Genomic DNA, 230,686 nt, shown 5'->3' with positions numbered 1-230,686 from the left:
GGACACCGTCCTCTACGACCCGTACCGGGAGGCGCTCGCCGCGGCGATCCGGTCCGCCGCGCCCGCCGCGCCCGCGCCCCCCGAGATTGCAAAGCACCGCGACCCCACGTGCTGGCCTGCGTTCGAGATCGGTGAAATCGATGAGGCCGAGTTCGCTCGCCGGTTCTTTCGTGAAGGCGCCGCGGGGTTCTCGTTCGACCTCGACGCGTTCAACCGGGTGCGCCGCGCGGGATACCGCTTCTTGCCCGGCGTGCGCGAGATCGTCGCGTCGCTCGAGGGCCGCGCGCTCCGGTTCGTGGCGAGCAATTACCCCGTGTGGGTCGAGGAGGTGCGCGAGGCGTTCGGGCTCGACGTCCTGTTCGAGGGGGTCTATTCGAGCCATCACCTGGGCGTGCGCAAGCCGGCGCGCGAGTTCTTCGATAGGCTCATGACGCGCATCGGGATCGGCGCGGGCGAGTGCCTGTTCGTCGACGATCGCGCCGAGAACTGCGAGGCGGCGGCCGCGGTCGGGATGCGCGCGCACGTGTTCGACGGGGCCGCGGGGCTGCGCGCGCGGCTGGTCGGCGAGGGGCTGCTCGGCGGGTAGCGCGCTCGCTCTGCTCCGCCCCGCGCGTCAGAGCGCCGCGCAGAGCGGGCACGACGCGCCCGCGTGCGGCGCGTCGCCGCGATGGAGATCGAGGATGGCGCGGGAGATCTGCGCGAGCTCGCGCCGCACCTCGCGGCGCATCCCCTTCACGCGCGGGATGGACATCGAGTCGTAGGCCGTGGTCTGGTGCCGCATCCAGGCGATCACGGCCGACTCGGCGCGCTGCGCGACCGGGATCCGCTCCGTGCGGGCGACGGTGCCGCTGCCGACCGGCGTGGCGTGCAGCGTCACCTTGGTCGCGACCGCCCGCGCGAGCGCCGCGTAGCGCGGCGAGAACCGGAGGAACGCGGCCACCGCGGCCTCGAACTCGCGCACGTACTCTTCCTGGTCGCGCTCCCTCCGCCGGGCGTCCGCCTCCCGCTTCTTCGCGTACGCGGGCGTGCTGCGCTCCGCCTCGAGCGCCGCGCGGGCGGCCTCGATGGTAGCGGCCGGCGCCCAGAGACCCCCTGAGAACGTCTTCCTCCCGCGCTTCTCGACGACCATCCAGGACGGGCCCGCGAGCTTCACCCGGCGGGTGAGCCCGGCGTCGCCCGGGGGCAGGCACACCCAGCCTTCGGGCGGCGAGAGCAGCGCGCCGTCGGGCGCGCGGAAGCGGCGAGGATCCGGGGTCGGGGCCAGGGTCAGGCACTCGTGCATGGCAAACCGCCGGCGTGCTAGGCCAGGTCATGCCGCGCGTCCAGAAGACGCCGGCCGGCGCCGTCGCCCCGCGCCGGAGCGACCCCGCTGGAGGATGGTACGCTCCGCGCCAGCGAGGGGCGCTCGCCGGTGTTCGCCCCGGCGCGGCCAACAGCACAGGAGGACAGCGTGTCGGACGACGATCGCACGAGGTGGGACGCCCGCTACCGCGAGGGCGGCGGCGATCCGGGGGAGCCGTCCGCCGTGCTCACGGCGCTCGATCCGCTCCTGCCCCGGCGCGGGCGCGCGCTCGACCTGGCGGGCGGCGCAGGTCGTCACGCCCTGTGGCTCGCGCGGCGCGGGCTCGACGTGACGCTGGCCGACATCTCGGAGGTCGGGCTCGGCATCGCGCGGACCGCCGCGGCGAGAGAAGGGCTCGCGCTGCGCACGGTGACGCTCGACGTGGAGCGCGATCCGCTCCCTGCCGGACCGTGGGACCTCCTCCTGATCTTCTACTTCCTCGAGCGCAGGCTCGCGGCCTGCGCGGCGGAGCTCGCTCCGGGCGGCCACCTCGTCGTCGTGCACCCGACGCGGTCGAACCTGCTGCGGCACGCGCACCCGAGCGCGCGCTGGCTGCTCGATGACGGCGAGCTGCCGGGGCTCCTCGGCGAGGCGCTCGAGGTGGTCCGTTACGAGGAAGGGTGGCTCGAGGAAGGGCATCACGAGGCTCGCCTCGTCGCGCGACGCCGGGGCGTCGCGGCGCCTCCTCGGTGACGGCGGCCCGCCGCCGACGTCGCGCGACGACCACGACGCACGAGCTCCGCGCTGGCGGGCGCCCGGCGCGCGCACGTCGCGGCGCGAGGGTCCCCGAGGCTTGCCGCGACGCGAAGATCGCGCTTTGCTCGCGCCATGCGCTTCGCTCGCCTCGCGCCTCCCGATCAGGATCGCCCAGCCTTCTTCGCCCGCCTCGACGGCGCAGCCGCGCTCGTCCTGGACGCCCCGCCCTGGCTCGGCGGCAAGACCACGGGGGAGGCCGTGGCGTGGACCGACATCGATCTCGCCTGCCCCGTGGCCCCCACGAAGATCGTGTGTGTGGGGCGCAATTACGCCGCGCACGCGCAGGAGCTGGGCAACGACGTCCCGGTCGAGCCGCTCCTCTTCCTCAAGCCGCCGTCGGCGCTCATCGGTCCTGGCCAGTCCATCGTGCTCCCTCCGGAGAGCCAGCGGGTCGAGCACGAGGCGGAGCTCGGCGTGGTCATCGGCCGCCGCGCCCGGGCCGTGCGGCCGGAGGAGGCGCTGGATCACGTGCTCGGGTACACCTGCGTGGGCGACATCACCGCGCGGGATCTGCAACGGAAGGACGTGCAGTTCACGCGGGGCAAGGGGTTCGACACGTTCTGCCCCGTGGGGCCGTGGATCGAGACGGCGCTCGATCCCGCGGCGCTCCGCGTGCGGGCAGTCGTGAACTCCCAGGTGCGGCAGGACGGGATGACGTCGCAGATGATCTGGGGAGTGGCCGAGCTGGTCGCGTACATCAGCCGGGTGATGACCCTGGAGCCTGGCGACGTCATCGCGACCGGGACGCCCCAGGGCGTGGGGCCGATCGTGTCCGGCGACGAGCTCGTGATCGACATCGCCGGCGCCACGGCCGAGGCGCGCGGGATCGGCGCGCTGCGGGTGTCCGTGGCCGCGCGGGGAGACGGCGCGAGCGGGCGCTAGCTCGGCGAGCGGCCCGCGGGCGGGCCGGAGCGACGCTCCGACCCCGGCGCTCATCTCAAGGAAAAGCTCACCTCAGCCCTTCCGCTGCTCTGATATCCTTCCACGAACATCGAGACCTCGCTCAAGGTCCCCATGTTCATCCCCAGACTCTGCCATGCGTCGAAGTGGTTGGCGACGGTGATGGTTCCGCTCGTGCGCTTCTGCGTGCGAACGCTCCAGAACTGGGGAGGGGCATTGACGCCATCGATCCCAATCACATCGGATCGATCGACTCTGTAGATGTCATAGACGCCTCCGTCGCTCGTGACGGTGCCCATGGTTCTTGTACCGCCAGGGGGGCGCCAGGTGCCCCAGCCATCGACGATATAGTATTCGACGTCCGGCTTCTTCGTCCAACCATAGACACCCAGGTAGGCGTTGCCGTTTGGCTGAAAGTCAGCCTCGTAGGTCACGATCTGGTTCGCCGACCCGGGCCTCAGGCCTTTGCGGCCCAGCAAGTTGTTGATATCGCTCCATTCCACGCTGAAGCCATCCGCGGTGCTGGTCAGGCAGCCGGTCCCCCGTTCCGTCCAGAGTTGATAGGTGAAGCCGCAGTGGTCGCCGGTTTGATTGCTGCAGACCGACGGTTCGGATGTCGTGCACGCGTCGGGTGCGCCGCCGGCCCCGCCGGCCCCGCCGCCGCCCGTCCCCGAGCTGCTGCTCGACGACGAGCCTCCGCCGGCCCCATCGCCGCCCGTCCCCGAGTTGCTGCTCGACGAGGAGCCCCCGCCGGCCCCATCGCCGCCCGTCCCGGAGCTGCTGCTCGTCGACGAGATCGAGCCGCTGCTCGACGACGACGAGCTGCTCGACGAGGAGTCCAGGACGTCGAGATCCTCGCCCACGATGCGCTCGGCGTTGCACGCCAGCAGGCCGCATGCCATCGACGCGGATAAGTAGCCGAGCAAGGGAGCGATGCGCATTGAAAGGTTCTCCATGATGGACCGGCGAAGCCGCAGGCTTCTGCTCGAGATGAATTACTGAACCATCGAGACGCCTGCGTACCCTCGAACCATGGGTCAAGATTCAAATTTTTCGACCAGCGCGCTCGTATTCGCGGTGTTCACGAATGCACCCACGAGCCTGCGCCGACCACATGCCCGGCGATCACGACGCTCGCCAGACAGATGCTCACACTCGAATACGCCGTGTGATGGGGCCGGGCATCACCACGGAGAAAGCAAGACCCACTCGGACGCGCAGCTGCAAGAAGCAAATAATCCCGACAGTACCCTCACTCGGAGTCGGCCCTTGCGCGATCTCGCGACCGACTGCGGCCCCCGGCGGAGAGAGGTCCGGACCGTCAAGGGAGGGTGGAATACTCTTACGATCAGGAGGCGAAAGTCAAGGGTCCTTTCTTCATCGCGACAGGTGGCGACGTCAGTCGATCGCGATCGCAACCGCCGTGTCGTCCGGGTACGTGAAATTCTGCCTGACAGTAAACGGAGCGCTGGGGTTATCGCATTGGCTGCTTAGTCCACACTTGGCCGCGCCGAAGAGCTCGATGGCGATCTCGAGCGCTCCGGGCTGCACGGCGACGGCGCGCTCGCAGAACGCGACGAATGGATTGTCCGGCCGAACCGCGCAGGCGCTCGGCATCTGCTGGCGCTCGTACAGCACGCCTGTCCAACCGAACGTCGCGCTCTGTCCGGCCGCGATCTCGATCACGGTCGCGTCGTGGCAGTCGAGCGGCCAGTGTTCTGCCGTCTGGACCTCCTCGCAGGTCATCTCGATGTTCGAGAGCTCCGCATTGCCGAGTTGCCCACCCTCCGGAGCCACGCGGAAGCGGTCGGAGCACTGGTCGTTGTGGTAATAGATGGGCGTCGCGCGGTTGTTGGTCACCGTGAACGTCACCTGCGGTCCGGGCTCGTCGTCCTCGAACGCCGAGCAATCGACCGCGCCGCCGCCGGGCCCCGGGCCGGAGCCGCCGTCCCCCCCTTGGCCGCCGCCGGAGGAGCTGCTCGTGGGCCCGCCAGGGCCCACCGTCGTCGAATCGACGCAGGCGGACGCCAGAAGACCAATTGAAACCATCGCCAGGATCCTCGACATGAGCATCACCTCCTGAGGGCACGGACAGCAAAGGTTGGTCCAGGCTGAGGGATCCCGCAGATCGCGTGGTTTCGCCGCGTCGCAAGATCGCGCGTGCCGCAGTGAGCCTTTCTGTGCCGGACACGATGCCGTTACCGTGTGCGGCGGCGAGCAGCGCCAAGGAGGCCGCGCCGACTCCCCTGCGCGCTGCGCCCGCTCCGCACGCGCAGGCCCCCAGCCCGTGGGCTTCCTGGCCAGGGATGCTCCGTATCACCGGCACCGCCTACCTCGCCAGACGCCCGGAGGAAGGGGCAAGCGGACTCCGGCACGGCCGCTGCGGTCCAGAGGCGCCTCGACGCCGAAGGCGGCGCGATGACGGCGGAGGTACTTGGACGCAAACTGAGCAGCTAGCTCCACAGCATGGAGTGGGTCCACACCAGCCAGCGGCCGATCAAATGCGTTCTCCGCTCCCCATACGATCGTCACATCGATAACCCAAGGCGCGGGATCGTCGGCATCGCGCGCCGGCCTGACATCGGCCAATCGCACAGCAACATCCCGAGAAGCATCACCATGAAATCGATACTTCAACTCGATCATGACCACCCGCAACCTCTATCTCTCACAATTCCTGAGGTAGCGACTGATACGGGCGCCATGTAGCGCCACGCTGGCGCGCTCCGAGCTCACCAGCGCCCCCGTCGATCCCGCGACCGCCCCCCGGCATGCTCTACCGGGCCGACGGCGATCTCGATCCGGCCTCTTGCTCGCGAACCTCACCCCGGCCATGCTGAAGAGCTCGCCGGCCACATGGCCGAGCTCGACCGCCGCCCCGAGCGCGCGGCGCCGAGCATTGGTGTCCACCATCGCGTCCACTCGCTCAAGTTCCCCATGTCGTGTTCCAGATGGGTGGGTCGAGGGTTCCGCCGCCCGCGTTCTCGACCTTGTCGTTGACCCTCCGAGCGATGAATTGGGCACCATCCGCGATCGCCTGTGTCCAGTCTACCTGTTTCAGCCGAACCCTGTCATCATCCTTGAACCCGAGAATCTCCACGGCAACAGACCACGAAGCGCCATCGGAATCGAGCCGCACATCACTGATTCGAAGCGTGATGGTCCGCTTCGGACTACCGTCCACTGGGGTAAACATCGTGGTCAGCTCAAGCATTGAACCTCACTTGCAGCTATCCTCGCATTTGCGAAGACACTTGGAATAGTCGGCATTACACTTCGCGCGACACGTTGACGTAGGATCGCGTTTTGTGCAGTCCTCATGACAACCGTCGTGAACTGCGTCACAGTTCAGCTTGCAGCGCTCCTTGCAATCCCCATTCGCGCCATTCACCCACCGGCACGAGCCGCACGACTGCGCTCCCGAGCGGAGGTGCACCCCGTTGGCGATACTCACATCGCTCCTTGGCCTCGTCCAGGCTCGCATGATCGCCCTGGTAGAGCGAGGTGCAGGCGCCTGTCTCTCCCCAGTTCTTGCACTGAATCGAGCCAGCCTTCCACGTGACCGTGCACTCGGCGAGCTGTGAGCCGCCGCTGCACGGGTCCTCGTCGTAGCCGGTGTGATTCTGCGGCTGTAGCGGGACATACCCGAAGCCTCCGACCCCGCCGGTAGGGGTGACGATGCCCCCGCCGGCCCCCTCGGTCCCATGACCCCGGACGTGGCACTCTCCCATGTCGAAGTTGCACCCCGTGAGACCGAGCACCAGAAGAACGATCCGCCTCTTCATTTCGACTCTCCCCCGAACCTCCAGATAGGCCCAGCGGTGACCATGAGGACCATGCTGCCGGGAAGGACACGGCTGCTCCCGCCGGCCCAGTCCACGTTGACGCTCGTGGACGCGCCCAGGCGCCCGGCGAAGGAGCTCGATCTTGTCGCGGAGCCCGCGGATCTCGTCGCTCGTGAGCGGGAGCTCGTCCTCGGCGAAGATTGCGCAGGAGACAGCCAGAGTCGCGCTCCCTCAGACCCCGGCGCCCTCCCGGAGCACGATCGTCACGTGCGACAGCCCTGTCCCGCCGAGGAGCATCGCCTTCACGAGGAACTCGACCATCGTGTCGAGGCACTCGGCGGGCGAGAAGCCCGCTCGCCCCGCCCCGAGCAGCGGCAGCGCCATGCTCCGGAGCTTCATCGTGTCCGCGTGATAGAAGCACCCTTCCAGGAGCCGCAGGATGAGATCGCGCGTCGGCCTGTAGGTCGCCACGTGATCCCAGTCGAGCGTGATCGCGTGGAACACGAACCGCGCGTTCAACCTGCCACCGGAGCTGACCACCACCCCGCCGTGCCGCACGGGAACGTACTTGCGCGTCTCCATGTGGCACACGCCGCCGCTCGCGTGGTTCAGGGCGAGCGCCACGCCGCCCGACATGGTGAGCTGCCCGTCGTCCGCGCTCACGAGCGCGTCGGCCGACACGCCTGCGATGTTCGCGCGCACGATCGAGAGCGTCCTGTCCCCGTGGAACTGGAAGGCCGTGACCAGCCCGGCAGCGCCGCCCGACAGGAGGGCGGGCCGGAAGCGCGTGTACTGCTCCATGTACACGCGGAGCGTCAGGTCGTGCGGGTCCCCCCAGCGGGTGCTCTGGGCGCCCACGAGGGCGGTGTCGATCTCGTCGAAGGACTGGAAGCGGTCCTTCGGGTCCTTGGCCAGACACCGCTCCAGGACGGCCTGCACGTCCTCGTCGAGCTCGGGACGGAGCGCCCGCGGCCGGGCCGGGATGTCCTGCCGGTGCGCGAGCAGGAGCGGCAGGAGCTCCTGCTCCTCGAACGGCCGCTGGCCCGTGGCCGCGTGGTAGAACGACGCGCCATAGCTGTAGATGTCCGCGCGCGTGTCGCTCTCCTGCGGGCTCCACGCCTGCTCCGGCGCCATGTAGAACGGCGTCCCCAGCACGGTGCCCATCGCGGTGAGGGGCTGCTCCCGGAGCGCCGAGGGCCCCGTCGTGGCGGTCAGGCGCGCGAGGCCGAAGTCGGCGACCTTCAGCTCCCCTGACGGCGCGATCAGCATGTTCGACGGCTTCAGGTCGCGGTGCATCACGCCGAGCTCGGTCGCGGCGGCCATCCCCCGCGCCGCATGGAGCATGTAGCGCCGCAGATCGTCGAGCGGCAGCGGCCCATCCTGGAGCCGCGCGGCCAGCGACGGGCCGCCCACGTACTCCATCACCATGAACGGCGATCGGCTCGAGAGGAAGCCGAAGTCGTAGCAGCCCACCACGTGCGGCGACTTGATGAGCGCCGAGATGCGGGCCTCGCGCAGCATCCGCTCCCCGGCGTTCGGATCCGTGTGCCCGGTGAGCACCTTGATCGCGACGACCCGCGCGAGCGCGAGGTGGCGCGCGCGGAAGACGGCCCCCATCGAGCCCACGCCGAGCAGCCCCTCCACGCTGTACCGGCCCGCGAGCTCCTTGCCCAGCGTCGACGCGTCGATCATGAACGGACCATCGCTTGCACCAGCGATGATGTTCGGAACCCCGGGCGCCGCGGTCAAGGGGCACGGCGCGCGACGCGGATCAGACGGCGTACGCCGCGGGTGCGCCGGCCTGCGCGCGCTGGCGGGGCGCCTCGCGCAGCCTCGCGATCTCGGCCTCGACGCGGGCCCTGAGGCGCGGATCGTCGGCGAGCCGCCTGGCCCAGAGCCGCTTCATGCGCACCCACACGGTGCGTCGGATCGCGCGGTCGCCGAGCGCCGCGGCGCCCCCGCTGCGCTCGGTCGCGACGAGCAGCCGGGCATAGTCGGCCGCATGCAGCGGGCCACAGACGGCTTCCCACGCGCCGACGTAGGCCGCGTCGAACCTGTCGCGGAGCGCCCGCTCGCGGCGCCTGGCCTCTTCTGCCATCGACTCCCGCCACCGCCGCTCGGCCTCTGCCCAGCGCACCTCCGACAGGCCGTGCGCCCGGAGCACGTCGGCGCGGGGGACCGGCTTCTCGGCGAGCTCCGCCGTGACGATGGCGCACCGCTCGAGGCTCACCTCGTCGCCGTCGCCGAGCGGGGGGAGCGACCCGGAGGGCGATTCGCCCTCGCGCCGGAGGACGTGAAAGAAGCGGGACGCGGCGGGTCGCTCGGGCTCACGCGCGAGGACGCCCGAGGCCGGGGCGGCGTAGGACGAAGACGACGAAGACTCGACGGGCGGCGGCACCACCTCGGCGGGCGCCGGCGGAACATCCTCCTCCAGCGCGAGGGTCGCGAGCCCCATGGGCGGGCCGGGCGCCGGTGAAGCGAGCGCGCCAGACCAGGGCGCGCCGGGGATCGGCGCCCTGAGCTCGACGCGCGGGGCCGGCCCCGGGTCGAAGAAGAACGGGATCGCGGGCCGCTCGCCGACGCGCACCTCGTCCTCGCTCGACAGCGCGAGCGTCGCGCTCGCCACGGCATCGATCTGCGGTCGCGCTGGCTCGGGCCGGCCCTGCCGCGCCGATCCCGGCGCGGGCGCGAACGGAAGCGCCGGCGCGCGCACCGCCGCCTCGCCCTGCTCGTCGGAGAGCGCGACCGTCTGCAGCGGCGACGGGCGCTGGATCAGGTCGATGAGCTCGATCTCGTCGTCCGAGAGGTGGATGGTGCGCCCCGGATCCCCGTCCCGCTGGCGCGCCTGACCGGGCGCGTCCTCGATGTGCACGGTCCCTCGCGGGCCGATCGGGAGCGCACCTGGAGCCGCTCCCGCGGCGCCGGAGGCCCGCCCGGGCCGCAGGTCGGGCCACGCGAGCTCCTCGCCGTCGACCGCGACGCCGGCGGCGATCCGCACGGCCGCGAGGGCGTGGCCGTCGGGTACGGGGACGATCTGACGCCACACGACCGTGCAGCGCTGCTCGGCGCCGTCGATCCTGAGCGTGTCCGCGTTGAGCTCGATGACGTCGCCCCCTGTCGCAGGAGGCGCGGCGAGCCCGTGGATCCGCGCCACGCCGCGCGCTCGGGGCAGGCGCATCTCCAGCCGGCGAGCGGCCGGGTGCAGGTTCTCGAGCACGATCCACTCGTCGCCGCGCAGATAGTCGATCCGCTGGTCCGGGGGCGCCGCCTGGAAGTACGACCAGTCGAAGCCAGCGGGGATCTCCGCGTTCGGTCCCTCGAGCGTCTCGCGCCGGGTCTTGCCGAGCAGCCGCTTGCGCACGGGCCAGGCGCGCGCGATCGGGCCGAGCCCCGCGGGCCGCGCGGGGTCCTGGGGATCGAGGACCCTGGCCTCGCCGTCGCTCGCGTCGATGCCGAAGGGGTTCTCCCACCCGTTCGCGCCGCGCGCTGCCTTCTCGTACACGAGGGGCATCCGCTGGAACGGCTTCTTGTCGCGGACGAGGAGGCGTTTGTCGAGCGCGCAGCCGCCCGCGCCGAAGACGGCGAGCCGCACCGGCAAGCACTCGACATGCGCCCCCTCGGGGGCGTGGGCGTCGCCCGTGAAGAGCACGTCCGCGCGGCCCAGGTAGGGCGCGAGGTCGCCGGTGAACCGCACGCTCCGCGCGGGGTTCTTGCCGTGATGGACCTCGGCGCGGAGGATCTCCTGCGGTTCCGTCCGCCACATGGCCGCGCCGGGCGTGAACGCGAAGCTCGCCTTGACGATGATCGTGATGTAGCGCTGGCCCTGCGTGCGCCACGAGACCGCGGCGGCCTCGGCGCCCGGGAGCGACGTCACGGCGTCGGGCGGCAGCGCGCTCACGACCGCGTCCTTCTGCACAAGCACCTCGCCATGGTTCGCATCGCGTCAAGCATCGCTCGGCGACCATTGAACCCGCGCAACGTGAACATCGCGTTGCAATCGCGTGATCTGCGTGTGGAGCCGGCGCGGCGGCGAGGGCGTGAGCGGGCGTGGGCGGACGTGGATCGAAGCCGCCGCTCACCCGCCGCACGGGTTCGCCCGGCATGCCCGAACGAAGCCGATCTCGCTCTGCCCCGCCTCGATCCGCTCGATCCACCAGGCGAGCCCCGGGTAGGTGGCCCGGATGAACGCCGCCGCCTCCGCGAAGCGCGCCGTGTCTCCCCGCGCGGCGTAGATCTCGGCGCGGAGCGCGTGGGCCTCCGGCTCGTAGACGCCGCGGAGCACGTCGAGGAGGGCCGGGTCCACGTCGCCGAGCGGCTGCGGCCCGTACATCAGATAACGCAGGATGTGGTCGAAGCGGAGCGGGTCGCCCGGCTCCACGCGGCTCGTGACCGCCGCGCCGCTGTCCGGAGGGAGGCTCGTCCAGCGGCCCCAGGAGCCCGCGCGTGCGGCCTCGGGCGCGAGGCGCCCGAGCTCGCGCTGCTCCTCGGGGCTCGGCGCCGCGAGCTCGATCGGCGCCGGCGCGCTCTCCGCGCGGTCCGGCGGCCCGACGTAGACGATCGCCAGCGTGTACTGCCCGGGATCGAGCCCCGCCGGGAGGTACGACGAGACATCGATGAGCATGCGCCTGCACTCGCCCGGGCACAGGCGGAACACCGGCGTGCCGTGCTCGGGGAGCACGACCGGCGCGGGCTCGGTCCTCACGACCTCCTCGCCGGTGCCCGCCCGCGCGAGGCGGACGCCGATCGCGCCGGCGTTGCCCGCCCAGCTCGGGCGCGGGAGCCGCAGGATGCAGGCCCCAGGGCGGTCGGCGCACAGCGTGATGGCCACGTGCAGGGGAAAGCCGAGCACATAGCGGCGATCGTGATCGAGTGAACGGAGCACCAGCCCAGGCGGGCCCACCGGGTCCCCGGCGCTCCGCGCGTGTTCATCGGACATGACAGCCCCTCATCTCCATCGAAGTCCCCTGTTGTTCTCGAGGCGCACGCGCCGGGTCTCCTTCACGTGGCGCCCGCACAGGTCGTTGCCGACCCGCCCGTCGGTTCCAGGGATGAGCTGCTGGTCGGCGTCGACCATCCAGTGGGACCGATAGTTCATGCAGCACGTCGTCCGGCGCGGCTGCCGGTAATCGAAGTAGCCGCACTTGTGCGGCATCCCGAACGCGTGCGTGAGCTCGTGGACGATGGTGTGGAGCGTGGCTCGCTCGTAGCCGCGACGGGGCTGCGCCCCCTCGGGGTCCCACCACGCCCTGTGATGGGTGAAGAGGATCGTCCTGCCGGCGAAGTACCTCGCCGGCCCGATGTCGATCGTGGGGCTCATGCCGGCGGTGTAGGCGGCCCCTGGGCCCCGCACGTCGGCCTCGACGCGCGCGGGGATGCCGTAGCCCGGGGGCTCCCACGCCCCGTCCCTGCGGCGGGCCCGGGGGAAGAAGAAGAGGCGCCGCTCGTACGCGTGCGCCAGGGAGCCGTCGCCCGCGGTGAACTGGCTCTGGATGTCGTGCGGCGCGAGCCAGAGGCGGGTCCGCGGCGGGTCGTCGAGGACTGCCGCGCTCGCGACCGAGAAGCTCATCTGCCAGCCGTCCCAGCGAAACGTGACGTAGCTCGCTTCCGGGTGGGCGCCGGGGATCTCCACGTACTCGCCGCGTCGCTCGCCCTCGCCGCCGTCCAGGATCGTGACGCTCCCGGAGAACAGCAGGTCGCCCCGGACCTCGGGCACGGGGTGCGGCTCGAGCGCGGCGATCAGGCAGAACCAGCCAGGGTCCCCGGCGTGCTCGAAGTGCTCGCTCACGAAGCGCGAGGCCATCTCGCCGAGCGTGCCCGCGTCGAGCGCCATGTGCTGCAGGTCCTGGATCGCGCGCGCCTCGGTGAAATCGAGCTGGGTGAAGACCGGCTCGAAGTGCGCCGGCGCCTGCTCCACGGGCACCGGGGGCGCGCTCTCCATCCGGATGTACTCGACGTCGATCCGGCGCCAGAGCGTCATGATCCCGGTCTCGTCGCCGGCCGCCTCGGCGATGCCATCGGCCTCGAGCTCGGCGCTCACGATCAGGTTGTCTCCGGCGATATCGGTCATGTGGCGCCGGATCGTGCTCCGCGCCCCCACGATCGCCGTGCTCGCGCTGGTCTCCGTCGCGTCGGACAGCGCGTAGCCCTCCACCTCTTCCCAGCCAGGTGCCCTGTCCTGCGTTCCCTCGTTGTCGTCTTCAGCCGGGGCCACGTAGTCCCCCGCGGCGTCGTAATCGTTCTCGTCGAGGGTGGCAGCCCAGTCCGGGTGCACCTCCGGCCGCTCATTCGAGGGATCGTCTGGATCGCGCGCGCTCCAGCGAATCCGGGCTCCTTCTGGCAGCTCGCCCTCGGAGCTCGTCACCTCGACGGTGATCTCGACGAGCTGCGTATTCTTTGCCCACTGCCCATCGAGATCTCGGTTGATGTAGACGCGTCCCCGGTTATCGAGGCTCTTGTAACCGGGCTTGTATCCAGCCGCCCGCGTCGTCCCCGGCGGCGCCGTGCTGTCGGGAAAGCCCGGCAGATACAGGCCCTTGATGTCGACAATCCGGACCGAGATCATCGGGGCAGAGCATTGCAAATGCCGCGCTCAGCTCGGCCGCCTCCCGGCGTCTCATCCGCCGGCGCGCGCGCCTTCCGCTTGTCGCTTTCTCCCGGCGCGCGTTCGTGCGTAGACTCCGCGCCCTCATGAGCTTCGAGCCAGTTGCAGGGTTTCGCTTCGGCGCCGTCAGCGCCGGGATCCGGAAAGACGGGCGCATCGACGTCGCGCTCGCGGTGGCCGATCAGCCGGCGATCGTGGCCGGCATGTTCACGCGGAACGTGGTGCGCGCGGCGCCCGTGGACATCGCGATGCAGCGCGTCCGGTCGGGGCGCGCTCGCGCCGTCGTCGCCAACAGCGGGTGCGCGAACGCGTGCACGGGCGAGGCAGGCTGGAAGGCGACGCTCGACACGACGCGCGCCGTCGCCGAGTCCATCGGCGCCTCGGAGGACGAGGTGCTCCCCGCCTCGACCGGCGTGATCGGCGCCGTCCTGCCCGCGCACCGGATCATCGAGCGTGTCCCCGAGCTGTCGGCCCGCCTGTCGCCGAAGGGCTACCTCGATTTCGCCCAGGCGATCTGCACGACCGACCGCTGGCCGAAGCTCGCGCAGCGCAAGCTCGGCGCCGGCGCGACGCTGCTCGGCATCGGCAAGGGCGCCGGGATGATCCACCCCGACGTGGGCCCGCCCCACGCGACGATGCTCGTCTTCCTGTTCACCGACGCCGTGCTCGACGCCGGCGAGGCGAGCGACGCGCTGGCGGCCTCGTGCGACGTGACGTTCAACGCGTGCAGCGTCGACGGGGACACCAGCACCAACGACACGGTGCTCCTCTTGTCCTCCGGCGCGTCGCAGCGCCGCGTCTCGCGCGACGAGCTCTCGGCGGGCCTCACCGAGGTGTGCGGCGAGCTCGCGCGCTCGATGGTGGCCGACGGCGAGGGCAGCACGCACGTCGCCGAGATCCGCGTCCGCGGGCTCGCGACGCGCGACGGTGCGCGCGCCGTCGCGCGTACGGTGGCCACGTCGATGCTCGTGAAGACGGCGCTGTTCGGCAAGGACGCGAACTGGGGGCGGCTGCTCGCCGCCGCGGGCCGCGCAGGCGTCCCCTTCGACCCGCGCGAGGCCCAGATCCTCGTCGGCGGGATCCCGATCGTGCGGAACGGCGCGCCGATCGGGGCGGAAGCCGAGCTCAAGGCGAACGAGGTGCTCGCGCGCGACACCTACGTCATCGAGCTCGTGCTCGGCGGCGGCCCCGGCGACTTCGCGTACCTCACGAGCGATCTCGGACACGGCTACGTCGACGTGAACGCGGGGTACCGCTCCTGATCCTCACGGGGTGACCGGCCGGGCTGCTCGCAGGGAGCGCCCCCGCGCCTTCGCCCCGACCGGAAGCGCCGGCTGCGGCCTTCCCCATCGCTCCCCGGCCCCGAGCGCCGGCCGTCCCCCGCCTCACACCGCGCGACCCCCGCGGATCAGTGAACCTCGCGCGACGAGCGCAGGTGAACGCAGGTTCACAAGCGGGTTCACAAAATGAGCGCCTCGTCGGGCTTCCCGGCGCTCCTCTCCTGCCGCCCCGTGGCACGCTGCGTGTTAGCGCGCGTCATGGTAGTCGTGCGGGAAGGCCGCGCCGGTGCCGGCCGCCGCTGGAGGACTTCGATGCTTCTTCATTCCCCCCTTGCGAAGATCCTGGGCCGAGGCGCGCTGTTCCTGATGATCGCCGCGACCTCGACGGGCTGCGGCGGCTGTGGCGATGCGTCGCTCCAGTGCGACCCCGATGGCGAGAACTGTTTCCTCTGCGACGGTTACGGGTGTCGCCCCGTGGAGCCGGACATCGACACCGGCAGCAGCGGGGGTCAGGGCGGCGCGGGTCCGGTAGACCCGGGCCAGGGCGGCGCAGGCCAGGGCGGCGCGGGGGGCGCGGAGGCCGAGTGCGACGCGGAGCTCACCACGTGTCCCTGCGACGGCGACGGCGCATGCGAGGACGGCACGCGGTGCGTCGACGGGCTCTGCATCGCGGCGTGCGAGTTCAGCTACGAGTGCGGCGACGGCAGGGTGTGCGTGAACGGCGAGTGCGCCGATGGCTGCTCCAACGCCGCGCCCTGCGCGGAGCCCGGCACGCGCTGCGACCGCGGGGTCTGCGTCCCCGACCCCGCGAACCCCGAGTGCGGCGACGCGGCCCCGTGCGAGGGCGGCGCGGTCTGCGTCGACGGCGCCTGCACCACCGGCTGCGCGACGCACGCGGACTGCGCGCCCGGCGAGGTGTGCAACGCGGCCACCGGCGCGTGCATGGACGATCCCTCGCCTCAGCCCGGCTGCGGCGCCAAGGCCTGTGCGGCGCAGGGTCAGGAGTGCATGGAGGACGGCTACTGCCACTACCCGTGCGAGAACACCCGGGCCTGCCAGCTCATCGACAGCCGCTTCGTCGGCTGCGAGGACGGGTTCTGCAAGACGCGGGAGGAGGTCGCGCCGGAGTGCTCGCTCGACGAGCCTTGCCCCGACGGCGAGAGCTGCATCTCGGGCAAGTGCCTCTGATTCCCCGCACACCTTGACCGTCCGTCACGCGGCGGGTAATCGCCTCCAATGGTCTCCCGCTCTCCCGTCCATCGGCCCGCGCCGCTCTTCGCTCGGATCGCCCGCGCCGCCGCCGTGTCGCTCGCCCTCGTCGTGCCGAGCGTCGCCGCCGCCGAGACCCGGATCGCCGTCGTCGACGTGCAGCACGCCGTCATGCAGACGGAGGACGGCATCCGGGCGCAGGCCACGCTGAAGAAGCTCTTCGACCGGCGGCAGCAGGAGCTCGACGCGAAGCAGACCGAGCTCCAGCGGGCGCGCGAGGACATCGAGAAGCAGTCGCGCGTGCTCTCGCGCGAGTCGCTCCAGAAGCGGATGGAGGACTGGCAGCGCCAGATGGTCGAGCTCCAGACCGTGTTCGTCGACTACAACAAGGAGCTCCAGAAGAAGCAGGGCGAGCTCACCGGGCCCATCCTCAAGAAGATGATGCTCATCGTCGGCCGGATCGCGAAGAAGTCGGGCTACGAGATCATCTTCGACAAGCAAGCGGCCCCGTACGTCCGCGCCGATCTCGATCTGACGGAGCAGGTCATCCAGCTCTACAACACCGGCGGCGGCGAGGACGACGCGGGCGGCGACAAGGCAGAGAAGAAGGACGACGCGAAGTAGCGCGCCGCCCGCGCGCTCCGCACCGCGGAAAGGAGCCGGCCTTGCCTGAGCGAACCCAAGCGCCCGTCACGCTCGACATCCATCAGATCCTGTCGATCCTGCCGCACCGTTACCCCTTCGTGATGGTCGACCGGGTGACGGAGATCACCGCCAACAAGTGCATCCGCGGCTACAAGTGCGTCGCTTACAACGAGCCCTGGTTCCAGGGGCACTTCCCCCAGCGGCCGATCATGCCCGGGGTGCTGATCCTGGAGTCGCTCACGCAGCTCGGCGGCATCCTCGCCTATGCGTCGGATCCGTTCGACGCCACGTCGAACCTCATGTTCTTCCTTGGCATCGACAAGGCGAAGTTCCGCCACACCGTGACGCCCGGCGACCGGCTCGATCTCTACGCCGAGGTGCTGCACCACCGCTCGAACGTCTGGAAGCTGCGCGGCGAGGCGAGCGTCGACGGGACGCTCTGCGCCGAGGGAGAGATGCTCGCTTCCATCGTGGATCGCGAGCCCTGATCGGGGAGGGAGATCGCATCATGAGGCCCAGTCCATCGCCGTCGTTCGCCCGGGTCCTCGCGGCCCTCTGCGCCTCGCTCGCCCTCTCGCTCGCAGGCGGCTGCGGCGGCGCCGCGCCCATCGCGCCCCCTGCGCCCGCGACGGGCGGCGGCCTGATCGGCTCGGCGGCGCCCGAGCTCGCGGCCGAGGTCGTGAGCGGCGAGGGGCCCTCGACGCTCAAGGACGCGCGCGGCAAGGTGGTGATCGTCGATTTCTGGGCGACCTACTGCCGCCCCTGCAGAAGATCGTTCCCCAAGTACCAGGAGCTCGTCGACCGCTTCGGCGGCAATCTCGCCGTGCTCGCCGTCTCCCTCGACGCCCCCGAGGACGTCTCGACGGAGCAGCTCGCGGGGTTCGCGGACGAGGCGGGCGTCAGGTTCAAGATCCTCTGGGACAAGGACCAGCGCGCGGAGAAGGCGTACAGGCCGCGGAGGATGCCGACCGCGTTCGTCGTCGATCGGGACGGCGTCGTGCGCCATATCCACGCGGGCTACGAGGACGGCGAGGAGGACAAGATCTCCCGGGAGGTCGAGGCGCTGCTCGGCCCGGCGGCGGCTCCGCCGCCTGCCGACGACGGCCGCCGATCCCCTTGACGCTCCCGAGGAGGCGACGCTCGTCCTGATGACCCCCACCCTGATCCGGCGCGTCTCCGTCGAGGCGCTCGACATCCCGCTGCACGAGCCGTTCGGCATCGCCGGCGGCGCGCAGGAGCGCGCGGCGAACCTCCTCGTCACCGTGGAGCTCGCCGACGGGACGCTCGGCTTCGGCGAGGCGGCGCCGCTGCCCGCGTTCAACGGCGAGACGCAGGACGGGTCGCGCGCCGCCGCCCTCTCCTTGCGCGAGGCCGCGGTGGGCTCGGACGCGCGCGCGTGGCGCGCCGTCGCGCGCGCGCTCCGCGAGGCGTCCGGGGGCGGCGCCGGCGCGGCGCGCTGCGCGATCGAGACCGCGATCCTCGACGCGCTCACGAAGCGCGCGGGCATGCCGCTCTGGGCCTTCTTCGGCGGCTCGGGGACGGCGCTCACGACCGACATCACCATCACCACCGGCTCACCGGAGCGCGCGGAGGAGGCCGCGCGGCGCGCCTCGGCCATGGGCTTCCGCGCGCTCAAGGTGAAGGTCGGCGGCCGCCTCGCCGCGTCGGACCCGGCGCGCATCGAGGCGATCCACGCGGCCGCGCCCGGGGCGTCGCTGATCCTCGACGGCAACGGCGGGCTCACCGCGAGCGAGGCGCTCGCGCTCGTCGCGCACGCGCGCCGGCTCGGCGCGGACGTCGCGCTGCTGGAGCAGCCGGTGCCGCGGGACGACTGGGACGGCATGAAGGAGGTCACGCGGCGCGCCGGCGTCGACGTGGCCGCCGACGAGAGCGCCGCCTCCGCGGAGGACGTGCTCCGCGTCGCGGCGGAGCGCGCGGCGACCGTGGTGAACATCAAGCTGATGAAGGGCGGCATCGCCGAGGCGCTCGACATCGCGGCGGTCGCCCGCGCCGCGGGGCTCGGGCTCATGATCGGCGGCATGGTCGAGTCGGTGCTCGCGATGACGGCGTCGGCGTGCTTCGCCGCCGGCCTCGGCGGGTTCTCGTTCGTCGATCTCGACACGCCCCTGTTCCTCGCCGAGAACCCGTTCGACGGCGGCTTCGTCCAGCGAGGCCCGGCGCTCTCCCTCGAGGGGATCCGCGCCGGCCACGGCGTCACCCCGGAGCGCCGCTCTCCAGGGGCGGGCTAGCGGCCGCGTCGCCGACAGCGCCGATCCACGCCGGCACGCCCAGCAGATCGAACGGGCCCCGCAGGTCGTCGGGCAGCGGCGCGGCGAGGCGCAGCGGCGCGCCCGTCTCGGGGTGGGCGACGGCGAGCTCGGCCGCGTGGAGCGCGAGGCGGTGCAGCGCATACCGCTCGCGGAACAGGCGGTTGTGCTCGCCCTTGCCGTAGTTCACGTCGCCGATGATCGGGTGGCTGATGTGCTTGAGGTGCCTCCGCACCTGGTGCAGGCGGCCCGTGCGCGGGCGCGCCTCGACGACGGCGTAGCGCTCGAGCGCGTGGAGGCGCTCGAAGTCGGTGACGGCCGGCACGCGCGGCCCCCCCTCGCGCCGCGGGATCGGGTGATCGACGCACCCGCGCTCGGGGGGGACGCCGCGCACGAGCGCCAGGTAGCGCTTCCGCGCGAGGCCCTGCTCGAACTGCGCGCAGAGCAGCGCCGCGGCGGCGGCGTCGAGCGCGACGAGCAGCACGCCGCTCGTCGCGCGGTCGAGGCGGTGGACCGGGTAGACCTTCCGGCCCAGCGCGCGCTCGGCGAGGTCGACGAACACGACCGGCGCGTCGCCCCAGCCGCGGTGCACGAGCAGCCCGGACGGCTTCGCGAAGGCCGCGACACGATCGTCCAGGTGGAGCAGGGAGAGCTGCATCTCGGCCGCGCTCATCCCGTCCCGAGCGCGAGGTACCGCGCGAGCCGCTGGTACAGGGCGGCCGCGAGCTCCGCGTCGTGCTCGCAGACCTCGGCGAAATCGTCCTTGCGGATCCGGATGAGCCGCGTCCGCGCGGCGGCGACCGGCAGCTCGCCCTTGCGCCGCGCGCCCACGAGCGACTCCGGGAAGAGCAGGCCGGAGGACCCGACGCGCCGCCCGTCCGGCAGATTCACGGCCCCGTCGAGCACCAGGTAAGCGACCAGATCGCTCGCGACGTCGCGCGGGATCCGATCCCCCGCGCCGAGCTCCACCTCCACGCCGGCCGCGAGCGCCCCGAGCACCGCCGCGGGGCTCATGCCGGCGAGGAGCGGGCACGCGGAGAGCACCGACAGATCGCGCGAGGACGGGCCGGCGTCGTCCGCGCGCTTCACGAAGCGCTCCTTGATGTCGATGACGATCACGCTCGCGTTGTCGTGGCCCCCCCGCTCGCGCGCGTGGCCGAGGAGGCCGGCGGCGACCTCCTCGGGCCCGCCCTTCGAGCAGAAGCGGGAGAGCGACGCCTCGCTGTCGATCGCGTTGTGCACCCCGTCGGTGCAGAGGAGGATGCGGTCGCCGCGCGAGAGATCGACGAACACGGTGTCGACCGCGACGGTGCCCGCGAGCCCGATCGCGTTCACGAGCGGGTTCCGTTGCGGCTTCCTGGCCGGGGTCGGGTTGCCGGCCGCGCGGAGCGTATCGTAGAGAGCGTGGTCCTGGGTGAGCTGGACGGTGGTCGTCGGGCGAACCAGGTACGCGCGGCTGTCGCCCGCGTGGGCGAAGAACGCCCGGCTGTGCGCGAGCACGACGAAATCGAGCGTCGTGCCCATCCCCTGGTAGCTCGGCTCCGTGCGGCGCGCCTCCAGGATGGCCGCGTGCGCGGCCTCGGCCACGCGCCGGAGCAGCGCGAACACCTCGCGCCGCGCCTCGATGTTCGGGTCGGCCACGTACGCGTCGAGGATGGCGGCGGCGGGCGGACGGAGCACCTCGCCGCGCACCGTGTCGACAGCGATCTGAGCCGCGACCTCGCCCGCGGCGTGGCCGCCCATCCCGTCGGCGATGCCGAAGAGGGCGAGCTCGGGGCAACAGAGGATCCGGTCCTCATTGCTCGGGCGGACGAGGCCGACATCGGTCGATGCGGCGAACTCGATGCGATAGTCGAAGCGTGGGAGGATCCGGGACACCGCGACCAGGATAGACACCGTGCGGGCGGCGTCAAAATGGCGCGTCTGTCGACGACCGCGCGGCGGCTCCACGCCCGCTCGCCTGCGTCGGCCGGCCCTCCCCCTGTCCCTGCCGCGAGCGCGCGCCACGTCGCCGCCCCGCTGCCCCCCTCGCGGCGGCGCGCAGCGGGGCCTCGCCCTGCCCTGGCCCCGCTGACGCGGGCCGGCGCGCCCTGCGCACCGGCCGAGGCGAGGCCGTGCCTCCGGCGGACACACCAGCGTGCAACGCGCACGGATCCACGGTTGGCCCGACTCTCGCGTCTTCGGGGAGCATGCAACTCATCGAGGTGGACGTCGGGCGCTTTCGGCTCGAATTCGGCGGAGGGCTCGGGCTGGAGGTCATCGTCCTGTTCAGCCGCTCGGTGGCCTTCTGGCGCTGGGGCGGCGAGCTCGTTGCGGAGGTCAGCGTCGGCGTGAGCTGAACCGGACAGCCGTCGTCTCGCCCTGAGCCCCGCCGGCCACAGCAGATTCGGGGCGCGCAGCGGAAGAGCCCCAGACGAAAAATTCCGGTAGGATTCGGCTCGACCGCATGAGGCCTCGCCGCTGCCTGACATCCACCACGCTCGCTCCTGCCGCGGCTCTGCCGGAGGCCTGCGCAGCGACTCGGCCGTTCACGCTCGAGCTCGGCGGTCCGACGCGGACTGCGGGGCGCGCGACCTCGCGCCGCTCGTGGAGCGCGCGATGACGGTAGAACCGCGGATCGACGTCGCCACGATGCGGCGCGCGCTGTCCACCGCCGAGGCGGTGATGGCGCTGAACCCTCCCGAGTCGCCGATGACCGAGGGGTACCGGCTGTTCCGGGTGTCAGGCGGTGACGTCGCGTGGCTGGACCTGCCCGCGAACAGCGGCGCATATGCCGTCTTCGGCTCGCACCCGCGCTGCGACATGAAGTTCGCGTCGGGCGACGACGTCTGCGTGCGCCACCTGGTCGCCACCTGCTGCAACCTCCCCGACGGCGGCTTCGGCCTGCGGCTCATGGATCTGCAGACCTCGATCCCCTTCTTCGTGGACGACGACGTGCCGCGGCGGTCGATCGTCGTCAGCGGCCCGCTGCTCGTGCGCATCGGCAAGCACGTGGTCGGCGGGCTCCCGGTCGGGCCGCGCGCCTCATCGAGGGTGCTCGAGGTGAGCTCGTGCGGGATGAGCGAGCCGCCGCGCGGCCTCGAGAGCGTCGCGAGCAAGGCCGTCAGCGAGGGCGCCGCGCCGCCCCCGGCGACCGAGGGCATCACGACCAGCCACCGCTTCGCCCGCGGAGAGATCTCGCACATCACGTCGGTGCGCCCCGTCTCGCACATCGAGGAGATGGTGGCGCCGCGCGCGAAGAGCGGGTACGTGCGGCTCACGCTGCAATCGAGCGAGCGCAGCGCCGCGGTCGAGCTGCCCCAGCAGGCGCTCGACGACGGCGTGCTGCTCGGGCGCGCCGACAACTGCCTCGACCGCGGCCTGCGCGCCGTCCTGAGCACGCACATCTCGCGGACCCACCTGCTGCTCCTGCGGGACGGCGCGGAGATCATGGCCCTCGATCTCTGCTCGACGAACGGGACGAGGTTCGCAGGCCAGAAGGTCCGCCGCGTGATGGTGCCCGCCGAGGGCCTCGCGCTCACGCTCGGCCCCGAGCTCACGCTGGTCTGGCACCCGCAGACCTGACGCGGGTCGCCCTCGCGGCGCGCTACGCGAGGAGCTGGCGCGCGATGACGAGGCGCTGGATCTGGCTCGTGCCTTCGTAGATCTGGAGGACCTTCGCGTCGCGCATCATCTTCTCGACGGGGTACTCCTTCACGTAGCCGTTGCCGCCGAACACCTGCACGGCGTCCACGGCGGTCTGCATGGCGCTGTCAGCTCCGTAGGCCTTCGCGAAGCTCGAGACGATCGGGTCGCGCACCCCGTGATCGAGGTTCCACGCGGCCTTCTGGTAGAGCAGGCGCGTCCCCTCGACGCGGATCGCCATCTCCGCGAGCATCCACTGGATGAGCTGGTGGTTGCCGATCGGCTGGCCGAAGGTCTTGCGCTCCTTGGCGTAGGCCACGCACTCGTCGACGCAGCGCCGCATCAGGCCCGTCGCGGCCGCGCCGATGTCGGGGCGGGTCTGGTTGAAGGTCTCCATGGCGAGCTTGAAGCCCTGCCCCTCGGGCGCGAGCAGGTTCGCCTTCGGCACCTTCACATCATCGAGGAACACCTGGGCGGTGTCGCTCGCCCGCTGGCCGAGCTTGTCCTCCTTCTTGCCGACGCGGACGCCGGGCGTGTCGCGGTCGACGATGAACGCCGCGATCCCCTTGTGCCGCAGCTCCGGGTTCGACGTCGCGAAGATCACGTAGTAGCGCGCGTAGCTCGCGTTCGTGATCCAGCACTTCTGCCCGTTCAGCACGTAGTCGTCCCCGTGCTTCGTGAAGCGCGTCTTGAGGCCCGCGACGTCGCTGCCCGCGTCCGGCTCGCTCGTGCAGTAGCTCGCCATGATCGGCTCGGCGGTGAGCATGCCGAGGTACTTCTTCTTCTGATCCTCGTTGCCGGCGAGCTTGATGGGGGTCAGCGCGAGGCCGTTCGCGAGGAAGCTCGTCTGGATCCCGGTGCATCCGTACGAGAGCTCCTCGGCGAGGAGGGCGTTCTCGAGCTCGCCCATCCCCGGGCCGCCGTACTCGGCCGGGCACGTCGGGTTGACGAGGCCGATGTTCCAGCCCTCCACGAAGACATCCATCGGGAAGTACGACTTCTGATCGCACTCGGCCGCGATCGGGAGGATGCGCTCCTTCGTGAAGCGACGCGCCGTATCGATGAGAGCCTTGTGCTCTTCGCTCACAGAGAAATCGACCACCTTGTGACCTCCGGCTAGTGGGGCGGGGACGGCGCTCGGCGGGCCCGCCAGCTACGCGGGACGAGGGCCTGCGCCCCCGTCACTCCTTCATTCTGCGCCTGCGTCGCTCGAGCTCGGCGCGCACGGCGCGGCTGCCCAGAATGTAGCCGACGATCAGCCCAAGCATCAGCACCACGGGGATGTAGAGCGCGTGCTGCGGGGTCATCTCCCCCAGGTTCGGCATCAGCCCGCCCCCTGGCCCGCTCCAGCCCGCGCCTTCTGCACGGCGGCCTCGAGCGCGTCGATGCGCCGGTCGATCTGCTTCTGCCGGCGCCAGGAGACGAAGACCAGCGCGAAGAGGATGAGCCAGATCGCGGCGTACGCCTCGACCAGCAGCTTCTCTCCGCTCTGCATGTCGTTCCCCCCCTGAACGGGGCGGAACGCCTGCGCTCGGTCGTCCGTCGTGGTGCTCGTCGGCTGCTGCAACGCCGCATGGGAGAACAAGGAATGATTGGATTGCATGTTGTCAGTCCTCTCCGATGCCGGCTTCGAGGGCCTCTTGCTCGAGCTCCGCGAGCCGCGCGGACGCGAGATCGACGCGGTAACGCGCCCACACGAGCGCGAGGGTGAGCAGGGTGAACGAGAGGAAGCCGAAGCCGAGCGCCATCTTCATGTCAGGGTGCCCGAGGCCGCCGCCTTTGCCCGTGATGACCGTGGGGTGGTTACCGCCCCACATCTTCACCGAATAATGGATGATCGGCAGGTTGGCCGCGCCGAGGACGCCCAGGGCCGCCGCGAACTTGCGCTCGGCGTCGCTGTCGCCGGTGAAGGCGCGGAGCACGACGTAAGCGATGTAGATAAGCACGCTGAGCAGCGACGTCGTGAGGCGCGGATCCCACGTCCAGTACACGCCCCACGCCTTGGCGGCCCACAGCGGACCGGTGACGAGGACGATCAGCCCCATCGCCACGGCGACCTCGGCGCCGGCCTTCGCCAGCGAATCCCAGCGCTGGGTGCCGCGCGCGAGGTAGCCGGCGGAGCCGATGAAGCAGATGGTCGCGCCGATGTACATCGCGTACCCGGCGGGGGCGTGGAAGTAGAAGATCTTCTGCACGATCCCCATCGAGGCCTCGGTCGGCACGACGTAGGCCACGAAGTGGAGAGTGCCGATGACGGCGAGGGCCGACGCCGCGAGCAGGACGTAAAACGCGATGCTGGCGCCCGCGGATGCGCCGCTCGCCGCGCGCCGCGCCGCATCACCGTTCGCTGCCAAAGCCACCTTGTGCGGCGCCCGCTCGACGTTGACGTTGGCTCCCATGCTGTCGCGCACCGTACTGCCAAGGACGGTCGCGTTCAAGCCGGGGTGACGTTGAGCCGAGCGGCGCCCGAGCGGCGCCCGAGCGACGCAGCGCGTGCCTCAGCGCGGCCGCCCCCTCGCTCAGGTGCCGTCCGGCGCGATGGCGTCCCAGCCGGTCGCCTTCGCCAGCCGCGACATCGCCATGTCGAGATCCATCGTCGCGTTCAGCTGGTTGAATCGGTTCGTGGCATATGCCTTGGCTGGATCGATGAGATCCTTGTCCGCCATCGTCCCGACGTCGATTCCTTGCTGCACCATCACGAGCCAGCGCTTCCCGTACTTGGCCGCCTTGGTGTACGCGTCGAGCCGCTTCTGGGCCTCCACGACCTCGGCATAGGCGGTCTCGACCTCGGTCGCGACCCCGCCCATGGCGAAGCGCTGCGTCGCGGCCATCTCCTCGAGCTGCGCCTCGGCGGCGCGGATGCGCGCCGATTGCGGCAAGAGGTCGAGCTTCCACTGCAGCGCGAGCGCCGCGCTGTAGTGAAAGAAGTTGCCGGGGTCGCTGGTGAACGGGTTCAGCTGATCCGCGACCTCCGGGGCGGCGCTCACCCCGACCTGCAGGGCGATGCCGATGTCGGGGAACAGCTGCGCGCGCGCGAGCCGCACCTGCGCGGACCTCGCGTCGAAGCCGGCGCGCGCCTGCGCGAGCTCCGGCCGGTACAGGCGCGCCGCGGTCAGGTAACGGGTGACGTGGCCGAGCCGGTGGTTCGGCGGGCGGATCGGGACGTCGGGGATGTCGAGCTCCGCGACGCCCGTGTAGAAGCGCAGCCCCGCCAGCGCGACCGAGATGTATTTGTCGACCTCGGCCCCGCGCGCCTCGAGCTCGGCCCCGAAGGTCTGCAGCTTGAGCAGCTCGATGGGATCGCCCTCCTCGCGCTCGACCTGCTCCTCGAGGCGCCGGAGGGCCTTGTCCATCTCGGCCCTCACGTCGACGAGCAGGCTCCGCGAGTCGCGCGCGAGCTGGAGGCCGAAATAGGCCTTGCGGACGTCGAGCCGCACCGCGTCCCGCTCCTTCTCGACGCTCGCCTGGTTCACCCGGACGTTCGCCTCGGCGGCGTCCCAGAGGTTCGTGATCTTCCCGAACGTCCAGAGCGGGACGACGCCGTCGATGTTCACGCGCCAGCCGACCCCGAGGCTCGAGGTGAGCGAGACGTCGGTGTTCGGGCTGAAGACGTTGTTCCCGCGGACGGTCGGCGCGAGCGCGACGCCGCCCGTCAGCTTGAACTGCGAGAACGGGGCGTACCGGGCCTCGTCGAGCTGCGCGCGGACCTGGTCGAGCTTCGCGCGCGCGGCGGCGACGTTCGGGTGATTGCGGTCGGCGAGCGCGAGCACGCCGGGGAGATCGTGGACCACCGCCGCTCGCCGCCCGGGCGCCCCGCCGGTGTCGGCGGCGGCAGCAGGGAGCGGCGCGAGCCGGACCGCGAGGGAAACGGCGGCGGCAGCAAGGGCAGCTCGTGCAGCGCGTCGGGCCATTTTCGGCGCAACGTAGCACGAGCCGGCCGCGCGCTTCTGCGACGTGCGCGCGCGACGTGTGCGCGCGACGTGGGCCGCGACGTGTCCGCGCGTCAGCCCGCGCCGCCCTTGCTCGGCCCCGCCCCGTCGCTCTCCCCCTGCGCCGGCTCGTCTCCGCGCGACGCGACTTTTTTCTTCAGCCTCCGGAAGTTCGAGCGATCCATCCCCGCCTGCCGCGCCGCCTCGCTGAGGTTGTTGCCCGTGCGCTCCAGCAGGCGCCCGACGTAGATCTGATCGAACGCGTCGACGGCGCGCTCCTTGGCCTCCGCGTAGGCGAGATCGCAGAGCTCGGCCGGCAAGACGAGCGCGTCCCTCGGAGGGCGAAGCGGCGGCCCGGAGCGCCCCGACACCGAGGGCGGCAGATCCGCGGGCAGGATCGCCTCGCCGCGCGCGGAGATCACGGCGTGCTCGATGGCGCTCTCGAGCTCGCGCGCGTTGCCCGGCCACGCGTGCTCGCGGAGCAGGCGCGCCGCCTCGGGGCCGATCCGCTTGACGTCGCGCCCGTGCCTGCGCGCGCACCGGTTCAGGAAGTGGCTCGCGAGCAGCGCGACGTCCTCCTTGCGCCGCCGGAGCGGCGGCAGCTCGACGACGATGACGCCGAGCCGGTACGCGAGATCCTCCCGGAGCTGGCCGGCGGAGGCGAGCTCGCGGAGGCCTTCGCACGCCGACGCGATCACGCGCACGTCGACGCGGCGCGGCTCGCCCCCCGCCCTCGCGATCTCGCCGTGCGTGAGGACCCGGAGCAGCCTGGCCTGGGCCGCGGGCGGCAGCGCCGAGACCTCGTCGAGGAAGAGCGTGCCCTTGTCCGCCGCCTCGATCAGGCCCCCGCGGGCGCGCCCGTCCGGCGAGGCGTCGCCGCCTTCGCCGAAGAGCTCGTCCTCGGCCCGCGACCCCGGCAGCGCGCTGCAGTCGACGGCCACGAACGGCCGCGCGGCGCGCGGGCCGCGCCGGTGGACGGCGCGCGCGACGAGCTCCTTGCCCGTCCCGCGCTCGCCGATCAGCAGCAGGGGCGCGCCGACGGCCGCCACGCCGAGGGCCTTCCTGTAGGCGTCCTGCATCGCGGCGGAGCTCGTGATCACCTCGCCGAGCTGCTCGTGCTCGTCGACCCGCTCCTCGAGGGCCCGCGCGCGGCCCTCGAGCCGCCGGCGCTCGATCGCGCGCTCGATCGCGATCGAGACCGCGGCCTCCGCGTCGACGGGCTTCGTCACGAACCCGTACGCGCCGGCGCGCACGGCCGCGATCGCGGCGTCGAGGTCGGCGTGGCCGGCCATCACCACGACCTCGACGTCGGGGTACGTGGCCCTGATCCGATCCAGCACCTCGGCGCCGCTCATGCGCGGCATGGCGAGGTCGAGCAGCACCGCCTCGACGCGGGTCGTCGCGAGCAGCCCGAGCGCCGCGGGGCCGTCCTCCGCGGTGAGGACGTCGAAGTCGCGCACGAGCGCGCGCGCCAGGCCGCGGCGCAGGGCCGGCTCGTCGTCGACGAGGAGGATACGGGCGCGATCTGGGGCGTTCACGAGGCGGAGCGGCGAGGCGCGACTACAGCGGCTTGCGTGAGGCGAAGGGCGGGAGGTCGGTGCCCCGGCGCGTCTGCGGCTCCCTCGGCTCGTCCGCGGGCGCATGCCCCGCGTGCGTCGCGGCGAAGGCGGGATCGCTGGAGCGGCGGAGCTTCCCCGGCGGCGGCGAGGACTGCGGCTCGCCGCTCGCCGCCGGCGTGTAGATCTGGCCGTGCTGCTGGAAGACGCAGATCCGGTTGCCGCCCTCGCGCTTCGCCTGGTTGAGCGCGCTCTCGGCGGCGCGGATCAGCCCGTCCTTGGAGCGGACGTCGCGCGAGGGGTAGAGCGCGACGCCGATCGAGACGCTGCACGGCCTCGCCTCTCCGCCGAACTCGACCGGGTTGCCGGCGGCCTCGCGCCAGATCCGCTCGGCCACCGTCAGCGACCCGGCGAAGTGGGTGCTCGGCAGGACGATGAGGAACTCCTCGCCGCCGTAGCGCGCGACCACGTCCACCTCCCGGACGGAGCGGCGGATCCCATCGGCCACGCGCCGGATCACGGCGTCACCGAGCGTGCGCCCCCCGGTCTCGTTCATCACCTTCAGCCGATCGATGTCGACGAGCACGCAGGCGAACGGCTCGTGGTAGCGCTCCGCGCGCTTGAACTCCTCGTTGAGCCGCGTGAAGAGGTAACGGTAGTTGTAGAGCCCCGTCATCTCGTCGTGGATGGAGAGCTGCTCCAGGTAGGCGCGCTGCGCCGCGACCTGGTCGTGCAGCCGCTTGATCCGGAGCATCGCGCCGACCCGCGCGAGGAGCTCCTCCTCCTCGAACGGCTTGCAGACGTAGTCGTCAGCGCCGATCTTGAGCCCCTCGACCCGGTTCGCCGTGTCGCTCTTCACGGTGACCAGCACGACGGGGAGGAACGACTCGGAGGTCATGCTCTTGAGCAGCCTGCACGCCTCGAGGCCGGTGAGCCGGGGCATCACGATGTCGAGGAGCACGAGATCGACCCCTCCCCGCCCGATCAGCTCGATCGCCTCCTGACCGTCGTCGACCGCCTCGACCTGGAAGCCGGCCTTCTGGAGGATGCTCGCCAGCATCTGGCGCGCGAGGCGGTCGTCGTCCGCGACGACGATCCTGGCCGGTCGACCGCTCGGTAGCTCGATCGGCGCGGAGAGCGGGGCGCTTCGGAGTTCGTCGCTGTTCGGCACCGGCACATCCTCCCTTCAGCCGGGGCCGGGCGCAACGAGATCGCGCTGCGGCGGACGCCGCCTCGCCGAAGGTCGCGCGCGGTCGCGCGCAATCACGAAGGCAATCGCGGGAGTTGCCCGGGCAAGTCGCCCCTGCGTCGCCGATCTCGCGCGGGCTGCCGTCGCGCTGGTTTCGCGGTAAGGACCCGGCATGACTCAGGCGCGGTTCTGGAAGCTCGCGGCGCTCGCGCTGGCCTTCACGCTCGGCGTGATCCTGTGGGGCGCGTTCGTGCGCGCGACCGGCTCGGGGGCCGGCTGCGGCAGCCACTGGCCGACGTGCAACGGCGACGTCATCCCGCGCTCTCCGAGCGCGGCGACCTTCATCGAGTTCACGCACCGCGCCACCTCGGGCGTCGCGTTCCTGCTCGTCGCGCTGCAGCTCGTCTGGGCCTTCGTCGCGTATCCGTCGGGCCACCCCGTGCGCGGCGGCGCGGCCGCGTCGATGCTGTTCATGATCACCGAGGCGGCGGTCGGCGCCGGGATCGTCCTGCTCGAGTACGTCGCCCACGACGCGTCGGCGGCCCGCGCGCTCTGGATGGCCGTGCACCTCATCAACACGTTCCTGCTGGTGGGCGCCATGACCTGCACCCTCTACTGGGCGCGCGGGGGCCGGCGCGTGCGCTTGCGCGGCCAGGGGGTGACGGGCGCGCTGCTCGGCGCCGGGCTCGCGGGGGTCCTGGCGGTGGGCGTGACCGGGGCCATCGCCGCGCTCGGGGACACGCTCTTCGCCGCGGCGTCGCTCCGCGAGGGCCTGGCGCAGGATTTCTCGCCCGCGGCGCACTTCCTGCTGCAGCTGCGCGTGCTGCACCCGACCGTGGCGGCGGCCGTGAGCGTCTACCTCCTCTTCGCCCGCGGCGCCGTCGCTGCCCGGCGCCCCTCGCCTGAGATCGCGCGGCTCTCGGCGGCGACCGGAGCGCTCGTGCTGGTGCAGATCGGCGCGGGGCTCCTCAACCTCTTCTTGCTCGCGCCGGTGTGGATGCAGCTCGTCCACCTCCTGCTCGCCGATCTCCTGTGGATGGTCCTCGTCACGTTCGCCGCGGCGGCGATGAGCGAGTCGGCCTCGCCGGCGGACGCGAGCCCGCCCGGGGAGAAGGCCCGGCGGGAGGCGGTCGCCCTCTAGTTGCCCTGAAGCGGTGAGCTCGGCCTCGGCCCGGGCCCCCGCCGCGGCCAGCCGGAGCCCTAGAGATCCGAGCTCTCCTCGTCGCTCCCGGGGTCCTGCGAGATCGTGCGGCGCTCCGAGCGCTTGCGCGCTCCCTCGGCCGGCGCCGCGGAGCGCTGCTCGGGGACGGACGGGGGGAAGTCGACCTGGAGCACCATCCCTTGATCGGTCTCGAGCACGCGGTAGGTCGCGTCGGCCTGGGTGCGCAGGTCGATCACCATGTCGAGATCGTTGCCCTGGCCGACGAGCTGCACCTGGGTCACCGGGGTCGCGAAGAACGACGTCACGAGCGGGAAGCGGTTCGTCTGGATCGCCCCCGCGCCCTTCAGCCGGTAGACGAGGCGTCCGGCAGCCTTCGACTCGGCGACGTCGACCTTGCCGCCGTGGATCTGCACGAACACGCGCGAGCCGCCGGTCGGGAGCATGCGGAAGCCGGGGAAGGTGGCGACCGGCCGCCCGGCGAGGCTCGCCTGCGCGTCCTTCTTGGGCTTGCGCGCGCGCCCGGGGCGCTTCGGCGCCCCGGCGGTGCCGCCGCGCGGCTTGTTGACCGCCGGCTTCTGCGGGGCCGCGGCCTTCTCCGGCGCCGCGGGGGCCTTCGGGGCCGGCTGGGCGGTGGCGCCCTGCGCGAGGGCCAGCGACGAGGCGAGGCCGAGGGCCAGCGAGAGGCTCAGCGAGAGGTGCCTGGAAGGTCGCATCCTAGCAGTACAGCACGACCGCCTGGCCCGGCAAAGGCGGCAGCACGGTAAGCTCCGCGTGTGCCGGCCCGCGCTCCACGCTTCTCGCATGTCATCGGCGTCGACGACGCGCCGTTCGCCCGCGACCACCGCGGCGACGTGCAGGTCGTCGGGACCGTCTTTTCGGGGCTGCGCCTCGAGGGCGTCCTCTCCACCCGCGTGAGGCGCGACGGGCGGAACGCCACCCCCGCGATCGCCGCGATGATCCGCGGCTCCCGCTTCTACGCCCAGGCGCAGGTGGTCATGCTCCAGGGCATCGCGGTGGCGGGCTTCAACGTCGTCGATCTCGCGGCGCTGCACGAAGCCCTCGCCCTGCCGGTCGTGGTGGTGGCGCGGCGCCTCCCCGACCTCGACGCGATCCGCGACGCGCTGCTCTCGCGCGTCCGGGGGGGACGCCGCAAGTGGGCGCTCATCCAGCGCGCCGGCCCGATGGAGCCGGTCGCGGGCGTGCACGTGCAGCGCGCCGGCATCTCGCTGGACGACGCGAGCGCGCTCATCGCGCGGCTCTCCGTGAACGGCCGCCTCCCCGAGCCCCTGCGCGCCGCGCACCTCATCGCCGGCGGGCTGACCACCGGCGAGAGCCGCGGGCGCGCGTGACGGGACGCTGACGAGCCGCGGACGGGCCGCGACGGCTCGCGCGCGTCAGAGCGCCTGCCGGCGCGGAGCGCCGGCGGTGCCCGCCTTCTCGGCCTTCTTCCCGCGGCCTGTCACCTTCGAGTAGATGACGTCGAGGTTGGCGTTGATGTCGAGATAGAACTGAGCGTCAGGGCTGTAGAAGAAGTTCCTCCGCTGGCCGCCCTCCCCGAGCTGCCTCGTTGTGTTGTTGTAGCCGAGCGTGAGGTCGACAACCTCGTAGACCGGGTAGTTCAGGTTGATGTCGAACGACGTGCTCGGATGGTAGGTCTCGCCGCGGGACTCGACCGGGGCGCAGCCGGTCGCGATCTTGGCGCACAGGTCCTCGAACCCGTGCTTCCACTGGGGGAGCAGGGCGAAGCTCGTCGCCATCGAGAGGTCCTTGTAGAGCGGTAGGCTGAAGTCGAGGCTCACGGTCAATCGGTCCATGACGAAAGAGGTCCCGCTCAGCTGCTCATCGGGGGCCACCTCGCCGCTCGGGTTCATCCGGGGCCGGTTGAGGTCGCCGTTCACCGGCGTGAATGACCTCGAGAACAGGTGCGCATACATCACACCAAGCCTCGCCGTCACATCGTTGAGCCCGCTGGCCTTCGAGCCGAGCAGCTTGACCTTCTGCGTGATCTGCGGGCCGAGCGACAGGGTGAAGTACTTGCCGGAGTTCCAGCTCGCCGGCGAGGTCGGCAGGATCACGCGCAGCCGCATGGCGGCGTCCGTCTTGTAATCGCCTTTGTTCGCGCCGCCGCTCTGCCAGAGCTCGCGCCTGTACTGGGCGCCGAGCGAGGCGTCCTTGAGCTGCGTCTCCCGTCGGTCCGCCGTGATGTCGCTGTTCGTGAGCTCGACCAGCCAGCCGATCTCGGCTGACAGGGACACCTTGTCCTTGGGGCGGTCGAGCAGGTAGTAGCTCGGCCTCAGCGTGAAGTCCCAGCCGTAGACCTGGATGTCGGGCGCGTACTCGCCGCCGACGCCGAAGAGGGTCGTGCTGCCGGCCTGGTTCCAGGTGAACGTCGTCCCCCGCCAGCGCAGGTTCGTCTCTTCGTCCTCCTCCTGCATCGAGTCCGCTGCGGTGGCCTGATTCCACTGCACCACCGGGGAGACCGCGCCTGAGTCCGGCCGCGAAGTCTCCGGGGGTGACGGCGCCTCCGCCGGAGGCTGAGGCTGCGCGGGGGGCGCCGGCTCCGCGGGCGGAGCGGCAACCGGCGCAGCAGCAGGAGCGCCGGGAACCGCGGCAGGAGCGCCGGGCGCTGCCGGCGCCGGGGCGGCCGGTTGCTCGGTCGGCTGGAGCGGCGTGGGATCGACCGGCGGAGCTGTCGGCTGGGCGGGCGGCGTCTGCGCGGACGCTACCGAGATGCTGCCCAGGACACCGGCAGCCACAAGCAACGATCGGAACGTCATCTCCACTCCCTCTCCTGGTCGCCTCGGACCCTCGCGCTCCACCGCGCGCTTGGCCAAACGTCGGCCCCACTCCGCGCGCCCCCGGCGGTCAGCGCGCCGGGACACCTGCTCGGTCCGCCCCTCTGCAGAAAACGTACCCTGCTGCAAAGACCACCCAAGCATTGGTAATCATTCAACAACCACGGCCGCCGCCGCGCGCCCGTTACGGGGCTGACGCGCGCCCCCGTTGCGAATGTGACGATGCCTGAAGTAAGCCAGCGGGCGATGGAGCCGATGTCCTTCCCGGGCGACAGGGATTCGCCCCTCTCGCCGCGATCCCCAGGAAGCCCCCGCGGCGACGACGGCGGGGGCCACCGGCCCACCGAGATCAACGCCCTCCTGGGCCGCGGTACGCACTTCGAAGGCAAGCTCTTCTTCGAGGGCCGCGTGCGCATCGACGGCAGCTTCCGCGGCGAGATCCGCGGCGAGGACGTGCTCGTGATCGGCGAAGGGGCGCTCGTGATCGGGGAGATCCACGTCGTCACGTGCATCGTCACGGGCGGCGAGGTGCAGGCGAGCATCCGCGCCCGCGATGCCATCGAGCTCTACGCTCCATCCAAGGTGACCGGCGCCCTGCACGCGCCCGCCATCTTCATCGACCGCGGCGTGCAGTTCGACGGCTCCTGCAAGATGGCCCCGCTCGACGAGGAGCCAGGCGAGCGGCCCCTGCGGCCGCCCGCGGCGTCGTCCGAGCCCGACGCCGACGCTGCCGGACAGGCCGCGAGCGCCGCGCCCACGACGCCCACGACGCCCACGACGCCCACGACGCCCACGACCGACGACAGCGGCGGCAGCGCGCAACGCGCGCGTGAGCGTTGAGCGCGCCGACGCCGACCGCTGAATTCCGCCCTCGTCCGAAGAAAGCATGTTTTCTGTAGTGCGCAGGCGTGCGGCCGCGTGCTGACGGAGTTACATCTAGCGAGGGGCTGCGGTCTCGCCGCCCGAGGCGCATGTCCGCGACGTGGGGGGGAGCCCGCGCTGACGGACGTCGCTCGAACAGGAGAGTCCATGAAGAAACTGTGGTCCCTGTCCCTGATCGCCTTCTCGCTCGCCGTCCTCGCCCTCTCCCTCTCGCCGCGCGCGGCCCGCGCCGCCGACGCCGAGTCGGAGAAGCTCGCGTCGCTCGGGAAGGCGCTCCGGTACACGCTGAAGACCACCGGGCCCGTCGCCGCGATCGACACCGGGGGCGCGGCGATCCTCGTGAAAGCGCCCCTGTCGACGGTCCGGAAGATCGTCACCTCCTACGGCAACTACAAGACGTTCATCGGCCCCTTCGACCAGAGCCGCGTGCTCACGAAGCGCAAGGGAACGAGCGAGGTCTATCTCCAGGTGCCGATCCTGAACGGCGCCGCGCACATCTGGACGGTCGCCGACATGTCGCCGCCCACCAAGGACGGCGCCGACGAGGTGATCTCCGGCCGCCACAAGCGCGGCAACGTCGCCGACTTCCGCGCCCGCTGGCGGCTCCGCGCCGTCGACGAGCACCACACGATCCTGAAGCTCGAGATCTTCGTCGCCCCGAAGCTCCCTTTCCCGCCCTCGGTCGTGACGACACAGCTCGTCAAGGCGGCCGACAAGGCGGTGACCGCCGTGCGGAATCGCGCACAGTCCGAGGCGCCCCCCGCCGGGGCGACCACCGCCGCCGCCACCGACGTTCCGCCGGGCACCGCAGCGAGCACGTCCGCCGCCGCGTCCGCTGGCTCGGCTCCCGCCGCGCGAGGCGACGACCAGGGCAGCGGGACGGCAGCCCCCGCCGTGCTGCCGGCGAGCGTGGCCGATCTGCCGCCGGCCGACGACACAGGCGTCCGCCGCGACAAGGACGTGGCGCACCGCTAGCTCTCCTCGCAACCGACCCAACCGACAGGGCGCCTCGCGACAGAGCGTCCAACCACCCCTCCTCCGTTTCCCTCCTTCCGTCCGCCCTTCCCCGCTCGATTCTACCGGGGCGGCTCACGCGCCCGTCGTGACGCCCGGTCGCCTCCGGTCGCCTCCGTTCACCGCTGAGCCTGTTGAAAACCCCGGAGCGCCCCGGGCGTGCTCCGGCGCGCGCTTGCTGGGTGCAATTCCGCAGATCTACGGAGGCTACGGCCTGGACCGTCCAGGGTTCCCAACAGGTTTTTCAACACGCATTCCGATTTCCCCACAAGAATTCCCACATTCCGCGAGACTTTTTCAACAAGGCGAGCCCCCGGCGGAGGTTGCGAGGGGACGGATGCATGAAGTAAAGGGTCTGCCGTGAGGTACCCCTTGCTGGACGTGCATTCAGATGCGCCGGCGCCCTCTCAGCCCCCTGCCGTGGCGGGCGCCTGCGCTTCCCGGGAGCGGCGCTCGGCCGTCTCGCGGTGGTGAGCAGAACATCGCTGCTCATTGTCCCGACCGAGCGGCACGTTGAACGCGAGCTCGCCTCTCTCGATCTGCGCGACGCGCGCACCGCGGACCAGGAAATCCGCTCACGGTGGAGCTTCGTTTCCGAGGCGCTTGCCCTGCTGGCGCCGGACACCGCCATAGCGAGCCCTCACACAACCCGCCTCGCCACCCGGCTCGCCCTCGACGCCCTGCCGCCGGATCGGCTGCGGCAGCCGGCCGAGCCTGCCGCGCGCGTCGCGCTCGCGCACGCCCTCGACCGCGCCCTCGGGAGCTTCCGGCGCGCCGGGACCTCCCCGGCGGAGCTGCGGGCGCTCGGGACCCCGTACGCGATCGCCATCGCCGAGGTCCTCGATCGGGCGGACGCCGCCCTGCGGGCAGCGCGCCTCGTCGACCCGCGCTGCGCGGGGTTCCTGCTCGCGCGGGCGCTCCGCTCGGTCGGCGCATCCGCCGCGCTCCCGCTCCCGCACAAGGTCACGATCCGCGGCGCCGTGGCCTGGGAGCCCGACGATCTCGCCTGGGTCGAGGCGCTCCACGCCGCGGTCCGCGCCCGCGGCGGCGCGGGCGTCACCGTCGAGCTGCCCGCGCTGCCGGACGACGGCGCGGCGCCGGTCGCCGACGCCCTGGAGCGGCGCTGGGCCTCGCTCGGGGACGCGCCCGAGATCGCGTGGGTGCCCGACGGCGGAGCAGAGCCTCTCGCCGCCGTCGCGGCGAGGACCCCGGAGGGCGAGGCGCGCGCCGCCGCCGCCGAGGTGGCCGCCGCGCTCGGCCGCGGGATCCCGCCCGAGCGGATCGCCGTCGTCGTGCCGGCGCTCGACGACGCCGCGCTCGAGCCCCTCCGCGCCGCCCTCGCCGACGCGGGCGTCCGCTCGTCGGAGCCGCGCGGCCGCGCCGCCGCGAGCTGCCCCGACGGGCGCGTCGCGCTCGCCATCCTGCGCCTCGCCGTCGGGCCGGTGCGTCGCGAGCAGGCGATCGAGATCCTCCGCGCCCCGGGGGTCCACGCCGGCGCCTGGATGGACCGCACGTCTGCCTCCGAGGCGGAGCGGCGCTCGACCGACCTCGCCCACCGGCTGCGCGACGTGCCGGTCGAGGTGGATCGCACGGGCCGGCTGCTCATCGACGGCCTCATCTCGGTCGTGGCGGCCCGCCGCGCGGACCGCCGCGCAGGGACGGCGCGGACGCCGCCGGCGACCGCGCAGGAGGAGCTGAGCGACGCGGAGCTCGCCCTGGGCCTTTCGGTGCTGGGCGGCGCGCACGGCGACGAGGACGGCGACGACGAGGCGTGGATGCCGCACGCGCTGGAGCGGCTGCTCGCCAGCGCCCGCTGGATCGGCGAGGCGACGACGCGGCCCGAGATCGTGCGGCGCTTCCTGTCGCTCCTCGACAAGCTGGGCTTCGGCGAGCCCGGGATCGAGGAGCTCCGCGCCGCGCTGCGCGGCGAGCGGCGGAGCGGCGGCGCGCTCGCGCTCGAGGCGGTGGGCGCGATGGGTCAAGGCGCGCGGGCCGCGCGCGCGATCCGCGAGCAGGCCGAGGCGCTCGCGCGGGCCGCGTACGACCTCGGCTGCGAGGAGCGCCCCGCCACCGCGGCCGAGATCTACGCGGAGCTCGAGCGGGCCGCGGCCGAGCAGGGCGCCGGGCCGCGCGGCGACGCCGGCCGCGCCGGCGCGGTGCGCATCGACGTCGCCGCGGGGTTCACGGCGCTCGAGCACGACGTGGTGGTGGTGACCGGGCTCGACGCGCGCGCCTACGGCGGCAGCCCGGGCGCGGACGAGACGCTGCTCGGCGAGGCGCTCCGCGGGAGGCTGCCGGCGCCGAGCCGCCCCGCGTCGGGGCGCGAGCGCCAGGCGGCCCAGCGCGCGGAGCTCGGCTGGGCGCTCGCCGGCGCCCGCCGCGTCGCCCTCTGCTACACGCGCGGCGTAGACGACAGCGAGCCGAACGAGCCGCACCCGCTCTTCACCGCGGCCGCGGCGACCGGCGCGCACCAGCGGACGGAGCCCGCCTCGCGCGTCGCCCCGGACGCGGCGCCCCTCGGCCCGCGCGACGCGGAGCTCATCGCCCTCGCGGGCGGAGGGCGGCCGGCGGCGGACCTCGCGGAGCGGATCCGGATCGAGCGCGCCCGCGCGGACTTCTTCCTCGATCCGCGCGCGCCGATCGACCTCCACACGGGCCGCGTCCTCGTCGACCGCGACCCCGCGCTCGCCGCGCAGCTCAGGGCCGCGATCGGCGGGGCGCACCCCGGCAGGCCGATCGCCGTCACCCACATCGAGCGCGCCGTGGGCTGCGCCTTCGCCGCGTTCGCCCGCCGCGTCCTGCACGTGCGCCGCGCCGAGGATCTCGCCGAGTCGGCCGACGCGCGCGAGCGCGGCACGCTGATCCACCGCGCCCTGCAGGCCTCGTTCGAGGCGCTGCGCGAGCTCGGCCCGGAGCGCGATCCGGCCGAGCAGCTCGCGGCGGCGCGCGCCGCGGCCGAGGCGGCGCTCGGCGCCTCGGCGCCCATGGCCCCGCTCCGCCGCGAGGCCGTCGAGAAGGCGATCGCGGACGTGATGGAGGTCGTGGCCCGCACGCTCGACGGAGACGGGGAGGAAGCGTCGCCGGAGCTCCGCTTCTTCCTGGCCGAGCGGCGCTTCGGCGCCGGAGAGCCGCCCCCGTGGCAGCCGCTCGAGCTCCCCCCGCTGTCCGACGAGGAGGACGGCCCGAGCCTGTGGGTCGACGGCCAGATCGACAGGCTCGATCGATCGACCGACCAGCGCGTCGTGCGGGTCGTCGACTACAAGACCGGCAAGCTCCCCGACGCCAAGGAGCGGCGGAGGGCGCTCCAGCTGCCGCTGTACAGCGCCATCGCGGCGCGCGCGCTCGGCGCGGAGGAGGTGCGGGCCGTCTACATCGGCGTGCGCCAGCGCGGGCTCATCGAGCTGTGGCCTCGCACGGCGGACGAGCAGCGCGCGCTCGCCGAGGGCTGGGCCGAGGCCGCGCGCACGGCGCGGGCCGCGATCGTCGCGCTCTGGGAGGGCAAGGCCGCGCCGCGGCCGGCGCTCTCGACGATGTGCGCGCGGTGCGACGCGCGCGACGTGTGCCGCCGCCCCGCGGTCGTGCCGAGCGACGAGGCCGCGGAGGAGGTCGCGTGAGCGCCGCGCCGCGCGGCGCGGCGCTCGCCGAGGGCGACGCGCTCATCTACGCCTTCCGCCGCAACGTCGTGGTCGCCGCGAGCGCCGGCACCGGCAAGACCCACCGCCTCACGGCGCTCTACGTGCTGCTCACGCTCGGCCTCACCTCCCTCGGCCTGCCCGACGCCGCGTCCGCCGCGCCGCCCGTGCCGCCGGACCGCATCGTCGCGACGACGTTCTCGCGCGCCGCGGCGCGGGAGATCGCCCACCGCGTGGAGCGATCGCTCCGCGAGATCGCCCGCTGGAACGGCGAGGCGGACATCCCCTTCGCCGACATCCTCCGGGCGCGGCAGGCGGCCGTCGCCGGCCTCGCCGGCGCGTCGCTGCCCGCCGCCGAGCTGCGCAAGCGGGCGGAGGAGGCGCTCGCCCGCCTCCCCGCCGCGCGCATCGACACGCTCCACGGCGTCGCCAAGCAGATCGTGGACCGGCACGCGATCGCGATGGGGCTCTCGCCCTCGGCCCGGATCCTCGACGAGGAGGAGGCGCAGGCGCTCAGCGACCTCGCCGTCGACGAGGCGCTGAGCCGAGCGCTCGCCGACGGGGGCGAGCGCGCCGAGGCCGCGCGCGCGCTCATCGCCGCGACGGGCGGCGTCGAGGCCGCGCGGAGCGAGGTCACGCGGCTGCTCGACCGGCTCGACGAGGACGGCCTCGCGCCGCGCCGGCTCGCCGTGTCCGATCACGCCGCCGAGGCCGGCGCGCTCGCGCGGGAGCTCCGCCGCCTCGCCGTCGGGAGCGCCGCGCTCGGCAGCGCCGCCTTCCGCGCGCCGGCGGCGGCGCTCGTGGCGGCGCTCGGCCGCGAGGACGGCGGCGCGCCCTTCCCGGCGAGCGCGGCGAGCGCCCCGCTCATCGAGCTCCTGACGCAGCGCAAGCCGCACAAGAGCAAGTCCACGCCGGCCGACGAGGCGCTCATCGCCTTCCGCGAGGCGCTGCCGGGCGAGACCCACCGCGACAAGGCGCAGCAGCTGCTCGGCTTCCTCCGCGAGGCCCCGGCCCTGTCGCGCCGCGAGGCGCGGATCGTCGAGCTGCTGGAGGAGATCCGCGAGCGGCTCTCGGCGATCCGCCGCACCGAGGGCGGCCTCGGGTTCGGGGACCTCCTGCGCGCCGCCCGCGACGGCCTGCGGGACGATCCGGCGATCGGCGCGGCGGTCCGCGGCTCGGTCGACGTGCTGCTCGTCGACGAGTTCCAGGACACGAGCGCGGTGCAGCGCGATCTCGTGTACCTCCTGCGCGAGCGGGACGACGCCGCCCTCTCGCGCCCGGCCGGCGCGGCCCCGACGGCGGCCAGCCTGTCCGGTCATGGCCTGTTCCTCGTCGGCGATCGCAAGCAATCCATCTACGGGTTCCGCGGGGCCGACGTCTCCATCTTCTGCCGCGTCTGCGCGGAGCTCGCCGGCGCCGCCGCGGGCCGCGCGCTCGAGCTCGCGCCCGCGCTCTGGTCGCCGGACCCGAGCGCCGATTTCGTGGCGCTCCGCGAGAGCCGCCGGTCGACGCCCGAGCTGCTCGCGTTCATCAACGCCTTCTCCGCGCGCGATTTCGCGCAGGATCGCGGCGCGGGCGACGGCGACGCGGGCGCGCCCCGGGCTTCGCCGCGCGAGTTCGAGATCGCCTACAGCGCGGCCGAGCACCTCGTCGCGGCGCCGGGCAGGGCCGCGGAGGGCCCGACGGACGTCGTGCTCGTCAGCGACGGCGGCGGCGCTCCCGACGGGGTCGACGCCCTCGTCCGGGACGCGCGCGGACAGCTGCGCGAGGCGCTGATCGCGGCCGCGTACATCGCGCGGCGCGTCCGCGGCGCGGGCGGCGACGGCGCCGCGACCGGCGACCTGCGCTTCCGCGACGTCGCCGTGCTCACCCGCCGGAGGAGCACGATCCCGCTCGTCGAGCTGGCGCTCGCGCGCCTCGAGATCCCGTACGTGGTGGCCGGCCGCGCGCTCTTCGACGCGGCCGAGGTCCGCGATCTGGCCGCGATCCTCCGCCTCCTGCTCGATCCGCGCGATCGCCTGGCCCTGGCGACCGTCCTCCGCGGCCCGGTGGTGGCGCTCTCCGACACGTCGCTCGCGCTCCTCGCGCCTCCAGGCCGCGGCCTCGCGGTCCCGTTGCTCGGCCGCTGGCCCGCCGCCGCGCTGGCGCAGGGGGTCTGGTCGCCCGCGCCCGACGACGCCGAGCTCGACGACGGGCGCCCGCTCCCCGTCCTCGCGCGCCTCCCCGCGGGGGATCGCGAGCGCCTCGAGGCGTTCCGCGCCCGCTATGCCGGCCTGCGCCGCGCGGCCCTCCGCTCGACGCCGGGCGAGGCGATCCGCGCCGCGGTCACCGCCTTCGATCTCGACCGCGTCATCGCGGCGCTCCCTCGCGCCCAGGCCCGCCTCGGCAACGTCGATCGCCTGGTCTCCATCGCCCGCCGCCGGGGCGGCTCGCTCGCGAGCTTCGTCCGCTGGCTCGACCGCCGCATCCGCGACGAGGCGGACGAGCCCGAGGCCGCCGTCTTCTCGCCCGAGGACGACGCCGTGCGGCTCACGACGATCCACGCCAGCAAGGGGCTCGATTTCCCGGCCGTCGTGCTCCTGGATCTCAACGCGGAGCCCCGCGCGGCGCAGCCTGGCCTGAGCTACGTCCCCGCCGCGGGGGACCGGCCTGCCGCCCTGCTCGTGCGCCACTTCGCGCGGGTCATCGACGGGCGGTCGCGGACCGGCTCGCTCCACGACGCCGAGGCGTCGGCGCGCGGGCCGTTGTTGCCCGTCAGCACGCCCGCGCTCCTGGCGGCGCGCGCCGAGGTGCGGGCGCGGGAGCGCGCCGAGCGGCAGCGGCTCACGTACGTCGCGATCACGCGCGCCCGCCGCGAGCTCGTGCTCGTCGGCGCCGAGGCGAAGCCGCGGAGCGGCTCGGCGTGGCTCACGCTGAAGGCGGCGGTCGACGCCGAGCCCCGCGCCACAGCGGAGGCCGACGGCGAGCCCCGCATCGCCGCGGCGGACCTCGTCGAGGCCTCCACGCCGCTCGCCGGCGCCATCCGCGCGACGCTCGACGCCTGCGCGCTGCTCGCCGGGGCGAAGGCGCCCGCGCCTGGCACCGACGCGTACGCGCGCGCCGCGCCGGCCCCCCGGGCGCCGCCGGCGACGGGGCCTGCCCGCGCGCAGACCGTGCTGGTCGCGGCCGCGTCCCTCGCGGCGTTCCAGGCGTGCCCGCGCCGCTTCCGGCTGCGCCACCTCCTCGGGATCGGCGAGCCTGCCGGCGAGGGCCAGCTCGGCCTGTTCGACGTCGAGGGCCCGCCCGAGCTCCCGGGCGAGGAGCGCGTCGAGCTGGAGGACGGCGCGGATCCTCGCCCCCCTGGCCGCGCCGTGCACCGGGTGCTCCAGCGCTGGCCGCGCGCGCGCTGGGGTGAGCCGACCGAGGCCGAGGAGGTCGTCGCCCGCCTCACCTTCGAGGGGTTCCCGCCGCACGGCCCGGACGTGCTGCGCACCGCGGAGCGCGTCGCGCGCTTCCTGGACGGCCCCTACGCGCGGCAGGTGCGCGCCGAGGAGGCGTCGCTCCTCCGGGAGGAAGCGCTCGTGCTCGACGTCGAGCCCCAGCGCTCCGGACGGCGGCGCGGCGCGAGGCTCGCGCTCTCGCTCGCCGTCGATCTCGCCGTCCTGCGCCCGGGCGGCCTCATCGACGTCGTCGAGTACAAGCGCGCGCGCCCCCGGGCGGATCTCTCGCCGTACGAGCTCCGCCTGCGCGCGTATGCGCTCGCGCTCAGGAGGCGCCACCCCGACCGCCCCGTCCGCGCGGGCGTGCTCTTCGTCGGCGCCGAGGTCGAGCCCGTGTGGCTCGCGGCCTCGGGCCCCATGGGGACCCTCACCGACGACGAGCACGCGCGGTTCGAGCGCGAGCTCGCCCGGCTCGCCGATCGCTTCGCCGAGGCGAGGGCCGAGGATCGCTTCGACGGCGTCCCGGTCGAGGCGTGCCGCAAGCTGCGCTGCGGCTTCGTGAGGGCCTGCCACGGCTAGCGTCGCCGCAGCCCCGGAGCGCGCTCGACATCGAACGAAGGCGGGAAGGCGCTCGTGGAGCGCCCTCCCTCTACACCCCCGCCTGCTCCTCGACCTCCTCCTGCGACGCGCTCTGCGCCGGAGCGCGCCGCGGCGGCTCCAGCACGAGCGGCAGGATCTCCTCCATCGACGACACCATCGTGATCTTGATCTGATCCTTGACGTCCTGCGGCACGTCCTCGAGGTCGCGCCGGTTCTTCGTCGGGATGAGCACGTGCCGGATCCCGGCGCGGTGAGCCGCGAGTAGCTTCTCCTTGACGCCGCCGACCGGCATTACCCGCCCGCGCAGCGAGATCTCCCCCGTCATCGCGACGTCGCTGCGCACCGGCGCCCCGAGCAGCAGCGACGCCACCGCGGCGAACATCGTCACGCCCGCGCTCGGCCCGTCCTTCGGCGTGCCGTGCTGCGGGATGTGCACGTGCAGATCGATCTCCTTGAGCCACTCCGGATCGAGGTGCAGCCGATCGGCCTTGCTGCGCACGAAGCTCACCGCCGTGCTCGCCGACTCCTGCATCACGTTCCGCATGTTGCCGGTGAGCACCACGTTGCCCTTGCCCGGCATCTTCGTCGCCTCGATGAAGAGGATCTCGCCGCCCGCCGGCGTCCACGCGAGGCCGGTCGCGACCCCGGGCTGGAGCGTCCGCTCGGCGATCTCGGGGCGGTGCTTGTGCGGGCCGAGCACCTGCTCCACGTGCTCGGGCGTCGCCACCTCGCGCACGTCGTTGCCCTCGGCGACCTTCACCGCCGTCGCGCGGCACACCGCGGCGATCTGCCGCTCCAGGCCGCGCACGCCCGCCTCGCGCGTGTAGTGGTCGACGACCGCCTCGATGCCCGGCTCCGTGAACTCCAGGCGCTCGTCCGTGAGCCCGTGCGCCGACAGCTGCTTCGGCACCAGGAACTCCCGCGCGATCCCCAGCTTGTCCGTCCGCGTGTAGCCGGGCACCTCGATGACCTCCATGCGGTCGACGAGCGGCCCCGGGATCCCGTCCCAGTTGTTCGCGGTCGCGAGGAACATCACCTGCGACAGATCGAACGGCAGGTCGAGGTAGTGGTCCTGGAACGTCGAGTTCTGCTCCGGATCGAGCACCTCGAGGAGCGCCGCCGCCGGATCGCCCCGCAGATCGACGCCCATCTTGTCGACCTCGTCGAGCACGAGCACCGGGTTCCTGGTCCCCGCCTTCTTCAGCGCCTGCAGGATGCGCCCGGGCAGCGCGCCCACGTAGGTGCGCCGGTGCCCGCGGATCTCGGCCTCGTCGCGCACGCCGCCGAGCGCGATCCGCTCGTAGCGGCGCCCCATGCTGCGCGCGATCGACTTGCCGAGCGACGTCTTGCCGACGCCGGGCGGCCCGATGAAGAGCAGGATCGGCCCCTTCTTGTCCGTGCGAAGCTGCCGGATCGCCGAGTACTCGACGATCCGCTTCTTCACCTTCTCCAGCCCGAGGTGATCCTCGTCGAGGCAGCGCCGCACGCTCTCGACGCTCAGCTTGTCCACCGTCGTCTTGGACCACGGCAGATCCGCGATCCACTCGAGGTACGTCTTGGTCACGTTGAACTCGGCCGACTGCTGCGCCATCGAGCGCAGCCGGCTGAGCTGCTTGCGGACCACCTTGTCGACCTCCGCCGGCACCTTGGCGCGCCGGATGCGCTCGCGGAGCTCCTCGATCTCGTCGTCGTCGCCGCCCTCGCCGAGCTCCTCCTTGATCGACTTCATCTGCTGCCGGAGGATGTACTCGCGCTGCGACTTGCCCATCTCCTCCTGCACCATGGAGGAGATCTCCTTCTTGACCCGCAGCACCTCGAGCTGGCGGCCGACCATCGCGAGCACGAGGCGGACGCGCGCCTTCACGTCGAACGCCTCGAGGATCTCCTGCTTGTCGCCGACCGAGGCCTGCGCCTGCGGGAAGTTCGAGGCGATCAGATCGGCGAGCGCACCCGGCTCGCGCACGTTGTCGAGGATGCCCGCCGTGTCGCGCGGCAGGTTCGGCATCAGGCCGAGCACCTCGCGCGTCGCCTCGCGCAGCCCCGCGCCGAGCGCCTCGAGCTCCACGTCGCGCACGAGCGACTCCGGGATGCGCTCGATCCGCGCGCGCATGTACGGCTCCAGCGAGAACGCCGACTTCACCCGGAAGCGGCCGAGCCCGTTCAGCACGACCGAGTAGTTGTTCGGGCCGAGCCGGATGACCTTCACCACGCGCGCGACGGTCCCGACGGAGTAGAGCTCCTTGAACGTCGGCTCGTCCACGTCGGGCGACCTCTGGCTGATCACGCCCACCAGCGCACGCTCGCGGCCGAGGAGATCCTCGACCAGGCGCACGCTCCGCGGCCGGCCGACGTTGATCGGCACGACCGACATCGGGAACAGCACCGAGTTGCGCAGCGGGAGGATCGGGACGCTATCCGCGTCGGGCGAGGGGGGCGTTCGCGAAGAAGGATCGCCGGTCGGCATGCAGACAACCCTAGTACAGCGCTCTTCTCGAAGCCATGACGCGGGCGCGCCGCTAGAAGTCCTTGATCTTCCAGACCCCGTGCTCGCGCGTGAAAGCGACCGTGCCGCCGGCGCCATAGGCCATGGACGCGCTGTCCCCGGTCTCCTCGATGGTCGCGGTCGGCAGCGCCGCCTTGATCGCCTGGACGACCCGGTTGATCTGCTCCTTCTGCGGCCCCTCCCAGGCGCTCTTCAGCTTCTCGGGCGTGAGCTGCCCCGCGTCGGCCGCGGCCTTGACCGTCCCGGGTCGACCGCCCGGCTTCTGCGCCGCGTCAGCTCCCGCGCCGGGCAGCGCGGCTCCAGGTCCGGCGGGCTGCGCCGGGCCCTCGCCGCCGGCGCGCGCGGAGCCCGCCTCGCCGGGCGCGCCCGCCTCGTCGGGCGCGGCGCCCGCGGGCTCGACGAGGCCCTCCTTCTCGGCGTCGGGAACGTAGCGCATGATCACGTCGTAGCGCCTGCGCTCGAAGGCCCGCAGGAACCCCACCAGGGCCTGCCGGGGCGTCGCCTGACCGTAGAGATCGACCGCCGCCGCGTCGAGCCGCCAGCGGCCACCCTCGAAGACGAGCAGGAGCTCCTCGCCGTTCGGCATGGTGACCGTCGCGGTCACCACCGGATCGGCCGCGGGCCGCGCGATGGCGCGGGCGATCTCGAGCGCGTCGTCCGGGTTGTCCCGCACCGCGCGCCGGAAGGCCTCGAGCGACATCGACCGCTTGGCCTCGTCCGAGAGCAGCCGGTAGGCCGCGTCGACGCGCCCCTCCTGGAGCGCCTGCGCGTAGGCCCGGAGCGTGTCGCTCGGGCCCTGCTGTGCGTAGCTCGATCCGCACGCCGGGAGCGCGAGGGCGAGCAGGAGAAGCGCCGTGCGTTTCACGGATCGCGCCATAGCACACGCGGCGGCGAGCGCGCAGACGGCGCGGCGCCGCCCCCTGCGCTCGCCGCCGTCCCCGTCACTTCGGGCGCTTCAGCACCGCCCCGTCCCTCACCGGCGCGCCGTCGCTGCCGTCCGGCGATCCCTCGTTGATCCAGTAGACGGTCGCCTCGTCCACAGCGATGTCGCCCGGCCGCGCCTGCCCCGAGGCCAGGACCTCCTGCTCCCCGCCGCCCTTCGGCATGCGCACGACCGTCCCCGCGTCGCGCCGCGTCCAGTACACGTGCCCCTCGTCCACCGCGAGGCCGTTCAGCTGGCCCTGATCCGAGGCGATCTCCTCGGGCGCGCCGACCTCCGCCCCGCTCAGATCCGACCGGAAGACGCTGCCGCCCTCGAAGCTCGCCCAGTAGACCGCCGCCGCGTTCCCCTCCCCGTCCACGTCGAGCGCGATCTCCCGCGGGGTGAGCTGCTCCGCGGCGATCGTCACCGTCGCCTCTCCCACGCGGCACGCCACCGCGCCGTCGGTCCTGCCCAGCGTGCCCTGGTACGTCCAGCACACGGTGTCCCCCGCGCTGGCCACGCGGTAGGGCGACGAGAACGCCGTGCCCGGCGGCGTGAGGTCCTCCGGCGCGCCGAGCGCGACCTCCGCGCCGCTGCCGCTCAGCTGCGCCCGGAACACGCCGCCTCCCCAGAGCTCGGTCCACGCGAGCGCGTCGCCCGAGAGCGCGAGCCCCTCGGGCTGCTCCAGATCGGCGAGCAGCACGCGCGGCGCGCCGCCCGCGAGCGGGACCACGCTCAGCGTGCCGTCCTCCGCGTTCGTCCAGAAGGCCACCTGCCGCGCCTCGTCGATCGCGAGATCCCGCGGCGAGGCCTGCGTCCCGCCGAGGATCCGCGGATCGCCGCCGCCGACGGGCGCCGTCTTCAGCTCCCCGTCCTCCTGGGCCATCCCCTCCCCGTCGAACGTCGCGCCCGCGATCCACGTCACGCTGCCCCCCGCCACCCGCAGCGACACAGGGTGGACCTGCGCCACAGCGATGGGGACCGGCGCCGACGCGTCAGGCCTCGTGGACTCGCCGCCCAGCAGCGCCGACCAAGGGCCGCACGTCGGCAGATCCGTGCCCTTCCTGCGGCACTGCCCCTCGCCCGCCGCCGCGATCGCGAGCCCCGCGAGCTTGCCGCTCTGCGCCCGCCGGCACACCTCGACCGGCAGCCGGAGCACGTTGCCCTCCTCCACGCGGAAGCCCGCGTCGCTCTCCGCGTCGAGCGGCACGAAACACGCGCTCTCGCCGCAGATGCCGCCGCCCTGGGTGAGCAGCGCGACGTTCACGTCGCCGCTCGGCGCGGCGGCCCGGCAGACGGTGCCGTCCGCGGCGAACGCCTCGAGATCGACCGGCGCCGACGCGGCGCCGGCGAAGCACTGGAGAGTGTCGAAGCAGATCCCGTCGCCGTCGCCTGCCCCGCCGCCGAACACGGCCACGGCCTCGTAATCGGGCAGCTCGCGCGAGTCGACCTCGCGCGGCACGCACGAGCCCGCGACGCAGCTCTGGCCCTCGGGGCAGCTGTTCTTGACGAGCACGTTGCCCTCCGCGTCGCGCAGCGCGTTGCCCTGCGCGTCGCGCTCGACCTCGGCCGAGCCGTCGCACAGGAACTGGATGGGCATGTGCAGCGTCGCCGTGCGCCCCTCGGGCACGGTCGTCAGCACCTCGCGGAGCAGGCGCACCCCGTCCTTGCCGCCGCGGCTCGCGATGACGCGCACCCGGAGCGCCTGCGACGGGTCGTCGGGCGTGAGGAAGCCCAGCGTCGCCGGCAGCAGGATCGACCCCTCGGTCCCGAGCCGCTCGAACGTCTCGTCGTAGACGACGGACCCGTCGAGCGTCGCCTCGATCCGGACCGTATCGATGTCCTTCGGCAGCGACATGTCCGTCTGGAAGACGACCATGAGCTGCCCCTTCTCCCCGCCGCAGGCCGAGACCCCGGCCACCGCCGCGAGCGAGAGCAACACCACCGCCGACATCGGTCCCGTCCGCTTCGTCCGCTTCGTACGCGCCGTCCGTTTCATCCGCATCAACGTCTCCCTCCGAAGCCGAGCGGGACCGTGCCCAGGCTGCCCTGCTCCGCCGGCGTCCCCGGCTCGAAGAGCAGCGAGCCCGCGACGAGCGCGCCCGCGAAGATGGCCGCGCCGCCGCCGATCCAGAGCCACTTGCTCGCGCCGCCCCGCTGCGCGGCGCGCTCCAGCGACACGTCGATCCGGCGGCGCTCGTCGTCGCGGACCAGGATCTGCGCCTCGTGCGGCGTCATCCCCGGCGCCGTCACCCGCAGCGCGTGGGTCCCGCTCTGCACCGAGCCCTCCCAGCGGCCCTTGCCCACCACCTTGCCGTCGATCGCGATGAGATCGTCCTGCCCCGCGGCGATGGCGAGCCGCCCCCGGTGCACCGCCCGGTCGAGCCGCGCCACGAGCGCGACGCTGTCGCCGCCCACGACCTTCTCCTGCCGGACGAAATCGACGAAGCCCGGCTTCGACACGCGGATGCGGCGCTCGCCGATGTCGATCGGCACCGGCGCCGCGAGCGGCGTCGTCCCGACCGGCTCGTCGTCCACGAACACCGCGGCCCCCGGCTCGCTCGACGTGATCTCGAGGAAGGACACGAACGCCCCGGCCGCCTTGATCAGGTCGGCGATGTCCTGCTTGTCGCGGGCCGACAGCGCGGCGCCCGCCTCGGCCTCCATCCGGCGCAGCGTCGCGATCATCTTCGCGTAGCGCCGCAGGTTCTTCTGGCAGAGCGCGACCTTCCAGAGCAGCCGGTGATCGCGCGACAGCTCGTAGGCGCGCTCGTACCGCGCGAGCGCGCCCGCGTAGTCGCCGTCGTCGAACAGCGCCGCGCCCGCCCCGTGCTCGGCCCTGGCCATCCCGGTCAGCGACTCCGCGAGCGGCGTCTCCGCCGGCGGCGGCGCGGCGGGCGGCGTCGCGGCGGGCGGCGTCCCTGCGGGCGCGGAGCGCGCCGGCTGGGCCGCGGCGACCCCTGCCGCGAGCCCCACGCCGAGCGCGGCCGCGATGGCGCGCCCCCAATGGCCCAGCTGCTTCCCTCGCATCGATGCTCCTTGCTGGCGGAGGCACACCGCGATGGCCGTGCTCCGACTCTCCGACGCTCCACCTCGGATCACCGCGATGCTATCCGATGCACGCGCCGCACGAGCAACTGTTGGAAACGTCTCGGACAAATCGCCTTTGCTCCGCTCGCGGTGGCGGGGATACCATCCGGCGCCCATGAGAGGCTTCATCACGGTGGGCGCGGCGCTCGCGGGCGCGCTGATCGGCATCGCCCTCGGCCCGTCCTCCGCGCGCGCGGAGGGGCCTGGCGCCGTCGCGCTCAGCCGGTTCGAGCCGACACCCGCGGGTGATCCGCTCTTCGGTGTGCCGTCGCCGTTCATCGGAGGGCACCTGGTCCCGCGCGGGCTCGCGCTGTTCGACCACGCGGAGGATCCGCTCACGCTCGGAGGCGGCGCCTCGCCCGAGCGGGCGATCGTCGGCAGCCAGTCGCTCCTCCACGTCGGCGGCTCCCTCTCGCTGTGGGATCGGCTGCTCGTCTCGGCGTCGCTGCCGCTCGCGCTCGCCCAGAGCGGCGACGGCGCCGCCGCGGCGGCCGGCGCAGGCGCGCCCGAGGCGCCCTCTTCCCCGGCGCTCGGCGATCTGCGCCTCGGGGTGCGCGTCCGGCTGCTCGGCGACGAGGGCGACCCCTTCCAGATCGGCACGAGCGCGTCGCTGCACCTGCCCACGGGCAGCTCGGACGCGTACGTCGGCGAGGGCGCGGTCCGCGTCACGCCGCAGCTCCTGCTCGGCGGGCGCGTCGCGCGCGTCGTGTGGAGCGTCGCGGCCGGCGCGGTGATGCGGAGCTCCGAGAGCCCCTCGACGCTCGCTTATGGCGGCGGCGCGGGCGTGCTCCTCTGGGACGAGCGGCTGCAGCTCGGCCCGGAGGTGGTCGCCGAGACGATGCTCCAGGGCGGCTCCCTGTCGCTCACCGCGCGCGAGCGGGTCGAGGTGGAGAGGACGACGAGCGCCGAGCTCCTGCTCGGCGCGCGGTTCCGCCCGTTCCGCCCCCTCGCTGGCCTCGTCGTCGGGGCGGCCGCCGGGCCGGGCATCGGCGACGCGATCGGCACGCCGTCGTTCCGCGCGATGGGGACGGTGGCGTGGGCTCCCCCGGCGCCGCCGCCCGCCGGCGCGGCGGCGGGCGCGGACGCGAACGCGGATCCGGACATGGACGGCATCCCCGGCGCGCGGGACGCGTGCCCGTACGCTCACGGCCCGGCCAGCGCCGACGCGAAGAGGAACGGCTGTCCCGTCGAGGACGAGGACGAGGACGGCGTCGCCGATCAAGACGACCTCTGCCCCCATGCGGCCGCGGGCTCCGGGGGCGGCGACCCGTCGCGGCGCGGCTGCCCCGCGGACCAGGACGGCGACGGATTGCCCGACGCGCTCGACGCGTGCCCGACGGAGAAGGGCGACGCAGCGGGCGGCGCGACGCGGCCTGGCTGCCCCCCTGCTCCTCGCCAGCCCACGGACCAGGACGGCGACGGCCTGCCCGACGACGCCGACGCGTGCCCGCGCGAGAAGGGCCCGGCGAGCGGCGACGCGCGCTCGAGCGGCTGCCCGACGCGGGTGCGGGTGCAGGGCGAGCAGATCGTGCTGCTGGAGCCCGTCGTGTTCCGCGTGCTGAAGAATGACCCGGCGCCGATCGATCCGAAGAGCGAGGCGGTGCTCGCCGAGGTGCGCGACGTCATCGAGCAGCACCCGGAGTGGGTGAAGATCGAGGTCTCCGCGCACACGGACGGCGCCGGCAACGCCAGGTTCAACGAGACGCTCTCGACCGCTCGCGCGGAGGCCGTGCGGCGGTGGCTCGTCGGGAACGGCATCGCGGCCGAGCGGCTGGTCGCGAAGGGATACGGGGCGAGCCAGCCGATCTCGGACGACAGGAGCGCGGCCGGGCGGGAGAAGAACCGGCGCGTGCAGCTCCTCGTCCTGGAGAAGAGATAGCCGGCGGGCGACGTCCGGGCGCTGACGAGCGCGGTCAAGCCGTCAGGCGCGGCCCGGGGAGCGAGAGAGTGATGATGATGAAGCGAACCCTCATGGCCGCAGCAGTCGGCGCCGCGCTGGCCCTCGCGGCGGCGCCGCGGAGCGCGGCGGCGCAGTGCACTGTCACAGGGCCCGTCCAGGCGCTCGTCGATGGTCTCAGCTTCCGGTGGGACGTCGGGACGGAGGGGGTGATCAGCGACGGGACCGATGACGCCTTCGACAGCGGCATGCTGCTTCGGGTGGACGGGGTCGCCTTTCCTGCCTCGGCCCGGGTGGAGGAGATGGACGGGCGGCAGTTCGTCCACGGGCCGGCGCTCCTCGGCGAGCTCGAGGTCACCCGGAAGGTGTACGTGCCGACCGACGAGGGCTGGGCGCGCTTCCTGGAGATCCTCCACAACCCCACCGCCCGAGAGCGGGCAACGGTCGTGCGGATCGAGACGAACGTCGGATCCGACCGCGCGACCACCATCACGCAGTCGCACACCGGCGATCTGGAGTTCACGCCGGCGGATCGATGGCTCGCCACCGACGACGCCAACGACATGGCGGGGGATCCGAGCCTCTTCTTCAATTTCTACGGGCCTTCCGCGGCGATCGCCCCGGGGAGCGTCGGGATGGCCACCTTCGACTGCGCGGAGACGCAGGGGCCCGTCGTCGAGTTCACCCTGAACCTGCCGCCCGGAGAGACGCGGGTCGTCATGCACTTCGGCGGCCAGCGCGCGAGCCGGGCCGATTCCCACGCGGGTGCGGCCCACCTGGACGCGCTCCCGGCGCCGGCGCTCGCCGGGATGTCGGTGGCCGAGCGGGCCTTCGTCGTCAACTGGGACGTGGACGACGACGGCGACGACGACGGCGTGAAGGACCTCGACGACAACTGCCCGTCCGCGCCGAACCCGGCTCAGGCCGACGCCGACAGCGACGGCGCGGGCGACGCCTGCGATCCCGACGACGACGGCGACGGCGTGCCCGACGGCGACGACAGCTGCCCGCTCACGCCGAACCCCGATCAGTCGGACCTCGAGGGCGACGGCGCGGGCGACGCCTGCGATCCCGACGACGACGGCGATGGCGTGCCCGATGATGTGGACAACTGCCCGTCGGCGCCCAACGCGGGGCAGGAGAACAACAAGGACGAGTCGCCGCCGGACGAGAGCGGCGACGCGTGCGACGACGACGACGACAACGACGGCCTGGGCGACGAGGCCGACAACTGCCCGCTCGCCCCCAACCCCGATCAGGCCGATGCCGACACGGACGGCCGGGGCGACGCGTGCGATCTGAACGCGCTGGACAGGGACGACGACGGCGTGGAGGACGGCGTGGACAACTGCCTCTCCATCCCGAACCCCGACCAGTCCGATCTCGACCGCGACGGCCAGGGCGACGGGTGCGACGGCGACGACGACGGCGACGGCGCGCCCGACGACGGCGACAACTGCCCGCTCACGGCGAACCCGAGCCAGAGCGACGGCGACGACGACGGCTACGGCGACCGGTGCGACGACGACGACGACGGCGACGGCGCGCCCGACGCCGACGACAACTGCCCGTTCCTCTCGAACGAAGGGCAGGAGGACGCGAACGGCGACCACGTCGGCGACGCGTGCGACTGCAGCGCGCCGGTGAAGCCCGACGGCGCGCCCTGCGACGACGGCGACCCCTGCACCCGGACCGACGCCTGCGACGGCGGCGTCTGCAAGGGCGCCGATCCGGTCGTGTGCGCGCCCTCCGGGGACGTCTGCACCTCCGCGCAGTGCCACCCGAGGCACGGCGAGTGCGCGCTCTTCCCCAACGAGGGCGCCCGCTGCCCCGGCGGCACCTGCGTGGCCGGCGGCTGCGTGCCCGATGACGCCGGCAGCGGAGGCGGCGGCGCGGGCGGCAAAGACGGTGCGGGCGGAGGCGACGCGGGCTCGGGCGGCGGCGACGCGGGCTCGGGCGGCGGCGACGCCGGGGCGGGCGGTGGCGGAGGCCACGGCGGCGAGGACGGCTCGGGCGGCGAGGGCGCCACCCCCAGGCCGCTGCGCGGCGACCCCCGGGCGCACGGCAACGGCTGCGGGCTCGCGGCGGGCGCCGACGGGGCGGCGGGCTCGGCAGCGGCGTGGCTCGCCGCCGCGGCGCTCCTCGCGCGGTGGCGGCGGCGGCGCGGGTGACGCGCGCCGGCGGGCCGTCCGTCACGAGATCGGCGCCGGCGCACACGCGCGATGCACCGATCCACACGCGCCTGCGGCCCTCGTTGCCGGCCCCGTGGGTACCGCGCGCTGCCTGCCGTGGTAGGGTGAGCGCGGTGCGAGACCCTGACGAGCTTCGCCGGTTCGCTCGCCAGGACTGGGCGGCAGCCCAGCGCGACAAGGAGCTCTACTGGCGCGACTGGAAGAAGCAGCACGGCCCCGCCGCTGGAGTCCGGATCGCCGATGAGCTCCGCAAGCAAGTCCTCGCGCAAAGGCCAGCGTGGCCGAGCGACGGAGAGCGCGAAGAAGACCTCGCCACGCACCTCCGCGTCCTCGAAGCGCTCGATCGCCTCCCGCCCCGCCGCCGTCGCGCTGCTCGCTGACTTCGCCGCAGCGATGCGCAGGCGGCGCCTTGACTGGTACGTCTTCGGCGCCCAGGCAGCCGTGGCCTACGGGAGACCCCGCATGACCGCGGACGTCGACGTCACCGTTGCCATCGAGCAGCTGGGCACGCTCACGCTCGTCGACGAGCTCTCGCGTGCCGGGTTCGACCTCCGGGTCGCCCTCGGCGAGGACTTCCTGCGCGACGCTCGACTGCTGCCGCTGGTGCATCGCTCGACCGCCATGCCCGTCGACGTCGTGCTCGCGGGCTCCAGCCTGCACCTCGAGTTCCTCGCGCGCCGGAGGCTCGTCGACGTCGGGGGCGTGCGTGTGCCGATGATCAGCCCGGAAGACCTGATCGTCACCAAGGTCCTGGCGGGCCGACCCAAGGACATGGAGGACGTGCGCGGGGTGCTGCTCGAGCAGCCCCGCCTCGACCTCGAACGCGTCCGCGAGCTGCTCGGCGAGCTCGAGGTCGCGCTCGGCGACGACCAGCTGATCCGTCGTTTCGAGCGCCTGATCCGTCGACCACGCGTGACGCGCGCTCGCGCGAAGTGACCGCAGGCCGGCCCGCGCTCGATCCCGGCGCGCGGCCTCCGCATGCGATATGCGCCGCCCAGCCGCGTCACTCCACAGGCGGGCTGGCGACGGACGCGCCCCCGGCGGCGGCGCCCCCCTCCCCCGCTGCCGCCGGCTGGCGAGGCCCCTCGGCGCCGGCGCTCCCGGCCTTGCCGCCGGCGTAGCGCCTGCCGGCTCGCTCGGACGCCTTCAGGACGGGGCCGCGGATCGTCTCGATGGCTTCCGCCGGAGCGCTGGAGATCTCCAGGTTGGAGAGCACCGCGGCCACGACGCGGAGCCATTGATTGCGCGCCGCCAGGATCGTCGCGTTCACGACCGGCGCGGTCTTCTCCTTGGCTGCGAGCGCGTCCCGCCGGTGCTCGATCGTCGAGAGCTCCTTGCCCGACGCGATCCACCGCTGCACGGTGTGGAGCAGCGTCGTCTTGCCCGGCGCCGGGATCGCCTTGAGGAACGCGGCGGTCGAGGGCTCCTCGTCGAGGAGCCGGGCGATCCGCGCCGTGTTGCCCGACTCCGCGGTGGGCGACGCCTTGATGATGGCGAGCCCGGTCGGGAACAGCCTGGCCTGGGCCTGATCACACGCCTCCGCCCCCCCGACGTCCGGCGGCTCCTCCGCCAGACAGTGCTCGCGGTGCGCGTCGATGCCGTACGAGACCGCCTTGGCCAGGTGATCGTGGCGCTCGTCGACCTTCGAGAGCTCGTCGCTCAAGGCCGTCATCCCGGCCGACACGCCCGCCCTGCTCGGGCGAACCGCCAGCACGGCGCCGTGGACCTCGGCCACCTTGTCGTGCAGGCCGGCGATCTCCGGGATCGACAGGAACAGCCGCTTCCGCTGGGCATCCTCGATCCACGGAGCGACGAGGGCGACCATCTCTTCGATCATCAGGTGTTTCAACATGGGACAGACCTCCACGTGGGGACAGCGCGCCGTGCCAGGGAAGCGCCGGTCTCGTGTCCTGTCGATGACACCCGATTACAGGAGCAACCGCGGAGCGCGCAGCGCAGCCCCAGGCCGCGCCTCGGGGTGACCGACGCGATGTGACAGCCCTCACCGGCGCCCGTCAGGGGCCGAGGCTCACAGGAGCCGGAGGAAGGCGGCCCCGATCTGGCGCGCAGCGTAATTTTGAAGGGAAGCCCGGGTGTGAACCTGGGCACCCCGTTCGCAGCAAGGTCCTGGGAAGATCGCGATTTTGCTGGCACGTCGAGCTCCGGCGCTCGGGCAGATCGCGATCTGGGCGAGCGCCTGACGACGTGCGTCAGCTCAGGTCACGTTCTCGACGGGACACCCGAGTTCGGGTGGTGTCCGGAACCTCGCGTGGTAGCGGAGGTGACGTACACTCCGCGCAGGCGATCCCGTACACCCGCGTCTACTCAGTAGACGTCGTGCCTGCGCGCGGGGTGTCCACGGGCCGAATCGCATGGAGAAGTTGCGAACGCCATTGACACCGGAGCGCGCTTGTGCGTTCGCGCGCGTCGATCACCTGGCGCAGGCGTCGATCGGCGCGCTCGGGTGTGTCATTGAATGGCCGCCCGCGCCCCGGTTTGCCGGGAAACACAGCGGTTTCGTGATACGCTTAGGGCACAAAGCAAAGCGCCCCGCTCTCGGCTGCAACCGGGAGCGGGGCCGCGAAACATCCGGCGGTGGGCCCGCCGAACGCGCATCGCATCGCGATCATGGGCCAGCGCCGGGAGAAAGGCAAGCTGTGCCCGGACCTCTCCCTGCTGAGACGCGCGTCCGTGTCGTTTCTGCGCTCTGCGAAGGAAACTCGATCCGCGGAACCGCTCGCATGGTCGGCGTGGACAAGGAAACCGTGATGAACGTTGCCCTCCGCATCGGCGAGGGCTGCGCCCGTCTCCACAACCGGATGATGCGCGACATCGCCGCTCACGTGATTCAGGTGGATGAACAGTGGAGCTTCGTCCAGAAGAAGCAGTCTCGCGTGAAGCCCGACGAGCCGGAGGAGCGAGGTGACGCTTATCTGTACGTCGCGCTGGACGCGAACACGAAGCTGGCGATCTCGTTCCACGTCGGCAAACGCGACGATGTGAACACGCATCTCTTCATCGAAGATCTGCGGTCGCGCCTGTCCGTCGTTCCGCACATCACGAGCGACGGGTGGCAATCGTATCCGAATGCCATTGGATGGAACTTCAAGGGCTCCGTCGATTACGGCCAGTGCGTCAAGAACTTCCACAAAGGTGGGTCGCAACGCCCGGATTATCGATACGAGCCGCCGCGCGACCCGTTCATCACCAAGAAGCAAGTCTTCGGAGCGCCGCGCGATGAGCTCCTGTCGACGTCCTACGTCGAGCGTTTCAACCTGACGACGCGGCACACGGTCGGCCGCACGCGCCGCCTCTGTCTCGCGTTCTCGAAGACGCTGCGCGGGCACCGGGCCGCTGTCGCTCTGGGGGTCGCGTATTACAACTTCGTCCGGCTCCACGGCGCCCTGGGGACGACGCCGGCTGTCGCGGCGAGGGTCGTGCAGAACCCTTGGACGCTCGCGGAGCTCGTGACCGCTGCGCTTGCCGAGGGCGAGACGGCGCCGCCCGAGCCGCAGCCGCTCAAGCTTCAGGTGCGCCCTGGGGCGGCCGAGAAGCCCGCGCGCGAACTGCCGGGCGGCCGTGGGTTTCTTAGGCTCGTGTAGAGGAGGTGCGGGATGAGCGTTCGGAGACAGCGGGGACCGCAAGAATGCACTTACCTCATGGGTCGGTGGGTCATCGCCCACACCGCGCTTAAGGACGCGCGGCTTGAGCCGAGCCTATACGACACGGTTGACCGTATAGCTCAGGAGCTAACGATGAGGCAAAGCGCCTCGGCAACAAGCCCCTCAACTGAGGTGAGATCGTCAGAGGCAACGCTTCCCGCCACCTCATAAACTAGCTTCTCAGGCTTTCCTTGTGTATAGCCGTGCGTGAAGTGCACGAACACGCGCTTGCCGTCTCGCGCGCCAGACACAGATATACGCGCTTGAAGTTTCTCGAAATGCGGCAGCGGATGAGTGAACCTGATCTCTATGGCAGTGTCTAGCCCTGGGCCTATATCGTCAAGGCTTGCGCGTGGAACCACGTTGGCCTTTACGCCAACAGGCTCCAGCCCATTCTTGATCGCCTCAAGCGGCTCCCGCAGCATCGCCTCTATTTCTTCGCACCGCCTCTTTCTGGCCTCATCCTGAGTTTTTACCTCGGCACGCGCGCGAGTGACAGACTCGCGTACCTGCTCGATCGCGTTTTCTATAGTTCTCATGCCAGTGCTCCTGTTTACAGACGGGCCATTGTGCGATGACCATTGACTCGGCCGACGCGATGGCGGATCGTTGATCCGCGAGGTCATTATGTTGCGCACGATCCGTAATATGTTGAAGAAGCTGATCCGAGAGGCCGTGGCAGAAGCGCTTCATGACGCAGAGTCAACGCGCAGCGTCATCGCACGTCGTGTTGATAGCACGCCCGAGCCGCGTATCGGCTGCGGCCCATCGTGTCCGCCTCGATGCCTCAGAATGCACGGCCTTACCTAGACTCTATCTTTCTCTCGATCCGCTCAACAGTTTCGACGATGGACGAGATCGCATCTCCGGTCCTCTCCGACCATTCGGCAAAGCTGTTCGATAGTCCCTTGAGTCTGGTTTCCACGTCAGAGCTGCCGGACGTTTGCGAGCCAGTCGGGCTTAGCGTGCCGACCACAACGCCACAGCTTCTGCATCTGACGAAGTCTATGGCGTGCGACGACCCTTCAACGTGGGTAGTGGACAGCTCGAAGTATCTGCCTTCGCATTTCTGATTCGGGCATTTGCTGACGTTGGCCATTGCGCAGAATCTCCCGCCCGTGAGGGGCCGTGCGGAGGCCTTCCCCTTGACGCCGAGAGCGCAGGCGAGCACCATGATGGCGCGCGGAAGCGCCCGCCGGCTGAGGGGTCGGCGGTGGAAGGCCGGGATGCAGCCCCGGCCTTTCGCTTGCTTGGAAGACACCGTCATCCGGGCGTTCCGTCAAGCCGTTCCGCTCGCCCGCACGGTCGATTTTTGTCTGAGAAAAGCGGGTGAAATCGGACAGATAGGTAGTTCGAGAAATTCCTCGCGACGCTCGCGGCCGTTCAGCGGCGCCATCTCCGGAGCTTCAGCGCCAGCGCCTCCCGCGCGATGCGGAGCCGCGATGCCGCCGTGCTCGGGTTCATGCGGCGCCGCTTGGCGTACGCGACGAGCGACTCTGGGTCGTCCACGGAGAGCAGCGCCTCCAGCTGCCACGGCGGGAGCTCCGTCATGGCGTCGAGCACCTCACGCGCCTCGATCTGGGCGTGCATGTCGATGCCGGCGGGTTCACGGAGCAACCCGAGCGGCGACGGATGCAGCACGGCGCGGCGCGCCCACGCGCTGTGAACGTAGTGCGAGGCGAGGCGCCACGCGATGCCGTGAAGCCACTTCTTCAGCGCGTCGCGCGGCTTGTCCCGCGGGTCCGGTCTGTAGAGCCCGCGTCGGACGGCGTTCCAGGCGTTGAGCAGCACCTCGGCCTCCACGTCGCGGCGGTCGCGCTTCGGGATGCCCGCGAGCGTCGCCAGGACGATGCCGCGTTCCGCGAGGATCGCCTCCATCGTCGGCTTCTTCCTGGGATGTCGTGCGGCAGGCTGGCTCTTCGCCACCTTCCGCCGCTTCGTCACCCGCTCCTCCCGCAGGTTGGGCAGCGGTCCGCTGCGGCGAGCCCGCCGAGCAGCTGCTCCACGGTGATGCCCGCCGCCTTCGCGGCGCGCTGCACGGTCCCGGGGGAGCCGTGGTCACGCCCGCGGGCGATGCCTTCAAGGCACGCGACGGAGACGTCCATCACCTCGGCGAGGCAGGACCAGCTGCCGTACGCCACGCGTAGGTTCTTCAGCGCCGCCCGCAGGCGCTTGCGCTGGGTAGGTGTGAGTGAGTTACAGGAGGCGGATCGGCGGCGGCGCCTGGGCGCACGTCCGCCTTCTTGCTCACCTTCGGGTGAGCGGACTACGGTCAGCATGTCGGACCTCGGTCGTTCGGGGTTCGGCCACGCAGCCCGGACGATTGCCGTCGTCGCGGGCTGCACTTCCTTGCGCCGAATCTACGGGCGGATCACGAGGTCACAACAGATATCGACATTCCGGACACTCCATCTTCGGATGCCGGACACTCGCGGTTTCAAGGCTGCAATTCCGGACACTACCCGAGTTCGAGCGTCCTCCCAGATCGCGATCTGCCGGAACGCCGGACGACGGGTGGTGGCCTTCTTTGAAGAAGACTGGCCCTGTTTGACTCCGACCCTCGCCTGAACGGCTAAGTTCGGCCGGAAGTAGTGCAGCCCGCGACGGGGCCAACCGTCCGGGCTGCGTGGCCGAACCCCGTTCCACCCGGAGTCCGACAGTGCAGCTATACCTGATCCCGCCCGACGGCGGGCAAGGCGAAGGTGCGCCCGCGCGCCGACGTCGCCGATCCGCCTCCTGTCTCTCACTCACACCTACGCAGCGCAAGCGCCTCCGGGCGGCGCTGAAGAACCTGCGTGCCGCGTACGGCTCCTGGTCCTGCCTCGCCGAGGTCATGGGCGTGTCCGTCGCGTGCCTTGAAGGCATCGCCCGCGGACGTGACCACGGCTCGCCCGGAACCGCGCAGCGCGCTGCGAAGGCCGCGGGCATCACCGTGGAGCAGTTGCTCGGCGGGCTCGCGGCGGCGGACCGCTGCCCAACCTGCGGGAGGTCAGGGTGACGAAGCCGCGGAAGGGGGCCGGACGCCCGCCTGCCGCACGACACCCCAGGAAGAAGCCGACGATGGAGGCGATCCTTGCCGAGCGTGGCCTCGTCCTCGCGACGCTCGCCGGCATCCCCAGACGCGACCGCCGCGACGTGGAGGCCGAGGTGTTGCTCAACGCCTGGAACGCCATCCGTCGGGGGCTCTACCGGCCAGACCCGAAGGACAAGCCGCGCGACGCGCTGAGGAAGTGGCTCCACGGCATCGCGTGGCGCCTCGCCTCGCACTACGTCAACAGCGCGTACGTCCGTCATGCCGTGATCCATCCGAGCCCCCTCGGGTTCCTGCGCGAGCCCGTCGGCGTTGACCTGCATGCCCAGATCGAGGCGCGCGAGGTGCTCGACGCCATGGCCAGCCTGCCGACGTGGCAACTGGACGCACTCCTCTCCGTGGACGACCCGGAAAGCGTCTCGGCGTACGCCCGGAAGCACCGCATGAGCCCGCACACGGCGCTCAGCAGGCTCCGCATCGCGCGGGAGGCGTTGGCCTTGCGGCTCAAGAGGTGGCGCCGATGAGCGACCGAGCCGAGAAGCGCCGCGTCCTGACCGAGGAGGACATGACCTTCATCGCGGAGCAGTTGCGCATCCTCGACGCCTACCCCGGCGTGGTCCCCTGGAGCCGCGCCGAACTCTGGGCCGCCGTACTCGACGCCCAGATGAGCGCTACGACCCGCCGCGAGCGCGAGGCCGTTGCGGAACTCGTCGGCGCCCTGCGCATGCTCGACGTGTTGGAGCGGCACTTCCTCCGCAAGTAGCCCGTCTCTCCCCGCCGTCACCTCGCCCTCCGCATCGCCATCCCACAGCGCCCTGAACGCCTGCCCCTGGACAGGCGGCGAGTTACAGCGCGAGCCGCTCGACGATATACGCGTATGCATGGCCAAAGGCGGCAAGCGCGATATCTCAGAGACTGCCACAGTTGCATGCTGGAACTGCGGGGAACTCGTGAAAGTCAGTAGCGATGCCCTGCTCACCAAGACCCAGCCACCTTGCAATTGCGGACAAGAGATAAGCTCTATAGCTCTATTAAAGAGCATGGGCAGCTTCAAAGATGAGTCACCAGATGTGCCGCGCCCCAAGATCAGGCAACCAGGGATGTCGACGGTCGAAGTGGCTAAGGCTGGCTTGCTCAGCAAGCGCATCCAAGCGGATATCGACGCCGAGAGGCCATATCGTGAGCGCGTGGCCCCATTACACGCGACCATGGTCATCCTTGAAAAACTCATGAAGAAGCGTCACAAGGCGTAGGGTCTTAACCCTACATATGGCTGTGGCCATCACGAGCATGGCGCGCGTGTTCCTGATGTCCTGCAACGTAGAACGGACCCCCGTCAACAGTGCAACTGCTTTCGCGTCGGACGATTCGCGCTCGGTCGACTCGTCAACCTCGCGCCTGATGTCGCGCAGGGCCGCCACTGAGTCCAGCGCCGCGCGCGCTGCCATGTAGACGCCCGCGTCGTTGCCAACGGGATCGCTCACCGCGCACCGCCCGCGCAACGTGCCAGTGCCGCTATGACATTCCCTGTCCTTTCGAGCCCTCTTCTGCGCGCTTCCGAGCGGTTTTCCTCGGCAAAAACGCTATAATCAGAGGACCTTAGACGAAAACGCCCCGCTCCCAGCGGCAAACTAGGAGCAGGGCGGCAGAAGCCGAGCGGTGCGACCCGTCCGACGTCCTGGCAGACCGGATCGTGGGTCCTCCGCCGGGGAAAGGCAAGGGTCCCGTGGCGAACGTGCTCCCGCGAGAGCGGCAGCTTGCCGTGCTCGCTGCCTTGGTGGACGGCAACAGCGAGCGCGCCGTGAACCGGATGACCGACGTCAGCCGAGGGGCGATCGGCCGCTTCGGGCTCGCTCTCGGTGCCGGAGCGGAGCGCCTCCATGACCGGCTGGTGCGCGGGCTCCGGTGCGAGTCGGTCCAAGCCGATGAGGTGTTCTCCTACGTCGGCAAGAAGCAAGCCCGTGTGACGGCTGCCGATGCGCCCGGCATCGGGGAGACGTACTCCTTCACGGCCTTGGACACCGCCTCGCGCCTCGTCATCGCCTGGCGCGTGGGCAAGCGCGACATGGACACGTGCAGCGCCTTCATCGGTGACCTCCGGTCGAGACTCCTGGTGATGCCGCAGATCACCACGGATGGCTTCGCGCCGTACATCGCCGCTGTAGCGGCGCACTTCGGGCTCAGCGTGGACTTCATGCAGACTGTCAAAAACTACCGCACTGGCTCCTACCGGGGCCCGGACCACCGCTACGAGCCCCCGCGGGACCCGTTCATCACGAAGCACACCGTGTTCGGCACGCCTGACCCGAAGAAGGCTTCCACGGCGTACGTGGAGCGCCTGAACGGCACCACGCGCCATCTGCTCGGCCGCATGCGCCGGCTGTCGTACGCCTTCAGCAAGAGCCCCCAGCACCACCGTGCCGCCGTGGCCCTGCACTACACCTACTTCAACCTGTGCTGGACCGTGCGCACGCTGCGGGTGACGCCCGCCATGGAGGCGGGTCTCACCGGGCACGTGTGGAGCCTGGAGGAGCTCCTGGACGCCATCATGTCCGAGCCGGCCGGCGAGAAGCCCCAGCCGCAGCCCTTGGAGCACCGGCGGCCCGACACGCCCGCCAGGGCGTTGCCCGGCGGCCGTGGCTTCCTGCGCCTCGTCACCGCCCCGACGCCCGCACTCCGCCGTCCGACCGTCCAGCCGGACCCGCCACCCGTCGCACCGGTCACGCCCGCTCATGACGCGCCTCCGGCCGGCTCGGCGCAGCTCGATCTGCTGTCGTGGCGCCCGAAGCCGAGGGCCCCCGAGCAGCTCCTCCTCTTCCCAGAACCGCCGCCCGAATGAGGGCCAGTTTTGCGGCCACCGCAAAGAGGGCCACGACCGGACGACGAGTGTCAGCCCAGGTCACGTCCTTGACGGCATGTCGCTATCGACCGCTTTCCCACATCGCAACCTGTCGGAACGCCAGACGACAAGCGTCCTGTCAGGTCACGCTCTCGACGGCACATCGATATCGACCGCTTTCCCAGATCTCGACCTGCCGGAACGCCGGACGGCGAGCGTTCGAGTGGGTGGAGGGGTACTTCGGCCAAGGGTAGGGGCTTTTGAACCGTGAGGTCGCCAAAAGACGCCAAGAAACGCCAGAAGACGCCAGAATTTTTGTGTTTTTTCTTGGCGTCTTCTGGCGTTTTTTTGGCGTCTTTTGGCGACTTCACGGCTTCGCGGAGCCCGACGCCGACCACGGCCCGCACGTCGGCAGGCCCACGGTCTTCTGGACGCAGGCGGCCGTCACCGGCGACGTCACGACGGCCGCAATCCTGCCGGCGGCCACCTGATCACAGACGGCGGTCGGCAGCTGGATCCGCCCGTCCTCCGCCACCTGGAAGCCATCGGCGCTGCCGGCGTCGAGCGCCACAAGGCAACGTTCGGCGTCATCGCAGATCCCGTCGCCCGCCGCGGTCTCCAGCGCCACGTTGAGCGGGACCCCGGCCTCGCCCGCGATCGAACACGCCGCGTCGACCTCCGCAGGCGTCGTGCCCTGGAAGCAGGCCGTCACGTCGAAGCAATCGCCGTCGCCGTCGCCGTCACCGCCGCCATAGACGTTCGCGGGCGCGTAGTCGGGGAGCGCGCCCGCATCGACCTCGCTCGACGCACACGCCCCCGCGACGCAGGTCTGCCCTTCCAAGCAGTGCTTGTTCACAACGCCGCCGCTCCCGTCGCTCTCGCCCGAGTCGTCGCAGAGGAAGTTGAGCGGCAGCGTCAGCAGCGCGACGCGGTTCTTCGGGATCCTCGTGACCGCCTCGCGCAGGATGCGTATCGCGCCGAGCTCGTCCCCGATGAGGGCGCTGACCTTGATCCGGATCGAGTCGCCCCCGCCGCTCGAGGAGTAGAAACCGATCGTCGCCGGCAGACGCGCGGCGGCGTCGGCCTTGCCGAGCCGCTCGTAGGTCGCCGAGAACTTGGGGGTGCCGCCCTCGAACACCTGCACCTGGAGAGCGCCGAAGTCCTCGGGCATGCGGAGATCCGTCGAGACGGCGAGCATGATCTCGTCCGGCGGAGAGCACCCGCAGGCCGCGACAGCGACGAACGCGGCGAGCGCCGCCCGGGCGACGGCGCTCATCGGCCACCTCCGAAGGGGATCGTGAACTTGGCGCCGCCCTGCCGGGACAGGGAGACCGAGCCAGGCGACGTGCGGCCGTCCACCGGCGGCTCCGGGCCGAAGACCCCCGTGGCGACCAGGACCGCGCCCGCGAGCACCAGCACACCGCCGCCGATCCAGAGCCAGGTCTCGACGTTCCCTTGCTTGGGCTGCGGGACCAGCGTGACCTGCACGCGGCGCGTCTGGTTGTCCTGGATCATCACCTCGGACTGGTGCGTCACCATGCCGGACGCCGTGACGCGGAGCGCGTGACCGCCGCTCGGCACAGGACCGTCGTAGCCGCCGCGGCCGACCACGCGACCATCGACGGAGATGACGGCGTCCGGCGCCGCCGTGACGATGAGCCGCCCTTGATGAACCTCTTTCTCCAGCGTGGCCGTGACCGTCACCTCGCCGCCGCCCGTCACCTGCTGGGAGACCTCGACGTCCTTGAAGCCCTTCTTGGTCACCCGGATCTTCCGGGTGCCGACGTCGAGCAGCACGGGCTCGCTCAGCGGCGTCTGGCCGACCTCCTCGCCGTCGACGAAGACCGTGGCCCCCACCTCGCTGGCCTTCAGATCGAGCCGGCTCACGTAGGCCTTCGTCGCCTCGATGAGCGCAGCGGCGTCCTTGCGATCCTGCTCCCCGAGCTGGGGGCCGGCGTCCCTGAGGAGCTTCTCGACCGTCCCGAGGAGGCGCGCGTAGCGCTTCAGGTTCTTCTGGCAGAGGGCGATGTTCCAGAGCAGCCGCGGGTCGCCAGAGAGCTCGAAGGAACGCTCGAACTTGATGATGGCGTTGCGGTAGTCGCCGTCGTTGAAGAGGATCCGCGCCGCCTCGTACTCGGCCTTCGCCTCGCCGGTGAGCGTCGCGGACAGCGGCCCCTGGACGGCAGGCGCGCCCGCGGCAGGCGCCGGCTGCGCCCCCGCAGGCGCCGGCTGCGCCCCCGCAGGCGCCGGCTGCGCTCCCGCGGGCGCGAGGGCCGTCAGCACGGCGCCGCCGAGGGCGACCGCGGCGCCGACACGACGGCTCCTGCTGCTCCACAGCGGGAGCCGTTCGCTTCCTGGCCAACTCATCTGGGCTTACCTTTGTCGTTCAGCACATCGAAGATGCTCCCCGGCTGCGCGGCGGTCGCGGTCGGCGCGGCTGTCGCGGCCGGTGGGGCCGAGGGCGCGGCGGTGGGCTTCGGCCGAGGGCTCGTGGCGACCGGCGCCGCGCTCGACGGCGCCTTCGGCCCGGCGGTCGACACCGGCGCCGCGGTGGCCACCGGCGCGGCGGTCGACACCGGGGACACCGTCGCTGACGGCGCCGCGGTCGCCGGCGGCTGCAGCTCCGCGGTCACCTCCGGAGGCGCGACCGGCGGGGGCGGGGCCGGCGTCGCGGGCGCCGAGGGCTCGGCGGAGGCGGTCGCCGCCACGGCCGACGGGTCGGCGGGAGGAGCGTCCGCGCCGCCATGGAACGTGACGAAGCGCAGGATCCCGCCGATCACCACGGCGACGCCCACCACGGCCAGCGCGAGCACGACGCCGCTCCGCGAGCGCGGCCCGGGCGCGGCGCCCCCGGCCGTCCAGCCGGGCGCGGTGCCCGCCGCGCCAGCGGTGTGGCCGGCCGCGCCGACCGCGCCGCCCGCCGTCGCGCCGGCGGGCGGCGCCGCGCTGTGCCGCGCGGTCGCCGCGGGGACGCCGCTCACGCGCTCCTGCGACGTCTGCCAGGCGGGCGGCGTGCTCATGCGCTCGCGCACGGAGCTCGCCCGGTCCCGGAAGGAGACCGCGGGGACGAGCCCCAGCGTCCGCTCGATCCGCTCCAGCGAGGCCAGCGCGAGCGGAGGCCCGAAATCGACGATGGCGCCCGCGAGTTCGGCGACCGACTTGAAGCGCTTCGCGACGTCCCTCTCGAGGCAGCGCAGGATCGCCGCCTCGAGGCCCGGCGGCAGGTCGCGCCGGAACGTGGTCGGGGGCGGCGGCGACTCGGTGTTGATCATCAGGATGAGCTCGGACAGCGAGCTCGCGTCGAAGGGGACACGCGCCGTGAGCAGCTGGTAGAGGATGGCGCCGAGCGACCAGATGTCCGCGCGCGCGTCGACCGAGCGCGCCGAGCGCATCTGCTCGGGCGCCATGTAGAGCGGCGAGCCGAGCACCATCGCCGTCTTCGTCAGCCCGAGCTCCGGCTCGGCCCCGGCCGTCGACGGGTCCGCGAGCGCCTTCGAGATGCCGAAGTCGAGCACCTTCACCATGCCGGTGCCGTCCGCCGCGCGCGTGAGGAAGAGGTTCGCCGGCTTGAGATCGCGGTGGATGATGCCGGCCGCGTGCGCCTCGGCGATGGCCTCGCAGGCCTCGAGCACGTAGCCCACGGCCTCCTCCAGATCGAGCGGGCCGCGCTGCCGCAGCGTCTCCTGGAGGTCGCTCCCCTCCAGGTACTCCATCACCATGAACGGCGCGCCCGTCTCGAGCGTCCCGACGTCGAGCACGCGCGCGACGTGCTCGCTCTTCAGGCGCACCGCCGCGCGCGCCTCGCGCACGAAGCGCTCCACCATCTCGTCGTTGGCGCCGGGATGGAGCAGCTTGATGGCGACCCGCTGGTGGAGCTTCTCGTGCAGCGCGGCGACGACGACGCCCATGCCCCCTTGCCCGAGGATGCGCTCGACCCGGTATTTCCCCGATAGAATTTGACCTTCGGTGACCGGTGAGCTCACGGACGCTCCCGCGCTGGGGCTGCCTCGAGGGCGCCACCACCGCCACGTTATCCAGGGGGCCACCTTATGCGATCCGGCGCTCGCATCCAAGGCCATTGCCGCGCTACCTGCCACGTGATCGGGATCACGTCGCTTCCCTTGCGGCCGAGGGCGACTACCCTACGCGCCATGCCCCGCATCGCCAGTGTCGAGCGCAAGACGCGCGAGACCGACATCCGCATCGAGATCGATCTCGACGGCCAGGGCCGCTCGGAGATCAAGACGCCGCTCCCCTTCCTCACGCACATGCTCGATCAGATCGCCCGCCACGGCCTGTTCGATCTCACCATCCACGCCGAGGGCGACGTCGAGATCGACGGCCACCACACGACCGAGGACTGCGGCATCACCCTGGGTACGGCCGTGCAGAAGGCGCTCGGCGACAAGGCGGGCATCGCCCGCTACGGCGAGGCGACCCTCCCCATGGATGAGGCGCTCGCGCAGTGCGCGCTGGACCTCTCCGGCAGGCCGTACTTCGTCTGGCGCGTGCCGCTGCCCAAGGCGAAGCTCGGCACCTGGGACGTCGAGCTCGCCCCGGTGTTCTTCGAGGGCTTCGCGCGCGGCGTCGGCGCGAACCTCCATGTCCGCCTCATCGAGGGGGACAACCTGCACCACATCGTCGAGATCTGCTTCAAGTCGTTCGCCAAAGCGCTGATGAAGGCGACCCGGATCGAGCCGCGCGTCGCCGGCATCCCGTCCACCAAGGGGAGCCTCTGAGCCATGCAAGCCATCGCGCTCGTCGATTTCGGGATGGGCAACCTGCGCTCCGTGGAGCGGGCGCTCCTCCAGGCCGCCGAGGACGCCGGCGCGCCGTGCGCGGTGACGCGCACGGGCGACCCGGAGATCATCGGCCGGGCCGACAAGGTGGTGGTGCCCGGCCAGGGCGCCTTCCGCGACTGCGCCGCGGCGCTGCAGAGCGGCATCGGCGAGGCGCTGCGCGCGCAGATCCGGAAGGGGACGCCCTACCTCGGCATCTGCCTCGGCATGCAGGCGCTCTTCGACGGGAGCGAGGAGGCGGAGGGCGCGCGCGGGCTCGGCGTGTTCCCCGGCACCGTCAAGCGCCTCACCCCACAGCCGAGCGCGGCCGAAGCGGACGCGGCTCCCGGCGAGCCCTGGGTCGGGATCAAGATCCCCCACATGGGCTGGAACCGCATCGCGTTCGCGCGCGAGGTAGAGGGCCCGCTCGCGGTGTTCGCGGGCGAGCGCCCCTTCGTCTACTTCGTCCACAGCTACCACGCCGTCCCGCTCGACCCCGCGCTGGTCGCGGCGACGACGGAGCACGGCCCGCACCGCGTCACCGCCGCGATCGAGCGGGACAACGTCACCGCGACGCAGTTCCACCCCGAGAAGAGCCAGGCCGCCGGCCTGCGCCTGCTCGCCCGCTTCCTGGACGGCTGACCCGCCCGCCCGCGCGTCAGTGCGGGCGCAGCAGGCGCTGGTGCACCTGCTTGACCTGCGCGAGCTTGAGGTGCGCGCCCAGGGGAAGCTCGGGCGCGCGCGCCACGCCGCGCCCGCGCCGCGGCCGCGCCGGGCGCGAGGGGGGGATCGGCGAGGAGATCGACGAGGAGCGCCGCGCCGCCCTCACCCGCTGCGGCCGCCGCGGGGCGAGCGGGAGATCGACGATGAACGCCGCGCCGCAGCCGAGCTCGCTCTCGACCCGGATCGCGCCGCCGTGCGCGCGCGCCGCGACGTGCGCGATGTACAGGCCGAGCCCCAGGCCGCCGAAGCGCTCCACCGGGACGGCCCGCTCGAAGCGCGCGAAGATCCGCTCGTGGTCCTCCCGCGCGATCCCCATGCCGTGGTCGCGCACGATGAGCCGCGCCCGCGCGCGCGTCCCGCGCACCTCGATCGAGATCGGCTTGCCCTCGCCGAACGTGAGCGCGTTCTTGATCAGGTGGAACGCCATGCGCTCGAGCTGCGACCGGTCCCACCAGCCGATCACCGGGCCCTCGGCCGCGACCGAGATGGCGCCGCACGCGGCCGGCCGGTGCGCGACCGCCGTCGCGACCACCTCGCGGATGAGCCCGACGAGGTCGACGGGCTCACGGGTCGGGGCGCCGTGGGCCAGGCCGCCGTGCCTCGCCTGGAACATGTCGTCGCAGAGCCGGGCGAGACGGCCGAGCTGGCGGTCGAAGACGATCAGCATCGCCGCCGCCCACGCGGGGGTCTTCTCCGGCTCCTGCTGGCTCATCCGCTTCGTCAGCTGGAGCTGCAGGAGGAGCGAGGTCACGGGCGTCCTGATCTCGTGCGCGGCGAGCACGAGGAAATCCTCCCGGATCCGGGCGGTGTCGCCCCGGATCGGGACAGCGGGGATACGAGGGTCGAAGTCGTCCAAAAACGCGGTCATGGCAGAGCCTGCTGGGCGGAGTTGTGGTGTGCCCCCGCGCCCGCGAAGGCATGGAGTGTGCCGCCCAGGAGGGCCCGCAGATTGGCACTTCTGGCAGCAGGAGAGCGCCCCATCTGCCGAGCGGACGCGCGTCAAGGCGTCGCATCGCGCCGTCCACTGCGCAAAAAACCAGCGATGGTGAGCCGAGCCGCCTGGACCGTTTTGCAGCGCGCGGCGCCTCGGGTCACGCCGGAGCGCCGCCAGGCTGCTGCAGTACACGGGTCAGGGCGCACCCCTGCTTGCGGGCCAGGGTCCGCGGAGCAGCTTTGTCCGCATGCAACACCAGAGTGGAGAGCAACACCGGAGTGTGGAGCCGGGGGCCCGGGTCCAGGTCCGCGGATCCATGAGCGAGCTGCACGCGCTCCTCAGGGAGTTCGACACCGCCATGCTCGTCACGATGACCCCGGAGGGGCTGATGCGGGGGCGGCCGATGGAGATCCAGGAGCCGGCCGAGCTGATGGACTGCGATCTCTGGTTCGTGACGGAGGACGAGGCGGCGAAGACAGGCGAGATCGCCCGCGAGCACCAGGTGGCGGTCTGCTGCTACAGGCCGCGGGATCGGGCGTACGTCTCGATCTCGGCGCGCGCGACGATCGAGAGGAACGAGGAGAAGATCCGGAGCCTCTGGAAGCCCTCGTGGAAGGCGTGGCTGCCGGCCGGCCCCACCCACCCTCACGCCGCCCTCCTGAAGCTCTATGTCGAGCGCGCCGAGTACTGGGAGCCCGAGGGCGGGCGGCTGCGGGTCCTCTACGAGAAGGCCAAGGCGCTCGTCCAGCGGAGGTCGGCGGAAGACAAGCTGAACCCGCCGAAGCACATCTGAGCCGCGCCTGCGGCGGCGATCGAGCGGGCGTACCCCGAAGCGAGAGGGTCCCTGGGCTGGATGAACCTCGGATGGATCAGCCAGGTGCCGGCGTAGCGTCGGCCGCGCGCTGCGCGCGCTCCCCGTCAGGGGTGCCGCCGCCCTCGAGCGCCGCGCAGATCTCGGCAAAGCTGTCAAAGGGTGTGCACGGTGTCCCGTCGCGGGAGCAGAGCGCGTCGAGGGCGCTGTCCCGCACCGCGAACACGCGATCGCAGCACCGCGCCGCGGGGTAATCGAGCCGGCCGTCGCCGATGTAGACCGTGGAGGTCTCGCCGGTGGCCGCCTTCAGCTGGTCGAGCACGCGGATCTTGAAGTCCTCGCCGGGACCGAGCGGCACCGTCTCCGGCACGGTCACGCGCCAGCGCCCGTCGAAGACGGCATCGAAGCAAGAGAACGCGGTGCCGGGCGGCAGGAACTCGCGGATGTAGAACGGCAAGCCGTGGCTGATCACGTGGAACACCCACGACCGGCGGGCGCACAGGGCCAGGAGATCCTCGAAGCCCGACCGCAGCCCGGCGTGCGGGCGCAGCTCGGCCAGGAGCTCGGCGGCCGGGCGATCCACGTCGGCGTAGCCGCGGCGGAGGAGCTCGAACGGCGTGAGCTCGCCGGAGGCGGCAGGCGCGAGCAGCACCTGCCGCCAGTCATAGCGAAGGTGGGCGTCCCAGACCCGGTTCGTCAGGTCGTCGCGGGTGATGGTCCCGTCGAAGTCGCAAAGAATGAGCACGACCGCTGATTTGCACGCCGCCACGCCGGACGCCACCGCCGTGCTGCGCTGACGGGCCCTCGCCACGGGATCGCCTCCCACGGCGAGGGCGCGGCGCGCGCCCCCGAGCCGGGCCTCCGCGCAGGATCAGCCGCCGGTCGCGGCCAGGCCGCGACCGTCAGAGCGCGACAGGGAACGGATTGCGCTCGCTGAACCCGGCCTGGTGAAAGTAGGGATAGGGCAGCTTCGTCTTGCTCGCGGCGTCCAGCTTCGCGATGTGCTCTGGCGCGAGGTTCCAGCCGACGGCGCCGAGGTTCTGTCGAAGCTGCTCCTCGTTGCGAGCGCCGATGATCACGTTCGCGACGCTCGGCCGCTGCAGCAGCCAGTTGAGCGCGATCTGCGGGACGGTCTTGCCCGTCTCCTTCGCCACCGCGTCGAGCGCGTCGACCACACCATAGAGGTACTCGTCGTCGATCTGCGGCCCCCCCTCGGTAGACAGCTTGTTCCGGAGCCGGCTGACCTCGGGCAACGGCTGCCCGCGCCGGATCTTCCCCGTGAGCCGCCCCCAGCCCAGCGGGCTCCAGACCACCGCGCCGACCTTCTGATCGAGCGCCAGCGGCATCAGCTCCCACTCGTAGTCGCGCGCCACGAGCGAATAATACGCCTGGTGCGCCACGTACCGAGAGAGACCATATTTCTCCGACACCGCGAGCGACTTCATCAGGTGCCAGCCGGAGAAATTCGAGCAGCCCAGGTAGCGGATCTTCCCCGCTCGCACGAGATCGTCCAGCGTGCCGAGCGTCTCCTCGAGGGGCGTGACCGCGTCGAAGCCGTGCAGCTGAAAGAGATCGATGTAATCCGTCTGCAGCCGGCGCAGGCTCCCCTCGATCGAGCGGATCAGATGATACCGCGACGAGCCGACGTCGTTGGGGCCCTTGCCGCTCCGGAAGGTCGCCTTCGTGGAGATGATGACCTTGTCGCGCCTGCCCTTGATCGCATGGCCGAGGATCTCCTCGGCGAGCCCGTCGGAGTAGATGTCGGCCGAATCGAACATGTTCATCCCGGCCTCGAGCGAGACGTCGACCAGCCGAGTCGCCTCGGCCACGTCGCTCGATCCCCACCCCCGGAAGAACTCGTTGGAGCCACCGAACGTCCCCGTCCCGAGGCTCAGCACCGGTACCTTGAACCCTGACCCGCCGAGCTGTCTGAACTCCATGAATCGCCTCCGCGCCAAATGGGGACAACCTCGGAGCGCGGGGGAGAGGAGCGCCGGACATCAGGCTCTCGCCCCCTTGCCGCGGTCGTGGACGGTTAGGAACTCCAAAGCGATCCGGAAGTCAAGCGCCACCGCGATCATAGGCCGAGATCGAACCGGAACGCCCGCAGCGCCTCCGCGCTCGCAGAGCACCGGAGGCGCTCGTCACGCGGCATCTGCCCGAGCGTGCGCGTGTGCCCGGCCGGGATGAACATCGGCTCCCAGTGGATGCCCTCGTCTCCCCGCCGCTCGACGGCGATCTCGCCGGGGACGCGGCCCGTGTAGACACGCAGCGTCCGGCCGTCGCAATAACACACCTTCTGGACCACGTGCGCGGCGCGCGACTGCCCCGGTGGGATGAGGGAGCAAATCCGGTCCTGCAGCCGCTCCCAGAACGGCATCACGAGCGGGCCCGGGAAGCCGTTCAGGTGCTCGATGAAGAGGCCGCCGTGCTCGACGAAGAGCGGCACGAGGGAGAGCCGGTAGGCGGCGAGGGCCTCCTCGCGAACGACGGTGTCGAGATCCGAGGAGAGGATCTGGGGCACGTCGAGCCGGAGGACGCGGAGCGGCGTCGGGGCGTCCTTCCATACATACGTCATGTCCGCGATCTTGCGGTGGTTCGACGAGACGAAATAGACCATGACCACCGCCCTCACCCGTCCCCTCACGCGTCCCCTCACCCGTCCCCTCACGCGTCCAGAGCGTCGAGCAGGTCCACGACGCTCTTCGTCTTGTCGTTCGGGTCGAGCTCGATCACGTCGATGTGCCAGTCCTCGAGCAGCGCCGGCTGGACGAGCCCGGCGCCGAACGTCGCCCAGTAGCCGCGGCGGTTCGAGGCGCGCCTCGCGAGCTGCGGGCTGCCCTCGATGCGCATCTGCTCCATGCGGTACCAGATGTACCGGATGTCGACGTCGCCGAAGCTGTAGCCGAGGAAGAGGAAGCTGTTGCTGAGCAGATCGGCCCGCAGGCGCTGATCGGGCGCCGCCTCGAGCCGGAGGCGGCTGAAGTACTGCGATTCGGTGAGCACCACCGTCTCGGGCCACTCGAGGTCTCCATGAAACTTGATGACGTGGCACGCCCCCTGCGCCGGGCACCGCGCGAAGTCGTCGAACCTGGCGAGCGCCACGGCCTCTTTGCCTGCGTCCCGCAGCGCCTCCTCGATGTGGTGCTCGAAGTTGGTCGTGTAGATGGTCGAGAAGTCGCGGCGCGCCAGGGCCTTGTGCTGGCACGAGCTCCTGCGCCGCTCGTCCACCTCGCCCGCGTGGAAGCGCGCGCGCATCTCGGCGATGAAGCTGTCGAGGCCGCCCGCGCACTCGCGGGCGAAGAAGCCGGCGAGCTGCGGGGGCAGGCCGTGCAGCTCGAAGAGCGCTGGCTCGAACCCGAGCGCGGCGCCCATCCACCCCATCAGCTCCTTCCACATCGGCAGCCGGAGCGGGGCAGAGAAGCCCGCGCCCAGAAAGGGGATGAGGCGACCTTCCCGGTACGCCTGCCGGAGCGGGATCGCCGCTTGCTCGAGCGTGAGTACAGCCATCTTCAGCGAGCGATGGTATCTGCCCGACGACCTCGCGCAACCAGCGCCCGCCGGGCCGGAACGCCTCGCCCCGAGCGGATGTCGGCGCGGATGTCGGCCGGCGCGCAAGGACAGAAGCCGCGATGCATCAGGACACACGCGGCAGAGCCCGGCGCTGCGGAGGAGGGCGCCGGTCGCACCTCGCTCCCCACGGCGCCAGAGCGGCGTCGAGCGGGCCCTCTTCGCGGACCTCCAGCCGGGCGGGTCGAGGTCGCCGCGGGGAGACGGGCGGTGGGGACACGCGGATCTGGGGGGAAACGTGTGGGAGTGGGTGCTGGATTCGTTCGCGGCGGACGACCCGCTCGAATGCGATGACTGCGCCGTCCTCACCCCCGACACGAACCACATGATCTGGGGCGGGGGCTGGCGCAGCGGGAAGGAGACATTGCTCACCTCAGCCTTCCAGGAGCGCCCGCCGACGGGCCACTTCGCGGGCGCAGGGCTGCGGTGCGCACGGGCGCGGTGATGCGCGCGGTCGGACGTCGCGGCGTCGCGGCCGCGGCTCCGCGCTGCGCGCCCTTCGCGGGTCCCTGGATCCTTGACGCGACAGCCGCCGCGCGCGACCCTCCCGCCGTGTCGGGCACGCTCGCGGACGGAACGGTCTTCGCGCACCGCTATCGCGTGGCGCGCCTCCTCGCCGTGGGCGCGATGGGGTCCGTCTACGAGGTCGTGCACATCGAGACGAACCGCCGCCGGGCGCTGAAGGTGATGCACGCGTACCTCTTCCAGAGCGAGGAGATGCGCAGCCGCTTCAAGCGCGAGGCGCAGATCACGGCGGACATCGAGAGCGAGTACATCGTCGACGTCTTCGACGCGGGCATCGACGAGGCGACGGGCATGCCGTTCCTCGTGATGGAGCTGCTCCGCGGCGAGGAGCTCGGCCAGCGCCTCAAGCGCCTCGGCAGGCTGCCTCCCGGCGAGGTCGCGACGTACCTCCAGCAGACCGCGTCGGCCCTCGACCGGACCCACGCGGCGTCCATCATCCACCGGGATCTCAAGCCGGAGAACCTGTTCGTCACCCAGCGCGACGACGGGACGCCCCGCATGAAGATCCTCGACTTCGGCGTGGCGAAGCTGCTCGCCGAGGGCGGGACGGGGGCCGGCATCACGCGGAGCCTCGGGACGCCCATCTACATGGCGCCCGAGCAGTTCCGCACCGACACGAAGCTCACCAGCGCCGTGGACATCTACGCGCTCGGGATGATCGCGTACACGCTGCTCGTGGGGACGCCGTACTGGAGCCCGGAGGCGCTCAGCGCGAACGACGTGATCGCGTTCGCGCTCGTGGCCGTCAACGGGCCGCAGGAGCCGCCGGTCCACCGGGCGATGTCGCAGCGGGTGGTGCTGCCGCAGAGCTTCGATGGCTGGTTCGCTCGGGCCACCGCCGTCGATCCGGCGGCGCGGTTCCGCCTCGCGAGCGAGGCGGCGCAGGCGCTCTCCGAGCTGCTCGGCCTCGCGCCGGCCAGCAGCGGGCGTTCGCCCCGCCCGACCACGCCGCCCTGGGCCCTGGCGAGCCCCTCGGCGCACGCGCTCACCGCGCCCGCGATCACCGCGCTCACCACGCCCGCGATCACCGCGCTCACCACGCCCGCGATCACGGCGCCCGCGATGATGCCGCCGGTGGCGACGAGCGTCGGCCCGATGGGGCCGGAGCACCCGTCTCGCTCCCCGGTCGCACCCCTCGCGGCGACCATGGAGACGTCGGTGACGTCCGTCCCTTCAGGGAACACCACGCCGATCGCGCCAAACCGAGCCCCGCTCGTCGCCGCCGCGGTCGTCGTCGGGCTCGGGGTGCTTGGCGCAGGGACCTGGCTCCTGATCCGCGCCGGGGCCCAGGCCGATCCGGCGGTGGCCGCGCCGCCTTCGGCCCCCGCGCCGGACGCCGCCTCGGCGAGCGCCGCCGCGACCGCTGCGCCGAGCGCGACGCCGCCGGCAGAGCCGCCCGCGCCGGCGCCCAGCGCCTCCGCGCCGGCGCTCGCCGCGGAGCCCACCCCGCCCGCGACCAGCGCCAGCGCCAGCGCGGGGCCGGCCGCGCGCGGGGCGGCGGGCGCTCCCCCGAAGGTGGCGCCGAGGCCCGCTTCGACCGGGCGAACAGGCGCCGCCTCTCGCCCCAAAGTCCCTTTGCTCGGACGAGATTGAGGCCGATGTCCGCCGCGCTGCCGGTCCGATCCTCGCCGACACCCATCGACACCTTCGCCTGTGGATGCCCCAGAACATGACACGTCGCCTGCGCCGGATGGCTCCTCTCGCTCTCGTCCTCTGGCCGCTCGCCGCCGCGACGCCCGCCGCGGCGCAGGACAGCGCGGCCGCGGAAGCCCTCTTCAACCGGGGGCTCGCCGAGATGGAGGCGGGCCAGTACGAGACGGGCTGCAACGCGATCGCCGAGAGCCATCGGCTCGAGCCCAAGCCGGGGGCGCTCTTCACGCTGGCCATCTGCGAGTCGAGGTGGGGCCGCGTCGCGAGCGCGTTCGCGCACTTCGGGGAGTACCTTGCGCTCCACGAGCAGCTGACGCCGGAGCAGAAGCGCCGGCAAGGCGAGCGGCCCAAGGTCGCCCGGGAGGAGCGCGAGAAGCTGGCCCCGCTCGTGCCGGAGCTCGCGCTCTCCCTGCCGCCCGGAGCCCCCGCGGGGACGGTGGTGAAGCGCGACGGTCGCGCGGTGGACAGCGCCGCGCTGGGCGCGAGCGTGCCGGTGGATCCCGGAGAGCACGTCGTGTCGACGCAGGCGCCGGGAGGGCCTGTCCAGGAGACGCGGATCCACCTCGCGCACGGCGAGAAGAAGCGCGTCGAGCTGCAGGTGAGCGGCGCCCCGCCGCCGTCCGCCGAGGGCCTTTCAGGCCGGCGGGCGGCCGTGTACGTGGCCGGCGGCGTCGGCGTCGCGGGGCTCGTGCTCGGCGGGGTGACGGGCGCGCTCACGCTCGGCAAGAAGAGCGTCGTCCGCGAGCACTGCGGCAGCAGGATCGGCCTGAGCGACCCGACGGCCTGCGACCAGACGGGCCTGGACGCGGCCGAGAGCGCGAGCACCACCGGGCTCGTGAGCACGATCGGCTTCGGCGTGGGGCTGGCCGGGCTCGGGGCGGCGGCGGTCCTCTACCTGACCGAGCCGGAGCAGAGCGACATGACCGCCGGCGCGACGTCGAGGCGGATCCGCGCAGGGGTGCTCGCGGCAGGCCCTGAAGGGGTCGTGCTCGGGGCGAGCGGGTCGTGGTGACGCGGCGGGGCCGTTCACCTTCGCGACCTTCGCCGCCCTCGCCGCCTCTACCCACCGGCGCAGAGGCGCGCTAGACCCGCCGCGTGCAGCTCATCCCCGCCATCGATCTCCTCGGAGGCCAGGCCGTGCGCCTCCATCAAGGGCGCTACGATCAGGTCACCGTCTACGACCAGGACCCGGCGGCGCTCGCCGCTCGCCTCCGCCGTGCCTGCGCTCGGCTGCACGTGGTCGACCTGGAAGGGGCCCGCGCCGGCCTGCCCGTCCAGGCCGACGCCGTCCGCGCCGTCATCGCGGCCTTCGGCGCGGAGGGCGGCAGCGTGCAGGTGGGCGGCGGCATCCGCTCCGCCGCTGCGGCCGAGAGCTACCTCGCGCTGGGCGCCGAGCGCATCGTGCTCGGGACCGCCGCGGTGAACGATCCCGCGCTCGTACGCGACCTCGCCGGCCGCTTCCCGGGGCGCGTCGTGGTCGCCGTGGACGCCAAGGACGGGCGCGTGGCCGTGCAGGGCTGGGAGCAGGTCTCCTCCGTCACCGCCCTCGACGTCGCCCGCGCGCTCGCCGGCGCCCCCGTCGCGGCGCTCCTCTACACCGACGTCTCCCGCGACGGCACGCAGGTCGGCCCCAACCTGGAAGCCACCCGCGAGCTCGCCGCCTCGTGCGGCTTCCCCGTCCTGGCCTCCGGCGGAGTCGGATCGCTCGCTCACCTGCGCGCGCTCGCGCAGATCCCCGGCGTCAGCGGCGTCATCGTGGGCCGCGCGCTCTACGAGGGGGCCTTCACGCTCGCCGAGGCGATCGAGGCGGCGAGCGCCTGACGGCGTGTGTGCGTTTTCGTGTACGATCCCCCCGACAATGCACGAGCGCGACGACCCACGGCCCTCCTCACGCGAAGTCGCGGCGGAGGAGTTCCTGTTTCACCTGCACCGGGGCAGCGAGCTCCTGCAGGACAACCGGGTCCACGCCGCGAAGGCGGAGCTCGAGCGCGCGCTGTCGCTCCAGCCGAGCGATCCCAAGGGGCAAGACCTGCTCGGGATCGTCTACTTCCGGCTGGGGCTCTACCCGCGGGCGATCGCGATCTATGAGCGGCTGATCCAGGCCCACCCGGAGGCGGTCGAGCCGCGCATCAACCTCGCGCTCTCGTACCTCAAGACCGGGCAGCCGGCGCAGGCGCGGTCCGAGCTCGAGAGGGCGCTCGAGCAGAACCCGAAGCACCAGCGCGCGTGGGGCTACCTGGGGCTCGCGTTCCAGCGCATGGGCGACTACGAGCGCGCGAGCCACGCGTTCGCGGCGGGCGGCCACGACGCGATGGCGCGCCGCCTGCTCGACATGACGGGCGGGGCCACGGGCCGCTACTCGATGGAGCCGCCCGACACCGAGGATCAGCCGCCGGTCGAGGCCAAGGTCGAGGTGCAGCGCGCCGCAGGCGAGGCGGTGCAGGCGCTCGATCGCGCCGGCGCGGGCTTCCGGCACGACTCGGATCTGCCGCGCATCCCGTCAGGGACATGGTCGGCCATCGAGCCTGGCCGCGAGATGATGCCGACGATCCCGGCGCCGCCGTCGTTCAAGAGCCTCGGGGCGGACAGCCGCGCGGGAGGCGCGACGAACCCGCCCGGCGCGAGCAGGGCTCCCGGCCCGAGGGTCGGCGCGGCGCCGACGGTCCCGTCGATGCCGGCGGTGCAGGCGCCGCCAGGAGGGAGCGTGGCCCCGACCGTGCGCCGCAGCACGGTGGCGCCCGAGGAGCCCTCCGCGACGGGCCGCTTCGCGATCGCCGTCCCCGCGGCGGCGGACGCGGCGGCGGCGAGCAAGAAGGCGGCGGGGCGGCCGTCGTCGTCCTCGCTGCCGCCTCCAACGGCGGCGCCCGCCGCGCCGCCGCCGGCCGCGACGCCGTCCGCGACGCCGTCCGCGGCGCCGCCGCTGGAGACGCTCTCGGCGCTCGCGCGCGAGCGGCTGCTCGTCTTCCCGCGCGAGGCCGCGGTCACGCGGCACCCGAGCGGCATCGTGCTCGTGCAGTCGGCGAAGGGCTTCGTCGCCCGGCTCGACGCGCTGCGCACCATGAGCGTGCACTCCGGGACCGCCACGCACGTGCTGAAGCGGCAGGCGCGCGGGCGCATCTTCGACGAGCCGCTCGGCGGGCCGAGCACGCCCTTCATCGAGATCGGCGGGCGCTGCGAGCTCGTGCTCGGCGCGCCGGAGGGGCGGCGGCTCCACCCGGTGACGCTCGGGGAAGAGTCCATCTACCTGCGCGAGGACGTCCTCGTCGGCTTCGATCTGCCGATCGGCTACGAGAACGGCCGCCTGCCGGCCGGCGAGGGCGAGGCGGTCGCGATGGTGCAGCTCCGCGGCCGCGGCCACATGGTCCTGTCGGTGCCCGAGCGCGCCGCCGCGCTGGAGATCACCCCGTCGCGGCCGACGTCGACGCGCGCGACCGCGGTGCTCGGGTGGATGGGCCGGCTCCTGCCGCGGACGCTGCCCGCCTCCGAGGCGCCTGGAGGGATGCAGGGCTTCGTGACGTTCGGCGGAGAGGGGATGGTCCTCATCGATGGTCGCTAGCGCGGGCACGTCCCTGCGGGGCATCAAGGCGCAGCGGCGGCGCACGCTCTGGGAAGACGCGCGGAACCTCCCGAACCTGCTCACATTCGCCCGGATCCTCATGATCCCGGCCGTCCTCTTGCTCCTGTCGAGGGGCGCGCCGCGGGACTGCTTCTGGGCCGCGGGCGTCTACTCGCTCGCGGCGATCACCGACATGCTCGACGGCTACCTGGCGCGACGGCAGGGCCTCGTGAGCGTGCTCGGCAAGTTCCTCGATCCGCTCGCCGACAAGCTCATCGTCGCCGCCACGCTCGTGTGGCTCGTGCCGATGGGCCGGATCCCGGCGTGGGCGGTGGTGCTGCTCATCTCGCGCGAGATCACGATCACGGCGCTCCGATCCATCGCCTCGACCGAGGGGCTCGTCATCGCGGCGGGCGACGGCGGGAAGATCAAGACAGCGCTGCAGATGATCGGGATCGTCTGCTTGATCCTCGGCTACCCGTACCACATCCACCTCGGCGTCGACTTCGGAGAGGTCGACGTGGTGCACGTCGGACGGCTGCTCATCTATCTATCGCTCGTCTTCTCGATCACGAGCGCCGCGCAGTACATGGGCCTGTTCATCGACGCCATCGACGCCAAGAACCGGCCTCCCCCTCCGCAGTAGATGGGCAATAGGCAAGCCCGCCTGGTTCTGCTAGACCAGCGCGCGTGAAAGCCCCGAAGACATCGCGCAACGCGTTGCGCCCCGCGCTCCTCCTGGCCGCGCTCGCCGCAGCGATCGTCGCCTCCGCCGCGAGCTGCAGCCGGCAGCAAGAGGGCGAGCCCTGCGAAATCCTGAACGGCAACGATGACTGCGCCGATGGCCTCGAGTGCATGGGCATCGGTCAGCAGCAGCAACAACATCGTTGCTGCAGACCGGATGAGATCACGCAGGTCTGCGATCCCAACCAGAACCCGACGACGAGCGGCGCGAGCAGCACGAGCGGCGCGAGCAGCACGAGCGGCACGGGCGGCGGCGGCGGTGGCACCGGCGGCAACGGGACGGCCGGGGGCGGCGGTACGGGCGAGGGCGGAAGCGGGGGCGGTACGGGTGGCGCCGATGGTACGGGTGGCGCCGGTGGTGGTGGTACGGGCGGAGGCGGGGGCGGCGCGGGTGGCGGCACCGGCGGCGCGGGCGGTACCGGCGGCGCGGGCGGCCGCTAGCGCAGCGAAGGCAGCCCCCGCATCCCACCCACAGAAGCGACAGGCGCGAGCGCTCCAAGCCTCGCGCTTGTGTCGGGGCAGGCGGCGCGCGTCGATGCGCCGCCCGCCGCGTGACGCCAGCGGCCTCAGGCCCTCACTTCAGCCCAGCTCGCGGCGCGCCCGCGCACGCCGCCTGAGCACGGCAGCTCCGGCGAGCGCGACCCCCGCGAGCGCCGTCCACGGCGCGACAGGCGCGCTCGGCTCGGCGGCGCGGCAAGCGCACCCCACGACCGTCTCCGGTTCGGGATCCTCGATCGGATCGGTCGGATCCGGCGTCGCGCCGCCCGTGGCGCCGGCGGGCTCCGGCTCGACGGGCTCCGTCGGATCGACCGGCGGCTCCAGCCCGAGATCTTCGCTCTCCACCGTCACGGACGAGGACGGACAGTTCTTGTGGCCGATCACCAGGTAGTACGTCTGCGTGGGATCGAACGGCGGATCCGAGGTCTCGTCGATGACGAGCTCGCCGTCCGTCTCCGTGATCCCCTCGACGCTGTAATCGTAGTTCGTGGCCTCCGGCAGGATCTCGCCCAGCGTGAAGCCGACGTGCCGGCGGGCCCTCACGTAGATGCTCCACTCGACGTCGCTCCCACGGTCGGGATCGAGCTCCACGGTGAAGCGGACGCCCTTCGCGGCCGGATCCGGCTTGCTCTTGAAGTGGAAGAGGCTCTGCAGGCTGAGCTGCGAGCGGTAATCCGCGCACGACGCCCCCGAGCCGAAGACCAGCGAGTCGATCCCGAACATGTTCGTCGTCTGCGACTTGCCCCCGGTCAGATCGAGCACCTCCTCGCAGTCGTCGAGGCCCCGGCTCTCGAGCAGCGCGTCGACGGCGCCGGCGTCCGCCTCCGTGAGCTCACCGGCGGTCACCAGCTTGCCGGTCGCCCGCTTCAGCGCCTTGGCGAAATCGCCGAACGAGGCGTTGGGGGTCAGCAGCGTCACCGTGCCCCAGACGAGCTTGTCGCCCACCTTGGCCCCGAATTTCTCGCGCAAGGACCACGCGAGGCTGCCGATCAGCTCGCCGTCCTCGTGCACCTCGCCCACCAGATCGCCGGGGCACGTCTTGGTGTCCTTCGCGAGGTCGCGCGCCATGCCGAAGGGCGCCAGCGTCGCCTCGCCGAGCGTGGAGTCGCCGTTCACTGTGCAGGCGAAATAGTCCGCGATGCCCTCATCGATGCTGCCGGCCCAGGGGGAGAGCCCGTATTCGTTGATCGCGAACTGGCCCCCATTGTAGCCGACCGCGTTGGCGGAGACGTAATGAGTGAACTCGTGGAGGAACACGTCAGAGTCGTCCGAGAAATCGAAGAACGAGCCCTGGCCGATGGCGATGAGGTTCGGCGCGCGGAAGGGCTCGCCCACGCCCTCTCCCGAGAAGAACGCGTTGTCCATGGGCCGGCCCGCCTCCAGCATGTTGGCGACCGCGACGAGCTTCCAGCCAGGCGCCCCCATGTCGATCTGGTGGGTCGACACGAAGTAATCGCGCATCCGGGTGAGGTGGTAATAGATGCCGACCTGCGCGAACTGGTCGTGCGCATCCTCGGCGCTCGTCGGCGGATCGTAGAGGAAGTCCTCCCCCGCGTTCGGCCCGACGCTCTGCTCCACGGTGAGCGGGACGCGGCCCGTGAGGTCGCCATCCACGTAATTCACCACCTTGAAGTTGCCGTTCCAGCCGCTCAAGGTCTGGGGATCCGCCGCGTCGAGGCTGGTGAGCTCGAGATCCTGGACCTCGGGCGTGACCGCCGAGCTGATGGGGTAAACGCGCCCTCGCGCGTGCACGGCCAGCGAGCGCCTGTGGACGAGCTTGCCTGTGTGCGCGTCGACGAGGTAGCGCTCCCCGCCGCGATCCGACCGGACATCGACGACCCAGACGAGCTTGCCGCCGGTCTCCGCCTCGGGAAACACCGCGAGCGCCGCGTTCGGCCGCTCCGCGAGCGTCATCCCGTAGGTCGCCTCGACCGCGCGCCGCGCGGCCTCTTCCCCGTGAGTCGGCGTCGTCGCGACCGACAGGTCCCGCGCCACGTCGAGCACCACGACCTCCGCGCGGTTCTCCCGGGTGAGATCGATCGCCACCGCGGCGCCGAGCACGGGCAGTCCGGCGTGGACCTGCCCAAACCGGACAGTGCGGTGATCGCCATCGACGAGCTCGCTCTGGTAACGCAGCGAGACGCCCTGGAGGCGGAGGTCTGAAGCGGCGTGCGTCAGCGCCGCCTCCGCCGCGCCTCGCGCGCCATCCGCGCCGCGGAAGGACAGCGCCGTTGCTGGCGAGCCCTTCGGCAGCGTGTGCCACTCCGACGCGGCGGCGGGCCCCGCAGAGGCCAAGGCTGCGAGTGCGGTCAACGGAAGCAAGAGCGGCAGTCGTCTCATGGGTTCATCTCTCCGGCTGGATTTCTGCTGGCTTTCTGCAAGCAGCGCTCGCGTGAGGCGCGGCAGGGCCGGACCGACGAGCGCGACCAACGTAACGAGTTGCGTTGGCTCATCAAGGAGAAGCGACGCGACGTCCTCGCGGAAAATCAAGGAGTTGTGGCCGCGATTGCCTCGTTACGTGACCTCCCTGGTCAACCTGCGTGGTATGTCTCCGGCACCTTCAACGCAGGCTCCCGTGGCTCTCTCTGAAACAAACACCTCCATTGGATTCCCGGCGACGTTCGCCCCGAGCGACATCGCCTCCGCCTGTTCCCCGTGCCCCCCCGGTCCCTCCGGTGCGCCGCTGCCCAGCAGGGTTCGCGTCGGCGGCCGCGTGCTCGAGGTCGCGGAGGGCGCGGTCGTCCTCGGCGACGCGTTCGGCGCGCTGCGCGTCGCGCTCGAGGGCGCGCCCGCGCCGCCGCTCGAGATCGGCGATCTCGCGATCGTCGAGGGCGCGCCGGCGCCGGCGCCGACCGACTGCGCGCTCGCGTCCGCGCGGCTCGTCGAGCGGATCGCGCCCCGGAGGCCGCCGCGGGCGCGCGCGGGCGCCGCCGCGCCGCCGTCGAGCGAGACGGAGCGCGCGATCCATCGCGGGCGCGGCGCGGCGCTCGCCCAGCGCGCGGCGGCGCTCGCCGCGGTGCGCGCGCTGTTCGCCGAGCGCGGCTTCCTCGAGGTGGAGACGCCGAGCATGGTCCCCTCCCCCGGGCTCGATCTGCACCTCGACGCGTTCGCGGTGCAGGCGGCGCGCCCGACGTTCCTGATCACGAGCCCGGAGTACCAGATGAAGCGGCTGCTCTCGGGAGGCGTCCCGCGCTGCTTCCAGCTCGCGCGCTGCTTCCGGCGCGGGGAGCTCGGGGACAGGCACAACCCGGAGTTCACGATGCTCGAATGGTACCGCGCCTTCGCCGGCGTGGACGAGGTGATGGCCGACACCGAGGCGATCGTGCAGCGCGTCGCGGGCGCGCTCGGCGCGGAGGGCACGATCTCGACGTCCGGCAAGCAGGTACGTTTGGAGCGGCCGTTCCCGCGGATCTCGATCGGCGAGGCGTTCGCGCGCTGGGCGGGCGTGCCCGCGGACGACGCGATCGCGCTCGCGTCGAGCGACGAGGAGCGCTTCTTCCGCCTGCTCGTGGACGCGGTGGAGCCGGCGATCGCCGCGCTGCCCCACCCGGTGTTCCTTGTCGACTTCCCCGCGCCGTTCGCGTCGCTCGCGCGGCTCAAGCCGAGCGATCCGCGGGTCTGCGAGCGGTTCGAGCTGTATGTCGCGGGCGTCGAGCTCTGCAACGGCTTCGGCGAGCTGACCGACCCGGTCGAGCAGCGCGCGCGGCTGCTCGCCGATCAGGCGGCGCGGGCCGCCCAGGGCAAGCCGGTCTATCCGATCGACGAGCGCTTCGTCGACGCGCTGGAGGAGGGGATGCCGCCCGCGGCGGGCAACGCGCTCGGGGTCGATCGTCTCGTCGCGCTGTGCCTCGGCACCGCGTCGATCGGCGACGTCCTCGCGTTCCCTCACGGCTGGCTGTGACCGGCGCGGCGGTCCCCGACGGCGACACGCGCCTCTCACCGGAGGTCCTGTCGCAGCTCGCCCGCAAGTACCTCACGCTCGCGGAGCTCCGGCGCGCGCGGGCGGCCGGGGAGCCGATCCCGGGCAAGGAGGTGTTCCGCGCGCTCGCGGGGGAGTTCCCCGGCGCGCTGAACGAGCTTGACAACCTGCCCTTCGACGAGATCGAGCGGCGCCGCGACGCGCTCTCACGGGCCCTCGCCGGGGGCCCGGAGGAGCGCTGGATGGCGTGGATGCACGGCTATCACGCGCTGATGCGGGCGGCGCTCTACGTGAAGATCCGCGTCGCGCGCCGTGAGGAGCTGTCCGACGTCGCCGCTGCGGCGCTCGCGGAGCGGGCGGCGAGGCACGCCGGCACCCCCGTCGACGTCGCGTTCGTGATCGCGGTCAGGTCGCCGCCGGACGGCCGGCTGAACCGTCTCGTCCTCGGCCGGCTCGCGACGACGTTCGGCACGTCGATGGCGGAGATCCGGGGAACGATCTTTCCGCGGCGGGGGGCGGAGGGTGGTTGAGGCGCCGCGCGCTCGGGTGGGCGCGCGGCGCTGGCCGGCCGAGCGCGCGGTGGGTGGCCCGCTGGACGGTCAAGAGGCCGTGGTAGTGAGCCACATCGACAGATCGTCTGCGGAGAGGTCGAGCACCACGTCGCCCACCTTCTCCGGGCCTTCTGCGTGCAGGCGCTCGTAGAGCCGGCTTCGCTCCTCTGCCGTGAGCCGGCGCCCCAGTCGCCGCTCGACCTGGTGCGCAAGCAACGCGAGGCCCTTTTCTAGCCCTTCCTTGAGCCCGGCCGCCTTGCCTTCCCTGTAAATCGAGTTCTGCATGACGATCTCCCGCGGCAGCAATGATTTTACCACATCTGCCAGGCCACGCTCACGCGTGTCCGCTTCGGCCAGGGCCACCATCGCCGCTCCGAGCTCCGCAAACTGACGCTCGCCGGAGCAGGCCCGGAGCTCCTCGATCACCTGGCTCAGCTTGCTGCGATCCGCATCCGCTGCCAGGGGCGCAAAGATCAGCCAAAACGGGCTGCCACGCGCTGCCAGCTCGGCCACCGTCCGCTGATAAACCGCCTCGATACGGAACTGCACGCCGGAGAAGGGCTCGTCCGATGACGATGTCCGATATGCGCCGTGCGTTGGCCACGGCGCTTCCCGGCCAGAAAGGACCACCACCACGCTGTCGATCGGCGTGGGTTGCCGAGCCGGGGCGCCCTCGTTCGCCCGCGCCTCGTCCGCCACCGCCAGCGCCGTCAGGCAATGGTACTCGAACACGCGGAACGGAATCTCGTCGCCCATCACCAGCGACCACTCTGCGTGGAGCAGCCGCCGCTCACCGCCCACCTTCACGGCGAGCGCCCGATCGAGCCGCCGCTGGCGGCCGGTGACCTGCGTGTCGACCCAGCCCAGCGGCTCGATGGGCCCGGCCGCGCCGAGCAGAGCGCGCGCGACGTCGTGCGGGAATTGCCGCGACACGTGGCGGAGGATCAGATCGACATCGTCCTGCTCGTCGTCCTGCCTCGTGTTCTCCTTCGGCGCCTGCGGCCTCGCTTGCCCATGTCGACGGACCGTCCTCCTGCACCTCGAACATCGACGCGAGCCCGCCGCAGTTGCGCGGACGCCGAGCGCCCCGTGACGAGCTCCGGCCATCGGCTAAGCTCCGCGCCCGATGGAACGTCTCTTCTTCGTGCTCTCGGGCGTTTACGGGTTCCTCGCGGTGGCGCTCGGCGCCTTCGGCGCCCACGGGGTCAAGGCGACGCTCGACGCGGAGCCGGACGGCGCGCTGCGCCTCTCCTGGTGGCAAACGGGCGCCCAGTACCACCTCGCCCACGCGCTCGCGCTGGCGCTCGCCGCCCACCTCGCCGCGCGCACCGGCGGCACGGCGGCGACCGTCGCCGGCTTCTGCTTCGCGGGCGGCGTGCTCCTCTTCTCCGGCAGCCTCTACGTGATGACCCTGACCGGCGTCCGCGTCCTCGGTATGGTCACGCCGCTCGGCGGGCTGCTCCTGCTCGCGGGCTGGGGCGCGGTGGCCGTGGCCGCGCTCGGGATGGCGAAGGGCTGAGGCCCCCGGCAGAGGGGGCCGCCGCGCCTACGTCGTCCTGCGCGCGAAGAGCCGGCCGAACCGCGCCGACGCGCGCTCGCGGAGGGAGGCCACGCGGGACCGGACCCGCCCCCAGCGCTCGCTGCGCGCGAGATCGTCGAGCAGCGAGTACGAGACCGGCGTGACGATCAGGGTGAGCAGCAGGCTCAGGGACTGGCCGCCGATGACCACCACGGCGATCGTCTGGCGCTCCTCGGCCCCGGGCCCCGTGCCCAGCCAGAGCGGGAGCATGCCCGCGACAAGGGCCAGCGTGGTCATCAGGATGGGCCGCAGCCGATCGCGGTTCGCCTGGAGGATCGCCTCCTCGCGCGGCACGCCCTCGCTCCGGAGCTTGTTCATGTGGTCGACCTGCAGGATCGAGTTCTTCTTCACCACGCCGAACAGCACGAGGAAGCCGAGCGCAGAGTACAGGTTCAGCGTGTTCCCGGTCGCCCACAGGCTGAGCAGCGCAAACGGCACCGACAGCGGCAGCGAGAGCAGGATCGTCACCGGGTGCACCAGGCTCTCGAACTGCGACGCCAGGATCATGTACATGAGCACGATCGACAGGAGGAACGCCCAGATGAACTCGCCGAACGTGCGCTCGAGCTCCGCGCCGCGGCCGCGCACGCTTGTCGTGTACGCGGCGGGCATGTCCATCTCCCGGGCGGCTCCGCGCAGCGCCTCCAGCCGGTCGGCGAGCGCGTAGCCGGGGGCGACGCCGGCGCGCAGGCTCGAGACCCGCTGGCGATCGAGCCGGTCGATGCGCGACGGGCTCCTCGCCTCCTCGATGCGCACCAGGTTGTCGAGGCGCACAAGGTCGCCCCGGAGCAGCGGCGTCGCGGCCGAAGGCGCCGCCGCGCCGCCAGTGCCGCCCGGCTGCGGTGCGGCCGGCGCGCGCGCCGTCCGGGGCACGTACAGGCGGCGGACGGCCGCCACCCGATCGCGATCCTCCTCGATGAGGCGCAGCTGCACGTCGTAGTTCTCGTTCTCGGCCTCGTCCCGGAAGCGCGAGACCGCCTGATCTCCGCCCACCATCAGGCGCAGCGCGGTCGCGATGTCCTGCGTGCGGACCCCGAGCTGCGCCGCGCGATCGCGCTCGATGAGCACCCGGAGCTCGGGCCGGTCGATCTTCAGCGTCACGTCGGCGTCCACGATGCCGCCGAGCTGCGCGGAGCGCTCGCGGAGCTCGTTCGCGTACCGCTCGAGCTGCTCGATGTCGGGGCCCTGGATCGCGAAGTCGATCTCGAAGTTCCCGCCGCCGATGTTGAACGACGGCACGTTGCGCACCGAGATCCGGAGATCGGCGTACTTGCGCAGCTTGCGCCGCACCTCCTGCATCACGTCCTTCTGCGAGGTGTTGTCCTTGAAGGCGCGCCATGGATGGCCGGAGAGCGTCTCCCGGAGCAGCCGTGTCAGGGAGAACGTGCGCTCGTCGTGCGGGGCGATCCGCACGAAGGCCTCGCCCGCGCTGACGCCGCCCACGAAGCCGCCGCCCGCGGTGGCGAGCACGCTCCGCACCCCGCGCACCCCGCGGACGTCGTCGCTGATCTGGCGCATCACGTCGTCCATCGCGCCGATGCTCGCGCTGAGCGGGGCCGTGACGCGGATCTCGAACTGGGCGTCGTCCGCGCCCGAGGGGATGTACTCCTGCTTCACGAGCCCGTAGAGCGGCACGGCCGACGCCATCACCAGCGCGCCCGAGACGGCCACGAGCGCCCGGTGCCGCATCGCGAACGCGAGGGCGCGCGTGTACCTGGCCTCGAGCCTCCCGTAGAAGCCCTCTCGCGTCGCCGCCCCGCCCCCGCCGCCGTGCGCTCCCGCCGCCCCTGGCCCGTGCGCGCGGGCGCCCTCCTCGCGGAGCAGGCGCGCGCTCATCATCGGGGTCAGCGTGAAGCTGACGAGCAAGCTCACGAGGATCGCGACCGTGGCCGTGATCCCGAACTGGAACAGGAACCGCCCCGAGATCGACGACATGAACGAGACGGGGACGAAGATGACGACGAGCGACAGCGTCGTCGCGAGCACGGCGAGCCCGATCTCCTGCGTCGCGGCCCTGGCCGCCTCGAAGGAGTCCATCTTCTTCTCCTCGACGAAGCGGAAGATGTTCTCGAGGACGACGATGGCGTCGTCGATGACGATGCCCACCATCAGCACGAGCGCCAGCATCGTCACGCTGTTCAGCGTGAAGTCGAGCAGCCACATCATGCCGAACGTCGCGACGACCGACGTCGGGATGGCGACGCCCGCGATGATCGTGGACCGCCACGACCGCATGAAGAGCAGGACGACCGCGCACGCCAGGATGCTGCCGAGGACGAGGTGCACGTTGATCTCGTGCAGCGCCGTGTAGATGTAGCCCGACTGATCGCGGATCACCTCGAGCCGCACGTCCTCGGGCATCTGCTCGGAGAGCTTCGCCAGGTTGGCCTTCACGGCCTCGATCACCGCGACGGTGTTGGCGCCCGACTGCCGCACGACGTCGAGGACGACGGTGGGCTTGCCGTCGAGGCGGGCCAGCGAGCGCTGCTCGTAGGTGCCGTCCTCGGCGCGGCCGATGTCGCGCACCCGGACGGGCCGCCCGTCGACGGTGGCGACGACCAGATCGTTGAACGCGCCCGCGTCCTCGATGCGGCCCATCGTGCGCAGCGTCCGCTCCTCCTCCTTCCCCGTGACGTTCCCCGCGGGGATGTTCGCGTTCTGCTGCACGATCGCGTCGCGGACGGCGGTGATCGGCAGGCCGTACGCGGCGAGGCGATCGGCGTTCAGCCAGATCTTGATGGCGCGCTGCTGCCCCCCCACGACGCGCACCTCGCCGACGCCCGACGAGCGCTCGAGCTGCACCCGCACGAGCTTGTCGGCCACCTCGGTGAGCTCCCGGATCGAGCGATCGGCCGAGAGGGCGATCGACATGACCGGGGTCGAGTCGTTGTCCTGCTTCGCGATGACGGGCGGATCGGTGCCCACGGGGAGCCGGCGCAGCGCCGCCTGCACGCGATCGCGGACGTCCTGCGCCGCCGAGTCGATGTCCCGGTCGAGGTTGAAGGTGGCGACGACGACGGAGGTGCCGCTCGTCGAGATCGAGCGGAGCTCGGCGATCCCCTCGACGGTGTTGACCGCCGCCTCGATCTCCTCGGAGATCTCCGACTCGACGTCCTCGGGCGCGCCGCCGGGGAGCGTGGTGCGGACCGAGACCGTCGGCAGGTCGACGGCGGGGAAGCGATCCACGCCCAGCTTGGAGTAGGCCACGGCGCCGACCACCACGAGGGCGAGCGTCAGCATGGCGGCGAAGACGGGCCGCTGGATGCAGATCCTGGCGAGCGCTTGCACCCTAGCCCCCTTCCACCACGCGCACCGGCTGCCCTTGCTGGAGCGATCCGGGCTTTGCGACGACCGACTCCCCCACCGCGACGCCGGACACGATCTCGATCCGATCCCCCGACGTCTTTCCGGTGGTGACCTGCTTCTCCTTCGCCTTGCCGTCCTCGACCGTGATGACCTTCGCGAGGCCGGCGAACCGGACGACGGCGGTCGCCGGCACGGTCGGCACCGGCCTCGCGCTCACGACGATCTGCGCGCTGACGAGGCTCCCCGGCCGCAGGTGGCCGGGGTTCTTGATGTCGCTCTCCACGAGCAGGGTGCGGCTCTGCGGGTCGAGCGCGGGCGCGAGGCGCGCGACCGTCCCCGGATAGACGGCGCTGTCTCCCTGGAGGGTCACGCGCACGGGCTGGCCCGCGCGCACGCTGGCCGCCTCGAGCTCGGGGATGGCCACGCGCAGCCGCAGCGGGTCGATCCGGACGACGTCCACGATCGGCGCCCCCGCGGCGAGGTACTGGCCGACGTTCGCTCTCCGCACCTGGACGACGCCATCGAGCGGCGACCGCACGAGGGTGTCGGCGAGCTGCTGCCGCGCCATGCGCAGCTCGGAGCGCCGCTGGCGGACGGCGGCCTCGCGGATGCGCACCTCCTCCCGCGCCGACTGCACGGCGGTCTCCGCGCGGACCGCCGCCGCCTCGGCCGCGTCGAGGTCCATGCCCGACATCAGCCCTTCCCTGGCGAGCCCCCGCGCCCGGACCTGGTTGGCCTGCGCTTCCTTGAACGTCGCGAGGGCCTGCCTCACGACCGCCGTGCCCTCGATATCGAGCTCGCTGTCAGGCCCGTCCGGGGGCAAGCCGAGCTGGGCGCGGCTCTGCGCCAGCGCGGCCGTGGCCTGCTCGATGCGCAGCTCGTAGTCCCGCGCCTCCAGCTGAGCGATGACCTGATCCCGCTGGACCGGGCTCGCCAGGTCGACCGAGATCGAGGCGAGGCGCCCGGCCACCTTGGCCCCCAGCGTCACCTGCTCGTCGGCGTCGAGGGTCCCCGAGATGTCGACGGCCTGTTCCATGACCAGCTCCGTCACGGGGGCGAGCGTCACCTCCTTGACGCTGGCCGCAGGCTTCTCCGCCTTCGCGCCGCCGGGCTGGGACGCTCCCTGATTGCACGCGAGGCACTGCAGAGCGGCCGCGAACGCGACCGCCGATGTCCAGAGCACCCTTGGCGGGCCGGAGGCGCGGTGACGGGAGTTTTCGGGCTGGCGAAGCTCGGGAAGGACAGTCCACATGGCGGCGGCCTCAGATGACCAGGAACGCCCCCCCGAGCGCGTGTTCGCCGCAGGATACTGACGGCATCAGGGTTGGAGCGCAACGTGCGCTCGAGCACGCCGCAGCGGTGTCCGCTTCGCGAAAGTGGCTGGGATCGGGCTCTCGACGTGTCGGATCGCTGCCGTCAGGTCGATTCAGGCTCAGGCTCAGGCGCTGCCGGTGTCGGGCTCGATCCGGTCGTCTCGGGCTCATCCTGCTTCACTGCGCGCCGACGCGCGCGGGCACGCGCGCTCGATGTGCGGAAGAGCGCGAGCAGCTTGCGCTCGTCGCGGTAGACATAGCGGCCTGCGGCGCGGATCTCGTCCATGGCCTCGCGCAACCACCAGAAGGCGCGATTCCGGAGTGCCATCGCGGCGTCGCCTCCGGGATCGACGGCGCGCTCCGCCGTGCCGCTGCCGAGCGCCGCGGCGAGCTCACGGGCGCGCTCCGGGGCGCGCTTCGGAAGATCGGCCCTGGCCAGCGCGTCGCGGTGCTGCTCGAGGAGCTCGGCGAGCTGGCTCAGATCGCTCACCAGGTCGGCGACGCCGGTGCCAAGGAGGATCCCGTCGACGCGCCGCTCCACCTCCTCGTCCGCCGCGAGGAAGTAGCGGAGCGCCGCGATGGCGTCGCGCTTGAGGGCTTCCGCGTCCTTGCGCTGCGCGCGCAGCTCCGAGGAGAGCGGGAGCGTGCGGACCTCGGTCCAGGCGGACTCGGCGGCGGCGAGCAGGTCGCGCCGGGCAGAGATCGAGGTGCCGACCTCCTTCGAGAGCCTGCTCTTCTTGTAGATCTCCTTGCCGAGCTTGCTCAAGGCGACCTCGAGCTCCCGCGCCTCCTGCAACGTAGTGGAGACGGGGTGGTCGATCGGCGCCTCATAGGCAGGATCTAGATCGAGCAGCTCCTGCCGCTGGGCGGCCGTGAGCGTCGACTTCTTCTTGCCGCCGCGCTGCGGCTCAGCGGAGGGCTTCTCGCCCTGCGTGTCCGCGTCCGAGGCGGCCTCGGTTCGTGACTTCTTCTTCTTTTCGCTGGCCATTGGCGTGAGCGTACGGCAGCTCACGCCATGCGGTCGAGCGTCAAGGGCGCGTGCTGCGCCGGCGGCCTGCTGCGCGGAGGAGCGAGCTCAAAATCGAGCGCTGCCAGCGCGGGTGCAGATGATTCTCAATCTCATCGAACCGCATGATGACCTAGTACAGCGTTCCCCAAGTTCGTCCCTGGATCCGAGGTGAGCCAGCCGAGCCCATCGGGGTCGTGCGCGGCCAGAGCGTGGCGAGCACGCGCAGCGCATTGAGTTCTGCGAGGCGAGGTTGCCGGGTCACCTGCGATCGCATGCGTTTTTGAAGCCCTCGGCTCGGGGCAGGTCCCACGCGCGTAGGTGCCCCGAGCTCGCGCAAAAACCGTCCTGCTGCCCGCGCCGCTGCGCCAGAAGCTGCAGCAGACGGCGCGTTCGCCCAAGACCTCGCAGCGCGAAGCGCAGCGTGCCCGGATCGCGCTCCTGGCCGACGAGGGATGGAGCAACGAGCAGATCCAGCGTGCCGTAGGCTGCGACATCAAGACGGTGCGCAAGTGGCGCAACCGGGTCGCAGCGATCGCGGACGAGGCGGTGCTGCAGGACAAGCCGCGCACGGGCCGACCGCCGCGCGTGGCGACCGCGGTGCACTACGAGCTCATCAAGCTGGCCTGCTGCCGCCCCGATGAGCACAAGGTCCCGTTCGAGCAGGTCTGGACCCTGGACCAGCTGGCCAAGGCCCTGAAGCTCGAGACCAAGGTGGAGCTGAGCCGCACCGAGGTCTGGCGCGTGCTGCAGGGAGCCAGCCTCCGACCGCATCGGGTCCGGCTGTGGCTGCACAGCCCGGACCCGGACTTCCGGTCCAAGGTCGAGGTGATCTGCAAGCTGTACCTGGAGCCTCCCGCAGGCGCGACCGTGCTGTGCGTCGATGAGAAGACCGGCATGCAGGCGCTGGAGCATCGGTTCCCCATGCAGCCGTGCCGCAGCCGAAAAGCCGCACGCCGGGAGTTCGAGTACCAACGCCACGGCACGCTCACGCTGATCGGCGCCTTCAACGTCAAGACGGGCGAGGTGGTGTCGCGCTGTGGACCGACACGCACCGCCGCCGATCTGCTCGCGTTCATGGACGAGGTGGCGAAGCGCTACCCCACGGGCGAGGTCTACATCATCTGGGACAACCTCAACATCCACCACGGCGCCAGGTGGAACGAGTTCAATGCGCGGCACGGCGAGCGCTTCCACTTCGTCTACACGCCCATCCACGCGTCGTGGGTCAATCAGATCGAGCTGTGGTTCAGCATCCTGAGCCGTCGGGTTCTCAAGCACGCCTCCTTCGCCTCCGCCGAGGAGCTGAGCCGGTGCGTGCTCGGCTTCGTGCGCCACTGGAACGCGCACCAAGCCCGGCCCTTCCGCTGGAAGTTCCGCGGCCAGTGGAGGGCGACCTTGCCATCGTACGCAGCCTGAGCTTCCGTGCGGGCCGATGTCCAAGCCGCACGCCGCCCCGGAGCACGCCGCCGCGGTCCGCTCCTACCTCGAAGCGCACGGACTGCCCCACCTGAGGGCCCGGAAGTACGGGCAGCTGGTGATCATCGAGTCGGGTCCTGAAACCGACCCAATCGCGCACGCCAGACTGCGCCGTGACACCGTCCACCTCTGGACGCTCGAGATCGCAACCCACACCGGCAAGTGGGAGAAGACCGGCTTCCGCGGCCTGTGGCAGGACTTGCTCAAGTTGATGATGACCGACTTCCCCTGGACGCTCGCGCCTATCGAGTAGCTGGCCCGGCGCTGACGTTGCGCCGCCGGCGTTGCATCGACGGCCAGCGACGAACTCGCCTTGTTCGTAAGCCCGGCCGGCTCAGCTCGTAGCGGGGCTGGCACATCGCCGATCCAGGGACGAACTTGGGGAACGCTGTACTAGCCTGGATTTTCACCGAGATAGTTCGCCTAACGGCGCAGCATGAGGCCGGCCCTCCGGTTCGGTAATCGAGGGACACGGTTTTACGCCGAACGGCGTGAGACAGACAAGCGGTGGCATCAAGGATGCCGTGAGGGAAAAGGGTGCGCTATGGGCGAATTTCTCGTCCGTCAGCCTCTCCCCCTCAGCGGACGCAGCTGATGCGCCGGCAGCGCCGATCGACCTTGAAATCCAGCAGAAATCGGCTTCATCGCTTCTCTGCACCGCTCTTCTCACCTTGACGTGATGCCTTATGTGTGGGTCACGTTTTTTACGATGAGCGCACCAACTGCCCTAACTGACCCCGCCCGCTTCTTCCTGGCGCCCACCCAGGCGCGGCACCGCCAGTACGAGGCGCTGCGCGCCTACTTTGTGGAGCGTCGCTCGAGCGCCGAGGTCGCGAAGGCCTTCGGCTACACTTCCGGCTCGTTCCGCGTGCTCTGCCATCAGTTCCGGCACGATCCTGACCGTGCCTTCTTCGCCGAGCCGATGCGCGGCCCGCACGAGCAACCGAAGAAGTCCCGCGCCCGGCGCCTGATCATCGCGATGCGCAAGCGCAACCTGTCGATCTACGACATCGCCGAGGAGCTCCGGGGCCAGCACATCGAGCTCAGCCCCACGGCCATCACCGAGGTGTTGCGCGAGGAGGGCTTCTCCAGGCTGCCGCGTCGCAAGGACGACGAGCGCCCCGCCAGGACGCGCCCCGAGCGCGCCAGCCGCGCCGATGTCCGCGATTTTCAGCTCGTCCCTGCGACGTTCGAGACCCATGTCGGCGGTTTGTTCGTGCTCCTCCCGCTGCTCGTCAAGGTGGGCCTTGATCGGCTCGCCGACGAAGCAGCCCTGCCTGGCTCGAAGGCGATCCCGGCAGCCCACGCGCTGCTTGCAGCGCTCGCGTTGAAGCTGACGTCCATCGAGCGCAAGAGCCACGTGATGGATCTGGTCTTCGACCAAGGCCTGTCGCTGTTCGCGGGGCTCAACGTCATCCCGAAGACGACCTTCCTCGCGCAGTACTCCGATCGCCTGGGCCGCTCCAGTTCGGTGCGACTGCTGCGCGGCTGGCTCGAACACCTGCGCGCGCATCTCGCGCTCGCGGGCGCGTCGTTCAACCTCGACTTTCACGCCGTTCCCTTCTTCGGGCAGGACGAGTTCGTCGAGCGCCACTACCTTTCCAAGCGCAGTCGCCGCGACAAGGCCGTGCTCACCTTCATCGCCCAGGACGCCGACACCGACGTGCTCTGCTACGCCAACGCCGACCTGCGCAAGGGAGAGGAGAGCGATGAGGTCCTGCGGTTCGTCGACTTCTGGAAGAAGGCGCACGGCCAAATGCCCCCGCACCTCGTGTTCGATTCGAAGCTCACCACCTACAAGAACCTGAGCCGCCTCGATGCCCAGGGGATCACCTTCGTCACGCTGCGCCGCCGCACGGATGTCCTCAAGCGCCACGTGCTGAACGCTCCGGCTGCAGCCTGGCGCCGGGTGGAGCTTGATGTACCGCACCGCAAGTTTCGCAACCCCAAGGTCCTCGACGAGACGATCCGGATGGGCAGGGACTATCCCGCGCCGATCCGCCAGATCTGCGCGCGCGATCTTGGTCACGACGAGCCCACGGTCCTGCTGACCAACGACACCCGCTCGACGCCGCGCACGATCCTCGAGCGCTACGCTCGGCGCATGCTGATCGAGAACAACCTCGAGGACCAGGTCCACTTCTTCCACGTCGATGCGCTGTCGTCTGCGGTGGCCATGAAGGTCGACTTCGACGTGACCTTGACCGTCATCGCCACCGGTCTCTACCGGCTGCTCGGCAAGCACCTGCACGGCTTCGAGCACGCCAAGGCGCGGCAGATCTTCCGCCGCTTCCTCGACACGACGGCGAGGGTCGAGGTCAGCCCGCAGCGCGTTCACGTGCGCCTCCCTCGTCGGGCTCACAACCCGATGCTGCTTGAATCCGGCTTGCTCGCGACGCCCGTCGCTGTCCCCTGGTGGGGAGGAGCTTCGCTCGAGGTCGCGTTCGCTTGACCGCCGTCAGTGGCCTTTATGTTAACCGATCTTCTGCTGTGAAAATCCAGGCTAGAACACCGACGATGAGGCAACCCCGAGGTCAAGGGCTTTAGCGCTCTCTTTCCGCGGCTGACCGGCTTCGAAGCGGCAGCGGTAGCGCTCGGCGTCGTCAGTGCAGGTCGTTTCGGCATGGACGTCTCCCTTCGCCCTGGTGGGCGTCGTTACGGTTGTGCTGGAGCGCCGCGTCGCGTCCGCAGGAGCGAGCTGTGGCTCAATCGACGATCCGCATTCACAGGCCGGCGGTTGCCCTGGTGGCCTGGATGCAGGCTGGGGTCCGAAACGGGATCGTGGAGGCGCAATCTATCAAACGGCGTGTTCTACCCAGAGGCGGATCACCCTCGGTGTTCCCGCGCTCATCCACGTAGCCCTCTTTCACGCTCCCAACGTGGCGCGCTCGTGGCGCAGGTCCCCCGTGTGGGGGAAGTCAGTGCATCGAGGCCCTCCTTGAGGTCGAGCTCGGCCTCGATGGAGCCGCTGCCGTGGCGGCATTGAGTCCCTTGTCGACGGACCGCTGCCGGCGGCGCGCCTTGACCGTGGCTCGCTGCAAGGCGTGCGCCTGCTGCTCGACCGACTGCGCCTGCAGGCGCAGGCCCTTGGCCGAGGCAGCCGCTGCGCTCTGCGCGTCGTAGAGCGTGCCGTCGCGCCACATGGCCCACAGCACCCCCGACAGCCGCCGCGCCAGCGCCACGACGGCGATGTGGCGACCCCGGCGTTCGGCAATGGCGTCTGCCCATCGACGCAGTGGGTCGTCGCCGCTCTTGTTCTTGTGCCGCAGGATAGTGTGCGCGGCCTGCGTCAGCAGCATGCGCACGTACGCGTTGCCTTGCTTGGTGATCGAACCCAGCCGCCGCTTGTCGTGCCCGCCGGAGGTGTCCTCCAAGGGAACCAGACCCAGGTAGGAGGCGAGCTGGTGGGCGTGGCGAAAGCGCTTGGCTTCGTCCACGACCGAGACGAACGCGGCAGCGACGACCAGCCCCACGCCGGGCGCCGTGGTCAACCGCGCGATCACCGGCTCGTGGGCGCACAGCTGCTCGAGCGCGGCATCGACCAGCGCGATCTGGGGGTTGAGCACCTCCAGCGCGGTCACCAAGGGCCCGACCAGCTGACGGGTATCGGCTGGCAAAGAGGCCTCGCTCAGCCGCGCGAGAAAATCCTCGGTCATGCATGTCGCGACCTTGTGTCCGCAGGCGCGCAGGATGCCGCGCACGGTGGTGACATACTGGGCCCGCGTCTCGACCAGCGCGCGTCGCACGGCCAGCTGGTGGCGTATGGCTCGCCGGTGGGGCGACAGCACGTGAGCGAGCGGAATGCCCCCGCGCTCGACGGCGCGCGCCAGCGCCTCGGCATCGAGGCGGTCATTCTTGCGGCCGTGCTGGCCAACGCCGAGCTGACGTGCTCGCGTGGTGTCGACGACCAAGACGTCGTGGCCCCAATCGCGGAGCTTGTCGTGAACCACCCAGGCCTCGCGGCACGCCTCGAGCGCCACCCGGGCCGGCGAGGACGACGGACCGAGGACGTCCTGAAGCGAATCAAACGAGCGGACCGTGCGTCGCAGCGCCACCTGCCCGCCCGCTACCTCGCAGAACGAAATCTCGTTGACCCCCAGATCCAGCGCTACACTTCGCATGGCTGACCTCTCCTGGGCCCCCGTCGACTGCGTCTTCGAACGCGTGGGGGTGCCCGCAGGCAACCCTGCAGGCGAGAGGTCAGCCATCTTGCTTGCTGCTCCGAGTGGCTCCTTCTTGCGCGCTGCTCTCCGGAGCTTGGAGCCCCCGCCGGAGGCCTCCGTCCGCCCGTCGCCCGCAGCTTTGTCCGGCTGGAGCGCGCAGGGGGAGTCAAGGGCGGCCAAGCCGGCGAGCTCCGCTCGCGAACCCTTGACGCCCCCGAGCACTCCAGCACGCTCTGCTGCTGCCGATGGGCCGACCTCCACGGTGCAGCGGGCTGTCTTCGCAGGCCCCGCCGCGCGGACACGTCGAGCAGACGCACGGGTCGGTGCGGTCGGCATCGTGGATCCAGGCTCCGCTTGGGTTGCCTCATCCCATCTATCCCGTTCAAACCCGGAGAATTTTCACAGGGAGGCGGGGAGGCGGGGAGGAAGAAAGAATGAAGTTCTTTCTCTTGCCGTCTCTCGCTCCCCGCCTCCCCGTCTCCCTGTGAAATTCTTGCTTTTTCTCGTGGTTTCAACCCGTTTGTCGCTCTAGTTCCGCCTGCCAGGAGTCCGGCCAGAGATCGGGAGAGAGAATTCAACGCAAAGGCGCAAAGGCGCAAACGAAAGAACAATTGTCGTGCATTTTTGCGGCTTGGCGTCCTGGCGCCTTGGCGTTGAATTCTCTCCGCTGGCGAGGCGAGAAGGCTGGGGCCGCCGCCCTCACATCGCTGCTCCCGCGGCAGCGGACATCGACTGTCCCGGCCCGCCAGGCGCGGCCGCGGCCACGGGCAGGAGCGGCACGCCGTCGCGGTAGATGACCACGTTCCCGAGCGCAGCCGGCACCCGCGGCCCCGGCGTGACGATGCCGACCAGGTTCAGCGGGTCGCACGCCGAGAGCTGCACGATCTCGCCGGACAGGGGCTCTCGCCGGACGGCGCGGAGCGCGTCGAGCGCCTCGGGCAGCGCGAAATGCTCGCCAACGAAGCCGGCGACGAGGTGCCCTCCCCGGAGCTGACCCGCCATCTCGAGCCGCCGGTAGACCCGGAGGAGGTCGCGCCACGCGGGCGGCCGCGGCTCGCGCGCGAGCAGCTCGCGACAGACCACGCCGTAGCGGCGGAGGTACTGGTGCGCGAGCGCCTCGACGACGTCGGGGCCCTCGGCGCCCTCGCCGACAGCGGGCGCGAACGCGTCCGGCCGCGATCGCAGGAGCGACCACCTGCCCGACGCGACGGGGCCGCCCCGGCGCGCCCCGCCGCGCAGGCGGCCCGCGCCCAGCGCGACGGCCGCGCCGCCGCCGAGCAGCGAGCGCAGCGCCGCGAAGCCGTCGCCGGTCACGAGCCCCGCGGCGACGAGCTCCCAGAGCGCCTCCTCGACCTCGTCCCGGGAGCGGCCCGCGCCGCCCGCGCTGCCCACGCCGACGGCGAGGTCGTCGAAGAACGACGCGCCCGCGCGCGTCAGGAACGACAGCACGCCCTGCGCCGCCTCGGAGAGCGACGCCGGCGGCGGCGCGCCCTCGGCCTCCCGCGGCGCGAGGAGCCACGGGAGATCGCGGCGCAGCGCCAGCGTGATCGGCGCCGCGCGCGTGGGCGCCGCCGCGTCGCGCGGGACCACGCGGCCCCACGCCACCTCGCCGGACAGGCAGAGCGCGTCGAGCAGCCCCTCGTCGTAGCCGGCCACGCGCGCGGGCAGCACCGCCTGCTCCCACGCGCCGGCGGCGAGCTCGAAGCCCTGTAGCTGCTCGATGACCCGCCCGAGGCCCCCCGGCCCGCGCGCCTGCGTGCCCGGCCGCACGCCCTGCCACGCAAGGAGGAACCGGAGGAGCTCCGCCGCGGTCGCGGGCTCGATCGCCTTGCGCAGGCCGGTGACGGTGCGGCGGTGGATGCGGGCGAGGAGATGGCGGTCGCACCACTCGATCGACGGATCGCCGCCGCCCGCGGCGGCCTGCGCCGGATCGCCGCCGCCCGCGGCGGCCTGCGCCGGCCGCGAGGGCGCGCTCGGCAGGAAGCGCCCGCGCAGCGCGCCGCCGGCGAGCTCGATCCGCGCGAGCGCGGACAGCGCCTCGTACGCGGGCACGTCGAGCCGCGACGCGAGATCCTCGGTCGAGATCGGCCCCGCGGCGCTCAGGAAGCCGCGGACGAGCGCCGTGATCGCGGCGCCGCGATCGACCGCCCCGGCGGCCCCGCGCACGGCGGGCGGCACCGCGACGTCGGGCGCAAACACCGCCTCCGGCCAGATCACCTCGACCAGCGGCCGCCGCTCGGTCGCCACCCAGCGCGGCGCGCGCGGCACGCCCGCGCCCGGAGCGGCGCCCACCTCGGCCGCGCGCCCCGCGGCGCAGAGCGCCTCGAAGTGCCTCGCGAGGCCGCTCCGGATCCCCTCCTCCGCGGGGAGCGCGACCCGGTCGAGCAGGAGCTCGTGCAGCTCGTCCGCGTCGCGCACGTCCGGCCGCGCCTCGGCGACCACCTCGGCGACGACCTGCGGGTCGAGCCCGCCCAGCCGCTCGGCGACCTCCGCCGGGAGCCCGCGCCGCACCCGGACCGCCCTCGCGCGGCGCTCCTCCAGCGGGGCGTCGTCGAGGAACGCATAGGGGTTCGCGTTCAGGATCTCGTGGGAGAACACGCTCGGCTCCGGCGTGTCGAGCGCGACGACGCGGATCGCCCCGCTGCGCAGGCCGACGAGCAGCGCGCGCAGCCCCTCGACATCCATCAGCTCGGTCAAGCAGTCGCGCAGCGCCTCGCGGACGAGCGGGTGATCCGGCGGATCGACGTGCGCGAAGAGCCCGTGGTTGTCCTGGCAGCCCTGCTGCTCGGGGAAGATCGAGAGCAGGAGGTCGTCGGCGCGCATGCGCTGGAGCGCCGGAGGCACCCGCCGGCCCCCGCGGAACCGGAGCAGCGCGAGCGCGCGGGACGCGGCCCAGCGGAAGCGCGTGCGGAACATCGGGCCCTGGAGAGCGGCCTGGACGAGCACCTCCTCGAGGCCCTCGGGGCGGACCAGATCGAGCACCTCCTCGATCGGGATCCCGTGCTCCGCCGACAGCGAGAGCAGCACGCCGTCGTCGGTCGCCGCCGCCTGGAGCTCGAAATCGAACGAGCGGCAGAAGCGCTTGCGCAGCGCGAGCCCGAGCGCGCGGTTCACGCGGCCGCCGAGCGGCGTATGGACGACGATCTGCTGCCCCCCGGCCTCGTCGAAGAAGCGCTCGACCACGACGGTCGCGCCGCCCGGGACCGCGCCGAGCGCCGCGCGCCCCGCCTCGATGTAGTCGCGCACGAGCAGCGCCCCGCGCGCGTCGAGCGCGCACGCCTCCATGAGCCAGCGCGCCGCCCGGGACCGCGCCGCCCGCGCTGCCTCGCCGCCCTGGCCCCGCTCGGCCGCCGGCCGTGCGCCCTCGGCCCGCTCCTCGTCGAGACGCGCGGCGACCTCGGCGCGGAGCGCGGCGACCTCGGCGGAGAGCTCCGGCGTGCGCGCCGGCGCCTCTCCGAGCCAGAACGGCACCGTCGGCGCGGCGCCGTGGGCGTCCTCGACCCACATCTGGCCGCCCTCCAGCCGGAGCACCCGCCAGGAGGTGTTGCCCAGCAGGAAGACGTCGCCCCCGGACGACTCGATCGCGAAGTCCTCGTCGAGCGTGCCGACCTTGGTGCCGTCGGGCTGGAGCACCACGTCGACGGCCGCGATGTCGGGGATCGCCCCGCCCGAGGTGAGCGCCGCGAGCCGCGCGCCGCGCCGCCCGCGCAGACGGCCGCCGATCGCGTCGCGGTAGACGAGCGACCCGGCCCGCTGCCGCGCGCCACGGGCCGCGGACGCGCCGTCGTCCGCCGCGGCGGCGCCGCCCGAGACCATGGCCACCACCGCGTCGAAGTCGCGGCGCGAGAGGCCTTCGTAAGGCGCGGCCCGGCGGACGAGCGCGTAGAGCCCCTCCTCGTCCCGATCCTCGCACGCGCACGCGGCGATGATCTGCTGCGCGAGCACGTCGAGCGGCCCCTCGCGCGACGTCATCCGATCGAGCTCGCCGCGGCGCGCGGCGCGCACGATCGCCGCGCACTCGACGAGCTGGTCGCGCGTCAGCGGGAAGAGCCGCCCGCGCGGCGTCGCGGCGAGGGCGTGGCCCGAGCGGCCGATGCGCTGGAGGGCGACGTTGATCGACCGCGGCGAGCCGACGAGGCAGGCGAGATCGACCGCGCCGACGTCGATGCCGAGCTCGAGCGACGCGGTCGCGACGACGACCCGGAGCTCCCCGGCCTTGAGGCGCCGCTCGGCCGAGAGGCGCCGGGCCCGCGAGAGGCTGCCGTGGTGGGCCGCCACGACGTCCTCGCCGAGCCGCGCGCCGAGCGCGTGCGCGACCCGCTCGACGAGGCGGCGCGTGTTGACGAACACCAGCGTCGATCGCGCTCCCTCCGCGAGCGCCGCGATGCGGTCGTAGATCTCGGTCCACTGCTCGTGCGTACAGACCGCGCCGAGCTCGTCGCGGGGCACCTCGATGGCGAGATCGAGGTCCCGCCGCTGCCCGACGTCGACGATCTGGGGCAGCTCGCGCGCGCCGGCGACGAGCCGGGCGGCGATCTCGATGGGGCGGACCGTGGCGCTGAGCCCCACGCGCTGCGGCCGGGCGCCGCCCTGGCCGACCACGAGGTCCTCGAGCCGCTCGAGCGAGAGCGCGAGGTGGGCGCCGCGTTTGTCGCCGGCGATCGCGTGGACCTCGTCGAGGATCACCGTGCGCACCCCGGAGAGCGCGCGCCGCCCCGACGCGCTGGTCAGCAGGATGAACGCCGACTCCGGCGTCGTGACCAGCACGTGCGGCGGCCGGGCCGCCATGGCGCGCCGCTCCTGCGCGGGGCTGTCGCCGGTCCGCACGAGGGCCCGGATGCCCGGCGCGGGCAGGCCCGCCGCCTCCATGGCCGCCGAGATCTCGGCGATCGGCTGCTCGAGGTTGCGGTGGACGTCGTGGGAGAGCGCCTTCAGCGGCGAGATGTAAAGGACGTCCGTGCGGTCCTCGAGGGCGCCTCGCGCCGCGTCGCGGACGAGCCGGTCGAGGCAGAAGAGGAAGGCCGCGAGCGTCTTGCCGGCGCCGGTCGGCGCGCTGATCAGGGCGTCGCGACCGGCCGCGATGACCGGCCAGGCGCGCTCCTGGGCGGGGGCGGGGGCGCCGAAGCGGTCACGAAACCACCGATCGACGACGGGGTGAAACATCCCGTCGAGGGTAGCCCGCCGGGGGGAGAGGCGAAAGCGAGAGGGGCGGCGGCTGGCGTGCGGGAGCAGCGCCAGGCGAAGGCCCGCGGCGACCTGGGCGAGCGCTCGACGAAAGAAATCGACAGATGCCTGTCGGGTTCTCTTCTGGCCTTCCGGATGAAGGGGTGAAGCGCGCGGAGGGCGGGGTGAGATGCCCCCGAGACCGCACATGCTGCCGGAGCGAGGCTCACAGAGGCCTGTCTCCAACCCCGAGAGGAGAGCCCCGATGTCTACCCCCTCGTGCGCCTGGACGGCGACGCGAAGGCGGCCATTCACCTCGACGTGAAGCGCTCGGACATCGATATCAAGCTCGAGGGGAGCCGGGGCCCGCTCGATTTCGACCGCAGGTCGCTCAACAAGACCATCAACGCGCTGCTGGACGCCGTTTCAGCGCGCCGTCTTCGACGCGGAGTCCGGTCAGACCTGGTCAGAGTGGGAGTTACGATCATGGCCATCGAACATTGGGGCGAGTGGGCACTTGCCTTCGTAAAGGCGTTTAACCCCCCACCCACCGCAAAGGCGGTTGGCCCCCCTACCCTACCGTGCCGAATCTCCCCGAGCTCTGACGCGCGGCTGCGTCACACGCGCCGCTGGCTGCCGTTCTGCCAGGCGATGAGCGCGAACCAGACCATCATCAAGATCGACGCCGGCGCCAGCACCGTCGGGGGCAAGAAGGGCGAGACGAAGCTGTAGGCGAAGAGCCAGGCGCCGGCGGGGACGCCGACGAGCTTCACCGGCAGCGAGGCGGCGCGCGACGCCGTCACGATCCAGATGCCGGCGAAGATGTGGGCGCCGAGCCGCACCGGATCGGCGACGGCGTGGGGCACGTCGTTGAGCGCCATCACGCCGGTGGTCACGTCGAGGAACAGCCAGCCGTAGCCGGCCATCCGCGCCCACTCCGGCGCGCGCAGGCTCGGGACCAGCGCGAAGACCGCGAGGTGGAAGGCGAGCCCCGGGTACTCGGGCCACCGCGCGCCGGGGGCGACGGCGAAGCTGACCATGACGGGGGCGAAGCACAAGAACGCGGCGCTGGCGGCGACGCGCGGCGAGCATGGGGCGGCGGACGATTCCTGCATTGCGTGGGCTCCTCGCTATCGAGCGCGAGCATGCGGTCCGACCGCGGCGTCGTCTTGGGCTTCCTTGCGCCATTGCGCCAACGTTGGCGCGCGCGCGACCGCCAGCGTCGTTCTCGGGCGTTCGTGCGCAAACTCCGGAGAGCGCGACCGCTGGCGTCGGTTTACGCTCGGTGGATGCCTAGAGACGCCGCGCCCGTGCGCACCGAGCTGCGCGCCTACGCCGACGTGCCCGGGGTGCGCTCGCTGCTCGTCGACGCCGACGAGCGGCTGTGGTGCGCGGTGAAGGAGACGTACGCGGTGGCGCTGATCCATCGCGGGCACGCGGAGTTCTGGTCGCGCCGCGGCGGCGTGGCCAGCGCGCCGGGCGACCTGCACTTCGACGCGCCGGGCAGCGTGCACAAAGATCTGCGGCGCGACGGGCCGGCGCGCTTCCAGATCGTGACGTTCGACGTGGCGCTGGTGCGCGAGCAGGCCGAGCGCCGCGGCCTGCGGCCGAGCCTCTCGCTGCGGGTGCCGCTGCTCGAGCGGCGCCATCCCGATCGCCGACCGTTGCTCGCCCTCCACCGTGCGTACCGCGGGCGGCCCGATCCGCTCACGCGGCAGGTCGTCGTGGCCGAGGCGCTCGACGCGCTGGTGCGCCAGCTCGACGGCGCCGCTGCGCGGCCACACGCCGGCGTGGCGCGCGGCCGCCTCGGGCGCGCCGTCGAGCTCATCCACGCGCGCCTCGGCGAGGCCCTCTCGCTCGACGAGCTGGCGGCGGCGGCCGGGCTCGATCGCTACCAGCTGTGCCGTGCGTTTCGCGCCGAGCACGGGATCCCGCCGTACACCTACGTGCTGCGCATGCGCATGGCGCGCGCGTACGCGTGGCTGGCGGCGGGCAGGCCGGTGAGCGAGGTGGCGAGCGCGCTCGGCTTCTGCGATCAGAGCCAGCTGCACGGCCATTTCCGGCGCGCCTTCGGGATCACGCCCGGCGCCTTCGCCCGCGCCGCCCGCCGTGGCCACGCGCCGCTCGCGCCGCTCGCGGTGGTCGAGCGATAGGCCACGCGCCGCTCCCGAAAAGTTACCGCCACACGTGCGGCGCCGCGCCGTCAGCGCCCGCCGCGGCCTCGCCGGGCCGCGCGCTCCGCCTCTTCCTCGCCGAGCTCCTCCGATTCGGCCTCGTCCGCGTCGAGCGGCGCGATCCGCGACCTCTTCGACGCGCCCTCGACCGGCGCCGGCGGCGGCGCGCTCCCGCGGATCTCCTTCGCGATCCGCGAGAGCACCGTCGCGACCCCCTCCTCGACGGCGTGCCCGAAATCCTCCGCGCTCTGCTCGAGGCGCTCCTTGCGCTCGCGGCGCTCGGCCTCGCGCTGCTCCTTCAGCCGCCGGTGCTGCTCTTTCCGCGCCTGCGCGGCGCTGCGCTCGAGCTCCCCGCGGATCTGCGGCGGGGACACGTCGCTGGAGAGCGCGCCGAGCGCGTGGAAGGCGAGCCCCAGGCCCCACCCGAGCAGCGGCCAGAAGAACCACCACGGCCCGTCCGTGAGCGCGTTCACCGCGAAGAGGAACGCGTTCACGAGGAGGTACGAGAACAGGTGCGAGCGGAACTCCTTGCGCCGGCGCGCGAGGATGGCCACGCGCGCCTCCTCCTCGCCTTGGACATGCTCGATGTCGCGCGACGCGGCCTCGATCGCGGCCCGGGAGATGCCGATCTCCTCGGCCGCCGCGACCAGCTCGTCATGGCTCACGTCGCGCGTCTGCGCGTCCCGGAGGGCGCGCTCCAGGATGGCCCGCACCTCGGCCTCGGTGTACTGCCGCCCGCTCTGCTTGCCCGGTTTCACCATCGCTCTCCTCGCGACCGCGCGGAGCATACGCTTGACCGCGTGCGGCCGCGCCGCTTCCATGAGCGGAAGGACCCCATGAGCAGCGAAACCGCCTCACAACGCGTGGGGACCACGATCCGCAACAAGTGGACGCTGGAGCGGCTGCTCGGCGCCGGCGGCATGGCCGCCGTCTACGTCGGCGTCCACCGGATCGGCCGCCGGGACGCGCTCAAGATCCTGCACCCGCAGGCCGCGAAATCGAAGGAGATCTGCGACCGGTTCGAGCGCGAGGCCCAGGCCGCGAACCGCTTCCGCCACCCGGGCGCCGTCGAGATCCGCGACATCGACGTCGCCGAGGACGGGGCGCCTTTCCTGGTGATGGAGCTCCTCGAGGGCGAGTCGCTCGCCGAGCGCGAGCGCCGCCTCGGCGGCCTCCCGCTGGCCGAGGTGCTCCGCTTCACAGCGCAGGTGCTCGACACGCTCGCCGCGGCGCACGCGCAGGGGATCATCCACCGCGACATCAAGCCGCCCAACCTGTACGTCGTCGGCGACGGCGCAGCGGACTCGCCCGCGCACGGCGGCGTCCCGCGCATCAAGGTCCTCGATTTCGGGCTCGCGCGGATCCGCCAGGACTCCAGCCTCCAGGGGGAGCTCACGCGGATGGGCCTGGTGCTCGGCACGACGCCCTACATGCCGCCGGAGCAGGCGAAGGGCCGCGACATCGACACCCGCGCCGACCTCTTCGCGGTCGGCGCCACCATGTTCCGGCTGATCGCCGGCCGCCATGTCCACGAGGCGAGCACCGACTTCGACCTCCTGCTGAAGATGGGCAGGGAGCCGGCGCCGCCGCTCGCGCAGCGCGCGCCCCACGCGCCGCGCGACGTGTGCCTCGTCGTCGATCGCGCGCTCGCCTTCGACCGCGACCAGCGCTACCCCGACGCGCGCCAGATGCTGGAGGACGTGCGCGCCCTCCTGCGCAGCGAGCCGCCGCCGCGCGCGTCGCGGTTCGCGCACGCGCTCGCTCCGGACGCGATCACGCTGCGAGAGCAGCCGTCGCCCCGGGGCGCCACGGACGAGAGCGGGCCCGCCACGATCCCGGTGCACCCCGCGAGCGTCTCGACCGCTGTCGAGGGCATCACGGGCATCACCGTCGACTGGAGCGACGAGCCGCCCGTGAGCGGCGCCTCCATCACCAAGGAGTGGGTGCGCCCCGAGGCCGCGAAGGAGGACTCGATCGCCGTCGACTGGAGCGACGAGCCGCTGGACGGGGGCGCGCCCGCCTCGCGCCCGGCGCGACGCTGACCGGACGGCGGGCGGATCCATCCGTCGGGGCGAAAGCGCCGCTGCCGCCCGAGCAAGACGGGAGCCGCTCGGCTAGGATGCGCCGGCCATGCTCGGCGAAGCGAAGCGGATCTACCTGGCCACGCGGAAGAAGCACGATCAGCTCTTCAACACCTACCTGATGCGCCCGCTCGCCGGCGGCGTCGTCGCGCTCCTCGCGCGGACCGCGATCACGCCGAACCAGGTGACGCTGCTCAACCTCGCCGTGTTCGTCGTCGCGGCGGCGCTGCTCGTCGCGCTGCCCACGGCGGCGGGGGGCCTCGTCGCCGTCGCCGTGCTCGAGCTGAGCTACCTGCTCGACTGCGCCGACGGGATGCTGGCGCGCCACAAGCAGCTCGCGTCGAAGGAGGGCCACCTCTTCGACTTCTTCACGGACGAGCTCAAGGCGGTGCTCCTCTCGGGCGCCCTCTCGATGCGCCTCTTCAGCGCCGGCGGCCTCGGGCTGGACGGCGGCCGCTGGCCCGGCGGAGACCCGCGCTTCCTGCTCGCCGGCGTCGTCGGGGTCGCGGTGATCGCCTCGGCGATCTCGCTCACGAACTTCGTCCGCCGCCCGGAGATCAGCGGCAAGGAGACCTCGGTCTCCGCCTATTACGAGACCGCCACGGAGGAGCGGCCCCGGTCGCCCGCCGCCCGGGCGGCGGGGCTCGTGATGACGTTCCTGCGCTTCCTGAACCACTACCCGAGCCACATCTGGGCGTTCGCGCTCGCGGACCGGCTCGACGTGTTCTTCTGGGTGTATGTGCTGATCAACCTCCTCTACCTGGCGAAGGGCTGGCTCGGGCTGCTGCTCAGGTTCGGACGGTCGTAGCCCCTCATCGCCCCCACCGTGGGGCCATGTCACAGGGAGAAGGCGTCGAGACGACCCACCCTGCGTTCCTGTGTGCGATGACCGAACAGCGTGATCTGCCCCGACGGACCGGTGGAGATCCTGGGCCCGGTTGAGGTATGAACGCGCGATGGAGATCCAAGATCTTTCCGACTTCATGCGCGCCGACCCTCGCTTCGCCACCCGCCGCAAATGGCTGATCCTGAGCGAGACCGTGTACACGCCCACGGGTGAGAAGGTGGAAGAAGGGTTCCGCTACTTCACCTGCCCGATCGGAGCGCTCACTGCCGCCCTGGAGAGGCGGGACTTCGCCGCCATCGCGAAGCTCCCCTTCGCCCTGGATGGGGAGGGCGAGCCGGACACCTCCGCGGTGCGCCTGGATCTCGCCTATACCGCGTCCGGTGCGCTCGCCGCCTTCCAGCCCGTGGAGTATCGCGACCACGCGCCCACGTGCGTGTCGGCGCCCCTGGTCCTCGAGCGCGCCGAGGCCCAGGCGCTCCGCGACATCCTGCGAGAGCTCGACCAGTCCGCCTAGCACGACAGCCGCGGTGAGAGGGCAGCACCTCTGGCACGCACGCAGCCGGGTGCTGCTCCGCTGCTCGCCCAGCGCGGCCATGCTGGCGGCCGCTCCTTGCAAGCTCCCTAGAGGCTCGGTTAAAGCGCCTCGATGCGGAGATCCCTTCCCTGGCTGGCTTGCTTCACGCTCGGCCTCGGGCCCGTCGGCTGCGGCACAGAGGGCGATGACATGACCCCGGCCACACCGTCGGAGTACAAGCACCCTTTGCCGGAAGGCGAGAGCATCTGTGGGCGAGCCGACTTCGAGGAGATGTTCCCTTTCTCCCTTCGATCCTCGACCCTCCCCGTGCTCGTGCACCATTACAAGGCGGAAGAGCGCGACACCGCGCGCCAGGTCCTCGCGTTCGTCGAGGAGGGCTGGGACTATCATGTGCGCCAGATCGGCATGCGCCCGCCCATCGGCGATGGCGGAGAGTGCGGGCCGGACGACGCGCTCGATGTGTTCGTGTGGAGAGGCCACCGCAGCTGCCTCGTCGACGTCCTCGGAGGCGAGCCGTCGACCTCATGGGACGACCGGCACCCCACCATGATCGTCGATCCGTGGGGGCCTTACGGCGGCTCCGCTCTCGAGGAGACCGTGGTGCACGAGATGGCCCACGCCTCGCAGGCCGCGGACGACTGGAGCGAGAGCCCCGTCGTCTTCGAGATGTCGGCGACGTTCCTCGACCAGGTCCGCGCGGATCGCTATGCGGGCGAGGGCCTGGCCGACTTCCAGAGACACCCGGAATGGGCGATCGACCACAACGACCATTACGAGACATGGTCGATGTACGGCGCCTCCATGGTGCTGCTCTACCTCAAAGATCGGTTCTTCGACGGCGATCCGCGGTTCGTCTCGCGCATGTGGCTCGGGTCGCGCGACGCCCCCGCCGCAGGCGACGGCGCGCAGCCCAACGAGCCTGACTTCGTCGATGCGCTCGATGCGATGCTCCGAGAGGCGGCGGGCATGAGCTATGTCGAGGCCGTCCCCGAGCTCGCGCGCTGGCGCTGGTACACCGGCGATCACATCGACGATCGCCATTTCCGGCACTTCGCGGGCGGTCTGGAGCACCTCGCGGCGGCCAAGCTCTCGCTTGCGGCCCAGGTCGAGGCCAGGCCGGGCAGGATCGACGTCCGCGAGCGCGCGCCGATGTTGCTCGGCACCAGCTATATCGAGCTCTCGGCAGGAGCGGACACGCCGCGATCGCTCCGGGTGTCGCTCGAGGCGCCCGGCGACGCCAGGCGCCGCTTCGTCGTCCAGGCCGTCCCCGGTCTGACGCCCGACTCGGACGGCGAGATCCTGGACCTGTCGTCCGGCTCCGCGGCGCTGAAGCTCGCGGCGGACGGGAAACGAACGCTCGTGGTGACCGCGCTGCCCACCGGGGCCTACGATCCCGACGCGAGAGGTGAAGAGCGGTATCCGTTCACCCTGATCGTGCGCGACGACGCGGCCGCCGTCGCCGACGTCGCGGCGCATCGAGGGCGGCTCTCGGCGCCTGATCCGAGGTGAGGCGCCGAGAGCTCACCTCCAGCCGACCGCCGAAAACTGGCCCTCCTCCCCCTCCTGTGCACTAGGGTCGGCGCGCCATGGACACGCCGCCTCGAACGCGCGCCGCAGCCACGCTCGCGGCGAGCCGCCATGCGCTCGCGCTCCTCGCGCTCGCCGCCTCCCTCTCGGCCTGCGGGCGCTCCGGGAGCGCCGCCGACGCGCCCGTCGAGCTCCCCGGCGCCGCCGGAGGCCAGAAGGCCCAGGGCGCCTCCGCCGCCGCCCTCGCCTCCCCCGCGGCCCTCGCCTCCCCCGCCCCGGCCGAGGATGAGCCGCCGCCCGGCCTGCCCGCGGGCCCGCCCATCGTCTCGCTCGGCGGCGTCGCCACCCCGCCGGCGCCGGTCCCCGAGGGCCGCCCGCGGCTCGCCAGCACCTCGATGCTCACCCGCGTCCTTGCGCGGCCCAGCGCCGACGCGAAGCCCGTCGGCTTCCTGCGCGCCGGCGCGGTCGTGGAGATGGATCCCGAGCCCGCCGGCACGTCCGGCTGCCCCGGGGGCTTCCGCAAGATCAAGCCGTTCGGCTACGTGTGCGTCGGCCCCGATGCGACGCTCGACCTCGACGACGAGATCGTCCGCGCCACGGCCCGCCGCCCCGACGTCACCCACAAGCTCCCGTACATGTACGGGACCGTCACGCGCGGCGGCCCGGCCTACGCGCGCATCCCGACCGAGGACGATGTCGCGCGCTTCGAGCCGAGCCTCAAGAAGCACCTCGATCGCTGGGCCAAGGACGAGGAGAGCGGCGCCACCTACGGCCTCGACGTCTGGCTCAAATGGAGCGCCGAGCCCGCCCCGCCCGCGCTCGACGCGCTCGCGCAGCGCATCACCGATCGCGAGATCCCCTGGTACCTGCGCGACGGCCGGCGCGCCCCCAACCTCTCCGGCCTCATCAAGGCCGCTGACGCCGTGAAGATCGACGAGGTCTCGCGGCGCAACGGGATGGCCTTCCTCGAGTCGTTCCTCCACGAGGGCCGGCGCTACAACGTCACCACCGATCTGCGCGTCGTCCCGGCCGACCGGTTCCGCCCCATCCGCGGCTCCGAGTTCCACGGCGTCGAGATCGGCAAGGACATCGACTTCCCGTTCGCGCTCGTGCGCCGCGCCGGGGGCAAGCGATGGCGCGTCGAGGGCAAGAAGCTCGTCGACGGCGGAGAGCTCGAGTGGCGCTCCGCCGTGCCCCTCACCGGCAAACAGCAGTTCTTCGGCGGCAAGCTGCACTACGAGACGAAGGACGGCGACTGGGTCGACGACCGCCACGCCGGCCGCATCGACCCTGCCAAGAAGATGCCTGCCTGGGGCAAGAACGGCGAGAAGTGGCTCGACGTCAACATCACGAAGCAGGTGCTCGTCGCCTACGAGGGCACGAAGCCCGTCTATGCGACGCTGATCTCGAGCGGCGAGGCGGGGCTCGAGGACCACGAGTCCAGCACCGCGACCAAGCGCGGGATCTTCCGTATCCACACGAAGTTCGTCACGAGCACCATGGACTCGGACACCGTCGGTGAGGAGTTCGAGCTTCGCGACGTGCCTTACGTGCAGTACTTCGAGGAGGGGTATGCGCTGCACGGCGCGTACTGGCACGACAAGTTCGGCCGGCCCAAGAGCCACGGCTGCATCAACCTGTCTCCAGAGGACGCCCGCCGCCTGTTCTTCTGGACCGAGCCGGCCGTCCCGCCGGGATGGCACGGCGCAGCGCGCTCGCTGACCGGCACCGTGGTGTTCGTCCACCCCTGAGCCGCGCGGCGCCACGGCGCCACGACCGCCAGGCGCCCGGCAGCCCCTCGGCTCGCGGGCAGGGCAAGGGCAGCACGAAGGCTCGGCGCGCGCTCGCACGCGAGAGGAGCGGGACAGATCGATCGGAGGCCACACTCCGTGCGACTGCCGGCTCGAACGGCGCCGGGGTCGTGGTAGCGTCCCGCCCATGCAGCTTGCCGTCGTGGGAACAGGGTATGTCGGCCTCGTCGCCGGCGCGGGGTTCGCGGATTTCGGGAATGACGTGGCGTGCGTCGACGTGTCCGCTGCCAAGATCGAGATGCTGAAGCGCGGAGAGGTGCCGATCTACGAGCCCGGCCTCGACGTGCTGATCGCGAAGAACACCCGCGACGGCAGGCTCCGGTTCTCCACCGACGTCGCCGGCGCCATCCGCGACGCCGAGATCGTCTTCATCGCCGTCGGTACGCCCCAGGCGGACGACGGCTCCGCCGACCTCTCCGCCGTCGAGGCCGTCGGCGAGACGATCGGCAAGAACCTGAACAATTTCAAGGTGATCGCCACGAAGAGCACGGTCCCCGTCGGCACGGCGGACCGGCTCCGGCAGATCATCGGCGCGAACGCCACCCAGCCGTTCGCTGTCGCGTCGAACCCGGAGTTCCTCAAGGAGGGTGACGCGGTCAACGACTTCATGAAGCCCGACCGCGTGATCATCGGCTCGGACGACCCGAAGGCCCGCGAGATCCTGCGCCACCTCTACAACCCGTTCGTGCGGGCGAGCGACCGCATCCAGCTCATGGACGCGCGCTCGGCCGAGCTCACCAAGTACGCCGCCAACGCGCTGCTCGCGTCGCGCATCTCGTTCATGAACGACCTGGCCGTGCTCGCGGAGAAGGTCGGCGCGGACATCGAGCTCGTGCGCAAGGGCGTCGGGGCCGACCCGCGCATCGGCACGAAGTTCCTGTTCGCCGGCCCGGGGTTCGGCGGGTCGTGCTTCCCCAAGGACCTCTCGGCCATCCTCTACACCGCGGGCTCCGTCGGGCACGATCTGGAGATCGTCCGGGCGACCGAGCGGATCAACGCGCGGCAGAAGCGGCTGCTCGCCAGCAAGGTGAGCGCCCACTTCGACGGCGCCCTGAAGGGGAAGACGATCGCGGTCTGGGGGCTCGCGTTCAAGCCGCAGACGGACGACATCCGCGAGGCGCCGGCGCTCACGCTCATCGACGCGCTGCTCGAGGCGGGCGCGACGGTCCAGGCGCACGACCCGCAGGCGATGCCGAACGTGCGGGCCATCTACGGGAACCGCATCCTCCTGAGCGACGGCATGTACGGCGCGGCCGAGGGCGCGGACGCGCTGGTCGTCGTCACCGAGTGGCACGAGTACCGGCGCCCGGACTTCCACCGGCTGAAGCGCATCCTGAGCTCCCCGACGCTCTTCGACGGGCGCAACATCTGGGAGCCGGACGAGCTCCGCGGCATGGGGTTCGTCTACACGGGCATCGGCAGGAAGTAGCGCGCGGCGCCGCCGTTGGCGCGGCGCGTCACGCCGCCGACGTGGCGCGCCGCGCCCCTCAGGCGTCGTCGTGGTCTGGCGGCGGCGCCTGGCGGCGGGTGCTCGGCGCCTCCTCGCCGACATACCGCGGCAAGCTCACGGGCGTGTGGTTGCGGTTGCCCGATAGCTCCTCGCCGAGGTGCCGCGTCCCGTTCGCGGGCGTGTGCCGCCGGCTGCTCGGCGGCTCCTCGCCGAGGTGCCGCGCGGCCATCGGCGTCGGCATCGACATCCGGCGGCTGCTCGGCGGCTCCTCGCCGGTGTGCCGGTCCCAGCGCCGCTCGAGCATCTTCCGATCGACGCCGATCAGCCGCGCCGCGGCCGCCTTGTTGCCGCCGCAGCTCTCGATCGCGTGGTGCAGGACGGCGCGCTCGATCACGCGGAGCTTCGATCCCAGCCGCTCGGGCAGCGCCAGCAGGGCGCGCGCCAGCCGGTCGATCTCCGCGGTGGCGTCCACGACCGGCCGCTCGCGCGCGAGCTCCTCGAGCGTGGGGACGTCGATGAGATCGTCGTCCGCGAGAAGCCCCAGCCGCTCGACCACGTTCCGGAGCTCACGCACGTTGCCGGGCCAGGGCCGCCGGACCAGCCACGCGATCGCGTCGTCGGTGTAACGCAGCTTGCGCGGGAGCTCCGCGCTGAACGCGAGCAGGAGCTCGATGAGATCGGCGTCGCGCTCGGCCAGCGACGGGACGTGCACCGTGACGACGTTGAGCCGGTAGAAGAGGTCCTCCCGGAAGCGCCCCTCGCTGATGCGCTTCTCCAGGTCGACGTGGGTCGCGGCGAGGACGCGGGCGCGCAGCGGGATCTCCGACTCGGCGCCGAGGGGGCGGAAGCGGCGATCCTCGACGACGCGCAGGAGCTTCGCCTGGAGCTCGCCGGGCATCTCGGCGATCTCGTCGAGCAGGATGGTGCCCGCGCCCGCGAGCTCGAGCTGGCCGCGCATGCGCTTCTCGGCGCCGGTGAAGGCGCCGCGCTCGTGCCCGAAGATGAGCGACTCGATGAGCGTCCCCGGCAGCGCCGAGCAGTTGACCGCGACGAACGGCTCGCCGCGGCGCGAGCTCATCTCGTGCAGCGCGCGGGCGACCATCTCCTTGCCGCTGCCGGTCTCGCCGCGGATGAGCACCGTCTTGCTCGACTCGGCGACCCGCTCGATGATCCGGCGGACGCGCTCCATCCCCCCGGACGAGCCGAGGAGCGCCTTCGTGCCGAACGTGCGGTCGACCCGCTCGCGGAGCCGCACCACCTCGCCCTTCAGGAGCAGCCGCTCGCGCTGCCCCTCGATGATCGGCAGGAGCATCTCCGGGCAGAGCTCGTCCTTCAGCACGTAGTCCTGCGCGCCGAGCCGCATGGCCTCCCGGATCTCGGAGAGCTCGCTGACCGACGTGACCATCAGCGCCGGCGTGCTCCGCCCCGAGGCCCGCACCCGCCGCAGGATCTCCAGGCCGCCGCGGTCGCGCGGATCGTCCGACAGGCGCACGTCGAGGAGCAGGAGGTCCGGCGCGCTCCGCTCGACGACCGTCATCGCGTCGTCCAGGCCGACCGCCTCTAGCACCTCGACCTCGTCGAGCGCGGCCAGGATCTGCCGCAGCGTGCGGCGGCCGCTCCGCTGATCATCGACGATCAGGATCTTCACGCGACCTCGTCCTCCGCGGTCATCGAGACGTCTGCGGCGGGGATCGAGATCACGAACCGCGTCGTGCCGTCGCGCCGCTCCGGCTCGATCAACCACCCGTGGGCCCGGACGATCCGGTGCGTGATGGCGAGCCCGAGCCCGGTCCCGCGGGGCTTCGTCGTGTACCAGGGCGCGAAGAGGCGCGACGCGTCCCCCGAGATGCCGGGCCCCGTGTCCCACACGACGAGCTCGGCGCCGCTCTCGGTGGTCTCCCAGACGACCCCGATCGTCCCCTTGTCGCCGGCCGCGTCGAGGCCGTTCGAGAGGAGGTTGACGAGCACCTGCGTGGCCTGATCGGGATCGCAGCGGAGCCTCGATCCGGCGCTCACGCGCGCCTCGATCCGCCGCTTGCCGAGCTGATCGCGCAGGAGCATCTCCGCCCGGCTGACGAGCTCCTCGACCGCGAGGCGGCGGCGCTCGAGCTTCCTGTGCGTCACCCGGCGCAGCCCCATCACGAGGCGCTCGAGGCGCTCGACCTCCTCGCAGCCGATGTCGACCTCCTCGGCGTCCAGGCTCTGGTTCTTCGATCCGCGCTTGAACACGGAGCGGAAGAAGTTGATCGGGTAGCGCACCTCGTGGGTGATCTCGGCCGCGAGCGTCTCGATGAGCGCCGCGCGCTCGTCGCGCCACGCGGCGGCCTGCTCCCGCCGCCGCCGCTCCAGCTCCGCGTAGCTGTGGGCGTGCGCCATGGCGAGCGCGGCCTGGTTGCCGATCGTGCGGAGCAGGTCGAGATCCTCGCTGGTGAACAGGGCGCCGCCGCGCTTCTTGCCCACCTCGAGGACGCCGAGCAGCCGGCCGCGGAACATGACGGTCAGCGAGAGCTCGCTCGCGCTCGCGCTCGCCGTGGAGGGCTCGACCTCGATGACCCGCTCGCCGCTCGACTCGTCCGCCGTCGGCGCCGGCTCGCCGGGCGCGGCGCCGGCGCTGCCCGCGCCGTCGGCCGCGTCGACCGCGATGCGGCGGAAGGTGACGCGCTCGCAGGAGAGCCAGCGCGCCACCGTGCGCTCGACCGCGAAGGCGACCTCGTCGGGATCGGCGACGAGCGTCAGCTCCTCGCTGAGCTGCTCGACGGTGGGCTTGTACTCCGCGCGCGCCGGGAAGAGCTTCCGATCGCCGGCGCCGAGCGCGAACACGACGAGCGCCGCGCTGACGACGGCGGCCGGCGCCGCGACCTTGATCGCGCCGAGCAGCGGGAGGCCGGCGTACCCCGCGCACGCGGAGCAGAGGATCACCGTGAGCGCGACCATCATGCAGGCGATGATGACGCGCGTGAGCGGGCGCGACAGGAGCGCGCGGCTCCCCCAGAGGTCGTAGCGGATGAACGCGACGACGCTCGAGACGGGCGTGAGGGCGAGCGCGGGGATCGCGAACCACGCGAGCGTCGACGCCGGGGCGCCGAGCATGGCGAGCATGAAGCCGAGGGCGATCACCACGTGCGGCGGCGCCATCGCGAGGAGCAGCGCGCGCAGCGTGCGGCGGCGATCGCCCTCCGCCGCGGCGAAGCGGAGGATCAGCGTGATCGCGAAGAAGAAGAACGACGCCACGAACAGGATCGCGCAGACGCTCCGGAGCGCGACGGTGGTCCAGCCCATGGCGTGCGAGGCGAGCAGGGCGGCGGCGAGCAGGCCGCCGAGCCCGTGCGCGATCCGCGCGAAGACGGGGTAGCGCGCGATGAGCGGGACGTCGTCCGGCAGCCGCAGCGCCAGCGTGAAGAAGCTCATCGGGACGAGCGCGTAGGCGACGTGGAAGAACGGGACGAGGTGGCGCGAGCTGTGGTAGTCGAACAGCGCGAACTGGAAGAGCGCGGCGAACAGCGCGGCGCTCGCGAAGGCGCGGGCGAGCTTGCCGTGGGGGCTCGCGCTGAGGGCGATGAGCGCGGCGCCCACGTAGAGCGAGGCGACGACCATCAGCCCGCCGGCGTAGAACCACCAGGCGAGCGCGTCGAAGGGGACGAGGGAGAGCTCGACGTCGCGCAGCCCCTCCGCCGTCTCGACGCGGGCGTGCACCGAGCGGCGCCCCTCGTGCGCCGCCCGCTCGACCGCGGCGTCCCAGGCGCTCGCGCGGTAGCGCCCCGCGGTGCTCTCGAGGCGCCAGCCGTCGACCTCGACGACGCGATCCGGGTACCGGAGGCCCTTCTGGAAGCCCTCCCAGGACGGCAGGCCCACGCTCGAGACCACGCCGTCCGGATCGACGAGCACGCCGGGGAACGGGCGCTCGTACCAGCCCAGAGCGCTCCTCATCCCCGAGCCGCCCAGCACGAGCGCCGCGAGGACGACCACCGCGAGGAGCCAACGGCGATTCTCGATAGCTGGCATCGGGAGAGCCGACGGCGCGCAAATTGCGCCGCCAGCCACTCACGATACGCTGGAACTCCGGGTGAACCAACGGGGCTCGCGCGCCGGACGGGGAGCTACGCGCCCGTCACCCGCGATCCCGGCGCCCCAGCGGCGCTACTACGCAATTATCATTACGTTTTCCCGCGGAGATGAGAGCGGGATCACCCCGCGGCGGGACGGCGGCGCGCTCAGGCGGCGCCCTCGTGCGCGTCGCCGTCCGTGGTGTCCGCGAACACGACGTCCGCCAGCGCTCCGAAGCGCGACTCGACGTCGGCGACGGCGGCGGCGTCGGTGGCCGATCGCTCGAGCCGGTCGAGCAGGGCGGTGATCTCGTCCCGCACGCGCGGCGAGGGCGGCGGCGCCGCGCGGCTCGCGGCGAGGGCGCGGACGACGAGCGAGAGCTGCCGCAGCACGGCGCCAGCGCCGTGGGCGCGCCGGCGCCGCGGGTCGCCCGCGGTGAGGCGGGCGTGGCGCACGAGCGCGCAGACGCCGTGGCAGAGGCTCGGGTCGGCGAGCAGCGCCCGGACGGCCCAGCGCGCGAGGCGGCGCGAGTACAGGCGGCGGACGAGCGGCCCCTCGGCGCGGGCGTCGTGCCAGATGCGCGCGGCGCCGTCCTCGCCGACGGACACCAGCGCGAGCGCGATGGGATCTCCGGCGGCGAGGCAGGCTCGACCGGCGTCGATGCGGCCGTAGCCGTGCTTGGCGTTGTGGCCGTCGCGATCGCGCCCGTCGGGGAGCACGTCCCACGCGTCGGCGATCGGCTCGGCCGACGCGGGCGCCGCGGGAGGCACCGGGGCGAGCGTGCGCATCACGAGGGCGTCGAGCTCGGGCAGGCGGAGCGACGGGTTCTGCGACAGGACGAGGAGCAGCGAGCCCGCGGCGAGGGCCGAGGCCCCGCTCGACTCGGCGTGGCAGAGCCGCTCGAGCGCGGGGGTCGCGCTGGACGCGGACGGCAGCGGACAGGTGATGTCGTCCCCTGGCGCGAGCCACCGCACCGCCGGGCCGCGGTTGGCGAAGGGGCGGCTGCGCCCCCGCCGGTCCCGCCAGAGGAACCACCCTTCGCCGCGGGCGCCCGGGCCGACGCAGAACACGCGCGGGTCGCTCGCGGGCTCGCCGAACCCGAGCGAGAAGCTCGCGTGCAGCGACTCGGGGGGGCTCGAGGCCTCACGGCCCGTGGGGAACACGACAGGGCAGCCCCTGCCGCGGCGCCCGAGGCGGGCGGCGAACTCGAGCGCGTCGTCGAGCATGGGCGTCGTCGAGCCCTCGACGTACGCGGCGCACACAACGACGTCGGCGCCGTCGCTGACCGCCCGGACGATCGCGACCGGAAGGGCGAGGACGCACGATCCAGGCTTCGGGATCAGGTAGAGCCGGGGCGACGCGTCCGGCGCGACGCCGCGGAACCCGCCGGGGCGACGGCCCCCCACGGCCCACGCGACCATGAACGCGCCGTGCGCCTGGCTGCGCGGCGGCTGCTCCATCATGACGAGCACCTCGCGCTCGAGGCCGAGCTCGTCGGCCGTCCACGCGTCGTCGTCGATGACCCCGAGGCGCGTCCCGGCGCCGCCCCCGCAGCGGCGGCGATCGACGCCGATCCCGCCGCCCTCGTCGCGCAGGAACCAGCGGCCGGGGGTGACGGGCTCGTCCTCGACCGAAGCGCGGCGCGCCGTCCAGCCCTCCGGGCGCGCCGCGGCGCCGGCGGCCGCGTCGAAGCGCGGGGCGACGGCGGCGCTCGGGCGCCGGGCCGACGCGACGTAGCGCACCGGCAGCGCCGCGGCCGAGAGCGCCGCGGCGACGTCGGCGCGCCGCCCGCGGTCCGGGGATCGGACGCGGAGCCAGAAGATGGGCGTCCGTTCGATGACGCGCTCGACCGCGACGCCAGGCCAGCGCGCCCCGAGCGCCGCGGCGACCGCGTCGGGCGCGACGGGGCACCGCGAGGCGACGACGACGTCGAGGGGACCGTCGTCGTCGTCGCCGGCGGCGGTGGGGACCGGGGCATAGCCGAAGTCCCACGGCGGGCGCCGCGGGCGCGCCCTGGGCGTCGCGGACGACGCCGGGGGCGGCGCGCTCTTGCGACCGGGCGCCGGACGCGCGCGCGCGGACCCCTCCTCCGGAGAGCCCGCCCCCCCTCGCGCGGCCGCGCCGCGGCCGCGGCTCATGCCAGCACGGCCTTGGCCCAGGCGTTGAGCGCGTGGGCGCGGTTCGCGAAGCCGGGGCTCTCTGCCTCGCACCGCGCGAGCTCCTGCGCCTGCGCCGCCTTCCCCTCCGCCCAGGCCGCGACGCGGCGCGCGCCGAGCACCGCGGCGCGCCGCCGCGCGGCGCGGAAGCACCGGCGCTCGCCGTCGAGCATCGCCGCGAGGACGCCGGAGTCGAGCACCATCCGGCGGACGGGGAGCAAGGACGAGGGCGCGTCGGGGATCGGCGGCTCGCCCTGCGCCTTCGGCGTCACCGCGATCCCCCAGGGCGGCGTGCCGAGCGGCCCGTACGCGACCGCGCCGCGGTGGCGCGGCTCCGAGGCGCGCTCCCGATCGCGCTCCTCGGCCCGGGGCTCTCCGTGCGCGCGCGATCGGAGCTCCGAGGCCAGGACGACGGCCCAGGCGCCGCCTCGCTGGTAGTCGTCCTGCCAGTCCATGACGTCGTCGTGGAGCTGCAGCCCGAGCCACACCGACGACAGCAGCCGCGCGAGCACCTCGCGCCGCTCGGCCGTCCAGCCGGCGGCGTGCGCGAGGGCGATCGACGCCGGGAAGCCCACGCTCTGCTTGCCGAGGGAGAGCGCGTAATAGCGGCTGAAGCCGGCGGGCCCGCCGCTCGCGAGGAGGCTGCGCTCGGTCTCGATGGCGAACAGCGTCGCGTCGTCCGCGCGCGCGAAATCGATGGCCGGGTCGTCGACCCCTGGCGCGACGCGGCGGAGCGCCTCGTCGCGCGCCCGCCGGGCGTGCGCCAGGATGGCCTCGAGTTGCCAGGTCGGGCGGACCTGCTTGTCCTTGATGCGATCGGTGCCGAACGCCTCGATGACGGCGAGCAGGTGCGCGAGGAGCGCGTCCTGCACCGTGGCCCCGCGGACGCCGGGCATGGCCTCCGCGAGCAGCGCGGGCGCGGCCAGCGTGATCTCGTTGCTGAACACGGCGCTCCAGGGCACGTCGCGCGACGGCGACAGGCCGAGCGTGTAGGCCAGCCCCTGCGCGTCGGCGTGCAGCATCCCGGGGAGGGTCCGCCAGAACGCCTTGTAGAGCTCGTCCACCCAGAGGGCGTCATCCATGCGCGGGCACCTCCCCCGCCCGGCGCGGCGCGCCGGGCCCGGCGCTCGCGGTGCGCGGCGCGCTCCGGGCGCCGGTAGATGGCACCGGGGCAGAGCCGCGCCGGTGAGACGTACGCCGATGGCGGTGCAACCCCGCCTGTCGCCTGCGCCGCAGCATCAATAGACGTTCGACTCCTTCCAGGGCGACAGGCACACGTTGAAGCGCTCCTCGACCACGATCGCGCGCCACTGGAGCACCTGGGAGGCGCTCAGCCCATCGAAGAAGCCGCCGATCCAGGAGCGGATGCGGCCGTTGAGCTGCGCGCGGATCCTGGCCGCGTCCACCGGCTCCTCATCTGCCTCGGGCGCGACGACGTAGAGGGCGAGCAGCTGCTTGAACTCGTCGAAGTGCTCCTGGTTTCGGAGCAGGGAGATGTAGAGCGCACGCAGCTGTGCGTGCGGGTCGATCGAATTCACCGTTTGCATGGGCCTCCGCCGCCGGTCCACCACCGGCGTCGGACGGCACATTGCACGTCACGGGCCGCCGTGAGCCAGCGTGTAACCCATTGAAATTACTCGATCGACGGCGACGGCCGGAGCGGGTCGATACCCGAAACCGACCATCATCTGCCCGAATCCGACCGCTCCGCTCGACGCGATGTCGCCTTTCCACGGAGGTGGACATAGATATGTCCAGTGCTGCACGTGCCCGACTCGACACCAGCCGGGATCGCAAAAGACGCACCGGCACATGCCGTTCATTTCATGCGTAGCCGAATCGAGCAGTGGAGCTGGATCACTTCCCGCCGCCGAAGCTCGGGCTGCCGCCCCCGCTCGGAATGAAGAGGACGCCGCCGCCCCCCCCACCGCAGTCGCTGAGCGCGATGAGAATGAGGAGGACGACGATGACGACGACGACGATGACGACGATCCGGCCGGCTCCGGCGCTCGTCCCGTCACCGAACGAGGGGCTCGGCGGGGGTGGCAGGTGGAAGGCGGCGGCGAGCTCCTTCCCTGGAAGCGGTGAGCAGAACGACACGCTCACCTCGGTCGGGGCCTGCTCGATGCTGACCTTGCCGCCCTCGCCCTGGTACTCGGTGGCCTGCACGGCCTCGCCGATCTCGACCTTCCAGTAGAACTCGCCGATGACGTATTCCACCTCGGCGTGGACGCTCTGCTTCAGCGCATACGTCCGCCCTTGATAGCTCGCCGTCGAGCCCATCGGCTGGACCTCGCCGGGCGAGAGAGGCGTCACGAGCTGCCACGCCCCGTCCTCTTCCATGAGCCACAGGTAGCCAACGCTCGGTCCGCCGTAGAGCAGGTACTCGCGCCAGCGGTAACGCTCGCCCTCCACGGTGCAGCCCCGGATGACGAAGCCGATGCAGAGCACGCGCATGCCGCGGAGCTGGCCCTCGGCGCCGAGCGGGACGTACGGCTCCATGGGCGGCCTGGGGACCTGGCCGAGCGCGACGAGCGTGCCCTTCGTGAGATCGCTCGCAGTACCGCAGTACCGGCAGACGATGCGCTCCGTGGTGCCGGGCGCGGCGAGCGGCAGGTTGCCGCCGCAGTTCGGGCACACGACGGCCGACACCTGCGCCGTGGGCTGGTCCACGGGGGCCCCGGTGTCGAGCTGCATGATGGCCGGGTCGATCTGCCGGCCCAGGTAGAGCTTGGGCGGGATCGTCCGCCCGTCGCCGTAGTCGAGCGTCCCGAACTCGCCCCTCGGCCCCGCGATGTCGGCGAAGCCCGTCACCACGCCCGGCGCGGCGACGTAGGGCATCTCTCCTTCGGCCGAGATCACGCGCCGGCGGCCGACCTCGACGACGGTGAACATGCCGTGCCCCTCGAGGTGGACACGGCCGCCCGGCTGGAGGGAGCTCCACGGCGGCAGCCCGTTCATCGGGAGCGGCGCCTCGGTGGTGGCGTACCAGCGCCCCTGGGCGAACGCGACCCACGTCCAGCGGCCGCTGGCCGGGAACGCGACGAAGATCTCCTGCCAGGGCGCGCCCGGCGCGCTGGCCCGATCGAGCTGGACGCGGCCGTCGACCACGAACGGCTCGTTGCCCCAGCGCCCGGTGACGCCGAGCTGGAGGGGCGTGGGAATCTCGACCAGGTCGGCGACGCGCCCGACGGCGCGGAGGTCCCGATCGGTGCGCGCGACGACGAATTTGCAGTGCTTGCACACCTGCGCCATCGCGCCTGCGAAGCGAAACGTGATCGGCGCGCCGCAGGAGGGGCACGCGGCTGCTCGGTCGAAGGGCGTGCTCACGCGAGCACCATACTAGAAGCCTCGACGACGAAAGAGGAAGCGTTTCAGGTGCGCCGGCGAGCCCGAACAGGCTGTGGTCCAGCGCGAGCGGTGCTAGGACCGCGCCGATGCCGGCCGTCGAGGAGAGCCCTGCGGGCGCTCGGGGCGCCCCTCCCGGGGACGCTCCGGCGCTCTTCCCTGCGGCGCAGCCGCTGCCCCGGCTCGTGCACCCGGCGCTCCTCGCGAGCGTGTTCGTCATCGCCACGTCGGGGCTCGTCTACGAGCTCATCACCGGCACGCTCGCGAGCTACGTGCTCGGCGACTCGGTGACGCAGTTCAGCTTCGTCATCGGCCTTTACCTGTTCGCGATGGGGATCGGCTCGTACCTCTCCCAGTACATCGAGAGCCGGCTCCTCGAGCGCTTCGTCGAGATCGAGCTCGGCCTCGCGCTGGTCGGGGGGCTCTCCGCGCCGATGCTCTTCCGGGTCTACACCGCGCTCGGGTCGTTCCGCGCGCTGCTCTACTCGCTCGTGCTGCTCATCGGGATGCTCGTGGGGCTCGAGATCCCGCTGCTCATCCGGCTGCTCAACTTCTCGCTGGATCTGAAGCGGCTCGTCGCGCGCGTGCTCACGCTCGACTACATCGGCGCGCTGGCCGCGAGCCTGCTCTTCCCCTCGCTCCTCCTGCCCCGCCTCGGGATCCACCAGACGAGCCTGTTCTTCGGCATGCTCAACGCGGCCGTCGCGCTCACGAGCACCTTCCTGTTCCCGCTCGATCGCGCCGTCATCGTCCGGCTGCGGGCGCTCTGCCTGATCGTGATCGCCGGGCTCGGGGTCGCCTTCGCGCTCGTCTCGCGGTTCGTCGAGCGCTCGGAGGCGCTCTATTTCGGGGCGCCCATCGTCTACGCCGCCCAGTCGCCGTACCAGCGCCTCGTCATCACGAGGAGCCCGCGCACGACGCGCCTCTTCCTCAACGGCAACCTGCAGTTCTCGTCGGACGACGAGCACCGGTACCACGAGGTGCTCGTGCACCCGGCCGTCGCCGCGCTGGGGCGCGAGCCGCGGCGCGCGCTGATCCTCGGCGGCGGCGACGGGCTCGCCGCGCGCGAGCTGCTCCGTTACCCGTCGGTCGAGCAGATCCTGCTCGTCGACCTCGACGGCGCGGTCACCGGCGCCTTCCGCGATCTGCCGCTCGCCGCGGACCTGAACCAGGGCTCGCTGCACGACCCGCGCGTCGCCGTCCGCAACGAGGACGCGTTCAAGTACCTTGAGGAGTCGACCGAGTCGTTCGATCTCGCGATCGTCGACTTCCCCGATCCCGGCAACTACGCCGTCGGCAAGCTGTACACGGACGCCTTCTATCACCTGCTCCGGCAGCGGCTCTCCGTGCGCGGGCTCGCCGTCGTCCAGGCGACGTCGCCCCACTACGCGCGCGAGTCGTTCTGGAGCGTCGTGACGACGCTCGAGGCGGCCGGCTTCAAGACCGCGCCGCTCCACGTGTACGTGCCGAGCTTCGGCGAGTGGGGCTTCATCCTGGCGGGCGGCGAGGGGCTCGCCGCGCCCGGCGCCCTCCGGATCGATCCGTCGAGGCTCCGCTACCTCGACTCGAGCGGCCTGCCGGAGCTCTTCCGGTTCCCCCGCGATCTCGGCCGCGTCGAGGCGCCGATCAACCGGCTGAACGACCAGAAGCTCGTCTCCGTGTACACGCGCGAGTGGGCCGAGTGGACCCGGTGATCCGGTGAACCGCCGCGGCTTCCTGAGCTCCGTGGCCGCGGGCTGGGTCGTGCACACGGCCGCGCCGGGGCGCGCGCCGCTCGCCGGCGAGATCGTCGGCGCGGCCCACGGCGCGGGCCACCTGCTCCGCGGCGGCCCGCTCCCCGCGGCGAGCGGCCCCGCCGAGCGCGCGGACGTCGTGATCGTCGGCGGCGGGGTGAGCGGGTTGTCGGCCGCGTGGCGGCTCGCCGGCGCCGGGCTCGATCTGCGGGTCCTCGAGCTCGAGCCGAGGCCGGGCGGCACGAGCGCGTGGGGCGACGACGGCGTCGTGCCGCACCCGTGGGGCGCGCACTACCTCGCCGCGCCGAACGTCGAGGCGCGCGCGACGCTTCGGCTGCTCGATCAGATGGGCGTCGTCACGGGGTGGGACGCGGCGGGGCGCCCCGTGTTCGATCCGAGGCGGCTGTGCCACGCGCCGGGCGAGCGGCTGTTCTACGAGGGCGCGTGGCACAGCGGCCTCGCGCCGGTCGACGCGCTCTCGAGCGAGGCGCTGGACGAGCTCGAGAGGTTCCACGCGCTCGAGGAGGAGCTCACGGAGCTCACCGGCAGCGACGGGCGCCCGGCGTTCCAGATCCCGCTCGATCGCTCCTCGCGCGACCCCGAGCTCCTCCGGCTCGACCGGATGAGCATGGCGGCGTGGCTCGATCGCGAGGGGTACCGCACGCCGTTCGTGCGCTGGTACGTGCGCTACGCGATGCTCGACGACTTCGGCGGCGAGCCCGAGGAGATCTCGGCCTGGGCGGGGCTGCACTACTTCGCGGGGCGCAAGGCGCGCGCGCCCGAGCTCGCGGGCAGCCGCTACCTCGTCTGGCCCGAGGGCAACGGCCGGCTCGTGAAGGCGCTGCTCGAGCGCGCGGCGCCGCGCGTGTCGCTCGGCGCGCTCGTCACGTCGGTGCGCCCGCAGCCGAGCGGCCGCGTCGAGATCGACTACGTCGACGTGCAGCGCGGCGAGGCGCGCCGTATCGAGGCCCGCGCGGCGATCCTCGCGGCGCCGGCGTTCGTCGTGCGCCGGATCTTCGCGGGGGGCGCGGCGGGCGAGCTGCCGGAGCGGGTCGCGTCGGCGTGGCTCGTGGCGAACCTGCACGTCGAGCGGCCCATCGATCCCAACCACGCGTGGGATTCCGTCCTCTACGGCGCGGAGGGGCTCGGCTACGTCGACGCGCGCCACCAGCTCACCGATCTCGCGGCGGCGACGACGCAGCGGTCGCGCCTCGCGACGCCGGTGCAGCGCACCGTGCTGACGTACTACCGCGCCTTCGGCGGGCCGGACGTCGCCGCCGCGCGCGCGGCGCTGCTCCGCGCGCCGTGGGCGTCGCTCGCCGACGGCGTGCTGCGCGATCTCGCGCCGGCGCACCCGCACCTGCGCGACGACGTCGAGCGGATGGACGTCATGATCTGGGGGCACGCGATGCCGCGCCCGCGCCCCGGCTTCCTCGGCCCGCGGCCGTTCGAGCCGCGCTGCGCGCTGTCCGAGCGCGTCGCCTGGGCCCACGTCGATCAGCCGGGGATGGCGCTCTTCGAGGAGGCGCAGGCCTGCGGCGTGCGCGCCGCCGAGGCGATCGCGGCCTCGGCGGGGATCGCGATCGGCGAGAGCTGGCTCTGAGCTCGATCGCCCGTCGCCTCGGCGCGCGCCGCGCGGCGGGGAACCCCACGTCCTCTCTCATCTTTCAAGAGCAAAGTGCGTCCGGCGAGCGGGCGCCTCCGGAACGGTCCTTTACCCCTGCCGCCGGCCGCTTCCAGCGGCCATGGAGCGGCCGCTGTGGGAGATCCAGCCCAGGATTTCAGCTTTGCCCTCGCCTTGAACTTGCGCTGCCCCCCTGCTCCGCGTCTACTCTCTGCCCATGTTGCGGACCCGGTTTGCCGGGATGACGGATACCGGGCTCCTCCGGGACCACAATGAGGACAACCTCCTCGTCAGCGAGGAGTACCGTGTCGTGGCCGTGGCGGATGGAATGGGCGGACACCGCTCGGGCGACGTCGCGAGCCAGCTTGCCGTGAGCACGCTCTCGGACTTCTTGTCCGTGACGGTGGGGAGGGACGCCACCTGGCCTTTCCCTGCCGATCCGAACCTGACCGAGGAGGAGAACTACGTCGTCACCGGCCTCAGGCTGGCGAACCGGCGCATCTTCGATCGCTCGCTCAAGACGCTCGCCGACTTCGGCATGGGCACGACGATCGTGGCGGCGATGTTCTCCAAGGACGCCGAGCACGTGACGGTGGGTCACGTCGGGGACAGCCGCTGCTATCGCCTGCGCGACAGCCAGATCACGCAGCTCACCCGCGATCACTCTCTCGTCAGCGACGCGGCGCACATGGCGCCGTGGATGACCGAGGAGGAGGTCAGGCAGCTGCCGGCCAACGTCATCACGCGCGCGCTCGGCATCCGCGAGGACGTCCTCGTCGATCTCGTGACGGACGAGACGCGGCACGGTGACGTGTACCTCCTCTGCTCGGACGGCCTGTCCGGGCTGGTGAGCGACGATCAGATCCTCGAGCTCGTGATGTCCAGCGGCTCGCTGGACGCTGCGTGCACGGCGCTCATCGATCGGGCGAACTACTTCGGCGGCACCGACAACATCACGGTCGTCCTCGCCCGCGTCGAAGAGGTGCCTGACGGCAAGCGCCCCTTCAACGACGAGCCCACCCAGGAAAGCCGCTAGCCCGCCGCGGCGCGCCGCTCTGCGGTCGCGCCGCTCTGCGGTCGCGCGCGAGCTCCCGACACCGCCGCCGCGCAGGCCTCACCCCTGCGCGGCGCGATCTCGCCCGGACCAGCGAGCGATCCCCCTCGGACAGGACAGCTCGGCCCCACGATCGCGTCGAGCGGAGCGCCGCCATTACCCGCGCGCGCACCACGCTCCGGACGCCCCGCCCCGATGCGTCGGCGATGCGTCGGCTACAGGACGAAGTGATCCATGAGCTGAAGGACCTCCAGGTTCAGCCCCTTCAGCGCGGCGCACTCCCGCTCCACCTCGGCCTGGAAGACCGGCTTGATGTGGTAGAGCATCGTCGGCAGATCCCTCGGCGCGCGGAACTTCTGGAGCTCGAGGGCGAGCGTCTGCGGCGTGTGGTGGCCGCTCACGGTGGCGAGGCGCTGCTCCCGGTTGGGGAAGCTGACCTCCATCAGCAGCGCGCGGAGGTCCTGCTGCTGGTTCAGCACCTCCCACAGCCGCTCCGTGGGCCCGGTGTCGCCGCTGTACGCGATCGCGCCGCCGTCCCCTTCGATCACGAACGCCGACGCGTCGATCGTGTGCGTCACGTGGACCGCGCGCACGAGCCGACCGGCGACCGGCGTGGGGCGCTCCGGCTTGAGCTCGAGGTACTGGATGGTCGGCTGCCCGGCGCTCGGGATGACCGCGAAATCGGGCCAGAGCACGTTGTTGAAGAAGTGCTTCTTGAGCGTCCGCAGCGTCTCGCGCGTGCCCGCGATCACGAGCGGCGGGCACCCGAGCTGGCAGCGGTTGTCCGCGATCGTGGCCAGGTCGCGGATGTGATCGAGGTGCGCGTGGCTCACCAGGCACGCCTCGATCCGCGCCTGGTCCTTCACCTCGAGCCCGCTGGTCAGCGAGCCGGCGTCGATCGCGAGGATGTCGTCCACGACGAACGCGCACGTGCGATGCCTGGGGGTCTCCCCGCCGTGGCAGCCGATGACACGCAGCTCCACTGGTTCAGCTCTCTCCGCCGAACTTCTGCGGCATGTCCAGGAACTCGATGAAATCCCTGAACCTGCGCATGTCGGTCACCATGATCGCCGCGGGTCCAGGCGGCCCGTACGAGAGGAGCTTCAGCCGGCGGAGCCGCTTCATCACCTCGTCCACCGTCTCTTGCTCGACGTCGACCTCGCGCGCGATGTCCTCGGGAGAGGAGCGGACGCGTATGCCTTCAGGCGTCTCCTCTCCGAAGGCCTCGGCGTGGCGCGCGAGCGCCAGCATCACGCGCGCCTTCGGGTCACGGTGCATGAGGATCTCGACGAGCGAGTTCGCCGCGTCGAGCCGCTTCGCCAGCTTCTTGAGGAGACGGAGCGCTATCTCGACGTCGCGCTGCAGCATGACCTCCAGCTTACGCGCGTCGATCACGAGGCAGCGGGACGGCTCGCTCACCGTCGCCGTCGCGTTCCGGGGCTTGCCGTTCAAGATCGCCATCTCGCCGACGAACTCGCCGGGCCCGAGCACCGCGAGCACCTTGTCCTCGCCGACGACCGACTTCGTGATCCGCACGGCGCCCGACTGGATGACGAACATGACGTCGCCGGAGTCACCCTCACGAAAGAGCACGTCGCCCGGCACGTACTCGCGGCCATAGCGGGCGAACGACGACTCCGACATTGCCCGGGAGTCTAGCGCCCCACGTGACCGCGGGTCAAAAACCCGGGCAAGAGCGCTGGCGCTCACAAAACACAAAACGCGAGAGGCCCCCCAAGCCAGCATGCTTTGGAGGGCCCCTCGGCCCGCTTCGTCGGGGCAGCGCGCCCGGCGGGCCGCCGCGCGGAGGCGGCGGCAGCCCGAGAGCGGCGCGGACAGGCGATCAACCCATGTCGAAGTCGCCCATGCCGCCCATGCCGCCCATACCCCCCATGCCGCCCATACCCCCCATGCCGCCCATGCCGCCGGGAGCCCCGCCGCCCGCGGCCTTCTCCTTCTTGGGCTTCTCGGCGACGAGGGCCTCGGTCGTGAGCATCAGCGCGGCGACGCTGGCCGCGTTGGAGAGCGCGTGCCGCACGACCTTGGCGGGATCGATGACGCCGCCGGCGAGCAGGTCCTCGTACGAGTCGGTCGCGGCGTTGTAGCCGAACGTCGGCGCGCCCGTCCGGACCTTCTCCGCGACCACCGTCCCGTCGACCCCCGCGTTCTGGGCGATCTGGCGGAGCGGCGCCTCCACGGCGCGGCGCACGAGCCGCACGCCGACGTCGCGCTCGTCGTTGAACTTGAGCGACTCCAGCGAGGCGGCCGCCCGGAAGAGCGCCACGCCGCCGCCGACCACGATGCCTTCCTCGACGGCCGCGCGGGTCGCGTGGAGCGCGTCCTCGACGCGCGCCTTCTTCTCCTTCATCTCGACCTCGGTCGCCGCGCCGACCTTCACCACCGCGACGCCGCCGGCGAGCTTCGCGAGCCGCTCCTGGAGCTTCTCGCGATCGTAGTCGCTCGCCGTGTCCGCGATCTGCTTGCGGATCGCCTCGATGCGGCCCTTGATGGCGGTCTTGTCGCCCTGGCCGTCGACGATGACGGTGTTGTCCTTGTCGATCTCGACCCGCTTGGCCGTCCCGAGGTCGCGCACCGTGGCGCTCTCGAGCTTCTGGCCGAGGTCCTCCATGAACGGCGTCGCGCCCGTGAGGATCGCGATGTCCTTCAGCATGTCCTTGCGGCGATCGCCGAAGCCGGGCGCCTTCACGGCGGCGACCTTGATCGTGCCGCGCAGCTTGTTCACGACGAGCGTGGCGAGCGCCTCACCCTCGATGTCCTCGGAGAGGATGAGCAGCTCGCGCCCCTGCTTCACCACCTGCTCGAGCAGCGGCAGGAGGTCGGCCATGGCCGAGATCTTCTTCTCGTGCACGAGGATGAGCGGGTTCGTGAGCACCGCGGTCATCTTCTCGGGGTCGGTCACGAAGTAGGGCGAGAGGTAGCCGCGGTCGAACTGCATGCCGTCGACGGTCTCGAGCTCCGTCGTCATGCGCTTGTTCTCCTCGACCGTGATCACGCCCTCCTTGCCGACCTTCTCCATGGCGTCGGCGAGGATCTGGCCGATCTCCTTGTCGCCGTTGGCGCTGACCGTGGCGACCTGGGCGATCTGGTCCTTGTCCTTGGTCGGCTTGGCGGCCTTCTGCACCGCCTCGATGACCTTCGCGACCGCCGCGTCGATGCCGCGCTTCAGATCCATCGGGTTGTGGCCGGCCTCGACGAGCTTGAGGCCCTCGCCGAAGATCGCCTGCGCCAGCACCGTCGCCGTCGTCGTGCCGTCGCCGGCCTTGTCGCTCGTCTTCGAGGCGACCTCGCGCACCATCTGGGCGCCCATGTTCTCGAGCTTGCCGGCGAGCTCGACCTCCTTGGCGACCGTGACGCCGTCCTTCGTCACGACCGGGGAGCCCCAGCTCTTCTCGATGACGACGTTCCGCCCCTTCGGCCCGAGGGTCACCTTGACCGCATCGGCGAGCGTGTTCACGCCCTTGAGGATCGCGGCGCGGGCGCCGCGGCTAAAAACGATCTGCTTCGCAGCCATCTCTCAATCCCCTCGCGGCCGCGCGGCCGCGTGTACTAACGCTTGCGTTCGGTTGCCTCAGACCTGGTTCACGAGGCGGACTCGGTCACGGCGAGCACGTCGTCCTCGCGGATGAGCACGTGCTCCTCGCCGTCGAGCTTCACCTCGGTGCCGCTGTACTTGCCGAACAGCACCTTGTCCCCGACCTTCACATCGAGCGGGCGAACCTTGCCGTCCTTCAGGACCTTGCCGTTGCCCACCGCGACGACGCGCCCCTCGATCGGCTTCTCCTTCGCGGCGTCGGGGATGATGATGCCCCCCTTGGTCTTCGTCTCGCTCTCGACGCGCTTGACGACAATCCGATCCTGCAGCGGCCTGATTTTCATGCTGGCTCCCTCGTCCTCGGCTTGTTGACTGACCATCGGCTCGCCGGAGGTCCCGTTCGCCCCCCCGCTGGGGCGATCCGCCCGCGCGACGAGAGCTAAGTGCCCGACATCGCAGTGTCTTGGCACTCTCCTAGGCCGGTGGCTAAACCGCGGCCGAAAGTAAATCAGTCACCCGGCGCGTCAAGGGCACGCAGCAGGGAGCCGCGACTTTTCCGGGGCCGAAAGTCCAGGGCGGCGAAGCCGAGATGGCTGGAGAAGCGACGGGCGACGGCGAGAGCGCGGTCGCGACATCGTGGAGCCTCCCCAGGGACGAGCCCTCCGAGAGTGCGAAGACAGTACGGACGGATTATGGCGAGAGCGCGATGGCATCAGCGCGACGACAACGGACGGCATACAACGAGGGCGGAGCGGGTTGAGCGAGGAGCCGAGCAGGGGGAAGGGCTCGCTCGATGCCCGAGTCGCTCGAAACACGCGAGAACTGGGCGATTTTTGGCGGTGAGCATTTTTCTTCGGCGGGTCCGATTTTGATCGCTTGACAATCCAGGCAGCCCGAGTAGATTCCGCGGCCCGTGGCGCTGATGAACACGGCGCTGACCCCTTGGGGGATCGTCTAACGGCAGGACGCAAGATTCTGGCTCTTGCTATCAAGGTTCGAATCCTTGTCCCCCAGCCAGGCCGCTCAGCTCTGCTGTCGGTCTTCTCCACAGAACAAGGTCCCATCGTCTAGCGGTTAGGACATCGGCCTCTCACGCCGGTAACGCGGGTTCGATTCCCGCTGGGATCGCCACTTCACACCTCTCGCCTCGTTTCCTGCTGCTTCCGTCTGATGTCGTGCGTCGGGCACGGCAAGAAGCACAGCGTCATCGAACGAGCGAGCACGCAGATCAGCGAAGACGTCTTGCTCCGTTCACGTTGCGCTACCCTGTGGCGCATGGCGGCGCAAGACGAAGAGGAGCTCTTCGACCTCCTCGATGACGGCGGCCGGCCGCTCGGCATGCGCAAGGCGCGCAGGCTCGTTCACCGCGACGGCGACTGGCACCGGAGCGTTCACGTGTGGGTGCTCCTCGAGCGGGGGCCCGATGGCCTGGAGCCGGACGGCGGCCGGAGCGCCGCGGAGCCCTGGGTGCTCTTCCAGCAGCGCAGCCCCGACAAGGACACCTGGCCCGGCGCGCTCGAGGTCGCCGTGTCGGGGCACTACCGCGCCGGAGAGGATCTCGCGGGGGCGCTGCGCGAGGCGGAGGAGGAGATCGGCCTGCCGCTCTCGCCGCGCGACGTTGTCCGGCTCGGCACGCGCCGCAGCCAGGACGATCACGCGCCGGGCATCGTCGATCGCGAGCTGCAGGACGTGCTGCTCGCGACGACCCGCCGCGCGCTCGAGGAGCTGCGTCCCGATCCGCGCGAGGTGACCGCGCTGCTGTCGCTCCCGCTCGGCGCGGCGCTGCGCCTCGTCCGAGGCCAGGTGCCCCGCGCGAGCGGCCTCGTGCGGCGGCCGCCGGACGCCGCGGGCGCCGTGAAGGTCGAGCCGCGCGACGTGCGGCTCGATGAGTTCGTCGTCGCGCGCGACGGCTACTTCGAGCGCGCGCTCGACACGATCCGCAGGCGCCTCGCGGGCGAGGCGCCGGCCCCGTGGCTCCTCGGCTAGGACGGCGGCGCTCTCTCCTCGCGCCCGTGCTGTCAGCCTGAGCCGCGGCGCCCGTCCGCCGGCCGCCGGGGCTTCTCGGGGGGCACCGCCGACGCGACGAGGAACCCCTCGGCGCGGTGCGGGGCGAGCCCGCAACGCGCGTTCATGCGCTTGGCGATCTCGTCGCCGGCCCTGACGAGCGCGTAGAACCACCGGATCCCGAAGCGATCGTGCCCTTCCCGGAGCGCCGCCGCCTGCAGGGGGGCCCCGAGCCCCCGCCCGCGGTGGTCCTCGCGCAGCGAGGTGCAGATCGGCATGGCCGTCCACGAGGGCGCCTCGCCCACGTCGGAGATCCAGAGCGGCGGGGCGCCCAGCAGCCCGAGCTGGGCGAGCGCCTCGCGCCCGCCGATCTCGGCGGGCTGTGGCCGCGTCATGACGCACAGGGTGGCGCAGCCGATCAGCGCCCCCGCGCCGTCGCGCAGCGCGAGCGTCAAGGAGCGCCCCTCGCCGCCGCGCAGGTACCACCCCGGGAGCGGCGCGTGGCCGCTCTCGGCCTGAAGCTCCTGGATCGCGCGGATCGACGCATCGTCGTCGTCCGGCGACACCCTGGACAGGCGCAGGCCCGGCGGGAATGAGCGAAACCGGCTGAGCCCCTGCACGGCGGCGCGCACCTCACCGGCCGGGGCGCCCATCACCGAGAGGTCCTCGTCCACGGAGAGCCCCGCCTGGCGCAGCGACGCCGAGAGCGCGGCGAGCTCCGGCCGGGGGGCGTGCAGGATCACGCGCTCGAAGCAGCGCACGAGCGCCTCGCGCCGCTCCGGCGGCGTCCGCTGGGCGTGCAGCAGGATCAGCGAGCGGCCGTCGGTGGTGATGCCGTCCTGCTCGCCGATCCAGTCGCGGGCGGCGTACAGGATCCGCTGAGCACGGTAGTCCGCGGCTTCACCGAAACAACCCGGTCCGTCCGCAGGACCGGGGCCGCGCTGCTGCGGGGCGTCGTCGCGATCGAGGTCGAAGGCAAGCATCATGGCGGCATCCCTCCTGTCGAGAAGCAACGGCGGCTGCCACGAATGGCGGCCCCTCGAGGAGCCGCCACCCGGCGCGGGACGCCCGCGCCCAGCGCCCGAGCGAGCCCCTGCCGCGCCGCGCAGGTCCACCGGCGAGATGGCCTGACGCGGCGGTGCGCGAATGCGGGAGAGCGCCGCTCCACCAGCGGCTGTTCAGCCCGCGTGTCGAGACTTCAACTTATCCCTGCTCGGCGATCGCGCAAGCGGCGACATGCCATGATCCGGGCAGCGCTCCAGCGGGGACACGCACGCTCATGCATGCTTACAAGCAATCGGAATCACTAACGAATCAGGCCAACATCCACTGTCGATCTCAGGACACATCGCCGCCCGACGGGGCCGCGGCATGGACATAGAAAGACCTAGCCTGGAGAGACCCATGGCCCCGGGCACCCGCGCGTCGGGGGCGGACCGGCGAGGCGCGTCGGACGCGTCGGACGAGCGCGCTCGCTCGCGGCGGCCTTCGGCGGTTGAGGACGATCGCGCGCCCTGGTAGGTTGGCGTCCAGTATTGCGCGATGACCACCGCCCTTGTCACCGACCCCGACGACGACGCGCCCGTGACGCCACGCCCGTTCCTCAAATGGGCGGGCGGCAAGGGCCAGCTGCTCCGCCAGTTCCAGCCGCTCCTCCCCGCGTCCTACGGGCGCTACTTCGAGCCCTTCATGGGGGGGGCCGCGCTCTTCTTCTGCCTGCAGCCGAAGCGCGCGGCGCTGACGGACGTCAACGCCGAGCTCATCGACTGCTACCGGGCGGTGCGCGATCGGGTCGACGAGGTGATCGCCGCGCTGGGCAGCCACGCCTACGAGGAGGCGCACTACTACAAGGTTCGCGACGTCGATCCCGCCTCGCTCTCGCTGCCCGAGCGCGCCGCGCGGACCATCTTCCTGAACAAGACGGGGTTCAACGGGCTCTACCGGGTGAACAGCGCCGGCCGCTTCAACGTGCCTTTCGGCCGCTACGTCAAGCCGGCCATCTGCAACCCGCCCCAGCTGCGGGCCTGCTCGGCGGCGCTGCAGGGCGTCGAGATCGAGGTCCGCGACTTCGAGCGCGTGCTCGACCACGCCCAGGAAGGCGACTTCGTGTACCTGGACCCGCCGTACTCGCCGGTCTCGTCGACCGCGAACTTCACGTCCTACAGCGCGGGCGGCTTCGGCTTCCGCGACCAGGAGCGCCTCGCCGCCCTCTTCGCCGAGCTCGACGCGCGAGGCGTCCAGGTGATGCTCTCGAACTCCGATGTTCCGGAGATCCCGCCGCTCTACAAGCGGTTCAAGATCGACCGCGTCGCGGCGCTCCGGAGCATCAACGCGAAGAGCGACGCCAGAGGCCGCGTGGGGGAGATCGTGATCCGGAACTACGGCGCCAGGCGGAGCCGCAAGGCGGCGCCCGCAGACAAGGCGGGCTGAGCCCGGCGCCGCCGCGCGGCGCGCGGCTCAATCGACGGTCTTGCCCTCGTGCTTCTTCGGATCGGGCGCCGCGCGCTCCTCGGCGTACGCCATCGCCACCTCGATCTCCTCGTGGATCTCGCGCGAGGTGACCTTGTTCCCCGAGGGATCGACGGCCTCCCACACGAAGCCGCGGACCTCACCCGGACGCTCGGGTATCCAGCGGACCCGCAAGGTCCAGCCGTGCAACTCCGCCGTATAACCGCCTTCCTCGTGATCCCGCTGCCACGCAGAGACGGTCGGGTGCTTCACCATCGCGATGTCTCCGGCGCAGAAGGTCGAGAGGACAGAAGAACTGTTCCCGAATGGCCGCGCTCCCCCCCCGAGCAACGCCGCCGTCCGGGAACACGGGGAAGATAGCAGGCGCCCGACGCGCGGCGATCAGGCAGGCGTGTGTTCCTCATGCGGATGCACCTTACCCGAATCCCAGCGCGCGCCGAAAGGTCCTCGCCTTCCGATGGGGCCGTCAGCGCGAGCAGCGTGAACAGCACAGGCATCATCGCGCGGACGGGCGGCGCCTGCGATGCGCACCCCATGCTACGAAGCATGCATGGGGGCAGGAATCGTCGTCTTCTTCGGGCTCGCGCTCGTCGCCTATCTCCTGGTTGCCCCGCTCGTCGCCTTCGTGTTCGCCGTCCGGGCCAACCGGCGCAATGAGGACCTGCTGCTGCGGATCCACGCGCTGGAGCACCGGGTGGCCGAGCTCTCCGGACAGCGCGGCCGCGCAGCGCTCACCGCAGCGGCGGAGAGCCCTCGAAGCACACACGGCCTGGAGCGAGAGCGGATTGCCCAGGGCGCGCTCCCGCCCCCAGCGGCGGCGCAACCCGCGCTCGACGCCGAGGGCGCAGGTGCACCGCCCTTGCTCGACGCGGCGACCGCCGGCGCGACCCCCGCGCTCGACATGGCGACCGCCGGCGCGCCGCCCTTGCTCGACGCGGCGACCGCCGGCGCGCCTCCCGAGATCGCGCATCCGACCGCCCCCGCGCCCCGGGCGGTCGCGTCCACGGCGGTCGCCGCCGCGGAGGCCGCGGCGCCCCCCGCGGTCGCGTTCCCGGGTCCCGCTGCTCCTCCGATGCCTCGCGCGCTTCGCCCCGCGGCGACGCTCGACGCAAGCGCGTCCGGCGCCGGCTCGGCCGCGCACCGCGAGGCCCCGGAGCGACCCTCCATCGAGGAGCGGCTCGGCCTCACCTGGCTCACCCGCGCAGGCGCGACCACCTTCTTGCTCGGCGCGCTCTTCTTCTTCAAATATGCCTCGGACAACGCCTGGATCGGGCCGTTCGGGCGCGTCGCTGTCGGCGCCGCGATCGGCGCCGCGCTCCTCGCCATCGCCGAGGTGCTCCGCGGGCGCGCGCAGCGTCGCTTCGTCCACACGCTCATCGGCCTCGGCCTCTCGGTCCTGATCGCGTCGGTGTGGGCGAGCGCCGCGCTGTACGAGCTCGTCCCGATCCCCGCGGCATTCGCGGCGGACACGGTGCTCCTCCTGCTCGGCGCCGGCCTCGCCCTCCGCCACCGCGGCGAGGCCATCCTGGTCCTCAGCCTCGTCGCCGGCTTCCTCAACCCCGTCGTGCTGTCGACGGGGCAGGACCGGCCGCTCGTCCTGTTCGGCTACCTCCTGCTCATGACGAGCGTCGCCCACGCCGTCGCAGCGAGGCTCGGCTTCCGCGTCGCGCCGTGGCTCGCGATCGCAGGCCATACGGCGCTGTTCTGGGGCTGGTACGCCACGTACTTCGACGCCAGCGCCGCCCCGGCCGGCGGAGACCCGGACGCGGCGCCCTGGCTCGACTCGCCCGCGCAGGCGCTCCCGGGGCCCTACTTCCCGCTCGCCGCGCGCGCGGCGCCCCTCGCGTTCGTCGCGCTCGCCGCGGCGCAGGGCATCCTGCGCGCGCTGTGGCTGCGCCGCGCGCCCGCCTCGAGCCCCGATCGAAGCGCCGCGCCGACCGGCGCGGCGGCGACCGGCGTCCTCCGCGTCGCGGCGCGCGCGGACGCCACGGCGACAAGCATCGCCGCGCTCGTGCTCGCCCACGCGGGCGCGACCGCGCTGCTCTTCGACGCGCCGCGCGCGCTCACAGCCGCCGCCATCGCGCTCGCGCTCGCGGCGCTGGTCGCCCTGCGCGCGCCGGTGGAGAGCGCCTGGCTGCTGGCGCCGATGGGCGCCGCCTTCCTCGCCTTCGCGGCGACGTTCGCGGACGCGCCCGCCGCGCACCGGACGACGCTCGTCGCGCTCGTCGCGGCCTGGACGCTCGTCTACCTCGCGGGGTGGCTCCGCGGCGCCGGGCTCGCGCGCCAGCTCGATCGGAAGACCGCCATCGCGTGCTCCGCCGGCGCGGCGCTCTTCGCCTGCACCGCGGGCATGCTGTTGATCGAGGCCGATGCGGCGCTCTTCGCGCTCGCGCTCGCGGGCGCGGCCGCCCTCGCGGCGTGGACGGCCGCGCGCGCCGCGCTCCCCGCCCTGCTCCTCGCCGCGGCGATCGTCTCGGCAGGCGCGCTCGCGGCGGCCGCGCATTTCGCGATCACGCCGGCGGACGCGGGCGCATCGGCGGCCGCCGGTGCCGTCGACGCCGTCGACGCCGTCGATGCAAGCTTCCTCGGCGCATCGGCGCTCGTCATGCTGGTGTTCCTCGGCGCCGCGGGCGCCTCGGCGCGGCGCCCGCGCGAGCCCGGCGCGCCGGCGCTCTCGTGGTCCGACGCGCTCGCCGCGTGCGTGGCGACGCTCGGGTTCGTCGCGGCCGCGCTCGGCGCCACGCCGGAGGACACGCCGACGCTCCGCGCGCTGCTCACCGCGGGCGCCGGCGCCCTGGACCTGGCGCTCGGCGCCGCGCTCCTCCGCGCCGGCGTGACCCGCGCGGGCGCCGCGCCCCCCGCCGATCGCATCGCCCTGCTCCTCGGACAGGCGCTCGCCCTATTCGCCGCGGCCGTCGCGTTCGGGCTCGGCGGCGCGACGGTCACCGTGGTCTGGAGCATCCTCGCGGCCGTGGCGGCCGCGATCGCGGCGCGCACCGGCGAGCGCGCCTGGCTCGCCGTCACCCTGCTGCTCTTCGCCGCCGCCCTCGCGCGGGCGCTCGTCGTGGATCGGGCCGAGGCCGAGGCGCTCGTGACGACCTGGTTCGCCACGCACGGCCGCGATGGGACGATGGCGATTCCCGTCCTGCTCAACGCGAGGACCTATGCGTTCGCGGGCGTGAGCGCCGCCCTGCTCGCCGCGGGGCGGCTGCTGTCGCGCGCTGCGCTCGCGCGCGACGTAGACGCCGCCCGCCCCCCGGACGCCGCGCGCGCAGAGCTGCGCGGCGCCGCGGTCGCGGCGCTGGGCGCAGGGTATGCCCTGCTCATCACGACCGTCGTCCTCGAGGTGCGGAGCGCGATCGCCGCGCTCCCCGCCGCCCCCCCTGCCCCGCTCGACGCCGCCGAGTTCGCGGAGCTCACCGTGCAGCACCGCGCCGCCCTCGAGGGCCAGCAAGGCAGCCTCGCGATGGCGACCACGCTCGTGCTCGCCCTCGCGGCGATCGCGCTGCTCACCGCGGGGTTCGCGGCGCGCGACGCCTTCCATCGCTACGCCGGGCTCTCCCTGTTCGCCGTCACCATCGCGAAGCTCGTTGCCTGGGACGTCTGGCACGTCGAGCGCATCTACCAGATCGCCCTCTTCACGGGCGTCGGGGCGCTGCTCGTCGGCGGAGGGTTCCTCTACGCGCGGTTCGGCCGGCGCCTCGTGACTCTACTGCGCGCCGGATCGCGGGGCGCGGCCGGGCCGCTCGCGCTGCTCGCGGCGATGAGCCTCGCGCGGCCCGCCGAGGCCCAGACCGGCGCGGCGCTCCCGACCGAGAGGCACGCGCTCGTCCGGCCCATCGAGGGCGTGGACGCCGCCGGCGACCACCGCGTCGACGTCGATCTCGACCTCTACCGCGAGAGCCGCGCGGAAGAGGTGCTCGCCGACGTCCGCATCGCAGGCCCCGACGGCGCCGAGGTGCCCTACGTGATCCGCGAGCCGGGCGCCGCGCACGCCCCCGGGCGGATCGCGGCCACGATGCTCGATCCGGGGGTCGACGCCGCCGGCGTGGCGCACGCGACCTGGGCGCTCGACGCGCCCGGCACGCGCCACTGCCGCGTCGAGCTCAGCGTCACCGGCGGCAGCTTCCTCCGCGAGGCGCGGGTCGAGACCGGCGCGGATCCGAGGGCGCTCAGCGAGGTCGCGCGCGGCGCCTACGTGTACCGCGTCCCCCAGGGCTCGGAGACGGTCGAGCACCTGTCGGTCCGCTATCCCCTCTCGCGCGCCGCCCTGGTCCGGATCCGCCTTGTCCCCGAGGGCGCCCCGGCGCGCGGCGCGGCGGCGGACGTCCGGATCACGGGCGGCGCCGTCTCGTGCGAGCCGCAGGCCCCCACCGAGTCCCCCGCGCTGCTGCCGCTCGCGATCGTCGAGACGCAGCGGGACAGCGAGGCGAAGACGACGCTCGTCACGCTCGACGCCGGCGCCGACGGCGCGCCGCTGGAGGCCGTCCTCCTCGACGTCGCCACGCCGGAGTTCAGCCGCCGCGTCGACGTCGCCTCGACCACGTACCGCGCGGTCTGGCCCGCCGTGGGGAGCGGCCTGATCCATCGTATCCGTCCGCGCGGCGAGTCAGGGCCCTCGCTCGCGTCGACGCGGATCCCGCTGAGCCCGACCCGGAAGCGCTTCCTCCGGCTCACGATCCACGACGGCGACTCGGCGCCGCTCTCCCTCTCGGGCGCGCAAGGCGAGGTGCGGGCGCGCGAGATCGTGTTCCGCGCCGCGCGGCCGGGGCCGCACCGGCTCTACGTCGGCGACGCGCTCGGCAAGCGCCCGAGCTACGATCTGGCCGACCTGCTCGACCCCACCGTGCGCGAGCGCCCCCCCGCCGCGAGGCTCGGCGCCGCAGCGGCGAACCCGGAGCTCGGCGCCGCCCCGGTCGCGCGCGAGCTTCCGTTCACCGAGCGGCACCGCGCGCCGATCGGGGGCGCGCTGGCCGTCGGGTTGCTCGCGCTCTCGCTGTGGGCCTCGCGGCTCCTGAAGCGAGGGGAGCGAGGGGAACGGGAGCGAGGCGCGCCGCCCGACGACCCCGCGCCGCCGAGGCAGCGAACAGAAGACAGCGAGCCCAGGCCGTGATGTGCTCGCATGTTGCCGTGGGTCGCCGGGGACGCGGCGCTCCGGCGGTCGGGACCAACCATCGAGGTGGATGCACCATGAGAGGCGGGCGCTTCGTCTACTTGGGTCTCTGCGCGAGCGTCGGGGCGGCGCTCTGGGCCTCGGGCGCGTGCTCCGCGACGGCGCGCGACCAGCAGGCGCCTGGCGAGGGCGGCGGCGGGGGCGCGACCAGCGCCAGCGCCACGACGGCGGAAGCAGGCGCCGGCGGACGCGTGGAGTCGACGGGCTCCTGGGCTGATTTCGGCGGCGGCGCGCCGGCGGAGGAGGGCCCGTCGCCCGACGAGGACGGCGACGGGTTCACCATCGAGGACGGCGACTGCAACGACGGCGACACGAACGTCAACCCAGGCGCCGTCGAGGTCGTGATCACGGAGCCCGACCCGAGCGGCGCGGTGCCCGAGCCGGCCGACGAGGACTGCGACGGCGTGATCGACAACGCGCCGTCGGCCTGCGACAGGAACATCGCTCCTGCCGATTTCGACGCCATCCACGGGGCCCACGCGATCGACCTCTGCGCCAAGGCGTCGCCCGGCGACAGGAAGTGGGGCGTGCTGAGCGCGCAGTACGTGCGCGGGGACGGCTCGCCCGCGGAGCCCTCGCCCGCGGTGGGCGTGCTCGATTCCTTCGGGCCGAACGTGCGCCCGCAGGGCGGGACCCGCCTGCTCGTCCTGTCCTCGGGTCGCGCCCGGATCGCGGGGTGGCCGGGCGCGTGCAACGCGGATAGCTGCGAGAACTACGGGCCGGGCGACGCGCCGCCCGGCTTCCCGCAAGGCCCCCCCGAGTGCGCTCCCTCGGCGAACATCCACGACGACATCGCCCTCGAGCTCGTCATCCGCGCGCCGACGAACGCGACAGGCTACGAGTTCGCGTTCAAGTTCTACACCTTCGAACACCCCGAGTTCGTCGGAGAAGAACACTGCTTCAACGACCAGTTCGTCGCCCTGGCGACGCCGGCCCCGCCAGGGTCGCTCGACGGCAACCTCTCGTTCGATAGCCTTGGCAACCCCGTCAGCGTCAAACTCAGCTTCTTCGATGTCTGCGAGGAGTGCCCGCTCGGGACGGACGAGCTCGAGGGCACCGGCTTCGGGCTCTGGGACGACGCCGGCGCGACCGGCTGGCTGCGCACGCGGGCCCCGGTGACCGGCGGCGAGGAGCTCAAGCTGCGGTTCATGATCTTCGACGCCGGCGACGAAAGGGTCGACTCGACCGCGCTCGTCGACGGTTTCAAGTGGATCGCGAACGGCGGCACCGTCCCGCTCGAGACCGCGCCCGTCGAGGATCCCCGGTAGCGCCCCGGGGTCCGGACGACGCGAGCCCTCCGGATCACGCGCGCCGGCCGCAGCGCGAGGTGGACCGCGCGCCGCGGCCGGCGAGATCCCGTATTTCATGGCCGGGATTGTTGCGCAAAACGATACGATCCCGCGATGCTGCTCCCTTCCTTGGAGAACCTCGCCTGCTTCGAGGCGGCGGCGCGGACGCTGAACTTCCGGACCGCGGCGCGCGCCGTCGCGCTCAGCCCCGCCGCGTTCGGCCAGCGCATCCGGCAGATCGAGGAGCAGGTCGGCGCTCCGCTGTTCGAGCGCACCACGCGCCGGGTGCAGCTGACGCCGCGCGGGCTCGCCTTGCTGCCGCGCGCCCGCCAGTGCCTGGCGCTCGCCGAGGACTGCCTCCGCAGCGCGATGGGCCCCGCGCCCGCGCCGGTCGAGCTGACGCTCGGCACGCGGTTCGAGCTCGGGATGTCGTGGATCGTCCCCCAGCTCGGCGCCCTGACGCGGCGGCGCCCCGAGCTGACGCTCCACCTCTACTTCGGCGCCTCCGACGACCTGCTGAAGCGCCTCTACGACCGCAGCGTCGATTGCGTCGTCACCAGCGCGCGCTGGACCGCCACGAGCCTGGCGGCGGAGACGCTGCACGAGGAGCGCTACGCGTTCGTGGCCTCCCCCAAGCTGCTCCGGCGCGAGGCGTTCGCCCGCCCGGAGCACGCGTCGCGGCACTGCCTGCTCGACATCGACCCGACCATGCCGCTGTTCCGATACCTCGCGGATCAGGCGGGCGGCGCCGGCTGTTTCGCGTTCGCGCGGCACCGCTGGGTGGGGCTCGGCGCCGCCATCAAGGCGCTGGTGCTCGCCGGCGAGGGCGTCGCCGTGCTGCCGCGCCACATGGTCGCCGCCGAGCTCCGCGGCGGCAAGCTGAAGCGGCTCCTGCCGTCCGCGCCCCTCGCGCGCGATCATTTCCGGCTCATCTACCGGCGCGACGACCCGCGGAGCTCGCTCTACGCGAAGCTCGCCGAGTCGCTGCGCGCGGTGCCGATCCAGTGAGACGCGCGCTCGCCGGCGCGGCGCGGAGCGGGCCGAACGGCGTAGACTCCCGCCCGAGGACCATGAGCGAGCTCCCCGGCGCCAGCGCGCGCCTCCCCGCGACGCCCATCACGGCGCAGGACATCAACGGCGGACCGGACCCGGAGCGCCGCGTCCCCTTCGTCATCACGGCGCCCGGCGTGTATACCCTCGTGGAAGACGTCGACTGGGTGGCGCAGGACGCGGGCGCGCGGGCCATCACGATCGCGAGCGACGACGTCACCCTCGACCTGTGCGGCAGGACGCTGCGGCAGATCGACCCTCCGGCGCCCGTCGTCGCCCCCGACCCGGGCGCGAGGCCTTGCCGGGGCGAGGTCGTCTCCGGGAACGTGGGCGTGTTCGCCGAGGGGAGGACGCGGCTCGTCATCAGGAACGGCAGCGTTCTCGGGATCCAGGGGGTGGGGATCGCCGCCAGGGCGTGCAGCCAGCTGGATCTGCTCGATCTGTCCGTCCGGCGGTGCGGCGGCGACGGCGTGATCGACACGGGCTTCCTGTGCCGCAACGGCGGGATCTTCGTGATGGGCGCCCGGGACGCGGCCGGCGGCGTCGCCTTCGCCGAAGGCATCCGGATGATCAACTGCGTGTGCTCGGAGAACACGAGCCGGCTCGACTTCGTCGTGACGCTGGGCGCGCTCGTCCTGTTCTGCGACGACGTGCAGGTCAGGCAGTGCGTGTTCAACCGCACGGCGAACACCAGCGCCCAGCCGAGCGGCGTGCAGTTCAACGTCGTCGGCGCCGACTTCGTCATCTGCCGCAACGTGCTCGTGGAGGACTGCGAGGCGCACGACAACACGTCGGGCGGAGAGCCGGCCGGCTTCTTCGCGTGGGGAGAGAACTACAAGTTCCTGCGCTGCAGGGCGAACCGGAACTTCACGCTCACCGGGAACCGCGCGTGCGGGTTCAACATCTCGACAACGAGCAACCTGGAGATGGTCGAGTGCGAGGCGGACGGGAACTACAACGCGAACCCGGCCGCGTCCGCCGATGCGGTCAAGGACTTCTCCGCGCTCGGCTTTCGCCTCGGCAGGGCGGTGTACCGCGGGCTGCTCGAGGGCTGCCGCGCGATCGGCAACCACGGCGCGAGCGCGAGCGCGCCCGCCGGCGGCTTCGCCCTCCACTCGACCCGCCACGTGGTGCTGAGGCGCTGCGTGGCCGTGGGGAACAGGAACGCGAGCGGGGCCGCCGAGGACGACGGGCTCGCGGCCGGGTTCATCGCGTCGACGCCGCTCGCGGATCCGCAGGGCGGCCTCGTGGGCGGCGAGGGCAACGCGTTCATCGACTGCATCGCCGACGGCAACACGGTCCACCGAACGCCCCTGTTCGTGCAGCCGCCGGCCCCGCCCGTCGACGCCGGTCCGTCGCGCGGCGACCCGCAGAAGGGCGCGGGGTTCCTGCTCGAGGGGCAGAGCGACGCGAGGATCATCGGCTGCCAGTCCGCGAACAACGACGGCAAAGGGATCTGGCTGAGGGCCTGCGCGCGCGCGCTGGTCGAGGGAAACACGCTGTCGAGGAACACGCTTTACGGCATCCAGAACGAAGATCCCGCGGGGCTCAGCGCCTTCACCGGCAACCGGGCGCACCTCAACGGGTCCCGGCATCGCCACAACTACGTCGGGCTGCCGCCGGGCACGCCGGTCCGCAAATGGACGCTCGGCTCCCCTCCCCTCGACGGCCCTTCGGACGGGATAGCCAACCTCAGCACCCGGCTGCCCTGAGGGCCGCGAGCGCCTCACGCCGCCGGGCGGCGATCAGCGGGTACGGGCGAGCGCGCCCGGGGTGATCCCGAACCGCCGCTTGAAGAGCCGTGTCAGGTGGCTCTGGTCGGCGAAGCCGAGCGCGCGCGCGAGCTCCCCGATCGGGCGGTCGCCGGCGAGCAGCGCCTCGCGCGCGCGATCGAGCCGCCGCCGCGTCACGTAGGCGAGCGGCGGCTCCCCCAGCGCTCGCTTGAACTCCCGCGCCATGTGCGCTGGGCTCAGCCCGGCCACCCCGGAGAGCGCCTCCAGCCCGAAATCGTCGCCGAGGTGCGCCTCGATGTAGTCGAGCAAGCGCCGCAGCGTCGCAGGGGAGAGGCCGCCCCGGGCCGGCCGCTCCGCCCGGACCGCATGGCGGGCGCCGAGGCGCGCCGCGAGCCCGGAGAGCATCGCGTCCGCGAAGAGCGCGCCCGTGGCGCCGCCGCGCGAGACCTCGACCAAGAGCGCGCGGAGCACATGCTCGATCTGGGCGTCCACGAGCCCCACGCAGGGCTCGATCAGCAGCTCCCGCACCCCTGCGAGCCGCGCGAGCCGCGCGGGGTCGAGCACGAGCGCGCCATAGATCGTGGGCTCGCTCACGCGATGGGAGAAAGGCACCTCTGCGGGCTGGAGCCAGAGGCTGCCGGGCGGCATCTCCACGCGCTCGAAGCCGCGCTGGCCCTTTCGCTCGAAGCGCAGCGGCGCGTCCGCGAGGTTGATGGCGATGTAATGGCCGGCGACGGCGAGGTGGTCTGTCTCCCAGGACGGGTTCACGCCGAGCTCGGCCACCACGCCGGTCCAGCGCAGCGAGCGGCTGGACGCGCGGATCTCCGCCTGCCGGAGCGCCTCGATGGGCTCGCGGGTGCCGGCGCGGACGAACGGGATGGCGCTGCGGGAGACGCGGGAGATCATCGGAGAGCCGGCCCCAGCATGCGCCCGCGGCGCGGGGCCGGTCAACGCAGCAGCCCGGTTCCAGGGAGCGCAGCGGCGTTCTATAGGGCCCTTCCCGCCCGCCCTAGGATGCCCGTCGCCGGGCGACGACTTCGCCCGAGGAGGACGACCATGGAGATGCGTTACAAGCTGCTCGGCGGCAGCGGGCTCAAGGTCTCGGAGATCAGCCTTGGCACCATGACCTTCGGCGAGGACTGGGGCTTCGGCGCCTCGGCCGAGGCGTGCCGCGGCATCCTCGAGGCGTACCGCGCCCGCGGCGGCAACTTCATCGACACCGCCAACAAGTACACGAACGGCAGCGCCGAGCGGATCGTCGGTGAGCTCGTCCGCGGAGACCGCGGCGCGTGGGTCATCGCGACCAAGTACTCGCTCTCCATGAACGACGCCGATCCGAGCGCGAGCGGCAACGGCAGGAAGAACCTTGTCCAGTCCGTCGAGGCGAGCCTCAAGCGCCTGGGGACGGACTACATCGATCTGCTCTGGGTCCATGCGTGGGACTGGACGACGCCAGAGGCCGAGCTCATGCGCGCGCTCGACGACGTGGTGCGCGCGGGCAAGGTGCTCTATGTCGGCATGTCCGACGCGCCTGCCTGGGTCGTCTCCCGGGCGAACGCGATCGCCGAGCTCCGGGGCTGGTCGCAGTTCGTCGGCATCGAGATCGAGTACAGCCTGATCGAGCGCACGGTGGAGCGGGAGCTCGTCCCGATGGCGTCCCGGCTCGGCCTGGGCGTGCTCGCGTGGGCGCCCATGGCCGGCGGCGTGCTGACGGGCAAGTACACGCGGGGGGGCGGCAACGACGCCGCGCGCGCGGCGATGAACCAGGGGCGCCTGGACGAGCGGGGCCTGCGCGTCGCGCGCGCGGTCGACGCGGTGGCCGAGGAGCTCGGCTGCTCCTCGGCGCAGGTGGCCCTCGCGTGGCTCAGGTCGCGCCCGGCGCAGGTGATCCCCATCATCGGCGCCCGGAAACCCGAGCAGATGCAGGACTGCCTGGGCTGCCTCGACGTCGTCTTGCCCGCCGCGGCCCTCGAGAGGCTCGACGCGGCGAGCCGCGTGCCGCTCGGCTTTCCCTACGAGTTCCTGGGCGACCCCGGCACCGAGCGGGTCGTCTACGGCGCCACGGCGGCGCGGCTCGACGTGCCCAACCCCGTCCGGAGGCTCGCCTCGGGCGGGTGACGCCGGCCTCGCCGCCTCGCTCCGGCGCGCGTCAGCGATTCCCGTCCTGCGCCTGCTCGACGCGCGCCCGGATGGCCGCGACGGCGCGCGCCGAGCCGTCCAGGTTCTCCGCGTTGAGGAGGCTCTTCGGAAGCGGCAGCTTCGGCCGGAGGAACACCTCGAGGGACAGGCGCGTCGACTGGGCGTCGATCTTCTCGAGCCGCCAAATAGCCTGGAGATCTTGCACATTGCCGGAGATGAAGCGGGACGAGTACGTCTCGACGCCATCCTCGACGACCGGCTTCTGGATCTCGATGCGCGCCCACATCGTCACCGCGCCCGAGAGGGCCGAGACCTCCATGTAGAGATCCCACCCGCCCGCGGGCGTGCGCCCGAGCAGGCGGCACTTCTTGTAGTGCGGCATGAACTCCGGATACCGCTCGAACGAGAGCACCGCGGCGCGCACGCGCTCCAGCGAGCCCTTCACGACCACCGTCGACCGTCCACGGGCCAATCCGGTGCTCCCGATCGGGACTGCCATGCTCGTGATCCCGGCCGTATCGGGCGCCGGCTGCGCGCGCTCGGCCTGCTCGCCGTCGCTCGTGACAGCCGGCAGGACATCGCCTCTGTCGCGCTGTGCCGGCAGGCGCGGTACATCCAGGTTGATCCCCCGTTCCCCCGTGCTGCACGCGGTGGCCGCGAGGGCGAGTCCCCCGGCGAGCGCGCGCGGGATCGATGCGCGATGGCCGGTCGTGGTCGAGCGAGTTCTCCGCATGACGGCCCAGCTTGCCAGCGACGTGCCGGCCGCCCCCATCGCCCCGATGATACCGCGCAACACATCCGCTCGGGCCGCCCCCCCACCCCGGCCACCAAGAACGGATCACCCGCCCATCGAGCGCGGAAAACACGGGCTCCTTCCCGATTCTCCACGAGAGCTCGGAAGGCCCCCTGTCTCCTCCTTCCCGCTGCTATCGGTTAGGATTCGCCTGAAAGATAGGCTGTCAAGCTGGGAATCGGGACGCCTGTCGGGCGGCCGAACTGCCAGTCCGCCGACTCGACCCCGACGCCGCCGATGTCGAGGTGGATGAACGGCAGCGCCCCGCCCTTGAGCCCCGAGGCGATGTCGAGGAACGCGAAGGGGAACTGGTGCCCGCGCGGCGTGTTCACCGAGGCGAGGCGGTTCGAGGAGACCACGTCCTCGGCGCTCGACCGGGGCGCCACGAACGCGTAGTCCTCGCGCCGCGGCCGGACGCGCTCCATCGGCTCGCCCCAGCGCTCCGCGAGGACGTCGAGCCGATCGAGCTCCGCCCGCGCGGCGGAGTTGCCGATCGCGCCGGTGTAAGGCCCGTGGGCGCGGTAGACGTGCCCGGTCAGCGTCGCGACCGAGAACACGATAGGATCCGGCGCGCCGCTCATGGCGAGCTCCCGCCCGAGCGCGAGCAGGTCAGCCAGGATGAGGCGCCCCTCGGCGTCGGTGTTGCCGATCCGGACGCGCACGCCGGCGCGGCTGCGGATGATCTCGTCGCTCACATAGGACTCCTCGCCGATGCTGTTGCGCACGAGCCCGAGGAGCCCGACGATGCGCACGCCCTCCAGGCCGAGCGCCGCGGCCGCGCGCACGAGGCCGGCGACCGCGCCGGCGCCGCCCTTGTCCCGGGACATGCCGGCCATGTGCCCGTCGGTCTTCAGGTCGACGCCGCCCGTGTCGTAGGTGACGCCCTTGCCCGCGAGCAGCACCGTTCGCCGGATCTCCCCGCGAGGCCTGTAGTCGAGCCGCACGACGCACGGCCGGTGCCGCTCGACGACCCGCGACGCCCGCGAGACCGCGCTGATGAGCGGATAGTCATCGACGTTGCGCTCGATCTTGACGAGCACCCCCGTCCTGGCGAACGCCGCCTCGCACAGCTCGGCGACGCGGCGGGGCGCCATCCGCTCCGGCTCGGTGCCCGTGATGTCGCGGCAGAGCGCCCGACCGACCTCGACGGCCGCGATCTCGCGGGCGCGCGCCTCCGACAGCCCGAGCACCGCGACCGACTCGGCCGAGCGCGGGGCCATCTCCGCCTCCCGCGCCTCGAGCGGCGTCCACTGGCTCCCGAGCGCGGCGAGCGCGCCCACCTCGACGGCCCGCGCGAACCGCGGCGCGGCGCCCACCGGAGCGCGCACGACGAGCAGCGGCCGGCTCGCCCCCGCGTCCACCGCCCGCGCGAAGCCGGCCGCCGCAGCCTCCGCGACGGAGCGGACGTCATCGACATCTTCCGAGAGCGGCCCCATCGGCGCGAGCACCAGGCGCCCGCCAGGCACCCCCGGCGCCGGCAGGACGAGCGGAGCGCTCTTGCCCTCGAGCGCGGAGTCGACGCGCGCCGCAGCCTCGACCACCGCGCCCACGGCGGACCCGAGCCCCCCCGCGTACTTCGCGATGGGCGACGGCGCGACGAGGACGACAGCATCGCACGCCGCGATCGCCGCGTTCGGCTCCGCGAGGGCGTTGGCGGGCAGCCCCGCAAGGGAGGTGACATGGACCATGGCGGCGAATGATGTCACATGGGTCAGCATTTTTGCAGCACCCGTCGCCGCCGATAGGGCACCGACATGGCACCGACATGCGCCCCGAAGAGCAGGCTATCGCGCGGGCATGGCGCACGCGCCGCGCTCGGCGCGCGCCAGGCCCGCGCGCCGAGCGGCCTAGTGCGCTCGTCCGCCCCTGCGGTCACGCGCGAGGCGGCCGGCGTCGAGCGCCGCTTCAGGAGAAGAGCACGACGCTGCGGATCGACTCGCCTTCGTGCATGAGGTCGAAGGAGCGGTTGATGTCGTCGAGCGGCATCGTGTGGGTGATCAGCTCGTCGATCTTGATCTTGCCCTCCATGTACCAGTCGACGATCTTGGGAACGTCGGTGCGCCCCTTGGCGCCGCCGAACGCGGTGCCCTTCCAGACGCGCCCGGTGACGAGCTGGAAGGGGCGCGTGGCGATCTCCTCGCCGGCCCCGGCGACGCCGATGATGATGCTCGTCCCCCAGCCCTTGTGGCAGCACTCGAGCGCCTGGCGCATCACCTTGACGTTGCCGATGCACTCGAAGCTGAAATCGGCGCCGCCCCGGGTCAGATCGACGAGGTAGGGCACGAGATCCCCCGCCACCTCGCTCGGGTTGACGAAGTGGGTCATGCCGAACCTCTCGGCCAGCTCGCGGCGCTTCGGGTTGATGTCGACACCGACGATGATGTCGGCGCCGGCCATCCGGGCGCCCTGGATCACGTTCAGCCCGATGCCGCCGAGGCCGAAGACCACGACGTTGTCGCCGGGCCTCACCTGCGCGGTGTTGATGACGGCGCCGATACCCGTCGTCACGCCGCAGCCGATATAACAGACCTTGTCGAACGGCGCGTCCTCGCGGATCTTGGCGACGGCGATCTCGGGCAGGACGGTGAAGCTCGAGAAGGTCGACGTGCCCATGTAATGGTGAATCCGCTCCTTGCCGATCGAGAAGCGGCTCGTTCCGTCCGGCATGAGCCCGCGCCCCTGCGTGGCGCGGATGGCCTGGCAGAGGTTGGTTTTTCCGCTCGTGCAATAAGAGCACTGCCGGCACTCCGGCGTGTAGAGGGGAATCACGTGATCGCCTTTCTTGAGGCTCTTCACGGACGGCCCGACGTCGACGACGACGCCCGCGCCCTCATGGCCGAGGATCGCGGGGAAGAGCCCCTCCGGATCCTTTCCTGAGAGCGTGTAAGCGTCGGTGTGACAGACGCCCGTCGCCTTGATCTCGATGAGGACCTCGCCCTCGCGAGGGCCCTCCACCTGGACGTCCTCGACCGTCAGCTTCTCGCCGGCCCTGTGGGCCACGGCTGCGCGCGCTTTCATGATCGGTGGTTCTCCTCCCGCAAGCGGGGCGTTCGGGGCCCGAGCGGCGCCCGAACCCCTCCCATAGCCGGGCGGGGAAGCAGGTTTCAAGGGGAACCCCGCCGGCGCCGCCCCGCCTCGCCCGCCGTCCAGCCTGCCCGCATTGCGCCGCCCTTCCTGCCCGCGTCGCGCAGCCCGCTCGCTGCCCGCGCCGCCACCCGAGGATGGCGTTCGCGTGACAGCACGCGTACGATCACCCTGCTGTCCTTATGAACACACTCCGTTGCCCACCGGGTCTCCGCGCGCTCATCGCAACAGCCGCGCTGGTCCTCGTCGCCTGCACCGGCGAGAGCCCGCCTGCTGGCGGGGCGGCCGGCAAGGGCGGTGGCGGCGCCGGCGGCGGCGGCGAGGGCGCTTCCTCCGAGGGTGGCCACGGAGGACAGGGAGGCGCGCCGATCGACAGCATGGAGTGTGTCGACGAGTGCCCCGCTGAGAGCGCTGGTATCACGATCGGCTGCAAGAAGCGCTTCATGTTCGGAATGAACTATGCGTGGCACAACTTCGCCGGTGACTTCGGCGGCATCGCCGCGTGGGACAAGCGCGGCGTCGCGGACGAGGCGGAGACGCACGCGAAGAACCTCGCCGACATCCGTGCTCACGGGGCGAGCGTCGCGCGGTGGTGGATGCTGCCGGAGATCCGGGGCGAGAGCGTCGTCTTCGACACGAGCGAGAACCCGACCGGCCTCGGCGGGACGACGCGGCGCGACGTCCAGAAGGCGCTCGAGCTCGCCGAGGAGGCGGACGTCAACCTGGTGTTCTGCCTGTTCTCCTTCGACAACTTCCACCCGACGCGGATCGACGCCGACGTGAAGACCGTCGGTATCACCCCCATCGTGAAGGACGCAAAGCGGCGCGCGAAGCTGATAGACAAGGTCGTCCGGCCGATCGCCAGGGCCGTCGCGCAGAGCCCCTACCGGCACCGGATGGTCGCGTGGGACGTGATCAACGAGCCCGAGCTGGCCATGACCGGACCGAGCCCGGACGACGGCCCTCGCTACGAGCCCGACGCCCAGGTGGATCCGATCGAGCACGCGCAGATGGCGGCGTTCCTCGGCGAGGCGATCCGGGCGCTGCGCGCGGAGAGCGCGGCGCTCGTCACGATCGGCTCGGCGTCGATGAAGTGGGCGCGGTCCTGGCGAGACACCGACGTCGATTTCTACACCTTTCATATCAACGACCGGGTCAACCTGTACTGGCCCTACAACCAGTCGCCCAAGGACTACGGCATCACGGACAAGCCCGTCATCATGGGGGATTTCCCGATCGCCGGCCTGGCGACGGCCGCTTTGCCGACGCTCCTGGAGAGCTGGTACAGCCAGGGATACGCGGGCGCGATCAGCTGGGCCTACAGCGACGCGACAACGGCCGAGCTCGAGACGATCAAGGCCTTCGCCGACGCGAAGGGCTGCGGCGTGACGTACTGAGAGCCCCTCTCACGACAGCCAGTAGTCGACGAGGGACGCGCCCGTCACGTCGTGGGCGACCCCGGCCGCGATCGCCCACTGGGCCAGCGCGCGGCCGAGCGCGGCCATGGTCGTGAAGCGCCCATCAGGGTCCTTGGCCAGGCCGCGCTCGATGATCTCCCAGAGCCGCGGGTGCAGCTCGAGGGCCTCCGGGCGCGGCGGGGCGGCGCGCAGCACGTCGTGCACGATGGAGATGCTGCTCGGGCCGCCGAACGGGCGACGGCTGCTCACGAGCTCGTAGAGCACGACGCACGCGCTCCACACGTCGGCGCGCGCGTCCGACTCCTGCCCGCCGCGGACCTGCTCGGGCGCCATGTAGGCGGGGCTCCCGACCAGCGCTTCCCTCCGCTCGTCGCTCGCCGCGCGCTCCGCGGTGAACGCGATCCCGAAGTCGATGAGCTTGGGGACCGTGCGGCGGCCCTCGCGCACGAGGACGATGTTCGCCGGCTTCACGTCCCGGTGCACGACCCCCGCGCCGTGCGCCGCGCCGAGCGCGCCGATCACGGGGAGGAGCAGCTGGACCGCGGAGATGGGCGACATCGGGCCCGACTCGGCGAGCGCCTGGGCGAGCGACCGGCCCTGGAGGAGCTCCATCACCGCGAACGGCTCTCCCTCCTCCGTGAAGCAGAGATCGAAGATCCGCACCGTGGCGCGGTGCGACACCCGCGCCGTCGCCTGCGCCTCCCGGATCAGCCGCGAGGCGGCCTCGGGGACGGCGCAGTCGCGACGGATGAGCTTCAGCGCGACATCGAGGCTCAGGGAGAGATTCCGCGCCTTCCACACGGCGCCCATGCTGCCCTCTCCGAGGAGCTCTGTGAGGCGATAGCGCCCCCCGAGGACGTCGCCTGGGGCGTAGCGCCGCAGCGCGGCGGAGCACGGGTCGTTCGCAGGAACCGCCCGGGCGGCGGCGGGGGGCGCGCCGGCAAGACCGGTCCGCAGCGTGGCGGGCGGTACGCTCGCCGGGGTGGCCGGAGCGTCGCTCGGCGTCTCCAGCGGCGCGACGTCCCCGCCCTGACGGAAGGCCGAGCCGGACGGCCTCGACAGGCGGCCCGATGTCCGGAGGTCGACGGGCTCGAACGGAGGGCGGTGAGATGCGAGCCAGCGCGGAGACCGCGGCGAGCGGTACGCACGCTGAGAGGCTCGGCCCCCGCTCGGGGGGCGGGATCGATTCGACGCGGGATCCATCGAGCCGCCATGTGGCGTCGTGGAGCTGTCAGTTCGGTGGCTGTCCATGTCCTTGCCCACGTGTGCTGCAAGGAGCAGGCCGATGGAAATCGCCGCAGATCCGCCTCTTTCCCGCTCGCCGCGGCGCCGGATTGCGGTGTGGAGGCATCAGATCCGGCGCCCGCGGCCATCGACTCGCCCCGGGGGCTGCGCGCCGTCCGCCGCGACCGGCGCGCGCATCGTCCGCAGCCGCGGCGCGTCGTCCGCCGGCGCGGTCCCGGGACGCGCGCGCGACGGATCCGTCGGCGCAACGGTCGTCGCACGACGCATTCCCTGCGCGCCACACCGGCGCTCGACGGGTACATCGACAGCGGATGTCGTTCAGGATCGCCCGATAGCCAGCGAGGCCCCCCGGGGCGCGCGCCGGGATCGCCACGGCGCGGTCGCCCCTCGCGCCGCTCAGCGGGCCGAGCCGGGCACGACGCGCCCCTTGAACGCGATCGGCACCTCGAGGGCCGTGGCCGCCTCGACGAGCAGCGCGTGCTCGCTCTCGTGAATCACGCCGTCGGCGGCCACGAGGCGGACGGCCAGCTCGATCGCGGCCTCGCGCATCCGCACGTCGGGCAGGCGGACGCGAAGCGCCGCGAAGCGGCCGCTCCTGCCCTCGTCGCGCACCGAGCGCTCGATGATGGAGATGAGCGACTCGACGAGGTCGGCCCCGAGGCGCCCCTCGCTCATGGCCGCCGCGTGCCGCGCGAGCTCGGCGCGCTCGGCCTCGTTGATGGACCCGTCAGCGTATGCGGCGAGGAACATGATCTCGACCATCGCCTCGAGCCTGTTGAGCTCGAGGTGGCGAAACGAAAGCTGCGTTTCTTCCATCATGCGGTCCTCAGGATAGCGTATCGCGGCCGCGCTTGACACAGCGCCCCTGGGCCCGCCCGGTAATGGCGCTCGCCGCTCGGTAACGGCGCTCGCCGCGCGGCAACGGCGCTCGCCGCGCGGCAACGACGCTCGCCGCGCGGCAACCACGCTCGCCGCGCGGTAACCACGCTCGCCGCGCGGCAACGGCCTCCGGCAGCGCGCGGCGAAAGTTCTCGTCGAGCGCGACGCCGGTCGGTGCTCAACTCTCCCCACCATGAGCACCACCACCCCGACCGACCTCTTCCTGTCGCTGACGCCGCACAAGGTGATCGAGGCCGTCGAGGCCGCGGGCGTCCACTGCAACCGCGTCTGCTACCCGCTGAACTCGTTCGAGAACCGCGTCTACGAGGTCGAGCGCGAGGATCGCACCCGCGTCATCGCCAAGTTCTACCGGCCGGGGCGCTGGACGCGGGAGCAGATCCTCGAGGAGCACCGGTTCCTCGCGGAGCTGGCGGACGCCGAGATCCCCGTCTGCCCGACGCGCCCGTTCCCCGACGGCGAGACGCTCAAGCAGATCGACCACATCCCGTACTGCCTCTTCGAGCGCATGGGCGGCCGCGCCCCCGACGAGCTCGGCGACGAGCTGTTCGTGCGCCTCGGCAGGCTCGCCGCCCGCATCCACAACGTGGGCGCGGCCAGCGCCGCCGAGCACCGCGTCCGGCTCTCCGCCGACACCTATGCGCGCGAGGACCTCGGCTGGCTCGTCGAGCGCAAGCTCATCCCCGCGGCCGTCGAGCGGCGGTACCTCGCGGCCGCGCGCGCCGTCGCGGACGCGGCCGAGGAGCGCCTGCGCGGCGTCGACGTGCACCGCATCCACGGCGATCTGCACCCCGGCAACCTGCTCCTGCGCGACGGCGCGCTCCGCGTGCTCGACTTCGACGACATGGTCGTCGGCCCCGCCGTGCAGGACCTGTGGCTCCTCCTCCCCGGCCGCGACGAGGCCGCCCGGCAGCAGCGCGAGCTCTTCATCGAGGGCTACGAGGAGCTCCGCCGCTTCGACCGCTCGACCCTCGGGCTGATCGAGCCGCTCCGAGGGCTCCGCATGATCCACTACGCGGCATGGATCGCGCGGCGATGGCACGACCCCATCTTCCCGAGGACCTTTCCGCACTTCGGCACGGAGGCGTACTGGCGCGAGGAGGCGAGCTCGCTCGAGGAGGTGCTCCAGCTGACGCGCGACGGAGACGCGGGCGGCCCCGGCGGCGGCGCGGACGAGCCGCCGCCGAGCGGGGGCAAGTACTTCTGGGATATGAACTGATCGCGGCCGCGCGCGGCTTCGATCGATCAGAGGCGCTTCAGCACCAGGATCAGCCGCCACGCCGCGGCGTGCTCGAACGGCACGTCGACGTTGAAGTCGCCGAGCGTCGCCACCAGCGAGAGCTCCGGCACCCGCTCCGCGACGCGCCGCCACCCGGCGAGGTCCGGGACGTACCACGTCGCCTCCTGCCGGATCGACGAGAGCTCCCTCGGCGCGCCGCCGTTGCGCCGGGCCGAGCACACCACCTCGAGGGTCACGGGCACCACGCGATCGGGCGTCGACCGCTCGATATGGATGCGGAACCGCGCGTCGATCGACTGCTCGCCGCGCAGCTCGGTCCACTCCGTCCTGTTCACGCCGGACGGCGTGAGATCGGCGGGGTGGGTCGCCTCGATGACGTGGACGCCGCCCGGCAGGAGCAGCGAGGCGGCGAGCCGGAGGTGGCGCTCGAGCGCCGCCGGCGTGGCCAGCTGGTGGATCGCCGAGAGCGGCACGAACGAGAGATCGACCGGCGCGACGTCCGGGCGCTCGTCGAGCTCCGCGCACGAGAAGCGGATGCACGCCCCGGCGCCGCGGGCGCCCGCGGCGCGCTCCGCGAAGGCGATCATCGCCGCCGAGCCGTCCGCGCCGGCGCAGCCGACGCCGAGCTCCGCGAAGGCCTCCAGGTGCCGCGCGGGCCCGCAGGCCCACGAGAGGACGCGCTGCACCGGGCGGCCGCCGAAGCGGCGCGCGCACGCGAGCAGGAAGTCGCGCTCGGCGGCGTAGTCGCGGTAGCCGAACGCCGCGTCGTAGAGCGCAGGCTCGCCCGGCGGCGTGTCGCCGCGTGCGGGCGCGTCGCCGCGTGCGGGCGCGTCGCCGCGTGCGGGCGCGTCGCCGCGCGCGCGCGCCGGCGCCTCGCCGCGCGCGGACGCCTCGCCGGCCGAGGGCGCCGCCGGGGCGCGCGCCGGGGCGACCCGCCTCGTGTAGATCATGAGATCGTCGCCCGGCGCGTAGAAGTCGGCGAGGACCGCGGCCCGCGTGAACTGCACCGCGTCGTAGAAGCGCACCGCCGCGCCGTGCCCCTCCCGGCTGCCCGTCTCCACGCGCACGAGGCCGCCGCCCTCGCGCGCGATCTCGCTCTCCATCGTGGCCACGAGCCCCCGCGCCACCCCCGACCGGGCGAAATCGGGCGAGGTCGCGATCCAGTACAGGTCGTACGTGGACTGCGTCATCGGCGTGCGGCCATAGCAGAGGTACCCGAGGAGCCGCGGCGCCCCGTCGCCGCCCGGGGCGCCCAGGAAGCTCAGCACGAACCGGTAGCCATAACCGTCCGTCGAAGGCTGGCCGAGCGTCACGTCGACGAGCTCCAGCGCCACCGCGCGCTCGTCGTCGGTGAACGCCGGGACCGAATCGAGCAGCGCGGCGATGAGCGGCCGATCTTCCGCGCGGAGGCCGCGCTGGGTGATCACGGCGCCTCGGGCGCGGCGGCGAGGGCGCCGCGGGCAGCGGAGCGCGCCGCGGCGCGGCCGCGCGCCGGCGCGCGGCCCCGCGCGCGGAGCAGGTCGTCGTGGCGCGCGCCGCGGGCGAGCGCCGCGCGGAGGATCTCCCAGACGACGTCGGCGTACGACAGGCCGGCGCGCGCCGCCGCCCGCGCGAAGCCGGCGTCCGGCGAGAGATCGCAGTTCGGGTTGACGTCGATGACGTGCGGCGTGCCGCGCTCGTCGAGCCGCACGTCGACGCGGCCGTAGTCGCGCAGCCCGAGCACCTCGAACGCGCGGCGGCCCACGGCGACGACCCGGCGCAGATCGAGCGGCCGCAGCACCGCCGCCGAGGAGGGCGTCCCGATCGACGCGGCGGTCTCCGGGCGCCACTTCGACTCGTACGTGACCACGTGCGGGTGCCCCTCTGGCAAGCCCTGAAACGTGATCTCGCCGGGCGGCAGCACGCGCGGCGTCGGCCACCCGAGCAGCGAGACCGAGATCTCCCGCCCGTGCACGTAACGCTGCACCACCACCGGCTGGCGGCACTGCGCGACGACCGCGGCGACCTGGTCGCGGAGCGCCCTGCGATCGTGGACGACCGAGCCACGATCGATGCCCATCGAGCCGTCCTCGCGCTCCGGCTTGACGATGACCGGGAACGCGACCTCCGGGATGCGATCCGGGCCTTCGACCCGCACCGTCGCCGGCACGCGCACGCCGGCGCGCGCGAGGATCCGGTTCGCCTCGGCCTTGTGCAGGCAGCTCCGGAGCGCGACGTGATCGCTGCCCGTGAAGCGGAGATCGAGCCCCGCGAGCAGCCACGCGCACATGACCTCGTGGCGGCTGTCGCCGTCGAGCGCCTCGCACAGGTTGAAGATCACGTCCGGGCGATGGTCGCCGATGGCCGCGAGCACCTCGCTCGGCCGGAGCACAGGCCGGTGCGCCACGCGCACGCCCGGGGCCGCGGCGAGGGCCGCGAGCACGCTCTCCGCGACCACCGCGCTGCCGTCCTCGCGACCGAGCCGGAGCCGCCCGCTCCCCACCCGCTGCGCGAGTGGCGGCTCGTCGACGACTTCCTCCGGATCTCTGTTCGACAGGATCAGTATCCGAGGCTCAGGCACCGCACGCCTCCGAACCGACGCGGGGCAGGAGAGCCCGCGACGGCCGCGCCGGGCTCAGGGAGCGGCCCGTGAGAGGCCTGGCCATCGGCGAACACGGAGAGGGTGCCCTGTCGAGAGACACGCGAACGAAACAGAATCCATGCATGCAAGTGGCCACACTTCACCAGCTTGCCCGGCAATCGCAAGGGGAGATTTGACCTCTCCGGACGGAAAGGAAGGCGCGACGCGCCGCGGCTCAAAGCCCCGCGCCGGGATCGGATCCGGCGCGCGCGGCCGGGAAGCGAGCTTTCCGAGCACAACGTATCTCGGACAACAGGCTCTTCACACGCCAGCCACACGCGCGGGAGCGTCGGAGACGAGAGGAGACGGCTGGGCTGCAGGGGGAAGAGTCGAGTCCGGCGGGCGAGAGGGGAGAGCGGAGAGCGCCGGACGCGCGCGGCGAGCGGGCGGCCTGCCGCCGAGGACGCCTGAAAGGACTTCCCTTTCCGGCGTCCTCGAGCCTCCGCCGGTCAGGCGGCCTGGCCTTCGGGGCGCGGCCTGCGATCGGCCGGGAAACAGGCCTGTATCTCGTCCATGCCGAGCGTCTCCTTCTCGAGGAGCGCCCTGACGAGCGCCTCGATCTCGCCGCGCCGGGACCTCACGATCTCGATGGCGCGCGAGAGCTGCGCTTCCGTGAGCGCCCGCGCCGTCTCGTCGACCCGGTCGAGCAGGGCCGGGCTCCGCGAGGGGTGCCCGTCGCCGACGCAGATGGGGCCGAGGTGGCTCATGCCGAGCTCCGCGACCATCTTCCACGCGATCGTCGAGGCGCGCTGGATGTCGTCCGAGGCGCCCGCCGTCATCGTCCCGAGGACGACCATCTCGGCGGCGCGGCCGCCCATCAGCATGCAGATCTGATCCTCGAGGTACTCTTTCCGGTACATCAGCCGATCCTTCTCGGGCAGCGCCTGGGTCACGCCGAGCGCGCGGCCCCGCGGCAGGATCGACACCTTGTGCACGGGATCGCAGCTCGGCGCGAGCAGCCCGACCGCGACGTGCCCGGCCTCGTGGACGGCGGTCGCATAACGCTCGTCCTCGTCGACGAGCACCCCCTTGCGCTCGAGCCCCATGAGCACCCGGTCGCGCGCGCGGTCGATGTGCGTCGGGTCCACGGCGTCGGCGCCCTCGCGGGCCGCGAGGATGGCCGCCTCGTTCAGGAGGTTGGCCAGGTCGGCGCCCGAGAAGCCCGGCGTGCCGCGGGCGATGTAGCTGAGATCGACCTCCCCCTGGAGCGGGATCGGCCCGGCGTGGACGTTGAGGATCTCCTCGCGGCCGCGCACGTCCGGGAGCGGCACGGTGACCTTGCGGTCGAAGCGCCCCGGCCGGAGCAGCGCCGGGTCGAGCATGTCGGCGCGGTTGGTCGACGCGATGACCACGATGCCGGTCTCGTGGTCGAACCCGTCCATCTCGACGAGCAGCTGGTTCAAGGTCTGGTCGTGCTCCGCGGAGGCGGAGTCGCCGTGCCCCTTCGCGCGAGCCCGCCCCACGGCGTCGATCTCGTCGATGAAGACGATGCACGGCGCGGACTTGCGCGCCTCGGCGAAGAGCGCGCGGACGCGGGAGGCGCCCACGCCGACGAACATCTCCTGGAAGCTCGACCCCGACGCCGAGAGGAACCGCACGCCCGCCTCGCACGCGACGGCGCGCGCGAGCAGCGTCTTGCCGGTCCCGGGCTCGCCCGTCAGCAGCACGCCGCGCGGCGGGCGGCCGCCGAGGCGCGCGAAGCGATCGGGGCTCTTCAGGAACTCGACCGTCTCGGCGAGCTCCTGCTTGACCTCGTGCATCCCCGCGACGTCGGCGAAGCGCACCGCCGCCCGCGCCGCCCCGGCCTTCACGTCGGAGAAGACCTTCGGGCTGCGCCGCCGGCTCACCGTGAAGAGCGCGAAGCCGACCGCGGCCAGCACGACCACCGGGAGCACCGCGGACGCGGCGCGCGACGGATCCTCCCGGGAGGCGAAGTCGACAGAGGCGCCGGCGCCCGCGAACCGGGAGACCAGCTCCTGCCGGAGCGTCGGCTCGTCGACGACGGCCGTCACCGCGGCGCCGCCCGCCTGACGCACGAGGAAGCGATCCCCGCTCACCTCGACCGCGGTCGCCTGCCCCGCCTGCGCGATCTGGAGGAGCTCGGTGTACGTCGCCGTACGCTGCGTCGACGACTCGCCCGCCGCGCGCAGGGCGAGCCCGAGCGTGACCGCAAGCACCACCCCCATGAACCCAAGCACCCAAAGCCGGCGCCCCGCGGGCCCCAGCCGCTTACTCACCTGCAAGAACCAGGAATTCACTGCTGCGCCACCTTACTGCTCCGGCGTCGGGCCGGAGCGGATCTCAGGTGTAGCAAGGATACGAACCTCAGGAAGTTCCTTCTGCAATCATTCTGACGATCTGAGCCGTAGAAACCTGCGAAAGGATGGCAGCACCGCAAAACGGACTACGGAGAACGGACAGCGACGGGATAAACGTCTCTGCGATCTTGGGAGGATTGGGACGACCCATCGACGAGCTCGCCGATGGCAATTGACGAGCTCGCCTGAAAGCCCGCTTCTCGGGATGGGGTCGCCGGTGGAGCAGGAACCAGGAGCGAGGGGCAGAGAGGGGTAGAGAGGGGCTGTCTGCGCGCTACGCCCCGACGGCTCGCGCGGTATCGGGCGCGAACGGCAGCGAGAAGCGGAATGTCGTCGCGCCGCCGGGGCTGCTCTCGACGGAGATGCTGCCCCCGTGGGCCTCCACGAGGCCCTTCGTGATGTAGAGGCCGAGACCGACGCCGCGGACGCTGCGCGGAGCGGCGTCGGGCGCGCGCCAGAAGCGCTTGAACAGGTACGGGAGCGACGCCTCCGGGATACCGCCGCCCCAGTTGGTCACCGCGACGTGCGCGCTGCCCGGCCCGGCGTCGACCGCGACCGCGATGTCGCCCTCCGGCCGACCGTACTTGGCCGCGTTGGAGAGCAGGTTGGTGACGATCTGCTCGAGCCGCCCTGGGTCCGCCAGGACGGCGGGCACATCGCCCTTCACCTCCAGGCGCAGGGCGTGACCCGCGGTCACCTCGGCCGACTTCTCGAGGATCTCGCCGAGCTGGGCGCGCAGATTGACCGGCGAACGATCCAGCGTGAGCTGCCGCGCCTCGATCCGCGACGCGTCGAGGAGGTCGTCGATCATGCGGCGCAGCCGCTCGATGGACGAGGTGATCCTGTCGAGCTGTTTTTGGCAGTCCGCGACGGGCCGCTCGCCGGCCGCGCGACCCAGGAGCCGGCTCGCGGTCGCGATGACCTGGATGGGCTGGCGGAGATCGTGAGCGATGACGCCGATCCACTCCTGGCGCTGCCGCTCCAGCTCCTTGAACGCCGAGATGTCATGAAAGACGGCGACGGCGCCCTGGAGCTCACCGTCGTTCGAGCGCACTTGAGCCGCGTTGACCAGCACCGGGACGAGGCCCCGGTCGGCGCGCCGCAAGAGCCCTTCGGCGCCCGTCACGCCCTCCCCGCGCTGAAGGGCCCGGAACAGCGGGCGCTCGTCCCAGGCGAGGGGCTCTCCCGCCGGCGTCCTGTGCTCGAAACACAGCCGGTTGCCCCAGGGATCGGGATCGTCCCCGGCGCCCGACGCGTACTGGAGCGCTAGTTTGTTGCAGCTGATGAGCCGCCCCTTGGTGTCGACAAGGACCGCCGCTTCAGGCAGCTGCTCGATGACCGCCTCGAGCTGCGAGCGGATGCGCCGCTCCGCCTCGTGCGCGCGCGAGACCTCGGCCTCCATCGCCTTGCGGCGCCCGATGTCGCGGCAGATCGTCGAGACGCCGGTGACGCGCCCCGACGCGTCCACGATCGACGACACCGTGACCTCGATGTCGATGCTCTTCCCGTCCTTGGTCCGGCTCACGGCCTCGAAGCGCTCGACGCGCTCGCCGCGGCGCAGGCGCGCGAGGACGGCCTCTGCCTCGGCGGCGCGCTCGGGCAGGCACAGGAGGGGCAGCTTCTTCCCGATCGCCTCGCAGATGCAGTAGCCGTAAAGGCGCTCCGCCGCCGGGTTCCAGGTCAGGATGGTCCCGTCGAGCGAGGTGCCGATCACGGCGTCGTCCGAGGCCTGCGCGACGGTGGCGAGGAAGGCGCGCGCCTCCTCGGCGCGCTGCCGCGCCTCGTCGAGGAGGTTCATGCGCGCCGCGCTGACCCAGAGCATGGCCCCGAGCAGGAGCGTCGTGATGGCGGAGGCGAGCGATAACGACGCCGTGATGGGGTATGCCCCGCGATCCGCGCCGAACAGGAAGAGGCGGCCGATCACGAGCGGAACGAGGACGACGTAGGGCAGGAAGCGCCGCAGCAGGATGCCTCCGGACCGGCTGGCCGTCAGCGTGGCGAACGTCGTGCAATCGGGCCGCGCCATGAGGAGCCCGGCGCAGAGAGCGAGGAACGCGATCGCCGCGTGGAGCGCCATGCCCGTGAACGGAAAGAGCGGCGGCAGCCCATAGAAGTAGCCGACGCCGAACACGTAGCCGGTCAGCGCCGTCAGCGCGAGCGCCGCGGCCAGGAGCGCGCTCCATTCCGAGAACAGGCACGCTCGCCGCGTCTTCACGCGCAGCGAGAGGAGCGAAAGGCCGATCAGGACGCAGCAGAGCGCGGCGTTCGGCGGGGGCCTGCCCGGGAACTTGCTCGGGAAATCCACGCTCCCCGCGAACAGCACGCGATCGATGCCGAGATCCGAGGCGAAGATGTACTGCGCGAGGACCACGAGGCCGAGCGCGAGAATGACGGCGGCGCACGCATGTCCCAGCCGGCGTAAACGCGCCGGACACTCCCGCGCGCCGAGCGCCCAGAGCGACACCCCCGCCAGGACGAGGGCGACGGCGGTGTTGGGCATCATGCGCGGCAGGCCGTCCGCGATGGCGACGAGGGCGGTCGCCCCGATCCACCAGCCGAGCAGCGTCACGCACCCAACGGCGAACGAACAGGTCGCTGCGATGACGACTCCGCGCCGCGCGCTGCTCGAAGGCGCCATCGCCTCGGCGTCTCTCATCGGGTCCTCCCGACCGGAGCATAGTGTCGGGACGGCGCGGCTTCACAGGCGCAATTCAAGCGCGCACATGGGTCGGCGCACGCGCTGTCCAACCCAGATGGATCAGGGCGCTCCAGCGCGTGCCGACATCCTCCGCCCGGCCGGACGCAGCAGGGCAGCGCGGCTCCGATCGGCCGCGCGAGAGCGAGCGGCGACGCCCTCGCGCGGACCGCGCGAGGGCGCGCGGACCGCGCGAGGGCGCGCGCGAGAGCTCAGCGCTTCGTCCCGAAGACCGCCGCGTCGACGGAGAGCCTCCCCGGCCCGACGAGGAGGAGCGCAACCGAGATGCCGAGGTACACCGCCGCTGCCTCGTAGGAGGGTCCGCCCATCGCGACGAACGGATCGCCGTTTCCGACGTGAACCGCGACCGCGACGGCCATGGTGGCGGCGAGGCCCAGCGACGCGAGCGGCGTCAGGAGGCCGAGGATCCAGGCAAGGCCACCCCCGAACTCCGCGAGCGCGGCCAGCCCTTGCAAGAACCCCGGAACGGGCGCGGTGGGCCCCATCCAGCTGAAGGGGGCCTGGATCTTCCCCCAACCGTGAAACATGAACGCGACGCCGATAACGACGCGCAGCGCGAGCAGCCCGACCGAGGCCGAGAACGGCACGTCAGTCACCCGCAGGAATCTCTTGAGCATCGGGAACACTCCTCTCGGCTCGGTAGTAAGGAGGAACGCCCGGGACATCAAGCGCGTACGAGAGGACCGGAGCCGCCGGACCCGAGGCGCCGCGCCCCCGCGGCCCTGGCACGGCGCGCCGGCCCGCGCCTCACGCGCTTGTCTCGGCCTCCAGGTCGTGGCGGTGCGCGACGGCGGCGCGCTCGTCGCGGAGGGCCTCGAGGCACCGCCGCTTGATCGCCGCGAACTCGCCGGAGCCCACGATCGCCGCGGTCCTCGGCCTCCCGAACGGCACCGCGATCTCCGCGCCGACGCGGCAGGGGCGGCGGGTCATGAGGGCGATGCGGTCGGACAGGAAGATGGCCTCGTCGATGTCGTGCGTGACGAACAGCACCGTCGTGCGCACCTGGCGGAAGACGTCGAGCAAGAGCTCCTGCATCGAGAGCCTGGTCTGGGCGTCCAGCGCGCTGAACGGCTCGTCCATCAGCACGACGCGCGGCTCCGTGATCAGCACGCGCGCGATCTCCACGCGCTGCTGCATGCCGCCGGAGAGCTGCGCCGGGTAGGCGTCCTCGAACCCCGACAGCCCGACAAGCGAGAGCAGGCGCCGGGACGCCTCCCTGCGCTCGCGCTCGGGGACGCCGCGCACCTTGAGGCCGAAGCCGACGTTGTTCAGCACCGTCTTCCAGGGGAGCAGGGAGCTCTGCTGGAAGACCATGCCGCGCGCCGGCCCCGGCCCCTCGACCCGCTCGCCGCCGACGACGATGCTGCCGCGCTCCGGCGCCACGTACCCGGCGACCGCGTTCAGGATCGTCGACTTCCCGCACCCGGACGGGCCGAGCAGGCTCACGAGCTCGCCGCCCTCGACGCGGAGGTCGAGGTCGCGCACCGCCTCGACGCGTCGGGCGCCCGTCCCGAGGGCCACGGACAGGCCGCGGATTTCCACGGCGCCCCCCGGGCTCTCCCGGCGCGCCGCGCGGTTCGCGTCGAGCGTCATCGGCCCTTCTCCTGGGGCTCTTGCCACGGGGTGAGCCACGCGCCGACCCGCAGGACGAGCGCGCTGCTGAGCATCCCGAGCAGGCCGATGAGCAGCATGCCGAGGACGATGTCCGGGTAGCGCTGCAAATTGTACGACTCCCAGGTGAAGTAGCCGATGCCGTACTGCCCCCCGATCATCTCGGCGGTCACGAGGCAGAACCAGGACGTCCCCATGCCGATGCTCATCCCCGTGACGATGCTCGGCAGCGCGCCCGGCAGGACCACCTCGAGGAACAGGCGGAGCGGGCGCGCGCCCAGGCTGCGGGAGCTCGCGATGAGCCGCGGATCGAGCGCGCCCACGCCGTGGATCGTCGCGATCAGGATCGGGAACAGCGCCCCCATGGTCGTGATGAAGATCATGCTCAGCTCGGCCGACGGGAACATCAGGATCGCGAGCGGGAGCCAGGCGACGCCGGGGATGGGGCGCAGGATCTCGAGCGGCGGCAGCAGGGTGTCCTCGGCGAGCCGCGACCTGCCGATGAGGAGCCCGAGCACGACCCCCGTGACGCCCGCGGCGGCGAACCCCGCGAGGACGCGGAACACGCTGTTCCCGAGGTGCTGCCAGAGCTTCGGCGAGGCGAAGAGCTCCCGCGCCGCGCCGAGGACGTCGGTCGGCGCGGGCACGTTGAGGAACGTGACGACGCCGAGATCCGCGCGGGTCATCGACGCCCACTGCCAGAGGCCGACGCACGCCGCCACGGACAGGGCGCGCAGGAAGGCACGGCGTAGGTCGCGGCGCGGGCGCCCGTCGCGGGGCGCGCGGCCCGGCGCAGGGGGCGGGGCGCCCCGCCGGGCCGCGCTCGCCGCTGCGGGCGTGAAGGCCGCGCTCGCCGGGGCGGGCGCGAACGCCGCGCTCGCCGGGGCGGGCGCGAAGGCCGCGCCGCCGGCGAGCTCCGCCCCGGCCGGCGCGCTGCGCTCGGAGATCATCGTCATGGCGCCGCCGCCGTGAGCTTCGCGCGCTCGGCCCGCAGGGTCGCGAGGTCGACGACCGCCGCGCCGTTCTCCGCGGCCCACCGCTCCGCGTCCTCCTTCGCCAGGAACGCCGACAGGCCGCCGTCCGGGCGCCTCGCGTACCACGCGCGATCGGCCAGGAGCTTCACCCCGCTCGCGCGATCGTGCACGAACACCGCGCGGATCTCCTTGCCCTCGATCGTCAGCTGCCCGAGCGCGGCGAGCGCCGTGCCCGGGCTGGCGTACGCGCGCACCTTCGGCTCGCCCGCGACCCAGATCTGCGCGACGAGCGTCGGCTCGGCGATCGGCTCCCCGGACAGGGCGTCCTTCCCGGACAGCGGGAGCTTCGCGTAGCTCGCGAGCCGCGCCTCGTAGTCGAGCCCGAGCTCCGCCGCCGCGCGCCGGATGTACCGGTCGTCCACGAACGCGCCGACATCGAGGGTCGTGTCCGTGCGCTTCAGCAGCGTGAGCGTGTCGACCGCCACCTGGAGGGCGCGGCGGACCTCGGGCTTGATCGTGAAGTCCCGCGTCTGGATGCCGAGCGGGCCGTGGAACATGTAGGCGACCTCGGCGTCCACCCCCGTCACCTTCTCGATGAGCTCGCTGTACTTCTCGGGCTCCTCCGCGAACAGGCGGTCGGCCTCGAGCGCCGCCTTGAGGAAGGCCACGACGATCTCCGGGTATTCCTCCGCGTACGCCTCGCGCACCAGCACGCCGTGCGCCGTCGGCACCTTCACGCCGGAGCCGTCGTAGATCTTCCGGGCGAAGCCGCGGAAGGGGAAGAGCTCAGCGAACGGGACGAAATCCGCGTGCGCGTCGATCTTGTTCGCCTTGAGCGACGAGCCGCCCACCTCCGGCGACTGCGAGACGAGCGTCACGTCCTTGTCCGGGTCCCAGCCGAGATCGCGGATCGCCCGGAGCAGCATGCCGTGGGCCGACGACCCGAACGGCACCGAGATCTGCTTGCCCTTGAGGTCCTTCAGGCCCTGAGCCGGGGAGTCGCTCGGCACGACGATCCCGTTGCCGCTCCCCAGCGCGCTGCCGGAGAGCGTGGCGATGAAGCGGCTGCGGTTCCCCTGCTTCTGGAACGCCACGCCGTTCAGCACGCCGGGGAAGTCGGCCATCGCGCCGATATCGAGCTTCTCGGCCACCATCTCGATCGTCAGCGGCGGCCCCGAGGTGAAGTCCTTCCACTCGATCTCGTAGGTGACGTCCTTGTACTTGCCGTCCCTCGGCAGGTGCTTCTCGAGCAGCTTGAGCTCCCGGATGAGCAGCCCGCCTGTGGCGCAATTGATCGTCGTGTCCTGCGTCCCGATCGCGATCCGGATCGTCTGCTTCGCCTCCGGCTTGCACGACAGCCCGGCGACGACCGCAGCGAGCAACGTGAGGAAGACGAGCGCGCGAAGTGCCCTGGTCATCGGTTCAATCCCTCGCAAAGGTCTCATGTCGTTCGTTGCCGCGTCCGATCCCCGTCCGGATGGCCTCGAGCGCGCGGCCGGCCGCCTTCCGCACCTCGACGTCGGCGTCGCCGAGCAGCCGGCGGAGCGGCGCCTCCGCGGCCGCCGCCTCGATCTCGCCGAGCGCCTGCGCGGCCGCCTTGCGCAGATCCGCGAGATCGCTCCCGAGCAGCCCGACGAGGTCCTCCGTGGCCGAGGCGGCCCGGAGCCGCCCGAGCGCGAGCGCCGCCTCCTTCCGGACCTGCCAGGCGCCGTCGTCGAGCGCGCTCCGGAGGTGCGGCGCCGCGAGGCCGTGCGCCGAGCGGCCGAGCACGATGGCGGCCTCGACCCGCACCCGCCAGTCCGGATCGGAGAGCAGCCCCACGAGGTCCTGGACGAGTCCCGGCGCGCCGAGCGACTCGAGCGCGCCGATCGCGACCTGCCGCACCCGCGCGTCGGGATCGCGCAGGCTCGGGCGGAGCGCCGGCGCCGACTCGGGCCGCCGCAGGTAGGCCAGGGAGAGGACCGCCTCGCGACGCACCTCGGGATCCGGGTCGCCGAGCGCCCCTTCGAGGGGCACGAGCGCCCTCGGGTCGCGGATCTCGCGGAGCGCAACGATCACCGACGTGCGGACGAACGGGCTCGTGTGCCCCAGCGCCTCGATGAGGTGCGTGGCGGCGTCTGCCCCGCGGATCTCGCGGAGCGCCGTGGCGGCCGCCTCCCTCACGCGGGCGTCCTCGTCGTCGAGCGCCCCGAGGACGGCGGGCACCGCGCGGGCGTCGCCGAGATCCTCGAGGTGCCCGAGCGCGAGCGCCCGCACCGTCGGATCCTCGTCGCGGACGGCCGCGATCAGGGGGTGGATGATCTCCGGATCCGAGAGATCCTCTATCTGCGTCAGCGCGAGCTGGCGCGCGCCGGGGTCGGGATCCCCGAGGATGCCCTCGAGATCCCGCGCGAGCGAAGGCTGTGTCATGTCGTCTCCGCCGTGGTGTCGCTATCGGATGAGAAACGGGATCTTCACGGTGATGGCCTCTTTGGGGCAATCGATCTCGCACGCGAGGCAATACCAGCACTCGTCGTAGGCCATGCGGGCCTTCTTCGTCTCGGGATCGATCGCGAGGCAATCGACCGGGCACGAGTCGATGCAGATGCGGCAGCCCTTGATGCACGACGCCTCGTCGATGACGACAGGCAGATCGAGCCGCACGGCGGCCTCGGCGTGGCCCACGGACCTGGCGCTCTGCGCCTTGACGGATTCGCGGTTGAGCAGGTGACCCATCGCTTGATTGACCTCGTGTTCTCGCGTTCTCGCGCGCTCGTCAGGCCGACGCGCGCTGCTCCTCGGCCGGGATGCGCAGCCGGTGGTAGGCATTGCGCTCGCCGTCGTCGATCGGGAAGAGATAGGGCTCCACCGGCCTCTTGAAGGCGACCATCTCGCCGCGCTCGTCCTTCTTCAGCTGCACGTGCGTGAACCAGCTGCGGTCGTCCATCTCGGGGTAATCGAGCCGGTAGTGGTAGAGGCCCCAGCGGCTCTCGGTCCGGTACAGCGACGCGCGCGCCGCCATCTCCGCGCAGTCGCGGATGAAATGGCACTCCATCACCCGCATGAGCTCGTGGGGGCTCTCCGCGGTGACCTCCTCGAGCTCCTCCTTCGCCCGCAGGAAGTACTCGAGCCCGAGCGCCATCTTGTTCCCCGTCTTGGGCGGCTGGAGATAATCGTTCACCAGGCGCCGCACCTTGTACTCGTACTGGTGCGGAGGCACCCCGCTCCGCCGCGACAGGGGGGCGAGGATGCGCTCCCGCTCGGCGTCGACCGCGGCGGCGAGCGGCTCGACAGCGGGCGCGCGCGTGAGGTAATCGAGCGCGCTCTGGGCGCAGATCTTCCCGTAGGTGAGCGCGCCGAGCAGGTAGTTGTGCGGCACGCACGCCATGTCGCCCGCGGCGTAGAGCCCGGGCACCGTGGTCTCGCCCTTCTCGTTGACCCAGACCCCCGACGCGCTGTGCCCGCTGCACAGGCCGATCTCGGAGATGTGCATCTCGACGAGATCGTTCGCGTAGCTGTGCCCCCTCCCCTCGTGGAAGCGCCCGCGGCTCGGGCGCTCCGTCTGGTGCAGGACCCGCTCGACCTCGGTGATCGTCTCCGGGGCGAGGTGGGTGAGCTGCAGGTACACGGGGCCGTTCGCGGAGTGGAGCTCCCGGTAGAACTCGAGCATCATCTGCCCGCTCCAGTAATCGCTCTCGATGAAGCGGTGCCCCCGCGCGTTGACCGTGTGCCCGCCGAGCGGGCCTGTCACGTACGCGCACGCCGGACCGTTGTAGTCCTTGATGAGCGGGTTCACCTGGAAGCACTCGATGCCCGAGAGCTCGGCGCCCGCGTGGTACGCCATCGAGTAGCCGTCTCCCGCGTTCGACGGGTTCTCGTACGTCCCGTGGAGATAGCCCGACGCCGGCAGCCCGAGCCGCCCCGAGGCGCCGCAGCACAGGATGACCGCCCTCGCCTTGATGATCTCGAGTTGTCCTTCCCGGGTGTCGAAGCCGATCACCCCGGCGACGTGGCCGTCGGTCACGAGGATCCGCGTCGCCATCACGCGGTTGACGACCTTCACGCCGGCGCGCTTGACCATGCGCGTCAGGATCTTCTTGAGATCGTAGCCCTCGGGCATCGGGAGGACGTAGCTCCCGTTATGGTGGACCTTCTTGACGTCGAAATCGCCCGATCGCGTCTTCTGGAACTTCACGCCCCAGGAATCGAGCTCCTGGATCATCGCGAAGCTGTTGCGCGCATATTCATAGACGGCGCGCTGGTTCACGATGCCGTCGTTGGCCACCGTGATCTCCTTCACGTACTGCTCCGGCGTCGCGTGCCCCGGGATGATGGCGTTGTTCAGCCCATCCATGCCTATCGCGATGGCGCCGCTCCGCTTGATATGCGCCTTCTCGAGGAGGACGACCCTCCCCCGGGGCAATCGCTGCTGCGCCTCCACCGCTGCAGTGGAGCCTGCGCTGCCGCCGCCCACGACGACGACGTCCGCCTCTGTCACGCGAATGTCCATTACAAGCCCTCAAGGTTTCGGGCGCGCACACGACGACCCCACCGCCTCTCGGCCCAAGGGGCCAACGGCCAGCGGCCGGGGTCGGACGCCCGGCGTCTCTCATCACAGACGCGGCATCCGTTTTAACAGACGGCCTGTACTTCGGCAACAGCTTTGTTGTTGCTGGCGCAGCACCGGCCAGGTGTCGGGCGCCGTGGGAGGGCGCCTTGCAAGCGAAGCGTCAGAGCGAGGGTCTGGCGCCGCCATCGCGGATGTGGGGCGCGCGGGCAGGCTCACCCCCCGCGGGGATCCCCGAGCCGCCCAGAAAGATTCGCCTTTCCACCCTGGTTGTCTCCCCGGAGACGCGGGCGGGACGCTACCATGCGGGTCAACCCGTAGTCCTCCCATGGATCGGGGGAACCGAGCGCGGACCTCGTTCATCACCGGTCACCCGATTCACCGCGCTCGGCGCCTCCCAGCCAGGGCGCCCGCGCGCCGCTTCGCTGCATGGCCAAGCACCCGTCCCAGCTCGCCGACCTAGAGATCCAGCGCCGCCTCGGCGCTGGCGGCATGGCGGAGGTCTTCCTCGCCAAGAAGCGGGGCGCCGAGGGGACGTACAAGCTCCTCGTCGTCAAGCGCATCCTCCCCGCGCACGGGGCCTCGCGGCGCTTCCGCGCGATGTTCGTCGAGGAGGCCCACCTCGCCACGCGCCTGAACCACCCGAACATCGTCCAGGTCTACGAGTTCTCCGACCACGGCGAGGACGGGCTGCTCCTCTCGATGGAGTACGTCGAGGGCTTCGACCTCGGCAAGCTGATGCGGGCCGCCCAGCAGAAGGAGTCGCGGATCCCGCCGCTCGTGTCGGCGTTCATCGTCTCCGAGGCGGCGAAGGGGCTCCACTACGCCCACGAGCGCAAGGACGAGGGCGGCATGCCGCTCGCCATCGTCCACCGCGACGTCTCGCCGCAGAACATCCTGCTCTCGCTCGAGGGCGTCGTGAAGATCGCCGACTTCGGCATCGCCAGCGCCAACCTCTTCCGCGAGGAGCCCGGCGTGCTGAAGGGCAAGTTCGGGTACATGTCGCCCGAGCAGGCGCGCGGCGAGCGCGTCGACCGGCGCAGCGACATCTACGCCCTCGGCGTCGTGCTCTACGAGCTGCTCGCCATGCGCTCGCCGTACGGCAAGCTCGACGACGAGGCGCTGCTCCAGGCCGTGAAGGAGGGCCGGTTTGACCCCCCGTCGTCGCACGCGCGCGACATCCCCGCGGAGCTCGAGGCGATCGTGATGCGCGCCATGGAGCGCGAGCCCGAGGCCCGCTTCCAGACCGCGCGCGACCTGGCCGGGGCGGTCGCGCGGGCGCTGCTCGCGCGGCAGGAGCTCGTCGACAACGCCTCGGTCGAGCAGACCGTGGCCCACCTGCTCGGCCGCGACCGCGCGGAGGAGGCGCGCGAGGGCGCCGCGCGGCGCGTGGAAGGCGCGGAGGGCGCGGAGGAGCAGCCCGCCGACGACGGCTCCGTGGCGCAGCCGCAGACGCTCGCGGCGGTGCCGGCCGCGCGCACGGGCGGCGACCCCGAGGGCACGGGCGCGCCGCGCGCCGTGCGCGAGGTGCGCCACGTCGCCGTGGTCACGCTGCGCATCGAGGGCGTCGACGCGCTGCTCGGGGCGCAGGGCCGGCTCGCCGGCAAGCGCAGCGGGCGCTCGATCCGCACGACCCTCGACGCGATCGCCTTCAAGCACGGGGCGATCTGGTCGTGGGAGTCGCACGCGAGCGCGCGCGCGGTGGTCGGGCTGCTCGCGAACCCGTCGCGCGCCGCGGCCGACGCGGCCTCGCTGGCGGTCGACGTGCACGAGGCGCTCGCGGGCGCGTCGGAGGACCTGCCCGTCGAGCTCCGCGCCGCGATCGGCATCGTCCGCGGCATCGCGTACGGCGAGCGCGACGAGCAGGGGCACCTCATCAACCACGCGCTCAAGGAGCCCGCGAACTTCCTGGCCGAGCGCCTCGGCAGCCGCACCCCGTTCGGCAAGACCTGGGTCGCGGGCGGCGTCTACCGCCTCGTCCGCCGCGACTTCCGCTGGGGCGACGCGCCCTCGCTCGACCTCGACGACGCCCGCGGCTACCCGGTCCCGCACCAGATGCGGCTCTACGCGCTGCAGCGGCCGCTCACGCGCGAGGAGCGGATGGCGGAGATCGCGCTCTCGCCGAACGACCTCGTGGGGCGCGACGCGGAGCGGGCCGATCTGCACGCGGCCTACCACCGGGCGATCTCGCCGCCCGTGAAGGGCAACGTCGAGCCGCCCGCGCGCTTCGGCGAGAGCGAGCCGCCGGGGAGCCGGCAGAGCAGGCCCCCGAGCATCTCGAGCAGGCCCTCGAGCCCGCCTGTCGGCGCGCTCCGCGGGCAATCCGTGGCGCGCGTCATCGTCGGCGAGATGGGCATCGGCAAGAGCGCGCTCATCTCCACGTTCCTCTCGGAGCTCCCGGGCGACGCGCGCGTGCTCCACGTCGAGTGCTCGCCCGTGAAGAGCGAGCTGCCGCTCGCCACGGTCTGCGACGTGCTCCGCGACGTCACCGGGATGGGGCTCGACCACGCGATCGACGACGCCTCCCACGTGATCCGCGCCCTGCTCGGGCCCATCGCCCGCTCGCCGCTCGGCGCGCGCATCGTCACGCGGCTCGCCGAGCTCGTCACCGGCAAGCAGCTCGAGCACCCCGAGGAGGAAGCGGCCGCCTACGGCCGCGACGTGGTGGTGCGGGGCGTGAAGTACCTGCTCGGCTCGCTGGCGCGCCACCAGCCGCTCGTCGTCGTCATCGACGGCCTCCAGTGGGCCGACCGGCCGAGCCTGGAGCTGCTCTCGGAGCTCCTGAAGCAGCGCGCGGAGCGGCTCCCGGTGCTGGTGCTGCTCCTCACGCGCCCCGAGGAGCGCGTGACCCCGTTCATCGAGGGGCTCGTGCGGATCGAGCTCCGCGGGCTCAGCGCGGAGGAGCAGATGCGCCTCGTCGAGGCCCGCCTCGGCGTGCGCGACGGGGTGGCGGCCGTCTGCGGCGAGCTCGTGCCGCGCGTCGCGGGCAACCCGTTCTTCCTGCTCGAGATGATCGACGCGCTCCTCGAGCGGGGCACGCTGGAGATCGTCGAGCACCCGGGCGGGCGGCACGAGCTCGTGCGCCACGACCGGACGGGGGATCGCGGCGAGCCGCTGCCCTCGACGCTGGAGCAGCTCATCGGCGACCGCCTGCGCGAGCTGCCGCCGGCGGAGCACGACGTCGTGAACTGGCTGGCGGTCGCGGGGGGGCCGCTGCTCAAGGACGACATCCTGAACCTGACGCGGCTCGCCGACGACGAGGCGGTGACGCGCCTCTGCGCGCGCGGCCTGTGCGATCGCCGCGCCGGGGCGGTGGACTTCCGGCACCCGCTCGTGCGCGACGTGGCCTACCTCGCGCTCGACGGCGCGAGCCGCGTGCGCATGCACCGTCGGCTCGGCGAGCACCTCTCGACGACGCCGCTCTCGCAGGGGCTCTCGGCCGCGATCGTGGCGCAGCACCTCGCGCGGGGCGAGGCGCCCGGGCCGGCGGCGGAGCTCTACCTCGACGCAGCGCGGGCCGCGCGCGCGGGGCACCAGGCGCAGCTGTCGCGGCGGTACTACGAGCGCGCGCTGTCGCTCCTGCCGACCGGCGACACGCGGCGGATGATCGCGCACGAGGCGCTGGAGGCGATCTTCCGCCACCTCGGCCGCCGCCGCGACCGGCGGCGGCACCTCGCGGCGCTGCGCCAGCTCGCGAAGGAGAGCGGCCACGCCCGCTGGGCGGCGCTCGCCCTCGTGCGCACCGCGCGGTTCGACCTCGACGACGGCTACCTCGCCCGCGGCCTGCCGGTGGCGCAGCGCGCGGCCGAGATCGCGCGCATCGCGCGCCGCCCCGCGCTCGAGGTCGAGGCGCTCACGATCCTGTCGGAGGTGCTGCGCGAGCTCGGCGACGTCCAGGGCGCGATCAGCGCGTCGGATCGCGCGCTCCGGGTGACGCAGGCGGGCGGGCTGACGCCGCGGGCGCGCGCGGAGGTGCTGCGCACGAAGGGGGTGCTCCTGCGCCGGGTCGGCCGCGTGCAGGAGGCGGTGGAGGCCTACGCCGAGGCGATCGCGGTGTTCCGCGCGGTGGGGGCGCGCCGCAGCGAGGCGCGCGCGAAGAACTCGCTCGCGGTGGCGATGTTCGTGCTCGAGCGCTTCGAGGACGCGATCGCGGTCGGGCTCTCGTCGATCTCCATCGATCTCGCGATCGGCGGCCGGTTCCAGATCGCCAAAACGTTGAGCAACATCGGCCACGCCTACGCGAAGCTGGGGGACGTACCGCGGAGCCTGGCGTACATGAAGCGGGCGCGCGAGGCCCACGAGCGCTATGACGATCAGGATGCGCGGGCCGACACGCTCCTCTGCTCGGCAGGGATCCTCCTCGAGGCGGGCGACGTCGACGCCGCGCACACGCTCTGCGCCGACGCGGGCGCGCTCATCGCGGTGACCGGCAGCGTCTACGACATGATCCACGAGCGCAACGTCCGCGGCCTGCTGGCCAGGGCGCGAGGCGACATCCAGGGCGCGATCGCGAACGCCTCCGAGGCGCGGCAGCTCGCCGAGTCGCAGGGGCTGATGAGCTACCACGCCCACGCGACGGCGATCGAGGCGGCGTCGCGGGTGGACGCGGGGGAGGTCCACTCCGGGGTGCTGCTCGCGCGGACGGCGCTCGGCGCTGTCGAGGCGGGCAGCTCGGAGTACGGCATCGAGGTGCGCGACCTCTGCTGCGAGGCGCTGCAGAAGGGCGCGCCGGCGAGCTCGACGGACGCGTACCACCGCGCGGCGGCGCACGTGAGGAGGGTGGCGGGCTACATCCGCGACGCGCGGCTCAGGGCGCTGTTCCTGGAGCGCACCGTGGTGCGGCGGGTCCTCGCCGCGGAGGCGGACGGACCGGCGGCGGCGCACGACCCGCTCCGCCGCGGGGAGATGGCATGACGGGAACGGGCGCGAGGACCGGGGCGAAGCCGCGGCGCAAGGTGGCGGTGATCCTCTCGGGCGGAGGCGCGCGGGGCGCGTACGAGGTCGGCGTGCTGTCGTACGTCCTCGACGCGTTCGCCCGCCTCCGCGGGGCGCCGCCGCGCATCGACATCCTGTGCGGGACGTCGGTGGGCGCGGTGAACGCGTGTTACCTCGCGGCGCACCTCGACGATCCGACGCTGGGGGTGCGGCGCCTCGTCAACCTGTGGACGCAGCTGAAGCTGGAGACGGTGCTCGGCTTCGGGGTCCGGCAGGCGATCTCGATGCCGAAGCTGCTGTTCGGGGGCGGGTCGGAGGGGGTGGGCCTGTTCGACGTGTCGCCGATGCAGCGGCTCGTCGAGCGGGAGATCCCGTGGCGCGCGATCGCGCGGACGCTGCGCCACGGCTACCTCTCGGCGGTGAGCGTGTCGGCGACGGAGATCGGGACGGGCCGCACGGTGATCTTCATGCAGACGGGCCCGGACGGGGCGCTGCCGACGACGGCGCCGCCGCGGACGATCATCCGGGGGGCGCTGATAGGCCCGCAGCACGCGCTCGCGTCCGCGGCGATCCCGATCCTGTTCCCGCCGGTGCGGATCGGCCGCGATCTGTACATGGACGGGGGCGTGCGGCAGAACACGCCGATCGCGCCGGCGCTGCGGCTGGGGGCGACGCACGTCCTGGCGATCGGGCTGTCGCGCGAGGTGCGGAGCATCGACGCGGGGGACAGCGGCAAGCCGCCGGGGATGGCGCTCGTGCTCGGCAAGGTGCTGAACGCGTTCCTGCTCGACCACATCCAGACCGATTTCGAGGTGCTGACGCGGGTGAACCACATGATCGAGGACGGGGAGCAGGCGTTTGGCCCGGATTTCCTGCAATCGATCAACGGGGCCGCGGCGCTGCGCGGGGCGCTGCCGTACCGGCGGGTGGAGACGCTGGTGGTGCGGCCGAGCGCGGATCTCGGGCGCCTGGCGGCGGAGCACGTGAGGGCGGGCAAGCTGCAGGGCGGCCCGGCGATGATGCGGAGGCTGCTCTCGCTGGTGGACGTCGGCGCGGAGAACGACGCGGATCTCGCGAGCTACCTGCTGTTCGACGGCTCGTTCACGCGGAAGCTGATCGAGCTGGGGCGCGCGGACGCGGAGGCGAGGCGGCACGACGTCGCGGACTTCTTCGGGAGCGCGGCGGAGGAGGCGGAGCCCCGGCTGTCGGACAGCGCGGAGTGGTCGATCCCGCCACCGGTGGGGCCTGGGAGATCCGTGTAGCGCGGCGGGGGCGGAGGTCGGCGCTGGGGGTGTGGGAGGGAGTACCGAGCTGCCCGCCCCCCCTGGCGGCGCCCCCTCCCAACGGATCAATCCGTTGCGCTCCACGGCGGCGCCCCCAGGCCGAAGGCACAGTATCTCGGGGCACTCGCTCTCAACGAGATCGTCGACGATATCTCCTTTGTGAATGACATGCTTGTCGAGGAACACGGCCTCGACGTGCAAGCGCTGGCCGACGGCCCGCATCGTCACGGCGTCGAGGTCCGCCTCGTCGGCGAAGCGAAGCACCGACCGCAACAGCCGATCCCGCGAAAGAGGCATACGCGGGTCGGCCCCGCGGCCACGCTCCTGTGCATCCATCGGCCGAGCCTTGCTCGGCGTCCATGGCCAGCGCTCCCGGGAGTTCGACCCAAGCCTGCTGGGTATGCCTTCATGACGCCATGACCTCTCCCTGCTTCGTCGTTGACAAGATTTCACAACAAACCCATTGTCTATCGCCTCGTCACTCGAAGGCTCACACAACGCCAGCACGCGTGTCCTTCACCGAGGCTGACGCCGCACCGAGTGCCAGTGTGACGGCGTTCAGAGGCTGCACGACGTCGGGAAGAGCCGCGCGGACAAACGCGTACTCGTCGGCGTGCGCGACAAGATCGTCGTCACCGGCTGACGGCTCGGATTGGAGCGAGAACCATGACCATCAACTCGAAGATCCTGATCACGGCGCTGGGGGTGGGAATCCTAGGTTGGGCTTCCGTGGCGCGCGCCGAGGCCCCCTCCGCAGCACCCGAGGCGGATGCCGCTCCGAACGAGTTCGCCCCGGCGCTGCGCCGCGGGGAATGGCTCTCGACCCTGGGGCTGCACGCCTCGCTCGGCCTCGCCTTCGGCGGCGATGAGCTCGCCGAGCTCACGTACTCGGACGGCTCCACGACCACCGTCCACGCCGGAGAAGGGGTCTCCCTCTCCGGTGGACTGACCTGGACGCCTCTCTGGCTCGGGGATCGCGTGGGACTCGGTCTCGGGCTGGACGCCGGGTGGAAGTACAAGAGCACCCTCGTCGACGCCGATGGCTCGATCAAGCTGGAGCGCATCCCATTGATGGCCTCCGTCCGAAGCCTGGTGGCGATCGACAGCTCGTGGCACGGCGTCGTGGCCGCAGGCGGGATCCTGGAGCTCAACCCGCACCTCTATGGCGACGGCGTCCTCGGCGGCGCCGATGCTCGGTTCGACGACGCTCTGGGCGGCATGCTGGAGCTGGGCGTTCTGTGGGGTCGTCCGAAAGGCTTCGGGTTCGAGATGACCGGGCGCTGGACGATCCTGAGCTACGAGTACATGGGCGAGAGCAGCAACGCCAGCAGCGGGTCCGTCAACCTGACGGCCCACTTCTTCCTCTGAGGAGGAGAAGAAGGAGCCGGGCCCGGACTCGAACGGTTCAGGGCTCCCCGGGGCGCCCCTTCGACCGGCGTTCGATCTCATCCGCGGTCAATTCCAGCGCCGCACGCAGATCGAGCACTGCGCGCTCCAGCTCTTCGACGCGCCGGCGGCTCGCCGCGAGCTCCGCCGTAAGCGTCAACTCCGCCTGCCGTGCGCGCCGATAGGCCACCAGCTGCGGGCGATTCAGTCGCAGGCGCTGGACGAAGAACTCGCCTGCGGGGGTGAGGCCAACGAGATGTCCGTCGTCGCTCTCGTGCAGGTGCTGCGTCAGGTTATCTCGCCCGGGATGAAGCAAGCGGACATAAGGAGGATCCTGCTCGTGCCAGTAGGCACCTTTGTGTTCGTTGCACCTGGCACAACAGTAGACGAGGTTGGCCACGTCATCGGTGCCTCCATGCGCGCGCGGGCGATGGTGGTCGACCGTCAGCGTGGCCCCGACCGCATCCTCGTGCCCCCCGCAGTAGGCGCAGCGCGCTCGAAAGCCATCCCGGACCAGCGCGCGTAACTCATCGGCCACGCGACCACGCCCTCAGCGGGCCGGGGCGAGATCGTGCCCCATGAGGCGCCGGTAGTCCTCCGCCAAGGCCGCGTTCTTCTCCCGCAGCTTCTGGAGGTAGGCGGTGGCATCTGCCAGGAGCCCTTCCTGCTCGGCCACGATGCGCGCCAGCGCGTCAGCCTGGGATTCGAGCTGTGCCTTCTGCGCCGCGAGGTCCTCCGCGCGTGCCGCCGCCAGTTCCATCGCCGGGCGCAGCGCGTCGGCCTCCTCCGCGTCGAGATCCTCGAACAGACGAGAGAGCTCCGCGCGCTCGGGGTCCGTCAACGTCCCCCGCGCCTCGGCCGCGCGGAGCGCCTGGAAACGCCGGCTCTTCTCGTCGTTCCACCGCACCCCAGGAGAATGCCACGCCGAGTGCGGCGCGCCAACCCGGCTAGTTCCGCCCGGCCCGCGCCCCTCAGCGCTCCTTGTCCTTCTTGCCGCTCCCCTTATCGCTCTTCTTCTTGGCGTCGTCGGCCTTCTTCTTCTCGTTCTTCTCGTTCTTCTCGGGCTTCGACTTCGACGCCACCTTCTTCGACTCGCCGCGGCCGAGCGAGATCTCCAGGCGATCGCCGCGCGCCTTCGCCTTGTAGGCGGGCACGCCGTCCTTGAACTGCAGGGTGACCTCCGCGCCGTGCGCCGTGTTGACCACGCGCACCGACGCGATGCGCTTGTCCTTGCGGGCGAGACCGCTGCCCGACGACAGCGCCCGCCGATCGGGCAGCGATACCGTGAAGCCCATCGCGCCGGCCGCGCCGTTCAGCTCCTCGATCGGGCCGTCCATCTTGAGCTTCAGGACGATGGGGTTCCGCACCGATCCCTGCCCCCACTCCCGCGGCCCCTCCTGGTCGCCGTCGTCCGCCGCTTCCACCTCGTCGTCCTCGCCCGGGCCGCCCGGGACCGCCGCGCCCGGCGCGAGCGCGTCGCCGGCCAGCGCGCTCGGATCCGTCGGCGGCGTCGGCGGCACAGGCTCCGTCGTCGACAGCGGCGTCGCGCCGAACAGCGGGACGTTCGCCGTGAGCGCGCCGCCCGGCGCTGCAGCGGGCCCCGCGGCCGCCGCGAGGGCAGGCGCGCCGGAGGACGCCGACGCTGGCAGCGCCGGCACACCCGCGGCCGACTCGGCCCCGGCCGAAGGCGCGTCGCCGCCCCGCAGGCCGAGGAAGCGCGCCGCCCCGAACACCACGAGCACCGCCGCCAGCCCAAGGAAGCTGCCGACCGCGGCCGCCTTCTTGTTGAAGCGCGGCGGCTCCCCGCCCTCGCCCGCCGCCTCCTCGGGGTCCTCGCGCACCAGCCGGCGCCCGCCGGACTTCAGCGCGCCAGCCGGCGGCGGCGCCGTCTTGCGGCGCGGGCCGCCGTCCTTGCCCGACCCGTCGCCGTCGCCTGCGCGCGCGGCGCGCCGCGCCTTGATCCTCGCCACGAGGCCCGCCATCGCCGTGGCCGCGCGCGCCCCGGCGCCGGCGAGCGCGGGCGCGATCTTGCCCGCCACCGCCTTGCCCGCCATCGCGGCCTTCTCGCCGACCTCGCGCAGCCGGCCCGGCTGCGCGTCGGCAGCCGCCTCGGCGCCCGCGTCCTCGGCCGCGCTCCCCGCGGAGGGCGGCGCTCCGTCGTCCGCGGAGGGCGGGGCCGCTTCGGCGCCCGCGCGCGCCTCCCGGGCCGAGAGCGCCGGCGACACGTCGCTGTCGTGCTCGTCGTCCGCGTGGGCCGCCGCGCCGCCGCTCGCGCCGCCGCTCGCGCCCGATGAGGCGCGCTCGCCCCGAGGCTCGGCCGCCGGCGCCGAGGAAGGCCGCGCCGTCGCGCGCTCGCCCTGAGGATCGCGCGCCGGAACCGTCGGCGCGGTGGAAGGCCGCGCAGCCGCGCGCTCGCCCTGAGGATCGCGCGCCGGGACGGTCGGCGCCGACGACGGTCGCGAAGCCGCGCGCTCGCCCTGCGGCGGCGACGACGGCGCCCGCACCGGCGCGCCGGCGTCGTGGGAAGATCGCGCCGGGGCCGGGGGGAGCGCCTCGGGCGACGAGGGCCGCGGCCGCGGCGCCCTGGCCGCGCGAGGCGCCTCGTAGCACAGCGTGACAACGAGCTGCGGCACGCTCGTCGCCGGGTCGACCTCGACCTTCACGTGATCGATGTACGCCTCGCGGCGCGTGCCCTGATCGACCTCCTCCAGCTCGAGGGAGCGACCCACCTTGAGGAACTCCAGGTTGGAGCCGACCTCGAGGTCGTCGAGCCCGCCGCCGCGCACGCGCGCCTTCATCGGCGAGCCGAGCCCCTCGATGTGGAGCCGCACGCGGGAGCCCCGCTGCGCGGCCCCGAGCGACGCGGCGGCGGCCTGGACGGTGAGCGCCGGCGCGGGGCCCGGGGCGCCCGCGTCGATCGACGAGCACATCGCGCGCACCGCCTCCTCCGACTCGGCGTCGAGGCCGGTGAAGCGCAGGCCGAACTCGCCGCCGCGCGCCTGCTCGGCGCGCCAGCAGACCTCGCCCTCGACGACCAGCTCCTTGCCGAGCCCGTCGAACCGGCAGATCAGGGCGTCGCCGACCCGCGGCAGGTACGCCGTGCGCAGGCGCATCCCCTCGGGGGACATGTCGATCGACTCGGCCTCGAAGCCGCCGCCCGACGTCTCGCCGACCGCGACGAGCGCCTCGACGCGGACCCGCTGCCCGGCGCCAGCGCGCCGCTCGCCGCCGCCCTCGCGCTCCCTGTCCAAGGATTCCGGCGCCTTGCGAACGCCCTCTCCCTCTGCGCCTCGACCGTTCATACGCCCATTCCTCCGCCGCGAAGCCGCGTCCGCCATCGCGGGCCCTCCGCGGTGCAAAGGGCCCATTGGCCGGCAGTACGGCGTAAGCCACGCGCTGGCCAAGTTTTGGAGGCCCCGGCCACGCGCCATGCACCACGTGCCCCGTGAACACGCGCCGCCGTGATGCGCAGCGTTGCGGCGCGGGGACCGACGGAGCAACGGGAGCAACGGGGCGGAGGCGGGGTGCGATGGGCGGCAGGCGGTGACAGGCGGTGCCGGGCGGTGCCGGGCGGTGATCGACCGCTCGCTTCACCTGGCGCTCGGGGGGGCAAACGTGGGAAACTCTCGCGATGGGCAAGGACGAGCCCCCGCAGAACCAGGACACGCCCGCGCCCGCCGCGAATCAGGATGTCGTCTTCATCCATAGCCCCGTCGAGCAGGGGGAAGGCTTCCGGGTGATCCGGAGCCGGGAGGACCGGCTCGAGATCGGCGAGCTGCGGCCCACCGAGCACGGGCGCCCGCTGAACGGGGAGCTCGTGAAGCTGACGCAGCGGTCCGAGCACGCGCGGCTCTTCGACGTGGAGGTGCTCCTCCCGGCGGCGCGCGGCGAGTCGCCCCGGTCAGGCCCCGCGCAGGTCGCGACCGACGCCTACCGCTCGAACTGGGAGGCGATCTTCGGCCCGCGAGAGGCGAACAAGCTCGCCAACTGAGCGCCCGCGATCGCGGGCCGTCAGCGAGGGGCCATGGCGGCGAGCTGCCGCGCCTGGCCGGTCTTCCGGAGCGCGTACGCGATCCCGCGCTGGAGCGTCCCCTGGACGACGGTCTCGCTCAGGTCGATCCCGAGGCTGACCAGCGTCTGCGACACGTGGCCTCGGATCCCGGTGATCACCGCCTCGGCGCCGAGCAGCCGCAGCGCGGTCGCGGCCCGGACGAGCGTCGCGGCGACGCTGCTGTCCACGCCCTTCACGCCCGTGATGTCCAGGATGACGACCTGCGCCGACGTGTCCGCCACGCCGTGCAGCGCCGTCTCGAGCGCCTCGTCCGCCCGCTCCGCGTCCAGGGTCCCGATGAGCGGCATGACCATGATCTGGTCGGTGATCGGGATGAGCGGCGTCGACAGCTCGGCGAGCCGCTCGCGCTGCACGCGGATGAGGTCCTCCTGGAGGGCGGCGCGCGCCCGCTCGGCGCTCTCCCGCTCGACGAGCTCCGCCTCCAGCTGCACCTTCGCCGCGAAGAGCTCCGCGGTGCGGGCGGCGACGGCCGCCTCGAGCGCGTCGTTGGCCCTGCGGAGCTCGTCGCTCGCCGCCTGGACGCGCGCATAGAGCAGCGCGTTCTTCACGGCGATGGCGGCCTGCGCGGCGACGAGCTCGAGCACGTCGAGGCGGGCGGGCGAGAACACCTCGGGCGCGGCGTTGTTCTCCAGATAGAGGACGCCCGAGATCTCCCCCTGGCTCACCATGGGCAGCGCGAGCACCGATCGCGGCTTGCGCGCCGCGACGTAGGGGTCGCCATCGAACCGCCCGTCCTGAGCGGCGTCGGCCACGACGACGGCGCTCCCGGTGCGCATCGCGAGCTCGATCACCCGGGCTGCGGCGGCGCCGCTCTCGCGCACGGGCGTGGACGGGCCGACGCGCACCTCGCCCTCGTCCTCGGCGACGGCCTCCACGCGCGGCCCGCCCTCGTGGTCCAGGATCAGCGCGCCCCGCTGGGCGCCGACGCTCTCGATGGCGAGCCGGAGCAGCCGCGTCATCACGCGGCCGAGGTCGATCTCGCGCGCCACCGCCTGCGCGGCGCGGATGAGCGCCGCCGCGTCGAGCAGCGCCACGCGCCGCGCGACCGCATCGGTCGTCGACGAGGCAACCGAGGTCAGGTTCGACAGGACGCTCGCGGACGCGGGCTGGCCCGCCGCCGCGCGGGGGAGCAGCTGGACGTACGCCTCCTCCATCTGCCGCAGCTTGGCCGTGGCGCCCCAGCGCGCGTAGGCCTGGTAAGCCTCGACGAGGCACGAGCGCGCGAGCCACGGCATGCGCCTCGCCGCGAGGAACCTGCCGCAGAGCTCGCTGACGAGCGCGCGGTAGCGCACGTACCCCGCCTGCTCCGCCGCGTCGCTCGCCTGCTGGTAGAGCTCGAGGATCGGCTCCAGCGCCTCCCCGGCGACGCGCGCGCGCTCCGCCCGGACGAGCAGCTCCAGGTGCCGGAGCTCGGGGCAGTCCCGCGCGAGGACGGCGAGCTTGTCGTGGCTCGACGCGAGCATCTCGGCCAGCGCGCCGCCCTCTTCCCCGCTCGCCCGAGGGCCCAGCGCCAGGAGGGTGAGGCAGGTGTAGAGCGGCAGATCGACGATGCCGATGTACTGGCCCGTCAGGGCGCGGGCCCGCTCGTGCGCGCGGCGCGCCATCCGCAGCGCGCCCTCGTGATCGCCGTAGAGGTACGCGAGCGCGAGCTTGTTCGTGTAGTAGAAGCCAGCGACGATCGCGAAGGCCATCCCATCGAGCTTCGGCACGAAGGCGTCCTCGTCGAAGCCGGCGTCGCTCAGCGTGCCGCGGTCCAGCGTGCGCCCCTCGAGGTTCTGGATCACCTGCCGCGCGACGGTCTGGACCGCCGTCGACAGCGCGTCCTTCGTGCGGGAGGTGAAGCGCAGGAACCCGCCGACGTCCTCGCGCACGCGCCGGAGCTCGCCTTCCAGGCTGAGCTTCATCTGGGCGATGATGTTGGAGGACGCCGACGCGAACATGAAGTCGCCGGTCTCCATCCCGGCGATCCGCGCCCGCTGGAGGACCTCGAGCGCCTCGCGCTGCGGCCTCGAGAGGTTCATGACGACCCCGTAGTTGAAGTCGAGCTTCGCCCTGATGGCATCGACCCGGTACCTGTCGTTCAAGGCGACGCCCATCCGCACGATCCTGTAGCCCTCGTGCGGCTGGCCCCAGAACGCGGCCAGGTAGAAGCCGTGGTACGCGTACGCCACGCTGGCCATCGGCGAGTTCCCGTGCCGGAGCGACAGGTTCGTCATCCTGACGGCGAGGAGCTGGGCCAGCGGCGGGTTGAGGAAATACGCCGATGGCGAGCCGTAGCCGAGCATCTCCACCACGGCCCTGACGCGCGGATCGGCGAGCTCCGGGCCCACGCCGACGTCCTCGCCCCGCCGGGCGGCGAAGCCGCGCTCGGCTTCGGCGATCTCCGCGCGGAGCGCGGCGGCGAGCGCCTCGCCCTCGGTGGGCACCTCCATGCCGAAGAGGCGCAGGCCCTGGAGCGCCAGCGCGAGCGTGTCCGCCCAGCGGTGCTGCGCGTTGTAGAGGACCATCCGCGTGCAGTACACGCGCGCGCGCTGGACGTCCGAGGCGGCGCGCTCGAGGAGGGCGTCGAAGAGCGCCTCCGCGTCGTCGCAGCGGCCGCTCAGGTACGCGCACTCGGCCTTCACGGCATGGATGTCGAAGACGTCGAAGGCGAGGCCCGGCTCGCCGGCCCATGGATCCGGGCCGAGCGCGGACGCCGCGGCGCTCAGGTAGCCGAACGCGGCGTCGTACGCGGTCGCCGCCTGCGCGCGCCGCCCCGCGGCCACGTTGAGCCGCACGAACTCGCCGCGCTCCGCCGGATCCTCGACCAGGGCCGCGGCGACGTTCAGGTGCCCGACGACGACGAACAGCTCCTCGTCGCTCGGATCCTCGCCGAGGCTCGCCGCGAGCAGCCGGCCGATGCGGTGGTGCAGCCGCTTCCGCTCCGGCTCGTCGATGAGCGCGTACGCCGCCTGCTGGACGCGATCGTGCAGGAACCGGTACGAGACGCGGAACGAGGGGTCCTCGAGCAGCCTGCCGGCGACCGCCGCGTCGCCGGCGTGGACGAAGCGGTACTCGGGATCGAGGGGCACGACGAGGCCTCTCCGCAGGGCCTCCCAGAGGGCCGCGGCCACCTCGCCCGGGGGCTGCTCGGCGACGAGCGCGAGCGTCCGGAGGTCGAAGCGGTGGCCCACGCAGGCGGCGAGCCGGAGGGCCCGCTGCGCGCCGGGCGCGAGCCGCCGCAGCTTCGCGGCCATCAGCTCGACGACGCCCTCCGCGCCCTCCGCGCTCCGGGCGCGCTCGAGGCTCCACGCCCACGCCCCCGCGGCCGGATCGAAGCGCACGATCCCCTCGCCGGCGAGGGCGTGCAGGAGCTGGTGGATGAAGAACGGGTTGCCCGCGGTCCGCTCCAGGATGAGCGCCGCGAAGGCGTCCGTGTCCTCGAGGCGGCAGCGCAGGGCGTCGGCGAGGAGCTGGCGGATGTCCTCGATCTCGAGCGGCCCGAGCCACACCTCGCAGGCGGACGCGCCCGCCGCCCGCAGGCCGCCGACGAACCTCGCCAGCGGGTGGGCGTCGTCGACTTCCTGGTCGCGGTAGGCGCCGATCACGAGCATCCCGCGGACGTCGGGATCGGTCATGAGGAGCTCGAGGAGCTTCAGCGAGGCCGGGTCGGCCCACTGGAGATCGTCGATGAAGAGCGCGAGGAGGTGCTCCTCCGTGACGGCGCGGACGAAGGTCTGGAACGCCAGGCTGAAGCGGTTCTTCGACTCGCTCGGCCCGAGCGGCTGCACGGCGGGCTGGGGTCCGACGACGCGCTCGAGCTCGGGGATCACGTCGACGACGACCTGCCCGATCGAGCCGAGCGCGGCGCTCAGCCGGGCCCTCCAGCGCGCCACGGACTCCTCGCCCTCCGACAGGATGCGCTCGCACAGCTCGCCGAACGCCCGCGCGATGGCCGCGTAGGGGGTGCGCTGCTTGAGCTGGCCGAACTTGCCCGAGACGAAGTACCCGGGCCGCCGCGCGAGCACCTTGTAGACCTCGCGGACGAGGGCGGACTTGCCGACGCCGGCGTGGCCGGAGATGAGGAACAGCTCGACGGCGCCGGCGCCGGCCGAAGCGCGCTCGCACGCGGCCACGATCGCCTGCGCCTCGGCCTCGCGCCCGTAGAGCTTCTCCGGCAGCCAGAGCCGGCCGCCCGCGTCGCGCTCGCCGAGCGGAAAAGGATCGACGCGGCCGTCGGCCTCGTACCTCCGGAGGCACTCCTCGAGATCGGCGCGCAGCGCCTCGGCGCACGGGTACCGATCCTCGGCGGCCTTGGAGAGGAGCTTCATGACGAGATCGGAGACGACGCGCGGGATCTCGGCCGACACGGCGTGCGGCGGCGTCGGCGTCCTGGCCAGGTGGCAGTGCACGAGCTCCATGGCGCTCGGCGCGGTGAACGGAGGCGCGCCCGTGAGCAGCTCGTAGAGGGTGACGCCCAGGGAGTAGAGGTCCGTCCGGCAGTCGAGGCTGCGGTTCATCCAGCCCGTCTGCTCGGGTGACATGTACGCGAGGGTCCCCTCCACGGCGCCCGGGTTCTCGGCCCTCGGCGCCTCCTGCGACAGGCGCGTTGCGATCCCGAAGTCGGAGAGCTTGACCACCAGCGGATCGAGGCGGACGAGGATGTTGTGCGGCTTGACGTCCTTGTGAATGATGCCCGCGTGGTGGAGCGACGCGAGGGCGTCCGCGACGTGAATGCCGATCCGCAGGATCGTGCCCAGGCCGAGCCTCTCGCTCCGCGAGACGATGTCGAGCGACGCGCCGCCGAAGTCCTCCAGGACGAGCACGGGCCCCCCGTCGCTCTCCTCGACGTCCAGGACGCGGAGGACGCCCGCGTGCGCGATCTCACGCGTGATGACCAGCTCGTGGCGGAGCCTCGCGATCGCGCGCGGCGACGCCCGCCCGGCGCTCGGCCCCTTCAGCACGACCGGCTGCCCGTCCGACGCGCGGCGCGCGCGGCACACGGTGATCATCGTCCCCTCGTGGAGGATGGCCTCCGCGGCGTAGCCCTGCGGTGAGCTCGCCGATCCGATGACATGAACCACCCCGGGTGTCGTCATGCGTACAGGTTACAACCGATACGGAACCTGCCATGACGGCGTTCGCCGTCGCGCCGGGAGCCGCCGCGGCCGAGATCTGTAGTCCAGATCACATGTAATCGATATTCCTCAATCGTTACCTTGTCTCGATCTCCTCCGGTGCGCGGGCGTGCCGAATCTTGAGCCGCGGTGGACCTCTGGAGAACACTGCTGGGCGTGTTCCCGACGCGCCGGTCGACCGTCCCGCCCTTGACAGCGGTCGCGCCTTTCACGCAAAGGCGAGGCGTGCAGGCGCTACCGCTGGCGGCGACCGACGACGAGGCGCTCGCGCGCGCCGCAGCGCAGGGGCACCCGGGCGCCGCGCCGATCCTCTGGCAGAGGTTCGCGCCGCTCGTGCGCCGGATCCTGACGCGCACCCTCGGGCCGGGCGACGAGATCGACGATCATGTGCAGGACACATTCCTGCGCTTCTTCCGCGTGGCGAAGGACCTCAGGGACCCTTCGCTGCTCTCGAGCTTCATCGTCGGCATCGCGGTGCGCGTCGCGCGCGCCGAGCTGCGGCGCAGGCGTGTGCGGCGCTGGCTCCAGCTGTCGCCGTCGGGCGAGCTCCCGGACATGGGGGGCGCGCAGCAGGATCCGCAGGGGCGCGCGGCGCTCACGCGGCTCTACCGCATCCTCGACCAGGTTGACGACAGGTCCCGGACGCTCTTCGTGCTGCGGTTCATCGAGGGGCTCGAGCTCACCGAGATCGCCGCCGCGCTCGGCTGCTCCCTGGCCACGACGAAGCGCCACCTGGCGCGCGCGTCTCACCGGATCCTCACCGCCGCGGAGCGCGATCCCGCGCTCTCGGCCTACCTCACCAAGGCCCCGCAGGACCTCGATCGGCCCGGGACCCTCCCCGCCGACGGAGGAGATCGCGATGAATGAAGCGGAGAAGCTGAGCCGGCTCGCGGACATCGTGCGGAGCGGCGTCCCCGCGGACGTCGACGCGGCGCACGACGCCGCCGAGCGCGCCCGCTTCGTGGAGGCGGTGAGCCGCGGCGCGGGCCGCGCGGGAGCCCTGGGCCGCGTGGGCGCGTGGCTGCGCGCCTCGCCCCTGTGGAGCGCGCTCACCGGGCGGCCGCGGTGGAGCTTCGCGCTCGCCGGCGGGGCGGCGCTCGCGCTCGCGCTCGTCACGCTCTGGCCGGCGCGGCCGCTCGACTACGCCGTCGAGGGCGCGCCTTCCGCCGCGGGCCGGTACATCGCCGCGACGGCGGGCGGAGAGGCGCGGCTCCGCTTCACGGACGGCACCTCCGTCGCGCTCTCGCCGGGCAGCGCGATGCGCGTGGTCGACGTCGACGCGGCCGGGGCGCGCATGCTGCTCGAGGACGGCCGCGCGTCGCTGCGCGTCACGCGGCGGCCGAAGGCGCGCTGGTCCGTCGAGGCGGGGCCGTTCGCGGTGCTGGTCACCGGCACGGCGTTCGACGTATCCTGGAGCCGCGGCGACGGCACGCTGCGCGTCGATCTGCACGAGGGGAGCGTGACCGTGCGCGGGCCGCTCGCGCCCGACGGGCTGCCGCTCCGCGCCGGGCAGCGGCTCGTGGCGCGGATGCGCGAGGGCGACGTGCAGATCTCGAGCGGCGACGCCGCGAGCGCGGCGGACCCGGCGCCGAAGGCGCTGCCGCCCGCGGGCACGGCGGCGCAGCCCCGGGAGGAGAAGACCATCGGACCTGGCGACGCCGGGGGCGGCGACGCCGGGGCCGTACGGCCGGAGGGTTCGCGGGCAGAGGGGGCGCCCGCGAGCCCTCCGACGGACGGTGCGGGGCCGGCGGCGCCGGCCGGCGCGGCGGCGGCGGCGCCGAGCTGGGCGCAGCGCGTGGCGGCGGGAGATTTCCGGGCGGTCCTGGCCGAGGCGGAGCAGCGCGGACTCGGGGGGGTGCTCGAGCGGGGCTCGCTGGACGACCTTGTCGCCCTCGGGGACGCGGCGCGGTACGCGCGGCGGGGCGACGTGGCGCAGCGCGCGCTCTCGGCGACGCGCAAGCGGTTCCCGGGGACGAGCCAGGGCAAGGCGGCGGCCTTCCTGCTCGGCCGCCTGATCCACGACGGCGGCTCGCCCGAGGCGGCCGTGGCCTGGTACGACACGTACCTCGCCGAGTCGCCGGGCGGCCCGTTCGCGGCCGAGGCGCTCGGCCGCAAGATGGTGGCGGTCGAGCGCACGGCCGGCCGGGCGGCGGCGCGCCCCATCGCGGAGCTCTACCTGAAGCGCCACCCGCGCGGCGCGCATGAGCCCGTGGCGCGCGATCTCCTCACGCCGTGAGGTGGTGAGGTGCTTTGGCCGAAGGTGAGGTCTTTTGGCGTCCTGCCGGTTCCATCACTCCGGCAGGGTGGGGGAAATCCCCCACCACTCGCCGTGACGCCCGGCGGGTGACTTACGCCGTCCTGACACCCATCGTTTGATCTGATCGGGAGAACGTTCCCTGAGAAGTGCGGAGGCCCGAGGAAGGCAATCCGGCGCGCCCTCGCGCGCGCCGCGCTGCCCACCTCGGACCTGTGAGCTCGGAAGTGAAGGTGCTAGTTCGAGCGGCTCAGCGGGTACTTGTAGAAGTTCTGCGCCCACTCGATGGTCCAGATCGTCGGCTCCACGTACACGTTCTTGTCCGCGCCGAGGACCATCGCCCGCTTCATCTTCGCCATCGCCGTCAGGAAGACCTTGCGATCGTCCTCCATGCGCGGCCGCATCACGGTCGACGGGGGATACAGCTCCTTGACCTGGGCCACCGTCGCCGCGTCGTTGATCCACCCGTCGACCCCGTGCTCTCCCTTCGGGAGGCGCGAGCCGCCGGCGTCCAGCCAGTCGCGCAGGTCGTTGTTGCCTCGGTTCATGCCGTCGGCATGGCAACCGATGCAGGAGCTGCCGGTGTTCAGGCGGCGGTCCTGGGTGGCGAAGCCCAGCGTGCTGTTGATCTGCGCGTCCGAGGCGTTCCGGAGGAGGCGCGGATCGCGCACGATGTTGCCGAACGCGTCGACGCGGCGCTGGTTGATGCCGCCCCAGAGGGAGTACCCCTGCAGGCCGTTCGGCAGATCCCAGATCACCTCCTCCGCCGACTGCTGGAGCCCGTCGGTCCCTGTGTAATAGCGGCAGTTGATGTAGCTGCCGCCCGCGTAGCTCGGCGCCCCGTCGCACCCCGCCGGCTCCGTGCCGTTCGGCTGAGCCAGCGTCGCGATGAAGCTGTAGTTGCTCGCCGAGCCGCCGGCCCCGCTGATGAACTTGGGGATCGGGTGCGCCCAGAAGGGGAACCGGATCTGGCCCGTCTCGTACGCCTGCTCGATGGTGGTCACGCCGTCGAGCTGCCCGGAGAAGACGTCCCACGTCTTCCAGTAGTACCCGCCGCTCTTCGTCCTGGCCCTGTAGTACATGCGGGAATCGACGGTGATGGCCTGCTTCGTGAGCATGTACTCGTACGACTTGATCCCCGCGTCCTTGATGACGCCGAGCTCGGCCTCGAGATCCTGCGCGTACCAGGGGATCGCCATGATGGCGTTGTAGACGTCCGGGCGCGTCAGCGTGTAGACGAGCTGGCCCGCCTCGATGTAATCGGTCTTGAAGCCGTTGACGTTGGGCGGCAGCACCTGGCTGTCCGTGGCGCCCTCCACGTTGCCGGCGAGGACGCGCCCCCAGACGAGCCTGGCGAAGCTCGGATCCACCTGGACCGTCGAGGTGTATCTGTACCGCTCCCTGAACGTGACGTCGGAGCCGACGGGCTCACCCAGGTAGTTGACCGAGGTCCTCCCGAAGAAGACGTCGTCGTCCGATCCACCGAAGTGGAGCTTCGTGACCCCCTTGTTGTAGCCCCAGTAGTTGCGGGTATCGAAGCGGTAGACCATGCCCTTGCCGTTGATGTCCACCGGGTTGACGATCGTGGGAGCCCAGCGCGCTGTCGAGTTCAGGGCCTTGGACAGCCCCACGCGGGCCACGTTGAGCTCCTCCGCGCTGACGCCCGCGTTGTGGAGCTCGTGCAGCGAGGCGTACTTGATGAACTCCGCGTCCGCCGCGGCGACGGTGGCCTTGTCCGCCGCGATCCACGCCTTCACCTGGTCCTCGGTGACCTTCTCGCCGGCCGCGACGGGGCGCGGGGTGGCCGGCAGGGTCGGCGCGACGGCGTTCGCCCACGCCGTGACGGCGTTGAGCATCTGCGTGTTCGCGTCTCTGCAGCTCGTTCCGAAGCAGTTGTGCCGGTCGATGCCCATCCGGACCACGAGCTTGGAGTCCGCCGGCTTCTTGAAGTTGACGCGCGTGAGCGCGTACTCGTGGGCCAGCGCCGGATCGACGTCGGCGTGCATGGGCGCCTGGGCCTTGCCCGTCGAGCTGTGGCAGCCAGAGCAGTTGGCGGTCAAGAGCGGGTAGACCGTCGTCTTGAAGGCCTCCAGCGACGCGGCCATGTTGAAGTTCATCTCCTTCGGAAGGCAGACGGCCTCGACGTTCTTGCCACCCTTCCCGTCCGGGATCTGGCTGTAGCCGAGCGTGCAGCCCGACGCCGGGTTGACCCCCGTATCCGCGTCGCCACCGCCCGAACCGCCAGCGCCGCCCGAGCCGCCAGCACCGCCGGAGCCACCAGCACCGCCCGAACCACCGACGCCGGTGCTCGCGCTGCTGGAGCTGCTGGAGCTGGTCGAGCTGGTCGAGCTGCTGGAGCTGGTCGAGCCGCCAGCGCCACCAGCGCCGCCCGAACCACCGACGCCGGAGCTCGCGCTGCTGGAGCTGCTTGAGCTGCTGCTCGCGCTGCTCGAGCTGCCCCCCACGACCTTGAACGTGAACTTCTGGTTGTCGCCGTTCGCCCAGCTGTACTGCTGGAGGCCGGCGCCGTCCGCGGTCGACCGCCCGGTGACGTCGAGCGCCTTGTTGCTGTTTCGGGCCATGATCCGCTGGGCGTTGTTGCCGACGTCCACGAACGAAAATTGCTGGCTCGTGGCGTTGCCGCAGCTGGATTGGACGACGGTGGCGCCGTTCGCCGTCGATCCACCGTTGATCCCGAGGCAGAGACCGCTGTTCACGTTCCGCAGCCGGAAGTATCCGCTCCCCGTGGACTCCGCCCGGAACTGCTGTCGCGTGGCGCCGTTGCACGCGGCGATCTGCGCAACTGCCGCGCTCGCCGTGCTGCCCCCGCGTATCTCGACGCACTTGCTGCTCTGCACGCCGACGAGCGTGTAGACCGCGTTCGGGTCGATCGTGAGGCTCTCCTCGAGCGCGTCGCCTTGCTCGCTGCCGGTGTCGTCCAGACCAGCGATGCATGAGACGGCGAGAAGGCTCGTCGCGGAGGCAAGCAAGGCGCTCCTTGATGCGAATCTCATGTTGTTCTCCTCTGTCAAGTAAGAAGTACGGTCTATCTACAGCTCGACGCTGCCCTTGCGCTGATCAGGGGCTCTCGACACGCAATGCGCGATGGAGGCTCCGGAGGGACGGCCGCGGTAATCATCGGTCATCGCCCCCCCAGGGGATCTCGATCACGAGGTGCGGAGCTGGAGGACTCGTTCGACAGGCGGTCAGGCACCGCTAAGAGGATCACTCTTGTCCCGTATCGTGTTGCGAGTCAAGCCCATCATGCGTCCCGCCGCGTCATTTGCATGTTGGTTTACGTGGTCATGCGTGGTCATTTACGTGTTCGTTCACATGGTCTTTCACGTGAGCGTTCACATGTTCGAACACATGCATGATCGTTCGCGTAATCGTCTACAAATCCGCGCAAACACGCACGAACTTGCGCATCTCCGCGCCGATCTCCCGCCGTCGATCCTCTTCACTTTGCCGCGCATCTGTCCATCTTGTTCAGTTTGTCGGCATTTATGAACGACTATTTACGAAGCCACGACCACAGCAGTTGATGGCCAATGATCTGTGCCGCAATGTCCCACATCGACCGAGACATTTGGCTTCTCGCGCCCTCTTCGCCCGTGTCACTGAACGGGTCGAGTCTCGCCTGAACGAGAGTTGCCGCGGCACCCCTGGATCATCGGATGACCAGGGATCCGCCGTGCGTCGATCCCTGCACACATCCAGGCAGGTCGCTCCCCCGAGGCGGTACCCGGAGGGACACGGGGTGAATCGCCGAGGGGCCGGGGCAAGGAGAGAGCGTCAGGCGATGGTCAACATTGACAAGTTGAGAACAATTTGTCAAGTTCAGGCCTTGACGGTCGGCGCGCCGATCGCAAAGCTCGTCCGGTGCGTGAGCGAGCCACCCTGGCCGAGCGCGCGCTCCAGCAGGAGGAGCCCACGCCTCCTCCGGCGACCAGGCCGCGGAATGGTCGCCTTCAAGGTCGTGTTCCGTCTCGCCAGACACCGCGCCTGGCAGGAGGTCGTCCCCTCATGAACGATTCACGGCGTCGCAAAGGGCTGCGGCTCGAGCGCGCGCGCGCTTCAGCCCAGTTCAAGGACGGCAAGTTCGAGAACCCATCGGGCGCCGGCCCCAGCATGACCAAGGGCTCGACGCTGCCCGTGCTCGGCGAGTTCTTCTTCCGCCGCGGCCGACGGGAGCCGCCCGCGCCGCTGCCCGTCGTGCGGCCCCACGAGACGTGGGCCCGGCAGAGCGACACCGGACTGCGGGTCACCTGGCTCGGCCACAGCACCGTCCTCCTCGAGCTCGATGGCCGCCGGGTGCTCACCGATCCGGTGTTCGGCGAGCGCGCCTCGCCGGTCTCCTTTGCCGGGCCGCTGCGCTTCCATCCGGTCCCGGCCGCGCTCGACGAGCTGCCGCCGCTCGACGCGGTCCTGCTCTCCCATGACCACTTCGATCACCTCTGCGCGCCGACGATCGAGGCGCTGGCCCGCACGCGCGTCCCCATCGTCACGCCCCTCGGCGTGGGCGCGCTCCTCGAGGCGCTCGGCGTCGACCCGGCGCGGATCACCGAGCTCGACTGGCACGAGCGCGCGGAGATCGGCGGCGTCCGCTTCACCGCGACGCCCTCTCAGCACTTCTCGGGCCGCGGGCCGACGAGCCGCAACGCGACGCTCTGGGCTTCCTGGGTCATCGAGTCGGAGCGGCGCAAGGTCTTCTTCTCCGGCGACACCGGGCTGTTCCCCGGGTTCGAGGACATCGGCAAGCAACACGGCCCCTTCGACCTGGTGATGCTCGAGGTCGGCGCGTATCACCCCGCGTGGGGGACCATCCACCTCGGCCCCGAGAACGCGCTGACCGCGTTCGAGATGCTCGGCGGCGGCACGCTCCTGCCCGTCCACTGGGGCACCTTCAACCTCGGGCTCCACGACTGGGACGAGCCGGCCGAGACGCTGCTCTCGCTGGCCACCGAGCGCGGCGCGCGCGTCGTGACCCCCCGGATCGGCGCCGCGTTCGAGCCCGAGCGCGTCGGCGCGCCGACCCCGTGGTGGCGGGCGGTCGCGGGCCCGCGGTGACGGACAGCGGCCAGCCCCGCTCCGCCGGAAGGCCGCGCCACACCTCGCGCGGTCACGCCGCCTGGGGCCTCGTCCCGGCCGAGGGCGGCGTGAGCTGCTCGACGGTGTAGGCGTATTCGTAGGTCTTGCGGAACTCGCGCCAGCTCCGGAGCTGCGGCATCCACTCGTCGTCCCGCAGCGCGCTGAGCAGGAGCAGGATGCGCGACTCGGAGGAGAGCCGTATCACGGCGTCGCGCGTCTCCTGCGTCGCCATGCAGAGCTCGAGATCGGTCGCCGTGCGGATCCCATGCGCCTTCAGCTTCGAAAGGATGCTCGACGGCGCGTTCCGGGCCGGCTCGGCCTCGTCTCGCGCGTGGAGATACAGGATGGCCTGATCCACGAGGTCGACAAGGCGCGGGGCCGGGATGCGCGTGCGCAGGATCAGCTCGATCAGGTTGTGGTGCGCGAGGTTCTCGATGTTCTCGATGCCCTCCTCGAGCAGGCGCGCCTTGTCGTAGAGCGTGATGCCCTCGAGGTGGGTCAGCGGGTCGCGGTCCTTCAGGGTCGGGACGAAGAAGGTGACCATGCGCGTCTTGAGCAGGTCGTGGAGCACGGCGAGCCCGGTGTCCGGGACGATGCCAATGAAGAAGGCGAGCAGGAGCAGGTGCCAGGGCGCGTTGTCGATGGGCGCCGCGCCGCCCGAGAGCGCGGCGCCCTCGAACGTCTTGCTCATGACCCAGGCCAGGATCGTGGCGATGATGATGCGCACCGAGATGTGGCTGTACGCCTTGGGCCCGAGATCCGCCCGCACATAGCGGCGGAATACCATGTTGAGCGCGAAGAAATACGTGCCGAGGAACGCGAACGTGAAGGCGGTCCGGTTGGGGATGAACAGGGAGTGGAGCTCGACCGGCTCGTCCCCCAGCGTCTCCGCCACGGACGCCACCGTCGGCAGCGCCGAGATCACCCAGCCGACCGAGAGGAGGAACGTGCTGAGGATGATCGGGACGAAGAACAGCGGACCGCGCCGGGTGTCGAGCGCGTCCTTCATCAGCGGCGAATAGGCCCGCTCCGCCTCGTCGATCGTGCGGAGCGCGGGGTCGAGCCGCAGCACGTCGCGGTGAAACTGCTCTTTCACCACGTTCCGGCGCTGCTCCGCGAACAGAAAGAACAGGAGCGCGGGCAACGTCGCCGCGGCGCCGATGAACAGCGCAAAGAGGAGCAGCAACGCCATGCTGCGCATCGATAACGTGAAGATCTCGTGAAGGCGCTTCTCGGCCTGCAAGAGGACGGTGGCGGCGGGGATGCCGAACCCCACGAGGCACACCGCCAGCATGCCGATCGCGCGCCAGAACTGGTCGCGCAGCATCAACGCGGTGCTGCGATGGCGATGCCGGGCCCAGCGATCCAGCGACGGGAACACGGTGAACGCGATCATCCCGACGCCGACCGTGCCGAAGGCCAGGCGGGCCCAGCCGTCCAGGGTGACCACGAACAGCGACGTGAGCCCCCCGAGGACAAGCACCCCCGCGATGGCGGCGGCGTCGAGGCTCGGCTCTTCGGCCTGGACCGGGGCGCGCTTCTCCACATAACCACGCTCGAGCCAGACGCTCAGATCCAGCCCCTGCGCCGCCGTCTCCGTCGTGCGCACGACGTCGAAAGGCGCCACGACGAGGTCGCTGCCATCGCGCCTGATGCAGATCCGGCGAGCCGTCTTGTTGACGAGCTCGATCTCCTCGGCGGGCGGCGCCTGCCGCTGCAGATCCTCGAGCTCCCCATCTGCCATGGCGTTTCCCCTCGATCGGCGCGGTCGCCCCTGATCCCTGCGGCGGCGCATCGACGGCAGGTTGGGGCCCAGTCGAGCTTATGCCCATCGACGCTCCTCCGCGAGAGCGCGCCGCATCGTGGAGGTCCTCCCGGTCGTGGCCCGTCCGGACGGACGCTGCGGGCTCTGGCTCGGCTCCTCGGGTGCGTCGCCGGGCCCGGGTGCCCCCTCCCCCTGGCCCCCTCCCCTCTCCCTGGCCCCCTCCCCTCTCCCTGGCCCCCTCGCCGTTCACTGCGATGCGCCTCCACCCCCGCCTGCGATCTGATAGAGCCCTGGCGCGTGCGCTCCCTCACTCTCCTGCTCTGGCTCCTGCTCGCGTCGGCGCCCACCGCGGCGCGGGCCGACGCGGCGCCGCCCGGCGCGCCCTCACGGAAGGCCGAGGCGGCCGCGTCACGGGTGGTGATCGTCGAGGCCGGCGTGGACGACCCGCTCGTGCTCGAGGCGGCGACGCGGCTGCGGGCCGAGCTCGGCGCGGCAGGGTTCGAGGTGGTGCGCGTCCTGCGAGCGCCCGAGGGCGATCTGCGCGCAGGGCTGGAGCGCGCCGCGAAGGAGGCGGACGCGTTCGCGGCCGCGACGATCGTCCGCTCGCGGACGGGCGCGACCGCCGACCTCTGGATCGTCGATCGGGTGACGCAGAAGACGGTGGTGCGCGCCGTGGAGGCGGCCGGCGCGGCGGCGCCGTCGGTGATGGCCGTGCGCGCGGTCGAGCTCCTGCAGGCGAGCCTGCTGGAGGCGAGCCTGCAGGAGCCGCAGGGGCGCGCCGCGGAGGACGGCGGCGCCGCCGTTCCCGACGACGTGCGGCGGTGGATGGCGCCCGTCCGGCAGCGGGCCGGGATGCCCCCTGCGCCGGAGCGGGCCGGGATGCTCGCGGGCGTGGGCGTGGAAGCCGGCTTCGTGGCGCTCCTGAGCGCAGACGGCGTCGGGCCGGCGCTGGGGCCCGCGCTGCGGCTGTCGTACGGCGTCGGCGCGGACGGCCGCGGCGGCGCGCTGCCCGCGGGGCTCGCGGCGCGGCTGACGTTCGCCGGGCCGACGCTGGGGCCGACGCTCGATGGCGAGCTCGGCACGGTGTCCGTCCGTCAGGAGATGGCCTTTCTGGAGGCGGTATGGGCGCTGGACACGGGCGGCGCGATCTGGCCTGTGCTCTCGGCCGGCGTGGGCGGAATTCACCTGTTCGTCAGCGGTGATCCCCTGCCGCCGCTGCGGAGCGCGACGGGCGATGTCTGGTCGGTCGCCGCGGCCCTGGGCGGGGGCGCCGGGCTGCGCCTGACCGACCGCGCGGCCCTCCTGGTGGATGCACACGCGATCTTCGCCGAGCCCCGCGCCGTCGTGACGCTCGGCGGCGAGCGGCTCGGCACCGCGGGGAGACCGACGTTCGCCGGGTTTCTTGGGCTGCTCGTGCGGCTCTGAGGCGGGGCCGCGCCCGCGTGGCCCGGCGGGGGGCAGCGAACGCCGGCACAAGGCGGTTTGCCGATGTTGGAGAGGCGCCGATTCCGGTACCGTCTGTGAATCAGTCGATGGCGCGCCCGATGGGGGCACGGCCTCCTGGTTCGGGTGACAGCGATGAGAGTGCGAAGAATTGCGGCGGCTTTGCTCACCACGGTCGCCGTTTCGACGGGATTTCTCGGCTGCTCTGACGATTCCGACGAAGGCACGGGAGGCACATCGACGAGCGACGGCGCGGGCGCCGGCAGCAACGGCGCGGGCGCGGCGGGCCATGGCGGCTCGGGCGACGGCGGCTCGGGCGACGGCGGCTCCGACGGCAACGACGGCGGCTCCAGCGCCCAGAGCGGCGCCGGGGGCGGCGACGGCGGCTCAGGCGACGGCGGCTCAGGCGACGGCGGCTCAGGCGAAGGGCGGGGGCTCGGCGCCCGGTGCGAGAGGGACGCGGACTGCGGCCGGCGCGGCTTCTGCTTCACGGAGTCGGGCGACGAGTTCCTCGGCGGAGGCCCGGCGGGCGGGTACTGCACGACCACGTGCACGGGAGACAGCGACTGTGAGGGCGAAGGCAGCGCGTGCTTCGACGGCATCTGTCTTCTCGGCTGCACCCCGGCAGAGCCGCCCCTCGAGACCATCGTCGACGAGCTCGATCCGACGAAGTGCCGCGGCCGCGAGGAGCTGCGCTGCGAGGAGATCGACGATGTGTTCGTGTGCATGCCGAACTGCGGATCGGACAGCCAGTGCGGCGGACGGGTCTGCGATCCCCGCATGAACATCTGCGTCGACGAGCCCACGCAAGGGCTGCCGGTGGGCGCCGAGTGCGCGCTCGAAGCCGACGGCACGGATCCCTGCGCGGGGTGGTGCATCGACATCGGCGCCGACGTCGGCGTGTGCGCCGAGCTGTGCGGGCTCGGCGGGGACGTCGCCAACGAGGACTGCGGAGGGCTGGAGAGCGGCCTCTGCCTGTATCCTCTGACAGCCGAGCCCGGGGTTGGTGACCTCGGAATGTGCGCGCCCGCGTGCAACAGCCACAGCGACTGCCTGCTGCCGCACGCCTCGTGTGTGTTCTTCGGCGTGGAGACCAACGGATTCTGCCTCTTCGACGTGACGAAGTGCCCGAAGGGGCAGAGGGCCTGCGCGAAGGGAGAGATCTGCACCGCGACGCCTGAAGGCCGTCTGTGCCTCGACGAGAATTTCCCCCTGGAGGACCCCGACACAGGCGGTACGGGTGGTGGTGGCGGCGCCGGTGGAACGGGCGGCGCGGATGGCACCGGTGGCGCCGATGCCACGGGCGGCGCAGGCGGCACGGATGCCTCCGGTGGCGCAGGCAGCACGAGTGGCGCAGGCAGCACGAGTGGCGCGGGCGGCACGGATGGCACCGGCGGCGCTGGCGGCACGAATGGCACCGGCGGCACGGATGCCGCGGGCGGCGCTGGCGGCACGAATGGCGCGGGCGGCACGGATGCCGCGGGTGGCGCTGGCGGCACGAATGGCGCGGGCGGCGCTGGCGGCACGAATGGCGCGGGCGGCGCTGGCGGCACGAATGGCGCGGGCGGCACGGATGCCGCGGGCGGCGCTGGCGGCACGAATGGCGCGGGCGGCACGGATGCCGCGGGTGGCGCAGGCGGCACGAATGGCGCAGGCGGCTCCCTCGATGGCTCGTCGGTGTCTGCCGGGGGCGCCGAGTAGCGGGAAGCGCGCTCAGGGCGCTGGCCGCTCCTGTCCAAGCAGCAGCGTTGTCGCTTCGGGCGCTCGCCAGTCCCTCGCGCCCGTGAAGCGGAGGGACATCCTGCCGTCCGCCTCCACCAGGAACGTGTCGGGCAACGTCGAGACCCCGAACCGCTGCTGCACCGCAGGGGATCCGGCCCGCACGACGCCGGGAGGGACCTCGCCCCCGAAGAAGGCGCGCACGACCTCCCAGTTCTCGTCGACGCTCACGGCCACGACCTGGAGCCTCCCGGCCTTCTCCAGCTCTTGGCCGAGCTCCAGCAAGCGCGGGAGCTCGGCGCGGCAGGGGGCGCACCAGGTGGCCCAGAAGTGGAGCAGCACAGGCCGGCCGCGCAGGGCGGCCGCGCGAAGCGAGGTCCCGTCCGGTTGCTCGAAAGCAGCGTCGGGCACGCGCTGGCCGTCGTGGAGCCGCTCGACCGCGAAAGGGCGACCTGGCCGCTCGGCGCCGCGGCGGCGCTCCACGGCCCAGTAGAGCCCCACGGCGAGCGCCTGGACGAGGATCAGGACGCCCGCGGCGGCGGCGATCGCGCGGAGGCGGGAGCGCGCGCTCACCGGCTACTCCGCCGCAGGCGACAGGGCCGGGCCGGCGGGCCGCGGAGGCTCGGAGGCGCCCGCCTCGCCGGCGGCGTCCGCGCGGAGCCTCCCGCCGACCACGCTGTAGAGCGCCGGCAGCACGAGCAGCGTGAGCAGCGTGGAGGAGATCACGCCGCCGATCACGACGGTCGCGAGCGGGCGCTGGACCTCGGCGCCGACGCCCGTGTTCAGCGCCATCGGCACGAAGCCCAGGGAGGCGACGAGCGCCGTCATGAGGACCGGGCGGAGGCGCCGCTCGGCCGCGAGCTCGATGGCGTCGCGCACCGGCATCCCGGCCGCGGTGAGCTGCCGGATGGTCGAGACGAGCACCATGTCCCCGAGCACCGCGACGCCCGACAGCGCAACGAACCCGACGCCCGCGGAGATGCTGAACGGCAGATCGCGGAGCCAGAGCGCGACGACGCCGCCGATCGCGGCGAACGGGACGCCCGTGAAGACGCGGACCGCATCGAGGAGCCGCCCGTACGTGAAGTAGAGCAAGAGCAGGATCAGCCCGAGCGCGATGGGCACGACGACGAGCAGGCGCGCCTGCGCCCGCTCGAGGTGCTCGAACTGCCCGCCGAAGCGGACGTAATAGCCGGGCGGGAGCTCGACCTCCCGATCGAGCCTCGCCCTCGCCTCCTCGACGAAGGTGCCCACGTCGCGGCCCCGGACGTTCGCCTGCACGACGATCCGGCGCTTGGCCCACTCGCGGTTGATCGCGGCCGGCCCCTCGGTCGTGCGGATCTTCGCGAGCCGCGCGAGCGGGATGCGCTCCCCGCCGGCCGCGGTGACCAGGATGCGGCCGATGGAGGCGGGGTCCTCCCGGTAGCGATCGTCGATGCGCAGCACCACGGGGAAGCGGCGCTCGCCCTCCTGGAGCTGTCCCACTTCCCGCGCGCCGAGCGCCTCGACGACATCCAGGACGTCGGCGGCCGCGATGCCGTGGCGGGCGATGGCGGCGCGGTCGACCTCGATCTCGAGCACGGGCTGGCCTGTCACCTGCTCGGTCACGACGTCCGCGGCGCCGGGGATCGTCTTGAGGGCGGCCTCGATCTCGCGCGCCTTCTGCTTGAGCGTGTCGAAGTCGTCGCCGAACAGCTTCACCCCGAGATCGGCCCGGATCCCCGCGACCATCTCGTTGACCCGCATCTCGATGGGCTGCGTGTAGATGACGCGCATGCCCGGCATCCCCGCGAGCTCGGACTCCATCGCCTCGACGAGCTCGTCCTGCGTGGCGGCGCGCTTCCATACCTCCCGCGGCTTGAGCGTGATGAACATGTCGGACAGCTCGAGCCCCATCGGGTCCGTCGCCACCTCCGCGGTGCCCGTGCGCGTCCAGACGCGCTCGATCTCGTCCGGAAACCTGTCGAGGAGGACCCGCTCGAGCCGGGTGCCGTAGCGGATCGACTCGCCCGCCGAGACCCCCGAGAGCCGCACGGTGTTGGCCACGAGGGTGCCCTCACGGAGCCGCGGCACGAACTCGGCGCCGAGCCGCGTCGCGAGGAAGGCCGCGTTGCCGAGGAGCAGCACGGCCCCGGCAAGCACCGCCCAGCGCCAGCGCAGCGCGAGCTGCAGCGCGGGCCGGTAGGCCCGCTTGAGGAGGCGCACGAGCACGTTCTCGCGCTCCTTCATGCGGCGCGGCAGGAGCAGGCTCGCGAGCGCCGGCATGAGCGTGAGCGACAGGATCATCGAGCCGATGAGCGCGAAGATCACGGTGAGCGCCATCGGCCGGAACAGCTTCCCCTCCGCCCCCTCGAGCGCGAGGATCGGCAGGTAGACGATCATGATGATCAGCTCGCCGAACATCGTCGGCTTGCGGACCTCGATCGAGGCGTCGCGCACGACCTCCGTCGTGCTCCGGTCACTCGAATCCTCGGAGAGCCGCCGGACCGAGTTCTCGACCATGATCACCGAGCTGTCGACGACGAGGCCGAAGTCGATCGCGCCGAGGCTCATCAGGCTCCCCGCGACGCCCGCGCGCAGCATGAGGTCGAACGCGAAGAGCATCGACAGGGGGATGGCCGAGGCCACGATGAGCCCGGCGCGGAGGTTGCCGAGGAAGGCGAAGAGCACCGCCACGACCAGCAGCGCGCCCTCGAGCAGGTTCTTCTCCACGGTGCCGAGCACCCTGTCGATGAGCTCGGTGCGGTCGTACACGACGGCGACGTCGACCCCTGGTGGCAGGCTCTTCTCGACCTCCGAAAGGCGCGCCTTGAGCCGCGTCGTGACGTCGTGGCTGTTCTCGCCCATCAGCATGAAGCCGAGGCCGAGCACGACCTCGCCCTGGCCGTCGGCGGTGACAGCGCCCCGCCGGATCTCGCGCCCCTCGACCACCCGGGCGACGTCGCGCACCCGGATGGGCGCCCCGCCCTTGGCCGCGACCACGATGTCCTCGATGTCGCTCACGCGCGTGGCGATGCCGATGCCCTGGATCAGGCTGGATTCGCCGGCCTGGTCCAGGTTGCCCCCGCCCACGTTGGCGTTGTTGCGCTCCAGGGCCTCGGAGAGATCGTGGAGCGAGAGCCCCCGCGCGGTGAGCTCCGCCGGGTCGACGAGCACCTGGATCTGCCGCTCATCGCCGCCCCACGCGTTCACCTCGGCCACGCCGCGCACCGAGCGGAGCTGCGGCGCGATGACCCAGTCGTGGACCGTCCGCAGCTCGCTCAGCGATTTGCCCTTGCCCGTGACCACGTAGTGGAACACCTCGCCGAGCCCGGTGGCGACCGGGCCGAGCTCCGGGCGATGGATCCCCGGCGGCAACGTCACGGTCTGGAGCCGCTCCATGACGACCTGGCGGGCCAGGTAGATGTCCGTGTCGTCCTCGAAGCGCGCCGTGACCTGCGAGAGGCCGAAGCGGGAGAGCGAGCGGACCTCCTCGAGCCTGGGCAGCCCCGAGATCGCCTGCTCGACGGGCGCCGTGATCTGGCGCTCGATCTCGACCGGGGAGAGGGCAGGCGCGACGGTGTTGATCTGCACCTGCACCGGCGTCGTGTCAGGGAAGGCATCGATCGGCAGGCGGCGGAAGGCGAGGATGCCCGCCAGGGAGAGGCCTATCGAGGCCAGGATCACGAGAAACCGGTGGCGGAGCGACCAGGTGATGACGGCGTTCAGCATGGCCCGCGGCTCAGTCCTCGCCGCAGCAGCCGGCGCCGATGCTCTCCTTGAGGGTCTCGGTCTTGAGCAGGAAGCTCCCTTCGGTCGCGACCTCCTCGCCCGGGCGCACGCCCCTGGTCACCTCGACGACATCGCCCTCGGTCGCCCCGATCTCGACCCGCCGCGCCTCGAACTGGTCGTCCGCGAGCCGCACGAACACGAGCTTCACCGTCCTCGCGCGCTGCACGGCGGCGCGGGGCACAACGACCGCCGCGCGGGACGGGGCGAGGATGCGCGCCCTGCCGAACATGTTGGCCCGCAGCGCGCCGCCCGGGTTCGCGAGCGGGACGCGCGCCTTGGCCGTGCGCGAGGCCGGGTCGATGGCCGGCGCCACGTACGTGATCTCCCCCTTGAGCTCGCGCCCCTCGATGCCGTCGACCTCGAGGACCACCGGCTGCTTGAGCGAGACGGCCGGCAGATCGGTCTCGGGGACGTCGAGCTCGGCCCACATGCTCGAGACGTCGACCACCTCGAACAAGGTCTCCTCGACGCCGACGAGCCTGCCCACGGTCGCCTTCCGCTGCGTCACGACGCCGGCGAGCGGGGTCGTGAGCGTATAGCCCCCGCTGCCGCCCGCGCTCGCGCCCACGACAGCCAGGGAGGCCGCGAACGAGGAGCGCTCGGCGCGGGCGGCGTCGAGCTCCTGCTGCGCGGCGAGGACGCTCCGGCGCGACGAGATCCCCTCCTTTTCGAGCTGCTCCTCGCGCTTCAGGTTCTCCTCGGCGATCTTCAGGCGCGACTGCGCGCCGGCCAGCCTCGAGCGATCCGCCCCCACGTCGGCGCTGTCGATGATCGCGAGCGGCGCGCCCTTCTTGACCTCCGCGCCGACGTCCACGTGCAGCTGCCGGACGACCCCCGCGGCGCGGGCGTTGATCTCCGCCACCTTGAGCGCGTCGTAGACGATCCTGGCGGTCACGGGGATGCCGCCGCCACCCTGACGCTCGACGGCCTTCGCGGTGAGGATGCCGGCGAGCCGGGCCGTGTCCTTGGTCTTGAGCTTGACCTTCGTGCCGTCCGCCGGCGCGCCGTCGCTCGCCACGTCGGCCGCCGGCTTGCCTCCACGCTCGGGGTGGCAGATGGGGCAGATGGATTCCGGGAATTCGTGCTCTTTGCACCAGTCTCCCTTCGCCTGGAAGATGGGGGCGAGCCTCGGATTGCACTTCGTGCAGAGCGCTTCCAGCACGCCGTGCTCCTTGCACATGGCGCCCTCGACGGCCGCCGCGGCTCTGGGCTTCGCCTCGGCCTTCTCCTGCGCGGCGCGATCGGTCCCTTTGGCCCCGCACGCCGAGAGAGCCGCGAGGAGCGGGAGCACCACGATGTGAACACGGCGGGGCATGTCAGCTCCCCTTCGGCGGCCTGACGATCTTCAGGTCGGGGTTGCACTTGAGGCACTGCGACTCGGGCATCCCGTGCTCCGCGCACCAGTCGTTCGTGGCCTTGAAGGCCGGGATCAGATCCGAGTTGCAGCGGGTGCACTGCGACTCGGGCACCTGGTGCTCTCCGCACCAGTCCTCGTGGGAGCCGGGCTTCACGTCGGCCGGCGCGTGCGCCGCGGGCTTCGCCTGCGTCTGCTCGGGCGCCGCCTTGCCGGCGCTCGGCGCCTCCTTCGAGCACGACACGGCACCGAGGGCGAGGGCGCAGAGCACGATCGAGATGGAACGAATCTTCATGGGTCTACCCTTCCTTGTTGTTCGCAACGTCACGTGGCGGACGAGCCTCGGGCACGCTGTCGCTCGCACGCGCCAGCGCGCCGCCGCTCAGCGCAGCACCGCTACCATCGCCGCCGACTCGCCCGCGAGCGTGATGCGCGAGCTAGGTCGAGCAGCGCTGAACGGACGCGCTGGAGCGGGCGCGCGACCTCGCGTCGCGAGCATGCCCTCCGCTCGGACCTGGCAGGGCGCTGAACCACGCCGCGATCGCCTGAGGCCATCGAGGGCTGACGGGGCCCACGTGGAGCTCACAGGAGCGCGATCGACGGCTCGGGCCGCGGAGCGGCCATCAGCGCCGTGCCTAGGCGAGGAGCCTTGGGACGTGGAGCACCTCGCGCGCCTCGGGCGATGGGGGCGCGCGCTCGGGCACGAGCAGCAGGAGCTCCACGGAGAGGGGCGCGAGCAAGACGGGGACGATGGGCGAGGGCGGGACCGCTGGCGCCCTGACCGCGCAGCACCCCGAGGCGCAATCCAGGGGACAGTGGCAGTCCCCTTTGTCGTCGTCGTCGGGACACGACTCGCCGCAGTCGTCGATGGCCACGAAGGCGTACGCCACGGTCAGCTGGCTCATGACCAGGGCGAGCACGATCATCGAGAGCAGGCGGACGAGCCGCTGCGTCCATCGGGATCGGGGATGCTGCCTTCGCCGCCGAGTCACGAGCCGACAGAGCCTACCATGTGGACCGACGGGTGCGAGCACCAACAGCCGCAGGGCCGACCAGGAGACACCTTCAGCAGCAGCCGTGCTCGCCGCGCCACGTGGCAACGCCCTCCTTGGCGACGAGCGCGGCGATGACCAGGGCAGCGATCGGGTCCGCCCACCACCAGCCGAGCGCCCCGTTGAGCCCGATCCCGACGAGCGTCGCGAGCGAGAGCCAGACGCATGCGGTGGTCTGGAAGGCGTCCGCTTCCATGGCCCGGCTGCCGATCTGTCGAGCGACGCGGCGCTTCGCGCGCGCCAGCCAGCGCATCACGAGGAGCGACAGAGACGTGATCCCCACCCCGACGAGGGTGAACTCGGGCCGCTCGCCGCTCCAGAGCGCCCGACCGGCGTCGAAGGCGACGTAGGCGGCGAGCAAGAACAACGAGGAGGCTACCAGCCGCTGAGCTCGGTGCTCGAGCGTGTCGAGGGCCTGGCTCGTCAGCCGGCGCGCCGTCTCCGCGCGGAGGCGCCAGATCATCACGAAGCCCGAGGCGCACTCGACGAAGCTGTCGATGCCAAAACCGAGGAGCGCGACGCTCCCGGCGAGGACGGCCGCCGTCACGGCGACGATGCCCTCGACGATGTTCCAGCTGACCGTCAGGTACTCGAGCCGCAGCGCTCGCTTCACGTGCTCCTGGCGTCCTTGTTCCTCCGTATCCGCGGAGCAGCTCGTGCAATGGTCGCAGCTCGCCTCGTTGATCATCTCCATCGCAGGCCTCCACCTCGCAAGGATCGACGGACCTCGCCGGCTCGGCCCGGCCCGCCGCCGCCCGCCGTCTTCACACGCCTGCACCCTTGTCCGAGAGCGACTGGATGCACATCCGCAGCCCCTCGCGGAGGTTCCGCAGCGTGGTCACGGCGGACAGCTCGAGGCCGAGCGACGTGATCAGCGCGGCCACCGCGGGGCGCACGCCGGTGATGACCCCCTTCGCGCCGAGCAGCTCGACCGCGCGGATGATCCGGATCACGTGATCGGCGGTCTCGCCGTCGATGCTGTCCACGCCGGTCATGTCGAGGATCGCATAGCGGGAGCCTGTCCTGACGATGGCGTCGAGCAGCTCTTCGGTGATCACCCCGGCCCTCACGCCGTCGAGCGTGCCGATCAACGGGAGCGTCAGCACGCCGTCCCACACCTGGATGATCGGGGTGGCGAGCGCGCGGAGCTCGTGCTGCTGCCGCTCGATGAGCGACAGCTTGTCGCGGAGCTCCTGCTCGGTCCGCTGGAGCTCCTCGGCGATGCGGGCGCGCTCCTCGACCTCGCGCTTCAGCTTGTGCAGCGCGATGGCCAGATCCGTCTTCGTCGCCCGCTCCTCGTCGAGCAGGTGCTGCAACCGGTCCTCCAGGCTGGTCGTGGCGGGGCGCACCGTGAACTCGTCGTGGGCGTCGCCCCGCGCGGCGAACGACGTCTGCTCGACGTCGCACTCCTCCCCGAAGAGCCGGGTGCAGTATCCGGCCAGCTTGCCCGCGATCATGCTGCTGCCCCAGCAGACATCGAGCTCCTTCTGGTAGACCGACTCCCACCCGTTCACCACGCGGAAGCGGGCCTCCTTCCGCTCCCGGTCCAGGGAGAGCACGTGCCACACACCCCAGCCCGCCGTGGCCGCGCCGACGCCGAGCGCCTTGAAGCCCTCCTCGAACGTCGGATAACCGGAGATGTAGGTCCAGTCGTCGTCGATGCTGAGCCGCCCGCCGCTCTCCACGGCGAGGTTGAAGCGCTCGGTCCCCGCCATCCGCTGGAAGCCGGACATCAGGCCAACCACGCTGCTCGGCAGGAACATCGACACCGAGGGGACGCCGGCCCAGGTGCACTGCCCGTTCTCGAGATCCCACTCGATCGCCATTCCCCCGACGTCGACGCGGATCCTCTTGTCCAGAAGCTCAGAGCTTGTGCTCATAAATTCTCCGGGTCCACGAGCGCCCCCGCCCGCCTGCCGCAGTGTACCGGCTCGACCCGGCGCGCGTCGCCCTCGACGGGCGAGCCACGACGGCGCTCTGGGGCTCGCGCGGGAGCGCACGTCCGTGACGGCCCGTCGGGAGGCGGGGCCAGAGCCGCGGCGACGGTGCAGGCGGCGGCGAACAGGCCAGAGGACGAGAGCAAAGCGCTGCTCGTCCCGCGGAACCCGCCGCTCGTGGCCGAGAACCTGGCGCTCGTCGATTCGTCCCTGATCTTCGCGAGCCCGGCTGGCAGCCTGGCGCGGCATGAAACCAATCTCGCAATGGCTGATGACAGCCGGCCTGGTCACGCTGGCTGTCCCACAAACTGGGTGCAGCGGGGATTCGACCGCACTTCCCGAGCGGGACGAGCTCCGCGAGGAGCTCGAGCGTCGCCTCTCGGACGCGGCCGCGGCCGGCTTCTCCGGATCGGTGCTGGTCACAGTCGACGGGGCCGAGGTGATCGCGAGCGGCTACGGCCTGGCGGATCGAGACAGCAACATCCCCAACGTCGCCGGTACGGCGTACGACTTCGGCTCCGTGATGAAGGACCTGACCGCGACGGCCATCTTCAAGCTCGAAGGCGACCACAAGCTCGCGGTCACCGACTCGCTCGCGACCCTCTTCGATGACGTGCCGGCCGACAAGGCCGAGATCACGCTCGTTCAGATCCTCCAGCACCGCGCCGGGTTCGACGAGTACCACGACACGGAGGGGGACTTCGAGCCGATGACGCGGCTCGAAGCACGCCAGCGGATCTTCGCGCAGGAGCTGCTGTTCGAGCCCGGGAGCGACGAGCAATACTCCAACTCCGGCTACACGCTGCTCGCCGACGTCGTGGAGACCGTCTCGGGACGAGCGTTCACGGACTACGTGCGTGACGAGCTCTTCGCTCCCGCCCACATGCGACAGAGCGGGTTCTTCGGTGACCCGATCTGGGAGCAGGTCGACACAGCGATCGGATACGACGCCTCGACCTTCGGGGAGAACGACCCCGCCGGATGGCCGTACACCTGGTCGCTCGTCGGCAATGGCGGGCTGGTGACGACGGTGTCCGACCTCGAGCGCTGGCTGGTCGCCGTCTGGAAGGGGGAGGTGCTCGGTCCGGCAGCATTCGCGTCGTACGAGGCGCATTACCTCTCGGGCGGCGCCCACGACCTGGAGGGCAAGACGGTCTACGCCGTGGCCGGCGCCGGGGACTATGGCCTTGGAGGGGTTGCGGTCGACTGCCCGGCGGCGAACACCCGCGTGATCCTCGGGACGAACACGTACGACGTGTTCGACATCGAGGGCTTCGGGGTCGAGCTGGCGAAGATGGTCCTCTCGGCCGAGAGAGGCGAGCTCAGTCGGGCAGAGTGATGCCGACGGTGTTCTCCAGGAGCCGCTGCCGGACCTCGCGCGCGCGATCGCGCGAGACGGGCACGCGGAGACTTGGACCGACCTCGAGGATCAGCTCCCCGTCGAGCCGGCCGAGCCCGCGCACGTACGCCGGGGCGACGAGCCAGTTGCGGTGCACGCGAAGGACCCGGTCGCCCAGCGTGGCCCCGAGCGCGCTGAGCGAGAGGTCCACCGAGAACACGCCGTCCACGTGGTGGAGATAGGTGAGCCGCTCCGCCGCCTGAAACGCCAGCATGCCGTCGAGATCCAGGAAGACCAGGCGGTCGTCTCTTCGCGCGACCAGGCGCGGCTTTCCCGCGCTCGGGGACGGCGCCCGGCGTCGCTCGAGGAGCCGCGCCACACACGTGGTGACGCGGTCGAGCGTGAACGGCTTGAGGAGATAGTCGACAGCCCCCATCTCGAACCCATCGAGCGCGTGGTGCGCCAGAGCGGTGGCGAGCACCACCGCCGGCGGGCTCGCGCGGGCCGAGAGGGAGCGGGCGAAGTCGAGGCCCGACGTGTCTCCAGGGCGATCGACGAGCCGGATATCGACGAAGACGGCGTCGATGCCGAGCTCTAACCGATCGAGCGCCTCTCGAGCCGCCTCGACGTCCGTCACCGCGGCGATGTACCCGAAGCTCCCTGTATCGCGCAGCAGCTCGACGAGGAAGTTGCGCGCCGGCCACTCGTCCTCGACGACGAGAGCAGAGAGCTGCTTCATGCGGTCCTCCTGGGCAGCGTGACCTCCAGGCGCGTCCGGCCGGGCTTCGAGTCGATGCGCAGCGACGCGTCGGCCGACTCCAGGGCGACGCGGCGCCGCACCAGCGCGAGCCCCCGCCCCTCCGGCGGGACAGCGGCCAGGTCGAAGCCGGGGCCCTCGTCCTCGACGGCGCAGCGCAGGTGTCCTGCCTCCCCGGTGATCTGCAGGACGACACGGCCGCGCTCCCGCCGGCGCAGCGCGCCGTGGTGCACCGCGTTCTCGAGCAGGGGCTGGAGCAGCAGCACCGGGAGCACGCAGTCGTCCACCGAGGCGTCGACGTCCCATTCGAACGCGAGCCGCCCGAAGTGCCGGGACTCCAGGATGCGCGCGAAGCCCCGCAGCCAGCTCACCTCCTCGCGGACCGTGTGATGGGATCGCCGCGATCCCTGCATGATGTCCCGCAGCAGGTCGCCGAGCGTCGCGATCAGGGTGCGCGCCTCGGCCGGCTCTTCTGTCACAAGGCCGGCGATCGTGTTGAGCGTGTTCAACACGAAGTGAGGCTCGAGCGCGGCGCGGATGTGCGCGAGCTCGACCTCCTGGCGCAGCGCGCGCCGCTCGTCCTCGAGCCGCCGCTCGGCGCCGATCTGTCGAGGCAGCTCGATCAGGAGGGCCCAGAAGCCGAACAAGGCGTCGCCGTCGAAGAAGCCCACGACGGCGGTGGCCACGAGCGACCGTCGCGGTCCCTCTGGAAACACCTCGGGCAGCGCCGTGGCGACCAGGGAGAAGGAGGTGTTGGCGATGGAGCTGGCGATCCCGGCGGTGAACGCGAGCACGACGAGCTGACGCCAGATCGGCGCGCGCCGCGGTTCGATGCGGCGCGCCACCAGCGTGAGCGCGCCGAGGACCGCCGCGACCCACGCCGCGGTGCCCAGCCCGCGCCAGGGCTCGAAGCTTCCATGGTCGATCCAGTCGAGGAGCCAGAGCACGGCCGTGGTGATCACCACGGCCTTGCCGACGTGAGCCTTTCCCTGGCTTGCGGGCTCCTGCGTCACCCGTTCAACGCTAGCAGCGCCGGGGCCCCCGCGTCGGGGAAGCCGCCTCCGTGCGGTCGCGCCGAGCGTGTCGCTCGTCGTCCCTCTCGCGTAGACTCGGGCCCCCGATGCTCCTCACGCTCACCACCACGCACCGGCCGGCGACCGACCTCGGTTACCTGCTCGTCAAGAACCCGGCGTACACGCAGTCGTTCCCGCTGTCGTTCGGCAAGGCGCACGTGTTCTATCCGGAGGCGACCGAGGAGCGGTGCACCGCCGCGCTCCTGCTCGACGTCGACCCCGTGGACCTCGTGCGCGGGCGCGGCGCGGGCGAGCCCGGGACGCTCGCGCAGTACGTGAACGACCGGCCCTACGTCGCCTCGTCGTTCCTCTCCGTGGCGATCGCGCAGGTCTTCGGCTCGGCGCTCGGCGGCAAGTGCCGCGACCGCCCGGAGCTCGCGGACGCGCCGATCCCCCTCTCCGCCACGATCGAGGCCCTGCCGTGCCGCGGCGGAGAGGCGCTGCTCCGGCGGCTCTTCGAGCCGCTCGGCTACGAGATCGCGGCCGAGCGCCTCCCGCTCGACGAGGCGTTCCCGGAGTGGGGCCAGAGCGCCTACCTGCGCGTCTCGCTCGCGAGGACGTGCCGGCTCAGGGAGCTGCTCGCGCACCTCTACGTGCTCGTGCCCGTGCTCGACGACAAGAAGCACTACTACGTGGGCGACGCCGAGGTCGACAACCTCCTCGCCAAGGGCAAGGGGTGGCTCCCGGAGCACCCGGAGCGCGAGGCGATCGCGCTCCGCTACCTGAAGCACAGCCGGCCGCTCTTCCGGGCCGCGCTCGCGCGGCTCGTGGCCGACGACGAGGCGAGCCCCGAGGAGGCCGAGGACGAGAAGGCCGCGCCCGAGGACCGGGGCGAGGCGCGGATCAGCCTCGACGAGGCGCGGCGCGAGGCCGTCGTCGCGGCGCTCCGCCGGGCCGAGGCGAGGAGCGTGCTCGACCTCGGCTGCGGCGAGGGCAAGCTGCTGAAGCGCCTCGTCGACGAGCGCGTCTTCGAGCGCGTCGCGGGCGCCGACGTCTCCATGCGCAGCCTCGAGATCGCCAAGAACCGCCTGCGCCTCGACGACCTGCCCGACAAGCAGCGGCGGCGCATCCAGCTCTTCCAGGCGTCGGTCACCTACCGCGACGCGCGCTTCTCGGGCTACGACGCCGCGACCCTCGTCGAGGTCATCGAGCATGTGGACCTGTCGCGGCTCGGCGCGCTCACGCGCAGCGTCTTCGAGCACGCGCGGCCGCGCGTCGTCCTCGTGACCACCCCGAACGCCGAGTACAACGCGCTGTTCGAGGGGCTGCCGCGCGGCGCGCTCCGCCACGGCGACCACCGCTTCGAGTGGACGCGCGCCGAGTTCCACGCCTTCTGCGAGGGGGTCGGGGCCGCGCACGGCTACGCCGTCGAGCACCTGCCCATCGGCCCGATGGATCCCTCGCTCGGCGCGCCGACGCAGATGGCGATCTTCACGCGCGAGGGCGGCGCGGGCGGCACGAGCAGCACCAACGGAGCGGGCGGCGGAGAGGCCCAGGACGGCGGCGCGGGCGGCGCGGACAGCGCCCTCGCGCAGGCGACGGAGGTGGCGTCATGAGCGAGCAGGCCCCCCTCATCGTCCCTTCCCTCTCGCTCGTCGTGCTCGTCGGCGCGTCCGGCTCCGGCAAGAGCACGTTCGCGAGGGCGCACTTCAAGCCGACCGAGATCCTCTCGTCCGATCACTACCGCGGCGTCGTGTCCGACGACGAGAACGATCAGGCCGCCAGCGCGACCGCCTTCGAGGTCCTGCACTTCATCGCGGGCAAGCGGCTCGCCTCGGGGCGGCTCGCCGTTGTCGACGCGACCAACGTGCAGGCGGACGCGCGCAGGCCGCTCGTCGCGCTCGCGCGCGAGCACCACGTGCTGCCGGTGGCCATCGTGCTCGACATGCCGGAGAAGCTCTGCCACGCGCGCAACGCCGGCCGGCCGGACCGGCAGTTCGGCCCGCACGTCGTGCGGGGCCAGAGCCGCGAGCTGCGCCGCTCGCTCAAGGAGCTCCGGCGCGAGGGCTTCCGCTACGTGCACGTGCTCTCCTCGCCCGAGGAGGTCGCGGCGGCCACGATCGAGCGGCAGCGCCTGTGGACCGATCGCCGCGACGAGCGCGGGCCGTTCGACATCATCGGCGACGTCCACGGCTGCTTCGACGAGCTCGTCGAGCTGCTCGAGGCGCTCGGCTACAAGCTGGAGGGGCTGCCTGACGCGCCGCGCGTGTCGCCCCCCGAGGGCCGGCGCGCGATCTTCCTCGGCGACCTCGTGGACCGCGGGCCGCGCTCGCCGGACGTGCTGCGCCTCGCGATGGCGATGGTCGCGTCGGGCGCCGCGCTCTGCGTGCCCGGCAACCACGACGTGAAGCTGCTGAAGAAGCTGCGCGGGCGCGACGTGAAGCCGACGCACGGGCTCGAGCGGACACTCGAGCAGCTCGAGTCGGAGACGGACGCCTTCAAGGCGAAGGCGGCGGACTTCATCGACGGGCTCGTCAGCCACTACGTGCTCGACGACGGCAACCTCGCGGTCGCGCACGCGGGCGTGAAGGAGGCGTTCCAGGGCCGGGGCTCGGGCGCGGTGCGCGAGTTCTGCCTGTACGGCGAGACCACGGGCGAGACCGACGAGTACGGCCTTCCCGTGCGGTACAACTGGGCCTCGGAGTACCGCGGCAAGGCGATGGTGGTCTACGGCCACACGCCGACGACGGTGGCCGAGTGGGAGAACCGCACGATCTGCATCGACACCGGGTGCGTGTTCGGCGGCGCGCTCACGGCGCTCCGCTACCCGGAGCGCGAGCTCGTCGAGGTCAAGGCGCGCCGCGTGTACTACGAGCCCGCGAAGCCGCTCGCGCCGCTCGCGGGCGAGCCGAAGGCCGGCGCGCGGGGGCAGGCGTACGACGTGCTCGACATCGACGACGTGCGCGGCCGGCGCGCGATCCGGACGCGGGTGCACGGGATGGTGACGATCCGCGAGGAGAACGCGGCGGCGGCGCTCGAGGCGATGAGCCGCTTCGCCGTGGATCCCCGGTGGCTCATCTACCTGCCGCCGACGATGTCGCCGAGCGAGACGGCGAAGGACGGGGGCATGCTCGAGCACCCGCGCGAGGCGTTCGCGTACTTCCGGCAGAACGGCGTGGGCCGCGTCGTCTGCGAGGAGAAGCACATGGGCTCGCGCGCGGTGCTCGTCGTGTGCCGCGACGAGGCCGCGCGGCGGCGGCGGTTCCGCCTCGACGAGGGGCCGCTCGGGGTGTGCACGACGCGCACGGGCAGGCCGTTCTTCTCGGACGAGGCGCGGAGCCGGGAGCTGATCGACCGGGTGCGGGCGGCGATGGATCGGGCCGATCTGTGGGCCGAGCTGCGCACGGACTGGGTCTGCCTCGACGCGGAGCTCCTGCCCTGGTCGGCGAAGGCGCAGGATCTCCTGCGCGGCCAGTACGCCGCCGTGGGCTCGTCGGGCCGCGCGTCGCTCGACGCGGCGGTGCGGGCGCTCACGATGACCGCCGCGCGCGACGAGAGCGCGCGGGAGCTGCTCGATCGGCACGCGGCCCGGAAGGCGGCGATGGACGGGTACGTGGCCGCCTACCGGCGTTACTGCTGGCCGGTGCGGTCGCTGGCGGACATCCGGCTGGCGCCCTTCCACCTGCTCGCGAGCGAGGGCGCGGTGCACGCGGCGCGGGACCACGGCTTCCACCTGCGGCAGCTCGCGCGGCTCGCCGAGGTCGATCCGGCGTTCTTCGTGGAGACCCCGCATCGCGTCGTCGACCTCTCGGACCCGCAGAGCGAGGCGCAGGCGGTGGCCTTCTGGACGGAGATGGTCGAGCGCGGCGGCGAGGGCATGGTGGTCAAGTCGTGGGAGTGGGTGGTCCGCGGCCCGCGCGGGCTCGTCCAGCCGGCGATCAAGTGCCGCGGCCCGGAGTACCTGCGCATCATCTACGGTCCGGAGTACCTGACGCCGCAGCACCTCGCGCGGCTGCGCCACCGGAGCGTGTCGGGGAAGCGCGCGCTCGCGCTGCGGGAGTACGCGCTCGGCCTGGAGGCGCTCCACCGCTTCGTGGAGGGCGAGCCGCTCCATCGCGTGCACGAGTGTGTGTTCGGGGTGCTGGCGCTGGAGAGCGAGCCGGTCGATCCGCGGCTGTGAGGGGCGGATTGCCGGGCTGCCCGGCCGCAGGAGCGGGTGTTCGTCGCGCGGGGTGGGGCCCCGCCGAACTCCCCTGGGCTCAGACATCGGCCCATCCCCGCCCCGCGCGACGAACACCCTCTCCTGCGGACTACCCTCGTCGAAGCTTCCATCGATAACCAGCACGCTGCGACTGCTTGACGACCACTCGTACGCGCAGCAGAGATCGCTCATGATCCCTCCACTGGGGCCCTCAATACCGACATGCTGGGGAGCCTGGATGGAGGGGCTCGACCGAGGGAGGGGACGATGAACGTCGCGCGTCGCGTAGGGGTGATACAGATCGTCAGCGCCGCCTTGCTCCTGTGCTGCGCCGCTGCGTGGGCAGCCCGCTCAGGAAAATCGGACGCTGTCGGCGGGGACGCCACTTGCACCGTCTCCCCGGATGGTCGCGGCTTCTGTGCTCGATGCACGCTGCGCGACACCAAGGCCGACGGAAACTATGTTCGTCTCGAATGGTCAGGCCCTGGCAAGAGCGGTAAGGACGACCTCCGGCGCGGAGCCGGGAGTACCGAGAAATACACGCATTGCTTCGACAGCAGGGGGGACTTCCGGTTCAAGGCCGTGGTCGATCGGGGGCTCATTCCGGACAGCCGGGGGAGAAACATCACGCTCCGCCTCTGAACGTGAGCTCCGCACCAGGCGGGTGGGACGAAGACGACGCCCCCGCGGCGCTCCGGCTCCCACGCACGACCACGGAGGCAGAGAAACCGAGAGCTCGCCGCGCGCCGTTGAGCGCGATCGAAAGGCCCCAGGACGTGCTCGGCCTGGAGCTCGCGTTCCTCACGGTCACGTTCGCGCAGTACCCCTCCCCCAAGACACCACATTGTAACCGCGAAGGACACAGAGCTCCTTCGCGGGAGGCGGGGGGGAATTCCCCTACGCTGCCGGGGCCATGAGGACGCCAGAAGACGCCAAGAAGCGCCAGAAGACGCCAATATTATTATATTATTCTGGCGTCTCTTGGCGTCTCTTTTGGCGTCTTCTGGCGTCCTTTGGGGTTTCAAAGACCCCATCGTCGGCCAAGCCCCCCACCGCCAAATCGCGCTCTCGTCCGTGCCCTCTGTGCCTCGCTGATTCCTTCTCTCACGAGGCCAGTAGCGAGCTGCAGCCGCTCGGCGACAGAGCGCTCCGCGGCTGACTCGGATCCGGATCGCTCGGACAGCGCGCGTCGCGGCGGGAGGAGGCCCGCGGGGCGCGGGCCCGCTTCGTCACGGCGACAGCGTGACGGACTTCGCGTCGAGCGCGACTTCGTAGTAGCCGTGCGGATCCCAGTTCAGCGGAACACCGTTCTGCTTGAGCGTGCCGCCGGTGACCGTCACACGCAGGTACTTGCCCGGCGGGAAGTTGGCGGGGAGCTGCCACGTGTAGGTCGTCGCGCCGCCGGACGTCGAGGTGGTGGCGGACGAGACCGCCTTCTGGCCGCGCCAGTAAGCGCCGACGTTGACAACGCTGTCGAGCCACATGTCGCCGAGCGCCTTCGAGTGCTTGACGTGATCGACGAAGGCCTGGAGCCCGATGGGCTGATAAGCGCCGTCGGAGCCGCCGGTGAAGCCGTGCACCAGGACGGTGCGCCACTTCTTGGCGTCCCGCGCGCTCGTGACCTGCTGGTCCAGCACCGTCGTGGAGGCGCCGGTCGGCGGGATGTAGCAGGGCAGCGTGAACGGATCGGTCGAGTCGTTCGGCCCGATGAGGTTGTTGGCCACGCCGCGGTTGATGAGGAAGCGCGTCCTGGCGATGCCCGTGTACACGGACGAGCCGTTCGGAGCCGCCATCGTCCACACCTTGGTGCCGAACCTGCTCTCGATGAACTGCGTCGCGGCGTCCGTATCGGCGCCGCTGTCGTTGCTCGAATGGCTCTTCGTGTGGTTGCCGAGCTCGTGCCCGTCGCTCAGCGCCCTTTGCCACACCGAATTGGTCGATTCGCTCTTGCCCGTCTGGAGGTAGAAGGTGAACGGAACGTCGAGCGCGTTCAGCGTGTCGTAGTTCTGGATCTGGCTCGAGTTCGAGTCGTCGAACGTGTACGACACGGCGCCCGTGAAGCCGGCCCAGTTGATGACCCTGAACCCGCCGGCCGCGCCGGACGGCTTCGCCACATTGCTGGAGCCTGGGGGTGTCGGAAGGCCGGAATTGACCACCGGGCCTCCACCGCTGCCGCCCGCGCCGCCGCCACCTGAGCCCCCGCCCCCGCCCGCGCCGCCTGCGCCAGAGCTGGCCGAGGAGCTGCTGCTGGAGCTACTCGATGCGCTGCTGGAGCTGCTCGAAGCGCTGCTGGAGCTGCTCGAGGCGCTGCTGGAGCTCACCGACGTCGAGCCTCCATTCCCGTTGCCGTTGACCGACGAGATCGATGGCTTCCCCGTGCCGTTCGCGCAGAACCCCCAGGTCGTCGACGCTCCCGTCGACGCTCCGGCTCCCGTCGACGCTCCTGCTGCCAGCGAGCCATTGTAGCTCTCGTTGGTAGCGTTCAGCTGCCCGTTCGACTGCGTGATCCGCGCGTTCCACGAGCTGGACAGCGTCGCGCCGTTGAGCGCGATCGAAAGGCCCCAGGACGTGCTCGGCCTGGAGCTCATGTTCTTCACGGTCACGTTCGCGCAGTACCCCGTCGACCACTGCGACTGGTACGACAGCTCCGCCGACATCGTCCCATCCGAGCTGAGCAGCTCGCCTTCCAGCGACTGGATCTCTTCGTCGTCCGGAGACGCGGCGATGCAGGCGGCCAGGCAGCAAGCGATCGAAACCGAGCCGAAGCTCAGCAGGCTAGCAAAGCGCATGAATTTTCTCCTAGGGGCGGCCGAAAGGCCGCAAGCAAGTTCCGTAAGGTGCCACGCCGACGCGCCGCGCGCAAAGCATATGACACGGCGCGCTCAACCTATCTTTGTCTCGTGGTCCCCCGATTTCGGATTTCCCATTCTCGATGCCGACCAGCGACCCTTCGATCACACCACGTACCGAGTCAAGAACAATTGCTCTCTCAAGCCCGCGACGAATCAAACACCATGCTGTAGTTCAATGTAGCGAAGCCGCATGGGGCACATCCGCGAGCCACAACCTATCAGTGGCAACGAAACTATTCATCGACGCGATTCGCCGACATCGCGTCTCCCATGGCCATCCGGGTTCCTTGAAGATGAATTATTTGAACCACAGGCGCACAGAGCACACGGATGCTCCTCTGTGCGCTCGCTGCCTATGTGGTTCGTGCGCGAGATCAAGGCCGCGCATCGAGCGATGCGGTAACAGCGCGCCCCTCAGCCGAATCGGGCCAGGGCGACCCGCTGCCAGGTCTGCGTGAACGGTGGACGGCGCCCGCGTGCGGCGCCGCGCCCGTGAGGGCGCCGAGGTCGCCGCGCGCGCCGGCTCGGTTGCCGGGATGACAGGGTTGTTACGGCGACAAGGTGAGCGCGCCTGCGTCGAGCGCGATCTCGTAGTAGCCGTGCTCGTTCCACGCCAGCGCATTTCCCCCCTGCGTCAGCGTGCCGCCATCCACCGTCACACGGACGTACTTGCCCGTCGGGAAGTGCTCCGGCAGCGTCCACGTCCAGGTCGTCTCGTCGCCAGAGGCATCGCTCGTCGCCTCCGCGAGCACCTTCTGACCGACCCAGTAGGCCCCGACGTTGACCATCGTGTCGATCCACACGTCATTCAGCCCTTTGGCGTGCTTCATGCTATCGGTGATGCTCGTGAGCTCGACGTCGGCGTACCAGTGATCCTCGGTCGGCAGGATCGTGTGGAACAGGAAGTTGAGCCACTTGCCGTCCGACCTCGCCGCGTCGATGGCCGTGTTGAACGGCTCGGCGGTCTCGCCCCCGTTCGCCATCATCGTCGGGAGGTTCCACGGATCCGAGTTGTCGTTCGGCCCGACCGTCCCGCCCTGGACGCCGCGGTTCAGGAAGAACCGTGACTTCGCCGGCTCGTTCCAGCCCGCGTCACCGAAGGGAGAGGCCATCGTCCAGACGTCGCTCTGGCCGTAGTTCGAGACGATGTAGTCGGTGCACTCGTCGATCTCTTCGATGAGGCTGCCGGCCGACTCGCCCGCGCACTCGGTCATGTCGTCATGGCAGTGGTGCGCCGTGTGGTTGCCGAGCTCGTGGCCGTCCTGGACTGCCTTCGTCCACGTCTCGTCGAAGTTCGCCAGGTCGTTCCTCCCGCTGTTGACGTAGAACGTCATCGGGACCCCCTCGGCCTGGAGCGCATCGTAATGAGCGATGTGCGACGGCTGCGCGTCGTCGAAGGTGTACGAGACGGCGGCCTTGAACCCGGCCCAGGGGAGCACGACCACGTTCCCTGGCGTGCCGGACGGCCTCGGCATGCTGTCGCCCGGCGGATGCGGAAGCCCCGACTCGACAGGAGCGCCGCCACCGTCGCCGCCACCTCCGCCAGAGCCACCGGTGCTCGTGCCGGTCGTCACCTGCTCGCCGCCGCCGGAGCCGCCGGAGCCCGACGTGGCGCCGCCAACACCGCTGGTGGCGCCGCTGGTCGTCGCGGCAGTGCTCGAATTGTCGTCATCACCACCACAGGCCACGAGGAAGATGGCGCAGACACCTGGAAACAAGAGCGGAATACGCATATGACTCCTGTCAGACTGAAAAATTCCAGGTCCTTATACACGGATGTTTCCGCGTGAGAAGCACGCCGATGGGCGTCGATCGCGCTGCCGTGAGCCCGATGGGTACGTTGCTGTCCTGCCGCGCGGAGCTCGTTTTGTGATGGCGGGGCACACCGGCGCGCACTCTACGGGCTGACCGCTCCCCTCATTTTATTGGCATTTTCGAGAAGAAAAATTGAACAGGGAGACGGGGAGGTTGGTGGGATTCCACTCCTCTCCGCCCCGCCTCCCTGTGAATTTTTCCGGAATTTCGAGGGAGGTTTCAGCTCTACGGGCTCATCCACGTCGTGCGGCTCGCTGCGGCGTACTTTCGTATGCCTCGCTTCAGCGCCTGACGGCTGAGCCCGTATCCCACGAATCTGCGAGGAGCAGGAGGCGGCGGACGGCGCGCGAGCAGCGCTCCGTCCGCCGGGAGATCGCCGTCAAGCCGGGCGATCGAGCTCGTCCCAGAGGCGCACGTCGCTGCGCTCTTTCAGGAAGATCCCGCCGACGACGACGGTGATGAGCGCCACCGCGATCGGATAGAGGAGCCCCGCGTAGATGTTGCCCGTCGCGACCGTCACCGACGAGGCGATGAGCGGCAAGAGCCCGCCGAACACGCCGTTGCCGACGTGGTACGGGATCGAGAGCGACGTGTAACGCACCTTCGCAGGGAAGGCCTCGACGAGGTAGGCCGCGATCGGGCCGTAGACCATCGTGACGAACAGCACGAGCACGAACACGAGCGCGGTGAGCACGACCGGGTTGTCCGCGTTCTGCTTCATCGCCCAGAACACGGGGAAGAAGCCGATCGCGCCGCACAGGTTGCCCGCGAGCATGATCTTCTTGCGGCCGATGCGGTCCGAGAGCGCGCCGAAGAACACGAAGAACGGCATGCCGAGGGCGAGCGCGGTGGCGATCACGATCGTGGCCGTGATGAACGGGACCTTGAGCGTGTTCTGCAGGAAGTAGAGGGCATAGAACTGCCCCGTGTACCAGACCACGCCCTGGCCGGCCGTGGCGCCGAAGAGGGCGATCAGGATGACCTTCCAGTTGCGCTTGTTGCCGAGGCTGTCCTTGATGGGAGCGGTCGACGTCTTCCCCTCGGCCTTGAGCTTGGTGAAGATCGGCGACTCCTTGAGGCGGGCACGCACGTAGAAGGACACGCCGACGAGGAGGACCGACAGGAGGAACGGGATGCGCCAGCCCCAGTCCTTGAAGGCCTCCTCGCCCACGAGGAGGCGGGTGCTGAGGATCACCGCCAGCGAGACGAACAGACCGAGCGTCGCCGTGATCTGGATGAACGAGGTGTAGAAGCCGCGCTTCTCGTCGGGTGAGTGCTCGGCGACGTACACCGCCGCGCCGCCGTACTCGCCGCCGAGCGCGAGGCCCTGGACGAGGCGGATCAGGACGAGCGCTATCGGGGCGAGCAGCCCGATCTTGTCGTACGTCGGCAAGAAGCCGATGAGCGCCGTCGCGCCGCCCATGAGCAGCAGCGTCACGAGGAACGCGTACTTCCGACCCACGATATCGCCGATGCGCCCGAATACGAGCGCGCCGAACGGGCGGACGACGAAGCCCGTGGCGAACGTGCCGAGCGTCAAGAGGAAGCTCGCCGTCGGGTTGTCCTTCGGGAAGAAGTGCGTCGAGATGATCGCGGCGAGACTCCCGAAGATATAGAAGTCGTACCACTCGATCATCGTGCCGCCAGCGGACGCGAAGATGACCTTCCAGAGCGTGGAGCTGCTGACAACCTCACGCCCGGCCGCGGGGGCCTGGTTCGTGGGCGTCACGGCGAAGGTTTGGGGAGACGTCTGTGCCATGAGAACGGTTCCTCGGAGGAGTTCCAGCGCTCGTCGAGAGGGCCGGAGACGGGCTTGGAGGCGCGCCGAGCGGAAAGAGGCAGCCAGGGTGTTCTTCATGGCTCCTCCTCACCCCGCACGCGGGGGAGGAGGAGGGGCCGGGCAGCGCGTGGGTCGATGCCCTGTCACCCCCGGCTCGCGGAATGCTGCTCTCTTTGATCTCAATACCACGCAAGCAGCCTTGAGAATACCTGTTCGTCCACGGAGCAAGCACGTTGGCGGGCTCGTTCGGCCAGGTCTCGTTACGATCGGTAACACCCGACGTCCCGCGCCGACCGCTTCACCCCGCGCCCGCGAGCGGCAGCCGGACGACGACCGTCGTCCCCCGCCCCACCGCGCTCCGCAGCGTGAGGGTCCCGCCGTGGTCCTCGACGATCGAGCGCGAGAGCGGCAAGCCGAGCCCCGTGCCGCTCGGGTCGCGCTTCGTCGTCACGAACGGCTCCAGCACCGCGGCGAGGAGCTCCTCGGGGATGCCGCTGCCGTGGTCCTCGACCTCGACGACGATCTGGCCCGCGTCGATCCACCCTCGGACGGCGATGAGCGCGCCGGCCTCGGACGCGTCGCGGGCGTTCGCGAGCAGGTTGACGAAGACCTGGACGAGCTCGCGCCGGTCGCCGATGACGACGAGCGACTCGGGGCAGGCTTGATCTACCCGGACGTGGGGCGCCGCGCGGTCGAGCCGGATGAGCCGCACGGCCTCGGCGACCACCTCGGCGAGCGCCACGCGCCCGACCCGCGCGCGCGCGCCCTCGCCGGGCTTCGGCACGGCGCCGGTGCGGCTGTGGTCGAGCAGCGAGCGCAGGATGGCCTCGATGCGCGCCGCCTCGCCGAGGATGAGGCCCGCCCGCGCGCGAATCTCGTCGCTGTCGGACTCGGCGCGGAGGTTCTGCGCGAGGCAGGCGATGCCGGTGAGCGGGTTGCCGACCTCGTGGGCCACGCCGGCGGCGAGGCGGCCGAGCTGGGCGAGGCGGTCGCGGTGGGCGAGCTGCGCCTCGAGCGCGCGCTGCTCGGTGCGGTCCTCCACGAGGAGGACCACGCCCCCCGAGGCGGCGCGCGCGTCGAGCGGGTCGAGCGCGGCGCGGTGGACGCGCAGCGAGCGCGCGCGGCCGGCCACGTGCGCCTCGATCTCGTCCGCGCCGGCCTCGCCCGCGGAGGCGGCGCGGGCGGCGCGCGCGAACAGCTCCGCGAACGGGGCCGGCAGCCGGTCGAGCGGCGCCCCGACGAGGTCGCGCTCCTCGGCGCCGACGAGCGCCTCGAGGCGCCGGTTCACGAGGCTGATCGCGCCGTCGGAGCCCACGGCGCAGACGCCGAGGGGGAGCTGCGCGAGCACCGAGCGGAGCCAGCGCCGCAGGAGGTCGAGCTCCTTCGCGGCGCCGACGAACGTCGTCGTGGCCTCCCCGCGCGCGAGGCGCCGCTCCAGCCAGCGGAGCTCCTCGGTGAGCGCGCCGCTCGCCGCTCTGCCGCCGAGCGCCCCGGGGGCGGCCTGCGTGTCCGCCTCCGCGACGGTCCTCGCGAGCACCGGGCCGACGAGCGGCGACAGGTTGCGGTGCAGGCGCTCCTGCAGCGCGTGGAGCTCCGTGGGCCGCGTCTCGTCGCGCGGGATGTCGAGCTCGATCCGGGCGCGCGTGACCTCGAGCGCGGCCGCCTCGCGGCCGAGCAGCCGCGCGAGCCGCTCCTCCAGCGCGCCCACGCTCGAGGCCACGGTCGCGCGCTCGACCGACGGGCCGATCTCGCGGCGGGTGCACAGGCGCGCCGCCTCGCGCTCCTCCTCGGCCGGGGGGCGCAGGAGCGAGACGAGCCCGAGCGTGGCGCCGTTGACGGCGAGCGACACGAACGTGGGCAGCGACCAGGTGTCCGTGGCCGTCACGTACAGGGCGGGGTCGGCCTGGCCCGCGCCCTCGCGCAGGAGATCGAGCCACCCCGGGTCGAGCCCGGACAGCTCGGGCAGGAAGGGCGCGAGGCAGGTGGCGGTCCAGGTGCCGATGCCGGCGAGGAGCCCGGCGAGGAACCCTGCGCGCGTCGCGCGCTCCCAGAAGAGCGCGGCGAGGAGCCCCGGCAGGAACTGCGCGAAGGCGACGAACGACACGATGCCGCTCTCGACGAGCAGCCCGCGGTGCGGCTGCGCGCGGTGGAAGAGCCACCCGCCGGTGAGGATGACGATCAGGAGCCCGCGGCGGAGCCACAGCACGCGCGCGTAGACGTTGCGGCGCAGCGTCCTCCGGGCGATCGGCAGGAGCAGGTGCGTGGCGCTGGCGCTCGCGAGGGCGACGGCGGTGACCATGACCATGGCGCTCGCCGCGGAGATGCCGCCGATGAACGCGGCGAGCGCGAGCCAGCCCTGGCCGAGCAGCTGCGGCACGAGCAGCACGTAGCTGTCGGCGGGCTCGGCCGGCGCGAGGCGGGTCCCGGCCCAGAGGACGGGCAGCACGGGCAGGTTGAGCGCGAGCAGGAAGAGCGGGAAGGCCCAGGCCGCCTTGGCGAGCGCGCGGTCGCCGGCGCCGCCCGCGAACGCCATGTGCCACTGCCTCGGCAGCAGGAAGGCGGCGGCGAAGCTGATGACGAGCATCGACGTCCAGCCGCTGTCGTCGCGCACGGGGCGGCCGAGCGCCTCGACCTCGGCGGCGTGATCGCCCAGCCAGTCCGCGAGCCCGCCCGCCCCGCCGAAGGCCCCGAGCACGGCGACGAGGCCGACGGCCGCGAGCACGGCGAGCTTCGCCGCCGACTCGAACGCGACCGCCGCCGCGAGGCCGTCCTCCCGCCCCTGCTCGGCGGCCGGGCGGGCGCCGAAGAACGCCGTGAAGAGCGTGAGCAGCGCCCAGAAGACGGCGCCCACGGCCTCCTCGTGCCCGGGCCCGGAGAGCACGCGGACCGACTGCTCTGTCGCGCGGAACTGCTGCGCGACGTAGGGCACGCTGGCGACGACGGAGAAGGCGGCGACGACCGCCCCCGCCGCGGGGCTCTGGAAGCGGAAGGCGAAGAGGTCGGCGAGCGAGGAGAGGCGCTGCTCGCGCGTGATCCGCAGGACGCGCGACCAGAGGAGCGGGGTGGCGATGCACGCGAGCGTCGGGCCGAGGTAGACAGCGAGGAAGACGAGGCCGTGGCGCTGCGCGAAGCCGACGCCGCCGTAGTAGGTCCACGACGAGGCGTAGACGCCGAGCGACAGGGCGAGGACGAGCGGGTGGCGCGCGACCGCGCGGGGGATCCGCTCGCGCTGCGCGGCGAGCGCGATCGCGGCGAGCACGGCGAGCCAGGCCACCGTGGCGAAGAGCAGGACGCCGACGTCGATCACGGCGGGCCTCGATCAGCGTCACCGGGCGCCGGGTCGCCGCGCTCGCGCTCGCCGCGGGCGGGATCGCCGCTTGGCAGGTCGCCGCGATCGCCGCGGTCGGAGCGCGTCGCGAGCACGGCGAGCGCGATCAGCGCGGCCCAGACCGCGAAGACCGCGGCCACCGCGAGCAGGCCTCGGGCCCAGAGCAGCCGCGCCGGCGACACGAGCAGCACCGTGCCCAGCAGCATGAGCACCAGCGCGCGATCCGCGGCGCCGGCATCCGCGCCGTGTCCTCCGGTCATGTGGAGAGGCTACTCAGGGCCGCCGCGGCTGAACATGCGCGGGCTCACAACGCAACGCATCATCACCATCGGTGATGGGGTGCGACGCGCCGGCGCTCACCCGCTCTCGGCCACGATCCCTGCGAGCAGGTTGCGCGCGTGGGTGATCACGCCCTCGTCGCCGGACTCGACTCCCCACTTCGCCGCGATCGCGGGGAACGCCGCCCAGCGCTCGCCGGCGTGGGCCGCGAGGCCCGGCCACGTCGTGCCGCCGGCCGCCTCGAAGCGCGCGATGCACGCTTCGAGCGCGGGCTTGCCGAAGGCGCCGACGAAGAGCGCGAAGTCGACCGAGGGATCGCCGATGTGGGCCTCGGTCCAGTCCAGGATCCCCGTGAGCCGGCCGCCCTCGTCGAGGAGCATGTGGCCGGGGTGGAGATCGCCGTGCACGAGGGCGAGGTCGCGCGGCCAGATCGCGTCGTTCTCGAGCCAGCGCTGCCATCGGGCCCACAGCGCGTCCGGCGGCGCCAGCGCGGCGCGCGTCTCGTCCATGGCCCGCGCGTGGAGCTGGCGCGCGTCGTCGATGGACTTCACGGGGACGCCCGCCGAACGGGCCGCCGCCGCGTCCACGCGCTGGAGCGCCGCGAGCGCCTCGGCCACCGACGCGATGAACACATCGGACGGCGCCGCCGGATCGACGCGGTTCCAGCGCGGGCCCGCCTCGGGATCGAAGGAGACGGCGGGCACGTCGCCGAGGCGCGGATAGGCGATCACGTGGTCGGTGTGCACGCGCCAGTCGGGCACGGCCACCGGCAAGCGCTGGCGCACGAGGGCCAGCACGCGCGCTTCGACGCGCGCCGACGCGACGACCGCGATGCGGCGCGGCGTGCGCACGACCCACGGAACGCCGTCCTCGTCGTGGGCGTGCACGACGAGGAAGTCGAGCCCGCTCCGGTCGAAGTCGGCGTGGGACGTGACGAGACGGAGCCCCTCGCGGCGCGCCGCATCGAGGAGCGCGCCGACGGCGTCGATGGGCGCGAAGGAGGAAGAAGCGGTGGGAGAACCGGTGGAGGTGTCTTGGCGTTCGGTCATGATCGCGAGCCTCTTGGCGCGCCGCCGGCAGGGCGGCGCGCGTGAAGGGGGGAAGACTCGCGGCGCGAGCTCACGACCGATGCGCGTGGCGTGCTCCATCCAGGCTCCCGGGCGTGAGTCGACGCGCCCCGGTCTTCCACGTTTCGAGCGAACTCGGAGGAAGACAGGGCACGGACAGGCACCCGCGCGCTCGCCGCGTGCCCCCGGCGGCGCCGGGGCTACGGGGAGGACGAGGATGCCGGGCTCAGCGGAACCGGATGGAATGCACGGACGGAGAATCTCATGCGGCGCCCCGCGCGGCAACGTCGTCTTCACCCGCGAGGTCGAGCAGGCGCGCGAGGACGACCTCGAGCCACCCCACCGTGCGCCCGGCGCGCCCGCTGCCGCGCGCCGCGGGCTCCCCGGCCAGGAGCGCCTGCGCGCCGTTGGCGATGCCGCCGGGCCGCCGGCGCAGGTGCCGCGCGCAGAGGTCGCGCAGGTCGAGGGAGGGCGGGCGCCCGAGGCCCTCCTGCGCGAGCAGGTCCAGGGTGAAGGTGCCCCAGGCGCCCAGCACGCCGCCATCGCCGACGAACGCGCGGAACCGGGCCAGGGCGGTGCTCACGTCCTCGCCGCCCCGCAGGCGGTCCTCGGGCACCTCGAGCTGGTGCGCGACGCTCGGGCCCAGCGGCCGCCGCGGGCGGAGGAACGCCTCGAAGCGCTCGCCCGACGGGCGGCAGGCCACGAGGTGCACGAGCTCGGACGTCGGCTCGGCCGCGCCGGCGCCCGCCGGCCACCCGGAGCTGGCCCCGCCGTCGACGAGCACCACCCTCGCCGGCTCGACGCGGTAGGGGCGCAGCGGCGCGAGCGGCGAGGCCGCCTGCGCGCGCCGCCGCCGCGGGGCCTTGCTCCGCGCCTGGTGCTCGATCTGCCGGTCGACCATGAACGTGAAGGCCCGCAGCATCTCGTCGAAGCGCGCGGGCTCGCCCTCGAGCGCGGCCAGCGCGCTGGCCACCGCCTCGACCGTGGCGAGGCACTCGGGCCGGGGCTCCTTGCGGATGCGGTAGTTGCCGGGCGCGCGGGGCGTCACGCCGATGCGCCGCACCGAGGCCAGGCGCGGGTTCAGCGCGAGCATCTTCCTCGCCTGCCACCATGTGCCGTCGAGCACGATGAGCGAGCGCACCGGCGCCCCGCCTGCCGCGGGCGCGTCGCCCCCGGGGAAGAGCACGGCCGTGGTCGGATCGCTCGCGAGGGCGGCGATCCGGGCGTCGTCCTCGAAGACCACCCCCTCGTGCAGCTCGGAGTTGGGCAGCGCCAGGTGGGCCATGCGCGCCGTGCCGATGCCAACCTTCCGCTCGCGCGGGTGCTGGAGGAGCACGACCCGGGTCCTCGTCGGCAAGGAAGGCAGGAGCGCGCAATAGCAGACCGGACGGGGGCGCCGGCAGCGCCAGCAGACGTCGCGCATGGGAGGGGTACCCTATAGGCTGCGCTGGCCGCGAGGTCCATGACCTGCAACTCCCGGTTCTCGTGCTGCGGCAGGCCCTGGTGAGAAGAGGAGAAGAAACGCAAAGTCGCAAAGACGCAAAGTCGCAAGGGAGAGGGATAGAGCTCATCCCTGCTCTTTGCGTCATTTCATTCTTGCGTCTTTGCGCCTTTGCGCCTTTGCGCCTTTGCGTTTCTTCTCCCTCTCGAGCTCTCGCAGCGATCGCCCCCTCAGCCCTTCCCGGCCGGATCCCACGCCTCCAGCAGCTGCCGCGCGGCGCGCAGCGGGCTGAGCGATCCCGCCTCGACGAGCGCCTCCACGCCAGACAGGCGCTCGCGCACGGCAGCGCTGCGCAGGAACGCCTCCCGCAGGTGCCCCTCGATGAGCTCGAACAGCCAGCGGCGCGCCTGGCCCGCGCGGCGGCGCAGGAGCCAGCCGCTGGCCTGCATGTGCGCGCGGTGGCGCAGCACGCTCTCCCACGCTTCGCGGACGCCGCGGCCCTCCTGGGCCGAGCAGACGGAGGCGACGGGCGCCCAGCCGTGAGGCGCCGGCGGGAACAGGTGCAAAGCGCTCTCGTAATCGCGGCGCGCTCGCGCGGCCCTGTCGACGTTCCCGCCGTCGGCCTTGTTGATGATCACGAGATCGACGAGCTCCATGATGCCCCGCTTCACGCCTTGCAGCTCGTCGCCGGCCCCAGGCAACATGAGGAGCAGGAAGCAATCCGTCATGTCGGCGACCGCGACCTCGGATTGCCCGACACCGACCGTCTCGACAAGGATGTTGCGGTATCCGGCCGCCTCGCAGAGCAGGATGGCCTGGCGCGTGGCCCGCGCGACGCCGCCGAGCGAGCCGCCCGACGGTGACGGGCGGATGAAGGCCCGCGGGTCGCTCGCCAGCCGTGGCATCCGCGTCTTGTCGCCGAGGATGCTCCCGCCATGGACAGGGCTGCTCGGGTCGACAGCGAGCACGGCCACCGTCTCCTCGCGATCGCGCACGAGGTGAACGCCGAGCGCGTCGACGAACGTGCTCTTGCCGACCCCGGGCACGCCGGTGATGCCGAGGCGCGTGGCGCCGCCGGCGTGAGGCAGGCAGCGCTCCAACACCTCCTCGGCGAGCTCCTTGTGGCGGGGGAGCGAGCTCTCGGCCAGCGTGATCGCGCGCGCGAGCGCCGCCCGGTCGCCCGCGAGGAGACCGTCGACGAGCTCCCTCGGGCTCGCCTTCAACCTAGCGCGCCTCCTGCGACGAGAGGCTCCCAAGGAGCGTCCTGACGATGCGCGCCGCGGCCTCTGGGATGACCGTCCCGGGCCCGAAGATCCCCGCGACGCCGCGCTCCTCCAGATACCGGTAGTCCTGCGGCGGGATCACGCCGCCCGCCACCACGAGGATGTCCCCGCGGCCGGCCTGCCCGAGCGCTTCGATGAGCTGCGGCACCAGCGTCTTGTGGCCGCCGGCGAGCGAGGAGACCCCGACCACGTGCACGTCGTTCTCGACGGCGTGGCGCGCAACCTCGTCCGGGGTCTGGAAGAGCGGACCGATATCGACGTCGAACCCGAGATCCGCAAAGGCGGTGGCGATGACCTTCATCCCCCGGTCGTGCCCGTCTTGACCCATCTTGGCGACCAGGATGCGCGGGCGCCGGCCCTCGAGGGCCGCGAACTCGCGGACGAGCGCCTCCACCTCGCGGCCCGCGCCCGCATCGCGGATCTCCGCGCCGTACACGCCGCTCACCGTGCGCACCGGGGCCTCGTAGCGGCCGAAGACGCGCTCGAGCGCGCCGGAGATCTCGCCGAGCGTCGCGCGGCGGCGCGCCGCGTCGACGGCGAGCGCCAGCAGGTTCCCCTCGCCCGTCTCGGCAGCGCGGGTTAGCGCGGCGAGCGACTCGCCCACGGCGGCCTCCGCGCGGGCGGCCTTCACCTCGCGGAGCCGCGCGAGCTGCTTCTCGCGAACCGCGGTGTTGTCCACCTCGCGGACCGCGATCGGCGCCTCTCTCTCCAGCCTGTACGCGTTGACCCCGACGATGACGTCGCGGCCCGCGTCGATCCGGGCCTGCTTGCGGGCCGCGGCCTCCTCGATGCGCAGCTTGGGCAGGCCGTTCTCGATGGCCTTGACCATGCCGCCCAGGGACTCCACCTCCTGGATGAACTGCCACGCTCGCCGCGCGAGCCGGTCTGTCAGGCGCTCGACGTGGTGGGAGCCGCCCCACGGGTCGATGACCCGGCAGATGTCGGTCTCCCGCTGCAAGAAGAGCTGGGTGTCGCGCGCGATCTTCGCCGAGAAGTCGGAGGGGAGCGCCAGCGCCTCGTCCAGGGCGTTCGTGTGCAGCGACTGCGTGCCGCCGAGCACGGCCGCGAGCGCCTCGATGGCCGTGCGCGTGACGTTGTTGAACGGGTCCTGCTCGGTGAGGCTCCAGCCCGACGTCTGGCAGTGGGTCCGCAGCGCCATCGTCTTCGGGTTCTTCGGGTGGAACCCCTTCACGATCTTCGCCCACAGGAGCCGCGCGGCCCGCAGCTTGGCGATCTCGGTGAAATGGTCCATGCCGATGCCGAAGAAGAACGAGAACCGCCCGGCGAAATCGTCGATATCCATGCCCGACGCGATCCCGGTGCGCAGGTACTCGAGGCCGTCGGCGAGCGTGTACGCGAGCTCCAGCTCGGCGGTCGCGCCGGCCTCCTGCATGTGATAGCCGCTGATGCTGATCGAGTTGAACCTGGGCATCTTCTCGGCGGTGTAACGGAAGATGTCGGCGACGATCCTCATCGACGGCGCCGGAGGGTAGATATAGGTGTTCCGGACCATGAACTCCTTGAGGATGTCGTTCTGGATGGTCCCGGAGAGCAGCTCGGGGCGCACGCCCTGCTCCTCGGCGGCGACGATGTAGAACGCCATGACGGGGAGCACGGCGCCGTTCATGGTCATCGACACGCTCATCGTATCGAGCGGTATCTGGTCGAAGAGGATCTTCATGTCCTCGACGGTGTCGATGGCCACGCCGGCCTTCCCCACGTCGCCGACCACGCGCGGGTGATCCGAGTCGTAGCCGCGGTGGGTCGCGAGGTCGAAGGCCACCGAGAGGCCGGTCTGCCCGGCGGCCAGGTTGCGGCGGTAGAACGCGTTCGACTCCTCGGCCGTGGAATACCCGGCGTACTGGCGGACGGTCCACGGGCGGACCACGTACATGCTTGTGTACGGCCCGCGCAGGAACGGCGGCGCGCCGGCGGAGAAGCCGAGGTGCTCGAGCGACGCGACGTCCGACGGGGCCGCGCCCGGCTCCGGGATCTCCCTTGTGTCGCCGAGCTGCTGCATCGCCGCGCGCGCGAGGCTCCGCGCGAGCTGCTCGATGGTCCAGGCGCCGGCCGCAGGGCTGTCTCGCGGGTCGAAGCGGGCCTCC

Annotated in this window: 172 protein-coding genes and 2 tRNA genes (2 of these 174 only partly in view); 75 read left to right on the top strand and 99 right to left on the bottom strand. The window is 72.1% G+C overall.

The genetic code is table 11. The features are described from left to right. On the top strand, positions 1 to 586 hold the 3' portion of the coding sequence (locus WME95_RS16135) for an HAD family hydrolase (RefSeq protein WP_437909234.1). Its footprint begins 29 nt before the window's first position; the window shows 586 of its 615 coding nt (coding positions 30-615); its start codon lies beyond the left edge, outside the window; it ends in the stop codon at positions 584 to 586. Between the two features lie 27 nt (positions 587 to 613). Here WME95_RS16135 and WME95_RS16130 read toward each other — a convergent pair whose 3' ends face one another. After that, positions 614 to 1,282, bottom strand: coding sequence for a DUF2293 domain-containing protein (locus WME95_RS16130; protein ID WP_437909233.1), 669 nt, complete (start codon positions 1,280 to 1,282; stop codon positions 614 to 616). A 168-nt stretch (positions 1,283 to 1,450) separates the two neighbouring features. On the opposite strand from WME95_RS16130, the gene WME95_RS16125 reads away from it, so the two are divergent. Together WME95_RS16125 and WME95_RS16120 are read left to right on the top strand one after the other, a co-directional pair. Then, positions 1,451 to 2,035 (top strand): class I SAM-dependent methyltransferase, encoded by a 585-nt coding sequence (locus WME95_RS16125; RefSeq protein ID WP_437909232.1) that lies wholly within the window; start codon positions 1,451 to 1,453, stop codon positions 2,033 to 2,035. 135 nt (positions 2,036 to 2,170) lie between these two features. After that, positions 2,171 to 2,980, top strand: coding sequence for a fumarylacetoacetate hydrolase family protein (locus WME95_RS16120; RefSeq protein WP_437909231.1), 810 nt, complete (start codon positions 2,171 to 2,173; stop codon positions 2,978 to 2,980). 50 nt (positions 2,981 to 3,030) lie between these two features. Here WME95_RS16120 and WME95_RS16115 read toward each other — a convergent pair whose 3' ends face one another. The 8 genes from WME95_RS16115 to WME95_RS16080 all read right to left on the bottom strand — a co-directional run bounded on the left by WME95_RS16115 (position 3,031) and on the right by WME95_RS16080 (position 13,345). Next, positions 3,031 to 3,954, bottom strand: coding sequence for a glycoside hydrolase family 11 protein (locus WME95_RS16115; RefSeq protein WP_437909230.1), 924 nt, complete (start codon positions 3,952 to 3,954; stop codon positions 3,031 to 3,033). A gap of 442 nt (positions 3,955 to 4,396) precedes the next feature. Then, the gene (locus WME95_RS16110; protein WP_437909229.1) at positions 4,397 to 5,065 is read right to left on the bottom strand and encodes a hypothetical protein; all 669 of its coding nucleotides are present in this window, start codon (positions 5,063 to 5,065) and stop codon (positions 4,397 to 4,399) included. Positions 5,066 to 5,924: 859 nt separating this feature from the next. After that, positions 5,925 to 6,212 carry a hypothetical protein gene (locus WME95_RS16105; RefSeq protein WP_437909228.1) on the bottom strand — a complete coding sequence of 96 codons (288 nt, stop codon included), beginning with the start codon at positions 6,210 to 6,212 and terminating at the stop codon, positions 5,925 to 5,927. Positions 6,213 to 6,339: 127 nt separating this feature from the next. Next, the gene (locus WME95_RS16100; protein WP_437909227.1) at positions 6,340 to 6,783 is read right to left on the bottom strand and encodes a hypothetical protein; all 444 of its coding nucleotides are present in this window, start codon (positions 6,781 to 6,783) and stop codon (positions 6,340 to 6,342) included. Between the two features lie 231 nt (positions 6,784 to 7,014). Further along, positions 7,015 to 8,475, bottom strand: coding sequence for a serine/threonine-protein kinase (locus WME95_RS16095; protein WP_437909226.1), 1,461 nt, complete (start codon positions 8,473 to 8,475; stop codon positions 7,015 to 7,017). A gap of 79 nt (positions 8,476 to 8,554) precedes the next feature. Then, complete coding sequence (locus WME95_RS16090; protein ID WP_437909225.1) at positions 8,555 to 10,705, bottom strand: DUF2169 family type VI secretion system accessory protein; 2,151 nt, start codon at positions 10,703 to 10,705, stop codon at positions 8,555 to 8,557. A gap of 153 nt (positions 10,706 to 10,858) precedes the next feature. Next, positions 10,859 to 11,719, bottom strand: coding sequence for a hypothetical protein (locus WME95_RS16085; RefSeq protein WP_437909224.1), 861 nt, complete (start codon positions 11,717 to 11,719; stop codon positions 10,859 to 10,861). 9 nt (positions 11,720 to 11,728) lie between these two features. Then, positions 11,729 to 13,345: a hypothetical protein gene (locus WME95_RS16080; RefSeq protein ID WP_437909223.1), complete on the bottom strand. Its 1,617-nt coding sequence runs from the start codon at positions 13,343 to 13,345 to the stop codon at positions 11,729 to 11,731. 125 nt (positions 13,346 to 13,470) lie between these two features. Between WME95_RS16080 and argJ the strand changes: the two genes are divergently transcribed. The 6 genes from argJ to WME95_RS16050 all read left to right on the top strand — a co-directional run bounded on the left by argJ (position 13,471) and on the right by WME95_RS16050 (position 18,767). After that, a complete protein-coding gene (argJ, locus tag WME95_RS16075; protein ID WP_437552724.1) occupies positions 13,471 to 14,646 on the top strand; it encodes a bifunctional glutamate N-acetyltransferase/amino-acid acetyltransferase ArgJ in 1,176 nt (391 codons plus the stop codon). A gap of 330 nt (positions 14,647 to 14,976) precedes the next feature. Next, positions 14,977 to 15,852, top strand: coding sequence for a hypothetical protein (locus WME95_RS16070; protein ID WP_437909222.1), 876 nt, complete (start codon positions 14,977 to 14,979; stop codon positions 15,850 to 15,852). Between the two features lie 48 nt (positions 15,853 to 15,900). Continuing rightward, positions 15,901 to 16,497: an OmpH family outer membrane protein gene (locus tag WME95_RS16065; protein ID WP_437552722.1), complete on the top strand. Its 597-nt coding sequence runs from the start codon at positions 15,901 to 15,903 to the stop codon at positions 16,495 to 16,497. A 41-nt stretch (positions 16,498 to 16,538) separates the two neighbouring features. Further along, positions 16,539 to 17,006 (top strand): 3-hydroxyacyl-ACP dehydratase FabZ, encoded by a 468-nt coding sequence (fabZ, locus tag WME95_RS16060; protein ID WP_437552721.1) that lies wholly within the window; start codon positions 16,539 to 16,541, stop codon positions 17,004 to 17,006. Positions 17,007 to 17,026: 20 nt separating this feature from the next. Then, positions 17,027 to 17,638, top strand: a complete 612-nt coding sequence (locus WME95_RS16055; protein ID WP_437909221.1) for a TlpA family protein disulfide reductase — start codon at positions 17,027 to 17,029, stop codon at positions 17,636 to 17,638. A gap of 28 nt (positions 17,639 to 17,666) precedes the next feature. Then, complete coding sequence (locus tag WME95_RS16050; protein WP_437909220.1) at positions 17,667 to 18,767, top strand: dipeptide epimerase; 1,101 nt, start codon at positions 17,667 to 17,669, stop codon at positions 18,765 to 18,767. Here WME95_RS16050 and WME95_RS16045 read toward each other — a convergent pair. After that, on the bottom strand, positions 18,733 to 19,443 hold the full coding sequence (locus tag WME95_RS16045) for a pseudouridine synthase (protein ID WP_437909219.1): 711 nt from the start codon (positions 19,441 to 19,443) through the stop codon (positions 18,733 to 18,735). The genes WME95_RS16050 and WME95_RS16045 overlap by 35 nt on opposite strands. An 11-nt stretch (positions 19,444 to 19,454) precedes the next feature. Next, on the bottom strand, positions 19,455 to 20,663 hold the full coding sequence (locus WME95_RS16040) for a protein phosphatase 2C domain-containing protein (RefSeq protein ID WP_437552717.1): 1,209 nt from the start codon (positions 20,661 to 20,663) through the stop codon (positions 19,455 to 19,457). Between the two features lie 311 nt (positions 20,664 to 20,974). Here WME95_RS16040 and WME95_RS16035 point away from each other — a divergent pair, with 311 nt between their 5' ends. Together WME95_RS16035 and WME95_RS16030 are read left to right on the top strand one after the other, a co-directional pair. Beyond that, entirely contained in the window at positions 20,975 to 21,124 is a 150-nt protein-coding gene (locus WME95_RS16035) for a hypothetical protein (RefSeq protein ID WP_157906681.1), read from the top strand. A gap of 259 nt (positions 21,125 to 21,383) precedes the next feature. Continuing rightward, positions 21,384 to 22,349, top strand: a complete 966-nt coding sequence (locus tag WME95_RS16030; RefSeq protein ID WP_437552716.1) for an FHA domain-containing protein — start codon at positions 21,384 to 21,386, stop codon at positions 22,347 to 22,349. A gap of 22 nt (positions 22,350 to 22,371) precedes the next feature. On the opposite strand, the gene WME95_RS16025 is transcribed toward WME95_RS16030, so the two are convergent. The 7 genes from WME95_RS16025 to WME95_RS15995 form a co-directional block, all read right to left on the bottom strand. Further along, on the bottom strand, positions 22,372 to 23,511 hold the full coding sequence (locus WME95_RS16025; protein WP_437552715.1) for an acyl-CoA dehydrogenase family protein: 1,140 nt from the start codon (positions 23,509 to 23,511) through the stop codon (positions 22,372 to 22,374). A gap of 79 nt (positions 23,512 to 23,590) precedes the next feature. Beyond that, complete coding sequence (locus tag WME95_RS16020; RefSeq protein ID WP_012235483.1) at positions 23,591 to 23,734, bottom strand: hypothetical protein; 144 nt, start codon at positions 23,732 to 23,734, stop codon at positions 23,591 to 23,593. Continuing rightward, on the bottom strand, positions 23,734 to 24,012 hold the full coding sequence (locus WME95_RS16015) for a CcmD family protein (RefSeq protein WP_437909218.1): 279 nt from the start codon (positions 24,010 to 24,012) through the stop codon (positions 23,734 to 23,736). Before WME95_RS16015 ends, WME95_RS16020 begins: the two co-directional genes overlap by 1 nt. A 4-nt stretch (positions 24,013 to 24,016) precedes the next feature. Beyond that, the gene (locus WME95_RS16010) at positions 24,017 to 24,808 is read right to left on the bottom strand and encodes a cytochrome c biogenesis protein (RefSeq protein WP_437552713.1); all 792 of its coding nucleotides are present in this window, start codon (positions 24,806 to 24,808) and stop codon (positions 24,017 to 24,019) included. Between the two features lie 120 nt (positions 24,809 to 24,928). Then, positions 24,929 to 26,320 carry a TolC family protein gene (locus WME95_RS16005; RefSeq protein ID WP_437552712.1) on the bottom strand — a complete coding sequence of 464 codons (1,392 nt, stop codon included), beginning with the start codon at positions 26,318 to 26,320 and terminating at the stop codon, positions 24,929 to 24,931. A 92-nt stretch (positions 26,321 to 26,412) separates the two neighbouring features. Beyond that, positions 26,413 to 27,876 (bottom strand): sigma-54-dependent transcriptional regulator, encoded by a 1,464-nt coding sequence (locus WME95_RS16000; RefSeq protein ID WP_437909217.1) that lies wholly within the window; start codon positions 27,874 to 27,876, stop codon positions 26,413 to 26,415. A gap of 22 nt (positions 27,877 to 27,898) precedes the next feature. Beyond that, positions 27,899 to 29,065, bottom strand: a complete 1,167-nt coding sequence (locus WME95_RS15995; protein WP_437909216.1) for a diguanylate cyclase — start codon at positions 29,063 to 29,065, stop codon at positions 27,899 to 27,901. Between the two features lie 190 nt (positions 29,066 to 29,255). Between WME95_RS15995 and WME95_RS15990 the strand changes: the two genes are divergently transcribed. After that, positions 29,256 to 30,224: a COX15/CtaA family protein gene (locus tag WME95_RS15990; protein WP_437909215.1), complete on the top strand. Its 969-nt coding sequence runs from the start codon at positions 29,256 to 29,258 to the stop codon at positions 30,222 to 30,224. Positions 30,225 to 30,283: 59 nt separating this feature from the next. Here WME95_RS15990 and WME95_RS15985 read toward each other — a convergent pair whose 3' ends face one another. After that, a complete protein-coding gene (locus tag WME95_RS15985; protein ID WP_437552708.1) occupies positions 30,284 to 30,958 on the bottom strand; it encodes a hypothetical protein in 675 nt (224 codons plus the stop codon). Between the two features lie 60 nt (positions 30,959 to 31,018). Between WME95_RS15985 and WME95_RS15980 the strand changes: the two genes are divergently transcribed. Further along, positions 31,019 to 31,594, top strand: a complete 576-nt coding sequence (locus WME95_RS15980) for a DUF99 family protein (RefSeq protein WP_437909214.1) — start codon at positions 31,019 to 31,021, stop codon at positions 31,592 to 31,594. A gap of 45 nt (positions 31,595 to 31,639) precedes the next feature. Here the strand turns inward: WME95_RS15980 and WME95_RS15975 are convergent, their stop codons facing one another. Continuing rightward, complete coding sequence (locus WME95_RS15975; RefSeq protein ID WP_437909213.1) at positions 31,640 to 32,716, bottom strand: hypothetical protein; 1,077 nt, start codon at positions 32,714 to 32,716, stop codon at positions 31,640 to 31,642. Between the two features lie 546 nt (positions 32,717 to 33,262). Here WME95_RS15975 and WME95_RS15970 point away from each other — a divergent pair. The 4 genes from WME95_RS15970 (at position 33,263) to WME95_RS15955 (ending at position 42,566) form a co-directional block, all read left to right on the top strand. Beyond that, positions 33,263 to 33,880, top strand: a complete 618-nt coding sequence (locus tag WME95_RS15970; protein ID WP_437909212.1) for a bactofilin family protein — start codon at positions 33,263 to 33,265, stop codon at positions 33,878 to 33,880. Positions 33,881 to 34,069: 189 nt separating this feature from the next. Beyond that, positions 34,070 to 34,897 carry an SRPBCC family protein gene (locus WME95_RS15965; protein WP_437909211.1) on the top strand — a complete coding sequence of 276 codons (828 nt, stop codon included), beginning with the start codon at positions 34,070 to 34,072 and terminating at the stop codon, positions 34,895 to 34,897. A 509-nt stretch (positions 34,898 to 35,406) separates the two neighbouring features. After that, positions 35,407 to 38,550: a PD-(D/E)XK nuclease family protein gene (locus tag WME95_RS15960; RefSeq protein WP_437909210.1), complete on the top strand. Its 3,144-nt coding sequence runs from the start codon at positions 35,407 to 35,409 to the stop codon at positions 38,548 to 38,550. Then, complete coding sequence (locus WME95_RS15955; protein ID WP_437909209.1) at positions 38,547 to 42,566, top strand: UvrD-helicase domain-containing protein; 4,020 nt, start codon at positions 38,547 to 38,549, stop codon at positions 42,564 to 42,566. Before WME95_RS15960 ends, WME95_RS15955 begins: the two co-directional genes overlap by 4 nt. Positions 42,567 to 42,636: 70 nt before the next feature. Here the strand turns inward: WME95_RS15955 and lon are convergent, their stop codons facing one another. The 4 genes from lon to WME95_RS15935 form a co-directional block, all read right to left on the bottom strand. Further along, on the bottom strand, positions 42,637 to 45,051 hold the full coding sequence (gene lon, locus WME95_RS15950; protein WP_437909208.1) for an endopeptidase La: 2,415 nt from the start codon (positions 45,049 to 45,051) through the stop codon (positions 42,637 to 42,639). A gap of 52 nt (positions 45,052 to 45,103) precedes the next feature. After that, positions 45,104 to 45,955 carry a hypothetical protein gene (locus WME95_RS15945; protein WP_437909207.1) on the bottom strand — a complete coding sequence of 284 codons (852 nt, stop codon included), beginning with the start codon at positions 45,953 to 45,955 and terminating at the stop codon, positions 45,104 to 45,106. A gap of 76 nt (positions 45,956 to 46,031) precedes the next feature. Further along, a complete protein-coding gene (locus WME95_RS15940; RefSeq protein ID WP_437909206.1) occupies positions 46,032 to 48,011 on the bottom strand; it encodes a hypothetical protein in 1,980 nt (659 codons plus the stop codon). A gap of 5 nt (positions 48,012 to 48,016) precedes the next feature. Next, the gene (locus WME95_RS15935; RefSeq protein WP_437909205.1) at positions 48,017 to 49,042 is read right to left on the bottom strand and encodes a PEGA domain-containing protein; all 1,026 of its coding nucleotides are present in this window, start codon (positions 49,040 to 49,042) and stop codon (positions 48,017 to 48,019) included. Between the two features lie 175 nt (positions 49,043 to 49,217). On the opposite strand from WME95_RS15935, the gene WME95_RS15930 reads away from it, so the two are divergent. From WME95_RS15930 to WME95_RS15915, 4 genes are all read left to right on the top strand, one after another. Next, positions 49,218 to 50,981, top strand: coding sequence for an OmpA family protein (locus WME95_RS15930; protein WP_437909204.1), 1,764 nt, complete (start codon positions 49,218 to 49,220; stop codon positions 50,979 to 50,981). A 92-nt stretch (positions 50,982 to 51,073) separates the two neighbouring features. Beyond that, positions 51,074 to 53,170 (top strand): thrombospondin type 3 repeat-containing protein, encoded by a 2,097-nt coding sequence (locus tag WME95_RS15925; RefSeq protein WP_437909203.1) that lies wholly within the window; start codon positions 51,074 to 51,076, stop codon positions 53,168 to 53,170. 134 nt (positions 53,171 to 53,304) lie between these two features. Further along, entirely contained in the window at positions 53,305 to 53,571 is a 267-nt protein-coding gene (locus WME95_RS15920) for a hypothetical protein (RefSeq protein ID WP_437552692.1), read from the top strand. A 13-nt stretch (positions 53,572 to 53,584) separates the two neighbouring features. Continuing rightward, complete coding sequence (locus WME95_RS15915; protein WP_437552691.1) at positions 53,585 to 54,127, top strand: nucleotidyltransferase; 543 nt, start codon at positions 53,585 to 53,587, stop codon at positions 54,125 to 54,127. Between the two features lie 67 nt (positions 54,128 to 54,194). On the opposite strand, the gene WME95_RS15910 is transcribed toward WME95_RS15915, so the two are convergent. After that, on the bottom strand, positions 54,195 to 55,043 hold the full coding sequence (locus tag WME95_RS15910; RefSeq protein ID WP_437909202.1) for a hypothetical protein: 849 nt from the start codon (positions 55,041 to 55,043) through the stop codon (positions 54,195 to 54,197). A gap of 520 nt (positions 55,044 to 55,563) precedes the next feature. Here WME95_RS15910 and WME95_RS15905 point away from each other — a divergent pair. Next, positions 55,564 to 56,793 (top strand): IS1 family transposase, encoded by a 1,230-nt coding sequence (locus WME95_RS15905; protein WP_437909201.1) that lies wholly within the window; start codon positions 55,564 to 55,566, stop codon positions 56,791 to 56,793. A gap of 140 nt (positions 56,794 to 56,933) precedes the next feature. Here WME95_RS15905 and WME95_RS15900 read toward each other — a convergent pair whose 3' ends face one another. The 3 genes from WME95_RS15900 to WME95_RS15890 form a co-directional block, all read right to left on the bottom strand. Beyond that, the gene (locus tag WME95_RS15900) at positions 56,934 to 57,392 is read right to left on the bottom strand and encodes a hypothetical protein (RefSeq protein WP_437909200.1); all 459 of its coding nucleotides are present in this window, start codon (positions 57,390 to 57,392) and stop codon (positions 56,934 to 56,936) included. Between the two features lie 844 nt (positions 57,393 to 58,236). Then, a complete protein-coding gene (locus tag WME95_RS15895) occupies positions 58,237 to 58,797 on the bottom strand; it encodes an RNA polymerase sigma factor (RefSeq protein ID WP_437909199.1) in 561 nt (186 codons plus the stop codon). After that, a complete protein-coding gene (locus tag WME95_RS15890) occupies positions 58,794 to 58,994 on the bottom strand; it encodes a transcriptional regulator (RefSeq protein ID WP_437909198.1) in 201 nt (66 codons plus the stop codon). Before WME95_RS15890 ends, WME95_RS15895 begins: the two co-directional genes overlap by 4 nt. Before the next feature lie 919 nt (positions 58,995 to 59,913). Here WME95_RS15890 and WME95_RS15885 point away from each other — a divergent pair. From WME95_RS15885 to WME95_RS15870, 4 genes are all read left to right on the top strand, one after another. Further along, the gene (locus tag WME95_RS15885) at positions 59,914 to 60,408 is read left to right on the top strand and encodes an RNA polymerase sigma factor (protein WP_437909197.1); all 495 of its coding nucleotides are present in this window, start codon (positions 59,914 to 59,916) and stop codon (positions 60,406 to 60,408) included. Further along, positions 60,405 to 60,647: a hypothetical protein gene (locus WME95_RS15880; protein WP_437909196.1), complete on the top strand. Its 243-nt coding sequence runs from the start codon at positions 60,405 to 60,407 to the stop codon at positions 60,645 to 60,647. The genes WME95_RS15885 and WME95_RS15880 overlap by 4 nt, the downstream gene beginning before the upstream one ends. A 118-nt stretch (positions 60,648 to 60,765) precedes the next feature. Then, on the top strand, positions 60,766 to 61,137 hold the full coding sequence (locus WME95_RS15875; protein WP_437909195.1) for a hypothetical protein: 372 nt from the start codon (positions 60,766 to 60,768) through the stop codon (positions 61,135 to 61,137). A 473-nt stretch (positions 61,138 to 61,610) separates the two neighbouring features. Beyond that, on the top strand, positions 61,611 to 62,723 hold the full coding sequence (locus WME95_RS15870) for an IS1 family transposase (protein ID WP_437909194.1): 1,113 nt from the start codon (positions 61,611 to 61,613) through the stop codon (positions 62,721 to 62,723). Positions 62,724 to 63,090: 367 nt separating this feature from the next. Here the strand turns inward: WME95_RS15870 and WME95_RS15865 are convergent, their stop codons facing one another. The 3 genes from WME95_RS15865 to WME95_RS15855 are packed head-to-tail and all read right to left on the bottom strand — an operon-like array spanning position 63,091 to position 66,706. Further along, complete coding sequence (locus tag WME95_RS15865; RefSeq protein ID WP_437909193.1) at positions 63,091 to 63,999, bottom strand: hypothetical protein; 909 nt, start codon at positions 63,997 to 63,999, stop codon at positions 63,091 to 63,093. After that, complete coding sequence (locus tag WME95_RS15860) at positions 63,996 to 65,090, bottom strand: PEGA domain-containing protein (protein WP_437909192.1); 1,095 nt, start codon at positions 65,088 to 65,090, stop codon at positions 63,996 to 63,998. The genes WME95_RS15865 and WME95_RS15860 overlap by 4 nt, the downstream gene beginning before the upstream one ends. After that, positions 65,087 to 66,706, bottom strand: coding sequence for a serine/threonine-protein kinase (locus WME95_RS15855; RefSeq protein ID WP_437909191.1), 1,620 nt, complete (start codon positions 66,704 to 66,706; stop codon positions 65,087 to 65,089). Before WME95_RS15855 ends, WME95_RS15860 begins: the two co-directional genes overlap by 4 nt. 168 nt (positions 66,707 to 66,874) lie before the next feature. Between WME95_RS15855 and hisB the strand changes: the two genes are divergently transcribed. Both hisB and hisH read left to right on the top strand, forming a co-directional pair. After that, the gene (gene hisB / locus WME95_RS15850; protein ID WP_437552686.1) at positions 66,875 to 67,462 is read left to right on the top strand and encodes an imidazoleglycerol-phosphate dehydratase HisB; all 588 of its coding nucleotides are present in this window, start codon (positions 66,875 to 66,877) and stop codon (positions 67,460 to 67,462) included. Between the two features lie 3 nt (positions 67,463 to 67,465). Further along, positions 67,466 to 68,143 carry an imidazole glycerol phosphate synthase subunit HisH gene (gene hisH, locus WME95_RS15845; protein ID WP_437909190.1) on the top strand — a complete coding sequence of 226 codons (678 nt, stop codon included), beginning with the start codon at positions 67,466 to 67,468 and terminating at the stop codon, positions 68,141 to 68,143. Between the two features lie 16 nt (positions 68,144 to 68,159). Here the strand turns inward: hisH and WME95_RS15840 are convergent, their stop codons facing one another. Then, complete coding sequence (locus tag WME95_RS15840) at positions 68,160 to 69,092, bottom strand: sensor histidine kinase (protein WP_437552684.1); 933 nt, start codon at positions 69,090 to 69,092, stop codon at positions 68,160 to 68,162. A 382-nt stretch (positions 69,093 to 69,474) separates the two neighbouring features. On the opposite strand from WME95_RS15840, the gene WME95_RS15835 reads away from it, so the two are divergent. Beyond that, the gene (locus WME95_RS15835) at positions 69,475 to 69,951 is read left to right on the top strand and encodes a pyridoxamine 5'-phosphate oxidase family protein (protein ID WP_437909189.1); all 477 of its coding nucleotides are present in this window, start codon (positions 69,475 to 69,477) and stop codon (positions 69,949 to 69,951) included. Between the two features lie 76 nt (positions 69,952 to 70,027). On the opposite strand, the gene WME95_RS15830 is transcribed toward WME95_RS15835, so the two are convergent. The 4 genes from WME95_RS15830 to WME95_RS15815 all read right to left on the bottom strand — a co-directional run bounded on the left by WME95_RS15830 (position 70,028) and on the right by WME95_RS15815 (position 73,479). Further along, complete coding sequence (locus tag WME95_RS15830; protein WP_437909188.1) at positions 70,028 to 70,780, bottom strand: HAD-IB family phosphatase; 753 nt, start codon at positions 70,778 to 70,780, stop codon at positions 70,028 to 70,030. 91 nt (positions 70,781 to 70,871) lie between these two features. Beyond that, positions 70,872 to 71,909, bottom strand: coding sequence for an aldo/keto reductase (locus WME95_RS15825; RefSeq protein ID WP_437552681.1), 1,038 nt, complete (start codon positions 71,907 to 71,909; stop codon positions 70,872 to 70,874). Between the two features lie 137 nt (positions 71,910 to 72,046). Continuing rightward, the gene (locus tag WME95_RS15820) at positions 72,047 to 72,589 is read right to left on the bottom strand and encodes a non-canonical purine NTP pyrophosphatase (protein WP_437909187.1); all 543 of its coding nucleotides are present in this window, start codon (positions 72,587 to 72,589) and stop codon (positions 72,047 to 72,049) included. A 47-nt stretch (positions 72,590 to 72,636) separates the two neighbouring features. Then, complete coding sequence (locus WME95_RS15815; RefSeq protein ID WP_437909186.1) at positions 72,637 to 73,479, bottom strand: SIR2 family NAD-dependent protein deacylase; 843 nt, start codon at positions 73,477 to 73,479, stop codon at positions 72,637 to 72,639. On the opposite strand from WME95_RS15815, the gene WME95_RS15810 reads away from it, so the two are divergent. The 7 genes from WME95_RS15810 (at position 73,412) to WME95_RS15780 (ending at position 80,455) form a co-directional block, all read left to right on the top strand. Further along, positions 73,412 to 73,984, top strand: coding sequence for an SUMF1/EgtB/PvdO family nonheme iron enzyme (locus WME95_RS15810; RefSeq protein ID WP_437909185.1), 573 nt, complete (start codon positions 73,412 to 73,414; stop codon positions 73,982 to 73,984). The genes WME95_RS15815 and WME95_RS15810 overlap by 68 nt on opposite strands. 107 nt (positions 73,985 to 74,091) lie before the next feature. Beyond that, positions 74,092 to 75,657 (top strand): protein kinase domain-containing protein, encoded by a 1,566-nt coding sequence (locus WME95_RS15805; protein ID WP_437909184.1) that lies wholly within the window; start codon positions 74,092 to 74,094, stop codon positions 75,655 to 75,657. A gap of 97 nt (positions 75,658 to 75,754) precedes the next feature. Then, positions 75,755 to 76,726, top strand: coding sequence for a hypothetical protein (locus WME95_RS15800; RefSeq protein WP_437909183.1), 972 nt, complete (start codon positions 75,755 to 75,757; stop codon positions 76,724 to 76,726). Between the two features lie 83 nt (positions 76,727 to 76,809). Next, positions 76,810 to 77,535, top strand: coding sequence for a 1-(5-phosphoribosyl)-5-[(5-phosphoribosylamino)methylideneamino]imidazole-4-carboxamide isomerase (gene hisA, locus WME95_RS15795; protein ID WP_437909182.1), 726 nt, complete (start codon positions 76,810 to 76,812; stop codon positions 77,533 to 77,535). A gap of 37 nt (positions 77,536 to 77,572) precedes the next feature. Then, the gene (locus WME95_RS15790; RefSeq protein ID WP_437909181.1) at positions 77,573 to 79,270 is read left to right on the top strand and encodes a tetratricopeptide repeat protein; all 1,698 of its coding nucleotides are present in this window, start codon (positions 77,573 to 77,575) and stop codon (positions 79,268 to 79,270) included. Next, positions 79,260 to 79,916, top strand: coding sequence for a CDP-diacylglycerol--glycerol-3-phosphate 3-phosphatidyltransferase (gene pgsA / locus WME95_RS15785; RefSeq protein WP_437909180.1), 657 nt, complete (start codon positions 79,260 to 79,262; stop codon positions 79,914 to 79,916). Before WME95_RS15790 ends, pgsA begins: the two co-directional genes overlap by 11 nt. Before the next feature lie 44 nt (positions 79,917 to 79,960). Then, positions 79,961 to 80,455, top strand: coding sequence for a hypothetical protein (locus WME95_RS15780; RefSeq protein ID WP_437909179.1), 495 nt, complete (start codon positions 79,961 to 79,963; stop codon positions 80,453 to 80,455). A gap of 138 nt (positions 80,456 to 80,593) precedes the next feature. On the opposite strand, the gene WME95_RS15775 is transcribed toward WME95_RS15780, so the two are convergent. Beyond that, entirely contained in the window at positions 80,594 to 82,807 is a 2,214-nt protein-coding gene (locus tag WME95_RS15775) for an MYXO-CTERM sorting domain-containing protein (RefSeq protein WP_437909178.1), read from the bottom strand. Positions 82,808 to 83,225: 418 nt separating this feature from the next. Here WME95_RS15775 and epmA point away from each other — a divergent pair, with 418 nt between their 5' ends. Further along, complete coding sequence (epmA, locus tag WME95_RS15770) at positions 83,226 to 84,413, top strand: EF-P lysine aminoacylase EpmA (protein ID WP_437909177.1); 1,188 nt, start codon at positions 83,226 to 83,228, stop codon at positions 84,411 to 84,413. Continuing rightward, positions 84,410 to 84,961, top strand: a complete 552-nt coding sequence (locus WME95_RS15765; protein WP_437909176.1) for a hypothetical protein — start codon at positions 84,410 to 84,412, stop codon at positions 84,959 to 84,961. The genes epmA and WME95_RS15765 overlap by 4 nt, the downstream gene beginning before the upstream one ends. A 69-nt stretch (positions 84,962 to 85,030) precedes the next feature. Here WME95_RS15765 and WME95_RS15760 read toward each other — a convergent pair whose 3' ends face one another. Further along, positions 85,031 to 85,915, bottom strand: coding sequence for a hypothetical protein (locus WME95_RS15760; RefSeq protein ID WP_437909175.1), 885 nt, complete (start codon positions 85,913 to 85,915; stop codon positions 85,031 to 85,033). A gap of 193 nt (positions 85,916 to 86,108) precedes the next feature. On the opposite strand from WME95_RS15760, the gene WME95_RS15755 reads away from it, so the two are divergent. Further along, the gene (locus tag WME95_RS15755; protein ID WP_437552667.1) at positions 86,109 to 86,501 is read left to right on the top strand and encodes a DUF423 domain-containing protein; all 393 of its coding nucleotides are present in this window, start codon (positions 86,109 to 86,111) and stop codon (positions 86,499 to 86,501) included. 27 nt (positions 86,502 to 86,528) lie between these two features. Here the strand turns inward: WME95_RS15755 and WME95_RS15750 are convergent, their stop codons facing one another. The 4 genes from WME95_RS15750 to WME95_RS15735 all read right to left on the bottom strand — a co-directional run bounded on the left by WME95_RS15750 (position 86,529) and on the right by WME95_RS15735 (position 92,313). Beyond that, positions 86,529 to 89,849: an efflux RND transporter permease subunit gene (locus tag WME95_RS15750; protein WP_437909174.1), complete on the bottom strand. Its 3,321-nt coding sequence runs from the start codon at positions 89,847 to 89,849 to the stop codon at positions 86,529 to 86,531. A 1-nt stretch (position 89,850) separates the two neighbouring features. Continuing rightward, positions 89,851 to 91,119 (bottom strand): efflux RND transporter periplasmic adaptor subunit, encoded by a 1,269-nt coding sequence (locus WME95_RS15745; RefSeq protein ID WP_437909173.1) that lies wholly within the window; start codon positions 91,117 to 91,119, stop codon positions 89,851 to 89,853. 164 nt (positions 91,120 to 91,283) lie between these two features. Next, entirely contained in the window at positions 91,284 to 92,168 is an 885-nt protein-coding gene (locus tag WME95_RS15740) for a hypothetical protein (RefSeq protein ID WP_437909172.1), read from the bottom strand. Positions 92,169 to 92,208: 40 nt separating this feature from the next. After that, positions 92,209 to 92,313 (bottom strand): AAA family ATPase, encoded by a 105-nt coding sequence (locus tag WME95_RS15735; protein WP_437909171.1) that lies wholly within the window; start codon positions 92,311 to 92,313, stop codon positions 92,209 to 92,211. Positions 92,314 to 92,507: 194 nt separating this feature from the next. Between WME95_RS15735 and WME95_RS15730 the strand changes: the two genes are divergently transcribed. From WME95_RS15730 to WME95_RS15720, 3 genes are all read left to right on the top strand, one after another. Next, on the top strand, positions 92,508 to 93,605 hold the full coding sequence (locus WME95_RS15730; RefSeq protein ID WP_437905972.1) for an IS630 family transposase: 1,098 nt from the start codon (positions 92,508 to 92,510) through the stop codon (positions 93,603 to 93,605). A gap of 16 nt (positions 93,606 to 93,621) precedes the next feature. Further along, entirely contained in the window at positions 93,622 to 93,918 is a 297-nt protein-coding gene (locus tag WME95_RS15725; RefSeq protein ID WP_437905973.1) for a hypothetical protein, read from the top strand. Between the two features lie 456 nt (positions 93,919 to 94,374). Next, complete coding sequence (locus tag WME95_RS15720) at positions 94,375 to 96,117, top strand: transposase (protein ID WP_437902938.1); 1,743 nt, start codon at positions 94,375 to 94,377, stop codon at positions 96,115 to 96,117. A gap of 466 nt (positions 96,118 to 96,583) precedes the next feature. Here the strand turns inward: WME95_RS15720 and WME95_RS15715 are convergent, their stop codons facing one another. The 3 genes from WME95_RS15715 to WME95_RS15705 all read right to left on the bottom strand — a co-directional run bounded on the left by WME95_RS15715 (position 96,584) and on the right by WME95_RS15705 (position 104,106). After that, positions 96,584 to 97,786 carry an IS110 family transposase gene (locus WME95_RS15715; RefSeq protein ID WP_437909170.1) on the bottom strand — a complete coding sequence of 401 codons (1,203 nt, stop codon included), beginning with the start codon at positions 97,784 to 97,786 and terminating at the stop codon, positions 96,584 to 96,586. Between the two features lie 741 nt (positions 97,787 to 98,527). Then, positions 98,528 to 102,991, bottom strand: a complete 4,464-nt coding sequence (locus tag WME95_RS15710; RefSeq protein WP_437909169.1) for a DEAD/DEAH box helicase — start codon at positions 102,989 to 102,991, stop codon at positions 98,528 to 98,530. A 617-nt stretch (positions 102,992 to 103,608) separates the two neighbouring features. Beyond that, positions 103,609 to 104,106 carry a hypothetical protein gene (locus WME95_RS15705; RefSeq protein ID WP_437909168.1) on the bottom strand — a complete coding sequence of 166 codons (498 nt, stop codon included), beginning with the start codon at positions 104,104 to 104,106 and terminating at the stop codon, positions 103,609 to 103,611. A 174-nt stretch (positions 104,107 to 104,280) separates the two neighbouring features. Between WME95_RS15705 and WME95_RS15700 the strand changes: the two genes are divergently transcribed. Continuing rightward, positions 104,281 to 105,144 (top strand): helix-turn-helix transcriptional regulator, encoded by an 864-nt coding sequence (locus WME95_RS15700; RefSeq protein ID WP_437909167.1) that lies wholly within the window; start codon positions 104,281 to 104,283, stop codon positions 105,142 to 105,144. 50 nt (positions 105,145 to 105,194) lie between these two features. Here WME95_RS15700 and WME95_RS15695 read toward each other — a convergent pair whose 3' ends face one another. Continuing rightward, positions 105,195 to 105,926 (bottom strand): 2TM domain-containing protein, encoded by a 732-nt coding sequence (locus WME95_RS15695; protein WP_437909166.1) that lies wholly within the window; start codon positions 105,924 to 105,926, stop codon positions 105,195 to 105,197. Between the two features lie 75 nt (positions 105,927 to 106,001). On the opposite strand from WME95_RS15695, the gene WME95_RS15690 reads away from it, so the two are divergent. From WME95_RS15690 to WME95_RS15665, 6 genes are all read left to right on the top strand, one after another. Further along, a complete protein-coding gene (locus WME95_RS15690; RefSeq protein ID WP_437909165.1) occupies positions 106,002 to 107,207 on the top strand; it encodes a serine/threonine-protein kinase in 1,206 nt (401 codons plus the stop codon). 88 nt (positions 107,208 to 107,295) lie between these two features. Beyond that, complete coding sequence (locus WME95_RS15685) at positions 107,296 to 108,054, top strand: CDP-alcohol phosphatidyltransferase family protein (protein ID WP_437552657.1); 759 nt, start codon at positions 107,296 to 107,298, stop codon at positions 108,052 to 108,054. Positions 108,055 to 108,202: 148 nt separating this feature from the next. Further along, positions 108,203 to 108,607: a hypothetical protein gene (locus WME95_RS15680; protein WP_437299832.1), complete on the top strand. Its 405-nt coding sequence runs from the start codon at positions 108,203 to 108,205 to the stop codon at positions 108,605 to 108,607. Between the two features lie 132 nt (positions 108,608 to 108,739). Continuing rightward, positions 108,740 to 110,137, top strand: coding sequence for a hypothetical protein (locus WME95_RS15675; protein WP_437909164.1), 1,398 nt, complete (start codon positions 108,740 to 108,742; stop codon positions 110,135 to 110,137). Positions 110,138 to 110,214: 77 nt separating this feature from the next. Then, the gene (locus WME95_RS15670) at positions 110,215 to 111,906 is read left to right on the top strand and encodes a L,D-transpeptidase (RefSeq protein WP_437909163.1); all 1,692 of its coding nucleotides are present in this window, start codon (positions 110,215 to 110,217) and stop codon (positions 111,904 to 111,906) included. A gap of 187 nt (positions 111,907 to 112,093) precedes the next feature. After that, a complete protein-coding gene (locus WME95_RS15665; protein ID WP_437909162.1) occupies positions 112,094 to 113,395 on the top strand; it encodes a UDP-glucose dehydrogenase family protein in 1,302 nt (433 codons plus the stop codon). 58 nt (positions 113,396 to 113,453) lie between these two features. Here the strand turns inward: WME95_RS15665 and WME95_RS15660 are convergent, their stop codons facing one another. From WME95_RS15660 to WME95_RS15635, 6 genes are all read right to left on the bottom strand, one after another. Then, entirely contained in the window at positions 113,454 to 115,064 is a 1,611-nt protein-coding gene (locus WME95_RS15660) for a sigma-54-dependent transcriptional regulator (protein WP_437909161.1), read from the bottom strand. Further along, a complete protein-coding gene (locus WME95_RS15655) occupies positions 115,061 to 117,418 on the bottom strand; it encodes an ATP-binding protein (protein ID WP_437909160.1) in 2,358 nt (785 codons plus the stop codon). Before WME95_RS15655 ends, WME95_RS15660 begins: the two co-directional genes overlap by 4 nt. A gap of 209 nt (positions 117,419 to 117,627) precedes the next feature. Then, complete coding sequence (locus tag WME95_RS15650) at positions 117,628 to 119,598, bottom strand: S8/S53 family peptidase (RefSeq protein ID WP_437909159.1); 1,971 nt, start codon at positions 119,596 to 119,598, stop codon at positions 117,628 to 117,630. Next, entirely contained in the window at positions 119,595 to 120,698 is a 1,104-nt protein-coding gene (locus WME95_RS15645; RefSeq protein ID WP_437909158.1) for a hypothetical protein, read from the bottom strand. Before WME95_RS15645 ends, WME95_RS15650 begins: the two co-directional genes overlap by 4 nt. A 156-nt stretch (positions 120,699 to 120,854) precedes the next feature. Next, positions 120,855 to 121,163, bottom strand: coding sequence for a hypothetical protein (locus tag WME95_RS15640; protein WP_157906673.1), 309 nt, complete (start codon positions 121,161 to 121,163; stop codon positions 120,855 to 120,857). A gap of 310 nt (positions 121,164 to 121,473) precedes the next feature. Continuing rightward, the gene (locus WME95_RS15635; protein WP_437909157.1) at positions 121,474 to 122,946 is read right to left on the bottom strand and encodes a DUF4178 domain-containing protein; all 1,473 of its coding nucleotides are present in this window, start codon (positions 122,944 to 122,946) and stop codon (positions 121,474 to 121,476) included. A 107-nt stretch (positions 122,947 to 123,053) separates the two neighbouring features. On the opposite strand from WME95_RS15635, the gene WME95_RS15630 reads away from it, so the two are divergent. The 3 genes from WME95_RS15630 (at position 123,054) to WME95_RS15620 (ending at position 127,357) form a co-directional block, all read left to right on the top strand. Then, positions 123,054 to 124,658 (top strand): polyamine aminopropyltransferase, encoded by a 1,605-nt coding sequence (locus WME95_RS15630; protein ID WP_437909156.1) that lies wholly within the window; start codon positions 123,054 to 123,056, stop codon positions 124,656 to 124,658. Between the two features lie 4 nt (positions 124,659 to 124,662). Then, positions 124,663 to 126,300, top strand: coding sequence for an FAD-dependent oxidoreductase (locus tag WME95_RS15625; RefSeq protein WP_437909155.1), 1,638 nt, complete (start codon positions 124,663 to 124,665; stop codon positions 126,298 to 126,300). Between the two features lie 238 nt (positions 126,301 to 126,538). After that, on the top strand, positions 126,539 to 127,357 hold the full coding sequence (locus WME95_RS15620) for a PP2C family protein-serine/threonine phosphatase (protein ID WP_437552642.1): 819 nt from the start codon (positions 126,539 to 126,541) through the stop codon (positions 127,355 to 127,357). 233 nt (positions 127,358 to 127,590) lie between these two features. Here WME95_RS15620 and WME95_RS15615 read toward each other — a convergent pair whose 3' ends face one another. The 4 genes from WME95_RS15615 to groES form a co-directional block, all read right to left on the bottom strand. Then, a complete protein-coding gene (locus WME95_RS15615; RefSeq protein WP_437552641.1) occupies positions 127,591 to 128,358 on the bottom strand; it encodes an MBL fold metallo-hydrolase in 768 nt (255 codons plus the stop codon). 4 nt (positions 128,359 to 128,362) lie between these two features. Then, positions 128,363 to 129,019 (bottom strand): Crp/Fnr family transcriptional regulator, encoded by a 657-nt coding sequence (locus WME95_RS15610; protein ID WP_437552639.1) that lies wholly within the window; start codon positions 129,017 to 129,019, stop codon positions 128,363 to 128,365. A 199-nt stretch (positions 129,020 to 129,218) separates the two neighbouring features. Beyond that, complete coding sequence (gene groL / locus WME95_RS15605; protein ID WP_437717766.1) at positions 129,219 to 130,907, bottom strand: chaperonin GroEL; 1,689 nt, start codon at positions 130,905 to 130,907, stop codon at positions 129,219 to 129,221. Positions 130,908 to 130,975: 68 nt separating this feature from the next. Then, on the bottom strand, positions 130,976 to 131,272 hold the full coding sequence (gene groES, locus WME95_RS15600; RefSeq protein WP_012235412.1) for a co-chaperone GroES: 297 nt from the start codon (positions 131,270 to 131,272) through the stop codon (positions 130,976 to 130,978). Between the two features lie 599 nt (positions 131,273 to 131,871). Here groES and WME95_RS15595 point away from each other — a divergent pair. From WME95_RS15595 to WME95_RS15585, 3 genes are all read left to right on the top strand, one after another. Beyond that, positions 131,872 to 131,945: transfer RNA gene (locus WME95_RS15595), tRNA-Gln, on the top strand. 39 nt (positions 131,946 to 131,984) lie between these two features. Further along, positions 131,985 to 132,059 (top strand) — tRNA-Glu (locus WME95_RS15590). A 144-nt stretch (positions 132,060 to 132,203) separates the two neighbouring features. Continuing rightward, positions 132,204 to 132,914: an NUDIX hydrolase gene (locus tag WME95_RS15585; RefSeq protein ID WP_437909154.1), complete on the top strand. Its 711-nt coding sequence runs from the start codon at positions 132,204 to 132,206 to the stop codon at positions 132,912 to 132,914. 32 nt (positions 132,915 to 132,946) lie between these two features. On the opposite strand, the gene WME95_RS15580 is transcribed toward WME95_RS15585, so the two are convergent. Further along, positions 132,947 to 133,918, bottom strand: a complete 972-nt coding sequence (locus tag WME95_RS15580; protein WP_437909153.1) for a hypothetical protein — start codon at positions 133,916 to 133,918, stop codon at positions 132,947 to 132,949. Between the two features lie 556 nt (positions 133,919 to 134,474). On the opposite strand from WME95_RS15580, the gene WME95_RS15575 reads away from it, so the two are divergent. Then, positions 134,475 to 135,362 carry a DNA adenine methylase gene (locus WME95_RS15575; RefSeq protein WP_437552634.1) on the top strand — a complete coding sequence of 296 codons (888 nt, stop codon included), beginning with the start codon at positions 134,475 to 134,477 and terminating at the stop codon, positions 135,360 to 135,362. 27 nt (positions 135,363 to 135,389) lie between these two features. On the opposite strand, the gene WME95_RS15570 is transcribed toward WME95_RS15575, so the two are convergent. Continuing rightward, a complete protein-coding gene (locus tag WME95_RS15570; protein ID WP_437768353.1) occupies positions 135,390 to 135,656 on the bottom strand; it encodes a hypothetical protein in 267 nt (88 codons plus the stop codon). A gap of 295 nt (positions 135,657 to 135,951) precedes the next feature. Between WME95_RS15570 and WME95_RS15565 the strand changes: the two genes are divergently transcribed. The 4 genes from WME95_RS15565 to WME95_RS15550 all read left to right on the top strand — a co-directional run bounded on the left by WME95_RS15565 (position 135,952) and on the right by WME95_RS15550 (position 144,625). Beyond that, a complete protein-coding gene (locus WME95_RS15565; RefSeq protein WP_437909152.1) occupies positions 135,952 to 140,514 on the top strand; it encodes a DUF2339 domain-containing protein in 4,563 nt (1,520 codons plus the stop codon). A gap of 77 nt (positions 140,515 to 140,591) precedes the next feature. Next, positions 140,592 to 141,842 (top strand): hypothetical protein, encoded by a 1,251-nt coding sequence (locus WME95_RS15560; RefSeq protein WP_437909151.1) that lies wholly within the window; start codon positions 140,592 to 140,594, stop codon positions 141,840 to 141,842. Between the two features lie 135 nt (positions 141,843 to 141,977). After that, positions 141,978 to 142,871 carry a LysR family transcriptional regulator gene (locus tag WME95_RS15555; protein WP_437909150.1) on the top strand — a complete coding sequence of 298 codons (894 nt, stop codon included), beginning with the start codon at positions 141,978 to 141,980 and terminating at the stop codon, positions 142,869 to 142,871. A 62-nt stretch (positions 142,872 to 142,933) separates the two neighbouring features. After that, entirely contained in the window at positions 142,934 to 144,625 is a 1,692-nt protein-coding gene (locus WME95_RS15550; protein WP_437909149.1) for a right-handed parallel beta-helix repeat-containing protein, read from the top strand. A 33-nt stretch (positions 144,626 to 144,658) separates the two neighbouring features. On the opposite strand, the gene WME95_RS15545 is transcribed toward WME95_RS15550, so the two are convergent. Continuing rightward, a complete protein-coding gene (locus WME95_RS15545; protein ID WP_437909148.1) occupies positions 144,659 to 145,552 on the bottom strand; it encodes a helix-turn-helix domain-containing protein in 894 nt (297 codons plus the stop codon). Between the two features lie 156 nt (positions 145,553 to 145,708). On the opposite strand from WME95_RS15545, the gene WME95_RS15540 reads away from it, so the two are divergent. Continuing rightward, positions 145,709 to 146,764 (top strand): aldo/keto reductase, encoded by a 1,056-nt coding sequence (locus WME95_RS15540; RefSeq protein WP_437910991.1) that lies wholly within the window; start codon positions 145,709 to 145,711, stop codon positions 146,762 to 146,764. A gap of 31 nt (positions 146,765 to 146,795) precedes the next feature. Here WME95_RS15540 and WME95_RS15535 read toward each other — a convergent pair whose 3' ends face one another. From WME95_RS15535 to WME95_RS15525, 3 genes are all read right to left on the bottom strand, one after another. Next, entirely contained in the window at positions 146,796 to 147,518 is a 723-nt protein-coding gene (locus WME95_RS15535; RefSeq protein WP_437909147.1) for a type II toxin-antitoxin system RatA family toxin, read from the bottom strand. A 200-nt stretch (positions 147,519 to 147,718) separates the two neighbouring features. Then, the gene (locus WME95_RS15530) at positions 147,719 to 149,284 is read right to left on the bottom strand and encodes an aminopeptidase (RefSeq protein ID WP_437909146.1); all 1,566 of its coding nucleotides are present in this window, start codon (positions 149,282 to 149,284) and stop codon (positions 147,719 to 147,721) included. A 199-nt stretch (positions 149,285 to 149,483) separates the two neighbouring features. Continuing rightward, entirely contained in the window at positions 149,484 to 150,596 is a 1,113-nt protein-coding gene (locus WME95_RS15525) for an S-(hydroxymethyl)glutathione dehydrogenase/class III alcohol dehydrogenase (protein ID WP_437909145.1), read from the bottom strand. A 248-nt stretch (positions 150,597 to 150,844) separates the two neighbouring features. Here WME95_RS15525 and WME95_RS15520 point away from each other — a divergent pair, with 248 nt between their 5' ends. Then, positions 150,845 to 152,059, top strand: coding sequence for a hypothetical protein (locus tag WME95_RS15520; RefSeq protein ID WP_437909144.1), 1,215 nt, complete (start codon positions 150,845 to 150,847; stop codon positions 152,057 to 152,059). 9 nt (positions 152,060 to 152,068) lie between these two features. Here the strand turns inward: WME95_RS15520 and WME95_RS15515 are convergent, their stop codons facing one another. Together WME95_RS15515 and WME95_RS15510 are read right to left on the bottom strand one after the other, a co-directional pair. Next, positions 152,069 to 152,962: a serine/threonine-protein kinase gene (locus WME95_RS15515; protein WP_437910990.1), complete on the bottom strand. Its 894-nt coding sequence runs from the start codon at positions 152,960 to 152,962 to the stop codon at positions 152,069 to 152,071. Positions 152,963 to 153,721: 759 nt separating this feature from the next. Next, entirely contained in the window at positions 153,722 to 154,144 is a 423-nt protein-coding gene (locus tag WME95_RS15510) for a tellurite resistance TerB family protein (RefSeq protein WP_437909143.1), read from the bottom strand. A gap of 253 nt (positions 154,145 to 154,397) precedes the next feature. Here WME95_RS15510 and WME95_RS15505 point away from each other — a divergent pair, with 253 nt between their 5' ends. Continuing rightward, complete coding sequence (locus WME95_RS15505; RefSeq protein ID WP_437909142.1) at positions 154,398 to 155,441, top strand: serine/threonine protein kinase; 1,044 nt, start codon at positions 154,398 to 154,400, stop codon at positions 155,439 to 155,441. A gap of 26 nt (positions 155,442 to 155,467) precedes the next feature. Here the strand turns inward: WME95_RS15505 and WME95_RS15500 are convergent, their stop codons facing one another. The 11 genes from WME95_RS15500 to WME95_RS15450 form a co-directional block, all read right to left on the bottom strand. Beyond that, the gene (locus WME95_RS15500) at positions 155,468 to 156,889 is read right to left on the bottom strand and encodes a GNAT family N-acetyltransferase (RefSeq protein WP_437909141.1); all 1,422 of its coding nucleotides are present in this window, start codon (positions 156,887 to 156,889) and stop codon (positions 155,468 to 155,470) included. Then, on the bottom strand, positions 156,886 to 158,022 hold the full coding sequence (locus WME95_RS15495) for a D-alanine--D-alanine ligase family protein (RefSeq protein WP_437552618.1): 1,137 nt from the start codon (positions 158,020 to 158,022) through the stop codon (positions 156,886 to 156,888). Before WME95_RS15495 ends, WME95_RS15500 begins: the two co-directional genes overlap by 4 nt. 509 nt (positions 158,023 to 158,531) lie before the next feature. Further along, entirely contained in the window at positions 158,532 to 160,268 is a 1,737-nt protein-coding gene (ftsH, locus tag WME95_RS15490) for an ATP-dependent zinc metalloprotease FtsH (RefSeq protein WP_437909140.1), read from the bottom strand. A 406-nt stretch (positions 160,269 to 160,674) separates the two neighbouring features. Then, on the bottom strand, positions 160,675 to 163,056 hold the full coding sequence (locus WME95_RS15485; RefSeq protein ID WP_437909139.1) for a PAS domain-containing sensor histidine kinase: 2,382 nt from the start codon (positions 163,054 to 163,056) through the stop codon (positions 160,675 to 160,677). A gap of 251 nt (positions 163,057 to 163,307) precedes the next feature. Beyond that, positions 163,308 to 163,733, bottom strand: coding sequence for a DoxX family protein (locus WME95_RS15480; protein WP_437909138.1), 426 nt, complete (start codon positions 163,731 to 163,733; stop codon positions 163,308 to 163,310). Positions 163,734 to 163,863: 130 nt separating this feature from the next. Next, the gene (locus tag WME95_RS15475; RefSeq protein ID WP_437909137.1) at positions 163,864 to 164,709 is read right to left on the bottom strand and encodes an ABC transporter ATP-binding protein; all 846 of its coding nucleotides are present in this window, start codon (positions 164,707 to 164,709) and stop codon (positions 163,864 to 163,866) included. Further along, on the bottom strand, positions 164,706 to 165,683 hold the full coding sequence (locus tag WME95_RS15470; RefSeq protein WP_437909136.1) for an ABC transporter permease: 978 nt from the start codon (positions 165,681 to 165,683) through the stop codon (positions 164,706 to 164,708). The genes WME95_RS15475 and WME95_RS15470 overlap by 4 nt, the downstream gene beginning before the upstream one ends. Further along, positions 165,680 to 167,119: an ABC transporter substrate-binding protein gene (locus WME95_RS15465; protein WP_437909135.1), complete on the bottom strand. Its 1,440-nt coding sequence runs from the start codon at positions 167,117 to 167,119 to the stop codon at positions 165,680 to 165,682. The genes WME95_RS15470 and WME95_RS15465 overlap by 4 nt, the downstream gene beginning before the upstream one ends. A 4-nt stretch (positions 167,120 to 167,123) precedes the next feature. After that, on the bottom strand, positions 167,124 to 168,110 hold the full coding sequence (locus WME95_RS15460; RefSeq protein WP_437909134.1) for a HEAT repeat domain-containing protein: 987 nt from the start codon (positions 168,108 to 168,110) through the stop codon (positions 167,124 to 167,126). A gap of 21 nt (positions 168,111 to 168,131) precedes the next feature. Continuing rightward, on the bottom strand, positions 168,132 to 168,416 hold the full coding sequence (locus WME95_RS15455; protein WP_012235387.1) for a 4Fe-4S dicluster domain-containing protein: 285 nt from the start codon (positions 168,414 to 168,416) through the stop codon (positions 168,132 to 168,134). Positions 168,417 to 168,456: 40 nt separating this feature from the next. Then, a complete protein-coding gene (locus WME95_RS15450; RefSeq protein WP_437909133.1) occupies positions 168,457 to 170,190 on the bottom strand; it encodes a fumarate reductase/succinate dehydrogenase flavoprotein subunit in 1,734 nt (577 codons plus the stop codon). Positions 170,191 to 170,676: 486 nt separating this feature from the next. Here WME95_RS15450 and WME95_RS15445 point away from each other — a divergent pair, with 486 nt between their 5' ends. The 3 genes from WME95_RS15445 (at position 170,677) to WME95_RS15435 (ending at position 177,833) form a co-directional block, all read left to right on the top strand. Further along, entirely contained in the window at positions 170,677 to 175,161 is a 4,485-nt protein-coding gene (locus WME95_RS15445) for a serine/threonine-protein kinase (protein WP_437909132.1), read from the top strand. Then, complete coding sequence (locus WME95_RS15440; RefSeq protein WP_437552608.1) at positions 175,158 to 176,444, top strand: patatin-like phospholipase family protein; 1,287 nt, start codon at positions 175,158 to 175,160, stop codon at positions 176,442 to 176,444. The genes WME95_RS15445 and WME95_RS15440 overlap by 4 nt, the downstream gene beginning before the upstream one ends. A 687-nt stretch (positions 176,445 to 177,131) precedes the next feature. Further along, entirely contained in the window at positions 177,132 to 177,833 is a 702-nt protein-coding gene (locus WME95_RS15435) for a hypothetical protein (RefSeq protein WP_437552607.1), read from the top strand. 37 nt (positions 177,834 to 177,870) lie between these two features. Here WME95_RS15435 and WME95_RS15430 read toward each other — a convergent pair whose 3' ends face one another. From WME95_RS15430 to WME95_RS15420, 3 genes are all read right to left on the bottom strand, one after another. Beyond that, complete coding sequence (locus WME95_RS15430) at positions 177,871 to 178,389, bottom strand: HNH endonuclease (RefSeq protein ID WP_437909131.1); 519 nt, start codon at positions 178,387 to 178,389, stop codon at positions 177,871 to 177,873. Positions 178,390 to 178,401: 12 nt separating this feature from the next. Further along, complete coding sequence (locus WME95_RS15425; RefSeq protein ID WP_012235381.1) at positions 178,402 to 178,758, bottom strand: hypothetical protein; 357 nt, start codon at positions 178,756 to 178,758, stop codon at positions 178,402 to 178,404. Between the two features lie 64 nt (positions 178,759 to 178,822). Then, positions 178,823 to 181,153: a PilZ domain-containing protein gene (locus WME95_RS15420; protein WP_437909130.1), complete on the bottom strand. Its 2,331-nt coding sequence runs from the start codon at positions 181,151 to 181,153 to the stop codon at positions 178,823 to 178,825. Positions 181,154 to 181,482: 329 nt separating this feature from the next. On the opposite strand from WME95_RS15420, the gene WME95_RS15415 reads away from it, so the two are divergent. Next, positions 181,483 to 181,842, top strand: a complete 360-nt coding sequence (locus WME95_RS15415) for a hypothetical protein (protein ID WP_437552603.1) — start codon at positions 181,483 to 181,485, stop codon at positions 181,840 to 181,842. Positions 181,843 to 181,862: 20 nt separating this feature from the next. Here the strand turns inward: WME95_RS15415 and WME95_RS15410 are convergent, their stop codons facing one another. Next, positions 181,863 to 187,001: an AAA family ATPase gene (locus WME95_RS15410; RefSeq protein WP_437909129.1), complete on the bottom strand. Its 5,139-nt coding sequence runs from the start codon at positions 186,999 to 187,001 to the stop codon at positions 181,863 to 181,865. 264 nt (positions 187,002 to 187,265) lie between these two features. On the opposite strand from WME95_RS15410, the gene WME95_RS15405 reads away from it, so the two are divergent. Then, positions 187,266 to 187,907, top strand: a complete 642-nt coding sequence (locus WME95_RS15405) for an RNA polymerase sigma factor (RefSeq protein WP_437909128.1) — start codon at positions 187,266 to 187,268, stop codon at positions 187,905 to 187,907. Further along, the gene (locus WME95_RS15400) at positions 187,900 to 189,276 is read left to right on the top strand and encodes a FecR domain-containing protein (RefSeq protein WP_437909127.1); all 1,377 of its coding nucleotides are present in this window, start codon (positions 187,900 to 187,902) and stop codon (positions 189,274 to 189,276) included. Before WME95_RS15405 ends, WME95_RS15400 begins: the two co-directional genes overlap by 8 nt. A gap of 254 nt (positions 189,277 to 189,530) precedes the next feature. Here the strand turns inward: WME95_RS15400 and WME95_RS15395 are convergent, their stop codons facing one another. Next, the gene (locus WME95_RS15395; RefSeq protein WP_437909126.1) at positions 189,531 to 192,308 is read right to left on the bottom strand and encodes an RICIN domain-containing protein; all 2,778 of its coding nucleotides are present in this window, start codon (positions 192,306 to 192,308) and stop codon (positions 189,531 to 189,533) included. 1,012 nt (positions 192,309 to 193,320) lie between these two features. Here WME95_RS15395 and WME95_RS15390 point away from each other — a divergent pair. Continuing rightward, positions 193,321 to 194,364: an MBL fold metallo-hydrolase gene (locus tag WME95_RS15390; protein WP_437909125.1), complete on the top strand. Its 1,044-nt coding sequence runs from the start codon at positions 193,321 to 193,323 to the stop codon at positions 194,362 to 194,364. Positions 194,365 to 194,416: 52 nt separating this feature from the next. On the opposite strand, the gene WME95_RS15385 is transcribed toward WME95_RS15390, so the two are convergent. Next, positions 194,417 to 196,129 carry a hypothetical protein gene (locus WME95_RS15385; protein ID WP_437909124.1) on the bottom strand — a complete coding sequence of 571 codons (1,713 nt, stop codon included), beginning with the start codon at positions 196,127 to 196,129 and terminating at the stop codon, positions 194,417 to 194,419. A 318-nt stretch (positions 196,130 to 196,447) separates the two neighbouring features. On the opposite strand from WME95_RS15385, the gene WME95_RS15380 reads away from it, so the two are divergent. Both WME95_RS15380 and WME95_RS15375 read left to right on the top strand, forming a co-directional pair. Further along, complete coding sequence (locus WME95_RS15380; protein ID WP_437909123.1) at positions 196,448 to 197,575, top strand: hypothetical protein; 1,128 nt, start codon at positions 196,448 to 196,450, stop codon at positions 197,573 to 197,575. A 180-nt stretch (positions 197,576 to 197,755) separates the two neighbouring features. Continuing rightward, positions 197,756 to 199,294: a hypothetical protein gene (locus tag WME95_RS15375; RefSeq protein ID WP_437909122.1), complete on the top strand. Its 1,539-nt coding sequence runs from the start codon at positions 197,756 to 197,758 to the stop codon at positions 199,292 to 199,294. A 12-nt stretch (positions 199,295 to 199,306) separates the two neighbouring features. On the opposite strand, the gene WME95_RS15370 is transcribed toward WME95_RS15375, so the two are convergent. The 7 genes from WME95_RS15370 to WME95_RS15340 form a co-directional block, all read right to left on the bottom strand. Continuing rightward, complete coding sequence (locus tag WME95_RS15370; RefSeq protein WP_437909121.1) at positions 199,307 to 199,885, bottom strand: redoxin family protein; 579 nt, start codon at positions 199,883 to 199,885, stop codon at positions 199,307 to 199,309. 3 nt (positions 199,886 to 199,888) lie between these two features. After that, positions 199,889 to 203,023: an efflux RND transporter permease subunit gene (locus WME95_RS15365; protein WP_437909120.1), complete on the bottom strand. Its 3,135-nt coding sequence runs from the start codon at positions 203,021 to 203,023 to the stop codon at positions 199,889 to 199,891. Between the two features lie 10 nt (positions 203,024 to 203,033). Further along, the gene (locus WME95_RS15360) at positions 203,034 to 204,398 is read right to left on the bottom strand and encodes an efflux RND transporter periplasmic adaptor subunit (RefSeq protein WP_437909119.1); all 1,365 of its coding nucleotides are present in this window, start codon (positions 204,396 to 204,398) and stop codon (positions 203,034 to 203,036) included. Between the two features lies 1 nt (position 204,399). Then, positions 204,400 to 204,732 carry a hypothetical protein gene (locus tag WME95_RS15355; protein WP_437909118.1) on the bottom strand — a complete coding sequence of 111 codons (333 nt, stop codon included), beginning with the start codon at positions 204,730 to 204,732 and terminating at the stop codon, positions 204,400 to 204,402. A gap of 340 nt (positions 204,733 to 205,072) precedes the next feature. Then, positions 205,073 to 205,429, bottom strand: coding sequence for a hypothetical protein (locus WME95_RS15350; RefSeq protein WP_437909117.1), 357 nt, complete (start codon positions 205,427 to 205,429; stop codon positions 205,073 to 205,075). Between the two features lie 73 nt (positions 205,430 to 205,502). Next, entirely contained in the window at positions 205,503 to 206,183 is a 681-nt protein-coding gene (locus WME95_RS15345) for a cation diffusion facilitator family transporter (RefSeq protein ID WP_437909116.1), read from the bottom strand. A gap of 70 nt (positions 206,184 to 206,253) precedes the next feature. Next, complete coding sequence (locus WME95_RS15340) at positions 206,254 to 207,369, bottom strand: STAS domain-containing protein (RefSeq protein ID WP_437909115.1); 1,116 nt, start codon at positions 207,367 to 207,369, stop codon at positions 206,254 to 206,256. 328 nt (positions 207,370 to 207,697) lie between these two features. On the opposite strand from WME95_RS15340, the gene WME95_RS15335 reads away from it, so the two are divergent. Continuing rightward, positions 207,698 to 208,765, top strand: coding sequence for a serine hydrolase domain-containing protein (locus WME95_RS15335; protein WP_437909114.1), 1,068 nt, complete (start codon positions 207,698 to 207,700; stop codon positions 208,763 to 208,765). On the opposite strand, the gene WME95_RS15330 is transcribed toward WME95_RS15335, so the two are convergent. Next, positions 208,749 to 209,504 (bottom strand): LytR/AlgR family response regulator transcription factor, encoded by a 756-nt coding sequence (locus WME95_RS15330; RefSeq protein WP_437909113.1) that lies wholly within the window; start codon positions 209,502 to 209,504, stop codon positions 208,749 to 208,751. The genes WME95_RS15335 and WME95_RS15330 overlap by 17 nt on opposite strands. Further along, a complete protein-coding gene (locus tag WME95_RS15325) occupies positions 209,501 to 210,535 on the bottom strand; it encodes a sensor histidine kinase (RefSeq protein WP_437909112.1) in 1,035 nt (344 codons plus the stop codon). The genes WME95_RS15330 and WME95_RS15325 overlap by 4 nt, the downstream gene beginning before the upstream one ends. Before the next feature lie 107 nt (positions 210,536 to 210,642). Between WME95_RS15325 and WME95_RS15320 the strand changes: the two genes are divergently transcribed. Continuing rightward, positions 210,643 to 212,151 (top strand): 3' terminal RNA ribose 2'-O-methyltransferase Hen1, encoded by a 1,509-nt coding sequence (locus WME95_RS15320; protein ID WP_437909111.1) that lies wholly within the window; start codon positions 210,643 to 210,645, stop codon positions 212,149 to 212,151. Beyond that, positions 212,148 to 214,715 (top strand): polynucleotide kinase-phosphatase, encoded by a 2,568-nt coding sequence (locus WME95_RS15315; protein ID WP_437909110.1) that lies wholly within the window; start codon positions 212,148 to 212,150, stop codon positions 214,713 to 214,715. The genes WME95_RS15320 and WME95_RS15315 overlap by 4 nt, the downstream gene beginning before the upstream one ends. A 1,250-nt stretch (positions 214,716 to 215,965) precedes the next feature. Here the strand turns inward: WME95_RS15315 and WME95_RS15310 are convergent. The 9 genes from WME95_RS15310 to scpA all read right to left on the bottom strand — a co-directional run. Continuing rightward, entirely contained in the window at positions 215,966 to 217,525 is a 1,560-nt protein-coding gene (locus WME95_RS15310) for a cellulose binding domain-containing protein (RefSeq protein ID WP_437909109.1), read from the bottom strand. Positions 217,526 to 218,136: 611 nt separating this feature from the next. Next, positions 218,137 to 219,321, bottom strand: a complete 1,185-nt coding sequence (locus WME95_RS15305) for a polysaccharide deacetylase family protein (protein ID WP_437909108.1) — start codon at positions 219,319 to 219,321, stop codon at positions 218,137 to 218,139. Positions 219,322 to 219,782: 461 nt separating this feature from the next. Further along, the gene (locus WME95_RS15300; protein WP_437909107.1) at positions 219,783 to 221,162 is read right to left on the bottom strand and encodes an MFS transporter; all 1,380 of its coding nucleotides are present in this window, start codon (positions 221,160 to 221,162) and stop codon (positions 219,783 to 219,785) included. Between the two features lie 319 nt (positions 221,163 to 221,481). Beyond that, the gene (locus WME95_RS15295; RefSeq protein WP_437909106.1) at positions 221,482 to 224,490 is read right to left on the bottom strand and encodes an ATP-binding protein; all 3,009 of its coding nucleotides are present in this window, start codon (positions 224,488 to 224,490) and stop codon (positions 221,482 to 221,484) included. Then, positions 224,487 to 224,771 carry a hypothetical protein gene (locus WME95_RS15290; protein WP_437909105.1) on the bottom strand — a complete coding sequence of 95 codons (285 nt, stop codon included), beginning with the start codon at positions 224,769 to 224,771 and terminating at the stop codon, positions 224,487 to 224,489. The genes WME95_RS15295 and WME95_RS15290 overlap by 4 nt, the downstream gene beginning before the upstream one ends. A gap of 96 nt (positions 224,772 to 224,867) precedes the next feature. Further along, positions 224,868 to 225,839, bottom strand: coding sequence for a macrolide 2'-phosphotransferase (locus WME95_RS15285; protein ID WP_437909104.1), 972 nt, complete (start codon positions 225,837 to 225,839; stop codon positions 224,868 to 224,870). A gap of 280 nt (positions 225,840 to 226,119) precedes the next feature. Then, positions 226,120 to 227,280 (bottom strand): DTW domain-containing protein, encoded by a 1,161-nt coding sequence (locus WME95_RS15280; protein WP_437909103.1) that lies wholly within the window; start codon positions 227,278 to 227,280, stop codon positions 226,120 to 226,122. A gap of 248 nt (positions 227,281 to 227,528) precedes the next feature. Further along, positions 227,529 to 228,521: a methylmalonyl Co-A mutase-associated GTPase MeaB gene (gene meaB, locus WME95_RS15275; protein ID WP_437552569.1), complete on the bottom strand. Its 993-nt coding sequence runs from the start codon at positions 228,519 to 228,521 to the stop codon at positions 227,529 to 227,531. Between the two features lies 1 nt (position 228,522). Beyond that, positions 228,523 to 230,686: the 3' portion of a methylmalonyl-CoA mutase gene (gene scpA, locus WME95_RS15270; RefSeq protein WP_437909102.1), read on the bottom strand. Its footprint extends 485 nt past the window's final position; only the last 2,164 of its 2,649 coding nucleotides appear in the window; its start codon lies off the right edge, out of view; it ends in the stop codon at positions 228,523 to 228,525.

The sequence above is a fragment of the Sorangium sp. So ce327 genome (assembly GCF_051530205.1).
GTDB lineage: Bacteria > Myxococcota_A > Polyangia > Polyangiales > Polyangiaceae > Sorangium > Sorangium cellulosum_B.
This window is presented reverse-complemented; position numbering and strand designations above follow the sequence as displayed.

Bases quoted from the DNA above. Each gene is read 5' to 3' on its own strand.
- WME95_RS16130 (WP_437909233.1), bottom strand. From the start codon at position 1,282: ATGCACGAGTGCCTGACCCTGGCCCCGACCCCGGATCCTCGCCGCTTC.
- WME95_RS16120 (WP_437909231.1), top strand. From the start codon at position 2,171: ATGCGCTTCGCTCGCCTCGCGCCTCCCGATCAGGATCGCCCAGCCTTC.
- WME95_RS16115 (WP_437909230.1), bottom strand. From the start codon at position 3,954: ATGGAGAACCTTTCAATGCGCATCGCTCCCTTGCTCGGCTACTTATCC.
- WME95_RS16110 (WP_437909229.1), bottom strand. From the start codon at position 5,065: ATGTCGAGGATCCTGGCGATGGTTTCAATTGGTCTTCTGGCGTCCGCC.
- WME95_RS16105 (WP_437909228.1), bottom strand. From the start codon at position 6,212: ATGCTTGAGCTGACCACGATGTTTACCCCAGTGGACGGTAGTCCGAAG.
- WME95_RS16100 (WP_437909227.1), bottom strand. From the start codon at position 6,783: ATGAAGAGGCGGATCGTTCTTCTGGTGCTCGGTCTCACGGGGTGCAAC.
- WME95_RS16095 (WP_437909226.1), bottom strand. From the start codon at position 8,475: ATGATCGACGCGTCGACGCTGGGCAAGGAGCTCGCGGGCCGGTACAGC.
- WME95_RS16085 (WP_437909224.1), bottom strand. From the start codon at position 11,719: ATGTCCGATGAACACGCGCGGAGCGCCGGGGACCCGGTGGGCCCGCCT.
- WME95_RS16080 (WP_437909223.1), bottom strand. From the start codon at position 13,345: ATGATCTCGGTCCGGATTGTCGACATCAAGGGCCTGTATCTGCCGGGC.
- argJ (WP_437552724.1), top strand. From the start codon at position 13,471: ATGAGCTTCGAGCCAGTTGCAGGGTTTCGCTTCGGCGCCGTCAGCGCC.
- WME95_RS16070 (WP_437909222.1), top strand. From the start codon at position 14,977: ATGCTTCTTCATTCCCCCCTTGCGAAGATCCTGGGCCGAGGCGCGCTG.
- WME95_RS16065 (WP_437552722.1), top strand. From the start codon at position 15,901: ATGGTCTCCCGCTCTCCCGTCCATCGGCCCGCGCCGCTCTTCGCTCGG.
- WME95_RS16055 (WP_437909221.1), top strand. From the start codon at position 17,027: ATGAGGCCCAGTCCATCGCCGTCGTTCGCCCGGGTCCTCGCGGCCCTC.
- WME95_RS16050 (WP_437909220.1), top strand. From the start codon at position 17,667: ATGACCCCCACCCTGATCCGGCGCGTCTCCGTCGAGGCGCTCGACATC.
- WME95_RS16045 (WP_437909219.1), bottom strand. From the start codon at position 19,443: ATGCAGCTCTCCCTGCTCCACCTGGACGATCGTGTCGCGGCCTTCGCG.
- WME95_RS16035 (WP_157906681.1), top strand. From the start codon at position 20,975: ATGCAACTCATCGAGGTGGACGTCGGGCGCTTTCGGCTCGAATTCGGC.
- WME95_RS16030 (WP_437552716.1), top strand. From the start codon at position 21,384: ATGACGGTAGAACCGCGGATCGACGTCGCCACGATGCGGCGCGCGCTG.
- WME95_RS16020 (WP_012235483.1), bottom strand. From the start codon at position 23,734: ATGCCGAACCTGGGGGAGATGACCCCGCAGCACGCGCTCTACATCCCC.
- WME95_RS16015 (WP_437909218.1), bottom strand. From the start codon at position 24,012: ATGCAATCCAATCATTCCTTGTTCTCCCATGCGGCGTTGCAGCAGCCG.
- WME95_RS16010 (WP_437552713.1), bottom strand. From the start codon at position 24,808: ATGGGAGCCAACGTCAACGTCGAGCGGGCGCCGCACAAGGTGGCTTTG.
- WME95_RS16005 (WP_437552712.1), bottom strand. From the start codon at position 26,320: ATGGCCCGACGCGCTGCACGAGCTGCCCTTGCTGCCGCCGCCGTTTCC.
- WME95_RS15990 (WP_437909215.1), top strand. From the start codon at position 29,256: ATGACTCAGGCGCGGTTCTGGAAGCTCGCGGCGCTCGCGCTGGCCTTC.
- WME95_RS15985 (WP_437552708.1), bottom strand. From the start codon at position 30,958: ATGCGACCTTCCAGGCACCTCTCGCTGAGCCTCTCGCTGGCCCTCGGC.
- WME95_RS15970 (WP_437909212.1), top strand. From the start codon at position 33,263: ATGCCTGAAGTAAGCCAGCGGGCGATGGAGCCGATGTCCTTCCCGGGC.
- WME95_RS15965 (WP_437909211.1), top strand. From the start codon at position 34,070: ATGAAGAAACTGTGGTCCCTGTCCCTGATCGCCTTCTCGCTCGCCGTC.
- lon (WP_437909208.1), bottom strand. From the start codon at position 45,051: ATGCCGACCGGCGATCCTTCTTCGCGAACGCCCCCCTCGCCCGACGCG.
- WME95_RS15940 (WP_437909206.1), bottom strand. From the start codon at position 48,011: ATGAAACGGACGGCGCGTACGAAGCGGACGAAGCGGACGGGACCGATG.
- WME95_RS15935 (WP_437909205.1), bottom strand. From the start codon at position 49,042: ATGCGAGGGAAGCAGCTGGGCCATTGGGGGCGCGCCATCGCGGCCGCG.
- WME95_RS15930 (WP_437909204.1), top strand. From the start codon at position 49,218: ATGAGAGGCTTCATCACGGTGGGCGCGGCGCTCGCGGGCGCGCTGATC.
- WME95_RS15925 (WP_437909203.1), top strand. From the start codon at position 51,074: ATGGCCGCAGCAGTCGGCGCCGCGCTGGCCCTCGCGGCGGCGCCGCGG.
- WME95_RS15915 (WP_437552691.1), top strand. From the start codon at position 53,585: ATGCGCAGGCGGCGCCTTGACTGGTACGTCTTCGGCGCCCAGGCAGCC.
- WME95_RS15910 (WP_437909202.1), bottom strand. From the start codon at position 55,043: ATGTTGAAACACCTGATGATCGAAGAGATGGTCGCCCTCGTCGCTCCG.
- WME95_RS15905 (WP_437909201.1), top strand. From the start codon at position 55,564: ATGGAGAAGTTGCGAACGCCATTGACACCGGAGCGCGCTTGTGCGTTC.
- WME95_RS15900 (WP_437909200.1), bottom strand. From the start codon at position 57,392: ATGAGAACTATAGAAAACGCGATCGAGCAGGTACGCGAGTCTGTCACT.
- WME95_RS15885 (WP_437909197.1), top strand. From the start codon at position 59,914: ATGGAGGCGATCCTTGCCGAGCGTGGCCTCGTCCTCGCGACGCTCGCC.
- WME95_RS15880 (WP_437909196.1), top strand. From the start codon at position 60,405: ATGAGCGACCGAGCCGAGAAGCGCCGCGTCCTGACCGAGGAGGACATG.
- WME95_RS15875 (WP_437909195.1), top strand. From the start codon at position 60,766: ATGGCCAAAGGCGGCAAGCGCGATATCTCAGAGACTGCCACAGTTGCA.
- WME95_RS15865 (WP_437909193.1), bottom strand. From the start codon at position 63,999: ATGAGCGCCGTCGCCCGGGCGGCGCTCGCCGCGTTCGTCGCTGTCGCG.
- WME95_RS15860 (WP_437909192.1), bottom strand. From the start codon at position 65,090: ATGAGTTGGCCAGGAAGCGAACGGCTCCCGCTGTGGAGCAGCAGGAGC.
- hisB (WP_437552686.1), top strand. From the start codon at position 66,875: ATGCCCCGCATCGCCAGTGTCGAGCGCAAGACGCGCGAGACCGACATC.
- hisH (WP_437909190.1), top strand. From the start codon at position 67,466: ATGCAAGCCATCGCGCTCGTCGATTTCGGGATGGGCAACCTGCGCTCC.
- WME95_RS15840 (WP_437552684.1), bottom strand. From the start codon at position 69,092: ATGACCGCGTTTTTGGACGACTTCGACCCTCGTATCCCCGCTGTCCCG.
- WME95_RS15835 (WP_437909189.1), top strand. From the start codon at position 69,475: ATGAGCGAGCTGCACGCGCTCCTCAGGGAGTTCGACACCGCCATGCTC.
- WME95_RS15825 (WP_437552681.1), bottom strand. From the start codon at position 71,909: ATGGAGTTCAGACAGCTCGGCGGGTCAGGGTTCAAGGTACCGGTGCTG.
- WME95_RS15820 (WP_437909187.1), bottom strand. From the start codon at position 72,589: ATGGTCTATTTCGTCTCGTCGAACCACCGCAAGATCGCGGACATGACG.
- WME95_RS15810 (WP_437909185.1), top strand. From the start codon at position 73,412: ATGAGGCGACCTTCCCGGTACGCCTGCCGGAGCGGGATCGCCGCTTGC.
- WME95_RS15815 (WP_437909186.1), bottom strand. From the start codon at position 73,479: ATGGCTGTACTCACGCTCGAGCAAGCGGCGATCCCGCTCCGGCAGGCG.
- WME95_RS15800 (WP_437909183.1), top strand. From the start codon at position 75,755: ATGGCTCCTCTCGCTCTCGTCCTCTGGCCGCTCGCCGCCGCGACGCCC.
- WME95_RS15790 (WP_437909181.1), top strand. From the start codon at position 77,573: ATGCACGAGCGCGACGACCCACGGCCCTCCTCACGCGAAGTCGCGGCG.
- pgsA (WP_437909180.1), top strand. From the start codon at position 79,260: ATGGTCGCTAGCGCGGGCACGTCCCTGCGGGGCATCAAGGCGCAGCGG.
- WME95_RS15755 (WP_437552667.1), top strand. From the start codon at position 86,109: ATGGAACGTCTCTTCTTCGTGCTCTCGGGCGTTTACGGGTTCCTCGCG.
- WME95_RS15745 (WP_437909173.1), bottom strand. From the start codon at position 91,119: ATGTGGACTGTCCTTCCCGAGCTTCGCCAGCCCGAAAACTCCCGTCAC.
- WME95_RS15740 (WP_437909172.1), bottom strand. From the start codon at position 92,168: ATGGCCAGCGAAAAGAAGAAGAAGTCACGAACCGAGGCCGCCTCGGAC.
- WME95_RS15735 (WP_437909171.1), bottom strand. From the start codon at position 92,313: ATGCGGTTCGATGAGATTGAGAATCATCTGCACCCGCGCTGGCAGCGC.
- WME95_RS15725 (WP_437905973.1), top strand. From the start codon at position 93,622: ATGTCCAAGCCGCACGCCGCCCCGGAGCACGCCGCCGCGGTCCGCTCC.
- WME95_RS15720 (WP_437902938.1), top strand. From the start codon at position 94,375: ATGAGCGCACCAACTGCCCTAACTGACCCCGCCCGCTTCTTCCTGGCG.
- WME95_RS15715 (WP_437909170.1), bottom strand. From the start codon at position 97,786: ATGCGAAGTGTAGCGCTGGATCTGGGGGTCAACGAGATTTCGTTCTGC.
- WME95_RS15710 (WP_437909169.1), bottom strand. From the start codon at position 102,991: ATGTTTCACCCCGTCGTCGATCGGTGGTTTCGTGACCGCTTCGGCGCC.
- WME95_RS15705 (WP_437909168.1), bottom strand. From the start codon at position 104,106: ATGCAGGAATCGTCCGCCGCCCCATGCTCGCCGCGCGTCGCCGCCAGC.
- WME95_RS15700 (WP_437909167.1), top strand. From the start codon at position 104,281: ATGCCTAGAGACGCCGCGCCCGTGCGCACCGAGCTGCGCGCCTACGCC.
- WME95_RS15695 (WP_437909166.1), bottom strand. From the start codon at position 105,926: ATGGTGAAACCGGGCAAGCAGAGCGGGCGGCAGTACACCGAGGCCGAG.
- WME95_RS15690 (WP_437909165.1), top strand. From the start codon at position 106,002: ATGAGCAGCGAAACCGCCTCACAACGCGTGGGGACCACGATCCGCAAC.
- WME95_RS15685 (WP_437552657.1), top strand. From the start codon at position 107,296: ATGCTCGGCGAAGCGAAGCGGATCTACCTGGCCACGCGGAAGAAGCAC.
- WME95_RS15680 (WP_437299832.1), top strand. From the start codon at position 108,203: ATGGAGATCCAAGATCTTTCCGACTTCATGCGCGCCGACCCTCGCTTC.
- WME95_RS15675 (WP_437909164.1), top strand. From the start codon at position 108,740: ATGCGGAGATCCCTTCCCTGGCTGGCTTGCTTCACGCTCGGCCTCGGG.
- WME95_RS15670 (WP_437909163.1), top strand. From the start codon at position 110,215: ATGGACACGCCGCCTCGAACGCGCGCCGCAGCCACGCTCGCGGCGAGC.
- WME95_RS15665 (WP_437909162.1), top strand. From the start codon at position 112,094: ATGCAGCTTGCCGTCGTGGGAACAGGGTATGTCGGCCTCGTCGCCGGC.
- WME95_RS15655 (WP_437909160.1), bottom strand. From the start codon at position 117,418: ATGCCAGCTATCGAGAATCGCCGTTGGCTCCTCGCGGTGGTCGTCCTC.
- WME95_RS15650 (WP_437909159.1), bottom strand. From the start codon at position 119,598: ATGAGCCGCGGCCGCGGCGCGGCCGCGCGAGGGGGGGCGGGCTCTCCG.
- WME95_RS15645 (WP_437909158.1), bottom strand. From the start codon at position 120,698: ATGGATGACGCCCTCTGGGTGGACGAGCTCTACAAGGCGTTCTGGCGG.
- WME95_RS15640 (WP_157906673.1), bottom strand. From the start codon at position 121,163: ATGCAAACGGTGAATTCGATCGACCCGCACGCACAGCTGCGTGCGCTC.
- WME95_RS15630 (WP_437909156.1), top strand. From the start codon at position 123,054: ATGCCGGCCGTCGAGGAGAGCCCTGCGGGCGCTCGGGGCGCCCCTCCC.
- WME95_RS15620 (WP_437552642.1), top strand. From the start codon at position 126,539: ATGTTGCGGACCCGGTTTGCCGGGATGACGGATACCGGGCTCCTCCGG.
- WME95_RS15610 (WP_437552639.1), bottom strand. From the start codon at position 129,019: ATGTCGGAGTCGTCGTTCGCCCGCTATGGCCGCGAGTACGTGCCGGGC.
- groL (WP_437717766.1), bottom strand. From the start codon at position 130,907: ATGGCTGCGAAGCAGATCGTTTTTAGCCGCGGCGCCCGCGCCGCGATC.
- groES (WP_012235412.1), bottom strand. From the start codon at position 131,272: ATGAAAATCAGGCCGCTGCAGGATCGGATTGTCGTCAAGCGCGTCGAG.
- WME95_RS15585 (WP_437909154.1), top strand. From the start codon at position 132,204: ATGGCGGCGCAAGACGAAGAGGAGCTCTTCGACCTCCTCGATGACGGC.
- WME95_RS15580 (WP_437909153.1), bottom strand. From the start codon at position 133,918: ATGATGCTTGCCTTCGACCTCGATCGCGACGACGCCCCGCAGCAGCGC.
- WME95_RS15575 (WP_437552634.1), top strand. From the start codon at position 134,475: ATGACCACCGCCCTTGTCACCGACCCCGACGACGACGCGCCCGTGACG.
- WME95_RS15570 (WP_437768353.1), bottom strand. From the start codon at position 135,656: ATGGTGAAGCACCCGACCGTCTCTGCGTGGCAGCGGGATCACGAGGAA.
- WME95_RS15565 (WP_437909152.1), top strand. From the start codon at position 135,952: ATGGGGGCAGGAATCGTCGTCTTCTTCGGGCTCGCGCTCGTCGCCTAT.
- WME95_RS15560 (WP_437909151.1), top strand. From the start codon at position 140,592: ATGAGAGGCGGGCGCTTCGTCTACTTGGGTCTCTGCGCGAGCGTCGGG.
- WME95_RS15555 (WP_437909150.1), top strand. From the start codon at position 141,978: ATGCTGCTCCCTTCCTTGGAGAACCTCGCCTGCTTCGAGGCGGCGGCG.
- WME95_RS15550 (WP_437909149.1), top strand. From the start codon at position 142,934: ATGAGCGAGCTCCCCGGCGCCAGCGCGCGCCTCCCCGCGACGCCCATC.
- WME95_RS15545 (WP_437909148.1), bottom strand. From the start codon at position 145,552: ATGATCTCCCGCGTCTCCCGCAGCGCCATCCCGTTCGTCCGCGCCGGC.
- WME95_RS15540 (WP_437910991.1), top strand. From the start codon at position 145,709: ATGCGTTACAAGCTGCTCGGCGGCAGCGGGCTCAAGGTCTCGGAGATC.
- WME95_RS15535 (WP_437909147.1), bottom strand. From the start codon at position 147,518: ATGCGGAGAACTCGCTCGACCACGACCGGCCATCGCGCATCGATCCCG.
- WME95_RS15525 (WP_437909145.1), bottom strand. From the start codon at position 150,596: ATGAAAGCGCGCGCAGCCGTGGCCCACAGGGCCGGCGAGAAGCTGACG.
- WME95_RS15520 (WP_437909144.1), top strand. From the start codon at position 150,845: ATGAACACACTCCGTTGCCCACCGGGTCTCCGCGCGCTCATCGCAACA.
- WME95_RS15510 (WP_437909143.1), bottom strand. From the start codon at position 154,144: ATGATGGAAGAAACGCAGCTTTCGTTTCGCCACCTCGAGCTCAACAGG.
- WME95_RS15505 (WP_437909142.1), top strand. From the start codon at position 154,398: ATGAGCACCACCACCCCGACCGACCTCTTCCTGTCGCTGACGCCGCAC.
- ftsH (WP_437909140.1), bottom strand. From the start codon at position 160,268: ATGGGGGTGGTGCTTGCGGTCACGCTCGGGCTCGCCCTGCGCGCGGCG.
- WME95_RS15485 (WP_437909139.1), bottom strand. From the start codon at position 163,056: ATGAGAGACGCCGAGGCGATGGCGCCTTCGAGCAGCGCGCGGCGCGGA.
- WME95_RS15480 (WP_437909138.1), bottom strand. From the start codon at position 163,733: ATGCTCAAGAGATTCCTGCGGGTGACTGACGTGCCGTTCTCGGCCTCG.
- WME95_RS15475 (WP_437909137.1), bottom strand. From the start codon at position 164,709: ATGACGCTCGACGCGAACCGCGCGGCGCGCCGGGAGAGCCCGGGGGGC.
- WME95_RS15470 (WP_437909136.1), bottom strand. From the start codon at position 165,683: ATGACGATGATCTCCGAGCGCAGCGCGCCGGCCGGGGCGGAGCTCGCC.
- WME95_RS15465 (WP_437909135.1), bottom strand. From the start codon at position 167,119: ATGACCAGGGCACTTCGCGCGCTCGTCTTCCTCACGTTGCTCGCTGCG.
- WME95_RS15460 (WP_437909134.1), bottom strand. From the start codon at position 168,110: ATGACACAGCCTTCGCTCGCGCGGGATCTCGAGGGCATCCTCGGGGAT.
- WME95_RS15455 (WP_012235387.1), bottom strand. From the start codon at position 168,416: ATGGGTCACCTGCTCAACCGCGAATCCGTCAAGGCGCAGAGCGCCAGG.
- WME95_RS15450 (WP_437909133.1), bottom strand. From the start codon at position 170,190: ATGGACATTCGCGTGACAGAGGCGGACGTCGTCGTCGTGGGCGGCGGC.
- WME95_RS15445 (WP_437909132.1), top strand. From the start codon at position 170,677: ATGGCCAAGCACCCGTCCCAGCTCGCCGACCTAGAGATCCAGCGCCGC.
- WME95_RS15440 (WP_437552608.1), top strand. From the start codon at position 175,158: ATGACGGGAACGGGCGCGAGGACCGGGGCGAAGCCGCGGCGCAAGGTG.
- WME95_RS15435 (WP_437552607.1), top strand. From the start codon at position 177,132: ATGACCATCAACTCGAAGATCCTGATCACGGCGCTGGGGGTGGGAATC.
- WME95_RS15420 (WP_437909130.1), bottom strand. From the start codon at position 181,153: ATGAACGGTCGAGGCGCAGAGGGAGAGGGCGTTCGCAAGGCGCCGGAA.
- WME95_RS15415 (WP_437552603.1), top strand. From the start codon at position 181,483: ATGGGCAAGGACGAGCCCCCGCAGAACCAGGACACGCCCGCGCCCGCC.
- WME95_RS15410 (WP_437909129.1), bottom strand. From the start codon at position 187,001: ATGACGACACCCGGGGTGGTTCATGTCATCGGATCGGCGAGCTCACCG.
- WME95_RS15400 (WP_437909127.1), top strand. From the start codon at position 187,900: ATGAATGAAGCGGAGAAGCTGAGCCGGCTCGCGGACATCGTGCGGAGC.
- WME95_RS15395 (WP_437909126.1), bottom strand. From the start codon at position 192,308: ATGAGATTCGCATCAAGGAGCGCCTTGCTTGCCTCCGCGACGAGCCTT.
- WME95_RS15390 (WP_437909125.1), top strand. From the start codon at position 193,321: ATGAACGATTCACGGCGTCGCAAAGGGCTGCGGCTCGAGCGCGCGCGC.
- WME95_RS15385 (WP_437909124.1), bottom strand. From the start codon at position 196,129: ATGGCAGATGGGGAGCTCGAGGATCTGCAGCGGCAGGCGCCGCCCGCC.
- WME95_RS15365 (WP_437909120.1), bottom strand. From the start codon at position 203,023: ATGCTGAACGCCGTCATCACCTGGTCGCTCCGCCACCGGTTTCTCGTG.
- WME95_RS15360 (WP_437909119.1), bottom strand. From the start codon at position 204,398: ATGCCCCGCCGTGTTCACATCGTGGTGCTCCCGCTCCTCGCGGCTCTC.
- WME95_RS15355 (WP_437909118.1), bottom strand. From the start codon at position 204,732: ATGAAGATTCGTTCCATCTCGATCGTGCTCTGCGCCCTCGCCCTCGGT.
- WME95_RS15345 (WP_437909116.1), bottom strand. From the start codon at position 206,183: ATGGAGATGATCAACGAGGCGAGCTGCGACCATTGCACGAGCTGCTCC.
- WME95_RS15340 (WP_437909115.1), bottom strand. From the start codon at position 207,369: ATGAGCACAAGCTCTGAGCTTCTGGACAAGAGGATCCGCGTCGACGTC.
- WME95_RS15335 (WP_437909114.1), top strand. From the start codon at position 207,698: ATGACAGCCGGCCTGGTCACGCTGGCTGTCCCACAAACTGGGTGCAGC.
- WME95_RS15330 (WP_437909113.1), bottom strand. From the start codon at position 209,504: ATGAAGCAGCTCTCTGCTCTCGTCGTCGAGGACGAGTGGCCGGCGCGC.
- WME95_RS15320 (WP_437909111.1), top strand. From the start codon at position 210,643: ATGCTCCTCACGCTCACCACCACGCACCGGCCGGCGACCGACCTCGGT.
- WME95_RS15315 (WP_437909110.1), top strand. From the start codon at position 212,148: ATGAGCGAGCAGGCCCCCCTCATCGTCCCTTCCCTCTCGCTCGTCGTG.
- WME95_RS15310 (WP_437909109.1), bottom strand. From the start codon at position 217,525: ATGCGCTTTGCTAGCCTGCTGAGCTTCGGCTCGGTTTCGATCGCTTGC.
- WME95_RS15305 (WP_437909108.1), bottom strand. From the start codon at position 219,321: ATGCGTATTCCGCTCTTGTTTCCAGGTGTCTGCGCCATCTTCCTCGTG.
- WME95_RS15300 (WP_437909107.1), bottom strand. From the start codon at position 221,162: ATGGCACAGACGTCTCCCCAAACCTTCGCCGTGACGCCCACGAACCAG.
- WME95_RS15290 (WP_437909105.1), bottom strand. From the start codon at position 224,771: ATGACCGGAGGACACGGCGCGGATGCCGGCGCCGCGGATCGCGCGCTG.
- WME95_RS15285 (WP_437909104.1), bottom strand. From the start codon at position 225,839: ATGACCGAACGCCAAGACACCTCCACCGGTTCTCCCACCGCTTCTTCC.
- WME95_RS15280 (WP_437909103.1), bottom strand. From the start codon at position 227,280: ATGCGCGACGTCTGCTGGCGCTGCCGGCGCCCCCGTCCGGTCTGCTAT.